This is a genomic window from Gordonia sp. DT101, assembly GCF_049844895.1.
Lineage (GTDB): Bacteria > Actinomycetota > Actinomycetes > Mycobacteriales > Mycobacteriaceae > Gordonia.
On record NZ_JBNCLX010000004.1, the window covers coordinates 400,066 to 576,796 of the forward strand.

The window sequence follows — 176,731 nt, forward strand, 5'->3', positions numbered from 1 at the left end:
GCCAGCGCGGTGACCATCGGATGGCCGCCGAAGTCGTCGCTGACGCCGAAACCTGGGAATTCCAGGACGAGGCAACGGAAATGCTCCGCGAAGAACGATAGATTTCCGCTGAAGTTGCGGAGCCCGGTAACGCCGGGACCTGAGCCGTGCAGAAGCAGCAGGACCGGTCCGTCGCCGGCCTCGTGGTAGCGGAGTACGCCACGGGAGGTGGCGATCTCGCGTGTCGTCACCCCGGGGATCGTCACAGCGGGATTCGTCGCAGCGGGATTTGTCACGGTCATGATCACTGTCCCATCGCGTAGGCGACGGTGGGGCCCGCGGTCCATCCGCCGTCCACGGCGAGCTCGGCACCGGTCATGTATGCGGCATCGTCGGACAGGAGGAAGCTGACGGCGCCGGCGATCTCGTCCGGGAGCCCCACCCGACCAATCGGCGTGTTGGGATATTTGCCATCGCCGGTCTCGATACCGATCGACGATGTCATCGGCGTGTAGGTCATTCCGGGGTGGACCGAGTTGACGCGGATGCGATCCGTGGCGAGTTCTACCGCGGTGATCTTGGTCAGTCCGCGGACGCCCCATTTCGATGCACCGTAGCCGCTGGTGAGTGGCAATCCGGTGAGACCGGCTGCAGAAGAGATGTTGACGATCGATCCGCCGCCCGCCGCTCGCAGAGGTGCGATGGCGGCGCGGATGCCGTTGAACACGCCGACGAGGTTGATCTCGAGGACCTGTCGGAAGTTCTCGAGCGTGTCCTGCTCGACGAATGCTCCCGTCGAGATCCCGGCGTTGTTGACGATCCCTGTGAGGGAGCCGAATTCGGCTTGTGCGTGTGCGACGGCTTCCGCCCACTGGTCGGGATCGGTGACGTCGAGACGGACGTAGCGTGCGGCGTCACCGAGATCCTCGGCGGTCTGCTTGCCCACGTCGTCGAGGATGTCGCCGATCACCACCTTGCCGCCGCGCGCGACGATGCGATGCGCGAACGCCGAGCCGAGGCCGCGCGCGCCGCCGCTGACGACGATCACCTTGCCGGCCAATTGTGCTGTGTCCGATGGTGTTACTGGAGTGCTCATGATCTCAATCTCCTGGGGTGTTCTGATCGCGGCGCAATCGGTGGGGCAGTCCGCGGGTCGGCTCGACCCGAATGCTGTCGGTCGCCAACCGCCCGTTGCGGGCGGCCTCTTCGATGGTTTCGCGGAGTGCGGGACAGGTCGGGATGGCGCTCACGTTCTCGCCGGCCGCGATGATGCGAGCGAATTCGGGGCACGCGTGGGCGGCATCCTCGAGCCATTGAATGCTGGTATGGCTCGGACTGAATTTCTCTGCGAGGACGGTGGTTCGGCAAGTACCGCAGGTCAACTCTTGCATCGGAGGCCTCAGCGGTCGGCAGCGGCGCGGCGTGCCGCGACGTAGCCGAAGACCATGGCGGGACCGATGGTCGCACCGGCGCCCGCGTAGTCGTTGCCCATCACCGAGGCCGACGTGTTGCCGGTCGCGAAGAGACCGTCGATGACGGTTCCGTCGTTGCGCAGGACCTGTGCGTCGGCGTTGTACACGAGACCACCCTTGGTGCCGAGGTCACCGGCACGCATGCGGAGCGCATAGAACGGGCCGCGATCGAGAACGTCGAGCGTTGGCTGATCGAGACTCGGGTCGCCGTAGTAGTTGTCGTATGCACTGTCGCCGCGACCGTGATCGAGATCCTTGCCGCCGCGCGCGAAACCGTTGTAGCGCTCCACGGTTCCGGTCAATGCGGCAGGGTCGACGTCGATGGCGGCGGCGAGCTCCCCGAGGGTGCTCGCCTTCACCAGGAGACCGTTCTGTGACCAGTCCGCAGGGAACGACTGTCCGGGCATGATGCCGCCGATCGGATACCGGTTCTTCGCGGTGCGATCGAAGATGAACCAGGCCGGTTCGTGACCGCCTGCCAGTTGGGCGTGCACGAAGGTCACATAGGGCGCCGCCTCGTTGGTGAACCGGTGGCCGCTTTGATCGACGATGATCGAACGCGGAATCGATCGCTCGGACACCAGCACCTGGTTGATGCCGTCTGGACGCTGGAAGGACGGCATCCACCAGGCGTCGTCCATGAGATCCACCGCGGCACCGACGTCGGCGCCGGCGACTATTCCGTCTCCCGTGTTGTCCTTCGACGCCGCGCTGTAGTCGTCCTGCCCGCCGGACGGGAGATGGCGTTTGCGCATCTCGTCGTTGTGTTCGAACCCTCCGGTCGCCAGCAACACTCCGGCCCGGGCCCGGATGCGGATCTGTTCGCCACGGTGATCGGCGACGACGCCGATCACCGCACCGGACGCGTCGGTGATGAGTGACTCCAAGGGCGTGTCGAGGAGCAGTGGCACGCCCGCGTCGTTCAACGCCAGTCGGAGCCGGGCGACGAGTGCTCGGCCGAGCGTGTCCATATGGCGCCGCAGGACAACCGCTTTGACTGCCCGCAGGCCCGTCATCAACGCGGTCCGCCTGCCCTTCCAGGTGCGCATCACCATGTTGAGGGCGACGAAGTCCTTGGATGTGATGAACAGACCGGGAGGCGTGGCCAGTGCGGCCGGGCGCAACCGGTTCTCGTCCTCGCCGAGTTGCTTGAGATCGACCGGCAGCGGCTCGATCGACCGGCCTTCCGGACGGCCGCCGGGCCGCTCCGGATGGTAGTCGGAGTAGCCCGGACACCACTGGAAACGCATGTGCGGACTGGTCTTCTCCAGGAACTCGACCATCCGCGGTCCCTCGTCGATGAAGGCGTCGACGTTGGCGGAGGGAACTCGGTCGCCGACGACGGCGTCGAGATAGGCGCGCACATTCTCGCGTGAGTCGACGATCCCTTCGCGGCGAAGGGTGGCGTTGTTCGGAATCCATACCCCGCCGCCCGACAGCGCCGTGCTACCGCCGAAGACCGAGGCCTTCTCGATGATGAGCGTATCGAGTCCTTCCGCGGCAGCGGCCAACGCACCGGTGAGCCCGCCCGCCCCGCTCCCGACCACGACGAAGTCGACGTCGCGATCCCACTGCAGTTCATCTGTGGTCATGTCCGGTCTCTCTATCGGTTCTTGATGGTCAGGTCGTCGGGTGCCCAGACCGCACGCATGCTGGTGATCTGGGCATCGTCGTCGAACGTCATGATGTCAATGGGTTCGACGACGATGACCTGGTCGGGGGTTCGTGTGGTGACGCGGAAGTGAAATGCTGCGGTGTGGCCGGACACGCGCAGGGTGAGGAGTTCGGCGTCGCAGTCGGCGCCGCTGAGCGGGCCGTAGAATTCCTCGATCGCCGTTCGGCCGGTTCGGATGTCGGAACCGACGGGGTCCTCGACGGTGGCGCCGTCGGCGTACAGGGCGGCGATGTCCGCGGCCGTTCCGGACCCGATCGCCGACAGATATTGCAGGACTCGGGAGCGGATCAGGTCATTCGGATTCATCGGAACTCCTCGAGATCGTGGTGTCGGGGCCGGGTTCTCCGGTACGGGAGAGCATGTCGAGGACGGCGAGGTGGCTGAACAGGACCGAGGCGCCGATAGGGTTGCCGCCGCCCGGGTAGGTGGTCCCACTCACCGCGGCCATCGTGTTGCCCGCGGCGTAGAGGCCATCGATTCGTCGGCCCGTCTTGTCGAGAGCGGCCCCGGCACTGTCGGTGTGCACTCCGCCCTTGGTTCCGAGGTCGGAGATGCCAAAGGCTGCAGCGTGATAGGGCGGCTGGTCGATCGGGACCATCGGCGGCTCGCCGCCGGAGAACGCTCGGTCATACGCCTCGTCGCCACGGCCGAAGTCCGGATCGACGCCGTCGGCCACGAACTTGTTGAAGCGCTCGATGGTCGCTACGAGTCCGGTCGGGTCGACACCGATCCGGGCGGCGAGATCCTCCAGCGTGTCGGCGGAGTGCCACAGTCCCGCGGACTCGTAATCCTCGGTGTCCACCATGGACACGTTGGATGCCTTGACCGGCGGGACCACACCTTCCTTGTCGTCGTAGACCATCCAGAACGGCAGGGCCAGTGTTTCCTGTTCGATGGCCTGGATGGCCTCGCGGCCCAATCGGTCATACGGTGCGGACTCGTTGACGAATCGCTGCCCTTCCTGGTTCACGAAGATGCCACCGGTGAACCACAGGGCAAACGCCGAGCGCCCGTCCGGATGGGTCATTCCGGGCGACCACCATGCCTGATCCATGAGGTCGAGGTCTGCGCCGGCGGTGATCGCGGCCTGATGTGCGCGGCCGAGATTTCCCCACGGTCCCATCGTGTCGCGCGCCGAGCCGGGAACCCCGAACCGATCGCGCATCTCGTCGTTCTGCTCGAAGCCACCGGCGGCCAGCAGCACGCCACGGAAGGTCCGGATCGCACGGCGCGTCCCGTCGTGTTCGACGATCGCCCCGACCACCGAACCGTCCTCGACGACGAGGTCGACCAGAGGCGAATCGAGGTGTAGTGACGCATTGGGGAAGCGGCTGATGGCCTTGAGAAATCGTCCGATGAGCGCTTGTCCGCCGATGAGCAGGTCCGGCGGTGGCGCACCAAGCCGATCGGTGTCGAGCGGGCCGCGCAACGAGTCACGTAGGTCGCCGAGTTCCGACGCGGGCAAAGGTACGGGAGTGATGTGGCGCTGACCGTCGAGCCGTGCGCCAGGTGCCTTCCCGAAATAGTCGGGCCAGGGGAACATCTCGAAGGCAAACGCGGGATCGCTCTCCAGATACTCGATCACGTCGGATCCGCGACGGATGTAGGTCTGCTGGAGATCGGCCGGAGTGCGCTCGCCGACCACGGCGTGGAAGTACTCGAGCGCCGCGTCGAGGGTGTCGTCGGTGCCCGCTCGACGCAAGGCCGGGTTACACGGAAACCACATCCCGCCGCCGCCGGAGTACGCGGTGGTACCCCCGAACTTGTCGGTCGCCTCGACCACGGCCACCCGCAGTCCTTCGCGTGCCGCGGTGTAGGCGCCGGCGAGTCCGCCGCCCGATCCCGCGACGAGCACATCTACTTCGTCGTCCCAGTGCATCCTGTTCCCCTTCCGTGAACCAGTACCGACGGTAGGTGAGCAGGGTGAGGGGCGGAGGTGCGTTGTCCCGATGATCGGGAGGGTGATCTGACCGTGGCCGAGTGTGCCGATCAGCGGGAGGATCACTGGCATTCGGCGGTCTCGCGATCCTAGCGTCGACGGTCAGTGAAACGTACCGATCGGAAGGCGAATTGACGTGGACACCACCAACTCAGAAGCCGCCACACATGTGCGTACCGTCGACGTCGTTGTGGTCGGTGCGGGAATCGCGGGACTGTATGCGCTACAGCGGTTTCGACGTGACGGTCAGTCCGTCCAAGTCTACGAGGCGGGCGGTGGCGTGGGCGGCGTCTGGTACTGGAACCGCTATCCCGGCGCGCGTTGTGACGTCGAGAGCGTTGACTACTCATACTCTTTCGACGACCAGCTTCAGCAGGAGTGGGACTGGAGCGAGAAGTACGCGACGCAGCCCGAGATCCTGCGCTATCTCAACCATGTGGCGGACAGATTCGACCTCCGGCGCGACATCGCATTGAACACCCGGGTGGTCGACGTGACGCTCGACGAGTCGACACTTCGCTGGCTGGTGCGCACCGATGCCGGTGAGGAGGTATCGGCCAGGTTCTGCGTGCTCGCGCTCGGGCCGCTGTCGAGTGCGAACATCCCGCAGATCCCCGGCCTGACGTCATTCGCCGGCGATATCCACCACACATCGTCGTGGCCGCACGGCGGCGTCGATTTCGCCGGGCGACGTGTTGGGGTGATCGGGACGGGATCATCGGGCATACAGGCCATTCCGCGCATCGCCGAGACCGCGGCAGAGCTCCACGTCTTCCAGCGGACTCCGAATTACAGCATCCCGGCCGGAAACGTGCCGCTCGACGATGCGACGCGGGCGGCCCACAAGGCCGGTTACGCGGAGCGTCGTCGCCAATCGATGGAGAGCGGTGGGGGCTCACCGCATCAGCCGCACCCGAGGTCGGCGCTGGACGTGTCCGACGATGAACGCCATGAGGCATACGAAAAGCGTTGGCTTCTGGGCGGAGTCCTGTTCAGCAAGACGTTCCCCGACCAGCTGACCGATCTCGAGGCGAACCGCACTGCCCGGGAGTTCTGGGAGCAGGAGATCCGCTCCGTGATCGACGACCCGGCGGTGGCCGAGGTCCTGATCCCGCGTGACCATCCGATCGGTGCCAAGCGGATCTGCACCGACGACAACTACTTCCAGACATTCAATCGATCGAACGTGCAGATCGTCGACCTGCGATCGACGCCGATCGATCGGATCACGCCCGACGGAATCAGCGTCGGTGGTCGTACCATCAGTCTCGACTCGCTGGTACTGGCCACCGGATTCGACGCCATGACCGGCTCGGTGGAACGGATCAACATCGTCGGGCGTGGGGGTGAGACGCTCAAGCAGGCCTGGAGCGAAGGACCACGGACCTACCTCGGTCTGGGGGTCGCCGGATTCCCCAACCTCTTCAACCTGACCGGTCCCGGCAGTCCCTCGGTCCTGGCGAACATGGTGCTGCACTCCGAACTTCACGTGGATTGGGTGGCCGACGCACTCACGGCCCTCGACGCCGTCGGGGCGGAGGCCATCGAGGCCCGGCCCGACGCCGTCGACAGCTGGGTCCGGGAATGCTCGGAACGAGCTGCTCGAACATTGATGCCCGAGGCGAACTCCTGGTACCTGGGTGCGAACATCCCGGGAAAACCCAGGGTGTTCATGCCGTTCGTCGGTGGGTTCGGCGTGTATCGCGACATCATCGAGGAGGTGGCGGCGGACGGGTATCGCGGCTTCGACGTGATTCGCGACGAGTCCGTCCCGAACCGGCCCTGACGCCGTGGCCGGTTCCACGCGCTCCCCGTTCGACCACGGACGGGGAGCGCCCGGCCGTGCATCACCCGGAGAGGTCGCCGAAGGTGCCGAAGCCGCCGCGGAAGAAGAGCAACGGGCCCTTGGCCTCCTGCGCCGACAACCCGGTGATTTGCGCGACGACGATGGTGTGGTCGCCGGCGTCGTGTTCGGAGTCCAGACGGGCGTCGATATGGGCGAGCGCGTCGTCGAGGACGGGAGCGCCGGCTGGGCTGGGCTGCCAGCCGATGTCGCGGAACTTTTCTGTTCCGGTTCGGGCGAACTGCCGGCACATCTCGTGCTGATCGTCGGCGAGGATGTTGATGCAGAACTCGCCGACTTGGCGTATCCGCGGCCACGAGGTGGATGTCGCCGCCGGGCAGAACGACATCAAGGGTGGTGTCAGCGAGACGGACACGACGGATTGGCAGGTGAAGCCGATCGGTTCCATCCCGTCGTGGGCGGTGATCACCGCCACACCGGTCGCAAAGTTGCCCCACACCCGCCGAAGGCTGCCCTCATCGATATCGAGCTGCCTGGTCAACACCCTGTCGTAACTCATGATTCCTCCGAAAGTTGCCGTATTACAACAGAATCAGCCCATTGCATCGACGAATCAACGGGCTGTCCCGCTGAGTGCGCGGCCACGCCGCGAGCTTCGGGCCAACCTGTTGGTAGCATTTGGCCGTGACCTCGGAAAAAGTTCGCTTCGAGGATCTGCCCAATCTTCCTCCGACCTCATGGGCTGTCCTCTGCATGCTCGCCTACGAGGAAGAGGTCTCCGGGTACGACATCAAGAAGTGGGCGGACTGGAGCCTTCGCCACTATTACTGGAGTCCGTCGTTCAGCCAAGTCTATTCGGAGCTGAAGCGGATCGAGAACCACGGTTACGCCACCTCGCGGATGGCCACCGGCGATGGTGGCCGCAATCGAAGGGTCTACAAGATCACGGATGCCGGCCGGCGGGCGGTCCGCATCTGGGCGCTCGATGCACCGGTCGATCCTCCTATGCTCAAGCACGGCGTGTTGTTGCGGACCGCTTTCGGGCACCTCAGTACGCCGGAGACGGTCAAGGCGATGCTCCGCGAGCATGTTGAGCGAGTTGAGGCGTTGCAGCACAGGGTCGCCGTCGATGCCGCGGCAGCCGAGGCGGAACCGGCATGGGCATACGCGCGGATCGCGATGCGTTGGGCCGAGCGCTATTACGCCAACGAGCGTGAACTGGCGCTGGAGCTGATCGACGAGATCGATGCCGCCGAAGAGATTTTCACCGCAGGCAAGCATGGCGAGAGCTTCCCCCGCCCACGACCGGGACATTGGCGTGAGGTCGAGAAGCAGGTCCAGGCGACCGAACACGACGACTGATCGATCTCAGTCCTGATCCGCCAGCGCGCGAAGGTCGGTCCATGCCTGCTTGCGTGCGGCTTCACACAGGTCGAGGACGGGCATCGTCATGAATCCGTGGATGGCGCCTGCATGGTCGTGGTGGACGGTCTGGACCCCGGCCGCAGCGAGCGCACGCGCGAGGTCGGCACCTTCCGACCACAGCGGGTCATGCACGGCGGTGATCACGAGGGTCGGGGGCAGGCCGACGAGGTCCGCGCGAATGGGAGAGGCATGGGGGTGTGTGCGGTCCTCTGGTTCCGGAACGTACTGATCCCAATACCATTTCATCGCGGCCGCCGTGTTGTAGTGGCCCTCCGCGAAGCGGACATATGAGTCGCTGGTGAAGTCCGCGGCCACCACTGGGTAGATCAAGGCCTGAGCGCGAATCGGCGGTCCGCCTGCCTCGCGGGCCAGGAGCGACGCGACGGCCGCGAGATTTCCGCCTGCGCTGTCGCCGGCCACGATCACGCGCTCCGGATCTGCGCCCAGTTCGGTCGCTTCGTCGGACGCCCAGATCGTGACCGCATGGACATCATGGGCAGCCGCGGGCCACGGGTGTTCGGGAGCGCGACGATAGTCGACGGACACCACGACAGCGCCGGTCCCGTTCGCCATCGAACGACAGAGGTCGTCATGGCTGTCGAGGTCGCAGAACACGAATCCGCCACCGTGGGCGAACACGATCAGAGGCCGTGCGGTGTGGGTGGTGTCCTGGTCCACGGGCCAGTAGATCCGGATCGGGATCTCGCCGTCCGGCCCGGGGACCGTCCGATCATGGACGCGGGCCACCGGGATGGGCTCGGGATCAGGTTGCAGCCGGGCACGGATGGCTGCTCGCGCCGCAGGGGCCGACATCGTCTCCACTCGAGGAAATCCCTCATTCAGTCGAGGCAGGATGGCGGCGATTCCCGGGTCGATCATCGCGCCACCCGGGTCGGCGCGCCGCTGATCGGGGAGACCGACGCCCGACGCATCCCGAGATGCTGATGCCTGCGCTGCAGGGTGGGCACCACCCGGCCCGATCCGCCCTCGAGGTTGCGCCATATCGCCAAGGCCGTCATGCGCACGGGTGCCGCCATCCGGTGATCGAAGTTCATCCGGTCTGCGGGACCGCAGACCGAGACCGCGGCGACGGCCTCGTCGAGGTCGCCGATCGGCGCCGCGACACAACCGATGCCGGGGAGCGACTCTTCGCGCTCGTAGGCGATCCCGTGGGTGCGGATCTTGACGAGTTCGGTCTCGAGGCGGGAGCGCGTCGAGATGGAGTAGCGCGTCTTCTGGGTCAGCGGTTCGCCCGGTTCCCGGCTGCCCGCCTGGTGGTCCGAGTGCGCGAGGATCGCTTTGCCGACCGCGGTGCAGTGGGCCGGCTGACGGCCGCCCACCCGCGTCGGGATGGCGGCCGCGAGGGTGCCGCCGATCTTCTCCAGGTACACCACATCCGGTCCGTCGAGGATCGCGAGATGGACGACGAATCCCGTGGTCCGGTGCAACTCGTGCAGGAACGGAAGGGCCGCCTCGTGCAGACGATCCTGATGGACGGCGATCGATCCGAGTTCCATCAACCGGATCCCCAGTTCGTAGTCACGTCCCTGCCGACGTAGCCACCTCAGCGCGACCAGACGTTCCAGCATTCGATGGGCTGACGATCGTGGCAGGCCGGTACGACGCACGATCTGGGCGAGGGTCAGTCGGCCTGGTCCGTCGAACGCGTCGAGGACGAGGGATACACGATCGAGTACGGCATTCGGGGTGGATGTCTCCATCTCGAGGGTCATGACACCTCCATGGGGGAGCGGTGAGGAGTGCGGGCTGCACACTATGCCTAATAGGCATATGCCTATTAGTAACACACTATGTGGCCGCTGTCACATAAATGCTTTCTGGGGCCCGCCCATCCTCGACGAAAACGGGGGCGTCCCACCCGCAGGTGGAACGCCCCCGTTCGTCTCATGACCGCAGATCGCTGTTACATCGCAGCCAGCGGCTCGCTTCCCGACCAGTCGTGGCCCCAGTAGCTGTCGGCGGTGATCTCCTCGGCCGTGTAGTGGGCCTCGTCCACTTTCATGCCCTCGGTGCCGAATTCGATGTCCCAGCCCCCGGGTGCCCGGACGTAGAAGGACACCATCTTGTCGTTGGTGTGCCGGCCCAGCGTGGACGAGACGGAGAAGCCGTCCTTGACCACACGGTCGAGAGCCTGGCCGACCGCGTCGAGGGAGTCGACCTCGACCATCACGTGGATGAGACCCGGCGCTCCGCCGTGGGGTGCAGGGCAGAGCGCGAGGCTGTGATGGCGCTCGTTGACGCCGAGGAACCGGATACGCATCGGGCCGAACTCCGGCGGCGCCGGAAGGCGCATCGCTCCGCGGGGCAGGAACCCGAGGACATCGGTATAGAAGTCGAGGGCCCCGACCGGGTCTGTGGTCGGCAGCACGACATGCCCGAGACCCTGGCCGCCGGTGACGAAGGTCGCGCCGAACGGGGTGACGACAGGGCTGTGGTCGAGCACGGGGCCGTGGAAGATCTCCACGGCGGCCCCGGTCGGATCCGTGAACGAGACAACCTCTTCGACGCGACGGGCTTCGGCCTCTTCGACGGACAGCGGCTTCACAGCAACGCCGGCCCGCTCCAACGCGGACTGGACTCGTGTGAGTGCGGCGCCGTCGCGCACTTCCCAGCCGATCTCGACGACCTCGTCGGTGTCCCCCGGGACGACGACGATGCGTGCTGCACGTTCGTCCATCCGGAGGTACAGGGCGTCCTCGTCGGGTCCGCTGCCCTGCGCGAAGCCCAACACGTCGAACGCGAAGGTGCGCCAGCGGTCGATGTCGGTGGTCTGGATCTTGAGATAGCCCAGCCCTTTGATCTCTGTCATGTCGATTCCTTTGTCGGTCATGTTATTCCGTGATGATTCCGGTCAGATCATCTTCTGCAGCGGCTCGGGCGGCTCGATGCCGAGCGAGCTGAGGGCCGAAGCGTGATAGACCGTGCTCGGCACGTGAATAGCGTGATTCAGCCCGGCGTGCGCGTCGCGCCAGAATCGCTGCAGCGGCTTGTCCATGCGCAGAGCGTTGCCCCCGGAGCGCGCGAAGATCTGATCCACGGCCATCACGGCCCGCCACGCGGCGCGCACCTGGGTCCGTCGTCCGGCAGCCCTCTGGTCGAACGACACCTCCTTGCCGGCATCGACGATGTCCCACATGGTGTCGACGGTGGCCAGCAGCTCCTGGCGGGCCGCGTTGATGTCCGCCGCGGCCTCGCCGACCGCGAACAGGACGTAGGGGTCATCCTTGATCGCGGTCCCCTGGGCGCCGACCCGTTCGCGCTGATAGTCGAGGTGCGCGGCGAGAGCGCCCTCCGCGATACCGATGACCGCCGACGAGATTCCCAGCGGGAACATGTTGGACCACGGCATCTTGTAGAGGGTCTCGGTCACTCCGTACTCGCGCTGCGCGGTGCCGTCGATCACCTCGTCGCCGTTCATCACCCGGTACGCGGGGACGAAGGCATCCTTGACGATGATGTCCTTGGAACCGGTTCCCTTGAGGCCGACCACGTTCCATGAGTCGTCGACGATCTGGTAGTCGCTGCGGGGCAGGATCATGTGCAACATCGTCGGGGGGTCGGCGATGGAACCGTCGGCCGTGCCGAGCAGCGCACCGAGGAAGATCCAGTCACAGTGATCGGTGCCGGAACTGAATTGCCAGCGGCCGTTGAATATGTATCCGCCGTCGACCGGGACGGCGATTCCCGTCGGTGCATACGGTGACGCCATCCAGGTGTCGTTGTCGGTACCCCAGACCTCTTCCTGGACCTTCGGATCCGCGAATGCCAACTGCCACGGGTGGACGCCGACGATGCCGCAGACCCACCCGGTCGCGCCGTCGAGCGCCGCCGCGGCCATCACGGTCTCGGCGAACTCGCGCGGATGCGCCTCGTAGCCGCCGTACTTCTTGGGCTGCAACAAACGGATCGGTCCGGCGGCCTTGAGTTTCTTGGCCGTCTCGTCGGGCAGCCGGCCGATCCGCTCGGCCTCCTCGGCCTGACCGCGGATCTCGTCCGCCAGTGCCGTGATGTTCTCGAGTGCTTCGTTCATGTTCGTTTCCTCGTGCTCGTGATGGTGTGCGGCAGAATGGTCGGTGGCCGACCGCCGTCAGGCGTGGGCTTGCAGTGTGTTGCTGTTGGCGATGTTCTCGGCGACCTCGGCCTCCCAGCTCTGCACCGCCCGCTCGGTGTCGATCTCGAACTCGAAACGGTTGGTCATATCGTCGGTGACCTGATCGACGTCGACATAGAACTGCTCGTACCAGCGGCGCAGCTGGTACACCGGTCCGTCCTCTTCGGAGAGCAGCGGGTTGTCGATGGGCGCCTTGTTCTTCCAGATCTCGATGTCCTGCTCGAAGCCCATCTCCACGCCCTGGGCGAACTGTGCGGCCATCCCCTCCGCCGCCTCGTCGGACATGCCCTCGGGCTTCTTCACCATCGCGCCGTACTGCAGCACAAAGGAATTCGATGAGACCGGATAGTGGCAATTGATCAGGACCGTCTCGATGGTCATGCCCTGAGCCTCGCTCCACAGCCAGTCGATCATGTACGAGGGACCGAAGTACGATGCATCGGAACGCAATGTGGAGTTCGGATCGTCGTAGTTCGTACCGACCTCGATGTCCTGGCGAGGGGTGGATCTCATGTACTGCGTGGCGGTGTGGCCCTCGAAGACATTCTTGAAGTAGCGCGGAAACGCGTAGTGCACGTAGAAGAAGTGCGCCATGTCCACCACATTGTCGACGATCTCGCGGCAATGCGATCCCTCGACGAGGAGTGAGTTCCACGTCCAACCGGTCCATTCCGATGTTCCGAATCCCTCGATCTCGGGGATCGTCACGTCGTCGGTGGGCTTGCTCCCCTGCGGGTCGTGCCACACGAAGAGCTGCCCGTTGCGCTCGAGCGTCGGCCACGAGCGGGTCTTCGCCACCGGGGGAACCCGCTTGGCGTAGGGGATGTCGGTGCAGCGTCCGTTGCCGCCCCAGCGCCAGTCATGGAACGGGCAGGCGATCGAGTCGCCCTTGATGGTGCCGAGCGCGAGGTTTCCGCCCATGTGCCGGCAATAGGCGTCGAGGATGTGGAGCTTCCCGGTCTCCTGGGCCTGAAAGACCACCAGCGTCGTACCGAAGGCCTTCACCTGGTGAGGCCGACCGTCCTGGAAGGTGTCGAGCAGCCCGAGGCAATGCCAGCCGCGGGCGAAGCGGGCCGGTGCGGCCGCCGCTTCGATCGTTCTGAACTCCTCGGTTTCCGAGGGGGATTGACCATTCGTGTGACCCAGCATCGAGACCTCCAACTCTCCAGACGGACTGGTGTGACGGTTCGATGGTCGTCGGAACCGGTCGCGACCGAACGGCTCTCTCCCGGTCAGTGGGCGGGAATTCCGGCTTCCCGCTCAGTGGATGCCGATTGAACCCGCGACGACGGCGTCTGGTGGTATCGCTTTGGGTAATGCCGAGAGAGGGAGAACTGCGATGCAGCAAGGCAGCGGACAGCAATACAGCGGACAGCGCTTTGAGGGACGCCGGGTCCTGATCACCGGTGCGGGTTCGGGGATCGGTCAGGCGACCACATTGCGGATGCTCGAGGAAGGGGCGCAGGTTGTCGCGGCCGATGTGAGCGAGGCGGGCCTGGCCGACACCAAGGACAAGGCGGGTGCCTCGGCGACCCTGACGACTGTTGCCGTCGACGTTTCCGACGAGGCATCGGTCCGGGCGGGCGTCGCAGCGGCCGTCGAGGCGCTTGGTGGCCTGGACGTTCTGGTCAACGCCGCGGGAATTCTGCGTTCGGCGCACAGCCACGAGATGTCGGTGGAGTTGTTCGAGACCGTCATCCGGATCAATCTCACGGGCACCTTCCTGATGATCCGTGAGTCCATACCGGCACTGCGTGAGGGATCGTCGCCCGCGGTGGTGAACTTCAGCTCGACGTCGGCGGCCTTCGCGCATCCGTACATGGCCGCGTACGCCGCGAGCAAGGGCGGCATCCAGGCGATGACCCACGCCCTGGCCTCTGAATACGGAAAAGCGGGTATCCGGTTCAACGCGGTACAGCCCGGATCGATCGCGTCGGGGATGACCGACGGCAGCGGGGCCAGCGGGCAGAGTGCGGGCCCCGGCCTGCCCGAGGATGCCGACTACTCGCTGTTCCCCACGCCGCTGCTGGCCGGTGGTGGCTTCGCTCCGCCGGAGGTCGTGGCCGGTGTGGTCGCGATGCTCGCCAGCGAAGACGCGGCGTTCATCACGGGTACCGAGGTGCGGGTCGACGGCGGCTCGCACGCCTGAGCGCATCCACCGAGGTCATTCGACCGACGGCGGAGCGGCGGGGGCATGTCGCGAATCTGCAACATGTTCTAAACTAGAACACGTTCACTCGGTGGCGCCCGGAGGGCGGCGAGCGGGCCGAAGGCAACGGAGAAGGAGACGAAGTGGCGGTCGACCAGGCAATTCGTGAGCAGATCGCGGCCGATCTGTGGAACTCGGAGAAGGCCGCCGTCGCGATCGATCGGCCGACCGACACCCACCCCGACCTCGATGTCGTCGACGCCTACGAGATCCAGCTGATCAATATCCGCAAGCGGCTCGATGCCGGCGCGAAGGTTGCCGGTCACAAGGTCGGCCTCGCCTCCGAGGCCATGCAGAAGATGATGAACGTCGACGAGCCCGATTACGGCCATCTCCTCGACGAGATGCAGTACTTCGAGAAGACGCCGATCGATGCGAAGAAGCTCTGCTTTCCGCGCGTCGAGGTGGAGGTCGGCTTCATCCTCGGCGCGGACCTTCCGGGCGAGGGCTGCACCAACGAGGACGTGATCGAGGCGGTCGAATGGGTGGTGCCGTCGATCGAGCTGATCGACTCACGCATCAAGGACTGGAAGATCACCCTGTGTGACACCATCGCCGACAATGCGTCGTCGTGCGGCTGGATACTCGGCGAACAACGTGTCCCGATCAGCGAGATCGACACCGGGAACATCGACGCGGTGTTGCACCGTAATGGTGAGGTGATTGCCAAGGGCAACTCGTCGGCGGTGTTGGGTCACCCGCTGAACGCGGTCTCCTGGCTCGCCCGCAAGGTCGAGGGCTTCGGCGTACGGCTCCGCAAGGGCGACGTGATCCTGCCCGGCACCGCGACCCGCGCGATCGACATCAGCTCGGGTGACCATTTTGTCGCCGAGTTCGAAGGGCTGGGCAGCGTGACGCTGGACTTCGACTAGCTCAGCCGGCGGAGACGCCAGCTCAGCCGGCGGCGGTGCTGACTGGGCCGATGGACGAGAACTGACCAACAAGAACTTCAACACGTACGAACGAGCAAGGAGGCGCAGGTGGCAGCCAAGCTGACCGCAGCGATCATCGGGTCGGGCAACATCGGCACCGACCTGATGTACAAGCTGGAACGATCCGGGGTCATCGAACCGAGGTGGATGGTCGGTATCGACGCCGACTCCGAGGGCATGAAGCGGGCCGCCGACCACGGCCTGATCACCATGAGCGGTGGCGCCGACGAACTCCTGTCGTCGTCGGAACGTCCGGACTTCATCTTCGAGGCGACATCGGCCTATGTGCATCGCGAATACGCCCCGAAGTACGAGGCGGCCGGGATCACCGCGGTCGACCTCACCCCGGCCGCGGTCGGTCCGGCGGTGGTCCCGCCGGCGAACCTCCGCGAGCACCTGGACGCGCCGAACACCAACATGATCACCTGCGGTGGGCAGGCGACCATCCCGATGGTGCACGCGGTGTCGTCCGTGGTGCCGGTGCCCTACGCCGAGATCGTCGCGTCGGTCGCGTCCGTCTCGGCCGGCCCGGGTACGCGCGCGAACATCGACGAGTTCACCGCGACGACGTCTAAGGGTGTGGAGACCATCGGCGGGGCGACCCGCGGCAAGGCGATCATCATCCTGAACCCGGCCGATCCGCCGATGATCATGCGCGACACCATCTTCTGTGCGATCCCGGAGGATGCGGACACCGACGCGATCGCCGAGTCGATCCACAAGCGGGAGAAGGAGATCCAGGCGTACGTGCCCGGCTATCGGCTGCTCCAGGATCCGCAGTTCGATCCGCCGTCAGTGCTCAACGGTGGGCACGCGCGGGTCTCCATCTTCGTCGAGGTCGAGGGCGCAGGCGACTTCCTGCCGCCGTACGCGGGCAACCTCGACATCATGACCGCCGCTGCCACCAAGGTCGGCGAAGAGATCGCGAAGCAGAAGTTGGGAGTCTCGGCATGACCGCAGCAGCAACAGATTTGATGGCGAACGCACGCAAGTACTCCGACACCCTGGACATCCGCATCACCGACTCGTCGTTGCGTGATGGCAGCCACCACAAACGGCATCAGTTCACCGAGCAGGAGGTGCGCGATATCGTCGCGGCACTCGATGCCTCGGGTGTGCCGGTGATCGAGGTGACCCACGGTGACGGGTTGGGCGGGTCGTCGTTCAACTACGGATTCTCGAAAACACCTGAGCAGCAACTGATCAAGGCTGCCGCCGAGACGGCGAAGCAGGCCAAGATCGCGTTCCTGATGCTGCCGGGCCTCGGGACCAAGGACGACATCAGGGCCGCGCAGGACAACGGCGGGCAGATCTGCCGGATCGCCACGCATTGCACCGAGGCCGACGTGTCGATCCAGCATTTCGGCTTGGCACGCGACCTCGGGCTGGAAACGGTCGGCTTCTTGATGATGAGCCACTCGCAACCGCCGGAGAAGTTGGCCGAGCAGGCCCGGATCATGGCCGATGCCGGCTGCCAGTGCGTCTACGTCGTCGACTCGGCGGGCGCGTTGGTGCTCGAAGACGTCACCGTTCGAGTGCAGGCGGTGCGCGCGGAATTGGGTGACGACGCCCAGATCGGCTTCCACGGCCACGAGAACCTCGACATCGCGGTCGCCAACTCCATCAACGCGATCCGTGCCGGAGCCCAGCAGATCGACGGCTCGATCCGACGATTCGGCGCGGGTGCGGGTAACACGCCGACCGAGGCGTTCGTGGGTGTGTGCGACAAACTGGGGATCAGCACCGGCGTGGACTTCATGAAGATCGCCGACGCCGCCCAGGACGTGGTGCGTCCGGCGATGCCGTCGGAGTGCCTGGTCGATCGTTCGGCGATGATGATGGGCTACGCCGGCTGCTACAGCTCGTTCCTCAAGCACGCCGAGGGCCATGCGGAGCGCTACAACGTGTCGGCCGCCGAGATCCTGCTCGAGGCCGGCAACCGCAAACTGGTTGGTGGCCAGGAGGATCAGCTCATCGACATCGCGCTGGAACTGAAGAAGAAGCAGGACGCGAACGCCGGGGTTTGAGCACCGACACGCGGGTCGTCATCTCTCCCGCGGGTGAGTTCGGCTCACGCGGGTAGTCGACGGCCCGCGTGAGCACGGACGGCCCGCGTGAGCACGAGGGACTTGCGTGAGCACGGGGACGTGCGGGGTCAGGCGGCCGCGAGGGCCAGGCGGTCAACCACTCTCGTATCATCCCCACCACGCGTCCCTGCCGAAGGTCGTTCCACGTCCAGCGCAGTACAACGATGCCGAGTCGACGGAGCCCGTCTTCGCGAGCTTTCTCGCGGATGACGACGTCGGAGGTGCTCTCGCCGGGCCGGACGAGCTTCTCGTACTTGACCTTTCCGTCGAACTCGCCGACCAGCAGTCCGGCCCAGTCGTAGTCGGTGCGTGCGATGAACTTCCCGTCGGTGCCATGGAACTCGTGCTGAAGTCGGGGGACCGGTAGACCTGCCTCGATCATCTGGGCGCGTCCCCAGGATTCGCCGGGATTCTCCGACAGCCCATCCGCGTGATGCAGCGCCCGCCTGGCGTGGGCGGCACCGCGACGCCTGCTGCCGAGCAGTCGCGCCATCACCTCGCGATCTGCGCCTTTACGCAATGCGGAATCGAGAACAGCCAACGCCCCGGCAAATCCCAGGGGACTCGAACAGGCAATGTCGACCGCGGTGCGTTCCAGGGAGGTCACTGGGAGACCCTCGATCTCGACGACCTCGTCGGGGGCGAACCTGCCGACATGTCGATGTTGAGTGGTGGTGCGGTAGCCGCCGTTCGGCGTGCCGGTGGTCATGTGGATGCGACGGAGGTTCGGCGTCAGCATCTCGATCCCGGGGATCACCGCCGCCGACTGGTGGCTGAGTGTCGGAGTGACATCGCTCGTGACCGAGGCTGCGATTGCCTTCAGTCGGTGCCATTCGGTGGGCGACCGCTTGCCCGCGGGTACACACACGCCCCGGCCGATGGAGATCGTCTCCTTGGTGCGCAGTGCGCGTCGGTACTCCTCGTCCGAGAAGTGGGCGGACAGAACGGTCGCGCGATGGATCAGGCCGTGGCGATCGGTGGGGAACGGTGTCATGTTCATATGACGCAGCAGGCCTGATATCGGTGCCCACGGATCTCGGGTCGCGGGTGTGCTCGGTCCCCGCGGGTGGTCGACAACCCGCGGGAGCCGGCCAGACCCGCGGGAGCCGGCCAGACCCGCGGGAGCCGACCAGACCCGCGGGAGCCACGGCTACATCCCGGCCGGCGGGTGTCCCAGGGAGATGATGGCGCCCATCGGGTCGGTCAGGGCAGCCAACGTGCCGTACGGCGTCACCTCGCCGGGCATCAGCACGGTGCCGCCGAGCGACTCGACCTGCGACACGGACGCCGCGACGTCGTCGACGGTGATGTAAACCTGCCAGAACGACGGCACCTCCGCCGGGTGGATCTTGGCGGCGTCCATGATCCCGGAGTAAGAACTCTCGCCGATGAACATCTGGCCGTAGTGATCGGGTCCGACGGCATCCGGGTCACCTCCGGTGCCCACCTCCTCGATGCGCGCACCGAGGACTGCCGTGTAGAACTCGATCGACTTCGCGTACTCCTTCGAGTGGGACTCGAACCAGTACGGCGTGCCGTGATCGCCCCACTGGCTGAAACCGTGATGCTGATTCGGCTTCCAGAATCCGATGGCGGCACCCGCGGTGTCGGTGGCGACCATCATGGTGCCCTCGTCGCCGACATCCATCGGCGGGAACATGACACTTCCCCCGGCCTCCTCGATCGCCTTGCCGGTGGCCGCCGGGTCATCGGTGCGCAGGTACATCGACCACACGTTGGCCGGACCGCCCGCCTCAGCCATGTACGGGCTCAATCCCGCGACCCGCTTACCGTTCTTGGTGAAGTTCTGGTAGCCGCCGAACTCCTCACGCGGAGGGCCCTCGACATCCCAGCCGAAGAGGGCGCCATAGAACTCCACCGCTTTCGCCGGGTCACTGCTCATCAAGTCGAACCAGATCGGTGCACCGACCGGTGCCGAATAGTCGCTCATTGTCGAGTCCTCTCGCGGGTTGGATCGTTCACCACTGCTGACCTCAAGGGTGGTCGAAATTCATCGGCGACATGCCGGAATCCCGGGACACCGATGAGAACGGGCGTCCTGCGTGGTCGACACCTTCAACGGACCGTCGACAGTCCAGAGCGAGACCGTCAGACCTGAACGAGGAGCCCCCGATGCAGCCCACCGATGTCACCTATGCGGGACAGATCTCCACCGCGGCCGACGCGATCCTCGGTCTGGCGGCCAAGGTCGACCACGACATGCTCCACCGACCGACGCCGTGCGTCGGTACCGACCTCGGTGCGCTCCTGGCACACGTGATCGGGCTGAGCGAGGCATTTGCGGCGGCCGCGCGGAAAGACGTCGGCCCGTCGACATCGACGGCACCGCAGGTCTCGGAGAGCGTCTTGCCCGACGACTGGCGGACGATGCTGCCATCGAGAGTGCGTGACCTGGCATCGAGTTGGCAGCGACCGGAGGCGTGGCAGGGGATGACGCAGGCGGGCGGGGTCGACGCGCCGGCCGAGATCATGGGCACCGTCGCGCTCTCCGAACTCGTCCTGCACGGCTGGGATGTGGCGCGCAGCATCGGTGTGGACCTCGAACTCCCCGACGGCATCCTGCAGATCGTCTATGACTTCCATCATCCGCCGCAGCCGCAGAGCGAGCGTGACGGGATGTTCGGGCCGGTCGTCGAGGTCCCGGAGGACGCCCGACTCGTCGATCGGTTGGCGGGGCTGACCGGCCGCGACCCGTTCTGGCCGCATGGCACCCTGGAGGAATGACCGACGGAGCGGACCCATCACGGCCTGACCGCGTGCGTCGATGGACCTGGCCTGCCGGGTTGCTCGGCGGACTGCTGCTGGTCGCGTTCAGTCTCGTCCCGTGGGGTGTCTCCGATCAGGGGGTCAAGCCGTCGGTGACCGGGCTCGGCCGGGTCTCGGTACCGGGCGCCGCGCCCGAAGACGTGGCATTCCTCGAGGATCTCACCCGCAGACCGGGGCTGATCACGGTCATCGTCGGTGTGGTGATCGCACTCGCCGCCGCGCTGGCCTGGTGGCGATCGGAGTTGCGGTGGCCCGCCGTCGTGGTGGTGGGGATCGGGTCGGTCGTCGCATTGGTCGTTGCCGTCGTGACGTTGTCCGACCCCGGCAAGCACCTGTTCGAGTCCCGGGTCACCGATGCCGTCGATGCCGATACACCGATCATCTCGGTCGGGTACGGCCTGGTCGGGGTGCTGGTTGTCAGTGTGCTGATCCTCGGCCTCATGATGTCGGTGGTGATCATCGGACGCGACGGTGCGACGGAACCAACCCCCGATCCGGACGTCGCTAGCCCAGCCGACGAATCGTCTTGAGCGGGGGCATGCGATCGAGCGGCGTGAACCCGATCGGGACCCCGTTCGGGCCGTACGCGTTGAACACCTGGCCGAAGCCCGCGTAGATGCCCACGTGGCTGGCATCCCGCCAGAAGATCATGATGTCGCCCGGCGCCAGGGCCCCGAACGGAATGGCATGACCCACCCGTGCCTGCTGCTGGCTGACCCGTGGGAGCTGGATTCCGGCTGTGCGGAAGGCCCACTGGACGAGGCCGGAGCAGTCCCACGAGTTCGGCCCGGTCCCACCCCACTTATACGGCTTGCCTATCTGCGTCACGGCCGCGTTGAGCGCCTGTACGCCTGCCGGTGTGGATATCGGTAGATAGATCTCCATCGACCCCGACGAACCGGAGGAACCGGTGTCCGCGAGGGCCGCGGGCTGCGCCGCGAATGACGCGCCGATCGCAATACCGGCCGCACACGCGATGCCGGCTACACGACGTCGAAGATTCTGCATGCCAATACAGTGACCGACCCGGCTCGAATCGGCTCAACCTTTGGTCGAGATCGGGGCAGAAGTGACTGAAGTGGCTTGTGGGGCGTTTCACCAGTAGCCGTCGGGATCACTGTCCGGCGACTGGCCCGGAATTATCCCTTCGGCGACGCCGTGATCGATGCTGGCCGACAACCGAGGGCAGGTCGGCATCATCGCGCCCGGCAGAAGTGCCCGGCCGGTGGTGCGGTCCGGTTCGAGTTGGTTGCACCGGGTGCGTGCCTCGGTGTTCCACTGGACGCTCGTATGAAACGAACTGGTCTTCTTGACCAGCACACAGGCGTGGCAGCTACGGCATTCGATCTCCCGCATGCCACCGCGCAGATAGTGGTCGCGGTCGCGCTCGGTGGCGTCGTGGACAGCCGCGCGCCGGTCGGGATCGGCATGGAAGTCGGGCGCCTTGGCCCAATCCGATGACCCCGTGACCCCGCCGCGCTCGGCTGCCCGCGTCATCGCCTCAGACCTCGGCCTTCTCCGAGGACTCGGCGTCGCGGCCATCGGCCGAGGCTTCGTCCTCCTGGCGCCGCAGGTTCTCCTGGATCTCGATGCCCCAGCTCTCGAGTGCCTTCTCCGTGTCGATCTCGTACTCGAAGCGCTCGGTCATCTCCTCGGTGACGTCGGCCTTGTCGACATAGAACTGGTCGTACCAACGACGGAGCTGATAGACGGGACCGTCTTCTTCGACCAGGAGCGGGTTGTCGATGCGGGTCTTGTTCTTCCAGATCTCGACGTCCTGGAGGAAGCCGACCTCGACACCCGCGGAGATCTTCGTGGCCATCTTCGACGCTTGCTCTGCGGTGAGCCCGTCGGGGACCTTCGCCATCACTCCGTACATCAGCACGAACGAGTTCGCGTCGATCGGGTAGTGGCAGTTGGTCAAGATGGTCTCCACTGCGTACCCGCCGTAGTACTGGACCATCGGGTTGAGCATGTACGAGGGGCCGTAGTACGCGGCGATGGACTCCAGGCGACTGTCGCCGTAGTTGGTGCCCAGCGAGATGTCGGGTCGGCCGTGCGAGTTCATGTACTGCGCCGCGACCTCACCCTCGAACACGTTCTTGAAGTAGTCGGGAAGGGCGAAGTGCACGTAGTAGAAGTGCGCCATGTCGACGACGTTGTCGATGATCTCGCGGCAGTTGGATCCCTCGATCACGATCCGGTTCCAGGTCCAGGCGGTCCAGTCGTCGGAGCCGACCTCCTCGAGATCCGGGATGATGCAATCCTCGGGCGGGGGGTTGCCCTCGGGGTCGTTGTAGACGAATATCTGCCCGTTGCGGGTCATCGTCGGCCACGCCCGGGTCTTGGCGAGCTTTGGGTTGCGCTTGGCGTAGGGCACGGTGGCGCACCGGCCGTTGCCCTTCCACTGCCACCCGTGGAACGGGCACGCGACGTTGCCGTTCTTGACGCTGCCCTGACTGAGATCTCCGCCCATGTGGCGGCAAAATGCGTCGAGGACGTTGACATTGCCGTCCTCGTCGGCCCAGACGACCAACTTGGTCCCGAAGATCTGCACCGAGTGCGGCTCACCGTCGGTGAACTCCGACACCAGGCCCAGGCAGTGCCAGCCGCGTGCGAATCGCGTGGGTGGCGCGCCCGTATCGATCTCCCGGACGTCGACATCGTCACCGGCGGGGGCTGTGGTGCCGGCCTTCATGTCGGGTGTCGCAGACATCCATTACTCCTGTCATCTGACGCGTGACTCGCCCGTTCGGTGCGAATCGGCTCACTGCCAATACTAGAACATGTTACAAAAATGGGGAACGAATCGCCCATCGAGGTGTAGATCGGGGCAGGAAATGGGCACAAAGGCCCAGTGCTCGACATAAATGAGAACGTGTTCTAATCTCAAACACGAACGAGAACCAGGGGCGACCTCTACGGTCGTCGAGCAACGAGTAGGAGCAGGCGACATGCCTAGTCAGCGGAGCGAAGCGGCCGAGCAGGTCCTGGAGAAGATCAACGCGCTGCTTCCCGAGATCGAACAACGGGCTCAGCAGACCGAGGATCTGCGTCGAATCCCGGACGAGACCGTTTCCAGCCTCGAAGGCGCAGGCTTCTTCAAGCTGATGCAGCCGGAGCAGTGGGGCGGATACCAGGTCGACCCGGTCACGTTCTACGAGGCCGTGCGCCGGATCTCCACCGCGTGCGGTTCGACCGGCTGGGTGTCGGGCATCATCGGCATCCACAACTGGCACCTCGCGCTGTTCACCCAGCAGGCCCAGGAGGATGTCTGGGGCAAGGACACCTCGGTTCGAATCTCCTCGTCGTATGCCCCGATGGGCATGGGCGAGGTGGTCGACGGGGGTTACAAGGTCAACGGCAACTGGGCGTTCTCGTCCGGTTGTGAGATCGCCGATTGGGTCTTTGTGGGTGGTCCGGTCATCAAGAACGGGAAACCGGTGGACTTCGTGTCCTACCTGTTGCCGCGCGAGGACTACAACATCAAGGACGTGTGGCATGTGGTGGGGCTCAAGGGCACCGGCTCCAACACGATCGAGGTCAAGGATGCGTTCGTGCCGACGCATCGCGTGCTGAGCATGCGCACCATGGCGACCTACCAGAGCCCGGGCCTCGAGCAGAACACTGCGCCGGTGTACCGGATGCCCTGGGGGACCATCCACCCGAGCGTGATCTCGACCCCGATCGTCGGCATGGCCTACGGCGCCTACCAGGCGCATGTCGAGCACCAGGGCAAGCGTGTGCGCGCCGCCTATGCCGGCGAGAAGAGCAAGGACGATCCGTTCGCGAAGGTGCGGATCGCCGGCGCGGCGAGCGACATCGACGCCGCGTGGCGTCAGCTCACCGGCAACCTGCAGGACGAGTACGACCTGATCCTCGCCGGCGAGGAGCCTCCGATGGAGCTGCGACTCGCGGCGCGCCGTGATCAGGTGCGGGCCACCGCCCGTGCGGTCGCGGCGATCGACACGCTTTTCGAGAACTCGGGCGGTGGCGCTCTGAACCTCGACTCGCCGATCCAGCGTTTCTGGCGCGATGCCCACGGCGGACGTGTGCACGCGGCCAACGATCCTGAGCGCGCCTACGTCGCCTTCGGCAACGGCGAATTCGGCATCCCCATCGGGGACAGCATGGTCTGATTCAGACGTCTCAGAGCGCGGAACGACCAGTAGGAGTCAGAACAGATGAGTGACAGTCCGATCCGGTCTCTCGGATACATGAGGATCGAGGCCACCGACGTCGACGCCTGGCGCGAATACGGCCTCAAGGTGCTCGGCATGATCGAGGGGAAGGGTCTCACCGACGGCGCCCTCTACCTTCGGATGGACGACTTCCCGGCTCGGCTGGTGATTGTCCCGGGCGAACACGACCGCCTGGCGAGCTCCGGTTGGGAATGTCCGAATGCCGAAGCCCTGCAAGATGTGCGGGATCGCCTGTCGGCGGCCGGAGTCATCTTCCGGGAAGGCAAGGACGACGAGCTCGCGGACCGCCGCGTGGTCGAGATGATCGTCTTCACCGATCCGGCGGGCAACACCATCGAGGCGTTCCACGGTGTGGCGCTGGAGCATCGCCGGGTGGTCAGCCCCTATGGTCACAAGTTCGTGACCGGCGAGCAGGGGCTCGGGCATGTGGTGCTGACGTGTGATGACGACAAGGCGGCACTGGCGTTCTACCGAGATGTGCTGGGGTTCGGTCTCCGTGACTCGATGCGCCTACCGCCGCAGGCCGTCGGTCGGGAGGAGGGCGACGAGTCGCCCTGGCTTCGCTTCCTCGGCTGCAACCCGCGCCATCATTCGCTGGCGTTCCTGCCGATTCCCAACAGCACCGGGATCGTGCATCTGATGCTCGAGGTGGAGAACTCGGACGACGTCGGGTTGTGTCTGGATCGTGCGCTGCGCAAGAAGGTGAAGATGTCGGCGACCCTGGGGCGACACGTCAACGATCTGATGCTCTCCTTCTACATGAAGACACCGGGTGGCTTCGACATCGAGTTCGGTTGCGAGGGAAGGACCGTCGTCGACGACGAGTGGGTCGCGCGGGAGAGTACCGCCGTGAGTTTGTGGGGACATGACTTCACTGTCGGATTCCAGAACTGAGATGACACACACACCGTACGGCTCGGCGGACTTCGACTCGAGGCAGTTCCGGACTGCGATGGGGCAGTTCTGTACCGGCGTCACCGTCATCACCACAGTCGGTGAGGACGGGGCGCCCGTCGGGTTCGCCTGCCAGTCCTTCGCCGCCCTGTCACTGGACCCCCCGCTCGTGATCTTCTGCCCGATGAAGACCTCGCGGAGCTGGAAGGTCATCGAGCAGACCGGCAAGTTCTGCGTCAACGTGCTGTCCAACCGCCAGCAGGACGTCAGCGCTGCGTTCGGAGCCCCGGGTGACGACAAGTTCCGCACCATCACCTGGGATCCGTCACCGGCGGGACTGCCGGTTATCCGGCATGCCCTGACCTGGGTGGAATGCGACGTCGAACGGGTCACCGACGGCGGCGACCACCACATCGTCATCGGTCGTGCTCGGACCCTGGGTGATGTGTTGCAGGACAAGCCGTTGCTGTTCTATCGCGGCGGGTACCTGTCCACCGAGCATCCGCGGGTGACGCCCGCACAGGCCGAACTGGAGAATTTCCTCACCTGGACCGGAGGCGACACCTGGCTATGAGCTCACCGACGAGCGAATCAACCGAGACGGGGATCGTGCGTCCCGTCGATGTCACGCGGCCACTGACCGAAGCGATCGCGGAGGCGGAGAGGTTGATCGCCTCGGCCGACTTCGTGGAGAGCGAGCAGGATCTCGCCGAGGGCTACGACTACCTCGGCGGGAGTATCGCAGCGATTGTGCAGCTGGTCCGGAGCCGGCAGAAGAGTCACCCGAACTTCATCACGTCCACCGGACCGGCGACGAAGATGGGCCTCGACAACCCGGACACGCTGTACTACCACGCAGACGTGGAGGCCGACGGGACTTATGTGGTCCGCGGACACCGTGGCAGCACAGTCGATCTGAGCTTCCAGGTGCTCGCGGGCGATTACACCGCATCGAACGTCCCCGGCGGTGATGACGCGTTCGACGACCGCCGCATCCCGATCGACGCGGACGGCAACTTCGAGATCACCTTCGGCCCGCCGATCGACGAGGAGCGTGACGACTACTTCGTGCTGGCGGACGGCGCTTCGATGCTGGCGGTCCGCGAGGTGTACGGCGACTGGACGCAGACGAAGGGGTCCATCTCCATCGAACGGGCCGACACTGTCGGAACCGCCCCGGAGGAACCGGATCTCGCCCGTGTGACGCGCCGTTACGCCACTGCGGGCAAGATGCTCACATCGCGGATCAACACCTGGTTCAACTTTCCGAAGTGGTTCTACCTGGACGAGCCGGTCAACACCTTCACCGCGCCGCGGCTCACCCCTGGCGGGTTGGCGACCCAGTCGTCGTCGGTCGGGCATTTCCGCCTGGCCGACAACGAGGCGATGGTGATCACGGTGCCGAAATCGGACGTGCCGTACCAGGGGTTTCAACTGGGCAGCATGTGGTACATCTCGCTCGACTACGTGAATCACCAGACCAGCCTGAACTCGGCGCAGGCGCAGGTCGATCCGGACGGCATGATCAGGATGGTCGTGTCGCGGCGGAATCCGGGCGTCGCCAACTGGATCGAGACCACCGGGCGCACCACCGGGATCATGCAGTTCCGCTGGCAGCGCACCGATCACCCGATTCCGCCGGAAAGTGGACCGACGGCACAGGTGATCGATATCGACGATGTTGAGGCGCATCTGCCGTACTGGTCGGACAATGTCATCGACACGGCCGGATGGGCCGAACGAATCGCGGCGCGCCAGCGTGCCTTTGCCGAAAGGATGTTGGGATGACGTCAGCGGTTTCCGGCGGACTGCTCGCCGACAAGGTGGTCGTGGTGTCGGGGGTGGGGCCGGGTCTGGGTAGATCGATCTGTCTGCGCGCCGCGGCCGCGGGCGCGAAGGTCGTGCTGGCCGCGCGTACCGAGTCTCGCCTGAAAGAGGTCGCCGCCGAGGTCGATGATGCCGGCGGCACGTCGTTCGTGGTGCCGACCGACATCACCGACGACGATGCGGTGAACGGACTGGTGGCGGCGACGATCGGCGAGTTCGGTCGGGTGGATGTGGTGGTGAACAACGCGTTCGCCCTGCCGTCGATGAAGCCGTTGTCGCGCACCGACTTCGATCACATCACCGCGAGTCTGGACCTCACCGTTCTGGGTACGCTCCGGGTGATCAAGGCCTTCACCGATCCGCTCGCCGAGTCCGACGGAGCCTTCGTCAACATCAACTCGATGGTCATCCGGCACTCCGAACCGCGTTACGGGAGCTACAAGCTCGCGAAGTCTGCGATGCTCGCGATGTCGCAGACACTCGCGACCGAGCTGGGCGACAAGGGTATCCGGATCAACACCGTGGCGCCCGGATACATCTGGGATGATCAGTTGAAGTGGTACTTCGGCGAGGTCGCGAAGAAGTACGGGATCACCGAGGAGCAGGTCTACGAACAGACCGCGAGCAAATCGGATCTCAAGAGATTGCCCGAGCCCGACGAGATCGCCGAGGCGGTGGTGTTCCTGGCCTCGCCGATGGCGAGCGCCATCACCGGCCACACCCTCGACGTCAACTGCGGTGAATACCATGACTAGTGCGGCTCGCGTGCCAGGCGCCGGGAGCGAAGCGGGCGGGCCGCGTCTGAACGTCGGTACGGCGTCCGATCTGCACGAATCCGCTATGCGGGCAACGGGTCTCGACGACTTCGGCAACCCGGACGACTACCGCGAGGCGCTGGAGGTGCTGCTCGAGTCGTATGCGCGGGACGCGGACCTCACCGAACTGGGCAGCAAGATGTTCCGCTTCTTCCTCAAAGGAGCGCTGATCGCCCGACTGTTGTCCGAGTCGTCGTGGCAGGCCAATCCCTCCTACGCCGATGTGCCGATCACGCGCCCGATCTTCGTCACCGGGTTGCCGAGGACAGGCACCACGGCCCTGCATCGACTTCTCACCGCGGATCCGGCACACCAGGGATTGGAGATGTGGCTCGCGGAGTTCCCGCAGCCGCGACCCCCGCGTGACACCTGGGCGTCGAACCCGGTGTATCAGCAGATCAACGCCGGCCTCGAGAAACATCACGTGGCGAACCCCGAGTTCATGGGTCTGCACTACCTCGATGCCGGTGAGGTCGAGGAATGCTGGCAACTGCTGCGGCAGAACGTGATGTCGATCTCCTACGAGTCGCTGGCGTACCTGCCCACCTATTCTCGGTGGCTCGCGCAGCAGGACTGGACACCCACGTATCAGCGGCACCGCCGGAATCTGCAGATGATCGGACTCAACGATCCGGAGAAGCGTTGGGTCCTCAAGAATCCCAGCCACATGTTCGCGCTGGACGCCCTGATGGCAGCCTATCCCGATGCGCTTGTGATCCAGACTCATCGGCCCCCAGAGACGATCATCGCGTCGATGTGCAGCCTGGCCGAGCACGCGACGCCGGGATGGTCCAACACCTTCGTCGGCGACAAGATCGGTGAGGCGCAACTCGAACTCTGGTCACGAGGGCTTCGCGAGTTCGAGGCCGCGCGCCGCAACCACGACCCGGCGCAGTTCCTCGACATCGACTTCGCAGACCTTCGCAACGATCCGTTCGGCACCGTCGAGCGGGTGTACACGGCGCTGGGTACGGAGTTCTCCGACGACGCGCGCGCCGCGATGGACGCCCTCGATGCCGAGAGTCAGTCGGGGGCACGCAAGCCCCAGCATCAGTACAGTCTTGCCGATTACGGTCTGACAGAGGCTGCGGTCGCGGAGGCATTCGCCCGCTGAGCGGCTCCCTGAGGATCGTTGGCACACAGCATGAAACGCTCGGCCCGCAACTGCGAGCCGAGCGTTTCACGTGCGCAACTGCGCTGCTAGTCGCCCGATGACGAGCTACTCGACGACGAGCTACCCGATGACGAGCTGCCCGATGACGAGCTGTCGGAGGACGATCCGCTCGAGCTCGATGTCGACCCACCTGACGACGACTCGCTGGAGGACGTCTCGCCCGACGACGACTCGCCCGACGACTCGCCCGAGGACGAGTCGGTGGATGACGAGGCGCTGGAGGACGAGTCACTCGACGTCGATCCGCCGTCCGCGCCGGATGCGGAGTCGCTGTCTGAGCCGGCGGCGGCTCCGCTGTCAGAACTTGACGAGCCCGGACTCGTCGAGTTGACGGGGCCCGTGACATTTTCTGTCGGAGAAGGTGTCTCGGTGGTGTCCTGTCGGGTGCTCGACGATGCTTGGTCGTCGGCAGGGGAACCGACGTCGAGCTTCACCGTCTTGAGTGCCGGCGCGTCGGCCGAGGCGGTGTCACTCGTCGGTGATGCCGACTTGGTATCGGAGTACGCAGCCGCGAGTTTCTCTGCCGCATCGGTCGTGCTCGTCGAGCCGCCGGGCAACTGGGGGAACTCGAGTCCGGCCAGTGGGGGGATCACCTTGCCGTCTTTGCCATCCCAGTTGTCGCCGAGCAAGGCGCCGATCGTCTGCGACATGCCCTCGAGGGCGCCGATCGGACCGACCGCCTGGCCGGGGATGTCGAGGGTGAGGGGGAAGCCGAGCGCATCGGTGGTCAGGTTCAGCCCGACACTGTTCAGGATCGAGCCGCCGGCTGCGGCGATGGTGCCGTCATTCACGTCGTAGGTTCCACGCCCGATACTGCCGGGCGTGAACAACCCGCCGAAGGCGATGTCGAGGCTGTTGAGAGTGGTGCCCCCCAGGAGCCCGGTGTCGTTGATCATCGGTGTCAGGGCGGTGAGATCGAGAGTCGCCCCGTTGAAGACGGAGTCGATCACCTTCGCCGGTGCATCCCACAGGTCGGAGAACGCGGCCGACCGATCGCCTGCCTGGACCGCGGCCGCAATGGTGATGGCGCTGTTGAGCACCGCGACCACGGGGCTTACCACCGGGCCGGCGAGACCGATGAGGACGCCGCTCAGCGGTGAGGCCAGCACATTCATGACCGCGGAGACCACGGCGGGATCGATGGCGCTGTCGGCCGGCAAGAATTGTGGCAGCATCGAGACGATCACACCATGGAGACCGTCGACAGAGTGGTTGGTCACCGTGCTGGTGGTGTCAGCATCCGCCCCGATCAGCGTCAGGCCCGTCGCGATCGCCTTCAGGTTGCTGCGCATGGAGTCGATCACCGTGTCGATGGTCGACGGGTCGTCGATCACTTGCTGCAGGTAGCCCGCCTGGTTGACGATCGCCTGCTGCAGCGACACACCGGGAGCCAGCATGAAGTTGCCGAACAGCGTCGATGCATTGGCCGATGTCTTGTTGAACGCGTCGATGTACGCGGTGAACGGCTTCCAATCCGCCGCGAGCTGTACCGCAGCGGCGTCCGTGGCCGGCTGCGCGAGCGGTGCCGCGGAGGTCACGCTCGGCGCCAGTGCAATCATGCCGACGCCGGCAACGGCGACGCCGGCGGTGACCCAGGAGCGGGTGGAGGGGCGATTGCATGGTTGTTTCGCATCGATGGAGGCGGGGGCTGAGCGCTGCACGGGAACTCCTTATTACGCCTAAGTTAAGAACTCCCTTAACATAGACTGAGCAGTCTCACAAAATGGCAGCTTTGGAGAATTTCCTTCCCGACCGCGTGGGCGCCGGGGGAGGCGCGATGCCGACGGGCGCGGAGCCCACCGGCGATTGGCCAAAAATGCTGGCGCCGAACGGGTCCTCGGGTATTGTCACTTCCCACCCGAGGTCGACACGGGCCTGCGTCGGCCACCCCGGTCCCGGCCGAGCGACATCGAAGCGCGCGGGTCAGCACGATCGATTAGGTGACGGATGCAGAATCACAAAATGCCCCCCGAGGCGACCCTTCTGGACATGATGAGCCGGCGGGCCGAGACGCACGAGGACAAGCTCGCGTTCAGCTTCTCCTATGACGGCGACGGCGAGAACTCTCGTCGGGTGACGTATCGCGAGCTGGACACCAGGGCTCGGGCGATCGCGGCCGGCTTGCAGGCGGATGGTGCCGCGGGTGAGCGCGTGCTGGTGTTGTGCCGGCCCGGTCTCGACCACATCGCCGGGATCTTCGGCTGCATCTACGCGGGGGCTGTCGCCGTGCCGGTGCATGAGCGGCTGGCTCCGAGACTCTCGTCGGTGGTCCCTGATGCCCAAGCGCGATTCGTAATGGGCGTCGCCGAGACGCACGAGAGCATCAAGGCCGCCCTGGATGCGCTGGGCGAGGGGCGAGACCTGCGGTGGGGCCTGATGGACGAGGTGTCTGCCGACGCCGCGGATTGGGTGGCACCAGACATCGATGCCAGCGCAACAGCCATGGTGCAGTACACATCTGGGTCCACGACGACACCGAAAGGGGTCGTGCTGACGCATGCGAATCTGCTCCACAACATGGAGTCCATCCGTCAGTCGTGGGAGGGCGACGACGCCGATATAGCGTGCCTCTGGTTGCCGTCGCATCACGACATGGGGCTCATCGGTGGCATCTTCTCGATGATCCATCGCGGGTGCACCACCCACCTCATGTCGCCGACCTCTTTCATCAAGCGGCCGATGCGGTGGATGGAGGCGATATCTCGTCATCGCGCCACCTACACGGTGGCGCCGAACTTCGCCTATGACCTGTGTGTCGAGCACAGCACCGCGGAAGAGCGTGCGGCGCTTGATCTGTCGAGCCTGACCACCGCCATGAACGGTGCCGAGCCGGTGCAAGCGGCTTCCTTGCAGGCTTTCGCCGGAGCTTTCGCTTCCGCCGGATTCCGGCCGTCGGCCTTCTCCGCGGTGTACGGACTGGCAGAAGCGACGCTGCTGGTGTCCGGCGGGTCGGACTCCGAGCTCCCGCTGGTCGGCCACATCGACCGCGAGGCACTCAGTGGCGACCGTATCGTCGACAGCGTCGCCGGCGACCGATCGGTCGCCGTGGTCGGTTGCGGTCAGCCGCGGGCCGGTCAGGTCGCCATCGTGAACCCCACGACCCGGCGCCGATGCGAGACGAACGAGGTCGGCGAGATCTGGTTCGCCGGACCTGGTGTCGCCCAAGGATACTGGGAGCGGGCGGAAGAAACCGAGCACACCTTCGCTGCCTCGATAGCGGGTACGTCGGAAGGTCCGTTCCTGCGTACCGGTGATCTCGGGTTCCTGGCCTCAGGTGAGCTGTTCATCACCGGCCGCTGCAAGGACCTCATCGTGATCCGCGGTGGCAACTACTATCCCAACGACATAGAGCTGACGGTGCAGGGCTGCCACTCAGCGCTGGTTTCCGGCCGTGGTGCGGCCTTTGCGTTCACACCGGGTCTGCGACAGGTCGAACGACTGGTCGTCGTGCAGGAGGTCGACCGCGAGCGGATCGAGGGGGCCGGGTTTGCCGGGCTCATCGACCGGGTCCGGACCGCCGTCGCGGACCGGTACGGAATCGACACGCATTCGGTGCTACTGGTGGAACGTGTCTCGATTCCTACGACGTCCAGCGGCAAGATCCAGCGGGGCAGGTGCAGACAACAGTTTCTCGACGGCGAGCTCACTCCGCTGGCGCAGTGGCAGACACCCTCGGCAGCTGACGACGTGGTCAAGGCCGGGCAGCTGGAGAAAGCGCTTGCAGCCGCCGACTTCGTGAAGGCCGCCTTGGCGGGCCGGTAGGACGCTCGCGCTGTTTCACCGCATGTCGCGCAGTCGATCGCGAGTCATCGTACTGTCTGTTTCATGGCCGACTACGAGTCTCGTCGCACCGAGGAGGGATTCCGCCGGCTGATCGCGTTCTCGGATGCGGTGGTCGCGATTGCGCTCACCCTCCTCGTGCTGCCGCTTGCCGACATCCCGCGGGAGATCTCGGAGGACACCACGGTCGGTGACGTCCTCTCCGAACATATGCCCGAGATCGTCAGTTTCTTTGTCAGCTTCATCGTGATCTGGGTCTTGTGGCGCAATCATCACCGCACCATGGAGCATTTCCGGACCTACGACCGGGTGCTGTTCGAGCTCCACTTCGTCTGGCTGCTGACCATCGTGGCGCTTCCGTTCGTCACGGCCATGCTCGACAATCAGTACATCGAACGTGCCAACGCCGTCTACATGGGAGTGCTTGCCGTATCGATTCTCTCGTTGGTCTCCATGACCGCGTGGGGCGCCCGTCGTCGCGAGCTGCTGGAACCGGGCGACGACATCGAACCATGGCTCCGCCGGCGCTCGGGCACCGTGACGTTCGTGCTGCTGGTGGTCGCCATGGTCATCGCGATCCTCTATCCCGAGACGGGTTCCTGGCCCTTGCTGCTGTTGGTTTTGTCGGGAGCGGTGGAGAAGCTGCTGGCCCGGCTCCGCGACCGGACGGCCGGGCGGGCGCGCGGCCCGCGAGCACGCTGAGCGCCGAGATCTCCGCCACCTTCACGGACGAGCCGTCGCGCATGCTCACTTCCATGTGCACATCTCGCCGGATCTCGGAAGCCTGAGTCGCGCGCCCGACACGTACGAGGTGGTTCACTACAGACATGTCAACGCCCGCCGGCCCGCTGTCCGATCAGTATCAGCCCGATCCGCGGCGCTGGAAGGCGCTGGCAGTGTGCCTGGTGGTCGGCTTCATGACCCTGCTCGACGTCTCGATCGTCAACGTGGCGCTGCCGTCGATCGAGAAGGGGCTCGGCGCGACGTCGGCCGACCTGTCGTGGGTGGTTTCCGGATACGCCCTGACCTTCGGCCTCGTGCTGGTACCGGCCGGCCGCGTCGGGGACGCTCGGGGTCGCAAGACCACATTCCTCGTCGGATTGACGCTGTTCGTCCTTGCCTCCGCGGCGTGCGGCCTGGCACCGGGGCCGGGAATGCTGGTCATCTCGCGGCTCATCCAGGGCGCCGCCGGCGGCATTCTCAGCCCCCAGGTGTCGGGACTCATCCAGCTCCTGTTCCGGGGCGCCGAGCGCGGCCGGGCGTTCGGGATGTTCGCCGCGACCATCGGCATCTCGACCGCGGTCGGGCCCCTGCTCGGCGGCATCCTCATCCAGATCGGCGGTGAAGAGCACGGCTGGCGATGGGTGTTCTTCGTGAACGTACCGATCGGCATCCTGGCCTTCATCGCGGCAGTCCGACTGATACCCTCCCGGCCGGTCGAGACCAAGCAGCCGTTGCGCGCATCGTCGTTCGACCCCATCGGGGTGGTCCTGCTCGGCGCCGGCGTGGTTGCACTGATGCTGCCGCTCGTCCAGGAACAGCAGTGGGAAGGCAACGGCAAGTGGCTGTTGATGGTCCTCGCCGCGGTGCTCCTGGCGGTCTTCGTGTGGTGGGAGCGGCACCAGGCGCACCGGGGCCGGCAGCAACTCGTGGACCTGTCGTTGTTCACCCTGCGGTCGTATTCGCTGGGCTGTGTCATCGCGCTCGTGTACTTCGCCGGATTCACCACGGTCTTCTTCATCTACACCCTCTATGTGCAGCAGGGACTGGGCTATTCGGCACTGATGGCGGGTCTCGCCGTGACCCCCTTCGCGCTCGGTTCCGCGGTATCGGCGGCCATCGGCGGGAACATCGTCGGGAAGTTCGGCCGCAAGCTGGTCGTCTTCGGACTGCTGCTCGTTGTCGTCGGCATGGTGACGACCGTGTTCGCAGTCCAATTGGTGCCCGGGGACAACGTGGCCTACGCGGCCGCAGTCCCGTTGCTGGTGGCCGGCATCGGATCGGGGTTGGTGATCTCGCCGAACCTCACCCTGAGTCTCGACGAGATCCCGGTCTCCAAGGCGGGCATCGCGGGTGGCGTTCTGCAGACCGGCCAGCGTATCGGCTCCGCCGCCGGTATCGCCGTGGTGGGAGCAGTGTTCTTCGCACAGGTGGCGAATACACACGGCGACTGGGCGAAAGCGTTCCAGCTCGGGCTCTCGACGGCGGCGCTGCTGGTTCTGGTCGCGCTGATCGTCGGGCTGGCAGATCAGTTCGCGGAGCGACGGAAGGCGACGACGTCCCTGTGATGATGTCGGAAGTAGAAGTGGAAGCCGCAGAAAGCCGGTGAGAAGACACGGGGCTTTGGCAATCGGACCGGAGGGGACTGCAGGTTGAGTGATGACGAAGTGACCTTCACGATCGGGCGTGAGGAGCTGATCGTGCGGCAGCGATGGGAGACGATCAGCATCGCGAACGATGTCCTGATCGCGATGTGGTTTGTCGCCGGCAGCATCCTGTTCTTCTGGGAGAGCACGACCTTCGCAGCCACCTGGTGTTTCCTGTTGGGCAGCATCGAGTTCCTGGTACGCCCGGCGATCCGGCTGGCGCGACGTGTCCACATCCGGCGGATTCGGCCGGGTGCGACGGGTTCGGACAGCTCTTTCGATTATTGAGGCGGATGCCGCCGCTCGCGGCGGCGGGCCGCTTCAGCTGAGCAGGCGGCCGCCGAGTTCGGCGATGACCTCGTGCGGCTGCCCGAACAGTTGGGCACTGCCGTGTGCGCGCTTGAAATAGAGCTGGATGTCGTGTTCGGCAGTGATGCCGATACCCCCGTGGAGCTGGATGCCCTCGCCGGTCACGCGTGCGAACGCTTCCGAGCAGTACACATGTGCCGCCGCTGCCAGGCCGTCGGCAGCCGGATCGCCGGTGACGATCGCCGCCACGGCAGCCCTGGAGATCGATCGCGCAGTCTCGACCAGCGCGTACATGTCTGCCATCCGATGCTTCAACGCCTGGAACGATCCGATGATCCGACCGAACTGCTTGCGTGACTTCGTGTAGTCGACGGTGAGGTCGAGTGCTGCCGCGGCACCGCCGACCTGTTCGGCGGCCAGCAGGGCCCATGCGTGGGTGCGGAGTCGGCCAGGCAGATCCGAGCCCGACGCGATCGTGCGGGCCGGTGCTTCGTCGAAGTCGATCCGCGAGAGGGGGCGACTGGGATCGACCACGGGTAGGGGGGTGACCGTCACACCGTCGGCGTCGGCATCCACCGCGTGCAGGGTGGTGCCGTCGACGCCACCGGCGAGTACCAGCAGGAGGTCTGCCGCCTCGCCGTCGATCACGTAGTCGGCTGTGCCGGAGAGCAATCCGCCGTCGGCCCGCACTCCCGGCCGGTCCCATCCGTCGCGACCCGCCCAACACACCGTCGCGATGCGCTCGCCGGATGCGATGGACGGCAGCAAGGCGGCGGTGACCTCGTCGTCACCGGCGATGAGGATCGCGGCGGTGGCCAGCGCCGTCGCGTAGACAGGCACCGGGCTCAGCGATCGGCCCAGTTCCTCGAGAACGGCCGCCGTCTCGGCGAAGGAGGCGCCCGCGCCACCGGCCTCTTCCGGGATGGGGAGGGCCGCAACACCGATCTCTGCGCACAACGTCTGCCAGAGCCCGCGGTCGATCCGTGGTGTCGCGCGCATCGCCGCTCGGGCGGATGCGGAGTCGGCGCGGCGGGTCACCAGATCGCGGATGGCCTCGGCGAGCGCCTCGCGCTCCTCCGCCGAGACCGCTGCGGGGGCGATCACATCACTGGTCACAACGACTCCAGTACTCGCTGCCGCAGGACCGCGGGAGTTCCCCACGCGGTGAGCAGCGCACGCGTCTTGGTCAGGTAGAGAGACAGGTCGTGCTCGGTGGTGTAGCCGATGGCTCCCAGCACCTGCAGCGCCCGGCGCGAGGCGAGGTGGGCAGCGTCGCCGGCAGCGACCTTGGCCGCAGCGACGTCCCGACGGGTGTCGGTGTCCTCCGGCGCCAGACCGTCGATCCCGAGAGCGGCGGCGTGGACCAGGGGTCGTGCCATCTCGATCGCGATCGCGACGTCGGCGAGGTGGTGCTTGACCGCCTGGAAGGAGCCGATCGGACGACCGAACTGCTTGCGCGCCTGCGCATAGTCGGCGGCGAGGGTGAGCATCGAGCCTGCCATGCCGAGCAGCTGTGCGGCCGCCGCCAAGATGCCGATGTCGATCGCATCGTCGACGGAGACGCCTTCGGCCAGTACCTCGCCCGGGGTCAGCTCGGCGACCATGCGGGTCGGATCGACGGTCGCCACCGGTTCGCCGACGGTGGCCGTGCTGAGCACGCCGTCGCGCACGAGGTAGGCGACGTCGGCGACGGGGGCCATCGGTGCGATCGGTGGGATGGCGCAGGTGGCGATGGACCCTTCGGCCAAGGCGCTCAGACGTTCCCCGGTGATGTTCGCGGCGTGGAACAACACGGGCAGCACCGCGATGGTCTCGATGACCGGTCCGGGGAGGGCGTGGCGTCCGATCTGTTCCATGGCGACGGCCATCTCGATGGCGCCGGCCGACGAGCCGCCCGACGACTCGTCGATCAGCAGGCCGCTGATCCCGGTCTCGGCCAGCGTGGCGAACACCTCGCTAGCCGGTTGCGGATCGCCGTCGGCCCACGCGCGGGCGCGCGACGCGACATCGGCCTTGGTGAGCAGGGCGTCGACCGTGGAGCCCAGGTCGTCGTGCACATCGGAGAGGAGGAATTCCATGGTGTCACCTGTCCCCACGCGGGAGGCCGAGCAGCCGTTCCGCGATGACGTTGCGCTGGATCTCGTTGGTACCGGCGTAAATCGGACCGGACAGCGAGAAGAGGTAGCCGTCCATCCAGGCGTCGTCGAGTTCGGCGTCGACACCCTGGAGGTCGAGGGCGGTCTCGTGCGTGGCGATGTCCCACTGCGACCAGAACACCTTGTTGATCGACGATTCCATACCCAGCTGGCCGCCTGCGGCGAGACGGCTGACCGTCTGGTACGTCGAGAGCTCGTAGGCCCGGGCGCCGATCCACGCATCGGCAACGCGGGCATCGACATTCGCCGTCGACGGCACCGAGTCGCGATTGCGCTTCCACAGGTCGACCAGACGATCGGTGGCCGCCAGGAAGCGGCCGGGGGAGCGTAGCGAGAGACCGCGTTCGTTGGCCGCGGTGCTCATGGCCACGCGCCAGCCGTTGTCGATCTCACCGATGACGCCGGAGTCGCCGGGGTCGGCCGGGTCGTCGGGGACGAAGACATCGGAGAGGAAGAGTTCGGCAAAGCCGGGCTCGCCGTCGAGCTGCGCGATCGGCCGTACCGTGACGCCCGGACTGCGCAGGTCGAACATGAAGTACGTGAGTCCCTTGTGACGCTGGGCCGCTTTGTCGGTGCGGAACAGGCCGAACGCCCAGTCGGCGAAGCTCGATCGCGAACTCCAGGTCTTCTGCCCGTTGAGCAGCCACCCGCCGTCGGTACGAGTCGCCGTCGACCGTAGCGAGGCGAGGTCGCTGCCCGCCTCGGGTTCGCTCCACGCCTGACCCCAGATGTCGTCGGCACGCGCCATGCGCGGCAGGATGCGGGCGAGCTGATCGGGGTTGGCATGTTCGAACAATGTGGGGGCGAGCAGGAAGATGCCGTTCTGGCTGACCCGGCCGGGCGCGCCCGAGCGGTAGTACTCCTCCTCGAAGATCACCCAGTGCAGCAGGGGGACGTCGCGGCCCCCGTATTCCTCGGGCCAGCTGACCACCGACATCCGGTCGGCGGCCATCGTTCGTTCCCATTCCCGGTGCGCCTCGAAGCCCTCTGCGGTGTCCATCGACGGGAGTGGTTCGGCGGGAACATGTTCGGCCAGCCACGACCGCACCTCCGTGCGGAATTCCTCGGCGTCGTCGTCGAAGTACAGATCCATGTCAGCTCCCCGACCCGTTGGATGCCGACGCCCCACTCGCCTTCATCGACTTGGCATCCATGCCGCCGAGCGAATCGCCGCCCGACTCGGAGTTGGCCGCATGCGCGAAGTGATGCCACCCGAACACCGAGTCCATCGAGTTGCGCAGGCCCATCTGGTCCTCGCAGATGTTGACGGCCTTCTTGCTCAGGAAGAGTCCCTGCATCGGCATCGCGACCATCTTCTCGGCGATCGCGTCGACCTTGGCGGACAGTTCATCCCGGGGCACGACGTGGTTGACCATGCCCCACTCGGCAGCTTGTGTGGCGGTGAACCGTTCGCCGGTGAACAGGATCTCCTTCGCGCGGCGAGTACCCAGCGCGTAGGCATGCGCGAAGTACTCAACGCCCGGGATGCCCATGCGGGCAACGGGATCGGAGAAGAATGCATCGTCGGAGGCCACGATGAAGTCGCAGATCCACGCGAGCATCAGACCGCCCGCGATGCAGGCACCGTGGACCTGGGCGATGACCGGCTTGGGCATCTCACGCCAACGGCGGCACATGCCCATGTAGACCTCCATCTCGCGGGCGAGACGCTGATCTGCCCCCGACTTGTCGGTGTGGTCCCAGTGCAGGGTGGCGACGTTGTCGTAGAAGGTGTCGAAGTCGCGTTCCGGGGTACCGATGTCGTGACCGGCCGAGAAGTGCTTGCCGTTCGCGCGGAGCACCACGACCTTGACCGCCGCGTCGTCGACGGCCTTGCGGAACGCCGCATCCAGTGAATACGTCATCACGGAGTTCTGGGCGTTGCGGTAATCGGGCCGGTTCAGCGTCACGTAGGCGACAGCGCCTTCGGGGCCGCCGACCTCGTAGGCGACGGGTGTCGAATCCGGCCCGAGGTCGTCGGGGCCGAGTGCGGGCGGGATGACGGCATCACTCATGCCCCGAGCGTAACCTAGCAAGTGCTTGGTTGGTAGTCGGGTGTTGCTCGCTCCGGGCGGCGTGATCGGGGACTCGGTCAGCCCACGCGCATGGTCCCGCTACAGGAGGTGCTCGGTATCGCCCACAACGCGTTGCGATTCACGGCGCTGAACGTGACCCGAACCGTTCCGGGTCCGGTGTCGAGCCGGAACGTGGGTCCGCCGACGAACAATCTGATCTGCGCGGTGTCGAATGCGACGCCCTTCTTGCCGGTCGAGAGGTTGTGCCACTCGAGTCGTCCGGCCGATTGGTATCCGCCGGTCGGTGTCCAGAAGCTGGAGACGTCGCGGACGGCAGCGGTGACGCGACCGCGCCCGTTGGGACTCACGAACAGTCGCGCAGTGCTGAACGGCTGGTCGACGATGTTCGGACTCACTCCCCAGCACCGGTCGAGCGGCACGACCGTCTCTGCGGACGCGGTGGTGGGCGCCACGGCGCCGAGTCCGATCGCGGCGGCGGCGGCGAGGAGGGCGATGGTGAGGCGACGACGACGCGTGGAGCCTGGGGTTTCGTGGGTCGAGGGGCGAGGGAGCTGTGACATGTCGGGGACCGTAGCCGATGTGGCGATCTGCCCGACATGGGGTATTTGCGAGTTATGGGAACTGTGATGGTGTTGTGACTGGTGTGTCGGACGAATGGGGGACGTGCGCTTTCGTACCGTCGGGTGGTGCCTACCGCAACTGTTCGGAGATCCGGTCGGCGGCCGCTCGCGTAGCCTCGGCGATGGCCGTCAGCTCGGCCGCCGGCATCGTCGTGTTGGGGCAGGCGACGATCGAGGCCACCACCCCCCGGTTCGCATCCCTGATCGGAGCGCCGATCGTGACCGCGGCGACGTCTCCGGTCAGCTCGTCGGGGAGGTAGTCGATCACCGACAGTTCGGTCAGCAGGTCGCCGACCTTGGCGCGCAGGCCGTCCGACATCGTGTCGAGCGAGCTCAGCGCATCGACCATCGCGACGTGATCGTCGGTCATCCGCTCGATCGAGTAACCGCGCTCGGCGATGACGTCGAGGACCACTCGCAGCCGTGTTCGTGTCGGCTCCGGAGCCTGGGCGATCCAGTCGGCCCGGGCCTCCGCCGACTCCCATGCGACGAACTCCCGGCAGATCGGCGGGCGCAGCCGGATGCGCTGACCATGGCGGAACCACGGCGATGCGTCGCCGCCGTCGGTGAGGTGATCGGGTACCGCGTGTTCGGCCACGGTGATCGAATCGTGGGCGGTACGTCGGGCGACGAAGCAGGGGATCGACAATCGGTCGCTCAGTGCCCGCGCGGCAGTAGCCGCCCATCGACTCAGGTGATCCGCGTTGTCCGCAGACCGGGCGAGCGCGACGAATCCCGGACCGATCCCGTAGGTGTTCGACGCGGGGTCTCGGAACAGCCAACCGCGTTCGACCAGTTCGCCGACGATCGCGTGGGCGGTGGCGCGCGACAACCCGATCTGGCGGACAATCTCGGCAAGCGTCATCGATTGCCTGGCCGGATCGGCGAGGAGTTCGATGATGCTGATGACGCGGGCGGTGGGAGGTGAAGCGCCGGCGCGCGACGGTTGACTCGCGCCAGACGACTCACCTACGGTTTGTGTCACATACTCAATACTGAGTGTCGAATAACCGACATGTCAAGGAGTTGGTCAATGTCGAGCACGGCAGACGCGACAGGTCATCGCGTGCACCACGGGTACGAATTGACCCACCTGGATGCGCTCGAAGCCGAGTCGGTCCACATCATCCGAGAGGTGGCCGCCACCTTCGAGCGGCCGGTACTGCTGTTCTCCGGAGGCAAGGACTCGGTGGTGATGTTTCACCTGGCGCGCAAGGCGTTCTGGCCGGCCCCGGTGCCGTTCCCGCTGATGCATGTCGACACCGGACACAATTTCGACGAGGTCATCGACTTCCGTGACCGGGTCGTCGAGCAGACCGGTGTGCGACTGGTGGTCAGCTCCGTCCAGGACGACATCGATGCGGGACGGGTCGTCGAGGACACCGGTCCGGGCACGAGCCGCAACCGGCTGCAGACCACCGCACTCCTTCGTGGCATCACCGAGAACCGGTTCGACGCGGTGTTCGGCGGTGCCCGGCGGGACGAGGAGAAGGCCAGGGCCAAAGAGCGAGTGTTCAGCTTCCGTGACGAGTTCGGCGCCTGGGACCCGCGCGCCCAGCGTCCGGAACTCTGGCACCTGTACAACGGCAGGCACCACAAGGGCGAACACATCCGGGTGTTCCCGCTGAGCAACTGGACCGAACTCGACATCTGGCAGTACATCGGCGCCGAGCACATGGAACTCCCGCCGATCTACTACGCGCACGAGCGTGAGGTGATCCCGCGCGACGGCATGCTGCTCGCCAAGACCCGCTTCCTGCAGCAGTACCCGGGGGAGGAGGCGAGGACCGAGATGGTCCGTTTCCGTACCGTCGGCGATGCCACGTGCACGGGCTGCGTCCTCAGCGGGGCCGACACCATCGAGAAGGTGGTCGAGGAGATCGAGATCACCCGGGTCACCGAACGGGGTGCCACCCGCGCCGACGACCGCATCTCCGAAGCGGGTATGGAGGATCGGAAGAAGGAGGGGTACTTCTGATGCCCAAAGAACTGCTCCGCCTGGCGACGGCCGGATCGGTCGACGACGGTAAGTCGACCCTCATCGGCAGACTGCTCTTCGATTCGAAGAGCATCTTCACCGACCAACTCGAATCCATCGAGCGCACGAGTGCCGAGCGTGGCGACGAGTATGCGAACCTCGCGCTCCTCACCGACGGTCTGCGGGCCGAACGCGAACAAGGCATCACGATCGACGTGGCCTACCGCTACTTCACGACCCCGAGGCGCAAGTTCATCATCGCCGACACTCCGGGACACGTGCAGTACACGCGCAACATGGTCACCGGCGCCTCGACCTCCGACCTGGCGATGATTCTCATCGATGCCCGGAAAGGGGTGCTGGAACAGACCCGACGGCACGCGTTCCTCTCGTCGCTCCTGGGCATTCCGCACCTGACGATCTGTGTGAACAAGATGGACCTCGTCGACTGGTCGCAGGAGCGGTTCGACGAGATCTGTGATGATTTCATCGCCTTTGCCGCCAAGCTCAACGTCATCGACCTGACCTTCATCCCGATGTCTGCGTTGCAGGGCGACAACGTGGTCGAGCAGTCGGTGAACATGCCGTGGTACGAGGGCCGCCCTCTCCTGAATCACCTCGAGAACGTCTACATCGCCTCGGACCGCAACCTGATCGACGCGCGGATGCCGGTGCAGTACGTCATCCGGCCCCAGCGCAGCGACGGTGCCGACCACCGCGCCTACGCCGGGACGGTGGCCGGCGGCGTGTTCTCGCGAGGAGATGAGATCGTCGTCCTGCCCGGGGGATTCAGCACGACCATCACCGAGATCTGGGGGCCCGGCGGCACCAAGGTGGACGAGGCGTTCGCGACGATGGCGGTGTCGATCGAACTCGCCGACGAGATCGACATCGTGCGTGGCGACATGCTGGCGCGTCCGAACAACCGTCCGTACGTCGGCCGCGACCTCGACGCGATGGTGTGCTGGTTCGCCGACGACACCGAACTGCGTCCGGGCAACCGGTATCAGATGATGTGCGGCACGCGGCTGACCCGCGCGCAGGTGAGCGGACTGAACTATCGCCTCGACGTCAACACGCTGCACCGTGACGAGGAGGCGACCAGCCTCGGGCTCAACGAGATCGCGCGGATCACCGTGCACACGCAGCAGCCGGTGATGTTCGACGCCTACCGCAAGAACCGGGAGACCGGCAGCTTCATCCTCATCGACGAGGGGAGCAACAAGACGGTGGCGGCGGGCATGATCACCGCGCCGGTCAGCAAGGACAGCCACGTGGTGTGGCAGACCACCAAGGTGTCGCGTGAACAGCGGACCCATCAGGGCGCCACCATCTGGCTCACCGGACTGTCCGGTTCCGGCAAGTCGTCGCTGGCCGTCGAACTCGAACGCCGACTGGTGGCCGAGAGCCGCCCCGCGTACCTGATGGACGGCGACAACCTCCGGCACGGCCTCAACGTCGACCTCGGCTTCTCCGACGACGACCGTCGGGAGAACATCCGCCGAACCAGTGAGGTCGCTGCCCTGTTCGCCGACGCGGGGGCGATCGCGATCGTCTCGCTGATCAGTCCGTTCGCCGAGGAGAGGCAACGGGCGCGCGAGATCCATGCGCAACGGCGACTGCCGTTCTTCGAGATCTTCGTGGATACACCGCTCGACGTGTGTGAAGAACGTGACCCGAAGGGCCTGTACGCCAAGGCGCGCCGCGGCGAGATCAGCCAGTTCACCGGGATCGACTCACCCTACGAACGTCCCGGCCATGCCGACGTGGTGGTGACACCATCGGATGGTTCGCCGGTCGACGTGGCCGAATCGATCATCCGAAACCTGGGACTGTAGGAGAGCGACTTGTCCACCGATCGTGTGCTCGCCGGTGATCTGGCCACCGCCGCAGGAGAACTGCTCCTCGAGATCCGTGCCACCAGCGGGCTCGCCGGAAAGGAACTCGGCAAGGCAGGCGATCTCCGGTCCGACGAGTTCATCCTGGCTCGGCTGGCGGCCGAGCGGCGCGATGACGCGGTGCTCTCCGAGGAATCCGCCGACGACAAGCAGAGGTTGACCGCCGCCCGGGTCTGGATCGTCGATCCGGTCGACGGCACAAGGGAATACGGCACCGAAGGTCGCGCCGACTGGGCGGTCCACGTGGCGTTGTGGTCGGCGACCGACGGACTCATCGCAGGTGCGGTGGCACTCCCGGCTCTTGGCGTCACCTACCTCGACGACACCGAACCGGTGGCCCCGACCGACGGGCTCGCGGCCGTGCCCGCGGGGGATCGGCCACGTGTGGTGGTCAGCGCTTCTCGCCCGCCCGTCTTCTCCCAGGCGGTCGCCGATGCCATCGGCGGAGAGGTGCTGGCGATGGGCTCTGCCGGCGCCAAGGCCATGGCGGTTGTCCGGGGCGAGGCCGTCGCCTACGTGCACGCAGGTGGCCAATACGAGTGGGACTCGGCGGCACCCGTTGCGGTGGCCCAGGCAAAAGGCTTGTGGTGTGGCCGGATCGACGGTTCGGAACTCGTCTACAACCGCGACGACACCTATCTGCCCGACCTGGTGATCTGCCGACCGGAACTCACGGACGCGATCATCGGGATCACCTCCGCGGACGCCTGAGCCCTCACCTCTGGGAGTCGACGAGAACCTGCGCGAGCAGGGTCAGTCGTGGGTGATCACGGCAGGTCGACCTTGGATGCGAGCCATCGGTCACCGACCTTGTCCATCGTCATCACCACACGGCTGCGGTCGATCCGTGGCTCGGGAGTGGACGCGTTGCGTACCGTCTGGTCGATGAACAGGAGCACCACCACCTTGTCGGTGGTCGCCGACTGGATGCCCGATGCGATGACCTTTCCCTGCGCGTCGGCCTTGTTGTCGACGAGCAACTGACGCAACTGCGCGCTCGACTTCGCGTACATGTCCTTGAATCCGCCGGTGGCGCCGCCGAGAACGGTCGCGAAGTCCTTGTCGACGCTGTCGGCGCTGACGCTGGTCAGGGAGACCGCGTATTGCTCGGCGACCGACTTCGCGGCCGTGGCAGCGTTGTCGACGTCGCGAGCCTGCTTCCACTCCATGCCGAACCAACCGGCAAGTGCCACACCGACGATGGCCACCAAAGTGACGACGACGGTGAAGATTCGCCGGGTTCGGCGGCCGGTGAGGGCGGCCCGGACCCGCGCTCGACGGGTCGGGGCGGCGGCGGATTCTTCCTCGTGATCGGAGGTGGCTGCCTCGTCGTCGGCGGTGACCTCCGGCGGATCGGAGCTCACCTGCGCCGGTTCCGTCGTGTCGGTGTCGGTGTCGTCGTCGGAGAGCGGGGTGGTCGCGGGATCGCTCGGCGACTCAGCGGATTTCTCGCGCCGCACCGACGGCGCCGCGCCGGCCAACCGCTTGGCCGTGGATCGCGCCGACGGCGGACGCACGGACGAGGACTTGTTCGGTGCCTTGGTCGTCGTGGAGTTCACGATTGTCCTTTCGATCGATCTTCCGGTGGTCATGGTTGGGACGGTAGTGCGGGTCCGGCGAAGGGCAGCGGAATCGATTGCGGTCCGGTCGGTGAGGGACTCGAGCGGGCGTCGGGCGCCGCTCCGGGTGGCGGACCCGCGGTGTCGTCGCCCGGCGGCCGGGGTGCATTCCGGGCACCCCTGATCTGTACCGACGGGTCGGGGTTGTTGCAGTACGTATACAGATAAGGTTCCGGATGATCGGGTTGTGACGGTGGCAGGCGCGGCAGCCCGTAATCACAGGTGTTGCGCGGATAGATGTTCACCGCGGCCCAGATGCCGCCGTCTCGCATGGTGGTGCTCAGTGCGCCAAGGGTCGATCCGTCCCGATCCTGGGGGAAGAAGAATTCGTTGAGAGCGGGTATGTGCACGTAGGCCATCTGTGTCACGGTTGCCAGATTGCCCAGCAGTTGCACCATCGTGGGCGCGTTGTCGGCGATGATGGCGTCGGTGGCCCGCAGCGCTGCCGGGGTGCGGTTCAGCAGCGTACGGTAGCCGTTCTGCTTGCGCGCCGCACCGGCCATCAGGTGGCTGAGATCTTTGGACGTCTCGGTGAGGGCCGGCGCGCCCTGGCCGAGGGTGGTGAGCACCGTGCGACTGCTCTTCAACAGACTCACCGTCTGCGGCAGAACGGAATCGAGGGTGGAGATCAGGAACGTCCCGCCGTCGATGATGTCGGCCAGCCGCTCCGAACCCTGTGGCGAGACCCCGAGTTCATGCGTGATGGTGTGCAACTTCTCCGGATCGACCTGATCGAGGGTGCCGCTGAGGTCGTCGAGGACGTTCGCGAGCGGGACCGGGGTGGTGGTCTGGTCCGCCGAGATCACCGTTCCGTCGCTGAGGAACGGGCCGGACGACGTGGCGGGCCGGAAGTCGAGATACTGTTCGCCCGCCAGCGACAGGCCGGCCACCCGGACCTCGCCCCGCACCGGGATCTGGACGCTCGGGTCGATCTCGGCCTGTGCGACGACACCGTCCCGGGTGAGGTCCACCTGACGCACGCGGCCGACCGGCACGCCGCGGAGTGTGACGTTCTGGCCGGCGAGAAGGCCACCGGATTCCTTGAGCTGCACGCGGACCACGATCGGGGAGCTGGCGGGCGAGCTGTGGAAGACGCCGAACACGAGATACCCGATGCCCAGGATGAGCACGACGAACAACCCGATGGCGGACAGCCCGAGTCGATGTCGGCGCCCCCGTCGGGTGGCCGACACGATGCCGCGTGCCGGGACTTCGAGGAAGCCGGTACGGAAGGCCGAGGCGCCGGGCGCCGCGAACGAGCGGTCATCGGTTGTCGACGTCATCGCGGCGGCTCCAACTTCTTGCGCAGCTTCTCCAAGGTGTACGTGATGGTCCCGACGAAGTTGCCGACGTCGGTGACGTCGGGTAGTCGGGCCCCCGGATCGGCCTTGTGCCGGGGGTCCGCCAGCGCGCCGATGGACAGGTCCTGAAGGTCCGCATTGACGTGAGCAGCAGTGGAATTGGTGATCTTCATGACCGGCGCGAGCAACGAGTTCATCTTGGTCAGGTCCGCCTGGGGGTCCGTCGCGGCGTCGTTGAGCCCCTTCGACAGGGTGTTGAGGTTGGCCATCAGGTTCTGTGTCTTGCCGGTGGCGATCGACGGATAGCGCGACAGCTGAGTGCTGATCTGTCCGATCTGATCGACCAGGGTCAGGATCTGATCCGAGTTCGACGAGATGACGTCGAGCGCAGGTCCGGCGGCGGCGAGTGAATCGTTGACCGTCTTCTGCTGTGCCGACACGGTGGAGACCAGAGCGTCGGTCTGGCGCAGCGCATTGCGGATGTCGCCCGATCGTGCGGACAGCGCGGAGATCAACCGGGTGGAATGTGCGATGAGGTCCGACAACTTGTCACCACGATTGCCCACGGTTCGCCCCAGGCCGTTGACGATCTTCGTCAGGTCGCGGAGGACGCCCCCGTTGACCAACAGCGCCGACGTGGAGAGGATCTCCTCGACCGTCGTCGCAGCGCCGGTGTCCTTCAACGAGATCGTGTCCCCGTCACCGAGGTCGGCGGTGTCGGTCGTGAGCGACTTCGGCGGCTGCAGGGCGACGAAGACGTCACCGAGCGGAGTGGCCGAGCGCAGTTCGGCTCGGGTGCCGCGCGGCAGCTTCACCTCGTCCGCGACGTGCATGGTCACCACGGCGACGTAGTCACGCACGGACATGCTCTGCACCGAACCCACGTCTGCGCCGTTGAGTTTGACCTTTGCCTCCTCGGGGAGGTTCAGTGCGTTCGCGAACTCGGCGCGCAGCGTATAGGTCGCGCCGGATTCGGTTCCCTTCTTGGGCAGAGGCAGGTCCGCGAGGCCGACGCCGCACCCGGCGAGCGTGCACATGCAGAGGGCCGCCACCATCAGCCGGACGATCGTCGAATACCTCATTGCGGCTTCCCCGCCATCGCCTCGAGCATTCCGTCCATGCCGAAGTCCGGCCCGAAGTCGCGCAACGTGCCCGTCGCACAACCGAGTTCGCGCATCCCGAGTACGTTGCAGACCTCCTTGACGAGTCGTCCGTCGAAGAACACCTTCTCGAGCTGGGCATGGACCCGGGCGACTCCGGCCTTCTTATCGATCGTGTTGTACGCGTTGTCCATCACCAGCGGCGCGACGTCGAGGAACTCCGACAACGATCTCCGGTAGTCCGCGAGCGCCCGCGTGACCGTGGTGGCGCCCGAGACCGTGTCCGCGACATCCTTGCGACGCTGCTGCATGAGATCGGTCGCCTCACCGAGAACCGCATTGATCTTGGCGCCGGTGGTGCCCCACCCGATGTTCTGGTCCGCGAACAGATCCGACATCTGCTGGACCGACGATCCGAACTCCCGGATGGTGGCATCGTTTCGGGCCGCGGTCGCCGAGAGCGACGACATGTCATCGACGATGTCGGTGATCGCGTTGCGCGTCTGCTCACCGTGATCGGAGCCCATCGCGAGCGCACGAGACAGCGAGCCCAGCGCCGAACGGATGTCCGGCCCGTTCCCCGACGTCATCGCCGCACTCACGTTCAGCAGGTCGGCGACCGGCCCGCCACCGCGATTGTCGCCCTGTAGTTGGACCGACAGTTTGTCGGCCATGGCCAGCATCCGGTCAACCTCGACCGGGGTCCTGGTCTGGTTCAGCTCCAGGTGGGCATTGTCCTGCAGTTGGGGGCCGCCCTGATATGCGGGGGTGAGTTCCACATGCCGGTCGGTCAGCACGGACGTGGAGACCGTCACCGCGGACGCGTCGGCGGGAACCGGTGTGTCCGTGCTGATGTCCATCGCCACATCGACGAATCCGGCGTGCGGGGTGATCTTGGTGACCTTGCCGACAGGCATCCCGAGTACCGAGACCGCGTTGCCCTCGTAGAGCCCGGAGGCGTTGTCGAACTGCGCGACGACGGAGATCGTGTGGTCGTCGTCGGTGCACGACCGTGCGACACCGACGACCAGCAGCACCGCCACGGCCAGCAGTGCCACCTTGATGATTCGACCCCGGGTCATCGGCAGTCCTTGAAGTAGGGCGGGAGGTTGGCGAGGTTTGCCTGCTTGGAGATCGCGCACATCCACGAATCGATCAGCGGGCCCGTCAGCGAGGTGAAGTCTGTCTCGTTGCCGGTCCCGGTGACGTTCACGAAATTCCGGACCGGGACAGGCAGGATCTGGAGCGTGTTGCGCAGCAGATTGTCGTTGCGCCGCAGGCTGTCCAGCAGGCCGTCGAGATTGGTGACCAATTTGTCGAGACCCGACCGATCGGCGACGACGACCTGGCGGAGCTGATTCGCCAGCACCGTTGTCGAGTCGAGGAGCCGATCGATCATCACCTGTCGGGTCAGCAACGCACGCAACAGATCACGCCCCTGCGTCATCAGCTGGCCGAGACCGGACTCTTGCCGCCGGACCACGGCGGTCAGCTTCTGCGTACTGGTCAGCAGGGAACCGATCTGCCCGCGTCGGTCGGCGATGATGGTCGACAGGCTCTGGATATTGGTGAGGGCCTGTGGGACCAGCTCGGGTGTGCCGTCGAGCTGGCGGGACAACGTGGTCATCGACGTCCCGATCTTCTCGGCATCGACCTGTTCGAAAGTCGTTGTGGCGTTTTGCATGACCTGTTGCAGGTCGTAGGGGACAGCCGTGTGCGACAAGGGGATGAGATCGTCGGGGAGCGATCCGGAGCCGGCGGGTGACAGCTCGATGTATCGGGAGCCGAGTAGCGTGGTCAGCTTGATCGATGCTCGTGTGTCCGATCCCAGGGGGACATCGTCGCCCACCTCCATCGTCACGGTGACGAAGGTGTGGTCGAGCCGGGTGTCCTTGACCGTGCCCACCGGAACGCCGGCGACACTGATCGAATCGCCGGGCGTGAGACCGGCGGCCTGAGCGAACTGAGCGCGAACCGAATGCTTGCCGATTCCGGCCTGGCCGACCTTGATCAGCCCGAGGGCGACCACCACGATGGCCACCAGCGCGACGGCGCCGATGATGACCTTGTTCCAGTTCTCGATGGGCTGTGACAACGATTTGCGGATACGCGCGGTGAAGGATCTCATCGTCTCACCTGCAGATCGGGGATTGTGTGGCTTTGCCACCCGGCGTCGCGTGGGCGACGATGGACGGGATCACCGTGCTCAACGCGGGTACCAGGGTCACATTGAAATTGCACAGGTAGGTGTCGATGTACGCGCCCGCCTGGGTGACCCGTGCCAGGCCTTTCAGCAGCGGTGGGAGATTGAAACCGAGGTAGGCGAACTCGTCCTTGTTGGCGAGGAAGTGGCCGATGAATCCGGGTTGCCGGGAGAGCATTTGCTGCACCTCCGGTAGCGCGCCACGGGCGAGCGTGGATGCGCGATCGGCGACCTGCGCGGTCTTGTCGAGCGAGCCGATGAATGAATCACGTTGTGCGGACATCTGTTCGAAGATCCTGCGGGAGCTGACCAGGACGGTGTCGATGTTGCTGCGCTGGGCCGCGAACGTCCCGACCACGCGGGACAGGTTGGAGATGACGTCGCCGAGCACCTGATCGGGTCCGGCGACCGATTCGGCGAGGGACGACGTCTCGGCGACCAGGGTGGTGATCGATGACGAATCGCCTTGCAGGGCACGGATCAACGCGTTGGTGACATTGTCGACCTGTTTCGGATCCAGGACGCTGAACAACGGCTCGAATCCGTTCAGCAATGCGGAGATGTCAAAGGACGGCTCGGTGTGTGCGAGGGGGATCTCGCTACCGTTCAGTGGCGTGGGGTTGGGAAAGTCTCCGCGAGACAGGCCGACGTACCGTTGTCCGACGATGTTCTGGTAGACGATCGAGGCCTTGGTGCTCCCGTCGACGACCTGATCGGAGTCGACTCGAAACGAGACGCGTGCCGCGGTTCCGTCGAGACCGACCGAGTCGACCCGGCCGACGCGAATCCCGGCCATGCGGACGTCGTCGCCGGCTTTGAGTCCCGTGATGTCGGTGAACACCGCGCTGTAGTTCTTCGTGTCCTCGGAGACGTCGCGTTGAAGGGTGACGTAGACCGTGGATGTCAGTGCCAGCGAGACGAGGAGGAAGAGAATCAATCCGATGAGGGGCTTCCGGACACTCATGACGAACCCTTCTGGTCGTCGGGGGACACCGTGACGGACGCGCCGCGGGCGACGGGGCCGAGAATGAGAGTGTTGGCGCTGTTGGGGCCCCCACCGACGAGGTTGCCGAGGGTCGCCTGTTCATCGGCGCTGCCGACCGAACCGACGTTGCCGCCCATGCCGGCCGTCTGGTATCCGGCGGTGACTCCCTTGCGTGCGTTGCCTTTCAGGACCGGGGGCGACACGCTGGTCGGGGCAGTGAAGCAGCTGGGGCCCTTCAGATTTCCGTATCGGGGGCAGTCCGCGCGGGTGTAGAGCTTGTGGGGGGTGACCTGGAACAGGAACTTTCCCCGTCCGTTGGCCAGGCCGGCCGGCCAGAAATCTGAAAACCATCTGTCTGCGATGACGCCGATGTTTCTGTCGATGGCGGTGAAGCCGGAGCTGCCGGCCGCCACCACCGACACGACCGGGGCTGCCTGGGTGGTGATGCGGATGATCTGGGCGGTGTTGCGCTCGAGTGCCGTGTTGACCCGTGCGGTGGTGGAGATTCCGGAGCCGAGCAGGTCGGAGAGCGCGCCGGATTCGCGGGCCACCGTCTGCATGGGTCCGACCGAACTGTGCAACGCGTCGAGGAGATCGGGTGCGGACTTCCGCAGGCCGGTGACCGCCGAACTGAGCGACTTCAGGGTGGACGGCCCCCCGTCCGGCTGGACAACGCGGTCGAGCTCGCCGACGATACGGTCGAGTTGTGCACCGGCCCGGGAGATGTCGGAGCCACGCCGATCGGTGGCGGTGGCCACCGCGGCGAGCATGCCGACCGTGCGGTCGCTGCCGGCACGTGCGGTCGCGGAGACGATGGCGCGCAGCTTGGACAACGCCGTCTGGAACTGCACCGTCGAGGCGTTGGTGTCCTGGGAGATCACGTCACCCGACGCGATCGCCGGCGCGGAGCCGTTGTCGATCAGCTGCACCGACGACACCGCGAAGACATTGCTGGGTACCACGCGAGCGGTCACGGTGCGAGGTATCTGTGGCGCACGGTCGGGGGCGATCGAGATGTCGACCGTGTTGTCGGGGCCCGCGATCGCTGGTGTCACCCCGGTGACCGTGCCGACGATGACACCTCGGTACTTGACGTCGGAGTTCACCGGGAGGCCGTCGCCGACGTCGGCGAGCTGGGCGGTCACCGGTACCTTCGGGGTGAAGGTGCCACCGGACTTGAGCGCGATCGCAGCGAGAACGGCGACGATCACGGCGATGGCGATGATGCCACTGATGAGCAGCTGCCGGTTCGACAGCCCGTGCGGCCCCGCGTCGTAGATGCTCGGTGAGTTCATCCGCTCAACCTTGCTCCGCTTCCGACTCCCCAGAATGCCACGGTGAGAAGGAGATTGGCGACGATCATCACCGAGATGCTGGCCCGCATGGCACGTCCGGACGCGGTGCCCACACCCTGGGGGCCGCCGTGGGCATAGAAGCCGTAGTAGCACTGGATGGTGGTGGTGATGATCACGAAGATCACCGCCTTGATCAACGAGTACATGATGTCGGTGGGGTTGAGGACCAGCTCGAAGTAGTGCTGATATGTACCGCCCGACAAGCCGCCGCTCAGTCCGACGACGAGCTGGACGGAGACGTAGTTGACCGCGAGGCAGACCAGGTAGAGCGGGATGACGGCGATGATGGAGGCGAGTAGGCGCGTCGAGACGAGGTAGGGAATCGGCCGGATCGCCAAAGCCTCGAGCGCATCGATCTCCTCGGAGATGCGCATCGCGCCGAGTTGAGCGGTGAATCGACAGCCCGCCTGTGCGGCAAAGGCCAAGGACGCCATGATCGGTGCGAGTTCACGTGTGGTGGCGGTGGAGGCGACCATGCCGGTTGCCGGTTCCATGCCGAGCAGATGCAGCGCGTTGTAACCCTCGATGCCCACGATCGCGCCGGCGGCGCCGCCGAGGACGATGATCACGCCCGCGGTTCCACCGCCGACCACGATGGAGCCGTTGCCCCAGGTGACGTCGGAGAGAATGCGCAGGCATTCCTTGCGGTAGTGGCGCAGGGCGATCGGGATGGAGATGAGTGCGCGGGCCAGGAACGCGGCGAGGTGCCCGATGCGGAGGATGGCGCTCCCGGCCGCGTCGGTCGCGCGGACGAGAGGGCGGAGTCCGCTCGGATAGTACGTCGCCGCCATCAGAACCCCGTCCTCGGGAAGAGTAGAACGTACATCTGGGTGAAGCCGACATTGACCAGCATCAGCAGGATGATGGAGGCGACCACCGTGGCGTTGACCGAGTTGGCGACGCCTGCCGGACCGCCACGGGTGGTCAGTCCCTTCTGGCAGGCCACGATCGCCACGATCGCGCCGAACACAATGGATTTCACGATCGTCAGATAGAAATCGGAGAGCGTCGCGAACGAGGCGAAGGTGGTGACGAACGTGCCCGGCGTCCCGTTCTGGACGAACGTGTTGAACAGATAGCCGGAGAGGAAGCCGACGAAGCAGACGACTCCGGTCAATGTGGTACTGACCAGGATCGCCGCCGCCAATCGCGGGACGACCAGTCTCCGGATCACCGAGAGACCCATCACCTCCATGGCGTCGATCTCGTCGCGGATCTTTCGGGAACCGAGGTCGGCGCAGACGGCGGAGCCCGCCGCCGAGGCCATCAGGAGTGCCGAGACCATCGGTGCGCCCTGCCGGATCACGGCGAGACCACTGGCCGCACCTGCAAGTGACGTCGCGCCGACCTGACCGGCCAGCAGTGCGAACTGGATGGACAGGGTCATGCCGATGGGAATGGCGACGAAGATCGTCGGCAGCGCCGAGGCCGAGGCCATGAAGGTCGCCTGCCGGATGAACTCCTTGACCGGGAAGCGGAGCGTCAGCAGATCGACGATGAGGTGCTGGACTGCGCGGATGCCCAGGACAAACTGGCCGCCAACGGTTTCCAGCGATGCCCGCGGGTGACGGCGCACATAACCGGTCATCCACGAGGTGATCTCGTCGGTCGCCTTGGGCGTCTCGGGCGCCGGCGGTGACGTCGGTGGCCGCGACGAGTCGCCGCCGCCGGTGGTGATCGGCTCCGTCGGCGCATCAACGTCGGCAGGGGCGGCGTGCGTCGTGATGTCGCTGTTGACGGTGGACACCGTTTCCCCCCTCTCTGGCCCGGTCGATCCTCGGCATGCAGAGGCGAGACCACCGGCGGCGATGGTCAGGGGCGCGCACCCCGGGCTGAGGGTGCGCACTCGGGAAAGTCGAACGTCAGATGTACCAACCGCCGTTGACGCCGATCGCCTGTCCGGTGATGAAACCGGCCTGATCTGAGCACAGGAACGCCGCCGCGGCCGCGACATCGCCGGGCAGTCCCGCGCGGCGCACGGGCGTCAACGCGGCGAGATCCTCGATCGCCGGCACGAGGCCGGCCTCGACGGCTTTCTCGGCCATCGGGGTCGCGATGATCGACGGCGGAATCGTGTTGACGGTGATGCCATGTGGCGCGTACTCGAATGCCAACGCCTTGGTCAGCCCGATGACGCCGCCCTTGGACGCCACATAGTGGGCACGTTCGGGAGCGCCGGACTGGGCGCTGGAGGACGAGATCGTCACGATACGTCCCCACTGGCCGGCCTGCATGTCGCCGATGACCGACTGGGTGCAGTTGAAGGTGCCCGTGAGGTTGACCGCGATGATGCGGTCCCACTCGTCCTGCGCGATGTCCGGGTAGGGCATCTGCGATTCGATGCCGGCGCTGGTCACCAGGATCTCGATGGGGCCGAATTTCTCCCGGACCACCCCCATGGCCTTCTCCACCGCGGTCCGATCGCTCACGTCCACGGCCTGCGCGATGGCTTCGGCGCCACCCGAGCGGAGGTCGGCAGCCACCTTCTCGGCGGCCTCGACATTCTGGTCGAGGACGCCGATGCGATGTCCGGCCGCTGCGAGATGCTCGGCAACGGACTGCCCGATCCCCGAGCCCCCGCCGGTGACGACGCTGGTTCGGGTGGTGGCTGTCGCTGTGGTGCTTGTCATTTCCACGCTCTCAGGCCTTCGGGGTGAAATCGAGGTGCAGAGTGGTGAGCCCGCGCAGGATGTAGGTCGGTTCGAAGTCGTAGTGACGGTGGCCGTTGTGACCGTGGTGCTCTTCGGACACGCGGATGTCGGCCATGCGGGCCAGGAAACGCTCGACGGTGACCCGGCCCTCGATGCGGGCGAGCGGGCTGCCCGGGCACGAATGGATCCCGCGGCCGAAGGTCAGATGCTCGCGCACATTGGTGCGCTCGAGATCGAAGGTGTTCGGATCCGGGAAGTGATCGGGGTCGCGATTGGCCGCACCCGGGCAGAACATCAGGGTCGTGCCGGCGGGTACGGCGGTCTCGCCGACCGTCGTGTTCTTGCGCGCCACCCGGAAACCGCTCTTCACCGGGCTCTCCAGCCGCAGTGTCTCCTCGATGAAGATCGGGATCAGCTCCGGGTCGTCGCGCAGTCGCTGCTGGATGTCCGGTCGCTCACCGATCACACGGAGCGCGGCGCTGATCAGCTTGGTCGTGGTCTCCTGGCCCGCGGCGAAGAGGAATGTCGCGGTCCGCACCACCTCGACGACCTCGGGCGTGCTGCCGTCCTTGTACTTCGATTCGGCCAGGGCCGTGAGGACGTCGCCGCGGGGCGTCGCGCGGCGGTCCTCGATGTACTTCGTGAACTTGTCGTCGAGCCATTGCAGCGGGTTGTCGGACATGACCTCCGAGTCCATGGCGCCCGGCCGGGCGCCCTTACGCGGCGCTCCGAGAACGGTCCGGAACTCCTCGTGATCCTCCTCCGGAACGCCAAGCAGGTCGGCGATCACCAGGAGTGAGAACGGTTTTGCGAAGTCCGACATGAGTTCACACTCGCCGTTGCCCACGAACTCCTCGATGTACTCGTCGGCCAGCTTCCACATGAACTCCTCGTTCTCCTGGATACGCCGTGGCGTGAGGAGGCGGCTCAGCAGGCTGCGAGCGCGGCTGTGGTCCGGGGGGTCCATGGTCACCATGTGCTCGTGGAGGGGCAATTCGTCGCGATGCTGGTCGATGAGGTCACCGACGTCATCCCCCTCGGGCTCGAACGGCAGGCCGGGGAAGGGGCCGGTGGCGGCGAGGCAGGACGAGAACGTGGCGGGGTCCTTGAGGACGGTCACCGCCTCTGCATGTCCGGTGATCGCGAGGACGCCGAAGTGTGGCTCCTTGGTCACGGGGCACTTGCTGCGCAACTCGTCGAAGTAGGGGTATGGGTCGGGAACCAGGCTCGCGTCGGTGAAGTAATTCAGTTCGGTCAGATCGCTCACCGGAAACCTCCTGTGCGGCAACTCTCGTCAGAGAGTGGGATGCGTAAGGGCTGTGTTGGCTGGGAACTCTGGGTAAAGATGCTGAGCGAGTGCTCAGCGGGGTGTAGTACTTGTTACCACGCTCCAACGAGTGAGGTCAAGATCACATTCTCAAAATGGACATATCCCATTTCCGGTTTAGGGTGAGTTCGGGGCGCGACAGGAAAGGCGGCGAGTGTGACCGAGCGCAGATTCGGATCGGTGGAGGCCAAGAACAGGTCAATCCTGTTGGATGCGGCCGAGGCTCTCATGCTCGAAAGTGGCTATGCCGCAGTCACTTCACGGAAGGTCGCACAGACCGCCGGGCTGAAGCCGCAGCTCGTGCACTACTACTTCCGCACGATGGACGACCTGTTCCTGGAGATGTTCCGGCGCCGGGCGGAGCAGGGGCTGGAACAACAGCGGGCTCTGCTCGAGTCGCCGCAGCCGCTGTGGGCGCTGTGGCAGTTCAGCATCGACCCGTCGGTTTCCCAGTTCACGACCGAACTCCTCGCGCTGGCCAATCACCGCAAGGATCTCCGCACGGAGATCGCTCGGTACTCGGAGCAACTACGCGATCAGGCGCAGGAGGCGATCGAGAAGCTGTTACCCAGTTACGGCGTGAGCTCGCGGGAGCTGCCGGCGGAGGTGCTGATCGTGATCATCACGAGTGTGTCCCGGCTGGTGATGATGGAGAAGTGGCTCGGGTTCGAGAAGGGTCATCGCGAGACGTTCGAGTTCATCGAGGGGTACCTCCACAAGCTGGAGGGTGAGCCCCACCGGCACCACGTCATCGCGTCGATCGGTTATGGCTGAGCTGCAGACCCGACAGCACCCCCGACAGTGCGGTCCGGACGTCGTTCACCTCGACGCGCATCAGATCGTCATGTGACAGTGACTCGAGATCGCCGAGAGCGGAGAGGCGGTACTCGCGCTCCTCTTCGGCGGCCTCGATGATGTTGCGGATGAAGCGCCCGTTGCCGGCGATGTCGCTGGCCCGTCGCCGGGCCGGACCATCGCCGCGTACATCGTGGTAGAGCGGCGTACAGGCCAACTCGATCTCGGTGACCGCCTCGGGGGTGAGGAGCGAATCCCGTTTGCGCGCAATGAACTCACCGATCCGGGCCAACTCTTCGGGAGTGTAGGAGTCGAAACGCACGCGGCGTGCGAAGCGGGACGCGAGACCGTCGTTGGACGACAGGAAACGGTCGATCTCGGAGTCGTAACCGGCGATGATCACCACCAGTCGGTCGCGGTCGTCCTCCATTCGGGCGAGCAGGGTGTCGACGGCCTCCTTGCCGAATGCATCCCCGCCCGAGAGCCCCTGCTGGATCAGCGTGTAGGCCTCATCGATGAACAGCACGCCGTCCATCGCCGAGTCGATGACCGCCGACGTCTTGGGTGCGGTCGACCCGAGGTGCTCGCCGACGAGGTCGCGACGTGTCGCCTCGATCACCTTGTCCGTCTTGATGAATCCGAGCCCGCAATAGATCTTGGCGACGATCCGCGCCACTGTGGTCTTGCCCGTTCCCGGTGGGCCGGTGAAGGCGAGATGCAGGCTCCGCGCCGCGGTGTTCAGTCCGCGATCGGCTCGGACCCTTGCCAGAGTCGCGGCCGATTGTAGTTTTGCCACTTGCTCTTTGACGGAATCCAGTCCGATCTGATCGCCGAGCTCACGCTGGGCGTCGTCGACCATCTCGGCCATCTCGGGCTGTTCGGTGGTATCCGAGACGAGGGTCTCGACCGGGTCGGTGACAGACCGGGGATCCCACGGGTCGCGGCGTTCGGCGATCTCGTCGGGTGAGGTGATCACGAGGCGGAAGCTCGGTGATTTCAGCGCCTGGCCCGCGATGGAGTTCGGATTGCGGGCGTAGGCCTGCTCGAACAACGCACGGGCCTTCTCCTCCTGCCCCTGCTCGCGCAGCGCCATGCCGTGGGCGACCATCGCCTCGGTGGCGAGCGCCGGGATAGGGCCCTCGACCGCATTCTGCAGTCGTCGGATTCCCTCGCCGAACATGCCCAGCTGGATGCACGCGGTGCCGGCCATGTAGTCGGCGGCGGCTTGGAGGAAGGTGTCGTTCCACCGCTCCGAGCGGCGCAGCGCGGTCAACAGATCCGTCCAGCGCTGGGTCGCCATGAACAGGGTCGCCTGCACGAATTCGACGATCGGTACACGACGAGCGGCCGGGATCTCGTCCAGCACCTCCTGGGCCCCGGCGAAGTCCTTGCCGCGCGCCAACGACGACGCGTAGGCCGCGGTCGCCTCCGTGACACCGGACAGGTGGTAACTGATGTCGCCCACCACCCAGCGCCCGGCCAGCGTGCCCTGCGGTAGCCCGAGACGCCGTTGTTCATGGCCGATGGTGCCGCGATTGCGGTACAGGGCGAGGAGGACCTCGTCGGTGTCCTCACCACCGGCCAGCCGGCCCAGCCACGCGTCGCCCATCGTCGGGTCCCATTCGCTGGCGCGGGTGAAAGCCTTGGCGGCCTGCTGTGGATTGTTGATCGGTTCCTGGCCCTCGACCGCGATGCCCAGCGACAACACGCCGAGTTCGAACAGTTGCCGCGCCTTGCGGACGTCTGCCATCTCAGGCCCCCCAGATACATGCCTCGTGCAGGCCGTCGTCGACGTCGTCGACCTGTTCGTGTCCGAAGTCAGCCTAGCGTTGGCATGAGTCACGCCACCACGCGCCCGCGATGGCGCCTCACCTACACTGGCTAGAGTGAATGCGCAGGTGGATACCGTCTCAGCCGCTGCCGGCAGCCCAGATCAACCCCAACCGTTCCGTGAACTCGGTCTCAAGGACGACGAGTACGCCCGGATCCGCGAGATCCTGGGCCGTCGGCCCACCGACGCGGAGCTCGCGATGTACTCGGTCATGTGGTCCGAGCACTGCAGCTACAAGTCGTCGAAGGTGCATCTGCGCTACTTCGGGGAGACCACCACCGACGAGATGCGGGCCGGCATGCTGGCCGGCATCGGTGAGAACGCGGGCGTCGTCGACGTCGGTGACGGCTGGGCGGTGACCTTCAAGGTGGAATCGCACAATCATCCGAGCTACGTCGAGCCCTACCAGGGCGCGGCAACCGGTGTCGGCGGCATCGTGCGCGACATCATGGCGATGGGCGCCCGTCCGATCGCGGTCATGGACCAGCTCCGCTTCGGTCCCGCCGACGCGCCCGACACCCGCCGTGTCGTCGACGGCGTGGTTCGCGGCGTGGGTGGCTACGGAAACTCGCTCGGACTGCCCAACGTCGGCGGCGAAACCGTCTTCGACGCCAGCTACGCGGGCAATCCGCTGGTCAACGCCCTGTGCGCGGGCGTGCTGCGGACCGAGGACCTGCACCTGGCCTTCGCGTCGGGAGCGGGCAACAAGATCATCCTGTTCGGTGCGCGCACCGGACTCGACGGCATCGGCGGAGTCTCGGTACTGGCGTCGGAGACCTTCGATGACGACGGCGAAGGCCAGTCGGGTCCGAATCGCAAGAAGTTGCCGAGCGTGCAGGTCGGCGACCCGTTCACCGAGAAGGTGCTCATCGAGTGCTGCCTCGAGCTCTATCACGCCGGTCTGGTCGTCGGTATCCAGGACCTCGGCGGTGCCGGTCTGTCCTGCGCGACCTCCGAACTGGCCGCCGCCGGCGACGGCGGTATGCACATCGATCTGGAGAAGGTGCCCATGCGCGCCGAGGGCATGACCCCGGCCGAGGTGCTGTCGAGCGAGTCGCAGGAACGTATGTGCGCCGTGGTCACCCCCGACAACGTGGACGCGTTCCTCGAGGTCTGCAAGAAGTGGGACGTGCTGGCCACCGTGATCGGTGAGGTCACCGACGGGGATCAGCTCCAGATCACCTGGCACGGCGAGACCGTCGTCGATGTTCCGCCGCGCACCGTCGCCCACGACGGCCCGGTCTATGAGCGACCGGTGGCACGACCCGACTGGCAGGACGGGGTGATCGAGTCGACGTCCGCCCCGCTCGAGCGCCCGGACACCCCGGACACGCTGCGTGCCACGGTGCTGCAGATGCTCGGCTCGCCGGCATTGTGCAGCCGCAAGTTCATCACCGAGCAGTACGACCGGTACGTCCGCGGCAACACCGTGCTCGCCGAGAACGCCGACTCCGGCATGATCCGGATCGACGAGAGCTCGGGCCGCGGCATCGCGCTGGCCACCGACGCGTCGGGTCGCTACACCTTCCTCGATCCCTACCGCGGTGCGCAGCTCGCGCTGGCCGAGGCCTACCGGAACGTCGCGGTGTCGGGCGCGGCGCCCAAGGCGGTGACGAACTGCCTGAACTTCGGTTCTCCCGAGGACCCGGCGGTGATGTGGCAGTTCCAGCAGGCCGTGCGCGGGCTCGCCGACGGCTGCGCTCAGCTGGGCATCCCGGTGACGGGCGGCAACGTGAGCTTCTACAACCAGACCGGGTCGACTCCGATCCTGCCCACGCCGGTCGTCGGTGTGCTGGGTGTGATCGACGATGTGCATCGCCGCATCCCGACCGGGTTCGGTACCGAGCCGGGGGAGACCCTGATCCTGCTCGGATCGACCCTCGACGAGTTCGACGGCTCGATCTGGGCGCAGGTCACCCACGACCATCTCGGCGGTGTGCCGCCGCAGGTCGACCTCGAACACGAGCGGTTGCTGGCCGACATCCTGATGGCGGCCTCGCGCGACGGTCTCGTGTCCGCTGCGCACGACCTGTCCGAGGGTGGACTCATCCAGGCGGTCGTCGAATCCGCGCTCGCCGGCGAGACCGGTTGTCGCATTTTGCTTCCCGAAGATGCCGACCCGTTCGTGTGGCTGTTCTCCGAGTCGGCGGGTCGAGCCGTGGTCGCGGTGCCGCGCACCGAGGAGTCACGCTTCACGTCGATGCTCGATGCGCGCGGCATGCCGTGGGCTCGGGTCGGTGTGGTCGATCAGGGCAGCGATGCGGTGTCGGTGCAGGGTCAGTTCGAGATCCCGCTCACCGAATTGCGTGAGGTCTACGAGGGCACGCTGCCGACGTTGTTCGGCTGACGCTCGGTCGGGATCAGCACTCGGCCGGAATCAGGGCGTGCCCGCGTGCGGCACGTCCACCGAGATCGCGATGAGGCTTCCCTCGCGCGCGTTCTTACGGGCTTCCTCGTGAAAATCCGGTGCGGCACAGGCGAACAGCGTGCGTCCGTCCGATCCGCCGAGCATGCAGGCGAAGACGCCGGTGCCCACCGGGATCTCGTCGACGATGTCGCCACCCTCGACGACCCGGACGAGACGGGCGCCGAGCGCGTCGGCGATCCAGAGCGCGCCGTCGGCGTCGAGGCAGCAGCCGTCGGGCGCGACGGAGAGTTGGGGAAGCGCCTTCTCGATCTCGGTATCCGTGGGCAGCTCGCCGAACTGTGCCCACACCCGACGGTTGGTGAGGCTGCCGTCGTCGCCGATGTCGAACGCGGTGACCCGATTGCCGAAGGTCTCGTCGACCAGCAGGACCCCGGCGTCGGTGATCACGCTGCCGTTGGGGAACCACAGGTCGTCCGCGGCGACGGTGACCGACCCATCGGGATCGACCCTCAGCAGCACCGCGGTCTGCAGCGGTGCACCGCCCATGAGATCGAATCCGAACTCGCCGACGTATGCGCGACCGGATGACGGGTCGACGACCATGTCGTTGGGATGGCCGGACACGTATCCCGAGAGATCAGCGTGTGTCACCAGCTCGCCGTCGGGCTCGCGACGGAGTATCCGGGCGTCGCGCATCGAGACGATCAGGAGCCTGTCGTCGGGCAGCCAGCCCAGCCCGGACGGTTGCTGGGGCACCTCCGCCTCGACCTTGAGGTCGCTGCCGTCCGCGGCCGCCGAGCACACGCGATAGGTGTAGAAGTCCACGAACCAGATCCGTCCGGCGTGCCACCGTGGGCATTCCAGATACGCGAATCCGTCTCCGACGGTGGTGATGCCACGACGCTGGGCGTTTCCTTCGATGCTCATGATGCCTTCCTCCCGGAAGTGGTGTTTTCGAACGTCTTCCCAGTGTCGCCGATCACCTGCCGTCCACGTCGAAGATTCCGTCGAGTTCCGCGGCCGCCGAACTCGACGCTGCGCCCGTCAGCGCCGCGACCACGCCCTCCGGGTCGTCGGTCGTGATCTGGTCGGCCCGCAGTTCGATGAGCCGTCGTGCCTCCCGGACGGATTCGCCGTCGGCGCGGTAGAGCGTATAGGCGTCGATGGTGCGCGCGTGCGCGTGGAATGCCGCGATGATGTCGAATCCGCGACCATCCGCCTCGAGGATCAACCGGCGCTCGAGATAGATCATCTCGGCGCGGGGTGACGCCGTGACCGCCCGCTCGACGAAGGTCGCAATATCACCCGAGCGCAGAACCCGGTCGACGGCACCGTGATGGCAGGGGTCGTAACCGATCCGGATGCCCGGGACCGGGTCGGTCAGCAGGCGCACGGCCTGGGCATCACCGCACGAGAGGATCGTATTCGGCGCGATCGGGGTGACCGCACGCGCGAAGGTGTCGATCGCTGCAGGGTCCAATGCCTGGGCGTCCTCTTTGAAATCCAACTGCAGCAACGCGTCCGGATGAACCGCCTGCCGGTCGAGGATGTCGGCGAGGTCCTCGAGGAGCAGGACCGGCTCATCGAGCGGAACCCCGGTGTTCGACCGCAGGAACAAGGTGCGGACGTAGGACGCCGGGAGCTCGGAGATACGGCCGGTGCCCGTGGTGGCGTGTGCGACGTCGCGGTCGTGCAGGACCGCGAATCCGCGGTCGGCATGGAGCACCAGGTCGACTTCGACACTTGCGCCGACCGCCATGCCCTCGATGATGCGGGACGTCGTGAAAGCGGGATCGTCGGCACGACGTCGCGCCCGGTGCCATTTGATCTGTGTGGTGTGGCCGTCGTGGATGACGGCCGTCGGCGCGGTTGGGTCGGTCACCTCACCGACCGTACGTGACCTCGGCAAACGAGAGGTGATCCCCGCGGAGGCCATCAGGATCGGCAGAAATCACACGCCAGAATTGGAACATGTTCTACCTTGGGGTCATGACTCTTCGTGTGGTCGAGTGGTCGACCGGAACCGTGGGTAGGCATGCAATCGCCGGGATCGATGCCCGGCCTGATCTGGAGCTCGTCGGGGTCTGGGTGTCGGACCCGGCCAAGGTCGGCAGGGATGCCGGCGACCTCGCCGGTCTCGATCGAGAACTCGGCGTCGTTGCGACCGACGACCGTGACGCGCTGATCGCCCTGCGGCCCGACTGCATCGTGCACACCGCGATGACCGACGATCGGATCTTCGAGGCGATCGACGATCTCATCTTCTTCGTCGAGAACGGGATCAACGTCGTGTCGAGCGGCCCGGTGGTGTTGCAATTCCCCGAGGGCATCCTGAATCGGGAGCTGCTCGACCGGATCGCGGCGGCGGGTGAATCGGGCAATGCCAGCCTGCACGTGAACGGTATCGATCCCGGTTTCGCCAATGATGTTCTGCCGTTGGCGATGACGAGTCTCTCACAGCGGATCGACGAGGTGCGTTGCCTCGAGATCGCGGACTACTCGACGTATTACCAGCCGGTGGTCATGAAGGACATCTTCGGATTCGGACAGCCGATGGATGCGACGCCGCTCCTGCTTCTGCCGGGCGTGCTGGCGATGGGCTGGGGCAGCGTGGTCCGGCAGATCGCCGCCGGACTCGGACTGACCCTGGACGAGCCGTTGGTCGAGCGTCACGATCGTGTGGCAGCGGACCGCGACTATTCGACGGTGTCCGTGGAGATCCCCGAAGGGACTGTGGCGGCACTCCATTTCGAGGTGGTCGGGCAGGTCGACGGCGTCGATCGCGTCGTCCTCGAGCACTACACCCGTACAGATCCGCAGCAGTGCCCCGAGTGGCCGAAGCCCGCCGAGGGCGACGGCTGCTACCGCATCCTCATCTCGGGTGAACCGGAGATGAAGGTCGAGTTCGCCCACCACGGCGAGCACGGCGACCACAACGTGTCGGGGATGATCGTGACGGCGATGCGGCTGGTCAATTCCGTTGCCGCCGTCGTGGATGCGAAGCCCGGACTGATCACGGCACTGGACCTGCCGATGGTGAGCGGTCGGGGGTTGGTCGCGGGGGGTTGAGAGGCCGGCCGGGCGGGTGCGGCGTGGTTTCGATACGCCTCGGGCTCGCTGCGCTCGCTCGTGGCTACTCAACCAGCGGTGGGAACTGTGCTCGCTCGTGGCTACTCAACCAGCGGTGGTGAGTAGCCACGAGCGGGAGGCGATTAGGCCTGCGCCATGTGCTTCTCGTTGTAACGGCGCTTCCATTCCTCGCGCGACCGGATCGACACGTCGACGTCGACGGCCGACCGACGCAGCGCGCCGACGTTGATCTCGTCGCGGGTGTGGTTGTCGAGCGGATTCCAGTTGAAGAAGCGCGCCGAGTTCTCCCACGAGATCTGATTGATGTCGGAATCGTCGGCGCCGGCCGCCTGGAGTTCGGTCAGCATCTGTTCCGGGGCGTCCGGCCAGAAGCAGTCCGAGTGGGGGTAGTCGCACTCCCACGCGATGTTGTCGATACCGATCTCGTGACGGAGCAGCAGGGAGGTCTTGTCGGTGACATAGCAGGCTAGCGAGTGGTCCCGGAAGACCTCGCTGGGCAGCTTGTCCCCGAAGTCGCGGCGGAGCCACTTCTGGTTCGTGTAGTGCCGGTCGGAACGATCGAGATAGAAAGGTATCCAACCGATCCCGCCCTCGGAGAACGCGAACTTGAGGTCGGGATACGTGCGCATCGCCGGTCCCCAGAGAAGGTCCTGCGCGGCGAGGGCCGAGATCTGCGACGCCAGCACCATGAGGCTGTCGATGGTCGAGTCCTTGGCCAGGTTGAGCGCGCCGAACCCGGTGCCGATGTGCAGGCACATCACCAGGCCGGTCTCGGACAGGGTCTCGAACACCGGACCCCAATAGTCCAGGTCGTGGTAGCTCGGCAGTCCCTCGAGGTGGGGGAGTTCGGGCATCGTCACCGCACGGCAGCCCTTGGCCGCCACCCGTTGGATCTCCGCGCACATCGCGTCGACATTCCAGGTGGGTAGCAGTGCCAGCGGGATGAAGCGATCGGGGTAGGCGCCTGCCCACTCGTCGATGTGCCAGTCGTTGTAGGCGGACACCATCACCAGGGTGATGTCGCTCTGGTGCTGATTGAGGTGACGTGCGGAGAATCCGGCGAAGGTGGGAAAGCACATCGACGCCCAGATCCCGTTGCGGCTCATGTCCCGAACGCGCTCGTGGACGTTGTAGACGCCGGGACGCATCTCGGCGAATCCGGCCGGATCGCGGCCCCATTCCTCGGCGGGCCAGGACACCACCGCGTTGAGTCCGCTGACCCCAGCTTGCTTGCCCATGTAGATCCACTGGTCGACGCCTTTGTCGTCGGTGACGACGACGGGTGCCTGATCTCGGTATTTGTCCGGGACGTGGCGGAGGAACATGTCGGGTGGCTCCACCACGTGGTCGTCGATGCTGATGAGCACCAGGTCGTCAATGTTCATGACACTCTCCTTCGTGGCTGGTGGAGTTGCCGGTAGTTCCGGCTCTGTCTGTGTTCATCCGCGGTCTGCGGTGGTCAACCAGACCGACCGGACCGCGATGTCGCCGAGTTCCATCTCGGCGAAGCCTGTGACCGAGATGCGCATCGTCCCGGCAAACGGTCGCTTGGCGTGCACGGTCACTCCCGAGTCGAGGGTGAGGCCCACGGAACCGAAGTACTCGAGCATCGCCGGATCGGAGTCGGCGATCCGGGCCACCGTGCCGGTGTCGCCCGTCTCGCAGGTCGACAGAGGGCGCAGTGGCGGAGTCGACATCCGACCGTCGGCGGCGGGGATGGGATCGCCGTGCGGGTCCCGGGTCGGGTGTCCCAATCGCCGGTCGATGCGCTCGATCAAGTTGTCGGAGGCGGCGTGGGCGAGGGTGTCGGCGTCATCGTGTACCTCGTGCCAGCCGTACCCGAGCTCTCGGACGAGGTAGGACTCGATGAGCCGAATACGCCGGATGATGTGTGCGGCCGCCGCCTCACCCCGGCTGCTGAGTGCCACCGCACCGTAGCGTTCGTGCGTCACGAACCCTTTGTGGGCGAGGCGTCGGACGGCATCGGATGCGGTCGACGGCGAGACACCGACGCGCTCCGCGATCCTCTTGGTGGTGACCGGATCCGGATCCCACTCGCTCGCGTCCCAGATCGCTTTCAGATACTGCCGGGACGCGGCCGTCACATCCCCGAGCGGGTCCCATGGACCGCCGTCGGGTGTGATGCTGGCCGGATGCATGGCCCCAGAATAGCATCGTGATCTCGCTTGCGGAGAATCTTATTCTCACCCTGTTGGGTCCGAAGTTCGCCGCGGCGCAGCGTGACTGTCGAGTTCACGGAGGTCGGCGTGCAGTTCGCGTTCGGGTCGCCGCGGTCGTGGCGGCGGACCTGCCGCACGCGGCGGTATTGGCATTCTCATTTTCTGCAAGTATCGTATCCGCTGATGGAACCACAGACTGAGACAGCCTCCGGCATCCCGCTGGACACTGCCTATGGGCCCAACCCCGACTCCGCGGTCCCCCCGTCGCCGGGGGAGTACCCGTTCACCCGGGGGAACTTTCCGACGGGTTACCGGGGGAGGTTGTGGACCTTCCGGCAGTACTCCGGATTCGGTACTGCCGAAGAATCGAATCGCCGCTACCGGTACCTGCTCGACCAGGGCGGCACCGGCCTCTCGGTCGCGCTCGACCTGCCGTCGCAATGCGGGTACGACTCGGATGATCCGGAGTACGGCGAGGAGGTCGGCCGTGTCGGTTGCGCGGTCGACACCCTGGCCGACGCCGAGATCCTGTTCGACCAGATCCCGCTCGACAAGATCAGCACCAGCTTCACCATCAACGGGACCGCCGCCATCCTGCTGGCCATGTATGTCGCGGCGGCGGAACGCAAGGGCGTGCCGAGGGAGAAACTGACCGGCACGATCCAGAACGACATCCTCAAGGAATACGCCTCACGAGGGACGTGGATCTGGCCGCCCGAACCATCGCTCCGGCTGATCGCCGACACCATCGAGTTCTGTGCGGCCGAGGTGCCGAGGTTCAACGCGATCTCGGTGGCGGGCGCGCACTTCCGCGACGCCGGCGCCAATGCCGTGCAGGAGATGGCCTTCACGCTTGCGGACGGTGTGACGTACTGCGACACGGTCGTCGAGCGCGGGCGGATGACGATCGACCAGTTCGCGCCCCAGATCTCCTTCTTCTTCTACACCCACGGCGACTTCTTCGAAGAGATCGCCAAGTATCGTGCCGGGCGACGTCGCTGGGCGACGATCGTCCGCGAGCGTTACGGGGCGACCACCGACAAGGCCGCGATGTTCCGGTTCGGCTGTGTTGCCGGCGGGGCATCGCTGTATGCGCCACAGGCACAGAACAATCTGGTGCGTGTCGCCTACGAGGCGATGGCCTCGGTCCTCGGGGGCGTCCAGTCGATGTTCACCGCGGCCTGGGACGAGCCTTTCGCCCTGCCGAGTGAGGAATCGGCGACGATGGCACTACGGACGCAACAGATCCTCGCCTACGAGACGGGGGTCGCCCGGGTCGCCGATCCGCTCGGTGGTTCGTATTTCGTCGAGTCGCTGACCGACGCCACGGAGGAGCGCATCATCGAGATCATGTCCGACCTCGAGGCGCACGGCGGCATGGTCCGGGCGATCGAGGAAGGCTACCTGCAAGGGCTGATCGCCGACGAGGCCTACCGGATTCACCAAGAGGTCGAGGGCGGTGAGCGTCCCGTGGTGGGGGTCAACAGATTTGTGGCCGACGAGCCGGCCCCGGAGATCGCCACCTATGAGCTCGATGCCCAGGGGCGGGAGACGCAGCTGAAGCGTCTCGCGAAGGTGAAGGCCGAACGCAATGCCGACGATGTGGCGAACACCTTGACCGCGCTGTCGCGGGCAGCGGAAGGAGACGAGAATCTGATGCATCGACTGATCGATTGCGCGAACGCGTATTGCACTGTCGGCGAGATGGTGTCGACGCTCAAGAATGTGTGGGGCGAGTTCAGTCAGCCGGTGGTGTTCTGATGACCGCCCGCATCCTGGTCGCCAAACCGGGTCTCGACGGCCATGATCGCGGCGCCAAGATCGTCGCCCGGACGTTGCGCGACGCCGGTTTCGAGGTCATCTACACCGGTATCCGGCAGCGAATCGAGGACATCGTCTCGATTGCGCTACACGAGGACGTCACGGTGGTCGGCCTGAGCATCCTGTCCGGCGCCCACGTGGCGCTGACGCGCCGGACCGTCGACGCCCTGCGGGCTGCCGACGCGGGAGACATCGCCGTCGTGGTCGGCGGCACCATCCCGCAGTCCGACGTCGACACGCTCCTCGAAGCCGGTGCCGCGGCGGTATTTCCGACCGGAACGCCGCTCGAGCAATTGGTCACCGACGTTCGTGCTCTCACCGCGACCACGACTCCGTCGTGACCACACTTACCTGACCATCGTGAGACCCTTGGAGGAAACGTGCGCGTCGGAGTGATGATCGGACCCGAGCGGGGCGATTCAGCCCGCAAGGTCGATCGGATGATGAAAGACATCGAGTGGGCCGAGTCCGCAGGGATGGACACGGCGTGGATTCCGCAGGTGCCAACTGACTTCGATGCGCTGATCACGATCGCGTTGATGGGCGCGCGCACATCGCGGATCGAACTCGGTACGGCGGTGGTTCCGCTGCAGGCACAGCATCCGATTGCGTTGGCCCGACAGGCATTGTCGGCGCACGCGGCCTCGGCCGGGCGGTTGGCGCTCGGGGTCGGGCCGTCGCATCACTGGATCGTGGCGGACATGCTCGGCCTCCCATACGAGAAGCCGGCCCGATTCACCCGCGACTATCTCGAGGTCCTCGACCAGGCGTTGCACGGTCCGGGGCCGGTCGATGTGGAGAACGGTTCGTTTACGGTGCACAACCCGCTCGAACTCGGTCCGGTCGCACCCATGCCCGTGTTCTTGGCGGCACTCGGCCCGGTCATGCTGCGCCTCGCCGGAGAGCGGGCCGACGGCACCATCCTCTGGATGGCCGACGAACGGGCGATCGCCGAGCACATCGCACCGGGCATCAACAAGGCTGCCGACGGTGCGGGCCGTCCGGCGCCGCGCATCGTCGCGGGTGTGCCCGTGTGTCTGTGTCGTCCGTCGGAGGTCGACGAGGCTCGGTCGCGGGCGAATCGCATTCTCGCCGAGGCGGAGTTCTCGCCGAACTATCAGAAATTACTCGAACGTGGCGATGCCCGTGATGTCGGCGATCTGTGCGTGGCCGGCGACGAGGACGCGATCCTCGCACGCTTCCGGGACTTCGAGAAGGCCGGTGTCACCGACATCTCGATGCGGCTACTACCGATCGGTGACACCCGTGACGAACTCGTCGCGTCCAAGTACAAGACACGCGAGGTCATGGCCGAGTTGGCAAAGGAACTGCGGTGACATCCGGTCCCCTGGCCGGCATTCGGATCCTCGAAGTGGGCACGATGCTGGCCGGGCCCTATGCCACGATGACGCTCGCCGACCTCGGGGCCGAGGTGATCAAGATCGAACCCCCGACCGGGGAGATCTCCCGGCAGGTGAGTGACTCCTACTTCGCGAGTCTGAATCGCGGGAAACGCAGTGTGTGCCTGGATCTCACTGTCGACGAGGGGCGCGCGCGACTCGGCGAAATGGTCGCCGGGGCCGACGCGTTGCTCGTCAACCTCAAACCATCCGCGATCCATCGCCTCGGCCTCACGTACGAGCGGCTCCGTGAGTTCAACGAGCGGATCGTGTGCGTCGCCATCACCGGATACGGTCTGCATGGCGGCGACGATCCGGCCTTCGACTACGTGATCCAGGCCGCCACCGGTGTTGCTGCACTCACCGGTGATCCAGAAGGCCCGCCCACGCTTCCCGGATATTCGTCGGCGGACAACTCCACCGGACTCACCGCCGCCCTCGGGCTGCTGGCCCAGATCGTGTCGGGGCGTGGTGGGCAGATCGATGTGTCCCTGCGCGACGTGATGCTGTCCCAGTTGAACTATCACGCATCGGCCTACCTCAACACCGGCACCGAGCCGGTTCGTCGAGCCGGCGGCGCGCACTCGTACTACGTGCCGGCGCAGATGTTCCCGACGGCCGAGGGATACATCGCGCTGTTCATCACCCATGACGGCTTCTGGCGAGCGTTCGCCAACGAGGCCGGGATCGACGGCTTCTGGCGGATGGCCGAGCGTGCCGCCCGTCGTGACGAGGTCCTCTCGGTGGTCACCTCGGCGTTGGCCGCCGATTCCGCGGCGAATTGGGAGAAGAGGCTCAAACCGCTCGGTATCCCGATAGCGGCGGTTCGCACTCTGCCCGAGGCGTTGGCGCAGACCCCGGAGGTGGTGGTCGAGGCCGGTGGATTCCGGACCATCCGCTGCCCGATCACCATGTCGGATCATGTTCCCGAGTACCGGCCCGCCCCGAGCCTGGGGGAGATGCAAGTCTGAGGGTTCGGCAGCGTCGACCAGAACAGTGGGTGTTCGGTGGTAGGTGACGTGCGGTTATTCTTCGTCCAACATCAGTCTCTCGCGCAGTCGAGTAGACGGTCTCGAGCCTTCGCCTTCCCCTCGCCGCGCCGTTCCGGTCAATGTGGCCCCTGTCGTCTTAGCGACCTGACGGCCCCCGGCCGCCGCGCGGTCGGATGGCGGTGGACCTCACGGAGAGGTATCGACTGACTCCTGACGGAGGACCGGTTGGGGCGCCAGACCACTGTAGGCCGCCCTCGATTGCGATGACGCCGAGCGGAATCCGATTCGGCCGCCATCAGGTCGTGAACATCGTCGTCGATCTCGAGTTCGAGGGAATTGAACATCCGGGCGATGGTGTCGTAGGCGCCGACGGTGAAGATCACGTCGAGGATCTGCTGCTCGTCCAATTCTGACGCGAGGACCTGCCAGGTCGACTTGCTGATCCCGCCCTCGGTGATGAGTTCGTCGACCGTACGCAACAATGTGGCGTCGATCGTGCACCGGAACGGGGCAGAAGGTCCGTAGGCGATACAGCAGATCTCTCGTCGCGCAGGCCCGCATCCCGCGCCATAAGAGGTGGCACATCTAGTCACGCGTTTCCATCGGCCGGTACCGACGGGTAGGGACCTGCTGGTCAGGTCCCGCCACAGCCGGGTCGATGCTCGAAAGGCATTCGCGGAGGGGGAGTTGTGGGACGGCGACGATCTGTGCGTGAGCGCAAACGGACTGTTCGTGGTGGAACGGCAGCGGTCAGATGAGGAGTGATGTGAACCAGACCGGCCCGACCGACCCGCTCCAGTCTGCCGCCGCGGGATTACGTCGGATCACCGATCTGCTGCTCCGGGTTGACGAGGATGACCCGGCCTTGCCGCGGGCCGGTGAGGAGCTCGACGCGATCGCCGATCTCCTCGAATCGGATCGCGCGCAAGGATCGGTGGGGTGCGACACGGGTCCCGTGGCCGGCCGGTACAACGCGCTGGCTCCACGCCTGGAAGTCGAGGTGACCGACGGCCATGCCTCGGCGACGGTTGCACTGGGGCTTGCCTACCAGGGGCCGCGGTCGCTGGTACACGGCGGGGTCTCGGCGTTGCTGATCGCACACCTGCTGCGAGCAGCGGGTTCCGCCACGGACGCAGACGCAGGGTGCGAGATCGCGGAGTTGTCGGTCCGCTACCACCGTCCGCTGCCGCTGTTCGAGACCCTGTTCATCATTTCCTGTCGGACCGACAGCGATGGACGCCCGGTGGTGGGCGGAGGGGGAGATCCGCGCCGACGGCGATACCGCCGTCTCGGCATCCGCCTCCCTCGTCGCGGCGCCGCGAGAGTGATCGTCGGGGCCGACCACCTCGGGGCGTCCGGGACGGTATGGTCACTTCCGTTTCTTGCGCCGCTGTGTCCGAGGCGTCTTCCGTTGCTCGACCGAATCCACATACGCTTCAAGAGCGTCGACGACATCGGCGTGATCCGTCGTGATGCCCACACCTTTCTCGAGGGTGAGCAGCTTCGGGATGCCGGCGATCAACGTGACGAGTGCCCCGGCCGACGGCTTCCGGTCGATCGCACCGGTCGCGGCGAAATGCGCTGCGAGAGCATCTCGCTGGATTCCACGGATCTGTTCGGTCACTCGCGCGATCTCCTCGCCGATCGTCTTACGGTGATTCCCAAGTGCGAGGAACTCTGTGACGAGTGCCCCTGTGGCCTCCTCCCAACTGAAGTCCCACAGGACGTGTAGCGGCTCGTCGGGCCGTGCCTGAAGGGCGTCGGTGAGGCGCTGGAGGTTCTCATCCGTCCGTCGCCGAATCGCGACGAGAAAGATGGAATCGAGCGTGGGAAAGTAGTACTGGACCAGGCTGGGAGTTACCCCCGCCTTGGCGGCGAGGGCCCGGTATGTGACGCTGGGATATCCCTCCTCCGCCATCAACGTCTCCACACAGTCAAGGATGTTCTCCCTCGTCTTCGACGTCTCGGTGCCTACCCGCCGAGGAGTTGCTGCCATGTGTCCAAACCTCGCTTCTCCGAAAATTGTCCGCAGAGTTTCATTTTGGCATCCCGACGCTACTGTACGACTGCATAGTGTCAATCAACCGACGGTGGGAAGCTCCGACTCGTGTCGGGTGTGGGTCCCCGATGCCGCTCCGAATGTGAACAAGGAGAGAGACGTGAGCCTCGAAGCCACGTTGGAGACCCTGCAGGCAGATGTCCACTACTTCAAGGACCGCGCCGAGGTCCTTGACGTCGTGGCGCGCCACGACGATAGATGTGACCGTGACGACGTCGATCTCATCATGGCGGCCAATCACGAGTACAGGTTCGACGAGCACGCATGCGGAAACGTCTCGGGTTCACACCCCATGACACCACCACCCACTGGTGTGAGATCGATGGTGACACGGCGCATGCCGAGATCTACGTGATCGTTGTACTCATCGGAAGTGATGGAAAGACGGCAAAGTTCATCAGTGGTCGGTACCTCGACGGGCTCGAGCTTCGTGAGGGTCAGTGGCGGATCGTGGTCCGCCGCTCGACCGTGGAAGCGATGTTCCTCGGTGAAGCCCGCGTGCTGAACTCGTCATTCTTCCCGACCTCGCCCGCTGGTGACCCGATCCGCGTCAGAGGGTCGCGCCGACCTTCGCGGTCGTCCTCCGCCGCGCAACTCAGTCCTCCGTCGTGGCCACCCCTGTCGGCAACATGGGCGATGCGATCGCGCGTCGCAGATCCTCATCGAGTTCGACGTCGAGGCTCGCGAGCATCCAGGCCACGGTCGAGAAGGCACCGGCGGTGAAGATGACGTCCAGAATCTGCTGTTCGTTCAGGGACTCTGTCAGGACTGCCCATGTCTGATCCGCGATGAGACCGTCATGTACGAGTTCGTCCACGGCACGCAACAGGTTCGATTCCGCTTGGTTCCACACGGGGGCGTCGGGACCCCAAGCAATCCAGGCGATCTCGGAATCGGATATTCCGGCGTCACGCGCCATGAAGGTGTGCTGCGCCCATTCGTAGCTCGACGTGCGCAGCGCGGCCACGCGGAGGATGACCAGCTCCCGTTGACGTTCGGTGAGGCTGGTGGCCAGTAGGAGGTGGGCGTTGAGGGTGCATACCGCTGTGGCCAGGCGTGGGTTGTGCGCCAGTGTGGAGAAGATGTTCCGGCCACTGGGGCGGCCCTCGGAGGTGAGGGAATACCGCTGCGCAGGTGGTGTCATGGCCTTCATTGCGTAGCGCATCTCGGACGGCCACTTGTCGGTTGGTACGGGGTCGATCCGTGGCATTCTTGGTCCTCTCACGTCGGCGGCACTGACGAAGCGCCCGGCGTCCCGAGCTGAAATCGCCTTGTTTCCAACATTTGTGGGCTCTTTTTATCCGGGCCTTGCGTTTCAGGAACCGGGTGAACTATACAAGTGTACAACTAAGTGTGACCGGCCGCACAGTAGGAGGAGTTCGCCAGTGGACGACCCCTACCCGTACTTCGATGCCATGCGGTCCCGCTGCCCGGTTCACCCGGTACCTCATCCGGGGGTCATTGCGGTGACCGGCTATGACGAAGCGTTTCAGGTCTATCACGACTCGGCCACCTACTCTTCGTGCAATTCCGTAGGCGGTCCGTTCCCGCAGGTGCTCCCCGTGTCGGAGGACGTCACCGATGTCACCGAGATGATCATCGAGCGCTCGCGCGACCAGTGGCCGTTCAGCGAGTTCATGGCGGGTTCCGGCAGGTGGCCGAGCGTACGGCCAAATCGTGACGCCGCGATCGACCTGGTCGCCACCGCGATGGCCGCGGACTCCGCCACGAATTGTCAAGAACAACTGCGTAAGTGGGGTATACCCGCTGCGGCGGGTGCGCGCTATGCCGGAAGAGCCCGACGTCACCCCGGAGGCGGTGGTCGCGGTCGGCCTGCGCCGCGCCGTGGGATGTCCGATACACGGGGACGGATTCGAGCCAGACTACACCCGCGGCGACGCTCGGTGAGATGAACGCACCGACGAGCTGAGAGGGATGCCCGCCGATGCGCTCATCGGTGCCGGTGAAGGATCTCGGCACCGGTCGGTGATCAGCTCTCGGTGACGACCTCGAGAAAGCGCATGACCGGGGCGGGTCCATCTGCATGGCATCGCTCATGGTGAAGCCGCCGTTGCGAAATGCTGTGAAGAGCTCTCGTGCAGCATCTTTCAGATCGGTGCCGTCGATCTCGTAGAGGGAGACGAGCGTGCCGTCGTCATCGATCGGACGCAAGCGCCGTCCGGAGACGAAGCCATCGAGCTTCAGCACCTCCGGCATGTGCACCTCGTCGTACCAATGGCTGAACTCCTCGGCGCGGGCCGGCGAGCTCGGACGACCTTCGACCATCAGAATGCCTTTGGGCATGTGTGATTCCTTTCTCGGGGTTGCGGTGACGTCGTGCGACGGATGTCGCGACGGACGAACGGCCGGATGTTCAGGCCTCGTAATCGACGACGGTCGTCTCGGTGTCGGGGACCGCCTGGCAGGTCAGCACGTAACCGTCCTCGATCTCGTCGTCCTCGAGGGCGTCGTTGACCCGCATGGTGGCGGTTCCTTCGTCCAGGTGTGCCATGCAGGTCGCGCAGTTGCCCGCCTCGCAGGAGAACGGCGGGGTCAATCCGGCCCGCCGTCCCGTTTCCAGCAGCGTCTCGTTCGGCTGCCGGTCGACGGTGACCTTCTTGCGTCCGAGTTTGATGGTGATGGTCCCGGTGACACTCTTCGTGTCGTCGGATGCTGTGTGGTCGGTTTCGGGCGCCTCTGACTCCGATTCACGCGATTCCGCCTCGTCGGACACTGCGACGTCGGACTCTGCGATCGGCAGCGCCGCGACGGCGCCGAAGCGTTCGATGTGGACGGATGCGCCTGCGGGCAGGACCGCTTCCACGAGGTCCATGAACGGCTCCGGGCCGCACACATAGAAGTCTGCGTCGAGATCGTCGCCGATGAAGTCGCGGACGGCCGATTCGGTGAGGAAGCCGTTCTGCTCGTCGAGGCTGCGAACCACCGAGAGTCGCCCCGGGTGGCGCTTTTCGAGGTCGGCCATGCCAGAGTCGAAGATGATCGCCTCCCGGTCGCGGTCGGCGCAGAGCAACCGCACCGGACGGTCGGTGGTTGCGAGGGCGGTCTTGGCGATCGAGTAGATCGGCGTGACACCGCTCCCGCCGCTGAAGGCGACTATCGGGGTGGTGTTCTCGGTGAGGCAGAAGAGGCCGGCGGGGCGGGACATGTCGATGACGTCGCCCTCGCCGAGATTGTCCAGGAGCCAGTTCGACACCCGCCCGCCCGCCACCCGCTTGACGGTGGTCGCCAACTCGTCATCTGTCTCAGGGGAGCTGGACATGGAGTAGGAGCGATAGAGCTCCTCGCCGTCGACGGTCACGCGGAAGGTGCAGAACTGTCCTGCCTTGTAGGTCACCGGGCCCGTCTCCGGAGCGAGCACGTAGGTACGTGCGTCGTCGGTCTCCTTGACGACCCGCGTCACGGTCGCTTGCTGGAACAGTGGTGGTCTCGCCACGGTCCATCCTCTCGGTATTGAGATTCTGCCTCTGTGAGAACTATATTCTCTCATTGAGGTACGATCTTCTCAAGGTGCTTGTGGGAGATCCCGGTGATTCGACCGGAATCTGTCCGAAGGGGGTGATGGCGTGACGGAGGCAGTGGCCCTTGCCTTCGACGACGCGACCTACACTCGCCGACAGCTCGATGAGCTGGCGGGCGGCCTTGCCGAAGAACTCTCGGCAACCGGGGTGAAACGTGGTTCGCGAGTCGCCCTGATGTCGTCCAATCGCCCCGAATTCGTCGTGGCCGTGCGTGCCATCTGGCGGCTCGGTGCGGCGGTGGTGCTGATCAGTCCCGCGTGGCGAACGGTCGAGGTCGCCCATGCGCTCGAAGTATCCCGCGCCACGCACGCGGTCGGTGACAACGCTGTCCTCGCCGACCTCATGATCATGCGCGACCTCGCCGAGCCCGTCCCGCGGGGATCGGCGGTGTTCGACGAACCGCATGCCGACGACGACGCCGTGCTCGTGTTCAGCTCCGGCACCACGGGAATGCCCAAGGCCGTCCGGCACACCCATGCGTCCTTCGGTGCCGCCGTCCGGCATTGGCGGGATGCGCTGGCCCTGACCGGTGCGGATCGCATCCAGGTGCTGACGCCGCCGTCGCACATCCTCGGCCTCCTCAACATCGTCACCGCACTCGACGCGGGCGTCTGGGTTCGCCTGCACCGACGCTTCGACCTCGACACCATGCTCCGGCACATCGAAATCGACCGGATCACCGTCGAGATGGCGGTCGCACCCATCGCCTTGGCGATCGCGTCGCACCCGGATCTGGAGAGTTTCGATCTCTCCTCGCTCCGCTACATCATGTGGGGCGCTACGCCGGTGACGACGAGTGTCGCAGAGGAGGTCACCCGGCGCACCGGCGTCCGTTGGGTGCCGGCCTACGGTGCCAGCGAAGTTCCGGTGATCGCGTGCAATCCGATCGACGGGGCGCGACTCGACACCGTGGGACGTGCTGTCCCGGGCGTGCAGGTCCGAGCGATCGATCTCGAGACGCGAGTGCCCTCGCCGCCAGGGGTTCCCGGTGAGATCGTGGTCCGGTCGCCGTCCCTGATGGCCGGTTATCTGCCCGAATCCGAGAACGACGACGCCTTCGTGGACGGCTGGTACCGCACCGGTGACGTCGGTGTGGTGGACGCCGACGGCTGGATCGCCCTCGTCGATCGCTCGAAGGAGATGATCAAGGTCCGTGGTTTCCAGGTGGCGCCCGCGGAGATCGAAGCGGTGCTGCACGGGCATCCCGCGGTTGCCGATTGTGCGGTGTTCGGCGTCGACGACGGAGTCGGTGGCGAACGCATCGTGGCCGCGGTCCGGGCGATCACGCCGATCGAAGCCCACGATCTCATCGATCTCGTCAGTGCATCGCTGGCCACCTACAAACGACCGAACGCGATCATGTTCGTCGACGACATCCCCCGACTCCCGTCGGGCAAGGTGCTGCGCCGAGTGCTGAGAGACACGGTGCCTAGAGACACGGTGCTGAGAGACACGGTGGTCGGAGACAGAGTGTTGAAGGAGAGCCATGGATGTACGTCTGACAAGTGAGCAATCGCAATTGCGCGATGCCGCAGCCAAACTGGCTGACGATCTGGGCCCGGGGTCGGTGGCCGATCTCGAGGACAGCACACGGCGGGACCGACTCGCGGCAGCGATCGACCGAACAGGCTGGCGCAGTCTGCGTTCCGACGGCGCGACGGGCGTCGAGGTCGCGATCGTCGCGGAGGAGTTCGGTAGGGGACTGGTCGACGCGGCCTTCCTCGGGCCGACTCTCGCCGACGATCTGCTCCGGCACACCGGGGCCGCGGGAGCCGCGGCGACCCTGGCGATCGACGGCCTGGTCCCCGACGCCGATGGTCTCGACCGCGTGGTGGAACTCGACGGTGTGTTCGTCCGGGAGGGACGGGCCGGCGGGGCCGTGCCGTCGGAGGATCTGACCCGTATCGCCAAGAATGTTGACACAGTGAATGATTCGCCGGTCGCGATGTTGTCGGAACACGACGCGCAACGTTTCCGCGCACTTGCGCTGGTGGTCACCGCCGCCGACATCCTCGGAGCGGCCCGCGGCGCCCAGGCCCTGGCCTGTGACTACGCCAAGATCCGGGAGCAGTACGGCAAGACGATCGGTTCCTATCAGGCAGTGGGCCACATGCTGGCCGAGAGTCTCGCCGTGCTCGAGGGATCGGCGAGCATTCTCCGCCACGCGGCGTGGGCGGTCGACGAACTCGAACCGTCCGAGGCCGTCGGCGCGGCCCAGATGGCCAAGCTGTACTGCGCGCGATCCGCCCGAACCGTGTGCGAGAACTCGATTCAGGTGCACGGTGGCATCGGGAACACCTGGGAATGCCTCGCACACGTCCACCTGCGGCGAGTTCTGGTGTCTACCGAGAACTTTCCGGTGAGCCTGAAGGAGATCGACCTTGGACTATCGTGACTCCACCGACGAAGGCGCATTCCGCGAGCGACTGCGCGGCTGGCTCTCCGAGCACGCCGCCGCGTTCCCGACGTCCGGTGACGAATACTGGGCCCGCCAGGGCGAGTGGCACCAGGCGCTCTACGAGGCCGGCTTCTTCGGCCTCTCCTGGCCGGCGAAATTCGGTGGCCACGACCTCGCGCCGGTCTACGACGTGATCCTCGACGAGGAGATCGCTCGGGCGGGCGCGCCGCCGCGGCCGAGCCTGGGCTATCTGTTGCACGGGCTCGGGCGGCATGCGAGTCCTCAACTGCAGGAACGGTTCCTGCCGGGGATGATCAACGGAACCGAACGCTGGTGCCAGGGATTCTCGGAACCCGGAGCGGGATCGGATCTGGCGTCGTTGCGGACCACCGCGACGCGTGCGGGCGACGACTACGTGATCAACGGACACAAGATCTGGACGAGCTACTCCGACGTCGCGGATTGGTGTCTGCTGCTCGCCCGCACCGATCCCGACGCCCCTCGGCACCGTGGCATCTCCGCATTCATCATCTCGATGAAGCAGGAGGGGATCGAACAGCGGCCGCTGAAGATGATGAGTGGCATCACCACGGAATTCGGTCAGGTGCTCTTCGACGGCGCGCGAGTGCCCGCGGATCAGATGATCGGCGCACCCGGCGAGGGATGGGCGCTCGCGATGACCGTCGTCGGGCACGAGCGGGAGCCGTCGACGCTGGGATACGTCGCTCGGTACGGCAAACTCGTCCGCCAACTGGCCCAACGCTCGGACGAGTACTCCGAGGAAATCGCCTGGGCCGCAGTGCAGACCGAGATGCTGCGGTTGCACGTCCGGCGCCGCCTGTCCGAGCAACTCGACGGCGTGTCGCACACGTCGGAGGGGTCTCTGGACAAGCTCCTGATGACGTGGGTCGACCAGTCGGTCGGACATGCGGCCGTATCCGTCGGCGGGACGAAGGATCCGGAACTGCTGAGCGCGTACCTGTACAGCCGTGCGCAGAGCGTCATGGGTGGTACGTCGCAGATCCAGAAGAACATCATCGCATCGAGACTGCTCGGATTGGGAGTGTGACATGTACGGGATGCCCGAGGAGATCGAGGTCGCCGCGCAGGGTCCACTCCGGATCATCACGCTGAATCGTCCGGATGCGCTCAATGCGGTCAACGACGCTCTGCATTCGGGACTGGCGGAGCTGTGGACGCGTCTGAGTGAGGATCCGGAGGTGCGCGCCGCAGTGCTCACGGGTCGTGGCAAGGCGTTCTCGGCAGGAGGCGACTTCGGCTACCTCAAGGAGCTCGGTGAGGATCCAGCTCTGCGAGCCAAGACCATTCGCCACGGACGTGAGCTCGTGCTCGGCATGGCCAGGTGCCGCGTTCCGGTGATCAGTGCGGTCAACGGGCCTGCGGTGGGGCTGGGATGCAGCCTCGTGGCGCTGAGCGACATGGTGTACATGAACCCCGCGGCCTACCTGGCCGACCCGCACGTTCAGGTGGGGCTGGTGGCGGCCGACGGCGGACCGCTGACGTGGCCACTGCAGATCAGTTTGTTGCAGGCCAAAGAGTTCGCGCTCACCGGCACCCGGATCTCGGCGGAACGGGCGGTCGAACTCGGGCTGGCGAACCATGTGGCCGACGACCCGTTCGCCGAGGCGATCGGGTGCGCGAAGAAGATGATGGAGCTGCCGCAGCAAGCCGTCGAATCCACCAAACGGATGCTCAACATCCACCTCGAACGCGCGGTGCTCGCGAGCCTCGACTACGCGAATGCGGCCGAGGATCTCTCGTTCCAGACCGACGACTTCCGGGCCACCATCGCGCGCCTGACGGCGCCGAAGAACTGAGCAGGCAGTTCTGGCCGCACTTTCCGCCTCTGGCCGCAGCATCAGCTGCGAGCCGGAACACGGAAGTGCGGCCGGAACGTCGGGAGATCAGAACGCCGGGAGCTCAGGGCGCCGGGAGGCTCAGGGGTAGGCGGCGAGCAGTTCCTCGGACCGCTGGACCGTTCCGGTGATGCCGTCGGCTCGCTGTGCGGCCAGGATCGTCGCGGCGTGGCCCATGGTCTCCGGTGGCTCGACCATCTCCGGCGGGATCTCCCGTCCGCCGCCGGCGGCCTGCCAGCCCTCGGTGAGGACCACCCGGGTGGGGCTCAGACAGTTGACCGCGACGTCGTCGTTGCGAAGATCGTGTGCCAGGCCGAGATAGAGCCGCTCGACCGCGGCCTTGGACACCCAATAAGCATTCGCGCCACGGTCGATCATCCCGACACCACTGGTCGTGACGGCTATCAGGGAGCCGCCGCCCCGGGCCCGCAGATGTGGGATCGCGGCCTTGGTCACCAGGAACGTCCCGGTCAGGTTCACGTCGAGGCAGAGTTGCCACCGTTTGAGCGGTGTGGACTCCACGGGCCCGAGCCACAGCACACCTGCGTTCGCGACCACGATGTCGACGCCGCCGAATTCGTCGACTGTGGTGTCGATCGCCGAGGCCACCGATTGTTCGTCGGTGATGTCGCACGCGACCGGGAGCGCAGTACCGCCGGTCGCGGTGATCGCCTGGGCGACATCGTGGATCGTGCCGGGAACGCGCCCCACCGTCTCCGTTCGGGCCGCCACCGCCACCGCGGCACCGGCCGAGGCCAGTGCCGCGGCGACGGCCGCCCCGATTCCCCGGCTCGCGCCGGCGACAAAGGCGACCTTGCCGTCGAGATCGGTCACTTCGGTGGGAAACGCAGCGCGCCGTCGAGGCGGATGACCTCACCGTTGAGATAGTCGTTCTCGCAGATGTGGGCCACGAGGGCGGCGTACTCCGGCGACTGCCCCATCCGCTTGGGCCACGGCACCTGCTTCCCCCAGTGTTCCTCCAGTTGGTCGGCGTGCTTGCCGTACGCGGGGGTGTTGAACGTGCCGGGCGCGATGGTGACCACCCGGATGCCCAACGGCGACAGGTCGCGTGCGGCAACGAGTGTCATGCCGACGACCCCGCCCTTTGCCGCCGAGTAGGGGAGCTGTCCGATCTGTCCTTCGTACGCGGCGATCGACGCGGTGTTCACGATCACGCCGCGGCCCGTGTCGGTGGCCTCCTGTCGTGCGATAGCGGACGCCGACAGCCGCATGACATTGAAGACGCCGGTGAGGTAGACGTCGATGGTGGTCCGGAAGCCGTCGAGATCCAACGGACTCCCGTCTTTTCCGACGAGACGCCCGCCCGAGGCCGGACCGCCGTGGGTGTCCACGGAGATCCGCAGCGGCCCCATCTCCTCGGCTTCGGCGATCGCCCCGTTCACGTCCTCGGTCGATGTCGCGTCGGTGCGCACGTAACGAACACCGAGCTCGGCCTCGAGGGCCTTGCCCTTCTCGTCGGCCAGATCCGCCACCACCACTCGTGCTCCCGCTCCGTGAAGCCGACGTACCGTGGCCTCGCCGAGGCCACCCGCGCCACCGACCACCAGCGCTGAACTGCCCGTGATGTCCATTTGCATTTCCCTTCTTGCGACTAAGACTCTCGTTCTGAGAGAATAATGTTCTCATGAACATCACCATGATCGTCGAAATGACGTCAGAAGTCGATGACAGATTGGTCATCACCTCTGGCGACCGCTCCGTGACCGCGGTGGAACTCGCCGTGCTGGCGCGACGAGCCGCACATTCGTTCGCCGGGCGCTCGGCGGTGCTCTATGAAGGCGTCAACGACCTTGCCTACCCGGTGGCACTCTTCGGGGCGGCCTACGCAGGCATCCCGTTCGTGCCGCTCAACTACCGGCTCAGCGATTCGGCACTGGCGGGACTCGAGGGCAAGCATCCCGACGCCGTGGTCCTGCGCTCCGGTGACCTCGACCGCTGGCTCACCGGCCTCGACGATCGCCCCGATCCGGCACCCGAGGATCTCACCGCGGACCTGTCGGATCCCGACTCTGTTGCGGTCGTCATCTATACGAGCGGGACGACCTCGGAGCCCAAGGCGGCGCTCCTCCGTCAGCGGCACCTGCTTGCGTATGTGTTCAACACCCTCGAGTTCAACTCCGCGGAAGTCGGGGACGCGGCGCTCGTCGCGGTGCCGCCCTATCACATAGCCGGACTGACAAATCTCATGTCCAACCTCTACACCGGGCGCCGCATCGTCTATGCGACGGGATTCGATGCCGCGCAATGGATCGACACCGTGCGAGCCGAGTCGGTCACTCACGCCATGCTGGTACCGACGATGCTCGCCCGGGTGATCGACGCGTTGCCTGCCGACGGTGTGGGGCTGCCGTCCCTGAAGAACCTGGCCTATGGCGGTGCGCGGACGCCCAGATCCGTGATCGAGGGAGCACTGAGGGCGCTGCCGGACACGAATTTCGTGAACGCCTACGGCCTCACCGAGACAGCGTCATCGATCGCGGTTCTCGCGCCCGACGATCATCGGGTGGCCATCGGATCCGACGATGCTGCGGTCCGCGGCCGTCTCGGGTCCGTGGGCCGCCCGTTACCGGGCATCGAGGTCACCATTCGTGACGAGAACGGCGAGCAGTTGCCGACGGGGGCCGAGGGGCTCGTTTTTGTCCGGGGCGATCAGATCTCGGGTGAGTATGGGAGCCGGAGCGTGCTCGACAGCGAGGGCTGGTTCCCGACACGTGATCTCGGCCGCCTCGACGACGATGGCTACCTCTACATCGAGGGGCGGGCCGACGACACCATCATCCGTGGCGGTGAGAACATCGCGCCGGCCGAGATCGAGGACGTGTTGATGGAGCATCCCGCGGTCGCCGAGGCGGCCGTCGTCGGTGTGCCGGACCCGGAGTGGGGACAGCGCCTGGTGGCCGTCGTCGTCGGCGAGGGAGACGCCGAGGAGATCCGGGCCTGGGTCCGCGAGCGGCTGCGCTCGTCCAAGACGCCGGATTCGATCGTCTTCACACCCGACCTGCCCCGCACCGAGACAGGAAAGCTGTTGCGCCGCAACCTGATGAATGATCTGGCAAACACTGAGCAGAACCCCGAACTGGAGAAGAACAATGCCTGAAGCCGTCATCGTTTCCGCTCGCCGGACGCCGATCGGAACCGCGTTCAAAGGAACACTGCGCGACACCGATGCCTTCGACCTCGCCGAACACACCGTCTCCGCCGTCGTCGAGGATCTGGGCTCCGCCCCCGTCGACGACGTGATCCTGGGCGAGGGCCTCTACGGCGGTGGCGTGATCGCGCGCCACGCCGCGATCACGGCGGGCCTGGTCGATGTGCCGGGCCTCGCGGTCAACCGGCATTGTGCGGCCGGTCTGGCCGCGGTGCAGACCGCGGCGGGGAGCATCCGGACCGGCATGGACACCTTGATCCTGGCCGGCGGCGTCAATTCCCAATCCACGTCGCCGAAGTCGAAGTTCCGGGTGGGCGAGGAGTGGATCGAACCCTGGATGTCGCCGACCCACCCCAACCAGCCCGATGCCCCGAACAAGGATATGTCGATCACGGTGGGATGGAGTTCCGCTGTCGCGGCTGGCATCTCGCGGACCGAGATGGACGAGTGGGCACTACGATCACACCGCAATGCGATTGCCGCGATCGACGCCGGGCGATTCGACGACGAGATCGTGCCGATCAAGACCGTTCACGGTCTGTTCTCCGTCGACGAACATCCGCGGCGGGAGACCAGCATGGAGAAGTTGGCGTCGCTCAAGCCTCTGCACCCCGAGATCGAGGGGTTCTCGATCACCGCGGGTAACGCCAGCGGGGCGAACGATGCTGCCGCGGTGCTCGCAATCGCCAGTGACGAACTCGGGTTGCCTGCGCTGGCCACGGTTCGCTCGTGGTCGTCGGTGGGCGTCGATCCGGCACAGACGGGCCTGTCGCCGGTGACGGCAATCCCGAAAGCACTCAAGCGCGCGGGACTCTCACTGTCGGACGTCGACCTGTTCGAGATCAACGAGGCCTTCGCCGCGAACTGCGTCGCGTGCGTGAAGCTGCTCGACATCGACCCGGACATCGTCAACGTGAGTGGTAGCGGGTGTTCGCTGGGGCACCCGGTCGCGGCGAGCGGGGCCCGGATGCTGACCACTTTGGTCTATGAATTGAGAAGGCGTGGCGGCGGTATCGGAGTCGCGTCGATGTGTGCGGGTGGCGGCATGGGGTCGGCGACGGTCGTCGAGGTCCATGGCTGAGGAGAAGTTGCTGCGGGCGTCCGTCGACGATCAGTTGGCGGCCGCACGCGGTGGGTCGGCGCGGGCGGCCGGAAAGTTGCTCTCCCTCGTCGAGGGCGCCGGGCGGGACGTGGTGCTGGACGCGATAGGGCCTGCGGCGGGGTCGATCTCGGCGATCGGGATCACCGGGCCGCCCGGCGCCGGGAAGTCCACCACGATCACGGCTCTCGTCGCCGCCTATCGGTCGGTCGGAAAGCGGGTCGCGGTACTCGCGGTCGATCCCACCTCCCCGTACAGCGGCGGCGCCTTGCTCGGCGACCGAATCCGGATGACCCAGCACATCGACGACCGGGACGTTTTCATCCGGTCGATGGCGACTCGCGGTCATCTCGGCGGTCTCGCCTCTGCGGTACCGGCCGCCATCCGGCTCCTCGAGGCACTGGACTACGACGTCGTCCTCGTCGAGACCGTGGGAGTGGGCCAGTCGGAGGTCGAGGTGTCCGCGGTCGCGGACCCCACCGTAGTCATCCTCAATCCTGGTGCGGGCGACGCGGTCCAGGCGGCGAAGGCCGGACTGCTCGAGGTCGCCGACCTGCTCGTGGTCAACAAGGCAGATCGGGAAGGCGCCGATCAGACGGTGCGAGACCTGCGGATGGAATCGTCGGTCCCGGTGATGACCCTCGTCGCATCCCGTGGCGAGGGTGTGAGCGCACTCGTGGAGGCGATCGAGAACCATCGACGTGACGACGACCCGGTGCGCCGCGCGGCCCGGCTGCGCGGACAGATCCTGTCCCTCGCGATGACCCGGCTGCGCACGCACCCGGCGTTGTCGGAACTCGTCGACGCCGTGATGTCCGGTGGGATGGACCCGTATACGGCGGCCGAGAAACTCATCGCTCCGGTCTAGGCCCCACCCCCGGTTACCCCGCCCCCGTCGACAGCAACCCGTATCCCGCCGACAGCAACCCGTATCTCGCCGAGAGCAACCCAAATTTCGCCGAGAGCAACCATGGATCGCAATGTGAGTCGGTGTGGCCGAGAAACTGGCACACGGTCGACGACGTACGGGTTGCTGTCGGGGTAATACCGGTTGCTCTCCACGACATACGGGTTGCTGTCGGCGAAATGCGGGTTGCTGTCGGCGGAGAATCGGTTGCTGTCGGCGAGGTCAGGAGAGTTCGGCGACGATCTGCGGGAGGTCGACCGAGGTGCGGATACCCGGAGCGGCAGCGCAGACGTGGCGAACCGCGTTCACCGCCCGATTGGCGGTGTAACCGGGCGTGGTCTCGGCCATCCGATCCAGATCGATCGGCATGTTGATGTCGACGGACAGTGGTGCGTCACCATCCACGACGACCCGCCAGCCGGTGGCCAGAAGATCCCACTGTGGCTCGATGTCCGAGGTGCAGTACCAGTTGGCGCGGAATCGCAGGATCTCCCGGCCGTCTCGCATGCCGGAGACGGTGATCCGCTGGGCACCGACCGAACCCGCGGGCAGGGTGCCCGCGGCGATCGACACCTCGCGCGTCGTCAGGCCGGCCTCACCGTGTACGTCGACCGAATCCAGTGGCATCCCGATCGACTCGGCGACGAGTTGGAGCGACGGACCGAAGCTGCCGCGGAGGTACTCCAGACGGTAGTCCTCGAACTCGCGCGCCTCGCCGCCGAAGCCCATGATGCCGAAGAGCAGGTCGGGGGAGTTCCGCCGCGAGAGATCGGCGAACTCGTCGATCGCGATCTTGTCGATGTGGCGCTGGATGGAGCTGAGTACCAACGGAATCGCCTCGGTGATGAACCCCGGGCTGCTGCCGGTCGAATGGATCGACGTGCCACCGGCCAGGCATGCGTGCTCGATACGCTCACGTAGATCCGCGTCCATGCTCGCTGGACGGTGGAATTCGCCGCGCGTGGTGACGATGTCGATCCCCGACTCGAGAAGCCGCACCACGTCGTCGACGTCGAGCGCGGCGGGCATGTACACGACGCAATCGGGCGCCAGTGCGATGACGTCGTCGACACTGTCGGTCGCCTTCACCCCGATCGGCGCCACTCCGCACAGATCGCCGGCATCGGCTCCGTTCTTCTCGGGCGAGGTCACGTACACCCCGACGAGATCGAGATGGGGGTGCTCGATGATCGCGCGCAGCGAGCGGGCGCCGATGTTGCCGGTGGCCCACTGGACGCACCGATGGCCGCGCGGTGTCGCGTCGGCTACTGCAGGCGAAGCAGCCGCCGCGGTCACGACGGCATCCGGACAACTGCTTCCTGCGCGAAAGAGGCAACCAGAGAGCCACTTTCGGTGATGATGTCGCCCCGGCCGTAGCATCGGCCGCCCGCGATGATCGGGCTGTCCTGTCGGATCAGGAGCCACTGGTCGGTGCGGACGGGTCGGTGGAACCACATCGTGTGTGAGGTCACCGCCGAATGGAAGGCGGTTCCGTTGCCGCCCTGGCTGAATCCGTCCAACGGACGCAGGGCCGTACCGATGACGGTGAGATCGGTCGCGTACGCGGCGACGCAGGGATGTGCGTGGTCGTCATCGGCCGCCGGTGTTCGCATCCACATCTCGTGATGCGGTGCGGCAGAGGCCGGGTCGTCGAGGTCGTCGAACGACCGGATCTCCCACGGCAACAACCCGACGGTGATCTCGTTGTCGGCGCCGGGCAGGTCGGGGAGCGGGTCGATCGTCTGGACGTCGGGTCCCTCGTCGGGCACGTGCATCGCGATCGTCGCCACGGCGATGAGCCGGTCGGTCTGGGTGGCGCCGATCTGCAGTGTGTCGAAGGAACGCCCGCGGTGTCGGTGGTCGACCTCGTAGGTGACGTCCTCGTCGACCAGGCCTTCTCGCAGGAAATTGGCGTGTATCGACCTGATGGACTTCTCCGGACTGGCCGCGCCTGCCGCCGCCACGAACTGGGCGAGCAACTGCCCACCGAAAAGGCGCCGGTATGGGAGCGAGAGGTTGATGCCGCGATAGCAGCTTGTGGTGGGCTGACTCGTGGTGGACTGCCTCGTGGTGGACTGACTCGTGGTGGATGACGGGGGCGCCGCGGTGGTGGCCGCCTCACGGCCGGGGGCGCCGACACCGACCGGTGTGCAGTCACGCAGTTCGAGAACAGAGATCAGCTCGCGCCAGTCAGTTGCCATGACGGCAGTGTAATCGCAGATTGCGAAAATGAGAATACAATTCTCGGGTCGTCAGGCGCTGCGACTGAATCCCTGCGCGCAGAACTCCCAGACCTCGTCGGCGGTGATGGGATGGTTGTCGGGGTCGTCGGTGGGCACGCTCGACTGGGCGATGAACATGACCGTCTGCATCACCATCGCGGACACCCGCCGCGGGTTCAGGCCCTCGCGCAGTTCGTCCGCGGCGGACGCTTCCTCGAGGAATTCCGCCAGCAGCGCGACCAGCGGGGCGTGCGCGATCCGCACCTCGGTCGGATGTGTGAGCAGCAGCTGCGGGGCGAAGTCACTGAACAAGGGCCGCTTGGCATTCGGGTCCGGCCGCGACAGCTCGAACAGTAACGTCACCGCGACTCGCACTCGCTCGATGGGGTCGGTCTCGGTGGCCGCGGCCGCCCGGATCTGGTCGGCGGACCTGCTCAGCGCATCTTCGAACAGGGCGAGGAGCAACTCGTGCTTGCCGTCGAACTGGAGATAGAAGCTGCGCAGGGATTGCTTCGACCGCTCGACCACCTCCTGCACCGTGAACTCGGTGGTGCCCTTCTCGGTGATGATTGCCTGCGCGGCGTCGAGAAAGCGTTGCACACGCTGTTCGGCACGCAGTTTCGCGGTCTTGATCGACCGCTCGACGGCGCGCTGCTTCCATGCGGGCTCTTCGTTCGCGCTTGTCATGGCGCCCGATTTCCGCGGAGTTGCCTATGCATAGGGCGAGTTTAGCTGAGTGAACAATCGATCGTGGCGAAGGGCGCTCTTCAGAATGAAAGTGTTCCATTCTGAAATAGAGAACGCTATTCTCATTTGATGGATAGAACAGTCTCTCCGTCGTCGTCATCGGTCGTCGGGGCACACAGGAAGCCGAGAGGAGAGTGTCCGTGCTCGTAGAGTTCGATTCCGACCAGCGGCTCTGGGGTAAGACCGTGCGGGAACTGCTGGCGAAGGAATGCTCGCCCGCACGGATCCGGCAGGTGGTCGACGACGACGTCGACCCGGCATCGCTCTGGGCCACGTATGTCGACCAGGGCTGGACGGAATTGGTGGAGCCGGCCGAATCCGTCGAGCTCGCCATCGCCCTGGAGGCCATGGGAGCGGCGACCGATCCCACGCCGTTCCTGGCGACCGTGACCCAGTTCGCACCGTTGGCCGGGGATCTGGCAGAACCGGGCCGGACGGGCGCGGCGGTCCCGACCGGAATCACCGCGCATCTCGACGACGAGGGGTGGCTGCTGTCGGGTACCTGCCGAACCGTTCTCGACGGCGACCGCGCCGAGCAGTTCGCCGTGGCGACCGCCGCAGGCGTGTTCGTGATCTCCGCGGATGTCGCCGTCGTGACGCGGGTACCGTGCTTCGACCCGCTGATGCACGTCGCGGATGTCACGTTTCCGTCTGTGCGTGTGCCGGATTCGCGACGCAATCCGGTTCCCGACGTCGCCCGGGCACGCGCGGTCGCCTTGATGGGGATGTCCATCACGATGGTCGGTGCCTGCCAACGGATCCTCGACCTCGCCCTCGAGCACGTGACCAACCGTCAGCAGTTCGGCGTCGCGATCGGCAGCTTCCAGGCCGTGAAGCACAAGGCCGCCGACATGCACGTCGCCGTGGAGCGGGCTCGGGCCCTCGCGTACTACAGCGCATTGACGATCGCGACCGGCAGCGCCGACATGCGGCTTGCCGCGTCGATGGCGAAAGCCTCGGCGGGAGAGTGTCAATCGCTGGTGTTCCGCAACGGCTATCAGCTGTTCGGCGCGATGGGCTACACGTGGGAGAACGATCTGCAGTTCCCACTGAAGCGTGCCAAGGCAGGAGAACTGATGCTCGGTGGTTCGGACGAACACCGGGCATTGATCACCGAGGAGTATCGTGCAACTCAACTTTGACGCCGACGTCGAGGAGTTCCGGGCGGAGTTCGTCGCCTTTCTCGACGAGAATCTTCCCACCGAGGCGGACGCCGGGCGTCGGGCGAAATCCAGTTCGGACATACCGGATTGGGCTCGTGAGTGGCAGCGCCTGCAATTCGATCATGGATGGTTACAGCCCGGGAACCCGCCGGAGTTCGGTGGCCGCAACGCCGGAATCCTGCAGCAGTACGTCCATCTCGTCGAGCTGTCACGACGCCGCATCTACCACAGTTACAACCCACAGGGCCTGGGCATCATCGCGGCATCGCTGCTGACCTTCGGAACCCCGGAACAGAAGAGCAGATGGGCGGTGCGCATCCTGCGTGCCGAGATCACGGCGTCGCTCGGGATGAGTGAGCCGGGGGCCGGTTCGGATCTGGCCTCCCTGCGCACCAAGGCTCGCCTCGAGGGTGACGAGTTCGTGGTGAACGGCCAGAAGGTCTGGACGTCGGGAGCACACGACGCCGACGTCCTGCTGACGTTCGTGCGCACCGACCCCGATGCCCCCAAGCACAAGGGCATCAGCGCCATCCTGATCCCGACCGATCTGCCCGGTGTCACCCGCCGCCCGTTCGGGGCCATCTCGTCGCCCACGGATCTGGACTTCAACGAGGTGTTCTTCGAGGACGTGCGGGTCCCCGCCGAGAATCTGATCGGCGAACTCAACGGCGGTTGGCATGTCGCCAACGGGTCGTTGGGACATGAGCGAACGCTGTTGTGGCTCAGCTTTGCCGAGCGACTGGAGGACCTGCTCCGCGACTACCGGCCGGAGACGGTCTTGGATCGCGACCGGTACGCGACGTTGGTGATGGACTCACATGCGCTCCGGTTGCTGGGCTCGCAGGCACTTGGCCGGGCGGCCCGCGGGGAGCAGGATGTGCCGGCCTTGTCAGTGCTCAAGCTGATGGGTTCGGAAGCCGTTCAGAACGCGACCGAGCACGCACTCGCCGCCGCCGGGGAGGACGGGTTGTCGCACCCCGGGCTGACCGCACCGTACAACCACATGGATCTCGAGATGCTCTACACGAGTTGGTTCGAACGCTACGCGCGCAGCTTCGGCTACACCATCGCCGGTGGCACGTCGGAGATCCAGCGGAATGTCATCGCGGAACGAGTGCTCGGATTACCCAGGCGCTGAGGCGGTATCGATGAAGGGCACAGATGAACATCCTGTATGACGTGAAGGACAAGATCGCGACGATCACGCTGAATCGACCCGAGGTGGCCAACGCCCAGAACGCCGAGCTCCTCGACGAGCTGGACGCGGCGTGGACCAGGGCGGCCGACGATCCGGACGTCAGTGTGATCGTCCTGCGTGGCGAGGGAAAGCACTTCTCCTCCGGACATGACCTCAACGGTGGCGGCCCCAGGCCGGACAAGATCACCCTGGAGATGGTCTACGGCACGGAGTCCCGACGGTATCTCGACTACAGCCTGCGGTGGCGCAACATCCCCAAGCCGAGTATCGCTGCGGTGCAAGGCCGTTGCATCGCGGGTGGGCTGCTGCTCTGTTGGCCGTGCGACCTGATCATCGCATCGGAGGATGCCAAGTTCTCGGACCCCGTGGTGATGATGGGTATCGGTGGCGTCGAATATCACGGTCACACCTGGGAACTCGGCCCGCGTAAGGCCAAGGAGATCCTCTTCACCGGGCGCCCGGTCACCGCCGCGGAGGCGGAACAGACCGGCATGGTGAACCTGGTGGTCCCACGTGACGAGCTCGATGCGCGGACCGCGGAGATGGCGGCCAGGATCGCGACGATGCCCCCTTTCGCATTGCGCCAGGCCAAGCGGGCCGTCAACCAGACGCTCGATGTCCAGGGCTTCTACGCGGCGATCCAGTCGGTGTTCGACATCCATCAGACCGGGCACGGAAACGCGCTGAGCGTCAGCGGGTTTCCGGTCCTCGTACATCTCGACGAGATGAAGGGCCGAATGAGCTGAATCTGTCGATCGGGTCAAATGGTCCGCGCAGCAACAATATTGCTCATAGGAAATTCTCAGTTTCGGCACAAACGGGCAGGTGATTGTCCTATTCTCTAGATGGAGAATGTGATTATCACACTCGGTCGCCGGCACCCACTGCCGTCGATGCTTCATGAATCAGTTGGGTGCTCGTGATAACGAGCACCCACAAGAAAGGACACCACCATGCGCAGAACTTTCACCGCGCGGGCTCTGGCCATGTGTGCGGGGGCGGTCATGATCGTCGGCGTCGCGGCTGGTTGTAGCGACTCGGACTCGAGTGACTCAGGCTCGAGCGCAACCAGTTCGATGGCGTCGACGTCGATGGCTGCGGCCGCCGCGGACCCGGCGACCACCAAAGAGATCACCGACGCCTACGTGACCTTCTTCAACGGTCAGACCCCGCCGCCCGAGCGCGCCGCGCTGATCGAGAACGGTGCGGCGTTCCAGCCGGTGCTGCAGGGGCTGACACAGAACCCGCAGTCCATGCAGACGACGGTGGCGGTGAAGGACGTGAAGGTGACCGACGCCGACCATGCCGACGTCACATATGACCTGCTGATGCAAGGCAACCCGGTGATGCCGGGTCAGACCGGTCAGGCGATCAAGGAGGACGGGAAGTGGAAGGTGTCGGCCGACACCTTCTGTGCCCTGATGGCGGTGCAGGGTGGCGGGGGACAGATTCCTGCCTGCGCCTGACACACGGAAACCCCTTCGGGCCGGCCTCGATTCGAGGCCGGCCCGAAGTGTCTGTGATGCCCGGAGTTCGAGACGAGACGACTCCGCTCAGAGGTCGATCAACCGCGGAGCGGTCAGCGAGGTGCGGATCAGGGCACCTGCCTCGCGCGTCAGCTCTCGACTACTGCCCAGCAACGAATCGAGCATGATGACCCTGCGGGCATGCCGGTGAAACGGATGCTCCGCCGTGAATCCGATACCACCGAGAACCTGCTGGACATGTCGTGAGGTGATCGACGCGGCCCGACCGGCCGCCGCCTTCGCGAGAAGAGCGCCGAAGTCGTCCTGCGCAACCCGGAGGGTGGCCTCGGCCCCCTCGATGGCCACCAGCGTTTCGGCGAGTCGGTGACGAACGGCCTGGAACGCCGCGATCGGTCGACCGAACTGTGTGCGGTCGAGTGCATGGGTCCGCGCGAGATCGAGCATCGCCCGGCTGGAGCCGAGCAGCCACCAGCCGAGTGCCAGACGAGCCTGGGCGAGCGGGACGTCGACGCCACGGGTCACCTCGTGCAGCGGTAGCTCCGGATCGATCGAGTCCTGCCCGTCGATGTGCTCCCGGGTCCACTCCACCCACCGGTGCCCCACGAACGGCAGGGCCACCACGGAGCCGGGTTCACCGTCGTGGGCGAGCAACAGGACGTCGTTGAGAATGGAGCTGTGCGTGCCGGTTTCGCCGAGCAGGCGGAACACGAGTGGTATCGCGACATCGGGGATGTCGGCGAGCATCTCCGACCACCCGAGTTCGGCCAGCGCCTTGTCGAGGGTCGGCCCGGAACTCGACGACATGACCTTGCGCAGGGTGTCGGCGAAGAGATCCTGTTCGGCGCTATCCACTGTCACCCTTTCCCAGATCGAGTAGTCGGCGCGCGATGATGTTGCGCTGGATCTCGGCGGTGCCGCCGTAGATCGTCGCCGCACGAGAATAGAGATACTCGGACCGCAGGACCGGATCGGTCCACTCGATCGCACCTGGCACCAGATCGCGACAGGTGTCGAAGAGTTGTTGTTCGGCGGTTGCCAGCAGCACCTTGTCGATCGACGTCTCCGGACCGAGCCGGCCGCCCGCGCCCAATCGTTGTTGCGTCGCATATGACCTGGACCGAACGGTGTGCGCGGCGAGGTAAGCCGCACCGAGATCGAGGTCGTCTACGGGATCCGACTGCTGCACAAGGTTGTCCAGAATGGAATACAGATAGGCGATGCGGTGCCAGAAGCATGTCGATCGCTCGTGCGGCAGCAGGTCCATGGCGACCCGCCATCCGTCGCCGGGCCGGCCGAGCATCCGGTCGGCCGGCACCACGACGTCATCGAACCAGACCTCGGCGAACTCGTCCACGCCGTGCATCGTCCGCAGCGGTCGCACCGTGATGCCGGGGGTGTCCATGTCCACGAAGAACGCAGTGATGCCCTCGTGACCGGGGCCGGTGCGAGTCAGGAGGACGCAGCGGGCGGCGAACTGGGCGAGACTGGTCCATACCTTCTGGCCGTTGATGATCCACGTGTCGGTGTCGGGATCCGGCGCGGCGCGCGTACTCAGTGAGGCCAGGTCGCTTCCGGACCCGGGCTCGGAGAAGCCCTGGCACCATTGTTCGTCGCCGTTGAGGAGTCGTGGCACCATCTCAGCGGCCAACTCGGGCCGCGCGTAGGAGATGACGGTCGGTGCGAGCACCTCGATCATCGAGTAGATGCCCGGTTCGGCGAGATTGCGTGTCGCGACCTCTTCGCCGAGCACCGCCCGCAGCACGGCCTCGCCGCCGAGTCCGCCGACCTCGGCAGGCCAGCCGTAACGCATCCAGTCGGCGTCGTAGAGGGCTCGCCGGACACGGGACAGCTGGGCGACCTGGGCGTCGAAGGAGTGGTCGTCGCCGGAGGACAGGTCATTGGTGTCGAGCCACTCGCGCACCACCGCCCGGAACTCGGCCGTGCCGAACTCTTCGGTGTTCATTCTCCGGTGAAGGAGATCGCGTGGGGGCGGCCCGAATTGTGTTCGCCGTTGCGGCGGATGAACGTCATCGCCCTGGTGCGCAATCGCCAGCCGTCGTCCGTTCGGACGTAGGTGTCGTTGTAGTAACCGATACGCATGTCTTGCTGGGTGTGATCGATGAAGCAGAGGGGCTGCGTGCCGGTCGCCTCGTCGCCGTCGAGGTCGATCTGGGCGGTGCCGGTGAGGAACAGGCCCTTCGGCGCCGCCTCGACCAGCCGGGGGAACTGGTCGAGGGGATAGACCTCGCCGAACGCGCTGTAGGTGCCGTCCGGGGTGAACACCGACACCACGCCCTCGGTGTCACCCTTGGTCATCGTGACCGCGTACTTGGCGAGCAATTGCTCGATGTCGATCAGGTCGTCATTTCTGGATGCGTCATTTCTGGACAAAGACCTTGCCACCTTTCATCACGAAGCGGACATCCTGCGTGACGGTGATGTCCTCCAGTGGATTTCCGGGAACGGCGATGATGTCGGCGAGCAGCCCCTCGGCCAGCCGGCCGCGGTCGTCGACCCGGATCAACTCGGCGGCGGTGACGGTGGCCGCACGCAGTACCGCGGATGCCGGCATCCCGCGCTCGACGAGCGCCACGAGTTCGTCCGCGTTCTTGCCGTGGGGAATTGCCGGCGCATCTGTGCCGACCGCGATCTTCACCCCGGCGTCATACGCCTTCTTCACCGAGATCCGGGCCTTCGGGAACATCTCGGCCGCCTTCGCCTGCAGCTCGGGCGGGGAGTGCGAGACATCCATCGCGTCGGCCAGCCGGGTGGTCGGAACCAGGAAGGTATCGTTCGCGACCAGCATCTTGATCGCCTCGTCGTCCATCAGGAAGCCGTGTTCGATGCAGTCGATACCGGCTTTCACAGCCTGCTTGACCGCCTCGGCGCCATGGGTGTGTGATGCCACTCGCAGACCGCGACGGTGCGCCTCGTCGACGATGGCACACAACTCGTCGAACGAATAGTGCTGCGCCCCAGGTTCTCCGGTGAGCGACATGACGCCGCCCGACACGCAGACCTTGATCAGCTGCGCGCCGTGCTTGATCTGATACCGCACGGCCTTGCGCACTTCGTCGACGCCGTTGGCGATGCCCTCCTCGAGGGTGAGGTCCAGGACATGGGGCGCAAAGGCGGCGAACATCGTCGGGTCGAGGTGGCCGCCGGTGGGGGTGATCGCATGTCCGGCCGGCACGATGCGCGGTCCGTCGATCCACCCTTTGTCGATGGCCCGACCCAACGCGACGTCGAGTAGGTATCCGCCGGTCTTGACGAAGAGTCCGAGGTTGCGGACGGTGGTGAAGCCGGCGCGGAGCGTGCGGCGGGAGTTGCCCACCGCACGCAGCATCCGGGTCGGCGGGTCATCCTGGACCGTGGAGTAGACGGGTCGTTCGCCCCGGCCACCCATCAGCAGGTTGACCTCCATGTCCATCAGTCCGGGGAGGAGGATGTTGTCGCCGAGGTCGATGATCTCGCCCTCTGGCTCGCCACCGATTCCGACGATCCGATCGCCGTCGACACGGATGATGCCCGGGGTGATCAGCTCACCCGTGTCGACGTCGACCAGACCGGCCGCTTTCAGAGTGACCATCAGACCACGGGTTCGGAGACGAGTTCGGCCCAGGCGGCACCGCTGTCGGGAACCCGCGGTTGCTTCCAGACCTCTACGGGGAACGACACCATCACCAGAGACTGCATGAGGTGGATCAGCGAACGTACATCCTCGGGCAGGTCGTCGAGGGGGAATTTGTCACCGAAGACGCACGCGTCGTCCAGGCGCTTCATCGCCGCGTCGTAGAACTCCTGCATGTCCGCCATGCTCGACTCGAGCCGCTTCGCATAGCGCTGCGCCTCGGTGGGCAGGCACCAGTCCGAGTACTTCTCCAGTTCCGCGAATTCAGCTGGCAGTTTTGGCATTTTCGTACTCCTTGACGTGGTCGACAGCCGTTTTGTGTAGGTGACGCAGGAGGATCTCCTGGTCGCACAAGGGGAAATCGGTGACAGTGCGGGTCTCGATCATCTTCTGCGTCGCCTCGAGAGTGTTCGCGTCCTGCAACGCGTACTCCTTGAAGGTGACCGCGGCCAGCTCCTGGGCGAGGCGTTCGCGGACCGTCTTCGGCGGCACGAAGTAGAGCTTGGCCTCGAAGATGTGCCGGTCGACCGCGGTAGGCCAATAGTGGTACGTCAGATACCAACCCGGCGCCCAGCACAGCAGCGACATGTTCGGGAAGAACTCGAACTCGTCGACGCCCCAGGGGACCGCGCCGGCTGGGTTGATGGCAGGCGGCAGCGGATCCAGGCCCTCGATGTCGGGTCGATCCCACGGACCGAAGAGACCCGACCGCAGGATGCGCTCGATCGGCTTGACCATGTTCAGATCCTTGGGTGGCGCCATGCCGCCCCACGACGAGACCATCGAGTGCGGGCCCTGCAAGTCATAATGCAGGCCTTCGAAACCGACCTTCATGAGCTTGTCGGCCTCGTCCTTCACGGCCTGCTTCTGATGCAGTACCGGGGCGTGATAGAACTCGGCGAAGGCGTCGATGAAGAGCTTCCAGTTGCTGCCGACCTCGGCGCGGTAGCTGTAGACCTCGGTCATCTCATGGAACGGATAGCCCTGGAGTCCCTTGCCGTAGGTGCCCAGATAGTCGTCCAGCGACTCGGCGTTCGGGTCGAGGTTGATGAAGATGAACCCTTCCCAGATCTCGCACCGGACCGACTTGAGGCCGAACTGTTGTTTGTCGAGGTCGAAGAACTCACCCTCCTGCTGGACGTAACTCAGATCGCCGGTGAGGTCGTACCGCCAGGCGTGGTACTTGCAGGTGAACTGTCGGCAGGTGCCGGCGGTCTCCTCGTTGGGGAAGTCGTCCCACACCAGCTTGTTGCCACGGTGTCGGCAGACGTTGTGGAAGGCCCGGACGACGTCGTCCTTGCCCTTGACGATGATCAGCGACGTGTTGGCCGCCGCCAGCTCGCGGGTGAAGTAGCTGCCCTTCTTGGGGAGGCGCTCGACCCGGCCGACGTTGAGCCAGGTTTTCTTGAAGATCGCCTCGCGTTCGCTCTCATAGAACTCGGGATCGATCGAGTCGGTGTAGTCCACCGGAGCTGTCCCGAGCTGGGGGAAGTGCTCGGTCCAACTTCCTTCGGCGGGTTTCTTGAAGTGTGCCAATGGTTTACCTTTCGTATTCAGGCTGGAGTTCGCGATCCGGCTCGATGCCGAACGTGTTGAATGCCATGGACAATGTGGAGTAGGCGCCGACCGTGAAGACCAGATCCATCACCTGTCGGTCGGTGAGGTGCTCGGCGAGGGACTTCCAGGTCGCGTCGAGGATCGCGTGGTGACGGTCCAACTCGCCGACCGCCTCGAGGACGAGTTGTTCGACGGGGTCGAGCGCGACTCCGTTGCGCGCGTCGTCGATTTCTCGGAGTGTCATCCCGACGGACTGGCCCATACCCGTGTGGTGCTCGAGTTCGTAGTCCGATTTGCTGAGTTCAGCGACCCGGAGGATGGCGACCTCACGAATCCGGTCGGACAGTGTGGACCGAAACAAGAGGTGCACGTTGAACGGCATGAATGCCTTGGTGAGATCAGGGTGGCGTACGAGGGTTGCCAGCGCATTGCCGGCACCCTGGGGATTCCGTCGCCTCTTCGGCAGCATGCCCGCCAGTGCGGCATCGACGTCGTCGTCCCACTGGTCGCCCGGCAAGGGTGTCAGCCGCATTCGGCCCTCCTTCGGAGAATCACATTCTCAATGACGGATACTACGTTTTCACGAGTTGCCCCGCGAGTCAATGGATCGGCGCATGTTTCCTGGCGTACCGCGAGGCCTGCAGAGTCGGATGTCAGGGTTGCTTGCCGGCATCCTGCGACGTCGCGCACCCGCGGGTGCGATGAGTCTGTGACCTGGATCTCCCAATGTGTTGATTCTTCGTTTAGGAGAAGCTAGTTTCTCATTAGCGAGAGCAGGGATGCCACGGCTGCGCTTCGGAACTGATCCGACGGCCTTCGCCAGACGCTCTCGAATCCCGGTGGGATAGGCCGGCCCGGAGACGTCATTGAGGAGAATCAGGTGAGAGCACAGCGAATACTCGCGATGGCCATCGTGGTGGTGGCCTTTACTGCCGCTGGATGTGGCGGCCGCGACGGGAGCGGGACCGAGGAGAGCGGGGCGGCGGGAACCGGATCCTCGTCGAGCGTTTCGAGCTCGTTCGGTGATCTGACGGATGTGTGCAAGGACGGATCCGCGAAGGGGGCCACCGCGCAGGGGGTCACCGACGATCAGATCCAGGTCGGTGTCATGTCTGATGTCGGCTTCACCAAGAACTCGGAGTTCGGGGACGCGGCAAAGGTTTTCACGTCGTGGTGCAACGACAACGGTGGGATCAACGGTCGCAAACTCGTGGCGACGACGCGAGACACGAAACTCATGGCAGTCCGGCAGCAGATGTCCGAGGCGTGCAAGCAGGACTTCGCGCTCGTCGGTGGTGGAGCGGCTCTCGATGCGCTGGGCACCAAGGATCGGCTGTCATGCCTCCTCCCGAACTTCCCCGCGCAGGTCGCTCAGCTGAGCGAACTCGGCGCGGACCTCAGCGTGCAGGCGTCACCGTCGCAGGTCTTCGGTTACCTGCCCTACTACCAATTCCGCGAGTGGCTGTTGAAGGACGCGTATCCGCAGTCCGCGAATGCGGTCGGCATCATCAACGGAGACTCTCCGGTCACCAAGGTCCTCGGTGACATTCAGACCGAGACCGTCAAGGCCGCCGGTGGCACCTTCGTCTACAACGATGTGTATCCCGCCGCCGGAGTGTCGGACTGGACCCCGTACGCGCAGGCGATCAAGAACAAGGGCGTCAAAGGTCTGATCTTCTTCGGGGACTACAAGCAGCTCGCCAAGCTCGAGAGCGTGTTGACCAGCATGAACTACAAGCCCGATTGGATCGATGCGAACAACAACGCCTACAGTCAGTCGTTCCTCGACCTGATCGGTTCATCGGCAGAGCAGCAGAACAATCTCGTCGACCTCGGCGGTGTCCTGCCGATCGAGAGCACAGACCCGGTGATGAACCAGCTCAAGGAGCTGTACAAGAAGTACGCTCCCGACGCCACGATCACCCTCCCCGCGCTGCGCGCCTTCTCGGCCTGGCTGGTGTTCGCCAAGTCGGCGGCGAGCTGCGGAGACAATGTGACCCGTGCATGCGTACTCGGTGCCGCGACCAAGGAAACCCAATGGACCGCGGGTGGGCTGCAGGCCCCGCAGAATCTCATGCCGGGTGCGGCGCCGTCGCCGTGCTTCAACGTCGAGAAGTCGACCGCGAACGGGTGGACGCCGGCCGACTTCGGTCCCGACCAGGGGGCGTACCGCTGCAACATCCCGGTGAAGAAGTGGACCGGTCAGTACGGCAACGGAATGAAGTTGTCCGATGTCGGCAAGAGCATGAGTGACGTGCAGTAATGGATCAATTCCTCGCCTTCGGCGTGGTCGGACTCAGCACCGCCGCGATCTACGCAGTGATCAGCGGCGGGCTGGTCGTCACCTACACCACCACCGGTGTCTTCAACTTCGCCCACGGCGCCGCCGGCATGATGGCGGCATTCACGTACTGGCAGTTCAGCATCGGCTGGGGATGGCCCGTCTGGTTGTCGTTGGTCGTGGTGCTCGGCGTGCTGACGCCACTGTTCGGGCTGCTCGTCGAGATCGCGATGCGTCCGGTGCAGCCCCTCGGTGAAGCCGAGAAGCTGGTGATGACGGTTGCGCTGTTGAGCGGCCTCATCGCGGTGGCGCGATGGATTTGGGATCCGAACGAACCGCGCAACCTGCCGCAGTTCTTCGCCGACCAGCAGCCGTTCCATGTCTTCGGTGCCACGGTGACCTGGCACCAGGCACTCACGATGATCGTCGCAATCCTGGTGGCTGCCGGCTTGCGCATCCTGTTGTTCCGGACGCGGGCCGGTACCGAGATGCGTGCCACGGTCGACGACCGCTCGCTGGTCGGTCTCACCGGAGCAGATCCGGTGCGTGCCAATCGGATCGCGTGGGTGCTGGGAATCGAGCTGGCCGCCATCGGTGGTGTCCTGATCGCTCCGGTGGTCGCGCTCGATGCAATGTCACTGTCATTGGTGATCGTCAGTGCATACGCAGCGGCGATCTTCGGTCGGCTCAAGAGTCTCCCCCTCACCTTCCTCGGCGCGGTCGTGGTCGGTTGCATGGAGAGTTATCTGACGGGATATCTGCCGCAGAACGCGTACCTTCCCGGAATTCGCTTGGCAGCTCCCGCGATTCTGCTGCTGCTCGCCCTGCTGGCCTTTCCGCACGGACGGTTACGGGGCCGAGATCGTCAATTGAGCCCGGTGCCGCTGCCGTCGCTGCGAGGCACCATCTTCTTCGCCCTGGTGATTGTGTGGTCCGGTCTGATTCTGGCGACAGTGCTCAGCGACGGCGACCTGCTCACCTATGGCCAGATCTTCGCGTTCGGTGTGCTGGCGCTCTCCTACGTGCCGCTCGCGGGTTACGCCGGCCAGATCTCGTTGTGCCAGATCACGCTCGCCGGTATCGGTGCGATCGTCTGTGGCCACCTGGGAGCGAACGGTCAGTGGTGGGCGATCATCGCGGCGATGGTGATCGCCGGCATCGTAGGAGCGGCAATCGCGCTGCCGGCACTGCGATTGTCGGGGGTGTATCTCGCTTTGGGGACGGCCGCGATCGCGGTGATCTTCGATCGGTGGATCTTCACCCTTCCCGCCTTTGATCTCTTCGGCGTGCACATCTCGTTCTTCGACCAGGGCTCGGTCGAGGTGCCGGGCCCTACATTGTTCGGCTATGCCATCGACACTCCGCAACGCACCACTGTGTTCGCGGCGGTGGTCCTCGCGGTCGCCACGCTCGGCGTGGCGCTGCTCCGGCGCGGTCGCCTCGGGCGGAAGCTGATCGCGCTCCGCGACAGCGAGGCGGCCTACGCCACTCTCGGCGGCAACCTCCTCATATCGAAGATGCTCGTCTTCGGTATGAGTTCCGCGTTGGCCGGACTCGGGGGTGCGTTGTACGGCATGCAACTCGGATCGGTGACCGGAGACCAGTTCAACTTCATCTCGGGACTGCCGATCTTCCTGGTCGTGGTCCTGGCAGGAATGGGAACCGTGGGGAGTGGACTCTTCACGGGTGCGGCACTCGCGGGGCCGCTCAACGCGATCGGCGTGTTGTGGCCGATGCTGCGTGAGGTGTCCCAGGCGATTCCGGCGCTCCTCGGCATCGCCTTCGGGGCCAGGGCGGTCAAACAGGGCGGAATCGCGGCGCTACGCAAGCAATGGGACACCGCCTTTGCCGATCGTGTGGTGATGGGTGCCCTCGTGGGGTGGACGCTGGTCGCGTGGCTGCTGCGGCTTGCCGATGTGATCAACGGCTACGTGTTCTGTCTGGCAATGGTCGTCGCAGCGGTACTCACTCCGCTGTTCGCAGGTTGGCGTGAACGTCGCAGGCATGCGGGTGACGGGTCCGATGACCCGGAGATCCCGGTCGAATGGTGGGGTATCTCCCGGCCATGGTCCGAAGATGACGAGGAGGTGTTGGATCGTGCCGTCGCTGCTGGAAGTTAGTGATGTATCGGTGTCCTTCAGCGCGCACCGGGCGCTTGACGGTGTTCATCTGGCCGCCGAGCGCGGACACATCACCGGGCTGATCGGACCCAACGGTGCCGGCAAGAGCACGTTGTTCGACGTGATCGGGGGCCTTCGGCGGCCGAATACGGGCTCTGTGGTCCTCGATGGAAAGGACATCACCCGGCTGGGCCCGGCGCAGCGCGCCAAGCGCGGTATGGCACGGACGTTCCAAGGGCTCGAACTGTTCGGCCGGCTCAGTGTCCGCGACAACCTGCTCGTCGCGGCCGAGCTCCGCCGCCACGGACGTGACGTGACGAAACTGGTCGACGGGGTCATCGAGCGCGCCCAGCTCGAGGCGTACGCCGACCGGCTCGCCGATTCACTGCCGACCGGCGTTGGTCGTCAGGTGGAGGTGGCGAGAGCGCTGACCACGCAACCGGATCTGATCCTCCTGGACGAGCCCGCGGCCGGACAGGATGCCGAAGAGACCGAGCGCTTCGCCGGGATCCTCCGCACAGTGGCTGCCGACGGGGTGGCAATCCTGCTGGTGGAACACGACATGGAACTCGTGATGAGTGTCTGCGACCAGGTCCACGTGCTCGACCTGGGCTCGATCATCACCTCCGGGCCACCGGAATCGGTGCGCCAGAACGCCGCGGTACTCGACGCCTATCTGGGGACAGCATGATTCCACCGTTACTCGAACTCTGCGATATTCGCGCCGGCTACGACGGCATCACGGCGTTGCACGGTGTCGACATCAGCGTTCACGCCGGCCAAGTGGTGGCCTTGCTCGGACCCAACGGCGCCGGCAAGACCACCACCCAAAAAGTGGCTGCGGGTGTGCATCCGGTGGACTCGGGCCGGATTCTCTACGGCGGTCGCGACGTCACCGGCATCGCATCCCGGAATGCGGCGCTGGCCGGGTTGTGTCTGATCCCCGAGGGCCGTGGGGTGTTCCCGAATCTGACGGTACGCGAGAACCTCTGGATGATGACGTTCACCGGAAAGTCGCGAGAGCAGATCGAGGACATCGCCTTCTCGAGGTTCCCGATCCTCGAGGAACGTGCATCGCAGACCGCAGGCACCCTGTCGGGCGGTGAACAGCAGATGCTCGCCCTCACGCGCGGGCTGGCAACAGATCCGGCGGTACTGCTCCTCGACGAACTCTCGATGGGCCTGGCCCCCCTCGTGGTGGAGAAGCTTTACGAGCACGTGGCCCAGATCGCTCGTGACGGTGTCGCCGTCCTGGTGGTCGAGCAGTTCGCTTCGGCAGTGCTCGACATGGCCGATCATGCCGCTGTACTGGTCCGCGGACAGGTGGAATACGAGGGTCCGCCAGGAGAATCACTCAGAAATGAACTCGCCAACCTCTACCTAGGAAGTGCCACATGACCGCCACATCGGATGACCGGGCGCAACGATTCACACAGGAACTCGAGAAGCTGAAGATCCCCGATCCCGCTGCTGCCAGATCTCAACTGTGGGTTCGACTAGGGGTGGCCGCCATGGTCATCGGCGTCGCTCTGGGCGTGGTCGCTTATCTGATGTCGCACAACACATCCGACCCACTTGTCCAGCGTGACGCGCTGACGATCGCACTCACGGGCGTGGCCGTCGCCATCGTCGGGTCGGCGGTCTTCCTGCGCTACTCGCTGACCAACTTCCTGCGTTTCTGGCTGGCACGGCAGTCGTTCGATCTCAACACCTTCGGCGAGCGCCTTGCCCCGGCCCCGGTGGCCGGAAAACACACCACCGATGCGAAGGAGAATATTCGCAATGACCACGAGAGTCCCGCCGTTGCGCGCGGGTGAGCAGTTGGCATGTCCGACGTGCACCACGAAGGTGGTCGTCGTCAAGGCTCCGGCCGACGGTGTCGCCGAGATCATCTGTGGTGAAACGCCAGTACAGCCGGTGAAATCGGTGACACAGCCGCCGAAAGACGGATCGGCACCCGGTGTGCTGATCGGCAAGCGTTACGTCAACGCCGACGAAACCGTGGAGTTGCTATGCGCCGCAGCCGGCGCGGGTCCCCTCATCTGTGATGGCACGGAGATGACCCTCAAGTCTGCGAAAGCGCTCCCGGCATCGGATTGACCGGCAGCCGCGCGCACCGGCCCGACAAACGGGAGGGCCGGTGCGCGCGCATGTCCGGCACAAGCACACAGGAAGGTTCGGTTCATGTCTGCAGGGATGAGTTTCGATCTGACCGAGGATCAAGAGGTGATCCGGAAGTCGGTCGCCGAGTTGGCCGGTCGCTTCGACGACCACTATTGGATGGAAAAGGATCTCGCACACGAGTTCCCGACCGAGTTCTATCAGGCCATCGCCGACGGCGGCTGGCTCGGCATGACCATCCCGGAGGAGTACGGCGGGCACGGACTGGGGATCACCGAGGCCTCGATTCTCCTCGAGCAGGTCTCGCGTTCGGGTGGTGCGATGAACGCGGCGACCGCCATCCACCTCTCGATCTTCGGTATGCAACCAGTGGTCAAGCACGGGTCCGACGAACTCAAACAGCGGACGTTGCCCCGCGTGGTGAACGGTGACCTGCACGTGTGTTTCGGCGTGACCGAACCCGGTGCGGGCCTCGACACCTCGCGCATCACCACGTCCGCGCGCCGCAAGGGCGACGGCTACGTGATCAACGGTCGCAAGGTGTGGATCTCGAAGGCGATGGAGGCCGAGAAGATCCTCCTGCTCACCCGGACGACGCCCTATGACGAGGTCGAGAAGAAGACCGATGGGATGACGCTGTTCCTCACCGATCTCGATCGCGCGCACGTCGACATCAGGCCGATCAAGAAGATGGGCCGCAACGCGGTCACCTCCAACGAGGTGTTCATCGACGACCTGTACGTGCCGGAGGAGGACCGGGTGGGTGAAGAGGGCAAGGGCTTCAAGTACCTCCTCGACGGTCTCAATCCGGAGCGCATGCTCATCGCGGCGGAGGCGCTCGGGATCGGCCGGGTCGCACTCGACCGCGCGGTGTCCTATGCAAAGCAGCGCGAGGTGTTCGACCGTCCGATCGGGATGAACCAGGGCATCCAGTTCCCGCTGGCCGACTCCCTCGCGCACCTGGATGCGGCGGAACTGGTGTTGCGCAAGGCCACGTGGCTCTACGACAACGGGAAACCCTGTGGTCGAGAGGCCAACACGGCCAAATATCTCTGCGCGGATGCAGGTTTCACGGCCGCCGACCGTGCACTGCAGACCCATGGCGGCATGGGGTACTCGGAGGAGTACAACGTCGCACGCTACTTCCGCGAGGCGCGTGTCATGCGGATCGCGCCGATCAGCCAGGAAATGATCCTCAACTATCTGGGATCACACACATTGGGCATGCCGAGGAGTTACTGATGGGCCACAACACGATGTTCGACCTGACCGGCCGCGCGGCCGTCGTCACCGGCGCCGCCGGTGGCATCGGTTCGGCGGTGGCCGCGGCGCTGGCCACCGCGGGAGCGGCGGTCATGGTCACCGATGTGAACGAATCGGCGGCGGCCGAGGTCGCCGAGAAGATCTCGCTCTCTGGTGGCAAGGCCGACAGCATGGCGCTCGACGTCAGCGACCGCGACGCCGCCGACGCCGTCATGAGTCGCGCGGCGGCCTTGGGGGATGGGCACGTCCACATCGTGGTCAACAATGCCGGGGTGACGGCCCCGGCCATGTTCGCCGACACCACCCAGGACAGCATTCGGCGGATGCTCGATATCCACCTGATGGGTGCCTTCAACTGTTCGCAGGCGGCGTTGCCCCACTTGGCGACCGACGGCACCGGTCGCATCATCAACGTGACCTCGTCGGCGGGGATCACCGGCACACTCGGGCAGGTGAACTACTCGGCGGCGAAGGCCGGGATCATCGGTCTCACCAAGTCGCTGGCGCGTGAGCTGGCCCGCAAACAGATCCTGGTCAATGCGCTGGCCCCGCTGGCGGCGACGCCGATGACGGAGACCATCCGCACCGATGAGCGCTTCGCCCCGACCATGCTCAACCGGATTCCGTTGCGGCGCTGGGCCGAACCTTCCGAAGTGGCCGGCGCTTTTGTCTTCCTGGCCTCCGATGCGGCGTCGTTCATCACAGGACAGGTGCTGCCGGTCGACGGCGGCATGGTGATGTGATGTCGACACCGGTCGAGCGAATCGACACCGCGGGAACGCCGTCGGACGGGCCGCTGGCCGGTATCACCGTCGTCGCGCTCGAGCAGGCGGTGTCCGCGCCGATGTGCACGCGGACGCTGGCCGACCTGGGCGCCCGGGTGATCAAGGTCGAGAACCCCAACGGTGGGGATTTCGCGCGCCACTACGACGACGTCGCGAACGGCATGGCCGCCCACTTCGTCTGGGTGAACCGCGGCAAGGAGTCCATCACCATCGACCTCAAGTCGACTGCGGGAATGGCCGTGCTGCACCGGTTGCTCGACGGCGCCGACGTCCTGGTGTCCAACCTGGCGCCCGGTTCCACGGCGAAGATGGGCATCGGGCCGGACGATCTCGCGGACCGTCATCCCGACCTCATCGTGGTCGAGATCGATGGGTACGGCCCGGGCGGACCGTTGTCGCACAAGCGTGCCTATGACCTTCTCGCCCAAGCGGAGTCGGGTGCGTGCGCGATCACCGGATACCCGGACGCGCCCGCCAAGCCGGGGCCGCCGATGGCCGACGTGTGCTCCGGGCTCTATTCGGCGATCTCCATCCTGTCGCTGATGGTCGGACAGGGACGCGACGGTGAACGGCGGCAACGCGGGGGTGCCGTGGCGGTCAGTCTGTTCGACACGATGGCCGAACTGATGGGCTACGCGCTCAATTACACCCGGCACACCGGGATCGATCAGGAACCACGCGGTATGGGGTCGCCGGCCGTCGCCCCGTACGGCGCCTATGCCACCGCCGATGGCCAGAAGGTGGTGTTGGGTACCACGAACGACCGTGAGTGGAAGCGCCTCTCGACCGAGATACTCCAACGCGGTGACCTCGCGGCCGATCCCCGGTTCACCAGGAACGCGGGTCGGGTCGAACATCGCGACCAACTCGATGCGGCCATCGGTGACTGGTGCTCGAACCACGATCTCCTCGACATCCAGAAGGCCGCGGACGCGGCGGGCATCGGAAACGCGCGTTTCAATCTGCCGAGCGATGTGATCGCCCACCCGCATCTCGCCGAGCGCGACCGGTGGCGTGAGGTCGACACACCGAACGGGCCGATCCCGGCGATACTGCCACCGCCGGTGATCGCAGGCTTCGATCCCGTGATGGGTCCGATCCCCGGGCTCGGTGAGCACACCGACAGTGTGCTGGCCGGACTCGGACTCGGCGCCGACGACATCGCCGAGCTGCGCGCCCAGGGGGCGGTCGGTCCGGCGTTCGACCGATGACGGTCGACACCGCGGATTCGGGGGTGGTGGTCACCGACGACGCCACGGGCGTCCGAACCGTGACGCTGAATCGGCCCGGTCGGAAGAACGCCCTCGACTGGACGGCGTGGTGCGTGCTCCGCGACGTGCTGGAGGACACCGCGCGCTCGCACGGCCCCCGGGCCCTGATCCTGACCGGTGCCGGTGGCTCGTTCTGTTCGGGCGCCGACATCTCGAAGCCCGATCCGCGCCATCCCGTGGACAAGATGCGCATCCTGGCCGATGTCGCGATGGCAGTCCACGACCTGCCGATCCCGACGATCGCCAAGGTGGACGGGGTCGCGGTCGGTGCCGGGTGGAATCTGGCCCTCGGCTGTGACCTGGTGGCCGCCACCCCCGATGCACGCTTCTCGCAGATCTTCGCGCGCCGCGGCCTGTCCATGGATCTCGGCGGGTCGTGGCACCTCCCGCGGCTCGTCGGGCTGCAGCAGGCGAAGCGACTTGCGTTGTTGGCGGAGATGATCAACGCCGCGCAGGCCCACACGTTGGGCTTGGTGACCTGGGTGGTGGCCGCCGACGAGATGGACGCCTTTGTGGAGAAGATCGCGCAGCAACTGGCCGCAGGTCCGCCCGTGGCGCTCGCGCAGATCAAATCCCTGCTGAACGAGGGGGCGGATGGATCGCTGCACGAAGCACTGGCCCGTGAGTCGCGCGCGCAGGTGATCAATTTCGGGACCACGGACGCGGCCACGGCGTACGCCGCGTTCGCCCAGAAGAAGGAGCCAGCGTTCACCGGAGGTTGGGCAGTACCTCCGCCAGGGAGCGTGCCGCGCAACAAGATCGGAGAGAGTGGAAATGCGTGAAGTCGTCATCGTCGAAGCTGTTCGCACAGCGGTCGGCAAGCGCAACGGCGGATTGTCGGAGATGCATGCCGCAGACCTCTCCGCGGTGGTGCTGCAGGAGTTGTCCCGCCGCACGGGGATCGATCCGTCGGTCGTCGACGACGTCGTCTGGGGCTGTGTCTCGCAGGTCGGCGATCAGTCCAGCAACATCGGTCGGTACGCGGTGCTGGCGGCCGGATGGCCCGAGTCGATCCCGGGTACGACCATCAACCGCGCGTGCGGTTCCAGTCAGCAGGCCCTGGACTTCGCCGCCCAGGCCGTGATGTCGGGCCAGCAGGACGTCGTCGTCGCGGGCGGTGTGGAGGTGATGAGCCGGGTGCCACTGGGTTCTGCGCGCTCCACCGGGATGCCATACGGTCCCAAGGTCTTGGCCCGTTATGACGACTTCTCCTTCAACCAGGGGATCTCGGCCGAGCTCATTGCCGAGAAGTGGGGTTTGTCCCGCGCTGTCCTGGACGAGTTCGCGGTCCGGTCACATGAATTGGCCGCCGCAGCCATCGATCGAGGTGCGTTCGTTGAGCAGATCGTCCCGGTCGAGACGGGTACCGGGACGGTCTCGGTCGACGAAGGGGTTCGGCGCGGTTCCACCGTCGAGAAACTCGCCGGTCTCCGGCCGGCGTTTCGCGACGACGGTGTGATCCACGCGGGTAACTCGTCCCAGATCTCCGACGGCGCCGCTGCCCTGCTCATCACCACCCCCGAGCGTGCGCGCGAACTCGGCCTCACACCGATCGCGCACTACCGGGGCGGCGCGGTGGCGGGCGCGGACCCGGTGCTGATGCTGACCGGACCCATCCCGGCGACCGACAAGGTACTCGCGAAAGCCGGTGTGTCGCTGTCCGACGTGGGGACCTTCGAGGTCAACGAGGCCTTCGCGCCGGTGCCGTTGGCCTGGCTCGCCGAGACCGGTGCGCCGACGGATCGGCTCAATCCGCTCGGCGGCGCGATCGCTCTCGGACACCCGCTCGGAGGCTCCGGAGCGATACTGATGACCCGAATGCTGCACCATATGCGCGACAACGGCATTCGATACGGATTGCAGACCATGTGTGAAGGCGGAGGAACCGCCAACGCCACCCTGGTCGAGCTGACGGCCTGAGGGGACTCCGACATGCGACGTGGGATCTACCACGAGGATCACGAGGCGTTCCGTGCTCTCGTCCGGGAATTCGTGACGAAAGAGGTCGTCGGGGAGTACCCGAAGTGGGAGAAGGCCGGGCAGATGCCCCGCGACGTCTTCGCCCGGCTCGGCGAACTCGGTGTGCTGGGCATGGCCATCCCGGAGGAGTACGGCGGGGCCGGTCAGGAGGACTTCCGTTACAACGTGATCCTCCAGGAAGAGGCCTCCCGGGCGCTGGTCACCCTGTCGACGGTGCGCACCCAACTCGACGTGATCCTGCCGTACTTCCTGCGCTATGCGAATGCCGAGCAGCGTGATCGCTGGTTCCCCGGCCTGGCGACCGGACAACTGCTCACCGCCGTCGCGATGACAGAGCCGGGGACCGGATCGGATCTCGCAGGCGTGAGCACCAGTGCAGTCCGCGATGGCGATCACTTCGTCCTCAACGGCGCCAAGACCTTCATCACGGGTGGGCTGCTCGCCGATCTGGTCATCGTGGTCGCGCGGACCTCCACCGATCCCGAGAACCGCCGTGCCGGACTGAGTCTGCTCGTCGTCGAGGACGGGATGGAAGGCTTCGAGCGCGGGCGGGTGCTCGACAAGATGGGCTGCAAGGTCCAGGACACAGTGGAGTTGTCGTTCACCGATGTGCGGGTTCCGGTGACCAACATCCTCGGTGAGGAGGGCGCGGCCTTCGGATATCTGGGGCACAATCTGTCCCAGGAGCGGATGACCGTGGCGGCGGGTTCGGTCGCACAGGCGCGGGCGGCGCTCACTGCGACCATCGACTATGTCTCGGAGCGCAAGGCGTTCGGCAAACCGGTCTCCGGATTCCAGAACACCAAGTTCGAGCTGGCGTCGATCTCGACGGAGGTGGAGGCGGCGCAGGCGATGCTCGATCAGGCCGTCGTGGCTCTGGTGGAAGGGGAGCTGTCGGGTGCCGACGCTGCGCGGGTGAAGCTGTTCTGCACCGAGATGCAGGCCCGGGCCGTGGATCGGTGCCTCCAGCTGTTCGGCGGCTACGGATACATGATGGAGTACCCGATCGCTCGCCTCTACACCGACGCACGCGTGGCCCGGATCTATGCGGGGACGAGTGAGGTCATGCGGACCATCATCGCGAAATCGCTCGGGTTGTGATCCGCCGGTGAGTACCACGGTCCCGATGCGATCGATGTCCGACGACCTGAGGAGCCACTACTTGACGATGGGGTGGTGGAGCGATGAGTCGCTGGGGACGATGCTCGGCCGCGGATTGCACGAGCATGCCGACCTCGGGTTTCACGTCCACTCGAAGGTGCGGCCCTACACCGGAACTCTCGCCGATGTGGAGCTGGTGGCTCGCCGCTTGGCCGCGGGCCTCCGGGCGCGCGGTGTGGGGCCCGGCGACGTGATCGCCTTTCAGTTGCCGAACTGGATGGAAGCGGCCGCAACCTTCTGGGCCTCATCGATTCTGGGCGCCGTCGTGGTCCCCATCGTGCACTTCTACGGACCGAAAGAGGTGGCGTTCATCCTCTCAGATGCGCGGCCGAAGGTCTTTGTCACCGCCGAGCAGCACGGACGTATGACCTACGATCCGGCGGTGAGTGCCGACGTGCCCATCGTCGGCGTCGTCGGCAGCAGTTTCGAGGGACTACTCGAGGACGAACCGTTGGGTGGTGTCCTCGACGTGGACCCCGGTCATGCGGCACTGATCGCCTACACCTCAGGGACGACCAGCGACCCGAAAGGTGTGGTTCACACGCATCAGACTCTCGGATTCGAGACTCGCCAGCAGATCGCCAACTACCAGCCGGACCGCGGTCGCCAGCTCAACGCGCTTCCGGTCGGACACTTCATGGGCATGCTGACAGCGTTCTTGATACCGATCCTCGAAGGCACCCCGGTCGACCTGTGCGACGAATGGGATCCGAAACTGGTGCTCGGCCTGATGGACTCCGACGGCATCGGCTTCGGGGGCGGACCGACGTACTTCGTCACCAGTCTGCTCGATCACCCGGATTTTCGCAGCGACCACCTGAGGTATGTCAGCCACATCGGGCTCGGGGGATCCACGATTCCCGCTGCCGTGACCAGGCGTCTCACCGACCTCGGTATCACCGTGACGCGGGCGTACGGCAGCACCGAGCATCCGTCTGTGACCGGTACGAGTGGTTCTGCGCCGCAAGACAAGCGACTGTGTACAGACGGAACGCCACGAATCGGGGTCGAGATCCGATTGGGGGACGACGGCGAGGTCTTGAGTCGCGGTCCGGACCTGTGCCTCGGCTATACCGACGAAACCCTGACCGCCGGTGCTTTCGACGACGACGGCTGGTACCACACCGGAGATATCGGCGCGATCGATGCCGACGGCTACCTGACCATCGTCGATCGCAAGTCCGACATGATAATTCGTGGTGGAGAGAATGTGAGTGCCGCCGCGGTGGAAGAGGTTCTGCTGACCTTGCCCGCCGTCGCGGACGCGGTGGCGGTGTCTGCTCCGGATGCGCGTCTCGGAGAGCGTGTTGCGGCGGTGGTGCGGCTGCGCAGTGGTCATCCGATGCTCACCATGGAAGAGTTACGAGCGCATTTCGAAGAATCCGGCGTGGCACGCCAGAAGTGGCCGGAGGAGATCCACGAGGTCGAGGACTTTCCGCGCACTCCGTCGGGCAAAGTGCAAAAGCATCGAGTCCGTGAGTTGGTTGCCCGGGCGGGCCGCGGATAACCGATTCGCTGATCGAATCGGTGCTCGCCGCACTGCGCCTACACTTCGGACTGATCCGTGGCTACGGTGTTCAGCCGGTCCAGTACAGACGCCGGCGCATAGTTGGCCCAGCCGTTCTCGGGCCAGTTGAACCATCCCGATGAGGCGAGAGTGCCACCGTCGGGGTGCAGGGTGGTGCCGGTGATGTAGCTCGACAGTCCCGAGGCGAGGAACACCACGGCGTTCGAGACGTCCGACACCTCGCCCACGCGCCCCATCGGGATCGCGATGCGAGCGCCGGCCGCCGTGGCCATCGGTGGGGTCTCGCCGTGCCCGAACTTCGCGAGATTAGGGGTCGGGACGAAGTCGGGTGCGACGTTGTTGACCCGTATCCGATCGGGTGCGACCTCGATCGCCAGCGTCCGGGAGAACTGCTCGACGGCGGCTTTCGCCGCCGCGTAGACAGCGAATCCGGGTGCGGCACGATGTGCCTCGATGGTGGTGATGTTGATGATGCTGCCGCCTCGCCCGGCCGCCTGCATACGCGGCACTGCCAGTGAGCACGCATGTAGAACATGGTGAAAATTGGTGCGCAGCAGAGCATCCCAGCCCTTGGGAGTGCTGTCGACGAAATCGGCACGAAAGGTGCCACCCACAATGTTCACCAGGATGTCGACCCGGCCCCAACGCTCGGCCACCGTACCGAACAATGCCTCGAGTGCGCCCGGGTCGCGAGCGTCCCCGCAATGCACGATCGCGTCATGTCCCTGCTCGGTGAAAGCTCGGCGTAACACATCCGCCGCTGTCTCGTCGATGTCGATCACGGCCGGGCGAACGCCGTTAGCGGCGAGGTCCCGGGCGATACCCTCGCCGAGTCCGCCTGCGCCGCCGGTGATCACGGCCACCGCGTCGTCGAGTCGGCTCCGATCGTCGAACCAGCTCACGAGATCACCGCCCTCCGGCGGCCAGGTACGTGGCGCCGAACGCGTCGAGGAAATCGGCGGTTGCGGAGAAGTCGGTGGTCCCACTCGACACCAGGATCCAGGTGACACCGACCTTCTCGAGCTGCGCGAATGCTTCCCGGTGTCGGTCGGCGTCGGCGGCAGGATCGGCGATCCCCGCTGCCTGGTAGGAGTAGAGGACGTCGATCGGCTCGGTCCGGCCGGCCGTGTCGGCGGCGCCACGTAGTTCGGCGATGATGTCGCCGAGTTCCGATCCCGGATCGAGCATCGGGGTCCGGGCAGTCGAACTCAACTGCGCGCCACCGGTCATCGGCATCCAACCCTGGCCCGCCCGGGCGACCCGGCGACGACTGAGCCGCGAGTTCCCGCCGATCCAGATCGGGATCGGTGTCTGCACCGGGCGGGGGCGGCACATCACGTCGCGGGCGCTGAAATGCTTGCCCTGGAAGCTGAACGGCTCTCCACTCCAATGCCGTGGGAGGACGTCCAGGGCCTCGTCGAGCAATGCGTTGCGCTCCGCGATGTCGACGCCGAGGGCATGGAACTCGCTCTTCTGATACCCGGCTCCGAGTCCGAGGATCAGCCGCCCGCCGGAGAGGGTGTCGAGAGTCGCCGCGGATTTCGCCAGCAGCAGCGGGTTCCGGTACGGCGCCACGGCGAGATAGGTGAGGAGTTTCAATCGTTGCGTTGCGGCGGCCACATAGCCCAGCGTGACGAACGGATCGAGGGTCTGATGACCGCCGGTGGCCAGCCACCTGGCGCCGGGAGCAGGATGCTCGCTGAGCGAGAATGCGTCGAATCCCGCGTGCTCGGCGCGGACGGCCACCTCCTTGATCCCACCGGCGGCGAACAGATCGCCGTCGGGGCCACTGGTCTCTGGGTAGTGATAAATGAAGCGCATGATCTCCTCGTGTTAGAGCTCTGACGTGCACGGTTTGCCGGACGTGTTCGACGGATGCCGCAGATCCTCGCGCGCAAGTCTGCCGAGAACGATACTATCGCGACGGGAGAGCTTCATTCTCGCGATTCCCGATCGGGCGGCCCACGTTGCCCGATCGTCTGGTGTGACCGCAGCATTGATTAATCTCAGAAGAGACGCTTGTCACATCACCGAAACCTACCTACTATGTGTTCACTAGGTTGGATTCGGGCAGCCCCCCGAACTTGTTCACTGGTCAGTCAGGAACGACATTGTGAGTCAGGCGTCTGGTACACGTCCGTATGACGCACTCCTCGCCAAAGGTGAGGAGCGCAAGCGACGCATCCTGGAAGTGGCACAGCAGTTGCTGGGCCGAAACGGATGGCGCAATACGACGCTGGCCCAGATCGCGGCGGAGGCGGGCGTGACGCCTGCGGGTCTCCTCCATCATTTCGAGTCGAAGGCGCAGCTGCTCCACGCGGTGTTGGAGCTTCGTGACGCCGACGACGACGAGCACGCGGATCGCACGGGCGACATCCTCGAGCAACTCGAGAACGTCGCACTTCGATTCGAACGGTCACCGGAGCAGGTCCGGATGTTCACCGTGTTACAGGCGGAGAACCTCGAACCGGACGCGCCGCTCCATGACCGGCTGTTGTTCCGTTATCACGCGGCGGTCGAGACCGTGGCCGAGGGAATTCGGCGTGGTCAGCGTGAGGGGCGCTTCCGTTCGGACCTGGACGTGGCCGCAAAGGCCGTGGAAGTCATCGCCTTTATCAATGGAATGGAAACATCATGGTTGCTCGATCCGACAATTCCACTGGTGCCCGTATTCCGGGAGTACACGAGATCTCTCGAGCGCGAACTGTCGCGAGGCGTCGTCCCTTGCGCTACCGGCTCGCAGTGATCGCCACCGATCCGTTGGAGGCGATCGAACACGCGGGTGGCTGGCTGTTCGATCAGTCGATGGCCGGCTGGGATGTCTCGGTCCACGTGATCGAGGAAGGGGACACCCGACCGTTGGCGATCCTCGGCGCACCGCTCTTCGATCTCAGGGATTCCCTCGTGGGCCGGCAGGCTTTCGATCAGCCCGGCGCCGGCCCGTGGCCACAGGCCCTGGCGATCTCGGCGAGGGTCTTCGCCGCCGACGAGCGGATCCGGGCCGGGGCCACATCGGTGATCGATCGGGGACTCGCCGACATTCGACTGTGGGGCGAGGGGTTGCCGATGGAGCTGGACGAGCGTTGCCTGACCACCTCGCACCGGCTCAGTTGTGCGGCACAGGCATTCAAACGCCAGGCCTTCGCGGCGGCCCACGTCGACCCGGACTTGCTGACTCCGGTCGAGTCCTTCCGGATGGTGGCCGACCACGCGATGACCCCGCCGCTCGGCCTGGTTCCGGCGAGCTGACACCTCTCGGTCATGGTCGGGGGACGTCGCCGCACCGCTCAGGGAATCGGTGCGGCGACGTACGGCATCGGTGACCTCCCCGGCAGAACGACGAGTTCGGTTCCCGGACTTGGCCTCAGGAGTAGCTCCTCGATGGCGGCCGCGACCTCGTCTGCGGTCAGCATGGGTATGCCGGCGGCCTGGAACCGGTCGCGGGCAGGCGAGGTGAGGGGAGTGTCCACGAGCCCCGGGCACACCGCGGCGAGACTGATTCCCTCACGTGCCAACTTTCCCGACAGTGCGCGCACGAGTCCGATGACCGCATGTTTGGTCATCGTGTAGATCGGGTCCTGCTCCACCCCGTGGAGCGCCGCGAGTGATGCCGTGACGGCGATCGACCCACGCCCTCGTCGCCGCATGACGGGTAATGCGGCGCGCAATCCCCACACGACCGCATGCTGGTTGACACCGACCACTGCGCGATATCGGTCGCGATCGAGAGATGCCGGGTCTTTGTCGACGGAGTTCATGCCGGCGTTGAGGACCAGCAGATCCAGATGGTCCCCGGCCACCTCGACGGCACGTTCCGAGGTCTCGGGTTCGGTGAGATCACCCAGCACCGCCTGACCGCCGACCGCGGCCGCCACCTCTTCGACGCGCGGGTTCTGGTCGACGAGGACGCATCGGTGTCCTGCCGCGGACAGTCGGCGTGCGGTGGCGGCGCCGATGCCTCCGGCCGCACCGGTGATGATTGCAGTGTCAGGCAACGGAGATCTCCTCATTCGTGTGGTGTGCCAGGGTCGAGACCCTCCGGGCCGCGGACGCGGATGAGGACCTTCCCGATCGCCCGGCCGTCGGCGACCGTGCGTAGGGCCTGTGCGGCCTCGTCGAGGGGGAACTCCGCACCCACGTGCGGGACAACCTGACCCGAGCCGAGAAGCTCGCGCAGCTCTGCCTCGTTCCGGGTGAACTCGTCGGCCGCGATGTCCCCGAACTGGAACCCGAGAATCTGAATTCCCTTGACCAGGACCAGATTGAGGGGAATGCGGGGTATCGCGCCAGATGCGAACCCGATGGTCACGAAGCGACCGCCGCGGCACAACGAACGCAGCGCCGGTTCCGACAGGGACCCGCCGACCGGATCGATCACCGCGGCCGCTCCCCGGGGGAGTAGAGCCTTCAGGGATGTGCGCAGGTCGGCCTCTCGATGATTGATCAACCCCGTCGCTCCGTATTGTTTTGCCGCGTCGAGCTTTTCCTGCGATGACGCGACTGCGATGACCTCGGCCCCAAGAGCTGTTCCCAGGCCGACAGCGGCGAGGCCGACGCCACCGCCGCCGCCCAGCACGACGATCGAATCGCCCGGCTCGACCCGCGCGACCGACCGAAGCGAGTGGTATGCGGTGCGGTACGCGACGCCGGCCGCGGCCGCCAGACGTGTGTCGATGCCATCCGGGACGTGGCTGAGCGAGCGCGTCTCGGTCACCACCTCGGCAGCGAACGCGCCGAACAGACCTGTCCCCATCACCCGGTCGCCGATCGCGAACCCGACATCCTTGCCGCCGACTTCGGAGACGATGCCGGCGAACTCACTGCCCGGTATGAACGGGGTCGGGACCTTCACCTGATACTCGTTCGCCACGACCAGCACGTCAGGGAAGTTCACAGCGGCGAAATCGACCTGGACCCGCACCTGACCTGCCGACAATGCGGGAACCGGGACCTGCTGGACAGTCACGCTTTCCGGCAGGCCATGACTCGCGCACACGGCCGCGCGGATCGTCACCTCAACGGCCCTTCCACTGCGGGTCCCGCTTCTCCATGAACGCGGTGGCCCCTTCGATCGCGTCCTTGCTGGTGAAAACCACCGACTGCCAATGCGACAGTCTTTCGGTGACCGTGGTCGGGTCGGTCACCGCCAGCCGGACCAACTCCTTGCAGGCGGCGAGGCTCAACGGCGCGCACGCACCCACGCGCCGCGCGTAGTCGAGGGCGGTGGCGATGAGGTCGGTGGCATCGACCACCGCGTTCACCAGCCCGAGGTCGTAACCTCGCTGGGCACTGACGAACTCCCCGGTCATGGTCATCTCCAACGCGGCGCCGATTGGGATTCGGGTGCCGATGTTGGTCCCGCCGCCGCCGGGAAACAGGCCGCGTCTGGCCTCGGGCAGTCCGAATCGTGCCTCACGGCAGGCGATGATGAGATCGCAGCCGAGGAGTAGTTCGAGACCGCCGCCGATGGCGGCACCGTTCACCGCAGCGATGATCGGAATCGGTGTCTCTCCCCGGGTGAGTCGGTAGTACGCCTCCGTGGCGGGATCCGATCCGCTGCCCACGTCGCCACCCTCGGCGAAGGCGCGCAGGTCCATGCCGGCGCAGAACGCGCGGTCGCCACTGGCGGTCAGCACGATCGCCCGGGTGTCCGTATCGCTCTCCGCTGTGAGCAAGGCATCACCGATCGAGCGGATCAAGCTCCCGGTGAGGGCGTTTCGCGCGTCGGGGCGGTTGAGGGTCAACACGACGACCTGGCCGTGTCGCTCGTGCAGGAGCTCCTCGGTGGCGGTCGTCATGACCGGTAGTCCGTGGATTCGGCGAGGTCGGCCGCCGACCGCATCAACTCGGGCACGATCGCCCCGAACGCCTGGAGCTTGTGGTCGTCCCCGGCACGTTGGAAGCCCTGTTCGAGAACGATCGCCAGCTTCCATTTGGCCAGCACGAGATAGTAATCGAGATCGTCGACCTGACGGCCCGAGACCTCCGCGTAGTGCTGCACCATCTGAGCTCGTGAAGGCATACCGCGGAGGTCGACATAGCTGGACTCGGAGGCCTTCTCGGAGGAGGTGTCCGCCGGCCAGCCCTGGACCATCCAGGCGAGATCGAGCTTGGGATCGCCGACGGTCCCCATCTCCCAGTCGACGATGGCGGCGAGGCGCGCGGGTGTGCCGTCGCGGAACATGACATTCGCGAACTGATAGTCGCCGTGCATCAGCCCGGGGATGAAGTCGATCGGTCGGTTGTCCTCGAGCCATCGGGTGGCGACATCCATCCCATCGAGTTCGCGGCCCTTGATGCGCTCGAAGAATCCCGTCCAGCGGCTCACCTGGCGCTCATGGAATCCGTCGGGCCTGCCCAGTCCCTCGAGACCGCGCGCACGCCAATCCACCTTGGAGAGAAGGGCGATGCCCTCGGCGAGCTGATAGCCGAGCTGCGGTCGCATGGTGAGATCGGAGGTGAAGGGTTCGGTCCACCGCTTGTGCTCCATGGGTGACCAACCGTCCACGAATCCCATGAGATAGAACGCTCTGCCGAGGACCGAGGCATCCTCGCAGGCCGCGATCGCCGTGGTGTGCGGGACGTCGGTGCCATCGAGCGCCTCGATGATGCGCCATTCACGCAGGATCCCCTTGTCCCGGTCCTTCGGGGCGGCCGCCGGTGGGATGCGGATCACGCAGCGCTCCTCGCCGCGGCGGATCTCGTAGATCTCGTTCTGCGTCCCGCCCGAGAGGAATCGGGCCTCGATGGGTTCACCCTTGCCTGGTAGCCCGGTGCCGTCCATCCAGTCGGCCAGTCGTTCGGTGTCGATCATCGGTTACCCACTTCGTGTTCGAGGAACTCGGCATACTTCTCGCGTGCGGCCGCTTGCTTCTTGGGGATCCACTCGGTCGGCCAGACGTCGTCGGTCGGTGAGTGATCCCGGAGCACCTGCCGCGCAACAGTGGTCTTGTGCACCTCGGTGGGACCGTCCGCCAGACCCATGACGCCTGCACCGTGGATCATCATGAAGAACGGCATCTCGTTGGTGACCCCGAGCGCGCCGTGTACCTGCATGGCCCGCCAGGCGATGTCGTGCAGCACGGTGGGCATCACCACCTTCACCGCGGCGATGTCCTTTCGCACCCTCTTGTAATCCTGGTACTTGTCGATCTCCCAGGCGGTGTAGAGCACGAACAGCCGGAACTGTTTGAGCTGCGCATACGAATCGGCGATGTAGCCCTGGACGAATTGCTTGTCCGACAACGTGCTGCCGGCGGTGACGCGGCTCAGTGCCCGCTCACACATCATGTCCAGCGCCTTCTGCGCCAGTCCGATGGTGCGCATCGCGTGATGGATACGTCCACCACCGAGGCGCGTCTGCGCGATCGCGAACGCCTGCCCGGCCCCGCCGAGCAGATCATCGTCGGGAACGCGAACGTTGTCGTAGTGGATCAGGGCGTGGGAGCCGCCGTTCATCGGTTCGCCGTACAAGCCGACATTGCGCACGATCTCGATGCCGGGTGTGTCCGACGGGACGAGGAACATCGACATGCCCTTGTACACACTCACATCGGGATCGGTCACCGCCATCACGATCAGGAACGACGACGTGGCCGCGTTGGACGAGAAGTACTTCCAGCCGTTGATGACCCAGCCGTCGCCATCGCGGGTCGCGCGGGTCTCGAACCTGCTCGGGTCCGCGCCGGCCTGCGGTTCGGTCATCGAGTAAGACGAGAAGATCTCGCCTTCCAACAGGGGGCGGAGATAACGCTCCTTCTGTGCGGAGGTACCGAAGTGCGCGATGATCTCGGCGTTGCCGGTGTCGGGAGCCTGACAGCCGAACACCACCGGCGCCCACGACGACCGCCCGAGGATCTCGTTGAGAAGTGCCAGCTTGAGCTGCCCGTGTCCCTGGCCGCCGAGTTCCGGGCCCAGGTGCGTGGCCCAGAGGCCCCGTTGGCGCACTTGTTCTTTCAGTGGGTCGATCGCCTTTCGGCGAGCGCCGTCCAGCGGGACGAACTGCTCGTGCGGCCAGACGAGGTCGAGTGGCTCCACCTCGGTCCGGACGAACTCGTCCGCCCAGTCCAGTTGTTCCTGATACTCCGGATCGGTCTCGAAATCCCATGCCATGTTGTCCCCTCTCTGCAATGAGAATATAGTTCTCGCAACACAGAATGCAATTCTGAATTGCCAGAACAGCCGAAGGATCGGGGAACGCGCATGTCGGACGGATCGGGGGTGGCCCGGCGGATCGCCGCACGGTCCGTCGCGAAGCGCGAGTCGGGCTATGCCGACGAGATCCGTCGGCTCATCGATGCCGGCCGAAACGTGATGGCCGAGTCGGGTTACGTGTCTGTGCCTCGCGTTGCAGACATCGTGGCCGCGGCCGGACTGTCGAATGACGCCTTCTATCGCCACTTCCGTTCGAAGGACGACCTGATCGCCGCGATCCTCGAGGACGGCACCGATCGGCTCTGCAGCTATCTGGCCCATCAGATGGGCAAAGAGGGGACTGCTCGTGGACAGGTCGTTCGCTGGGTGGAAGGTGTGCTGTCTCAGGCGCAGACCGACTCGGCGCAGACGACTCGTGCGGTGTTGTGGAACGTCGGGAGCGTGAACCAGGAGGTCATGTCGTCACCCCCGTCCGTCAACGCACGTCTCGCCGAACTGCTGCACGAGCCACTGCGCGAACTCGGCAGTGGGGATCCCGTTTTCGATGCGCGACTGATCTCGAACACCACTGTCGGGGCGCTGTCGGACTACTTGTGGCGCAAGGATTCGCCGACCGGGCATGACATCTCGCGGATCGTCTCGGCCTGTCTTCGGCTCGTCGAGTGACTCCCTGAACGCTGGTCGCCTCCGGTGACACGAGTTGGCCGCGGTGACGCGGGCGGTCATCGACCCGCGTTCACCCGGTCTGCCCCCGTGAGCTGAGTTGGTGAACATTCCGGCCTTCAGCTCTGTGCTGAGCGATCGCTCAGGATTCTTTCTCGAAACTCTTGTCGATCGCTTCGCGGAATGCCATTCTTTCTATGACAGAATTCTGTTCTTCTCCGGAGGGGGTGCCCGATCGTGAATGCTGCGCCGATGACACTCGCCTGGCACGCACTGCGGACCCCCACCAAGCCGGCGATCGTGATGGGAGCCGACGGCGAGACGGTGACGTTCCGAGACCTCGAGGTGCGATCGAGGCAGCTCGCCGGGGCTCTGCGGCAGCGGGGGATCGAGACGGGTGCCGTTGTCGCGATCCTCCTGGAGAACAACCGTTCCTACCTCGAGGTGACGTGGGCGGCACAACGCAGCGGCCTGTACTTCACCGCCATCAACAGGCATCTGACCGCCGCGGAGGTCCAGTACATCCTGGATGACAGCGGGGCGGTGGCCCTGGTGACGAGCGAGCGGCTGGCCGATGTGGTCGATGATCTCGATCTGAGTCGGATCTCGGTACGGATCTCCGCGAAAGGCGAGGTCGACGGCTTCGAGTCCTATGAGCAACTCCTGCGCGATTCGCCACCCACCCCTCTCGACGGTGAGTGCGAGGGACGCGAGATGCTCTATTCGTCGGGAACCACCGGGCTGCCGAAGGGCGTCCGCAAGCCGTTGCCGCTGACCCCTCTGGGAGATCCGGCCGCGCCGACCGTGCAGATCGCGGCAGGTCTGGCGATGACCGGGGATACCGACGACGCCGTGTATCTCTGTCCGGCTCCGCTCTACCACGGTGCGCCCCTGATCTTCTCGATGTCGTGGCAGCGGCTGGGCGCGACGGTGGTCGTCATGGAGCGCTTCGATGCAGCGCAGGGCCTGGATCTCATCGACAGGTATCGCGTCACCACCGGGCAGTTCGTGCCGACCATGTTCACACGATTCCTCCGGCTGCCCGCCGAAGAGCGGGAACGCCACGACCTGTCGAGTCTGCGAAACGTGATCCACTCGGCCGCACCGTGCCCCATCGGGGTGAAGGAACAGATGATCGAGTGGTGGGGTCCGATCATCAGCGAGTACTACTCGGGCACCGAAGATGTGGGGACCACCTTCATCACTGCGCAGGAGTGGCTGTCCCATCGGGGATCGGTGGGGCGCCCGATGGAGACGTGTCACATCGTCGGCCCCGACGGGACGGAACTGCCCCCCGGCGAGATCGGTGAGGTCTACTTCGAGGGCGGGCGTCCGTTCGAGTACCACAACGATCCCGGCAAGACGGCGGCGGCCACCAACGACAAGGGCTGGCGAACGCTCGGCGACATCGGACAGCTCGACGAGGACGGGTATCTCTACCTGACCGATCGGGCCGCGCACATGATCATCTCCGGCGGGGTGAACATCTACCCGCAGGAGGCGGAGGACGTGCTCGCCACGCATCCGTCGGTGGCCGATGTCGCGGTCATCGGGGTACCCGATGACGAGATGGGTGAGTCCGTGCTGGCGGTCGTGCAACCGGTCGACGGCGCGACCACGGGCGACGGACTCGCCGCCGAACTCCTGGAACACGTCCGATCCCGCATCGCGGGCTACAAATGCCCGCGGGCAATGGATTTCGTCGAATCGCTACCCCGGGATCCCAACGGGAAGCTCTACAAACGCAGACTGCGCGAAAAGTATTGGTCCGATCACGATTCCCTCGTGGTGTAGTCCGCGAGGTCACCCGAGTCAAGTGAGGTATCGAGGATGGTTGTACAGACAATAGTGGACGAGCTCGGCAAGCGCGCCGGATACGGTGACGTCATCCCGGTCATCGATCCGGTGACCGAGGAGCAGATCGCGGAGTTCACCGACGGCGGGGCCAAAGCCGTCGACGAGGCCGTCGCGAGGGCCCGGGAGGCCTTCACATCCGGTGTCTGGGTGGGCAAGGCCCCCAGCGAGCGCGCCAAGATCCTGTGGCGCGTCGCGGATCTGATCGACGACCGCGCGGCAGACCTGGCCGAGCTCGACTCGTTCAACACCGGGATGCCGGTCGACCAGGCGCAGGCGATCATGGGTACCGCCGCGGAGATGTTCCGGTATTACGCCGGCTGGTGTACCAAGATCAACGGCATCGCCCACGACATCCAGATGACGGGCGGGGTCGCGCAATTGTTCTCCAACGCGCACGGTTACACCCTGCGGGAGCCATATGGCGTTGTCGGACTGATCTTCCCGTGGAACGGACCCGTCTTCAACTGGGCGACCAAACTCGCACCCGCTCTGGCGGCGGGCTGCAGCTGCGTGGTCAAGCCCGCCGAGGAGACCCCGCTGTCGGCGATGCTGTTGCACAAGCTCCTCGACGAGGCGGGCGTCCCGGAGGGAGTCGTGAATCTCGTCCAGGGGTACGGGCACACGGCCGGCAAGGCCCTCACCGAACACCCGGATGTCGACAAGATCGCGTTCACCGGTTCCACCGAGGTCGGTAAGCAGATCGTGGCCGCCGCGGCCGGAAACCTCAAGCGGGTCACGCTCGAACTCGGCGGCAAGTCCCCGGTGTTGATCTACGACGATGCCGACCTCGACCAGGCGATCCTGATGGCGTCGATGGGAATCTTCATCCATTCCGGTCAGGGTTGTATCTGCGGGTCACGGATCTTTGTGCAGCGCGGGGTCTATGAGCAGGTCGTCGAGGGTATTGCCGGTGTGGCGAACGGTCTGCAGCTCGGCGGTCCCAAGGAGGAGAACGTCCACATCGGGCCGTTGATCAGTGAGAAGCAACTCAACCGCGTGATGGGCTTCATCGACGAAGGTAAAAAAGACGGCGTCGAGGTGGTGACCGGCGGACATCGTCTGGACCGGCGCGGGTACTTCGTGCACCCGACCGTGGTGACCGACGTCGATCCCGAGATGCGCCTGTTCCAGCGCGAGATCTTCGGCCCGGTGGTCGCGGTCCTGCCGTTCGACGACGACGACGAGGTGATCGCCATGGCCAACAACTCGAGCTACGGACTCGCGGCCACCGCGTGGACGAACGACGTGAGTCGCGCACACGGTCTCGCCAAGCGACTCGAGGCCGGCACGGTCACTCTCAACTGCCAGATGGTCTACGACCATGCGATGCCGTTCGGCGGCTACAAGCAGTCCGGATGGGGACACGAGTTCGGGCGTGAGGGCATCGAGGCCTACCTGCAGACCAAGACGGTCTACACCAAGATCTGACCCGGCAGACACGAGGAGCAGATCGCATGTCCGACAGACCCGTTCACCGCGTGGTGCAGTGGACCACCGGCAATGTGGGCCGCAGCTCGGTCGCGGCCATCGCGTCGAATCCCGACTACGAGCTCGTCGGCTGTTACGCCTGGTCGAAAGACAAGGTCGGGAGAGATGTCGGCGAACTCGCCGGCGTCGGGCCCGTGGGTGTAACGGCGACCGACGATGTCACGGAACTCTTGGGGCTCAAACCCGATGTCGTGGTCTACAACCCGATGTGGATCAACGTCGACGAGCTGGTCCGGATCCTCGAGTCCGGGATCAACGTGGTGGCCACCGCGTCGTTCATCACCGGACACAATCAGGGTGAGGGGCGCGAGCGGATCGCCGAGGCGTGCCGGCGCGGCGGAACGAGCATGTTCGGCTCGGGGATCAGTCCGGGTTACGTCAATCAGTTGTCGATCGTCGCCGCCGGGATCTGTGATCGCGTCGACCGGATCACCGTCAACGAGGCCGCCGACACCACGTTCTACGACTCCCCGGAGACCGAGAAACCGGTCGGTTTCGGCCGGCCTATCGATGATCCGGCATTGCAGACGATGACCGCGCAGGGCACCGGGGTCTTCGGCGAGGCCGTGCGCATGGTCGCCGATGCGCTCGGGATCGAGCTCGACGATGTGCGCTGCGACGCCGAGTATGCGCAGACCACCGAGGATCTGGACCTCGGTTCCTGGACCATTCCGGCCGGTTGCGTCGCCGGGGTCCATGCCGGCTGGAAGGGGATCGTCGGTGACCAGACGGTGGTGGAGATCAACGTGCGGTGGCGAAAAGGTCAGACGCTGCAACCTGATTGGAAGATCGAGCAGGACGGCTGGGTCATCGAGGTGGCCGGTCGGCCGACGGTGACGATGACGGTCGGATTCTTGCCACCGCCGGATTTCGAGGCGACCACGATGGAGGAGTTCATGGTGCTCGGGCACATCATGACGGCCACCCCACCGTTGAACGCGATCCCCGCCGTCGTCGCCGCACCGCCGGGGATCGTCACCTACAACGATCTCCCGCTGATCTTGCCGCGCGGAGTCGTCCGGCGCGACGGAACCTGAACAGACCGAAGGTAATTGATGACGAAAGGTTGGGAGACATGGGTGGACGCCTAGAGGGCAAGGTTGCCTTCATCAGTGGGGCAGCGCGAGGGCAGGGGCGCAGTCATGCGGTCCGGTTGGCATCCGAAGGCGCGGACATCATCGCGGTCGACGTCTGTGGGCCGGTCACCGCCGATTCCGCGATCGCCGCCGCCACCTCGGCAGATCTCGCCGAGACGGTGGAGCTGGTCAAAGGCCAGAATCGTCGTATCGTCGCGACCGAGGTCGATGTCCGGGACTACGACGCGCTCAAGGCCGCGGTCGACAACGGAGTCGAACAGCTGGGCCGACTCGACGTGGTTGTGGCCAATGCCGGAATCGGTAACGGCGGTGAGACGCTGGACAAGACCAGTGAGTCGGACTGGCAGGACATGATCGACGTGAACCTCGCCGGCGTCTGGAAGACCGTGAAAGCGTCTGTGCCACACCTGCTCGCGTCCGGAAACGGCGGGTCTGTCGTGCTGACGAGTTCGGTGGGTGGCGCCAAGGCGTATCCGAACACCGGCCACTACATCGCGGCCAAGCACGGCGTGATCGGCCTGATGAAGAGCTTTGCTGTCGAGCTGGGCGCCGAGTCGATCCGGGTCAACTCCGTCCTCCCCACGAACGTCAACACCCCGATGTTTATGAACGAGGGCACGATGAAACTGTTCCGGCCGGATCTGGAGAACCCGGGACCCGAGGACATGAAGATCGTTGCGCAGATGATGCATGTGCTGCCGATCGGTTGGGTCGAGCCCGAGGACATCAGCAACGCCGTGCTGTTCCTGGCGTCTGACGAATCGCGTTTCATCACCGGTGTTGCACTTCCGGTCGATGGTGGCAGCCTGCTGAAATAGCCCGACTGCCGCAATGGTCTCGCGGGCAACTGTGCTTACGGAACCCTTGTGACGGTGCTGTTCTGGATCCTCGGAGCGACCCACACGATGAGCTGATCATGGCACATCGTCTGGGTCGTTCCGGCATTCCAATGGTCGGGATGTGTAGACATACCTCCTCGAACCCTCTGGTTCCGTTGCGATAGTCCAGAAGTGGCTTTGTCCGTCGACCACGAGATCGGTTCTGGGCTTGCCGGATAGAACCGAACCTCCGCTTCGGTCACGCCGGCCATGTATGCATTCCTTTCGGCCGGCGATTCGTTGCGCTGGTCTACCAGCGAGCGGGAGGTGGGGTATCGATGGAGAGCGGGCGCTCGTAGGACAGATCGGTGCGGTCACGCGTGCCGACGTGATAACCCTGCGCGGTGAAGAATTCCGACTTCAGCACACGGGAGTCGGCGATGAACATCCCCTCGACCGTCGACCGTCGAACGGCGAGCCGCCACATCCCATCTCGGTGTTCCAAGCGGTCGAGGTAGCGGCCGGTGATGACTTGGGCGCTCTTGGTGTCGGGGCTGATCAGGATCACGATCACGTAGCTCTCGGCATGGGCGGTGTCACCGTCGATCTCGCAGGTATGGGTGGTGATGTTGTGGGTGTGGACCCGGGAGGTCTGGGCATGTGATCGGTTGGCCCACGCACCGTACTCGGGCCCGGAGTTGACGGAGTGACCGTGTTCATCGACGCCGTCAGCGTGATATGCGGCGGTGATCAGGTCGATGTCGTGACGGTCGCATCCGCGGGCATGTCCAGCGATGCAATCGAGGATCGCTGTGCGATCCATGAGATAGCGGACGTCCTGGCGCAAGGTGTCCAGGTCTGTGTCGACGGTCATCGGTCTCCAGCCGTTCGTGTTGACAGTGGCAGCGTCAGGCCGGGGCTACCGATGTGGGGATCCGACCATGACGATGACTATACAAATGTACAGCATCGAGAAGTGGAGAATGGGCCAAGTCGATCGACAGCGGAAACGATGGCAGCATCGACGCGGCGCGTCGGTGCCGAGACTTCCAAGACCGGGAACGCACTGCTGGACAGTGTCGAGACGATGATGCTCGACGTCGGCTATGCGGGAGAGCTATCGCGCGTTGGGCGCCGACGCGGGAGTCACACCGAGTTTGGTCCAGTACTACGTCCCGACACTCGACGACATCTTGCTGGTCGCGATTCAGCGCTGCTCGGAGCGCAACCTCGCGTTACTCGAGTCGGCACTCGCTGAGCGCAAAGAGGATCCGATCCGGGCGCTGTGGGAATTCGGTAGGGCTGAGGCAACCAGTCGGCTGATTGCCGAGTTCATGGCACTCGGCAATCACCGTAAAACCGGCTGCGCCGAGATCGCGGGTGTGACCGAGCGGGTGCGGCAGATGCAGCTCGATGCGCTCATCGCTGAGTACGGACGCGATGCCCGGCCTGACGGCCACCTGTCGCTGCCGGCTTTGCAGCTGCTGTTCAGCGGTCTGCCCAAGTTGCTCACGCTCGAGAAGGGCGTTGGTGTCGACACCGCCCACGACGAGGTCACTACGGCATTCGAGCAATACGTCGAGATGGTCGAGGACGGCGATCTCCCCACCGCGGCCGCGGGTGTCGCGAAGAGGTCGTGTGGACGCTCCTGAAGCGTCCTGGAAAAAGCGCCGCCCTGAGCGCGAACGGGATTCGTATCGGCCAATTCCGACGCTCATGCTGTACACACGTATAGCATGGGTGTCGGCGATCCGTGCACACGCCGGGTCGGTGACATCTGATTATGGAGGCGGCAGCGTGAGTGGACCATTGGAAGGGATTCGTGTCCTCGAGGTCGCGATGTACGGATTCGTCCCCTCCGCCGGCGCTGTGCTCGGCGAATGGGGCGCCGACGTCATCAAGGTCGAGCATGCCGTCACGGGCGATCCTCAACGAGGTCTGCGGCAGACCGGCATCCTTCGGGTCGAGGGGGACCCGAATCCGAACATCGAGCACGCCAACAGGGGCAAGCGCAGCATCGGGATCGACATGTCCGTCGCCGAGGGCAACGAACTGCTCCTGAACCTCGCCCGCAACGCCGACGTGTTCCTGACGAGCTTCTTGCCCGCGCACCGTAGAAGATTCGGCATCGACGTCGACGACATCCGTGCCGTCAATCCGTCGATCATCTACGCGCGCGGCAGTGCTCTGGGCCCTCGCGGCAGTGAGTCGGAAAAGGGTGGCTACGACATGACGGCGTTCTGGTGTCGCGCCGGTACTGCCGCGACCATCACGCCCCCTGGCGCGCCGGGCATGGTCCCGCCTCCGGGGCCCGCATACGGGGACACCATCTCGGGAACCAATCTCGCCGGCGGGGTCGCGGCTGCACTGATGCGGCGTGAGCGTACCGGTGAACCGTCCGTGGTCGACGTGTCGTTGCTCGGAAGTGGATTGTGGGCAATGGGGCACACGGTGGCGGTGACCAATCACCTCGACCAGGTGCTCGAGGCGCCGGCCCCGGGTATGCACGGTTCACCGGTCAATCCGTTGGTCGGCGTGTATCCCACTGCGGACGGGAGATTCGTCTCGCTGGTGATGATGCAGCCCACCAAGTTCTGGGCCGACGTCTGCCGGCACATGGAACTCGAGCACCTGATCGACGATCCGAGGTTCGCCACCTACGAGTCGATCGCCGAGAACACGGCCGCAGCCGTCGAGATCCTCACCGATGCGATGGGCAAACGGCCCTTGGCGGAATGGAGCGAGCGCTTCGCGACCCTCGAGGGGCCCTGGGCTCCGGTCCAGGACACACTTCAGGCCGCCAAGGATGCACAGGTTCGCGACAATGAGTACATGATTCGTGCCGGAGACCTCGAGTTGGTCGCGAACCCTGTGCAGTTCGATGTGGCCGCACCCCAGAGCGGGCCCGCCCCGGAGTTTGCCGCGCACACCGATGACATCCTGGCCGAGCTTGGACTCGACTGGGACCGGATCATCGCGTTGAAGGCGGCAGGCGCAGTCACCTGAGCCTGTGACTCGACTCAGCGCATGACGTGCGGATACTGGGTAGATGGATGCACGTCGAACAGATCCCGGTACGACGGCGGCTGCCGGTCGCCGTCGTCGCGGATGCCGTATCGGGTGGCAAGTTCGGCGCCGATCAGGGTCTGGCCGCTGACCTTCATGAGGTCGGGGTCGTTGAAGAGCGCCCAGATGACATGCCCCGTGAGTTCCGGGGTTTCGGCACTGTCGAGGATGTGTCCGAACTTTTCCGGCTTCGCGGCGATGATGGTGCGTACGCGTTCGGTGAGCAGGGAGCCCATCCAGAGCGAGATCGATGCCACGTCGAACTCGGAAAGGTCGTGCGCCATGTCGGCGGCCATCTTGTCGATTCCGGCCTTCGGGACGCCGTACGCCGGACCGAATGCGTAATGTACTGAGCCCGAGGAGGATGTGAAGATCACGAGGCCACGTCGGTGCGGAATCATCAGAGGCGCCGCGAATACGGTTGCGACGTAGCTACTTCGCAGACCGACGTGGAATGTGTCGAGCACGCTCAGCGGCTCGTCCCAGAACTTTGTGCGCCCCATCATCTCGTCGCGGATCGTCGCGGCATTGTTGACCAGGATGTCGAGCCTGCCGTGCTCGTCGGCAATCCGCTCGAAGAGCTGACGGACCTGTTCGTCATCGCCGTGATCCACTCGGACGGGGATGCCCGTACCGCCCGCGGACTCAACGAGTTCGGCGGTGTCGTGAATCGTTCCGTTCAGTGACGAATCACTCTGGTGTTCACTTCGTCCCGTGACATACACAGTCGCACCGTGGCTCCCGAGGGCATGGGCGATGCCCCTGCCTGCTCCGCGGCTGCCTCCGGTGACGACGGCGATGGGTGCGTTGTCGCTCATGCTTCTGACTCCTGTGCCAAGACGTTCGAATCGGACTCCGAGTCCGCCGAAGCGGCTCGGTTGTGTGATCTCGAGCGTATGCTATACGAACGTACAGCGGTACCCGTTCCGCCTCTGCGCCACCCTTCTACCCAAGGATCGCCAATGAAACCGGACGACATGATTCTCATCAGCGTCGACGACCATATCGTCGAACCATCGGATCTCTTCGAGGGCCATCTGCCGGCGAGGTATGCCGACGATGCGCCGCGTCTGGTGCACAACCCCGACGGCAGTGACACGTGGCAGTTCCGCGACGCGGTGATCCCCAACGTCGCCCTCAACGCGGTCGCCGGCCGCCCCAAGGAGGAGTACGGTCTCGAGCCTCAGGGGCTCGACGAGATCCGTCCGGGATGCTTCGATCCGAACGAGCGGGTCAAGGATATGAGCGCGGGCGGTGTGCTTGCGACCATGAACTTCCCGTCGTTTCCCGGGTTTGCCGCCAGACTGTTTGCAACCGACGACCCCGACTTCTCACTCGCATTGGTGCAGGCCTACAACGATTGGCACATCGACGAATGGTGTGGCAGCAATCCAGGACGTTTCATCCCGATGGCCATACCGGTGATCTGGGATGCAGAGCTGTGCGCCAAGGAGATCCGCCGTGTGTCTGAGAAAGGGGTGCATTCGCTGACCTTCACCGAGAATCCGGCCGCGATGGGATATCCGTCGTTCCATGATCTGGATTACTGGGAACCGGTCTGGAAGGCGTTGGTGGACACCGACACCGTGATGAACGTACACATCGGATCGTCGGGCAAGCTTGCGGTCACCGCAATGGACGCGCCGATGGACGTGATGATCACGCTGCAGCCGATCAACCTCGTGCAGGCTGCGGCGGACCTACTCTGGTCGGCACCGATCAAGCAGTATCCCGGGCTCAAGATCGCTCTCAGTGAGGGCGGTACCGGCTGGGTCCCGTACTTCTTGGACCGTGTGGATCGCACCTACGAGATGCACTCGGTGTGGACTCACCAGGACTTTGGTGGAAAGAAGCCGTCGGAGGTCTTCCGCGATCACTTCCTGACCTGTTTCATCTCCGATCCGATCGGGGTGAAGAACCGGCACGAGATCGGGATCGACAACATCTGTTGGGAGATGGACTATCCGCACAGCGACTCGATGTGGCCGGGTGCGCCGGAACAGCTGGCCGCGGTGTTCGACACGTACGACGTCCCGGATGCCGAGATCAATCAGATGACGTACGAGAATGCCATGCGCTGGTACAACTTCGATCCGTTCAAACACATCCCGAAGGAGCAGTCCACGGTGGGGGCGCTGCGCAGTTCGGTTGCCGATCACGATGTGTCGGTGCGGGCGCTCTCGCAGCACACGGAGAAGTCCGGTCCGAGTTTCGCCGAGTTCCAAGAAACTGCCAAGGTGATCACCGGCCTCAAGGACTGACGCCTGCTGCTCTCGCGACAATCCCCCCTGCCTGAAACGATCCTGGCAGGCGGGATTGTCTTCTGCGCCGACACGGCAACCCGTCGACTTCGTGACAGGTCAGAACTCGCTGACCTTGGCAATGGAAACGTAGTCCGCGAGTAGCTTGGTGGGTACTTCGTCACGGAACTCGGCCATCGTCCAGGCGCTTCCCTTCTTGGTGATGGAGGCAAGATGCCTCGGTTCCGAGTACAGGGCGACGTCACCTCCCCCGGTGACCGAGAACACGGCACCACTGATCTCGGACGCTTCTTCGGAAGCCAGGTAGGCAAGAAACGTCAGGTTATCGGCAGGCCCGTGGGCTTCCTCTGAGGCGCGCATACGTTCTTCATCGGCGATCACGACTCCCTGCGCGTCGAGCATGGCGCGCAGCGTCGCGTTGAAGCTGAGGTGACCGGGGGACTCGGCTTGAGGTGCGAATGCGTTGACCGTGATCCCGTGGCGGAACAGTTCTTTGGCTGTCGATTTCGTGAGCCCGACAACGCCGGAATTCGCAGCACTGTAGGCGCTGAGTGCCGCAATGCCGATCCAGGCGTCCGACGCGGCATTGAGGACGCGCCCATAACCCTGCGAGATCATATGCGGCACTGCGTGTTGCATCGTGTTGAATGCTCCGTCCAATTTGGGCCGGAGCTGATATTGCCAATCATCTCGGGACAACGTGGAGAACGGGCCGAAACCGAGTCCGGCCGCATTGTTGACCAGGATGTCGATGCGGCCGAAGTGCTCTACCGCGGTCTGGATGAGTTCTCCTGCGGCGTCGTAATCCGAGACGTCACCGAAGCAGGCGATCGACTCGCCACCTTCGGTGATGATCTCGGCCGCCACCGTGTTGGCGTCGCCGTTCAACTCGGTGAGCGTCTGTGTCTCGACGTCGGTGAACTCGGGGTGCGCGCCGGCGAGTGCAGACGATCGGAATCGGGTCTCGGAAGCCTCGTTTGCACGGGGTTTGCGGTTGTTGGTGACCACGCGAGCGCCTTCGCGCGCAAGCAGTAGGGCCACACCGCGTCCGACGCCTTGTCCCGAGCCGGTTACGACGGCGACCTTGCCGTCCAGAATACCTCGCATGTCACATCTCTCCTGTTCGGGTTCAGTTGACGATCTTGGCTGCGGCACTACGTTCGGTGACGGGTCGCGCCAGTTCCTGGTCGGTGCAGATCTGCTGCAATTTCTGGACGGTCTCGTCGACGCCAGGCCCCAGGCGCCTGCCCGGGGTGAACGAGGCCGGCAGATGCCGCATCCCCTGGATGATCCCGATGCTGTCGTAATGCACGGTTGTGTGCAGGTCGCATCGATAGTCGGGCATGCGGTCTAGTACTGCGCTGAGCATCGATTTGAACATGGTGCGTGCGACGTTGGAGCCGATGCACCGATGTACACCGAGTCCGAAACTGAAGTGCCGATTACCCGAACGGTCCAATTGGATGCTGTCGGGATCATCGAAGATCGACGGATCGCGGTTGGCCATCGCCCACGACAACCACAGGCGCTCGCCTTCGCGGAGGTGGACACCGCCGACCTCGACATCATCGGAAATGGTGCGTGCGTCTCCCGCGGCGGGTGTGAAGAATCGTAGGAACTCCTCCGTGGCCGATGCGAGCAGGACCTCTCGGTTTGCGCTGAGTCGATCTCGTTCAGTCGGATTCTCCGCCAGCCACTCCAACGCGTGCGAGGTCAAAGCCGTTGTGGTGTCGAAGCCGCCACCGATCAACAGATTCAGCATGCCGATCAGTTCGATATCCGGGGGAGCCTCACCGTCGATGCGTAGCGCGGCGAGGGCGTTGATCATTCCGGGCCGCGGGGTCTCCTTGATCTCGGCGAGGTTGGTGAACAGGTCGATGCCCATCGCCAAGTAGGCATCGCGGACCCGTTCGGCGTCAGGCGAATCGGGTGGTGTGTAGACCGAGGCATGCGCCGGCTCGTTGTACATCTGCCACTTTTCCAGCGGCACGCCCAGCATTGCCAGCGTGAGGACAGCGGGGACGACGTTCGCGAGGTCGTCGACGAAGTCGATGTGCCCGGACTCGATGTGATCGTCGATGCAGGCACGGACGATCTCGTCGATGAATGGTTGCCAGCGCTTGATCGCCGCGGGGGACAGGTAAGGGTTGAGCGCCATTCGATAGTAGCGATGTTCGGGGTCGTCCATCTCGAGCATGCCGCCTCGGAAGTCTTCCGCGTCGATCATGATCGGGATCGAGATCCCCTTGTATCCACGCCGCTGCTTGTGGACGTCGTGATCGTTGGATACATGTGGGCAGCGCGCCAATTCGAAAACCTGGTCACTGCCGGCGGCGACCCAATGGCCATCGTAGGTGTCGGTCCAGGCGAGCGGACATGTCTCTTGCATCTCGTGCGTGATGTCCAGAAACCGCTCGCGGTAGTCGGCGCTGTGACGGTCGAAGTGGTAGTGCGTGTCGCCCGTGCCCGTGCCCGTGCCCGTGCCCGTGCCCGTGCCCGTGCCCGTGTCGTCGTTCGGATGGGTTGTCATGTCGTCATCCCTCGTCGTTCAGCGTGTATGGGCCGCCCACACTGTGTTCGAGGAGGCTGATCGCCAGCTCGGGGCAGGAGCGGATGGCTTCGTGTGCCGGGCTTGCTCATCGATGGGTACGTCCCCGGAACCGGCCTGTGCGTGCCCGTCGATGTCGTCGAGCTCGAACGTGGCAGGTGCGATAAATGCGCACAGGGTGTGTCCCTGACAGACGTGTGGGTCGACTTGTACTCGCACCGCTTCTCCTCGGGAATCGGTAGTCGGTGAACTGGTTTCATTTGCAGATGGCTCCGGTCAGATGACCGCGCCCCCGTTGACGCCGATCACCTGGCCGGTGACATAGCCGGCCGCGTCCGAGGTCAGATACGAGCACAACCCCGCCACATCCTGAGGCGATCCGAGTCGTCCGGCCGGTATCGCCTTGTTGAGGTACTCGGCGGGTGGCAGTTTTCCGGACGCCTGCTGCTCTCTCAACATCGGTGTGTCGATGACGAACGGGGGCACAGTGTTTGCGGTGATCCCCTTGGCGGCGTAATCGAGCGCCACCGTCTTCGTCATCGCGATGACTCCGCCTTTGCTGGCCGAGTAATGACCTTGAGCGGGAGCGCCCTGTTGGCCTGCGGCGGAGGAGATCGTCACGATCCGCCCCCAGCCGGCGGCCATCATGTCTGACAGCGCAGCCTGTATGCACAGGAACGTGCCGGTCAGATTGACCGCGAGATAGCGGTTCCATTCGTCCAGCGTGATCTTGTCGAATCGGGTGAAGCCGGAGATTGCAGCGCTGGTGACGAGTATCTCCACCGGCCCGAGTCTTTCGCGCACCGTGGCGAATGCCGCTTGTACCGCCTGCTGGTCGGACACGTCGACGCCGAGTCCCAACGCGTGGACTCCCGACGACTGGGCCTGCGCCGCAGACTTTTCCGCAGCTTCGCCGTCGATGTCGAGTACTGCCACATCCCGTCCGTCCGCTGCCAGCGCAGTGACAATCGATTGACCCAGGCCGGATCCGCCTCCGGTGACTACGGCAACGTGGTTCACTTCAACCCCTCGTGTGGTCATGGACACAGTGCTGTACAAATGTATAGTGGGCGTGGCGGTCACACAAGTGGTGGTCGGCAGGCCCGTGCGGTCCCCATCTCCATGTCGACGAGCGCATCGCCTACACCCCCGCCGGGCCCGGGGCGCCGTGCATGTACAGCGTCTGACCTGAGCAGAAGCTCGAGGCGTCGGATGCGAAGAACAGCACTCCGTTGCCGATTTCTTCTGGTTCACCCAGTCTGCCGATCCCGTTGGTCATGGCGATGGCATCGGGATCGAGTCCGTAGCGGGCGGCGTCATCGGTCAAGGTCGGCGCCCGCACGGCGCCAACGGCGATCGCATTGACTCGGATGCCCTTCTTGGCCCAAGCGGCAGCCATCGAGCCCGTCAGATTGTTGACCGCCGCTTTCGCCGCGCCGTACGGGGCGGCCTGCGGCATCGCGAGCAGGCCGGCGCCGGACGAGATGTTGACGATGGCCCCCTTTCCCTGCGGGATCATATGGTCGGAGACCGCACGTGAGAGATGCCATACCGCAAAGAAGTTCAGTGCGACGACGTGCTCGAAGTCCTCGTCGCTCCATTTGCGGATCGACTGGGTCTCGGCGCCGCCTGCACAGTTCACGAGGATGTCCACCCGCCCGAACTCGTGGACGGTGGTGTCGACGAGTTCCCGGCACGCGGGGCCGGATGTGACATCGACAGACACGGCAAGTGCGCGACGGCCGAGATTCTCGACCTCCTTTGCGGTGGACTCCAGTGGATCGCGCCTGCGGCCGGCCAATACGACGTCGGCTCCATGCTCCGCCAGCGCGAGCGCGGTTCCGCGCCCGATGCCGGTGCCGCCGCCGGTGATCAGGGCAACTCGGCCTTCGAGGTTGAACGGGTCTGACATCGTCTCTCCTTCTGCCTGCGGTCAATTCGCATACTGTACGACTGTACAGTAGGTGCTATACACTCGTGCCGAAAACCGAAAGAGGAGGTCTTCGTGAACGACTTGTACTACGACCCGTGGGACGTCGAGATCGACCTGGATCCGTATCCGACGTATCAACGGCTGCGGGATGAACAGCCCGTCTACTACAACGATCGTCATGACTTCTGGGGTCTGAGCAGGTTTGCGGACGTGGACTCGGCCTTGCGAAACCCAGTCGGGCTGAGTTCGAAGAAGGGCGACATCCTGGAGGTCGTCAAGGCCGACCCGATCATGCCACCAGGGGTCTTCATCAACGAAGACCCCCCGGTTCACACAATCCACCGGAAACTCGTGTCGCGCATGTTCACCCCGAAGAAGTTCCGGGAACTCGAGGCGAAGGTCCGGACGTTCTGTGCGGCCTGCCTCGATCCGCTCGTCGGCGGCGATCGCTTCGACTTCGTCGTCGATCTCGGTGCCGAACTGCCGATGCGGACGATCGGCATGCTGGTCGGGATTCCCGATGCCGATCAACCGTCGGTGCGTGCCAAGGCTCATGCCGTGCTGCGCAACAAGCCGGGGGAGCCTCTGCCGGTCAAGAAGGACCACTATTTCGACGGAGACATGTTCACCGACTATGTGGCCTGGCGAAAGAAGAACCCATCGGACGATCTCATCACCGAGCTGCTGGCCATCGAGTTCGTCGACGAAACCGGCGAGACCCGTCATCTTCGCACTGACGAGTTGCTGATCTTCCTGGCGGTGATCGCCGGCGCCGGTGTGGAGACCACCGGTCGACTCTTCGGGTGGATGGGGAAGGTGCTCGGTGAGCACCCCGACCAACGTCAGGAGCTCGTCGAGGATCCGACACTGATCGGGTCGGCGATCGAGGAGTTGCTGCGGTTCGAGCCCCCGGGGCCACATGTGGCTCGGTACTGCGCTGAGCAGGACGTCGAGTTTCACGGTCAGACGATCCCGGAAGGCAGTGCGCTGCTGCTCATGCTGGCCTCCGCCAATCGGGATGAGTGCCACTTCGACGACGCCAACTCCTTCGATATCCATCGAAAGTCGTCAGCGCACCTGACATTTGGGAAGGGCACCCACTTTTGCCTGGGAGCTCTTCTGGCGAGGTTGGAGGGCCGGGTGGCACTCGAGGAGGTCCTCAAACGGTTCCCGAAGTGGGAGGTCGACCTGGCCAACGCTCGGCGGTCCCGGACCTCGACCGTACGGGGCTGGGACACCATGCCCGCCGTGATCGCATGAGTGAGTAGGGTCGGGACCGCACCAGGAATCCATCAACCTCCGTCGGTTCTGGAACACAATCGGGGCGAGTGCATCGTTGATGATGGACGCGACGTCACCGGAGTGTCGCTGCGGGTGGACGCGGGCTTCGCCGTGGGCTGAGAGCTTTTCGGAACCAGTGCCCGACGGGATCACCGCCGCCGGATCGGTCTCGACGTCACTGGTCGGTCTTGATGAATTCGGCGGCTCTCCACGCCATGGCCATCATCGGTCCGTTCAGGTTTCCGGCCACCATGGTCGGGAGAATGGAGCAGTCGACAACGCGGAGGTTGGCGATGCCACGGACGCGGAGACGGGAATCGACCACGTCGTCGTCATCCGGTCCCATCGCGCAGCTGCCGATGGCATGGTAGCCGCAGTAGCCGCCGTCGAGAGCGGCATCGACGAGTTCCTCATCGCTCTGAACGGCTGTGCCGGGATAGGTTTCGTGGCTGATTCGATCGGCGATGGGCGATTGGTCGAAGATGTCCCGCATTCGGCGGATCAGATCCGCGGTGACCTGCCGATCGTGGTCGGTGCCCAGATAGTTGGGGTCGATGAGAAGGGGTGCGCCGGGGTCGGCTGAGGTGATCTGACATCGCCCGGTCGAGGTGGGGCGCAGGGTCATGCCCAAGCACGATGCACCCGCCTGACGCTCGATCGCCACGGGCTCACCGGTGTTGTACGGCGGAATCGTCCAGGGGCCGAGCATGAGCTGGCCATCCACACGGTCGACATCGGGGCGGGACCTGACGAAGGCGACGAGATCGAACGATGGTGCAGCCAGCGGCCCCTTGCGCGTGGCGAGGTACCGGATGCCGGTCAGTGCCTGACCGACGTTGCTCGACAGTCTCTTGTTGTAGCCGAGATCGTCCTTCAGCTCGAAGCGCATGGTCGCGCAGCGATGTTCGCGCAGCCCGTTACCCACGTTCTCGCTTGCGACGATCACCTCAATTCCGGCGTTCCGAAGTACTTCTCGTGGACCGATTCCCGACAGTTGCAGCAACTTGGGACTGTTGAGACTTCCCAGGGAGAGGATCACCTCTCGTCGTGCCCGGGCTTCTCCGCATCCGGACGGGCCCGTCATTGCCACGCCGGTCGCTGTGCCGTCCGCGAACAGGATTCGGTCGACCATGGTGTGGGTCGCGACGGTCAGATTGGGGCGACCCGCGACGGGTTTGAGGAACGCTCGGGCGGCGCTCACCCGGCGTCCGTTCTTGATCGTCGACGTGGCATAGCCGATGCGTTCGCTGTCGGATTCGTTGAGATCCTCGACCTCGGCCAGACCGGCGTTGACCCCGGCCTGAAGCATCTCCTGGCACAGTGGGTCGGGATCGCGTGGTACCGAGATGTGCAACGGGCCGCCGGCACCGCGGGTGGGGGACGGGCCGAATTCATTGTCTTCGAATGACTTGAAGATGGGCAGGATCTCGTCCCAGCCCCATCCCTTGTTGCCCAATCGTTCGAGTTCGTCGTAGTCGCGACGGTTCCCACGGTTGTAGATGAGCCCGTTGACGGAGCTCGAACCTCCCAGCACCTTTCCTCGCATCCAGTTCTCCGAGTGCGGATTCGGTCCGAACGCCGTAGTCGAGTAGTGCCACATGTACTGTTCGTTCTCGAACAGCATTCCGGCGCCTTTGGGGATGCTTATGAGTGGGTTCCGGTCACCGCCGCCGGCTTCGATCAGCAGGACTGTGACCGCAGGATCCTCGGAGAGCCGATTCGCCAGAACGCACCCTGCGGTTCCGGCACCCGCAATCACGTAGTCGAAGGTGGACATCGCTTACCCCTGGTGTTCGAAACGGCGTCTGCTGTACGAGCGTACAGCAGACGGTTCCGTGACGATACCGGTTTCGCCGATGCCCTTCGTGCGTGAGCCGGTCGCTATCGAGAGGGGATCAGTGGGCTGAGATCTCCGAGGTCGCCACCGAGTTCGGCTGTCACCCTGCGCACGACCTCGACGTCCTTGCCGACGAACTCCCACACACCCTCGGTGAAGGCATCGACCGACCCGTACCTGGCGATGCCGCTGAGAGCGCGACTGTTGGCGCTGGCATGGGGGAGGGCGGCGAGCAATGTTGCCTCGTCCACGCCGAGGCGAGCCGCGAGTTCGACACCGGCTCGGGCCAGACCGATCTGGGCAGCGAACATCGTATTGTTGACGAGCTTGACCCGTTGCCCCGAACCCAGCCCGCCGACGTGCATGATCGGTTCCGCGTAGGCGCCCAGCACCGGGTTCACCGCATCCACGGTGCTTTCGTCACCGCCTGCGAAGATGGTCAGTGTTCCCGCCGCGATGTCATGTGGTCCACCGCTGACGGCGCCGTCGATGACCGATATCCCGTGTGGGGCAGCGGCCTTGGCGATGGCTTCGACCGTGTTGGGGCTGCCGGTGGTGTGGACGACAATTGTGGCCGACGCCTTCATCCGTCCGAGGAGATCGCCGGACAGGCAGACGTCACGAACCTGCTCATCGGTGAGTACGACGATGAGCACGACGTCGGTGTCGCCGGTGACCACGTCGGAGATCTCCGAGGCCGCCCGAGCGCCTGCAGCGGTGATCTGCTCGCTCACTTCGCGGCGTCGGCCGAGTGCGGACACCCGGTGTCCGGCGGCGACCAGCCGCGACACTATTGGCATGCCCATGCGGCCGACACCGATGACCGCGACGTCAGCCATGGGTCAGCTCCGCGATCTTGCCGAGGGTGGCCTGTGCTGCCGCGAAAGTCGCGTTTCCGGAGGTCTTCTCGGGACCGGCGATATCGGCGACGAGCCCGACGTCCTTGCGGAGCAGGTTGCCGGCATGGGCAGCGATGCGTTCGATGGTGCCACCCGAGGCGGCAATCGATTCGAGGGCAAAGCTGCGGGCCGTGCCCTTGATGATCACGTCCGCCAGCCGGCCGGGCTCGACTCCGAGTGACTCACCGAGGGCCAGGGTGTCGACGACTGTCGCCATGTTCGCCGTGAACAGTAGGTTGTTCAGGAGCTTTGTGGTCTGCCCGGCCCCCAGGCCGCCCAGGTGGACGACCGGGTTCGCATAGATCTCGAAGACCGGTACGCACCGTGCGACGTCCTCGTCCGCGCCACCGACCATCACCAGCAAGGTGCCGGCCTCGGCACCACGACCACCGCCACTGACCGGTGCATCGACAATCCGCACACCGGTTTTCGCTGCGCGAGTTGCCAGTTCTCGGCAGGTATCCGGGTGCACGGTGCTGTGGACGACGATGATCCCGCCCTCGGCGAGTCCGTCCAGTACGCCGTCGGTACCGCAGGCCACCTCGAGTACATCCTGGTCGGCGACGACGCACAGACAGACGACGTCGCTTGCGGCACCGACCTCCGCAGGACTGCCGACGACCTTGGCGCCGGACTGGGCAAAGGGGTCGAGGGTCTCCGGGCGTCGGGCCCAGAGAGTGACGTCTTCTCCGGCGTCGATGATCCTTTGGGCCATCGGGCCGCCCTGGCTGCCGAGGCCGATGAATCCGATGCGCATGCGTTGCTCCGTTCGGTCGGTGGTCACGGTGTCGGAAGATCTGGATGCGTATGCCGGGCGACGCAGTACTCGATGAACGAGAGGACGCTCAGGTGATAGGCCCGAGCCGTGTGTCCGAGGCTGAGGTTGTGGCCGCCCCCGACGAACTCGTCGGCTACAACCCGGGGAGACGCCGAGAACAACGCAGTGATCTCGGCGAGCGCTTCGGGGTCCCGTCGCCAGACCCGTTCGAACTCGGCAGCGGTGAAATGTACCGGCACGCGCACCGCTGGGGCCAGCGCCGGAAAGGTCACCCGCGCCCAGCTGCGGAGCTCGGCACCCTCGAATGGTGGCGTCCTGGAGGCGATCATTGCGCCACCGATCACGTCCGGTGAGTACAACGACGCCGGTTCCCACAGCAGTTTGCGGACGCCTGCCGGGGCAGCGTTGCGTTCGTGGCCGCCGAGTATCTCGCGAGCGACCGCCTGGTGCTCCAGGCCGGTTCCGGCGAGCTCGAGGCCGAGCAGTGCCGCGCCGCGCTCGGCGTCGGCCGCCATGCGCACCGCCAGCTCGCTACCGGCCGAATGAGCCCAGACGAAGACACCCTCGCCGGTCGATCGGCCCGCCGTGAACTCGGCGACGGCACCGTAGGCGAGGTCTACGCGGCGGGAGGTGTCCATCTGATCTGCGTATGGCCGCGAGGTTCCGTAACCCGGCCGGTCGAGTGCTATTGCGGTGTAGCCCGCCGACTGCGCCACGCGCAACAACGAGTTGGCCGGATGACCGGGGCAGTCGAAGTAGCCGGCTCTTGTTGCGCCACCGTGCACGGCAACGATCACGCCCCGGGGATCGGCGGCGTGGGCGACGATCCCGGACATCGGTACGCCGTCGACCTCGACGACGTGCGCCGAGACAGTTCCGTCAAGATCGTCGAGCCACGGTTCAGCCGTCATGTCGCACTCCGGAGCAGCAGCACCCCACTCGGGGTGAGGCCCCCGGTGCTGACCACGCCGACCCGTGCATCGGTGACCTGTCGGTCACCCCCGTCTCCGCGCAATTGCACGATGGCCTCGTGGAGCAATCCCATGCCGTGCGTGCGGCCGTGGGAGAGCTGTCCGCCGTGGGTGTTGAGCGGGATCTGCCCTTGGAGCGAGATGTTCTTCCCGCCGTCGAGGAATTCCTTGGATTCGCCGATCCCACAGAAGCCGAGGCCCTCGATCCAGGACAGACAGTTCACCGTGAATCCGTCGTAGAGCTCGGCGACGTCGACATCCTCGGGTGTCATCGACGTCCGGGTCCACAGGTGTGCCGCCTGACCGAGCACCTGTGGCTCATGGGTCAATGTGCTCTGGTCCCAATCCATCCGGTCGATGATCTGGGTGCCCACGGCCTCGACCAGGATCGGGGGCCGTGCCAGGTCGTTCGCGGTCTCGACGGCGGACACGATCACCGCGACCGCACCGTCGCACGGGACGTCGCAGTCGTAAAGCCCGAACGGAGTGGTGATCGGACGGGCGCCGAGGTAGTCGTCCATCGTCATCGGATCGCGGTACACCGCGGTCGGATTGAGCCCGGCGTTGGCACGCTGGTTGAGTGCGATCCAGCCGAGGGTCTCCTTGGTCGTCCCGTACCGATGGAAGTGGCGTTGCGCGTTCTGCGCCAGGGTGTGTGCGGCGGAGGTCGCACCGAAGGGCACCATCCAACTCGATGTCCGCCCGGATGGTTGGACGATCGTGCCGTTCTTCATGAGTTCGCCGTAGGTGGATTCCCACACCGTTCGGTAGCACAACACGTGTCGCGCGAGGCCGCCGGCGACGGCCAGCATGGCCGCGATGACCGAGCCTCCCGGACCGAAGGTCTCGATGCCGCCGTTGTGCCAGGTCGGCCGGAGCCCGAGTGCCGCTTCCACCGGTGTGACGCCACCTTCGCCGAAGCCGCCCACGTTGCCGCCACCGGGATAGGTGGCGATGCCGTCGATGTCGGCCATGGTGAGGCCTGCGTCGGCGACCGCCGCCTGACAGGCCTCGATCGTCAGAGACAGTGGCGGTCTCATCAGCCGCCTGCCGATCTGCGACATCCCGACGCCGGTGAGTGCGACCTTGTCCTCGAATTTCTCGGTCGTCACCATCGGGCGGACGTGCCGGGCGAAATCGGTGGGGTCGATCTCGTCGTCGGGCAACTCAGCGGGTTCGGACGGCTGATCGGCGCTGGGGCGGAAGAGCGGGAGCCAGACATCCTCGATGTTCAGGAAGTCGACCTCGACGGCCATCCCGAGAAAGACATCCTCGGGTTCGCAATCGATGATGTTGGTGGTCAGCCGGATTCGTGAATCCTCGGCCAGCGCGACCTGCGCGACGACGTAGGGCGGCGACAGCCCGGGCAGCGCGAACCGTTGATTGACGGTGAAACCGGCGACGATACCGCGGCCGGACACCACACGTTCGCCGAGCTCGGTCCCGTGACAGTGGCGGCACACCGGCTGCGGCGGGTGGAGCAGTTCCCGGCAGCCGGTGCACTCCTGGATCCGCAGGTGATCGTCCGCGCCGGACTTCCAATAGAACTCGTTGGCCGGCGTCAGCTGGGGAAGGGGCCGGGTGGGGGTCTCGGGCACTCGCCCTACCCTTTCTGCTGCGCTCGGGTCAGGGCGAGAGGTTCGGCGAGATTCTCGTCCTCCACCATCTTCTGGACCTCGACGAGGGTGTCCGCGAGACTCGAATGTGTCCGCGGTCCGGGAGTGAACGTGGCGGGCAGGTGGCGCATCCCCTGGATGACACCGATCGAGTCGTAGTGCACCGCGCCTTGAGGATCACACCGGTAGTCGGGCATCCGGTCGAGCACCGCGACCACCATGCGCTTGAAAACGGTACGGGCGACGTTCGATCCGATGCAGCGATGGATACCGAGGCCGAAACTGAAGTGACGGTTGCCGGTCCGGTCCAGGTGGACGCGGTTCGGATCCTCGAAGAGTTCGGTGTCGCGGTTGGCCATCGCCCAGGACAGCCAGAGACGGTCACCCTCGCGGAAATCGGTGCCGTCAGTGGCCTCGAAATCCTCGGCGATGGTCCGTCCGTCGCCGGCAGCGGGGGTGAAGTATCGAAGAAACTCCTCGGTGGCGCCGTCGAGGAGTTCGTCGCGGTGGGCGCTGAGACGTTCGCGTTCGTCGGGGTTCTCCGAGAGCCACTCCAGTGAATGCGCGGTCAGAGCGGTCGTGGTGTCGAAGCCGCCACCGATCACGAGGCTCAGAATCCCAAGCAACTCCATGTCGTCCGGAGCGCCGCCGTCGACACTCGCGTTGGCCACCGCGTTGATCAGTCCCGGGCGTGGATTCTCCCTGATCTCGAAGAGATTCGTGATCAGGTCGATTCCGAGCTGCCGGTGCAATTCCGCCACGCGAGGCGCATCGGGGGAGTCCGGCGGTGTGTACACCGCGGCGTGGACCGGCTCGTTGTAGATCGTCCACTTCTCCACCGGGATGCCGAGCATCGCCAGAGTGAGGACCGCCGGTACGACATTTGCCAGCTCGTCGACGAAATCGATGTGACCGGTCTCGATCTTCTCATCGATGCACGCGTGGATGACCTTGTCGATGAACGGAATCCACCGCTTCACTGCCGCGGGTGCCAGATACGGGTTCAGGATGGAGCGGAAGAACTTGTGTTCGGGTTCGTCCATCTCCAGGATGCCCCCGCGGACGCCCGACGCGCGGTCGGCGGTCGGGATACTGATGCCCTTGTAGCCGCTCCGCTCGTCGCGCACGTCATGATCGTTGGACACGTATGGGCATCGCGCGAGCTCGAAGACGGCCTCGCTGCTCGCCGCGACCCAGTGGCCTCCGTAAGTGTCGCTCCACGCCACCGGACACTTCTCGTGCATCTCCTGCGTGGTCTCGAGGAACTTCTCTCGATATTCGGTCGAGTGGCGGTCGAAGGGATAACGATTCCGCTTTCGCGCGTCGTCGTCTGTGACGCTGTCAAGACTCATCGTGTCGTCTCCTGTCGTCGTGTCGGATCACTCGGTGCCCGAGGAGATGCGCTCGGACACCGATATCGCTTGTTCCGGGCAGGATCGTGAGGCCTCGCGGACCTTGTCCTCGAATCCGTCCGGTACGTCCTCGGAGACCGGCGAGGCATGGCCGTCGATGTCGCTGAGCTCGAAGATCTCGGGAGCGATCATGGCGCAGAGGGTGTGTCCTTGGCAGCGGTCGCCGTCGATGTGAACCTTCACGATCGTCCTCCTATCGGTGGGTGAAAGGTGTTGCTGGGCTGTGGTTCATGCGGTGGTTCTCAGATCTTGAAGTCGTACCACTTGAGGTAGCCGCCGGCGTCGACGCGCATCTGCATACCGGTCACGTAGCGCGCCTCCTCGGAGGCGAGGTAGAGCACGGTGTTGCTGATGTCAGAGGGTTCGATCCAGGGCGTCTTCATCGCCTGCTGCACATAGAAGGCAGGCGTTGCGTCCTCACGGGTGGGGTTCTCCAGATCGGGCCGGAAGGACCGGTACATCGGCTCACTCTGCAGCATGTCGGTGTTGCAGTTGGTGGGATGGATGACGTTCGCGCGGATGCCCTGGGGTGCGAGGTGCGTCGCCAGTTCGTGGATGTACTGGGAGAGAGCTCGTTTCGAGAAGACATAGGCGACGCCGCCCAGGTCCTTGCCGGGGACGTCGGTCTTGCTGATGTCCATCAGGGCCGCGATCGATCCGGTCGCGATGATCGATGCACCTTCGCGGAGGTGGGGCAGCGCGACCTGCACCGCGTTCATGGTGCCGATCAGGTTGGTGTCCACCACGTCGCACCACGCCTGCGTGGCCGGTTCACCCTTCATCCCGGCCACGCCTGCCTGCGCCACGACGATGTCGAGCTTGCCGAGCTCGTTGATGCCGCGCTCGAGTGCGCTGCGCAGTTGCGACGCCTCGCGGACGTCGGCCTCGATGGCGACGATCCGCCGTCCTTCCTTCTCGACCAGTCGGGCGGTCTCCTCGAGATCTTCGGGACTGGCCATCGGGTAGCCGATGGTGTCGATGTTCTTGCAGAGGTCCACGGCGATGATGTCGGCGCCCTCTTCGGCCAGACGCACGGCATGGCTACGGCCCTGTCCGCGCGCGGCGCCGGTGATGAACGCAACCTTGTCCTGAACGCGTCCCATGTCGAATCTCCTTCTGTGGTGCCACGTTCTCGGAGATCGCGGCAGATGAGTGATGATTCCCGAATGCCTCCGGGAATCAGTTGGTCAGGTGTTCCGGCCCCCGTTGACGCCGAGGATCTGTCCGGTGATGTAGCCCGCGTCCTCGGAGATGAGGAACGAACAGGCAGCCGCGATGTCTTCTGGACGTCCGACGCGACGCACCGGTGTGCGCTGGATGTGATCGTCGACCGTTCCGCCGAGACGCTTGAGCCCCTCGGCATTTCGCAGCATCGGGGTGTCGACGAAGCCCGGTGGTACCGCGTTGACCGTGATGCCGTTGGGGCCGAGTTCGAGTGCCAGGGACTTGGTGAGTCCGTTGACCGCCGACTTGGCCGACACGTAGTGCGCCATGTAGGGCTGCCCGGAATGCGCACTCGACGACGAGATGTTGACGATTCGACCCCACTTCGCCTCGAGCATGTCGGGCAGCGCCGCCTGGATGGTGTGGAAAACCCCGTTGAGGTTGACGTCGATGACCTTGTGCCACTCGTCGAAACTGAGTTTGGTGAACTTCTGGAAGCCGTCGACCCCGGCGGCATTGACCAGGATCGTGATGGGACCCAGCGCTTCCCGGATCGCCGCGAACGCGCTGTCCACCTGTTGACGGTCTGTCACGTCGGCGGCCTGGGCCAACGGATCGTCCGAGGTGGTGGTGAGGTCGATGGTGCCGACGTGGTAGCCCTGACTGCGGAGGCGCTCGGCGACGGCGAGGCCGATGCCCGATGCGCCGCCGGTGACGATTGCGGTCTTCACCCCCATGCCTCGTCTCCGGCGATCGTCGTGCGGTGCATCAAGCGCTCCGACGACGGGTCGTACGGCAGCGCGCGGTGCAGCATTCCGGTGTTGTCCCAGATGACGACGTCGTCCTTCTCCCACTCGTGGACGTAGCTGAACCGCTCCTGCGTCGACCAGGCCAGGACTTCGTCGAGCAGCTCGCGACTCTCCTCCGGTCGCATCCCGACGATGTGGTCGGCGGTCGCACCGATCACCAGGGAACGGCGTCCGTCGCGGCGCTGCCACACCAGGGAGGTCTCGTGTGACGGGAGCTGACGCCACGCCGCGACCTGTTCATCGCTCGGGTCGGGATTCACGAGTCGCTGGGATGCCTCGAAACTGTGCACCACGCGCAGGCCGTCGTACCGTTTACGGTCCTGCTCGGGCAGGTTCTCGTACGCCGCGTACGTGCTCGCGAATTCGGTTCCGCCGCCGACCATCGCCACGTGGCGCGCCGTGAGCATCGTGGCCTTCGCGGGGACGTCGTTGGTCGTGTCGTCGATATGCCAGTTGAAGGTGCCCTTCAGGTACTCGGCCGACCGCGACTTGGCGGGGTCGAGCGACACGATGAAGACCTCCTTGCCCGCGGGGGCGAGGACCGGTCCGAGTTGCTTGCTGAATGCCACCTGGCCGTCGTCGTCGAGGTGCATGCCGCGTATCAACAGGACGCCGCGCCACTTCAAGGCCTCGAGGCAGTGTCCGATCACCGCGGGATCGCGGAGGTCGTCCACGCCGGTGACTTTGACACCCATCGCGGGGGTGAGGGCTGAGGTCTGGATCACAAGAATCTCCCTTCCATGTGTGAGAACGGTACTCTCGCAAAATAGCAATCGGCAAGAGTTCGGACGGTTCGGCCGGTGGTGAAAGCTGAGTTCGGGTACCTGCGTCGATGGAGTGTTCGGTCACCTCGCGACCTTGCGCACGGGAGGATTCTATGCGAATGTGACGTTAGTCATATACGAGAATGACATTTTCAACAATGGAGTGGGAGGGCGTGTGGTGGCCCAGGACACGATGACGACCAGCGGCTCGAGTGCGGTCGATGCGAGTCGGATTTCCGGCGGTATCCAGAAGCGACTGCTGATCGACGGGCAGCTCGTCACGTCGGAGACGACCTTCGAGACGATCAACCCGGCAACGGGGGATGTGTTGGGCTCGGCGCCGGACGCGAACGTGGACCAGGCGACGGCGGCGATCGCCGCGGCACGTACGGCGTTCGAGAAGTCCGGGTGGGCCACCGATGTGGCGCTCCGCGCGCGGTGCCTCGATCAGTTGCACAAGGCGCTGCTCGACAACGCCGAGGAACTGCGCGATCTGACGATCGCCGAGGTCGGCGCCACCAAGATGCTCACGAAGGGCAATCAACTCGACGCGCCGATCGAGATCGTCCGCTACTACGCCGATCTCCTCGAGAACCACTCGTTCACCGAGGATCTCGGCGAGATCGAGATCCGTGGGCAACAGCACCGCCGGTGGACCGAGCGTGAACCCGCCGGCGTGGTGGCCGCGATCATCGCCTACAACTACCCGAACCAGTTGGCGCTGGCCAAGCTCGCGCCCGCACTGGCAGCGGGTTGCACCGTGGTGCTCAAGGGGGCCCCGGACACGCCCCTGGTGACCCTGGCGCTGGGTGAGATCATCGCCGAACACACCGATATCCCGGCAGGCGTCGTCAACATCATCACGTCGTCGAAGGTCGAGGTGGGGCAGACGATGGTGGCCCATCCCGACGTGGACGTCGTGACCTTCACCGGATCGACGCCGGTGGGCAAGCAGATCATGGCCGACGCAGCGTCATCGCTGAAGCGAGTCTTCCTCGAACTCGGTGGCAAGTCTGCGCTGATCGTTCTCGACGACGCCGATCTGATGAAGGCCGCGCAGTTCGCGGCGTTCACGATCTGCAGCCATGCGGGCCAGGGATGCGCGTTGACCACCCGGTTGATCGTGCCACGCGACAAGCACGACCAGCTCGCGGAGATGGTCGGGGCGATGCTCGACCACGTGACCGTCGGGGACCCGACCGACGACAAGACCTACATGGGTCCGTTGATCAGCGAGCGACAGCGCGACAAGGTCGACGGGCTGGTTCAGCGTGCGGTCGAGGCCGGCGCCCGCCTGGTGCGTGGCGGAACCCGCATCGACCCCGGATACTTCTATGCGCCGACACTGCTCGCCGGAGTGGACCCGGACAGCGAGATCGCTCAGGAAGAGGTCTTCGGTCCGGTGCTGGCGATGATCCCGCACGACGGCGACGAGCATGCCATCGAGATCGCCAACAATTCGCGGTACGGGTTGTCCGGCGGCGTCCTCACCACCGACTCGGCCCGGGGTGCCGCCGTCGGCCGAGCGATCCGGACCGGCACGTTCAGCATCAACGGCGGCAACTACTTCTCTGCCGACGTGCCGTTCGGCGGGTACAAAGAATCCGGCATCGGCCGGGAGATGGGCGTCGCAGGCCTGCACGAGTTCACCGAGATCAAGGCGTTCGCCGAGGCGGTGGAATCGTGAAACCGCTGGAGGGATTCACCATCCTCGAGGTCGCGATGTACGGATTCGTGCCGTCGGCCGGCGCGGTCCTGCGCGAGTGGGGGGCCGAGGTCATCAAGGTCGAGCACGCGGTGACCGGTGACCCGCAGCGCGGACTCCGCCAGACCGGCACGTTCCGCGTCGAAGGCGACCTCAATCCCAATGTCGAGCATGCCAATCGCGGCAAGCGCAGCATCGGGATCGACATGTCGCGCCCGGAGGGGCGAGAGGTGCTCTACGAGTTGGTGCGCAAGGCCGACGTCTTCCTCACCAGTTTTCTGCCCGGTCCGCGTGCGCGGCTCGGGATCGACGTCGACGACATCCGTGCGGTGAACCCGTCGATCGTCTACGCGCGAGGCAGTGCGCTCGGCCCGAGGGGTGCTGAGTCGGACAAGGGTGGTTACGACATGACCGCCTTCTGGTCGCGCGGCGGTATCGCGGCGACCCTGACACCGCCCGACACCGAGGGCCTCATCAGCCCGCCGGGTCCGGCGTTCGGCGACACGATCTCGGGGACCAATCTCGCCGGTGGCATCGCCGCCGCACTGCTCAAGCGGGAACGGACCGGTGAGCCGTCGGTGGTGGACGTCTCGCTGCTGGGGAGCGGCCTGTGGTCGATGGGTCACACCGTGGCGCTCTCGCTGCATCTCGACAAGCCGATGGAGGCGCCGGCGCAGGGCGGCCACGGATCGCCGACCAATCCGCTCTCGGGGCTCTACAAAACGGCGGACGACCGCTACATCTCGTTCGTCATGCTGCAGGCGGCGAAGTTCTGGCCGGATGTGTGCAAACACGTGGAGCGTCCCGAGCTTGCCGAGGATCCGAGGTTTGCCAGCGCAGAACTGCTGGCGGAGAACACGTCCGAGGCGGTGGCGATCCTGCGGGAGGTGATCGCCGAGCGCACGCTCGCGGACTGGACAGAACGATTCGCCACCCTCGCGGGCCCATGGGCGCCGGTGCAGGATTCTCGGCAGGTCGGTGACGACCCGCAGATCAGGGCCAACGACTACATCGTGAACGCGGGTGACCTCGAGCTGGTGGGCAATCCCGTCCAGTTCGACGTCGAGGCGTCGTCGGTCACCGCCGCTCCGGGATTCGCCGAGGACACCGACGACATCCTCCAGGAACTCGGGTTGGACTGGGACCGCATCATCGAATTGAAGACCGCCGGCGCGGTCACCTGACGGGAACCGACGATGCCGAACATCACCTCCATCGGAACCTATCTCCCGTGTTGGGGTGTCGTCGACCGTCGCGTCGCCGGTGACGACGAGGACGCCATCACGTTGGCCGTGGAGGCCGGGCGGGCCGCACTGAGCGGTGGTGCTTCGGTGGACTCGGTGGTGCTGGTCAGCCGTGATCTTCCGCTCACGGACAGCAGCAACGCGGCGGTTCTGTTGGCAGGCCTGGACCTGGACCCGGAACTCGAGGTCACCGAGCGCCTCGGTGGTGCGCCGGCGACGCTGGACGCACTCAGCTCGGCCCGGTCGCGCACGCTGGTGATCGGTGTCGACCTCGAACCTGCCGGTGCCGCAGCGGTGTTGACCGCCGATCGCGGCCTGAACGTGCGGACCAGCGCACGGGTGGCGCGGAGCCTGCCGGTGCGCACCCGCAACACCACCGGAGCCGTCCACGACTACGGCGACCCGCGATTGCTGCATGACCGCGGGCTGGTCGCGTCGCTGGCGGCATCGTGGTTGGAGAAGCCGACCGTCGTGGCGGGCGTCGACCGCAAGTCGGCCGCTCGGCTTGCCGAGGTCGATGCGGAGGTCCCGACGGTCGGCGCGAGCTCGGGCCTGTTCGCGCTGGCCGCGATGGCCGAGCAGGGATTGTCCGGGAGTCTCGTCGCCGTCGAGCAGGCGAGCCTGTCGGGGATCTCGGTCGCCGCAGCTCCGGTCGCCGTGTACCGGCGCGAGCTGGCGCCACGTCCGAAATCGGAGGAACCGGTGGCGTCGGACGACGAACTCCGCATCTCGCTGGCCGCGTACGAGCGGGCCTTCGAGGCCAAGGTGCGGTGGGAGGCCGGGAAGTTCACCGACAGCGAGGTACTCGATTTTCCGCCGCGCTATCACGTGGGCACCGACGGCGCCCTGCGTACCGACTACGAACTCGTCCCGTTGCCTCGGGCCGGTGTCGTGTATTCAGAGGCGACCGTGCATGTTCCGGTGCCTGGCCTGCCATCGCCCTACTCTCTCGTCCTCGTCGAGCTCGACGACGTGGGCGTCCGCGCTTTGGTGAAGGTGGCCGGAGCGCACGTGGGACTGGTGGGTATCGGCGATCGGGGCAGGCTCGTACTGCGCCGCCTGGCCATCCGATCCGGCGTGCCCGACTACGGGTACGCCTTCGAGCCCGAAGAGGTGGCAGCATGAGGAAGGTCGCGGTCGTCGGGGCCGGAATGACCCCGTTCGCGGAGCATTTCGCACTCGGTGTGAAGGATCTCGTCCCGATGGCGTTCGCGGATTGCGTTGCATCGGTGGACAAGGGGATCGACAAGCACGACATCGAGGCCGCGTGGTTCGGCGCGGTGGGTGCGACGGACGGTTTCGCATCTGGCATCGTGGCCGACTCGCTCGGCATCGACGGAATCCCGGTGACCAGGGTGGAGAACTCCTGCGCGACCGGGAACGACGCCATCCGCAATGCGGTGTATGCCATCGGGTCGGGCGCGGTGGATGTGGCTCTGGTCGCCGGTGCCGACAAGCTGCGCGAGACCGCGTCGAAGAACGTCGTCTGGGAGTGGGAGGCGATCTCGCGGGACATGGCGTGGGAGTATCCACTGGGCCTCGTCGCCCCGGCCGGCGTGGCCCTACACGTGAACCGGTACTTTCACGAATCACCAGCCACCCGGGAACATCTGGCCATGGTCGCGGTCAAGAACCATCGGCACGGCGCCAACAATCCCAAGGCCAGACTGCAGTTCGAGATCACGGCAGAGCAAGCGCTCTCGGCGCCCACCGTGGTCGAACCGTTCAGCGTCTACGATTGCGCGCCGCTGAGCGATGGCGCCGCCGCGATGATCCTGGTGTCCGAGGACATCGCCGACCGTTACACCAGCCGCCCGGTGTGGGTGGCCGGTGTGGGTCTCGGGCTGGATTCGATGATGCACCAGCACAAGACCGACCTGACGACCTTCCCGGCGACGGTGCGAGCCGCGCAACGGGCGTTCGCCATGGCAGGCATCACCCCGGCTGACGTCGACGTCGCCGAGGTCCATGACTTCTTCACCGGCATCGAGCTCATCAGCTACGAGGATCTCGGCTTCGCGAACCGGTTCGAGGGATACAAGCTCCTCGAGGCGGGCGACACCACGATCGGGGGATCGCTGCCGGTGAATACCAGTGGCGGTCTGAAGTCCAAGGGGCATCCACCGGGGGCAACCGGCATCGGCCAGTGTGTCGAACTGTTCGAACAGCTCCGGGGTTCGGCGGTGAATCAGGTCGACGGGGCACGGATAGGATTGGCGCACAATGTGGGTGGCCCGACATCGGTTGCGGCGGTCACGATCCTGAGTCAGGATCGAAACCCGTGACGTGCGGGCGCACGATCTCTGTGTGGTCACATCACTCCGGCAAGGCCTCTGTGAACCTGAAATGCTCAACTGTTCCTACGAGTCCCTCGGACATACCGGCCGCCCGCAATGCTCGACGTTTGAATGCGAGCGCGGCATTGCTGACTCGGTGTTCTGCCGGTTTCGATCCGATCTCGAGATCTGCCGGGCACTCGTTGCCCCAGAGCCAGACGTGTGCTCGGCGAGAGCGGATCGCGGCCGCGGCCCCCAATCGGATCCTCTCGTCGGCGTGACACAGATCGGCCGAAATCGCCAGTGACTGCGGCCAGTGCGCGGAAGTCCGGCGGGCCAACGAATGTCGCAGGTCGAATGCGCGCGTTCCCAGTATCTCCAGTGGCACCGTCGTACTGCCGCCATCGAGGACGTGGACGCTGACGTCCCAACCGGCCATCGACTGGTCGAACAGCCATCCGCCACAGAACTCGACGACCTCTGATGGGGTTGTGGCGATCACTGCCAGGCGGTGTCGCGTGTGGCGCCGCCGCGCAGTGGCTCGCGCGCGGGTGACTTCGCGCGCTCCCATCACGCATGGTTCCATGTGATCCTGGGTGAGAAGTGTCATCGGAGTGTCCTTTTACTCGCCTGACGGAAGGCTTTCTGTCGCATCTGCCGCCGCTTGAGCGGCGGCGCACGATTCTCAGAGTTGCGTATACACGGTCTTGGTCTGTAGGTAGCTTTCGACACCCTCTCGACCCCACTCGTGCCCCCAACCCGATTGCTTGTAGCCACCGAAGGGCATGGAATGGTCGAACACCATCTGACAGTTGAGCGTGACAGTTCCGGCATGAAGGCGTTTGGCCAAGCGGTGGGCGCGCGCGATGTCCTTGGTCCATGCCGTCGCAGCAAGCCCGTAATCGGAGTTGTTGGCAAGGGCGACGACTTCGTCGTCATCATCGAAAGGCATGATGGCCACTACGGGCCCGAAGATCTCTTGTTGGTAGAGGCTCATCGACGGATCGACGTCGGTCACGACCGTGGGGTGTACGAAGTACCCCCGCCGGTCGAGTCGTTCGCCGCCGGTGACGACTTCGACGCCGTTGCGCTTGCCTTCGTCGACGAATCCCATCACCCGGTTCAACTGTTTCTCACTGATCAGCGGCCCGATGAGCGTGCCCTCCTCGTCGGGGCCGCCGAGCTTGACCCCGTTGGCAACCATCGAGATACCCTCGACCACCTGTTCGTACACCCCGCGCTGCACAAAGATTCGCGAGCCGCAGATGCATCCCTGGCCGGAGTGGATGAAGATTCCCATCGCGGCCATCGTGATCGCCGCCTCCAAATCGGCATCGTCATAGATCAAAACCGGCGACTTGCCGCCAAGCTCGAGCATGACCCGCTTGAGGTTCCCCGACGCCGCGGTGAGGATCTGCTTGCCCACCTCCGTCGAACCGGTGAAAGCGACCTTTTCCACATCCGGATGCTCGGCCAGCGCCTTGCCCGAGGTGTGGCCATAGCCGGTCACCAGGTTCACCACATCATCGGGCACACCGGCTTCGGCGATGATCTGCTCCAGCAGGATCGCTGACAGCGGTGTCTCCTCGGCAGGCTTCGCGATCATGCTGCAGCCGGCGGCCAGAGCGGGTCCAAGCTTGGCGGCGGCGTTGAACACCGGCCCGTTCCACGGGAAGATCAGACCGACGACACCGTAGGGCTCCTTGAGTGTGTACGCGTGCATGTTCGAGTATGCGCCGGTGATCCCGCCGGTCTGCTGAACGTCGTGGGCGATGCCGTTGAGCTTGGTGCACCAGCCACCGTAGTAGCGGAAGATCTCCGCACTGGTACCCATGATCGATCGCGCCTGGTCGTAGTTCATGCCGGTGTTCAATGAATCCAGTGCGGCCAGCTCGTCGGCTCGCTCATCGATGCGATCAGCGATCCGCCACATGATCTTCGCTCGTTCGCTACCGGGGAGTCCACTCCACGAGCCGGATTCGAAGGACTTACGCGCACGGGATACTGCCTCATCCACCGCTTGTACGCCGCCGTCGGCGAACTCGGCGATCGGCTCCTCGGTGACGGGATTGATGATCGGAATGGTATCCCCGTTGCCCGGCCGATTACGCAGCTCGTCCAGGATGTTGTCCACAGTCATTGTCTCAGCTCACTTCGTCTCGTCGAACTCGATGTGCAGATCGGTGAGTCCGCGCAGCAAGAACGTGGGCTCGTAGGTGAAGTTGCGGTCGCCGGCAGGCCCGTGAACGGATTCGTCGAGCCTGATGTTGGCCATCCGGTCGAGTAGCCGGTTGATCGTCACCCGTCCCTCGACCCTCGCCAGCGGAGCGCCGGCGCAGGTGTGAATCCCTCGACCGAAGGTGATGTGCTCGCGAACATTCGTGCGATCGATCCGAAACTCGTTGGGATTCTCGAATTTTCGCGGGTCGCGATTGGCGGCCCCGAGGCAGAGCATGAGGATGGTTCCGGCCGGAATATCGACATCACCGAGCGTGGTGGACTTACGCGTGAGTCGGAAGTCGACCTTTGTAGGACTTTCCATGCGCAGCGATTCCTCGATGAACGGGACGATCAGCTTACGGTCCGCTCGGAGTTCTTCCTGGAGGTCGGGCCTCTCGCAGAGGACGAGGAGCGCGGAGCTGAGCAGTTTGGTCACCGTTTCCTGACCGGCGGCGAACAGGAAGGTGGCAGGTCGTGCGACCTCGATCACGGGCGGGACCGAACCGTCCGGGTAGGTCGCCGAAGCAAGCCCGCCGAGTACATCGCCGCGAGGATGTTCGCGCCGGTCCGTGATGTACCCGGAGAAGAGATCGTCGAGGTACTGCAGAGGGTTGCTGCCGACAGGTTCGTGATCGAGGGCCCCGACGCGGCTACCCGGCGCGTTACCCGCGCCCAGATTTCGACGGACCTCGTCCCGATCACCTTCCGGCACACCGAGGAGATCGGCGATGGCGAGCGTGGCGAACGGTTTTCCGTAGTCCCCGAGGAACTCACAACGCCCGCGTGCAATGAACTCGTCGATCTGCTGGTCGGCAAGTGCCCACACGAACTCCTCGTTCTCTTGCAGCCTTCGTGGCGTCAACAGGCGTAGGAGGAGCGACCGAGCCTTCTGATGGTCGGGTGGGTCCATGGTGACCATGTGTTCGAAAATGGGGAACTCGTGGCGGTGCGCCTCGATGAGGTCGGTGATGTCATCGCCCACGGGCTCGAAGGGCAGTGGCGGGAATGGCCCCCCGATGGCGTTCACGGCCGAGAACGATTCGGTGTCCTTGAATGCCTGTTGAGCTTCCTCATAGCCGGTGACAGCGATGACGTTGTGGTGAGGCTCCTGCGTCACGGGCCCTATGCTGCGTAGATGGTCCCAGTATTCATAGGGATCCTGGGACACTGTGGCGTCGGAGAAGTAGTCGACCATGGTGGGATTGGACATCGTTCATAGACCTTTCGAGGGTCGAGAATCGGGTGACTTGTACTGGTTCGGACTCAAGTGCGGTACGGCGTCAGGCTGCGCCAACTCAGACCGGTGAAGACGCACGGACTGGTGCTGTCGCGTCAGAGCCCGATCCTGGTGTTCTTGATCTGTTGAAATTCCTGAAGGCCTTCGATGCCTCCGGCCCTGCCGCTACCGCTCTGCTTGAAACCTCCGTACGGCCCCTGCGGGGAAATGTCACTGTTGCGGTTGATCCACACCGAACCGGACTGAAGGGCACGGGAAACACGATGTGCGCGAGGTAGATTCATCGTCTGGACGTAGGCGTTGAGACCGTAGTCGCTGTCGTTGGCCAGCGCGATGGCCTCCGATTCGTCATGGAATCGGGTGACGGAGACCACGGGCCCGAAGATCTCGGTGGTCGCGAGTGGAGATCGATTTTCGACGTCGGTGAACACAGTGGGCTGAATGTAGTATCCGTCGCCGCACTCGCCACCGACTCGCTGTCCGCCCGTTGCGAGCGTCCCGTGCTTGCCTTGGACGGCGTTGTCGATGAGACCCAGGATGCGATTCATCGCCGGCTCGCTGACCACCGGCCCCAGCATGACCTCCGGATCGAACGGATCGCCGATCTTGGCCGCCGCCAGGACCGCCAGGAACCGCTGCATGAACTCGTCATACACCTCGTCCTGCACGAAGATCCGACTCGCACACGCGCAGCTCTGCCCCGATTGCCCAAGGGGCCCTTGCCATGCGGAGAGAATTGCGGCTTGGTCCAAATCGGCATCGGCAAAGATGATATTGGCGGACTTGCCGCCGAGTTCGGTTGCCACCGGGGTCAGGTTTGCTGCGGCCGTGGTCAACACCTGCCGTGCAGTCACACCACCGCCGGTGAAGTGGATCTTCCCGAGACCAGGGTGAGCCACGAGCGAACGGCCGCCGGTGGCGTCCGAGGGCAGTACGTTGACCAGGCCGGGTGGTAAGCCGGCCGCCACGCAGATCTCGCCGAATCGGAGGGCGCTGAAAGGGGACAACTCCGACGGCTTGAGGATGACGGCGTTGCCCGCAGCCAATGCCGGCGCGACATTCAGCCCGACGACAACCATCGGCCCGTTCCACGGGGCGATCACTCCGACCACACCATACGGTTCTCTGTCGACGATGTTGAGATCGTGCTTACCCGAGACCTCGGAGTTCTGTCCGTGCGCCTTGTCGACGTGCCCCGCGTAATAGCGGATGAAGCTCTCGGCGAGCATGGCGTGTCCGGGAGCGGTGCGAATCGGTACGGCGAAATCGTGGATGCTCAGCCGACCGAGTGTGTCTATGTTGTCGTGCACCGCGTCGGCCAGGTCGAACATGATGTCACGCCGCCGCCCGATCGGCAGGGACATCCATTCACGCTGGGCCTCTCGGGCACTGGCCACCGCTTGGTCGACCTCGTCGGGTCCGGCGAGGGTGATCTTCGCGTTGGGCTCTCCCGTGGCCGGGTAGATGTGGTCATATGTGACGGCCGACGATCCGGTCACCCAATCACCACCGATGAGGAGTTCGGTGGGCAGCACATCGGCGTTGTCGGGGCCGATCACGGCGGTCATGAACGTCCTCCCAGGTGTAGAACCATGACGAGACTCATCGCACGGTGAACCCGGCGTCGAGCGCCCATTGGGTGCCGGTGATGAACTTGGCCTCGTCGGAGACGAGATAGGCGACGGCGTTGGCCACGTCCTCGGCTTCGAGCATCTGGATCGGCAACGCATTCTGCATCCCGGAGATGGTGTTTGCTCCGCCCTTGGCCGCCTCGGCCATCAGCTTCTGCATCGCCTCATTGATGGTCATTCCACTCGCCACGCCCGTTGGGTGAATCGTGTTCACTCTGATCCACTCTGGCGCAAGGTAATTGGCAAGTCCCTGCATCAGGGCGACAACTCCGCGCTTGGCGGAGGCATAAGCGTTCCCGCTTGCATTGATGGAGGCGGAGGCCTTGATTCCCGCCGAGGAACTGGTGATCACAATCGATCCGCCACGCTCTGCCTCGCGCAGTGCAGGCAGCGCCGCCCGAATGGTGTGGAACACGCCGGTCAGGTTCGTGTCGATGACATCGTTCCACTCCGCGAGGAAGTTGTTCGGGTCCTCCGGACCCATCTTGATGATCCCGGCGTTCGCCAGGATGATGTCGACTCGGCCGAACTCGTCGTATCCCTCCTGGAAAGCGGCTGACAGTCCGGCAAAATCCCGCACATCCGCCTTTCGAGCCACGGCTCGGCGCCCCTCCTTTTCGACAAGGCGAGCAGTCTCGTCGAGATCTTCCTGAGAGGCGTTCGGATAGGTCATCGACGCGACGTTCTCGCAGATGTCGACGGCGATGATGTCTGCACCTTCACGCGCTAGCCGGATTGCGTGCGCGCGACCTTGGCCTCGCCCAGCGCCGGTGATGAAAGCCACGCGGCCTTCGAGTCCTGACATGTTGCGTATTCCCATCTCTCTATATACTTTCCGCCCGCGGCGGACCGCAGATGTATTACGACGAACCGGTGGAGCGAGGGGATCACGGGTGCAATCGGGCCCACGCCTCTTCGCTTGCGCCGTGGAGGGCTTCGGCCTTCGCGAATCCGGAATAGGCAGCGAGCTGCAGAACCACCTCATCCATCTCGGGTTTGGTGATGTCGCCGGACTCGAGTGCCGAGCCCGTGTGCGAATGCAACGGCGTCAGCGAATCGCAGACCGCCACCGAGGCGACGGTGATGAATCTGCGGTCGCGTCGACTGAGCGTCGGGCGCTGCCAGACATGGCCGAAGACGAAATTCAGGATGCCCGCATGGATGTAGGGCGTTTCCGGGCGCGGTGGTTCGATCAAGTTGACTTCGACGAATTCCCTTGTGCCATCTTCGATTCTCGAGTTCCAGTCATTCAACCCCAGACTCGCGTTGTCGGGTGGGACCACCGCGCCTGTTCCGCCGTTCGCGCGGTCGATTCTCGCCCATGCGCGACGGATCACGCCTTCGAGATGAGAGGCCTTGGGCCATCCGTTGTACACAGCGAAGTGAAGTACGAATTCCAACATCTCGTCGATGGTCATATCGCCGCTGAGGAGGGCATCCTCAACTTGATCGTCGATCGGTTTATGGGCATCAGCGGCCCCGACGCACGTCAGCGTCACCCAGCGGCGCTCGCGCCGGCCCAAACCGGGTCGGGACCACACCTGATCGTGGAGCCAGCCTTGTTGCGCCTGTTCAAAAGGGGTTTTGGGAGCTTGCGCTTCGCCATCTCCGATAGTGGCATAACTCGCCCGCGACTGTGACATGTGACCTACCTCTCAGCTATATTGACTGAATATTAAGGCGTCAGACCTAAATTGTCTATGGTTTGATTAGGTTTATGCAGACGGAAGTGCGATCCGCCAAAGAGCGACTGATATTGACCGCTGAGCGGCTCTATGCGCTCCACGGTCTCGATGGAGTTCCGTTGCGGCAGATCGCAATCGAGGCCGGAACCGCGAACAAGTCCGCTGTCCAGTACCACTTCGGGTCCAAAGATGCGCTGGTGACGGCGGTACTGGCCAATCGCGTGGACGACCTAGACCGTCGGCGCGGACTGCTGTACGCGCGGGCAGATCTCCAGGACGTCCGCGCCGTGGTCGAGGCGCAGCACCTTCCGCTCATCGAGCTCGGCGAGGACGACACTTGCTACTACCTCGAGTTCGTCGAGCAGCTCCAACGCAAGTCGCATCCCCTTCATGACCTTCCTGCTTCGAATCGATTGACAGAGCAGGCGTACTACGACCGGGTCGGCGCTCTGCTGGAGTCCGTGCCCGTGGAATTGCGCGAGCTTCGCATCAAACAGGCGACCGCTGCGTGCCTGCACATCTGTACCGACCGCCGACGTTCACGGGAACTCGGCGAAGCGGTGCCACCTTACGGTGTGCATGTGAGTCAGCTTCTCGACAGCCTCGTGGGCATGCTCACCCTCGAACCGTCGCGTGAGACCACGGCCGCCCTGGAGGCGTGGTCGGGCGAGACGATCGGACAACGGTGACCGTGCGAATTTCTCAATTGCCTTACAGTGCAAGCAGGTTCAATTTTCCCATGGTGGAATAGCTTCGGGGCGCGATGCTTTCGTCGTCAATTTCATTGACATCTCACTGTGACTCGTGCAACACTTCGTCTCGAGTATCCGGTATCTGATCCGGACGCGGCGGCCCGATGGCGGGCGAAACTCCACTATTCACTTGGTCTTTCGAAGAAGGTTGGTAATTCAATGGCTGGTCGTATGGAAGGCAAGGTCGCCCTTGTCACGGGTGCCGCTCGGGGGCAGGGTCGCAGTCACGCGGTCCGGTTGGCTGAAGAGGGCGCCGACATCATCGCGGTCGACATCTGTGGTCCGGTAACCCGTGACACATCAATCGCGCCGTCGACTCCTGAGGATCTCGCCGAGACGGTCGAACTGGTCAAAGGGCAGAATCGCCGGATCATCGCCTCCGAGGTCGATGTGCGCAATTATGATGCTCTGAAGGCGGCAGTCGACGACGGCGTGGAACAACTGGGCCGCCTTGATGTGGTCGTGGCGAACGCGGGGATCGGCAACGGCGGTGAGACGCTCGACAAGACGAGCGAGACTGACTGGCAGGACATGATCGACGTGAATCTGTCCGGTGTGTGGAAGTCCGTGAAAGCGGCAGTTCCTCACCTGCAGGCGGCCGGCGGCGGTTCGGTGGTCTTGACGAGTTCGGTCGGTGGCGCCAAGGCATACCCCAACACCGGACACTATATTGCGGCAAAGCACGGGGTCATCGGACTGATGCGGAGTTTCGCAGTCGAACTGGGGGAACAGTCGATTCGAGTGAACTCGGTCCTTCCGACGAACGTCAACACCCCCATGTTCATGAACGAGGGGACCATGAAGATGTTCCGACCGGATCTGGAGAACCCGGGCCCGGAGGACCTCAAGGTGGTCGCGCAGATGATGCATGTGCTGCCGACGGGATGGGTCGAGCCCCGTGACATCAGCAACGCGGTGTTGTTCCTCGCGTCCGATGAAGCGCGTTTTGTCACCGGCCTTGCACTGGCCGTGGACGCCGGCAGTCTGCTCAAGTAGTCGTATCTCGGAGGTCGTCGATGGAGAATGAACACGGTCCCGATGGCGGTGACGTGGTTACCGGGCCGCTGGTCGAGGTGGATACATCGCTGTGTGAGGGTCATGGGTTGTGCGCTATGCTCGCGCCCGAGGTCTTCGAGGTCGGTGATGACGACGTCGCGGTGTGGGAGCCACACCCGCCGGAAGATGCGCGCGGCATTGTCGAGGCGGCGGTGAGTGCCTGTCCGCGACAGGCGATCACGCTCAGCTGATCACTACCAAACGGTGCGGCGCCATCGGCATGGTCGCCCCCGTCGACTACCAGACCCTGGCGTTCAGACTGACTGTCCGGCAGTGTAAGTACTCACTGCGTCAGCAAGTTGACGGTCAGAGATGTTACTGGAGTGTGCGAGCCCATCGACAACGCTGGCCTGGTTGCATTCGGGCTGGTTCTGCGACATCTTGGCCTTGCCCTCCCACCGGGTGATGGTGAGTTCCAGACCCACGATTGCTTTGAGTTGGCCGGCGATGAAGTCAGCGGGTGCGTCGGTGACGGCCCATGGCATATCACGACTCTGCTCGTGACGGTTGCTGAGGGCCGACACATGGTCGAGCAGCCAGTCGGGGTCGTCGTGGACGCGAAGGGCGCCGTAGACGTTGATGGTCTCGTAATTCCACGTCGGGACCACCTTGCCGGTCTCGGCTTTGGTCGCATAAAGCGACGGTGAGATGTATCCATCGATGCCGGTGAAGATCGCGACCGACTCGGCTGCAGACTGCAGAGTGAGCCGCCAGTGCGGGTTGGCGCGGGCCATGTGCGCGACGAGTACATTGCGGTCGGGGTCGTAGATCATCGGCATCGGAGTGATCGCGAGTCCGTCTTCACCAGGCGTGATCAGGTGTGCCATCCCGGCGCTCCCGAGAGCAGACGCGATCGCCTCGTCGGACAGTTCGAATTTGCGCGGGATGTACATTGCCGTCGGCTCCATTCATCTGAGAGGATTCGCACTTGGTACTGGTGAATCCACGCCACGGTAGCAATGTGGTCACCACGGATGAGGTCAACGGCCGGAATGTGCCCTCAGTCGGGTCGACCGTGACCGCGTGACGAGTGGTTCGCCGTACGGAGCGTCAGCGTCGCACCGAGCGTCGTCATCATTTGGTGGATCGACATCTGTTGTGCCGGTGACGATCCTGTGAGGGGCCGATGTGACGCTGGTGGTCGAGTCGCTGTGTGGGTGATCTCGATACGGCGCCTCGCCTGGCGGCTCGGTGCCTACTCGATCAGCGGGTGGGAGAGATCTCGCCTGGCGGCTCGGTGCCTACTCGATCAGCGGGTGGGGGACGTTGCGGGTGGGGGTGGTCTCGCCGGTCGAGTAGCCGCGAACGGAGTGAGTGGCGTATCGAGACCACCTTCCGCGAGGAGGTGATCTCCGATCAGCGGAGCTCGCTCTTCATCACCTTTCCGGTGGCGTTGGTCGGCAGCTGATCGAGAAAGGTGATCGATCGCGGCGCCTTGAATCCGGCCATCCGTTCGCAACTCCATGCGATCAGTTCATCTTCGGTGATCACCTCACGGGTCACCACGAAGGCCTTGCCCACCTGGCCGAGGCGCTCGTCGGGGACCCCGATCACCGCGGCCTGGTCGACCGCGGGGTGCTCGAGCAGATAGCTCTCGATCTCGGCAGGATAGGCGTTGAAGCCCCCGACGATGAACATGTCCTTCTTGCGGCCGACGATGCGCAGCCGACCGCCCTCGACGATCTCGCCGAGATCGCCGGTGTGTAGCCACCCGTCGTCATCGATCGCGGCGGAGGTCGCCTCCGGGTCGTCGAGGTAGCCTTGCATCACGTTGTAGCCGCGGATGAGGACCTCACCGTCGTCGGCGATGCGGATGTCGATGTCGGCGCAGGGGATTCCGACGGTGGTGGCGATCTGATCGAATGTGTCGCCGGATCTGGATGCCGTCACGGTGCCGGCCTCGGTGAGTCCGTATCCGGTCATGATCGTCTCGAACGGCAGCTCGTTCCGGATGCGGCGGATGAGATCGACCGGTATGTCAGCGGATCCGGTCACCGCGGCGCGTAACGACGAGAGATCGCGTGAACCGTCGTTCGCGGAGAGCAAGGACTGATACAGGGTCGGCGGGCCCGGGAGCATGGTGATCTTCTCGGTCTCGATCAGATCGAGGACCTGCCCGACGTCGAGGACGGGCACGGGGTGGATCGTTGCGCCACGGATGAACGAGGCGACGATTCCCGCCTTGTAACCGAACATGTGGAAGAACGGATTGACGATCAGATACCGGTCACCTTCGCGGAGATCGGCCAGGTCGCACCACTCTGCGAACAGTCGCAGTACCTGCTCGTGATTCATCATGACGCCCTTGGGGCGCCCGGTGGTGCCCGAGGTGTACATGATGTCGGCGATGTCTGACGGTCCGACCGGTGCCTCGAAAGGATCTCCGCCGGAAAGGAAGCCGCCCTTGATGTCGATGACCGCCACGTCGGCCGGCACCTCGAAGTCGAGTCCCAGGAAATCTTTCTGGACCAAAACGGCCTTCGCACCGCTGCGCGCGATGATGTCGGCGGCCTCGTCCCGCTTGTAGCGGGTGTTGACGGGCACCAATGTCCCGCCCGCCGTCAGGAGCCCGAAGACGGCGATGATCCACTCGGCCGAGTTGGGGGCCCAGATCGCGACCCGGTCACCCTTACGGATTCCTATGTCGGCGAATGAGCCTGCCGCGCAGCGGATTCGGTGTACCACATCACGGAAGGTGAGGCGGAGGGAACCGTCGACGACCGCTTCGGCATCGCCGAAGCGGTCGGCCGACGACAGGACCATCTCGGGGATGGTCTTCCAGGTCATACCTTCAGGAGTCGCGCCATGTTGCCGCCCATCACAAGCTTCTGGTCCTCGAACGGGAGGTGCTCGATGTGGCTGATGTATGTCGTGGGCTCGGCGAGGCCTTCGGGATGCGGATAGTCCGATCCGAACAGCACGCGCTCGGCGCCGATCAGCGAAGTGAGCTTGCTGAAGTCCTCTTCCCAGAACGGGCTGACGTGAATGCTCTTCTTGATCGCGGCCACCGGGTCCTGCATGCCGAAGCCTTCAGGAGCCTTCTTGTAGACGTCGGTCAGCGTCTGCAGCACGTGCGGGAGCCAGCTGGCACCGTTCTCGATCACGGCGATCCGCAGCTCCGGGAAGCGCAGCAACGCGCCGTGGCACACCCAGGAGGACACGGCGTCCTGGATCGGTCGCCATTCGCTGACCATGCGGAAGGCATTCGTGACGAAGGGGAGCATCTCCTCGCCGCTGCCCTCCCAGTCCTGGTTGTAGCGGGCGTACCCACTGTCAGACGAGTGCTGGGTGACGAGCACGTCGAGTTCGACGACACGCTTCCAGAACGGGTCGAACTCCGGCAGTGCGAACGACCGCAGCCCCTTGAAGCCAGGCACCGGAGCCGGGCGGACCAGGATTGCCTTCGCGCCACGCTCCACGCACCATTCGAGCTCCTCGATCGCCTTGTCGACAATCGGGAGGCTGATCACCGGGACGGTGAAGATGCGTTCCTTGTAGTTGAACGACCAGGTCTCGTACAGCCACTGGTTGAGCGAATGGACCACCGCGTGGATCAGTTCCGGGTTGTCGCGCATGCGCTCCTCGACGAGGCTCGCGAGTGTCGGGAACATCAGGGTGCGGTCGATCTTGAGTTCGTCCATCAGCTCGAGACGTGGTGCCGGCTCACGAAAGGCGGGGATCGCCTTGATCGGCTTGCCGAAGATCTCACGCTTGCTCTTGCCCTCAGGATTGCCGTTCTTGAAGTAGTCCTCCATGGCACCCGGCCGCGCGACCACGTCGAAGGTCGGGTTGGGGATGTACTCGCTGATCTGGCCACGGATGGCGATCTTGGTGCGGCCCTCGACATCGACGTACTGGATGGCCTTCTTGTACTTGTCTGGCAGGAACTTGGTGAGCGCCTCCTTGGTCTCGTACAGGTGGTTGTCCGCGTCGAACAGCGGGTAGGGCAGCTGGCTCGGTGACATGTGAAACTCTCCTTTGCTACTTTCGAGAATACTATTCTCCTGAACGTGCATCGTGCAATGCGGTGCGGATTCGGAATTTCTGGACCTTGCCGCTCGCGGTGCGGGGGAAGTCGTCGACCACGTGGACATCTTCGGGCCATTTCTGCTTGGCCAGACCGACCGCGGTCAGGTGTGCGCGGAGATCCTCGATGGTGGGGGAGCCCCGATCGGGATGGACTCGCAGGACGGCGGCAGCGCGTTCACCGAGCCGATCGTCGGGAACCGCGACGACGACGGCGTCGGCCACCGCGTCCATCCCGAGAAGGGCATCCTCGACCTCAAGGGCGCTGATGTTCTCGCCGCCGCGGATGATGATGTCTGACTTCCGGTCGGTGATGCTGAGATAGCCGTCCTCGTCGAGGACGCCGATGTCGCCGGTGTGGTACCAGCCGTCGTCGTCGAACATTCGCGCGGTGAGGTCCGCATCGGTATATCCCATGCAGAGATCCGGTCCGCGGCTGAGGATCTCGCCGTCCTCGCCGAGCCGGATCTCGACCCCGGGTAGTGGCCGACCGTCGGTGTAGAGACGTTTGTCCTCCGCGGCGCTGGGGTGTGAACCGGTGATCGACGGGTGCTCGGTGCTGCCGTAGGAACGGAACACCGTGATGCCGAGGGCAGCCAGCCGGGTGGTGATCGCCGCCGGTACCGACGATCCGCCCAGGCCGGCGTACTTCATGTGGGGGACATCGGCTTCGGTGAAGTCGGGGTGGTCGATCAGGCTCGTCATGTAATAGGTCGCGCCGCCGCCCACCGTGACGTTCTCGGCCCGCATCAGGCGCAACGCCTCGCCGGGTTCCCAGACGTCGGTGAGATTGACGTCCGTACCGTCGAGGACTGGGATGAGGAAGGCGTTGATCATCCCGATGAAATGCCCGACCGGTGCGGCGGTGAGCTGCCTGCCGCGGTCGTCGGGGTACATCGCGGAGAGCTGTCGGGTCTCGTGTACCAGCGAATGGTGGCTGTGTAGAACCCCTTTGGGGTTGGTGGTGGTCCCGGAGGTGAACGCGATGAGTGCGCAGGTCGACGGATCCACTGCAAGGACGTCGGCCATCGGTTCGTCGTCGAGGAGGTCGGTGAAGTCCTTGTCGATCACCCCGACGATCGGGACGTCGGCGCAGACGGACAGGTCATAGGAGATCCGACCGAAACTCTCGGGGGTGACGAAGACCTTCGGTGTCACCTCGCCGAGAATGTAGGAAACCTCTTTGCGCCCATAGAAATGCACGATCGGCACGACCGCCGCGCCGAGGAAGGCCGACGCCCAGAACACCGCGGCCGCCTCCATGGAGTTCGGCAGCTGGAACGCGACGACATCGCCGGGTCCCACGCCCCGCCTGCGCAATCCGGACGCCAGCCGTCGCGCGACGAGCTCGACGTCGCGAAAGGTTCCCGACCAGGGGCGGGTCGCCGAGTGCACCAGGAAGCGGGCATCGGGGGATGCGGCCAGTCCGTCGCTGAGCAGATCGCCGAGGGTCTCGTCCGTCCACCATCCGTTGGCGACGTACTTCTCGGCGAGCTCGGTCGGTACCTGCCTGGTCATGAAGCCCCCATGCGCTCGGCCGGGGCCGCTGTCTCCGGCAGATCTGCCGTCGACCCCGGATTCGATGGTGATAATGTTCTCTCTGAACGAGAATAGCAATCTCACTTCCGGAGAGCGAGCGGTTATGGTGAAGTTGGAGACGGTCGAGGGGCTGGCCGTGATCACGATCGATCGGCCCGAGGCGCGGAACGCGATAGCCCTGTCGACGATGGACGAGCTCGACGAGGCGATCGACGCGGCGGCCGGTGCGCGGGCGCTCGCGATCACCGGCGGCGGCGACCGGGTCTTCGTGTCCGGCGGCGACCTCAAAGAACTCGCGAAGCTCCGGACGCTGGACGAGGCCAGGGCGATGGCCTGGCGGATGCGGCGGATCTGCGATCGCATCAGCGCTTTCCCAGGACCGGTGGTGGCCGCACTGAACGGGCACGCTCTCGGTGGTGGTGCCGAGGTCGCGGTGGCCGCGGACATCCGGCTCGCGGCCGACGACATCACGATCGGCTTCAATCAGTCGAGTCTGGCGATCATGCCGGCATGGGGAGGGGCGGAACGGCTCACCACCCTGGTCGGTCCGTCACAGGCCCTGTTGCTCGCCGGGTCGGGACGGAAATTGTCCGCCCAGGAAGCGATGAGGGTGGGCCTGGTCGATCAGGTCATCGAGCGGTCGCGGTTCGACGAGGGCTGGCGAGCTGTCGCGCAATCGCTGGCGACGGCGCCCGCCACCGCGATCAAGAAGGTCATCCGGGGTGTCGAGCCCGGTGAGGCCGTCGAGGAGTTCGCGCACCTGTGGGTTGCCGACGAGCACTGGGCCGCGGCCGACCGGGTCCTCAAGCGGGCCAAATGATCGAGCAGGGTCCGTCGGTGAACATCGACTCCGTGGCAGCAGCGCATCGTGCCCTCTACGAGGCGGGCCTCGATGTCCGCTCCGAGGTGGTCGGCGCCGACTACGTGGCCGAATCGCTAGCCCGCAACGTCGGTTCCGACGGCGAACCATTGCAGCGGTTTGTCACGGAGTCGGTGTGGGGCTCGATTTGGACTCGCCCCGGTCTCGACCGGCGGAGCCGGAGCCTGATGACGATCGGCATGCTGGTCGCCCTCAACCATCATGCGGAGCTGGCCGTCCACGTGCGCGCAGGTCTGGGCAACGGCCTGACCCGCGACGAGATCGTCGAGGCGATCATCCATGCCACGGCGTATTGCGGCGTGCCGGCCGGCATCGCCGCGATGCGGGTCGCGCAAGAAATCCTGATCCGCGAATTGGGAGAGCGCCACGACGACGATGCATCCAGAGAGGAAAGCCATGGCTGACATCCCGATTCCGGATCGGCGCGTCGGCATGATCGGCCTCGGCGCCATGGGCGCGCCGATCGCAGCCAACTTCGTGGCGGCGGGACAGCCGCTGGTCGTCGCCGACGCGGCGCCCTCCGCGGTTCAACGATTTCTCGCCGGACACCCCGCCCTGGCGGAGCCGGGCGATCCCCCGGACTGTGACGTGGTGGTCCTGTCCCTGCCCACGAGTGATGTCGTCGACGAGGTGGTCCTCGGCGAGAACGGCCTGCTCCACCGCCTCGCGCCGGGGTCGATCATCGTCGACATGAGTTCCAGTGTCCCGGCCCGCACCCGAGCACTCGGGGATGCGGCCGCGGCAGCGGATGTCTCCGTCGTCGACGCGCCGGTCAGCGGTGGAGTGGCCCGTGCAGTCATCGCGGATCTGGCCGTGATGGTCGGCGGGGACGACGGCGCGGTCGACATCGTGCGGCCTCTGCTGGCCGCAACCGCCCGCGAGATCATTCATGTGGGTCCGACCGGATCGGCCCATGCCGCGAAGGCGCTCAACAACCTGCTGTCGGCGGTGGGGCTGTTCGCGGCCGCCGAAGTGCTCGTCGTCGGGGCCAAGTTCGGCATCGACCCCGCCACGCTGCTGTCGGTGCTCAACGCGGGTAGCGGTCGCAATCAGGCCACGGAGGCCAAGTTCGGGACGTTCGTGCTGAGCCGCGGTTTCGACTCGGGGTTCACGGCGTCGTTGATGAACAAGGACGTCGGCATCGCGCTCGACCTCGCCCGCGACTGCGGTGTGGACCTCGACATCGGGTCAGCGCTCGGCCGGGCGTGGGCATCGGCGACCGAAGCGATCGGACCGGGTGCCGATCAGACCGAGATCGTCCGGGTCCTCGAACAGACCGCGGGGATCGAACTCCGTTGACCGTATCCACTGGCCGAGGGCGCCCGTCGTCAGATCACCTTGCCTGCCCGGTGATTTCGTGGGCTTGCACGGGAACTGCCGAGGCGGCAATGTTGCTGGAGACCGAAACATCCCTACGGAAATCCACGAGGTGCACGAGAAGATGACCCGCCTGTTCACCAGACCGTCGCCCGACAACACCGCCGTCCAACTGCTCATGCGCGCTGCCATCGGCGGAACGATGATCGCCCATGGCGTCAAGCACGGGCGCAGCCTCGACGGCACGGCAGGCTGGTTCGGCTCCATCGGGTTCAAGCAACCCAGACTGCAGGCCCAGGCATCCGCCGTGGTCGAGGTGGGGGCGGGCGCCGCCATTGTCGCCGGTGCCGGTACGCCGGTGGCCGCATCGGCCGTCGTCGGAACGATGGCCGTTGCTGCTCGCTCGGTTCATCTCCCCAACGGCTTCTTCATCACCTCCGAGGGATGGGAGTACGTCGCCAATCTGTCGGTGGCCGCCATCGCACTCGCCGCCCTCGGGCCGGGTAAGTGGAGCGTTGACCGCGCGCTCGGGCTCGACAGCAAGCTCACCGGCAACCGCGCTGCCGCCGTCGCCGCCGGCCTCGGTCTCGGTGCGGCCGCCGCACAGTTGGCCGCCTTCCATCGGCCTCCGAAGGCATCTGCCTGACCGGCACTCGGCGGCTCCCGCCCGTCGGGGTAGGTGCTCAGGATGGCCAGGTGTGCACGGGTTCGCCCTCGTGCATCAGCGTGATGTAGTCGCCGAGCATGCCGTGCAGGGCGGCGTCGCGGTCCTCGCCCGCGGCCTCGCGGGCGAGGACCGCGCGCCGTTGCCATGCCGAACCGGTCTGCCGGTTGATGCAGCGGCCTTCGATGACCGACAGGTAGCGGGAGCGTGCCTTGGCCGAGACGCCGTAGGAACGCAGGCCGTCGTCGGCGAGGGGGAGCAGCCGTCGCAGAGTGAGTTCGTCAGGCCGCACCCACCCCACATTCGGCCAGTACAACTGCGCCTCGAGGCCCGCGCGGGCGCCCGACTGCAGGTTTTCCGCGGCCGCGTTGAAGGACATCTGGGACCAGAGTGGGCGGTCGGACTCGACGAGACCGCGGACCAGACCGTAGTAGAACGCCGTGTTGGCCATCGTGTCGACGACCGTCGGTCCGGCAGGCAGGACGCGGTTCTCCACCCGCAGGTGGGCGTGCCCGTCCACGACGTCGTACACCGGCCGATTCCAGCGGTACACGGTGCCGTTGTGCAGGCGCAGCTCGTCGAGTGACGGGGTCTTTCCCTCGTCGAGTTCGGCCAGCGGATCGACATCGGTGGAGACGGGGAGCAGTGCCGGGAAGTACCGGGTGTTCTCCTCGAAGAGATCGAAGATGGTGTTGATCCATCGCTCGCCGAACCAGACCCGCGGCCGGACCCCCTGATTCTTCAGTTCCAGGGGCCGGGTGTCGGTCGCCTGCTCGAACACCGGGATGCGGCTCTCGTGCCAGAGCGCGGCGCCGGCCAGGAACGGTGAATTGCCGGCGAGCGCCACCTGTACCCCGGAAATACTCTGGGCCGCATTCCAATGTGCGGCAAAGTCTTCGGGGGCAACCCGCAGATGCAGCTGCAACGATGTGCAGGCCGCCTCGGGAAGGATCGAGTCGGTGGTGGTGTGCAGGCGATCGGTCTGGTGACCGTCGCCGAGCGGGATCCCGCTGATGTCGATCTCGATTGCCTCGCCGCGGGCGTTGAAGATCTGCTCGTTGAGCAGGTCGTACCGGGGATTGGCCGAAATCCATTGGTGGGCAAAATGTTCGGCGTTGAGCGTGGGGAGCATGCCGATCATCACGAGATGATTGTCGGTCTGCGCGGCGCGATTCTCCGCGCGGTTCAGCGACGTGCGCAGCGCCTGCTCGAGGGAGATGGTGTCGTCGGTGACGAAGGGGCGCGGGGAGACGTTGATCTCGATGTTGAACTGACCGAGTTCGGTTTGGTAATCGGGGTCGGCGATGGCGTCGAGCACCGTGGCGTTGGCCATCGCCGGATTCATGTCGTCGTCGACGAGATTGAGTTCCACCTCCATGCCCAGCAACGGCTCCGGCGGGCGACCGTGATCGGTGAACAGGCCGTCGGCCAGCATGCGTGCGATCGCCTCGGTACCGCGACTCACCTGCCTGCGGAACCGCACGCGGTCCTCGCCGGTGAACTCGCGTTTCGAGACGTCGGTTCCCATGGCTCAATGGTGCATGATGGTCGGCGTGGCAGCGCGTAAACCGATCGATCCGGCGCAGGCCCGGGCGGCGGTCCTCGCCGTCGCCGAGTGGATTCGTGACGACACGGTCGACGCTCCCGCCCGGCCCGAGGTCGCCGCTGCAGTCCGACTCACCGCCCGCACCCTCGCCCAGGTCGCGCCCGGCAACTCCGTCGAGGTGCGCGTGCCGCCCTACGTGGCCGTGCAGTGCATCGAAGGGCCGCGACACACTCGCGGAACACCGCCCAACGTGGTGGAGACGGACCCGCACAGCTGGTTGCGGATGGTCACCGGGATCGGCGAGATGGCGGCCCTGATGGAAGGTGGCGCGGTCAGCGCGTCCGGGTCGCGGGCCGGTGAGATCGCGCGTTGGATGCCGCTGTTCCCGCTGTGAGCCCGGCTGTCACTGCGTGAGGCCGGATTCGCTCACGGCGTCGGTGTGCAGGGCGGGTGCAGGTTCGATCCGCCTGCGTCCGACGACGAGGATGACGGCCAGGATCGGATAGACCAGGATCGCGGCCACCGATCCGACATAGCCGCTCTGGCCGACCATGATCGACGTCCCGGTGAGGATCGAGAAGTCGAAGAGTCCGTGGACCACCGAGTTGAGGACGTTGCCCCGAGAGACCCGCCTGATCAGGTAGAAGAAGTAGCCGGCGAGGCTCACGGCGATCGCTTGCGGAATCGCCGAGGCGCCGTGGCCGATCGCGTTGGTGAGATGGACGGCCCCGAAGACGATGCTCGACCACAGCGCGACCCGGCCCTCACTCAGACCGTGCTCGCGCAGCACCGTCACACCGACGCCGCGGAACATCGTCTCCTCGCCCCAGCCGACTATTTGGGTGGCGAGCAGGAGGACGAGGACGAACACCAGATCCTTGTCGGCGAGGGCCTGGTAGTCGATGGCTGCGGCAATGGCCACCAGCATCAGCACCGGCACGATCCACACCCACCGGGACACCGGGCGCTCATCGTGCAGGACCGGCCGCCACCAGCCGAGCCGGGTCACCACCAGAAAGGTGAAGGCCAGTGCCAACCCGAGGGGGATGATCATCGAGTACACGACGCCCCGCGTCGTGACGATGTCCTTCTCTCCGCTGGCGTGTTCGACCGCGAGCCCGCCGAATTGGATGATCGCGAGGTAGACGATCACCACGACGGCGAACCCCACATAGGTCAGCCGTCGCGGGGGCTGTCGCGACGGGTGATCGGGACGAAGCATCGACACCGAGACAAGGTAGCCCGCCCAGGTCCGGCGTGCCGCGCCTGCGCCTCGCATCGACCCCGGGAATACGGTCGGTCGGCGCGCCGTTGCCGGATTCGCGTAACGACGCTACCGGTCGGTACGCTTGGTGCGTCTCCCCAGCCACCTGCGTCCTCGATCTCAGGGAGCCCATTGATGACCGACTTGTCGATCAACAGCACAAACCTCCTCGCTCCCACGCGATCATGCGGAACCGCCCAGCCGTCCGATGAGGTCGAGAACGAGCCTCGCGAGGAGTGCGGTGTCTTCGGGGTGTGGGCACCGGGCGAGGATGTGGCCAAGCTCTCCTATTACGGGCTCTATGCTCTGCAGCACCGCGGCCAGGAGGCGGCGGGGATCGCCGTCGGCGACGGATCGCAGGTCCTGGTGTTCAAGGATCTCGGGCTCGTCAGCCAGGTCTTCGACGAGCAGACCCTGGGCGCGATGGTCGGCCACGTGGCGATCGGGCACTGCCGCTACTCGACGACCGGATCGACGACCTGGGAGAACTCCCAGCCGATCTTCCGGACCACCGACGCGGGTACGGGTGTCGCCCTCGGGCACAACGGCAACCTGGTGAACACCGCCGATCTCGCCAGCCGGGCACGCGGTCTGGGCCTCATGAGTTCGGCAGCCACGTCGGATTCGGACCTGGTCGGCGCCCTGCTGGCCCACGGCGCCGCCGACAGCAGCCTCGAACAGGCCGCGATGGATCTGCTGCCCACCCTGCAGGGCGCGTTCTGTCTGACCTTCATGGACGAGCACACGCTGTATGCAGCACGGGACCCGCACGGTGTGCGGCCACTGTCGCTCGGTCGGCTCGACCGGGGCTGGGTCGTTGCGTCGGAGACCGCCGCCTTCGACATCGTCGGTGCATCCTTCGTCCGCGACATCGAACCGGGCGAGTTGTTGGCGATCGATGCCGACGGTGTCCGCACGTCACGCTTCGCCGAGGCCAAGCCGCGTGGGTGCGTCTTCGAGTACGTCTACCTCGCCCGTCCGGACAGCGTGATCCATGGTCGGTCGGTGCATTCGACCCGGGTGGAGATCGGTCGCCGGCTGGCGCGCCAGCATCCCGCCGAGGGCGACCTGGTGATCCCGGTGCCCGAGTCCGGCACACCCGCCGCGGTCGGTTTCGCGCAGGAATCGGGCATCCCGTACGGGCAGGGGCTGATGAAGAACGCCTATGTCGGCCGCACCTTCATCCAGCCGTCGCAGACGATCCGCCAACTCGGCATCCGTCTCAAGCTCAATCCACTCAAAGAGGTCATCCGGGGCAAACGTCTTGTGGTCGTGGACGATTCGATTGTCCGCGGCAACACCCAGCGCGCACTCATCAGGATGTTGCGCGAGGCCGGGGCCGCCGAGATCCATGTCCGGATCGCGTCGAGTCCGGTGCGGTGGCCGTGCTTCTACGGCATCGACTTCGCGTCGCCCGCCGAACTGATCGCCAACGGCATGGAGTCCGAGGCCGGCATGGTCGAGGGCGTGCGGCAGGCGATCGGCGCCGACTCGCTCGGTTACATCAGCATCGACGAGATGATCGGGGCCACCGAGCAGGGTGCGGAGAATCTGTGCGCGGCGTGCTTCGACGGTGACTACCCCATCGACCTGCCCCAGGAGACCTCCATGGGCAAGGCGGTGCTCGAGCAGATGCTCGCCAGCGCCGCCGGCGAGGGTCGCGCCGACCCGCTGACCGTTGCCAACGACAACGTCAGCGCGGTGATGCGGCCCTGATCTCGGGCTGTCAGCTCGCCGGCCGACGCCCCACACCGAACGGTACGGCCGCGCCGCGGTCGGGTAGCGTGTTTGAGCGGTGGTGACTCGCTTTGCCGACGTCGGAATCGCGGGCCACCGGACCATGCGCGACGACGGAGCCTCCGATCACCCGGAGATCCGACAACCTGGATTTCGACAAGGGGTGCTCAGCTAGATGACCGATCGGGATTCGGCTGCCGACAATCCGGCAAACAGCCCGCACACCGGCGACGGTGGTGCCTCGTACGCAGCCGCAGGTGTGGACATCGACGCCGGTGAGCGCGCGGTCGAACTGTTCGCGCCGCATGCCAAGCGCGCGTCCCGCCCAGAGGTCATGGGTGGTCTCGGCGGATTCTCCGGACTGTTCGCGCTCAAGGGCAACTACCGAGAGCCCGTTCTCGCTGCGGCGAGCGACGGCGTCGGCACCAAGCTCGCGATCGCCCAGGCGATGAACAAACACGACACCGTGGGCCGGGACCTGGTCGCCATGTGTGTCGACGACCTGGTGGTGTGTGGAGCTGAGCCGCTCTTTCTGCAGGACTACATCGCCGTCGGCAAGGTGGTGCCGGAGACGGTTGCGCAGATCGTCGCGGGTATCGCTGACGGCTGCGTGGATGCGGGCTGTGCACTGCTCGGCGGGGAGACCGCCGAACACCCCGGCCTCATGGGCGAGGATCACTACGACCTCTCGGCCACCGCGATCGGGGTCGTCGAGGCCGATCAGATCCTCTCGCCCGAGCGTGTTCGTCCGGGTGACGTGATCATCGGGATGGGATCGTCGGGCCTGCATTCCAACGGCTACTCGCTCGCGCGCAAGGTGCTCCTCGAATGGGGCCACATGGACCTGGCCGGACATGTCGAGGAGTTCGGCCGCTCGCTCGGCGAGGAGCTGCTCGAGCCGACCCGGATCTATGCGCGCGACTGCCTCGCCTTGGCCGCCGAGACCGATGTCCGCACCTTCGCGCATGTAACCGGTGGCGGCCTGGCCGAGAATCTGGCGCGGGTGATCCCGTCGGGTCTGGTCGCCGAGCTCGAGCGCGGGACCTGGACTCCGGCACCGGTGTTCGCCATGATCGGCCAGCGCGGCCGGGTGGAGCGCGAGGAGATGGAGCGCACGTTCAACATGGGCGTCGGTATGGTCGCCGTGGTGGCGCCCGAGGACACCGAGCGCGCACAGGCGGTACTGACGGCCCGTCATGTCGACAACTGGGTGCTCGGTGCGGTCAAACGGTCCACGGAGCCGAAGAACACCGAGCTGCCCCGGGTGGTGCTGTCCGGCGAGCATCCTCGCTTCTGACCACCGCACGCGCCCCCGCCGCCGATGTGACTTTCGCGCCGATCGTGGGCGGCTCCGGTCTCGATACGCCTCTCCTTCGTCGCGGCTACTCATAGCTCCTATGTCAAGCGGCTGCTTGAGTGTCGGGTTGTGTGCGGGTGTTGTGGTCGGCGGTGAGGGCGG

At 65.3% G+C, this 176,731-nt stretch carries 170 protein-coding genes and 2 pseudogenes (1 of these 172 cut by a window edge); 79 read left to right on the forward strand and 93 right to left on the reverse strand.

Features of this window, described 5'->3' with window-relative positions:
• The 6 genes from ACLQ3I_RS16710 to ACLQ3I_RS16735 form a co-directional block, all read right to left on the reverse strand.
• Window positions 1-230, reverse strand: partial view of an alpha/beta fold hydrolase gene (locus tag ACLQ3I_RS16710; protein ID WP_425803358.1) — the 5' portion only. The gene continues 628 nt to the left of window position 1, outside the view; 230 of the gene's 858 nt are visible here — the first part of the coding sequence; the start codon lies at window positions 228-230; the stop codon falls past the left edge of the window.
• A gap of 53 nt (window positions 231-283) precedes the next feature.
• Window positions 284-1,075 carry a glucose 1-dehydrogenase gene (locus ACLQ3I_RS16715; RefSeq protein WP_425789791.1) on the reverse strand — a complete coding sequence of 264 codons (792 nt, stop codon included), beginning with the start codon at window positions 1,073-1,075 and terminating at the stop codon, window positions 284-286.
• A 4-nt stretch (window positions 1,076-1,079) separates the two neighbouring features.
• Window positions 1,080-1,229, reverse strand: a complete 150-nt coding sequence (locus tag ACLQ3I_RS16720) for a hypothetical protein (protein WP_425803361.1) — start codon at window positions 1,227-1,229, stop codon at window positions 1,080-1,082.
• A gap of 149 nt (window positions 1,230-1,378) precedes the next feature.
• Window positions 1,379-3,043, reverse strand: a complete 1,665-nt coding sequence (locus tag ACLQ3I_RS16725; RefSeq protein ID WP_425803364.1) for an FAD-dependent oxidoreductase — start codon at window positions 3,041-3,043, stop codon at window positions 1,379-1,381.
• An 11-nt stretch (window positions 3,044-3,054) separates the two neighbouring features.
• Window positions 3,055-3,432: a nuclear transport factor 2 family protein gene (locus ACLQ3I_RS16730; RefSeq protein WP_425789787.1), complete on the reverse strand. Its 378-nt coding sequence runs from the start codon at window positions 3,430-3,432 to the stop codon at window positions 3,055-3,057.
• On the reverse strand, window positions 3,419-5,005 hold the full coding sequence (locus ACLQ3I_RS16735; protein WP_425803367.1) for an FAD-binding protein: 1,587 nt from the start codon (window positions 5,003-5,005) through the stop codon (window positions 3,419-3,421). The genes ACLQ3I_RS16730 and ACLQ3I_RS16735 overlap by 14 nt, the downstream gene beginning before the upstream one ends.
• 196 nt (window positions 5,006-5,201) lie before the next feature.
• Here ACLQ3I_RS16735 and ACLQ3I_RS16740 point away from each other — a divergent pair, with 196 nt between their 5' ends.
• On the forward strand, window positions 5,202-6,851 hold the full coding sequence (locus tag ACLQ3I_RS16740) for a flavin-containing monooxygenase (RefSeq protein WP_425803370.1): 1,650 nt from the start codon (window positions 5,202-5,204) through the stop codon (window positions 6,849-6,851).
• Between the two features lie 61 nt (window positions 6,852-6,912).
• On the opposite strand, the gene ACLQ3I_RS16745 is transcribed toward ACLQ3I_RS16740, so the two are convergent.
• The gene (locus ACLQ3I_RS16745) at window positions 6,913-7,428 is read right to left on the reverse strand and encodes a flavin reductase family protein (protein ID WP_425789781.1); all 516 of its coding nucleotides are present in this window, start codon (window positions 7,426-7,428) and stop codon (window positions 6,913-6,915) included.
• A gap of 125 nt (window positions 7,429-7,553) precedes the next feature.
• On the opposite strand from ACLQ3I_RS16745, the gene ACLQ3I_RS16750 reads away from it, so the two are divergent.
• Window positions 7,554-8,231: a PadR family transcriptional regulator gene (locus tag ACLQ3I_RS16750; RefSeq protein WP_425789779.1), complete on the forward strand. Its 678-nt coding sequence runs from the start codon at window positions 7,554-7,556 to the stop codon at window positions 8,229-8,231.
• Between the two features lie 6 nt (window positions 8,232-8,237).
• Here ACLQ3I_RS16750 and ACLQ3I_RS16755 read toward each other — a convergent pair whose 3' ends face one another.
• The 5 genes from ACLQ3I_RS16755 to ACLQ3I_RS16775 form a co-directional block, all read right to left on the reverse strand.
• On the reverse strand, window positions 8,238-9,173 hold the full coding sequence (locus ACLQ3I_RS16755) for an alpha/beta hydrolase (protein WP_425803373.1): 936 nt from the start codon (window positions 9,171-9,173) through the stop codon (window positions 8,238-8,240).
• Complete coding sequence (locus ACLQ3I_RS16760; RefSeq protein WP_425789775.1) at window positions 9,170-10,027, reverse strand: IclR family transcriptional regulator; 858 nt, start codon at window positions 10,025-10,027, stop codon at window positions 9,170-9,172. Before ACLQ3I_RS16760 ends, ACLQ3I_RS16755 begins: the two co-directional genes overlap by 4 nt.
• Before the next feature lie 191 nt (window positions 10,028-10,218).
• Complete coding sequence (bphC, locus tag ACLQ3I_RS16765; protein WP_425789774.1) at window positions 10,219-11,124, reverse strand: biphenyl-2,3-diol 1,2-dioxygenase; 906 nt, start codon at window positions 11,122-11,124, stop codon at window positions 10,219-10,221.
• Between the two features lie 42 nt (window positions 11,125-11,166).
• Window positions 11,167-12,345 (reverse strand): acyl-CoA dehydrogenase family protein, encoded by a 1,179-nt coding sequence (locus ACLQ3I_RS16770; protein WP_425803376.1) that lies wholly within the window; start codon window positions 12,343-12,345, stop codon window positions 11,167-11,169.
• Between the two features lie 57 nt (window positions 12,346-12,402).
• Window positions 12,403-13,575, reverse strand: a complete 1,173-nt coding sequence (locus ACLQ3I_RS16775) for a Rieske 2Fe-2S domain-containing protein (RefSeq protein WP_425789770.1) — start codon at window positions 13,573-13,575, stop codon at window positions 12,403-12,405.
• 190 nt (window positions 13,576-13,765) lie between these two features.
• Here ACLQ3I_RS16775 and ACLQ3I_RS16780 point away from each other — a divergent pair, with 190 nt between their 5' ends.
• The 4 genes from ACLQ3I_RS16780 to dmpG all read left to right on the forward strand — a co-directional run bounded on the left by ACLQ3I_RS16780 (window position 13,766) and on the right by dmpG (window position 17,594).
• Window positions 13,766-14,575, forward strand: a complete 810-nt coding sequence (locus ACLQ3I_RS16780; RefSeq protein ID WP_425803379.1) for an SDR family NAD(P)-dependent oxidoreductase — start codon at window positions 13,766-13,768, stop codon at window positions 14,573-14,575.
• A 143-nt stretch (window positions 14,576-14,718) separates the two neighbouring features.
• A complete protein-coding gene (locus ACLQ3I_RS16785; protein WP_425803382.1) occupies window positions 14,719-15,507 on the forward strand; it encodes a 2-keto-4-pentenoate hydratase in 789 nt (262 codons plus the stop codon).
• A gap of 108 nt (window positions 15,508-15,615) precedes the next feature.
• Window positions 15,616-16,521, forward strand: a complete 906-nt coding sequence (locus ACLQ3I_RS16790) for an acetaldehyde dehydrogenase (acetylating) (protein WP_267627413.1) — start codon at window positions 15,616-15,618, stop codon at window positions 16,519-16,521.
• Window positions 16,518-17,594 carry a 4-hydroxy-2-oxovalerate aldolase gene (dmpG, locus tag ACLQ3I_RS16795; RefSeq protein WP_425789764.1) on the forward strand — a complete coding sequence of 359 codons (1,077 nt, stop codon included), beginning with the start codon at window positions 16,518-16,520 and terminating at the stop codon, window positions 17,592-17,594. The genes ACLQ3I_RS16790 and dmpG overlap by 4 nt, the downstream gene beginning before the upstream one ends.
• On the opposite strand, the gene ACLQ3I_RS16800 is transcribed toward dmpG, so the two are convergent.
• Both ACLQ3I_RS16800 and ACLQ3I_RS16805 read right to left on the reverse strand, forming a co-directional pair.
• The gene (locus ACLQ3I_RS16800; protein WP_425803384.1) at window positions 17,539-18,654 is read right to left on the reverse strand and encodes a hypothetical protein; all 1,116 of its coding nucleotides are present in this window, start codon (window positions 18,652-18,654) and stop codon (window positions 17,539-17,541) included. The genes dmpG and ACLQ3I_RS16800 overlap by 56 nt on opposite strands.
• Window positions 18,655-18,804: 150 nt before the next feature.
• A complete protein-coding gene (locus ACLQ3I_RS16805; RefSeq protein WP_425803386.1) occupies window positions 18,805-19,605 on the reverse strand; it encodes a VOC family protein in 801 nt (266 codons plus the stop codon).
• 182 nt (window positions 19,606-19,787) lie between these two features.
• Between ACLQ3I_RS16805 and ACLQ3I_RS16810 the strand changes: the two genes are divergently transcribed.
• Window positions 19,788-20,399 carry a TIGR03086 family metal-binding protein gene (locus tag ACLQ3I_RS16810; protein ID WP_425789496.1) on the forward strand — a complete coding sequence of 204 codons (612 nt, stop codon included), beginning with the start codon at window positions 19,788-19,790 and terminating at the stop codon, window positions 20,397-20,399.
• Window positions 20,396-20,971 (forward strand): hypothetical protein, encoded by a 576-nt coding sequence (locus tag ACLQ3I_RS16815; RefSeq protein WP_425803388.1) that lies wholly within the window; start codon window positions 20,396-20,398, stop codon window positions 20,969-20,971. The genes ACLQ3I_RS16810 and ACLQ3I_RS16815 overlap by 4 nt, the downstream gene beginning before the upstream one ends.
• Here the strand turns inward: ACLQ3I_RS16815 and ACLQ3I_RS16820 are convergent.
• From ACLQ3I_RS16820 to ACLQ3I_RS16830, 3 genes are all read right to left on the reverse strand, one after another.
• Window positions 20,946-21,449, reverse strand: a complete 504-nt coding sequence (locus ACLQ3I_RS16820; protein ID WP_425789492.1) for a C40 family peptidase — start codon at window positions 21,447-21,449, stop codon at window positions 20,946-20,948. The genes ACLQ3I_RS16815 and ACLQ3I_RS16820 overlap by 26 nt on opposite strands.
• Before the next feature lie 87 nt (window positions 21,450-21,536).
• Complete coding sequence (locus tag ACLQ3I_RS16825; protein WP_425789490.1) at window positions 21,537-21,938, reverse strand: hypothetical protein; 402 nt, start codon at window positions 21,936-21,938, stop codon at window positions 21,537-21,539.
• A gap of 4 nt (window positions 21,939-21,942) precedes the next feature.
• A complete protein-coding gene (locus tag ACLQ3I_RS16830; RefSeq protein WP_425803391.1) occupies window positions 21,943-23,157 on the reverse strand; it encodes a Rieske 2Fe-2S domain-containing protein in 1,215 nt (404 codons plus the stop codon).
• A 238-nt stretch (window positions 23,158-23,395) separates the two neighbouring features.
• Here ACLQ3I_RS16830 and hsaA point away from each other — a divergent pair, with 238 nt between their 5' ends.
• Genes hsaA through ACLQ3I_RS16860 form a run of 6 tightly spaced genes read left to right on the forward strand, consistent with a single transcriptional unit; the run spans window position 23,396 to window position 29,293 of the window.
• Window positions 23,396-24,580 (forward strand): 3-hydroxy-9,10-secoandrosta-1,3,5(10)-triene-9,17-dione monooxygenase oxygenase subunit, encoded by a 1,185-nt coding sequence (gene hsaA, locus ACLQ3I_RS16835; RefSeq protein WP_425789486.1) that lies wholly within the window; start codon window positions 23,396-23,398, stop codon window positions 24,578-24,580.
• A 45-nt stretch (window positions 24,581-24,625) separates the two neighbouring features.
• Window positions 24,626-25,537 carry an iron-dependent extradiol dioxygenase HsaC gene (gene hsaC / locus ACLQ3I_RS16840; protein WP_425803393.1) on the forward strand — a complete coding sequence of 304 codons (912 nt, stop codon included), beginning with the start codon at window positions 24,626-24,628 and terminating at the stop codon, window positions 25,535-25,537.
• 1 nt (window position 25,538) lies between these two features.
• The gene (gene hsaB / locus ACLQ3I_RS16845; RefSeq protein ID WP_425789482.1) at window positions 25,539-26,111 is read left to right on the forward strand and encodes a 3-hydroxy-9,10-secoandrosta-1,3,5(10)-triene-9,17-dione monooxygenase reductase subunit; all 573 of its coding nucleotides are present in this window, start codon (window positions 25,539-25,541) and stop codon (window positions 26,109-26,111) included.
• The gene (locus tag ACLQ3I_RS16850) at window positions 26,108-27,325 is read left to right on the forward strand and encodes a hypothetical protein (RefSeq protein ID WP_425803396.1); all 1,218 of its coding nucleotides are present in this window, start codon (window positions 26,108-26,110) and stop codon (window positions 27,323-27,325) included. Before hsaB ends, ACLQ3I_RS16850 begins: the two co-directional genes overlap by 4 nt.
• Complete coding sequence (locus ACLQ3I_RS16855) at window positions 27,322-28,119, forward strand: SDR family oxidoreductase (RefSeq protein WP_425803398.1); 798 nt, start codon at window positions 27,322-27,324, stop codon at window positions 28,117-28,119. The genes ACLQ3I_RS16850 and ACLQ3I_RS16855 overlap by 4 nt, the downstream gene beginning before the upstream one ends.
• A complete protein-coding gene (locus ACLQ3I_RS16860) occupies window positions 28,112-29,293 on the forward strand; it encodes a sulfotransferase family protein (RefSeq protein WP_425803400.1) in 1,182 nt (393 codons plus the stop codon). Before ACLQ3I_RS16855 ends, ACLQ3I_RS16860 begins: the two co-directional genes overlap by 8 nt.
• An 86-nt stretch (window positions 29,294-29,379) precedes the next feature.
• Here the strand turns inward: ACLQ3I_RS16860 and gjpA are convergent, their stop codons facing one another.
• Window positions 29,380-31,014 carry an outer membrane porin GjpA gene (gene gjpA / locus ACLQ3I_RS16865; protein WP_425803402.1) on the reverse strand — a complete coding sequence of 545 codons (1,635 nt, stop codon included), beginning with the start codon at window positions 31,012-31,014 and terminating at the stop codon, window positions 29,380-29,382.
• A gap of 286 nt (window positions 31,015-31,300) precedes the next feature.
• On the opposite strand from gjpA, the gene ACLQ3I_RS16870 reads away from it, so the two are divergent.
• The 4 genes from ACLQ3I_RS16870 to ACLQ3I_RS16885 all read left to right on the forward strand — a co-directional run bounded on the left by ACLQ3I_RS16870 (window position 31,301) and on the right by ACLQ3I_RS16885 (window position 35,787).
• Entirely contained in the window at window positions 31,301-33,115 is a 1,815-nt protein-coding gene (locus ACLQ3I_RS16870) for a fatty acyl-AMP ligase (RefSeq protein WP_425803404.1), read from the forward strand.
• A gap of 63 nt (window positions 33,116-33,178) precedes the next feature.
• Window positions 33,179-33,835, forward strand: a complete 657-nt coding sequence (locus ACLQ3I_RS16875; RefSeq protein WP_425803406.1) for a TMEM175 family protein — start codon at window positions 33,179-33,181, stop codon at window positions 33,833-33,835.
• Window positions 33,836-33,960: 125 nt separating this feature from the next.
• The gene (locus ACLQ3I_RS16880) at window positions 33,961-35,421 is read left to right on the forward strand and encodes an MFS transporter (protein WP_425803408.1); all 1,461 of its coding nucleotides are present in this window, start codon (window positions 33,961-33,963) and stop codon (window positions 35,419-35,421) included.
• A gap of 84 nt (window positions 35,422-35,505) precedes the next feature.
• Window positions 35,506-35,787 (forward strand): YrhK family protein, encoded by a 282-nt coding sequence (locus ACLQ3I_RS16885; protein ID WP_425789466.1) that lies wholly within the window; start codon window positions 35,506-35,508, stop codon window positions 35,785-35,787.
• A gap of 33 nt (window positions 35,788-35,820) precedes the next feature.
• Here the strand turns inward: ACLQ3I_RS16885 and ACLQ3I_RS16890 are convergent, their stop codons facing one another.
• The 6 genes from ACLQ3I_RS16890 to ACLQ3I_RS16915 all read right to left on the reverse strand — a co-directional run bounded on the left by ACLQ3I_RS16890 (window position 35,821) and on the right by ACLQ3I_RS16915 (window position 41,605).
• Window positions 35,821-36,924, reverse strand: a complete 1,104-nt coding sequence (locus ACLQ3I_RS16890) for an acyl-CoA dehydrogenase family protein (protein ID WP_425803410.1) — start codon at window positions 36,922-36,924, stop codon at window positions 35,821-35,823.
• Complete coding sequence (locus ACLQ3I_RS16895) at window positions 36,921-37,886, reverse strand: acyl-CoA dehydrogenase family protein (RefSeq protein ID WP_425803412.1); 966 nt, start codon at window positions 37,884-37,886, stop codon at window positions 36,921-36,923. The genes ACLQ3I_RS16890 and ACLQ3I_RS16895 overlap by 4 nt, the downstream gene beginning before the upstream one ends.
• A 4-nt stretch (window positions 37,887-37,890) precedes the next feature.
• The gene (locus ACLQ3I_RS16900; protein ID WP_425789460.1) at window positions 37,891-39,057 is read right to left on the reverse strand and encodes an acyl-CoA dehydrogenase family protein; all 1,167 of its coding nucleotides are present in this window, start codon (window positions 39,055-39,057) and stop codon (window positions 37,891-37,893) included.
• A 1-nt stretch (window position 39,058) separates the two neighbouring features.
• Entirely contained in the window at window positions 39,059-39,979 is a 921-nt protein-coding gene (locus ACLQ3I_RS16905; protein WP_425789458.1) for an enoyl-CoA hydratase, read from the reverse strand.
• 77 nt (window positions 39,980-40,056) lie between these two features.
• Window positions 40,057-40,560, reverse strand: coding sequence for a hypothetical protein (locus ACLQ3I_RS16910; protein ID WP_425789456.1), 504 nt, complete (start codon window positions 40,558-40,560; stop codon window positions 40,057-40,059).
• 130 nt (window positions 40,561-40,690) lie between these two features.
• Window positions 40,691-41,605 carry an IclR family transcriptional regulator gene (locus tag ACLQ3I_RS16915; protein ID WP_425803414.1) on the reverse strand — a complete coding sequence of 305 codons (915 nt, stop codon included), beginning with the start codon at window positions 41,603-41,605 and terminating at the stop codon, window positions 40,691-40,693.
• A 48-nt stretch (window positions 41,606-41,653) separates the two neighbouring features.
• Between ACLQ3I_RS16915 and cysD the strand changes: the two genes are divergently transcribed.
• The 3 genes from cysD to ACLQ3I_RS16930 are packed head-to-tail and all read left to right on the forward strand — an operon-like array spanning window position 41,654 to window position 45,207.
• Window positions 41,654-42,598, forward strand: a complete 945-nt coding sequence (cysD, locus tag ACLQ3I_RS16920) for a sulfate adenylyltransferase subunit CysD (protein WP_425803417.1) — start codon at window positions 41,654-41,656, stop codon at window positions 42,596-42,598.
• A complete protein-coding gene (gene cysC / locus ACLQ3I_RS16925) occupies window positions 42,598-44,436 on the forward strand; it encodes an adenylyl-sulfate kinase (protein ID WP_425789450.1) in 1,839 nt (612 codons plus the stop codon). Before cysD ends, cysC begins: the two co-directional genes overlap by 1 nt.
• A 9-nt stretch (window positions 44,437-44,445) precedes the next feature.
• Window positions 44,446-45,207: a 3'(2'),5'-bisphosphate nucleotidase CysQ gene (locus ACLQ3I_RS16930; protein WP_425803419.1), complete on the forward strand. Its 762-nt coding sequence runs from the start codon at window positions 44,446-44,448 to the stop codon at window positions 45,205-45,207.
• A 56-nt stretch (window positions 45,208-45,263) separates the two neighbouring features.
• Here the strand turns inward: ACLQ3I_RS16930 and ACLQ3I_RS16935 are convergent, their stop codons facing one another.
• The 11 genes from ACLQ3I_RS16935 to ACLQ3I_RS16985 form a co-directional block, all read right to left on the reverse strand.
• A complete protein-coding gene (locus ACLQ3I_RS16935) occupies window positions 45,264-46,055 on the reverse strand; it encodes a hypothetical protein (RefSeq protein ID WP_425803422.1) in 792 nt (263 codons plus the stop codon).
• Between the two features lie 29 nt (window positions 46,056-46,084).
• Entirely contained in the window at window positions 46,085-47,398 is a 1,314-nt protein-coding gene (locus ACLQ3I_RS16940; protein ID WP_425803425.1) for an MlaD family protein, read from the reverse strand.
• Window positions 47,395-48,498 carry an MlaD family protein gene (locus ACLQ3I_RS16945; RefSeq protein ID WP_425789442.1) on the reverse strand — a complete coding sequence of 368 codons (1,104 nt, stop codon included), beginning with the start codon at window positions 48,496-48,498 and terminating at the stop codon, window positions 47,395-47,397. Before ACLQ3I_RS16945 ends, ACLQ3I_RS16940 begins: the two co-directional genes overlap by 4 nt.
• The gene (locus tag ACLQ3I_RS16950; RefSeq protein ID WP_425803427.1) at window positions 48,495-49,598 is read right to left on the reverse strand and encodes an MCE family protein; all 1,104 of its coding nucleotides are present in this window, start codon (window positions 49,596-49,598) and stop codon (window positions 48,495-48,497) included. Before ACLQ3I_RS16950 ends, ACLQ3I_RS16945 begins: the two co-directional genes overlap by 4 nt.
• Entirely contained in the window at window positions 49,595-50,644 is a 1,050-nt protein-coding gene (locus tag ACLQ3I_RS16955) for an MCE family protein (RefSeq protein ID WP_425803429.1), read from the reverse strand. Before ACLQ3I_RS16955 ends, ACLQ3I_RS16950 begins: the two co-directional genes overlap by 4 nt.
• Before the next feature lie 4 nt (window positions 50,645-50,648).
• Entirely contained in the window at window positions 50,649-51,683 is a 1,035-nt protein-coding gene (locus ACLQ3I_RS16960) for an MlaD family protein (RefSeq protein ID WP_425789436.1), read from the reverse strand.
• Window positions 51,680-52,999, reverse strand: a complete 1,320-nt coding sequence (locus ACLQ3I_RS16965) for an MlaD family protein (protein WP_425803432.1) — start codon at window positions 52,997-52,999, stop codon at window positions 51,680-51,682. Before ACLQ3I_RS16965 ends, ACLQ3I_RS16960 begins: the two co-directional genes overlap by 4 nt.
• A complete protein-coding gene (locus tag ACLQ3I_RS16970; protein ID WP_425803434.1) occupies window positions 52,996-53,850 on the reverse strand; it encodes an ABC transporter permease in 855 nt (284 codons plus the stop codon). Before ACLQ3I_RS16970 ends, ACLQ3I_RS16965 begins: the two co-directional genes overlap by 4 nt.
• On the reverse strand, window positions 53,850-54,647 hold the full coding sequence (locus tag ACLQ3I_RS16975; RefSeq protein ID WP_425803579.1) for an MlaE family ABC transporter permease: 798 nt from the start codon (window positions 54,645-54,647) through the stop codon (window positions 53,850-53,852). Before ACLQ3I_RS16975 ends, ACLQ3I_RS16970 begins: the two co-directional genes overlap by 1 nt.
• Before the next feature lie 274 nt (window positions 54,648-54,921).
• The gene (locus ACLQ3I_RS16980) at window positions 54,922-55,689 is read right to left on the reverse strand and encodes an SDR family NAD(P)-dependent oxidoreductase (protein ID WP_425803437.1); all 768 of its coding nucleotides are present in this window, start codon (window positions 55,687-55,689) and stop codon (window positions 54,922-54,924) included.
• A gap of 10 nt (window positions 55,690-55,699) precedes the next feature.
• Window positions 55,700-56,977 carry a cytochrome P450 gene (locus ACLQ3I_RS16985; RefSeq protein ID WP_425789428.1) on the reverse strand — a complete coding sequence of 426 codons (1,278 nt, stop codon included), beginning with the start codon at window positions 56,975-56,977 and terminating at the stop codon, window positions 55,700-55,702.
• A 216-nt stretch (window positions 56,978-57,193) separates the two neighbouring features.
• On the opposite strand from ACLQ3I_RS16985, the gene ACLQ3I_RS16990 reads away from it, so the two are divergent.
• Complete coding sequence (locus tag ACLQ3I_RS16990; RefSeq protein ID WP_425789427.1) at window positions 57,194-57,811, forward strand: TetR/AcrR family transcriptional regulator; 618 nt, start codon at window positions 57,194-57,196, stop codon at window positions 57,809-57,811.
• Here the strand turns inward: ACLQ3I_RS16990 and eccA are convergent.
• Window positions 57,786-59,582 carry a type VII secretion AAA-ATPase EccA gene (eccA, locus tag ACLQ3I_RS16995; protein WP_425803439.1) on the reverse strand — a complete coding sequence of 599 codons (1,797 nt, stop codon included), beginning with the start codon at window positions 59,580-59,582 and terminating at the stop codon, window positions 57,786-57,788. The genes ACLQ3I_RS16990 and eccA overlap by 26 nt on opposite strands.
• Before the next feature lie 136 nt (window positions 59,583-59,718).
• Between eccA and purL the strand changes: the two genes are divergently transcribed.
• Window positions 59,719-62,010 (forward strand): phosphoribosylformylglycinamidine synthase subunit PurL, encoded by a 2,292-nt coding sequence (gene purL / locus ACLQ3I_RS17000; protein ID WP_425803442.1) that lies wholly within the window; start codon window positions 59,719-59,721, stop codon window positions 62,008-62,010.
• A gap of 30 nt (window positions 62,011-62,040) precedes the next feature.
• On the opposite strand, the gene ACLQ3I_RS17005 is transcribed toward purL, so the two are convergent.
• Together ACLQ3I_RS17005 and ACLQ3I_RS17010 are read right to left on the reverse strand one after the other, a co-directional pair.
• A complete protein-coding gene (locus ACLQ3I_RS17005) occupies window positions 62,041-62,958 on the reverse strand; it encodes an SMP-30/gluconolactonase/LRE family protein (protein ID WP_425789421.1) in 918 nt (305 codons plus the stop codon).
• A 52-nt stretch (window positions 62,959-63,010) separates the two neighbouring features.
• Window positions 63,011-63,967, reverse strand: coding sequence for a glycerophosphodiester phosphodiesterase (locus ACLQ3I_RS17010; RefSeq protein ID WP_425803444.1), 957 nt, complete (start codon window positions 63,965-63,967; stop codon window positions 63,011-63,013).
• Window positions 63,968-64,020: 53 nt separating this feature from the next.
• Here ACLQ3I_RS17010 and ACLQ3I_RS17015 point away from each other — a divergent pair, with 53 nt between their 5' ends.
• Window positions 64,021-65,100, forward strand: a complete 1,080-nt coding sequence (locus tag ACLQ3I_RS17015; RefSeq protein WP_425789417.1) for a diacylglycerol kinase — start codon at window positions 64,021-64,023, stop codon at window positions 65,098-65,100.
• A 143-nt stretch (window positions 65,101-65,243) separates the two neighbouring features.
• Here the strand turns inward: ACLQ3I_RS17015 and ACLQ3I_RS17020 are convergent, their stop codons facing one another.
• Window positions 65,244-66,506: an amidohydrolase family protein gene (locus ACLQ3I_RS17020; RefSeq protein WP_425803447.1), complete on the reverse strand. Its 1,263-nt coding sequence runs from the start codon at window positions 66,504-66,506 to the stop codon at window positions 65,244-65,246.
• Between the two features lie 54 nt (window positions 66,507-66,560).
• Window positions 66,561-67,280, reverse strand: a complete 720-nt coding sequence (locus ACLQ3I_RS17025) for a metal-dependent transcriptional regulator (RefSeq protein WP_425803449.1) — start codon at window positions 67,278-67,280, stop codon at window positions 66,561-66,563.
• Window positions 67,281-67,484: 204 nt separating this feature from the next.
• Here ACLQ3I_RS17025 and ACLQ3I_RS17030 point away from each other — a divergent pair, with 204 nt between their 5' ends.
• Genes ACLQ3I_RS17030 through ACLQ3I_RS17045 form a run of 4 tightly spaced genes read left to right on the forward strand, consistent with a single transcriptional unit; the run spans window position 67,485 to window position 71,493 of the window.
• Window positions 67,485-69,062, forward strand: a complete 1,578-nt coding sequence (locus ACLQ3I_RS17030; protein ID WP_425803452.1) for a methylmalonyl-CoA mutase family protein — start codon at window positions 67,485-67,487, stop codon at window positions 69,060-69,062.
• Window positions 69,062-69,463, forward strand: a complete 402-nt coding sequence (locus ACLQ3I_RS17035; RefSeq protein ID WP_425803455.1) for a cobalamin B12-binding domain-containing protein — start codon at window positions 69,062-69,064, stop codon at window positions 69,461-69,463. The genes ACLQ3I_RS17030 and ACLQ3I_RS17035 overlap by 1 nt, the downstream gene beginning before the upstream one ends.
• Window positions 69,464-69,502: 39 nt before the next feature.
• A complete protein-coding gene (locus ACLQ3I_RS17040) occupies window positions 69,503-70,459 on the forward strand; it encodes an LLM class F420-dependent oxidoreductase (RefSeq protein ID WP_425789407.1) in 957 nt (318 codons plus the stop codon).
• Window positions 70,456-71,493, forward strand: a complete 1,038-nt coding sequence (locus ACLQ3I_RS17045; protein WP_425803457.1) for a CaiB/BaiF CoA transferase family protein — start codon at window positions 70,456-70,458, stop codon at window positions 71,491-71,493. The genes ACLQ3I_RS17040 and ACLQ3I_RS17045 overlap by 4 nt, the downstream gene beginning before the upstream one ends.
• Before the next feature lie 137 nt (window positions 71,494-71,630).
• Here ACLQ3I_RS17045 and ACLQ3I_RS17050 read toward each other — a convergent pair whose 3' ends face one another.
• A complete protein-coding gene (locus ACLQ3I_RS17050) occupies window positions 71,631-72,107 on the reverse strand; it encodes a hypothetical protein (protein ID WP_425803588.1) in 477 nt (158 codons plus the stop codon).
• On the opposite strand from ACLQ3I_RS17050, the gene ACLQ3I_RS17055 reads away from it, so the two are divergent.
• Window positions 72,091-72,279, forward strand: a complete 189-nt coding sequence (locus ACLQ3I_RS17055; protein ID WP_425789401.1) for a PaaI family thioesterase — start codon at window positions 72,091-72,093, stop codon at window positions 72,277-72,279. The two genes, ACLQ3I_RS17050 and ACLQ3I_RS17055, sit on opposite strands and share 17 nt — an antisense overlap.
• A 49-nt stretch (window positions 72,280-72,328) precedes the next feature.
• On the opposite strand, the gene ACLQ3I_RS17060 is transcribed toward ACLQ3I_RS17055, so the two are convergent.
• The gene (locus ACLQ3I_RS17060; RefSeq protein WP_425803460.1) at window positions 72,329-72,529 is read right to left on the reverse strand and encodes a hypothetical protein; all 201 of its coding nucleotides are present in this window, start codon (window positions 72,527-72,529) and stop codon (window positions 72,329-72,331) included.
• Between the two features lie 354 nt (window positions 72,530-72,883).
• A complete protein-coding gene (locus ACLQ3I_RS17065; RefSeq protein WP_425789397.1) occupies window positions 72,884-73,510 on the reverse strand; it encodes a TetR/AcrR family transcriptional regulator in 627 nt (208 codons plus the stop codon).
• A gap of 327 nt (window positions 73,511-73,837) precedes the next feature.
• On the opposite strand from ACLQ3I_RS17065, the pseudogene ACLQ3I_RS17070 reads away from it, so the two are divergent.
• Window positions 73,838-73,975: pseudogene (locus ACLQ3I_RS17070) on the forward strand (hypothetical protein); the annotation flags it as partial.
• Window positions 73,976-74,168: 193 nt separating this feature from the next.
• On the opposite strand, the gene ACLQ3I_RS17075 reads toward ACLQ3I_RS17070, so the two are convergent.
• Together ACLQ3I_RS17075 and ACLQ3I_RS17080 are read right to left on the reverse strand one after the other, a co-directional pair.
• A complete protein-coding gene (locus ACLQ3I_RS17075) occupies window positions 74,169-74,783 on the reverse strand; it encodes a carboxymuconolactone decarboxylase family protein (RefSeq protein ID WP_425789395.1) in 615 nt (204 codons plus the stop codon).
• 1,164 nt (window positions 74,784-75,947) lie between these two features.
• Entirely contained in the window at window positions 75,948-77,027 is a 1,080-nt protein-coding gene (locus ACLQ3I_RS17080) for a 2Fe-2S iron-sulfur cluster-binding protein (protein WP_425803462.1), read from the reverse strand.
• A gap of 130 nt (window positions 77,028-77,157) precedes the next feature.
• Between ACLQ3I_RS17080 and ACLQ3I_RS17085 the strand changes: the two genes are divergently transcribed.
• Genes ACLQ3I_RS17085 through ACLQ3I_RS17100 form a run of 4 tightly spaced genes read left to right on the forward strand, consistent with a single transcriptional unit; the run spans window position 77,158 to window position 81,348 of the window.
• A complete protein-coding gene (locus tag ACLQ3I_RS17085; protein WP_425789389.1) occupies window positions 77,158-78,621 on the forward strand; it encodes a class I adenylate-forming enzyme family protein in 1,464 nt (487 codons plus the stop codon).
• Window positions 78,599-79,507 carry an acyl-CoA dehydrogenase family protein gene (locus ACLQ3I_RS17090; protein WP_425803464.1) on the forward strand — a complete coding sequence of 303 codons (909 nt, stop codon included), beginning with the start codon at window positions 78,599-78,601 and terminating at the stop codon, window positions 79,505-79,507. Before ACLQ3I_RS17085 ends, ACLQ3I_RS17090 begins: the two co-directional genes overlap by 23 nt.
• Window positions 79,494-80,579, forward strand: a complete 1,086-nt coding sequence (locus ACLQ3I_RS17095; protein ID WP_425803466.1) for an acyl-CoA dehydrogenase family protein — start codon at window positions 79,494-79,496, stop codon at window positions 80,577-80,579. The genes ACLQ3I_RS17090 and ACLQ3I_RS17095 overlap by 14 nt, the downstream gene beginning before the upstream one ends.
• Window position 80,580: 1 nt before the next feature.
• Window positions 80,581-81,348 (forward strand): enoyl-CoA hydratase/isomerase family protein, encoded by a 768-nt coding sequence (locus ACLQ3I_RS17100; protein WP_425803469.1) that lies wholly within the window; start codon window positions 80,581-80,583, stop codon window positions 81,346-81,348.
• 120 nt (window positions 81,349-81,468) lie between these two features.
• Here the strand turns inward: ACLQ3I_RS17100 and ACLQ3I_RS17105 are convergent, their stop codons facing one another.
• Window positions 81,469-82,221: an SDR family NAD(P)-dependent oxidoreductase gene (locus tag ACLQ3I_RS17105; RefSeq protein WP_425789381.1), complete on the reverse strand. Its 753-nt coding sequence runs from the start codon at window positions 82,219-82,221 to the stop codon at window positions 81,469-81,471.
• Window positions 82,218-82,979, reverse strand: a complete 762-nt coding sequence (locus ACLQ3I_RS17110) for an SDR family oxidoreductase (RefSeq protein WP_425803471.1) — start codon at window positions 82,977-82,979, stop codon at window positions 82,218-82,220. The genes ACLQ3I_RS17105 and ACLQ3I_RS17110 overlap by 4 nt, the downstream gene beginning before the upstream one ends.
• Before the next feature lie 53 nt (window positions 82,980-83,032).
• On the opposite strand from ACLQ3I_RS17110, the gene ACLQ3I_RS17115 reads away from it, so the two are divergent.
• The 3 genes from ACLQ3I_RS17115 to meaB are packed head-to-tail and all read left to right on the forward strand — an operon-like array spanning window position 83,033 to window position 86,523.
• Window positions 83,033-84,505, forward strand: coding sequence for a class I adenylate-forming enzyme family protein (locus tag ACLQ3I_RS17115; RefSeq protein WP_425789377.1), 1,473 nt, complete (start codon window positions 83,033-83,035; stop codon window positions 84,503-84,505).
• Window positions 84,498-85,637 carry a thiolase family protein gene (locus ACLQ3I_RS17120; protein ID WP_425803474.1) on the forward strand — a complete coding sequence of 380 codons (1,140 nt, stop codon included), beginning with the start codon at window positions 84,498-84,500 and terminating at the stop codon, window positions 85,635-85,637. Before ACLQ3I_RS17115 ends, ACLQ3I_RS17120 begins: the two co-directional genes overlap by 8 nt.
• Window positions 85,630-86,523, forward strand: a complete 894-nt coding sequence (gene meaB, locus ACLQ3I_RS17125; RefSeq protein ID WP_425789373.1) for a methylmalonyl Co-A mutase-associated GTPase MeaB — start codon at window positions 85,630-85,632, stop codon at window positions 86,521-86,523. Before ACLQ3I_RS17120 ends, meaB begins: the two co-directional genes overlap by 8 nt.
• A gap of 261 nt (window positions 86,524-86,784) precedes the next feature.
• Here meaB and ACLQ3I_RS17130 read toward each other — a convergent pair whose 3' ends face one another.
• From ACLQ3I_RS17130 to ACLQ3I_RS17140, 3 genes are read right to left on the reverse strand one after another with little or no spacing between them, the layout of a single operon-like run.
• A complete protein-coding gene (locus ACLQ3I_RS17130) occupies window positions 86,785-87,858 on the reverse strand; it encodes a dihydrodipicolinate reductase (RefSeq protein ID WP_425803476.1) in 1,074 nt (357 codons plus the stop codon).
• A complete protein-coding gene (locus ACLQ3I_RS17135) occupies window positions 87,855-88,763 on the reverse strand; it encodes an acyl-CoA thioesterase (RefSeq protein WP_425803479.1) in 909 nt (302 codons plus the stop codon). Before ACLQ3I_RS17135 ends, ACLQ3I_RS17130 begins: the two co-directional genes overlap by 4 nt.
• Before the next feature lie 51 nt (window positions 88,764-88,814).
• Window positions 88,815-89,471: a TetR/AcrR family transcriptional regulator gene (locus ACLQ3I_RS17140; RefSeq protein WP_425789367.1), complete on the reverse strand. Its 657-nt coding sequence runs from the start codon at window positions 89,469-89,471 to the stop codon at window positions 88,815-88,817.
• Between the two features lie 200 nt (window positions 89,472-89,671).
• Between ACLQ3I_RS17140 and ACLQ3I_RS17145 the strand changes: the two genes are divergently transcribed.
• The 4 genes from ACLQ3I_RS17145 to ACLQ3I_RS17160 all read left to right on the forward strand — a co-directional run bounded on the left by ACLQ3I_RS17145 (window position 89,672) and on the right by ACLQ3I_RS17160 (window position 93,358).
• Window positions 89,672-90,673, forward strand: coding sequence for an acyl-CoA dehydrogenase family protein (locus ACLQ3I_RS17145; protein WP_425789365.1), 1,002 nt, complete (start codon window positions 89,672-89,674; stop codon window positions 90,671-90,673).
• Complete coding sequence (locus ACLQ3I_RS17150; protein ID WP_425803482.1) at window positions 90,657-91,832, forward strand: acyl-CoA dehydrogenase family protein; 1,176 nt, start codon at window positions 90,657-90,659, stop codon at window positions 91,830-91,832. The genes ACLQ3I_RS17145 and ACLQ3I_RS17150 overlap by 17 nt, the downstream gene beginning before the upstream one ends.
• A gap of 23 nt (window positions 91,833-91,855) precedes the next feature.
• The gene (locus tag ACLQ3I_RS17155) at window positions 91,856-92,638 is read left to right on the forward strand and encodes an enoyl-CoA hydratase (RefSeq protein WP_425789361.1); all 783 of its coding nucleotides are present in this window, start codon (window positions 91,856-91,858) and stop codon (window positions 92,636-92,638) included.
• 207 nt (window positions 92,639-92,845) lie between these two features.
• Window positions 92,846-93,358: a hypothetical protein gene (locus ACLQ3I_RS17160; protein WP_425789358.1), complete on the forward strand. Its 513-nt coding sequence runs from the start codon at window positions 92,846-92,848 to the stop codon at window positions 93,356-93,358.
• 87 nt (window positions 93,359-93,445) lie between these two features.
• Here the strand turns inward: ACLQ3I_RS17160 and ACLQ3I_RS17165 are convergent, their stop codons facing one another.
• Genes ACLQ3I_RS17165 through ACLQ3I_RS17195 form a run of 7 tightly spaced genes read right to left on the reverse strand, consistent with a single transcriptional unit; the run spans window position 93,446 to window position 99,099 of the window.
• Entirely contained in the window at window positions 93,446-94,231 is a 786-nt protein-coding gene (locus tag ACLQ3I_RS17165; RefSeq protein WP_425803485.1) for an acyl-CoA dehydrogenase family protein, read from the reverse strand.
• A complete protein-coding gene (locus ACLQ3I_RS17170) occupies window positions 94,224-95,342 on the reverse strand; it encodes an acyl-CoA dehydrogenase family protein (protein WP_425803488.1) in 1,119 nt (372 codons plus the stop codon). Before ACLQ3I_RS17170 ends, ACLQ3I_RS17165 begins: the two co-directional genes overlap by 8 nt.
• Window positions 95,339-95,770, reverse strand: coding sequence for a nuclear transport factor 2 family protein (locus ACLQ3I_RS17175; RefSeq protein ID WP_425789354.1), 432 nt, complete (start codon window positions 95,768-95,770; stop codon window positions 95,339-95,341). Before ACLQ3I_RS17175 ends, ACLQ3I_RS17170 begins: the two co-directional genes overlap by 4 nt.
• Window positions 95,757-96,968, reverse strand: coding sequence for an amidohydrolase family protein (locus tag ACLQ3I_RS17180; RefSeq protein ID WP_425789352.1), 1,212 nt, complete (start codon window positions 96,966-96,968; stop codon window positions 95,757-95,759). The genes ACLQ3I_RS17175 and ACLQ3I_RS17180 overlap by 14 nt, the downstream gene beginning before the upstream one ends.
• Window positions 96,968-97,294, reverse strand: coding sequence for a hypothetical protein (locus ACLQ3I_RS17185; protein WP_425789350.1), 327 nt, complete (start codon window positions 97,292-97,294; stop codon window positions 96,968-96,970). Before ACLQ3I_RS17185 ends, ACLQ3I_RS17180 begins: the two co-directional genes overlap by 1 nt.
• Window positions 97,275-98,546, reverse strand: coding sequence for an aromatic ring-hydroxylating oxygenase subunit alpha (locus ACLQ3I_RS17190; protein WP_425803491.1), 1,272 nt, complete (start codon window positions 98,544-98,546; stop codon window positions 97,275-97,277). Before ACLQ3I_RS17190 ends, ACLQ3I_RS17185 begins: the two co-directional genes overlap by 20 nt.
• A gap of 4 nt (window positions 98,547-98,550) precedes the next feature.
• A complete protein-coding gene (locus tag ACLQ3I_RS17195; protein ID WP_425789346.1) occupies window positions 98,551-99,099 on the reverse strand; it encodes a carboxymuconolactone decarboxylase family protein in 549 nt (182 codons plus the stop codon).
• 348 nt (window positions 99,100-99,447) lie between these two features.
• On the opposite strand from ACLQ3I_RS17195, the gene ACLQ3I_RS17200 reads away from it, so the two are divergent.
• The 13 genes from ACLQ3I_RS17200 to ACLQ3I_RS17260 all read left to right on the forward strand — a co-directional run bounded on the left by ACLQ3I_RS17200 (window position 99,448) and on the right by ACLQ3I_RS17260 (window position 113,056).
• Complete coding sequence (locus ACLQ3I_RS17200) at window positions 99,448-100,830, forward strand: ABC transporter substrate-binding protein (protein WP_425803493.1); 1,383 nt, start codon at window positions 99,448-99,450, stop codon at window positions 100,828-100,830.
• Window positions 100,830-102,968, forward strand: coding sequence for an ABC transporter permease subunit (locus ACLQ3I_RS17205; protein WP_425789342.1), 2,139 nt, complete (start codon window positions 100,830-100,832; stop codon window positions 102,966-102,968). The genes ACLQ3I_RS17200 and ACLQ3I_RS17205 overlap by 1 nt, the downstream gene beginning before the upstream one ends.
• Entirely contained in the window at window positions 102,946-103,659 is a 714-nt protein-coding gene (locus ACLQ3I_RS17210) for an ABC transporter ATP-binding protein (protein WP_425789340.1), read from the forward strand. The genes ACLQ3I_RS17205 and ACLQ3I_RS17210 overlap by 23 nt, the downstream gene beginning before the upstream one ends.
• Window positions 103,656-104,366 (forward strand): ABC transporter ATP-binding protein, encoded by a 711-nt coding sequence (locus tag ACLQ3I_RS17215; protein WP_425789338.1) that lies wholly within the window; start codon window positions 103,656-103,658, stop codon window positions 104,364-104,366. Before ACLQ3I_RS17210 ends, ACLQ3I_RS17215 begins: the two co-directional genes overlap by 4 nt.
• Window positions 104,363-104,785, forward strand: coding sequence for a hypothetical protein (locus ACLQ3I_RS17220; protein ID WP_425789336.1), 423 nt, complete (start codon window positions 104,363-104,365; stop codon window positions 104,783-104,785). Before ACLQ3I_RS17215 ends, ACLQ3I_RS17220 begins: the two co-directional genes overlap by 4 nt.
• Entirely contained in the window at window positions 104,751-105,068 is a 318-nt protein-coding gene (locus tag ACLQ3I_RS17225; RefSeq protein ID WP_425789334.1) for a hypothetical protein, read from the forward strand. Before ACLQ3I_RS17220 ends, ACLQ3I_RS17225 begins: the two co-directional genes overlap by 35 nt.
• Before the next feature lie 84 nt (window positions 105,069-105,152).
• Window positions 105,153-106,331, forward strand: coding sequence for an acyl-CoA dehydrogenase family protein (locus ACLQ3I_RS17230; RefSeq protein ID WP_425803496.1), 1,179 nt, complete (start codon window positions 105,153-105,155; stop codon window positions 106,329-106,331).
• Window positions 106,331-107,095 carry an SDR family NAD(P)-dependent oxidoreductase gene (locus ACLQ3I_RS17235; protein WP_425789330.1) on the forward strand — a complete coding sequence of 255 codons (765 nt, stop codon included), beginning with the start codon at window positions 106,331-106,333 and terminating at the stop codon, window positions 107,093-107,095. Before ACLQ3I_RS17230 ends, ACLQ3I_RS17235 begins: the two co-directional genes overlap by 1 nt.
• Window positions 107,095-108,348 (forward strand): CaiB/BaiF CoA transferase family protein, encoded by a 1,254-nt coding sequence (locus ACLQ3I_RS17240; RefSeq protein WP_425803498.1) that lies wholly within the window; start codon window positions 107,095-107,097, stop codon window positions 108,346-108,348. Before ACLQ3I_RS17235 ends, ACLQ3I_RS17240 begins: the two co-directional genes overlap by 1 nt.
• Window positions 108,345-109,190, forward strand: a complete 846-nt coding sequence (locus tag ACLQ3I_RS17245; protein ID WP_425803501.1) for an enoyl-CoA hydratase/isomerase family protein — start codon at window positions 108,345-108,347, stop codon at window positions 109,188-109,190. The genes ACLQ3I_RS17240 and ACLQ3I_RS17245 overlap by 4 nt, the downstream gene beginning before the upstream one ends.
• Window positions 109,183-110,328 (forward strand): thiolase family protein, encoded by a 1,146-nt coding sequence (locus ACLQ3I_RS17250; protein WP_425803504.1) that lies wholly within the window; start codon window positions 109,183-109,185, stop codon window positions 110,326-110,328. Before ACLQ3I_RS17245 ends, ACLQ3I_RS17250 begins: the two co-directional genes overlap by 8 nt.
• A 12-nt stretch (window positions 110,329-110,340) precedes the next feature.
• Entirely contained in the window at window positions 110,341-111,489 is a 1,149-nt protein-coding gene (locus tag ACLQ3I_RS17255) for an acyl-CoA dehydrogenase family protein (protein WP_425789322.1), read from the forward strand.
• Window positions 111,490-111,514: 25 nt separating this feature from the next.
• A complete protein-coding gene (locus tag ACLQ3I_RS17260; RefSeq protein ID WP_425803581.1) occupies window positions 111,515-113,056 on the forward strand; it encodes an AMP-binding protein in 1,542 nt (513 codons plus the stop codon).
• 38 nt (window positions 113,057-113,094) lie between these two features.
• Here ACLQ3I_RS17260 and ACLQ3I_RS17265 read toward each other — a convergent pair whose 3' ends face one another.
• Window positions 113,095-113,979, reverse strand: a complete 885-nt coding sequence (locus ACLQ3I_RS17265) for an SDR family NAD(P)-dependent oxidoreductase (protein WP_425803506.1) — start codon at window positions 113,977-113,979, stop codon at window positions 113,095-113,097.
• Between the two features lie 4 nt (window positions 113,980-113,983).
• Window positions 113,984-114,898 carry an LLM class F420-dependent oxidoreductase gene (locus tag ACLQ3I_RS17270; protein ID WP_425789318.1) on the reverse strand — a complete coding sequence of 305 codons (915 nt, stop codon included), beginning with the start codon at window positions 114,896-114,898 and terminating at the stop codon, window positions 113,984-113,986.
• A 292-nt stretch (window positions 114,899-115,190) separates the two neighbouring features.
• Between ACLQ3I_RS17270 and ACLQ3I_RS17275 the strand changes: the two genes are divergently transcribed.
• Complete coding sequence (locus tag ACLQ3I_RS17275; RefSeq protein WP_425789316.1) at window positions 115,191-115,823, forward strand: TetR/AcrR family transcriptional regulator; 633 nt, start codon at window positions 115,191-115,193, stop codon at window positions 115,821-115,823.
• The gene (locus ACLQ3I_RS17280; RefSeq protein WP_425789314.1) at window positions 115,820-116,326 is read left to right on the forward strand and encodes a hypothetical protein; all 507 of its coding nucleotides are present in this window, start codon (window positions 115,820-115,822) and stop codon (window positions 116,324-116,326) included. The genes ACLQ3I_RS17275 and ACLQ3I_RS17280 overlap by 4 nt, the downstream gene beginning before the upstream one ends.
• Window positions 116,327-116,364: 38 nt before the next feature.
• Here ACLQ3I_RS17280 and ACLQ3I_RS17285 read toward each other — a convergent pair whose 3' ends face one another.
• The 5 genes from ACLQ3I_RS17285 to ACLQ3I_RS17305 are packed head-to-tail and all read right to left on the reverse strand — an operon-like array spanning window position 116,365 to window position 121,189.
• Entirely contained in the window at window positions 116,365-117,072 is a 708-nt protein-coding gene (locus ACLQ3I_RS17285) for an SDR family oxidoreductase (RefSeq protein ID WP_425789312.1), read from the reverse strand.
• An 11-nt stretch (window positions 117,073-117,083) separates the two neighbouring features.
• Window positions 117,084-118,085, reverse strand: a complete 1,002-nt coding sequence (locus ACLQ3I_RS17290; RefSeq protein WP_425803583.1) for an NADPH:quinone oxidoreductase family protein — start codon at window positions 118,083-118,085, stop codon at window positions 117,084-117,086.
• A 7-nt stretch (window positions 118,086-118,092) separates the two neighbouring features.
• A complete protein-coding gene (locus tag ACLQ3I_RS17295; protein WP_425803509.1) occupies window positions 118,093-118,875 on the reverse strand; it encodes an enoyl-CoA hydratase/isomerase family protein in 783 nt (260 codons plus the stop codon).
• Window positions 118,872-119,891 carry a phosphotransferase family protein gene (locus tag ACLQ3I_RS17300; RefSeq protein ID WP_425789308.1) on the reverse strand — a complete coding sequence of 340 codons (1,020 nt, stop codon included), beginning with the start codon at window positions 119,889-119,891 and terminating at the stop codon, window positions 118,872-118,874. The genes ACLQ3I_RS17295 and ACLQ3I_RS17300 overlap by 4 nt, the downstream gene beginning before the upstream one ends.
• Entirely contained in the window at window positions 119,888-121,189 is a 1,302-nt protein-coding gene (locus ACLQ3I_RS17305; RefSeq protein WP_425789306.1) for an acyl-CoA dehydrogenase family protein, read from the reverse strand. Before ACLQ3I_RS17305 ends, ACLQ3I_RS17300 begins: the two co-directional genes overlap by 4 nt.
• 90 nt (window positions 121,190-121,279) lie before the next feature.
• Here ACLQ3I_RS17305 and ACLQ3I_RS17310 point away from each other — a divergent pair, with 90 nt between their 5' ends.
• The 5 genes from ACLQ3I_RS17310 (at window position 121,280) to ACLQ3I_RS17330 (ending at window position 127,154) form a co-directional block, all read left to right on the forward strand.
• Complete coding sequence (locus ACLQ3I_RS17310) at window positions 121,280-121,897, forward strand: TetR/AcrR family transcriptional regulator (protein WP_425803511.1); 618 nt, start codon at window positions 121,280-121,282, stop codon at window positions 121,895-121,897.
• A 249-nt stretch (window positions 121,898-122,146) separates the two neighbouring features.
• The gene (locus ACLQ3I_RS17315) at window positions 122,147-123,688 is read left to right on the forward strand and encodes an acyl-CoA synthetase (RefSeq protein ID WP_425803513.1); all 1,542 of its coding nucleotides are present in this window, start codon (window positions 122,147-122,149) and stop codon (window positions 123,686-123,688) included.
• 36 nt (window positions 123,689-123,724) lie between these two features.
• Window positions 123,725-125,179: an aldehyde dehydrogenase family protein gene (locus tag ACLQ3I_RS17320; protein WP_425789300.1), complete on the forward strand. Its 1,455-nt coding sequence runs from the start codon at window positions 123,725-123,727 to the stop codon at window positions 125,177-125,179.
• A 26-nt stretch (window positions 125,180-125,205) separates the two neighbouring features.
• Window positions 125,206-126,276 (forward strand): dihydrodipicolinate reductase, encoded by a 1,071-nt coding sequence (locus ACLQ3I_RS17325; protein ID WP_425789298.1) that lies wholly within the window; start codon window positions 125,206-125,208, stop codon window positions 126,274-126,276.
• A 38-nt stretch (window positions 126,277-126,314) separates the two neighbouring features.
• The gene (locus ACLQ3I_RS17330) at window positions 126,315-127,154 is read left to right on the forward strand and encodes a mycofactocin-coupled SDR family oxidoreductase (protein ID WP_425803515.1); all 840 of its coding nucleotides are present in this window, start codon (window positions 126,315-126,317) and stop codon (window positions 127,152-127,154) included.
• 310 nt (window positions 127,155-127,464) lie between these two features.
• Here the strand turns inward: ACLQ3I_RS17330 and ACLQ3I_RS17335 are convergent, their stop codons facing one another.
• Window positions 127,465-128,028, reverse strand: a complete 564-nt coding sequence (locus tag ACLQ3I_RS17335; RefSeq protein ID WP_425789294.1) for a nuclear transport factor 2 family protein — start codon at window positions 128,026-128,028, stop codon at window positions 127,465-127,467.
• A gap of 138 nt (window positions 128,029-128,166) precedes the next feature.
• On the opposite strand from ACLQ3I_RS17335, the pseudogene ACLQ3I_RS17340 reads away from it, so the two are divergent.
• Window positions 128,167-128,806 (forward strand): annotated as a pseudogene (locus ACLQ3I_RS17340) (TetR/AcrR family transcriptional regulator).
• A gap of 145 nt (window positions 128,807-128,951) precedes the next feature.
• Window positions 128,952-130,160: a CaiB/BaiF CoA transferase family protein gene (locus tag ACLQ3I_RS17345; protein ID WP_425789290.1), complete on the forward strand. Its 1,209-nt coding sequence runs from the start codon at window positions 128,952-128,954 to the stop codon at window positions 130,158-130,160.
• A 14-nt stretch (window positions 130,161-130,174) separates the two neighbouring features.
• On the opposite strand, the gene ACLQ3I_RS17350 is transcribed toward ACLQ3I_RS17345, so the two are convergent.
• Window positions 130,175-131,038, reverse strand: a complete 864-nt coding sequence (locus ACLQ3I_RS17350; protein ID WP_425789288.1) for an SDR family NAD(P)-dependent oxidoreductase — start codon at window positions 131,036-131,038, stop codon at window positions 130,175-130,177.
• 144 nt (window positions 131,039-131,182) lie between these two features.
• Between ACLQ3I_RS17350 and ACLQ3I_RS17355 the strand changes: the two genes are divergently transcribed.
• Window positions 131,183-132,481, forward strand: coding sequence for an amidohydrolase family protein (locus ACLQ3I_RS17355; protein WP_425803517.1), 1,299 nt, complete (start codon window positions 131,183-131,185; stop codon window positions 132,479-132,481).
• Window positions 132,482-132,580: 99 nt separating this feature from the next.
• Here ACLQ3I_RS17355 and ACLQ3I_RS17360 read toward each other — a convergent pair whose 3' ends face one another.
• From ACLQ3I_RS17360 to ACLQ3I_RS17380, 5 genes are all read right to left on the reverse strand, one after another.
• The gene (locus tag ACLQ3I_RS17360; protein ID WP_425789284.1) at window positions 132,581-133,588 is read right to left on the reverse strand and encodes an SDR family NAD(P)-dependent oxidoreductase; all 1,008 of its coding nucleotides are present in this window, start codon (window positions 133,586-133,588) and stop codon (window positions 132,581-132,583) included.
• A 22-nt stretch (window positions 133,589-133,610) separates the two neighbouring features.
• Entirely contained in the window at window positions 133,611-135,011 is a 1,401-nt protein-coding gene (locus tag ACLQ3I_RS17365) for a cytochrome P450 (protein ID WP_425803520.1), read from the reverse strand.
• Between the two features lie 18 nt (window positions 135,012-135,029).
• Complete coding sequence (locus tag ACLQ3I_RS17370) at window positions 135,030-135,248, reverse strand: ferredoxin (protein ID WP_425803522.1); 219 nt, start codon at window positions 135,246-135,248, stop codon at window positions 135,030-135,032.
• A 57-nt stretch (window positions 135,249-135,305) separates the two neighbouring features.
• Window positions 135,306-136,070, reverse strand: a complete 765-nt coding sequence (locus tag ACLQ3I_RS17375; RefSeq protein WP_425789278.1) for an SDR family NAD(P)-dependent oxidoreductase — start codon at window positions 136,068-136,070, stop codon at window positions 135,306-135,308.
• 100 nt (window positions 136,071-136,170) lie between these two features.
• Window positions 136,171-136,941 carry an SDR family NAD(P)-dependent oxidoreductase gene (locus tag ACLQ3I_RS17380; protein ID WP_425789276.1) on the reverse strand — a complete coding sequence of 257 codons (771 nt, stop codon included), beginning with the start codon at window positions 136,939-136,941 and terminating at the stop codon, window positions 136,171-136,173.
• 93 nt (window positions 136,942-137,034) lie between these two features.
• Here ACLQ3I_RS17380 and ACLQ3I_RS17385 point away from each other — a divergent pair, with 93 nt between their 5' ends.
• Window positions 137,035-138,222, forward strand: coding sequence for a cytochrome P450 (locus ACLQ3I_RS17385; RefSeq protein ID WP_425803524.1), 1,188 nt, complete (start codon window positions 137,035-137,037; stop codon window positions 138,220-138,222).
• 196 nt (window positions 138,223-138,418) lie between these two features.
• Here the strand turns inward: ACLQ3I_RS17385 and ACLQ3I_RS17390 are convergent, their stop codons facing one another.
• From ACLQ3I_RS17390 to ACLQ3I_RS17435, 10 genes are all read right to left on the reverse strand, one after another.
• The gene (locus tag ACLQ3I_RS17390; protein WP_425803527.1) at window positions 138,419-140,020 is read right to left on the reverse strand and encodes a GMC family oxidoreductase; all 1,602 of its coding nucleotides are present in this window, start codon (window positions 140,018-140,020) and stop codon (window positions 138,419-138,421) included.
• Window positions 140,021-140,124: 104 nt separating this feature from the next.
• The gene (locus ACLQ3I_RS17395; RefSeq protein ID WP_425789270.1) at window positions 140,125-140,919 is read right to left on the reverse strand and encodes an NAD(P)-dependent oxidoreductase; all 795 of its coding nucleotides are present in this window, start codon (window positions 140,917-140,919) and stop codon (window positions 140,125-140,127) included.
• Window positions 140,912-141,736: an NAD(P)-dependent oxidoreductase gene (locus ACLQ3I_RS17400; protein WP_425789268.1), complete on the reverse strand. Its 825-nt coding sequence runs from the start codon at window positions 141,734-141,736 to the stop codon at window positions 140,912-140,914. The genes ACLQ3I_RS17395 and ACLQ3I_RS17400 overlap by 8 nt, the downstream gene beginning before the upstream one ends.
• Before the next feature lie 23 nt (window positions 141,737-141,759).
• The gene (locus ACLQ3I_RS17405; protein WP_425803529.1) at window positions 141,760-142,668 is read right to left on the reverse strand and encodes an alpha/beta hydrolase; all 909 of its coding nucleotides are present in this window, start codon (window positions 142,666-142,668) and stop codon (window positions 141,760-141,762) included.
• Complete coding sequence (locus ACLQ3I_RS17410) at window positions 142,665-144,326, reverse strand: thiolase C-terminal domain-containing protein (protein WP_425789264.1); 1,662 nt, start codon at window positions 144,324-144,326, stop codon at window positions 142,665-142,667. The genes ACLQ3I_RS17405 and ACLQ3I_RS17410 overlap by 4 nt, the downstream gene beginning before the upstream one ends.
• 5 nt (window positions 144,327-144,331) lie before the next feature.
• Window positions 144,332-145,696 (reverse strand): cytochrome P450, encoded by a 1,365-nt coding sequence (locus ACLQ3I_RS17415; protein ID WP_425789262.1) that lies wholly within the window; start codon window positions 145,694-145,696, stop codon window positions 144,332-144,334.
• Between the two features lie 27 nt (window positions 145,697-145,723).
• The gene (locus tag ACLQ3I_RS17420; protein WP_164307280.1) at window positions 145,724-145,939 is read right to left on the reverse strand and encodes a ferredoxin; all 216 of its coding nucleotides are present in this window, start codon (window positions 145,937-145,939) and stop codon (window positions 145,724-145,726) included.
• 59 nt (window positions 145,940-145,998) lie between these two features.
• A complete protein-coding gene (locus ACLQ3I_RS17425) occupies window positions 145,999-146,859 on the reverse strand; it encodes a mycofactocin-coupled SDR family oxidoreductase (protein WP_425789259.1) in 861 nt (286 codons plus the stop codon).
• 84 nt (window positions 146,860-146,943) lie between these two features.
• A complete protein-coding gene (locus ACLQ3I_RS17430) occupies window positions 146,944-147,651 on the reverse strand; it encodes an SDR family NAD(P)-dependent oxidoreductase (RefSeq protein ID WP_425790485.1) in 708 nt (235 codons plus the stop codon).
• Window positions 147,648-148,454: a TauD/TfdA dioxygenase family protein gene (locus tag ACLQ3I_RS17435; protein ID WP_425789257.1), complete on the reverse strand. Its 807-nt coding sequence runs from the start codon at window positions 148,452-148,454 to the stop codon at window positions 147,648-147,650. The genes ACLQ3I_RS17430 and ACLQ3I_RS17435 overlap by 4 nt, the downstream gene beginning before the upstream one ends.
• Window positions 148,455-148,686: 232 nt before the next feature.
• On the opposite strand from ACLQ3I_RS17435, the gene ACLQ3I_RS17440 reads away from it, so the two are divergent.
• From ACLQ3I_RS17440 to ACLQ3I_RS17455, 4 genes are read left to right on the forward strand one after another with little or no spacing between them, the layout of a single operon-like run.
• Window positions 148,687-150,180, forward strand: coding sequence for an aldehyde dehydrogenase family protein (locus ACLQ3I_RS17440; RefSeq protein WP_425789255.1), 1,494 nt, complete (start codon window positions 148,687-148,689; stop codon window positions 150,178-150,180).
• Window positions 150,177-151,382: a CaiB/BaiF CoA transferase family protein gene (locus ACLQ3I_RS17445; protein WP_425789253.1), complete on the forward strand. Its 1,206-nt coding sequence runs from the start codon at window positions 150,177-150,179 to the stop codon at window positions 151,380-151,382. The genes ACLQ3I_RS17440 and ACLQ3I_RS17445 overlap by 4 nt, the downstream gene beginning before the upstream one ends.
• 12 nt (window positions 151,383-151,394) lie before the next feature.
• Entirely contained in the window at window positions 151,395-152,567 is a 1,173-nt protein-coding gene (locus ACLQ3I_RS17450; RefSeq protein WP_425789251.1) for an OB-fold domain-containing protein, read from the forward strand.
• Window positions 152,564-153,727, forward strand: coding sequence for a thiolase C-terminal domain-containing protein (locus ACLQ3I_RS17455; protein WP_425789249.1), 1,164 nt, complete (start codon window positions 152,564-152,566; stop codon window positions 153,725-153,727). The genes ACLQ3I_RS17450 and ACLQ3I_RS17455 overlap by 4 nt, the downstream gene beginning before the upstream one ends.
• Before the next feature lie 31 nt (window positions 153,728-153,758).
• Here the strand turns inward: ACLQ3I_RS17455 and ACLQ3I_RS17460 are convergent, their stop codons facing one another.
• The 6 genes from ACLQ3I_RS17460 to ACLQ3I_RS17485 all read right to left on the reverse strand — a co-directional run bounded on the left by ACLQ3I_RS17460 (window position 153,759) and on the right by ACLQ3I_RS17485 (window position 160,449).
• Window positions 153,759-154,328 (reverse strand): hypothetical protein, encoded by a 570-nt coding sequence (locus tag ACLQ3I_RS17460; protein ID WP_425803531.1) that lies wholly within the window; start codon window positions 154,326-154,328, stop codon window positions 153,759-153,761.
• A 75-nt stretch (window positions 154,329-154,403) separates the two neighbouring features.
• Window positions 154,404-155,858 (reverse strand): aldehyde dehydrogenase family protein, encoded by a 1,455-nt coding sequence (locus ACLQ3I_RS17465; protein WP_425803534.1) that lies wholly within the window; start codon window positions 155,856-155,858, stop codon window positions 154,404-154,406.
• Window positions 155,859-155,867: 9 nt separating this feature from the next.
• The gene (locus ACLQ3I_RS17470) at window positions 155,868-157,148 is read right to left on the reverse strand and encodes a cytochrome P450 (RefSeq protein WP_425803536.1); all 1,281 of its coding nucleotides are present in this window, start codon (window positions 157,146-157,148) and stop codon (window positions 155,868-155,870) included.
• A 122-nt stretch (window positions 157,149-157,270) separates the two neighbouring features.
• A complete protein-coding gene (locus ACLQ3I_RS17475) occupies window positions 157,271-158,743 on the reverse strand; it encodes an aldehyde dehydrogenase family protein (RefSeq protein ID WP_425803538.1) in 1,473 nt (490 codons plus the stop codon).
• A gap of 34 nt (window positions 158,744-158,777) precedes the next feature.
• Window positions 158,778-159,611 carry a mycofactocin-coupled SDR family oxidoreductase gene (locus ACLQ3I_RS17480; protein WP_425789239.1) on the reverse strand — a complete coding sequence of 278 codons (834 nt, stop codon included), beginning with the start codon at window positions 159,609-159,611 and terminating at the stop codon, window positions 158,778-158,780.
• A gap of 82 nt (window positions 159,612-159,693) precedes the next feature.
• The gene (locus ACLQ3I_RS17485; protein ID WP_425789237.1) at window positions 159,694-160,449 is read right to left on the reverse strand and encodes a carboxymuconolactone decarboxylase family protein; all 756 of its coding nucleotides are present in this window, start codon (window positions 160,447-160,449) and stop codon (window positions 159,694-159,696) included.
• A gap of 86 nt (window positions 160,450-160,535) precedes the next feature.
• Between ACLQ3I_RS17485 and ACLQ3I_RS17490 the strand changes: the two genes are divergently transcribed.
• The 3 genes from ACLQ3I_RS17490 (at window position 160,536) to ACLQ3I_RS17500 (ending at window position 162,490) form a co-directional block, all read left to right on the forward strand.
• On the forward strand, window positions 160,536-161,180 hold the full coding sequence (locus ACLQ3I_RS17490) for a TetR/AcrR family transcriptional regulator (protein WP_425803541.1): 645 nt from the start codon (window positions 160,536-160,538) through the stop codon (window positions 161,178-161,180).
• Window positions 161,181-161,402: 222 nt separating this feature from the next.
• Entirely contained in the window at window positions 161,403-162,239 is an 837-nt protein-coding gene (locus tag ACLQ3I_RS17495; RefSeq protein ID WP_425803543.1) for a mycofactocin-coupled SDR family oxidoreductase, read from the forward strand.
• A gap of 20 nt (window positions 162,240-162,259) precedes the next feature.
• Window positions 162,260-162,490 (forward strand): ferredoxin, encoded by a 231-nt coding sequence (locus tag ACLQ3I_RS17500; protein ID WP_425789231.1) that lies wholly within the window; start codon window positions 162,260-162,262, stop codon window positions 162,488-162,490.
• 63 nt (window positions 162,491-162,553) lie between these two features.
• Here ACLQ3I_RS17500 and ACLQ3I_RS17505 read toward each other — a convergent pair whose 3' ends face one another.
• The 4 genes from ACLQ3I_RS17505 to ACLQ3I_RS17520 all read right to left on the reverse strand — a co-directional run bounded on the left by ACLQ3I_RS17505 (window position 162,554) and on the right by ACLQ3I_RS17520 (window position 167,843).
• The gene (locus ACLQ3I_RS17505; RefSeq protein ID WP_425790483.1) at window positions 162,554-163,192 is read right to left on the reverse strand and encodes an FMN-binding negative transcriptional regulator; all 639 of its coding nucleotides are present in this window, start codon (window positions 163,190-163,192) and stop codon (window positions 162,554-162,556) included.
• 463 nt (window positions 163,193-163,655) lie between these two features.
• Complete coding sequence (locus tag ACLQ3I_RS17510) at window positions 163,656-165,086, reverse strand: FadD3 family acyl-CoA ligase (RefSeq protein ID WP_425803545.1); 1,431 nt, start codon at window positions 165,084-165,086, stop codon at window positions 163,656-163,658.
• Window positions 165,083-166,264 carry an amidohydrolase family protein gene (locus tag ACLQ3I_RS17515; RefSeq protein WP_425789227.1) on the reverse strand — a complete coding sequence of 394 codons (1,182 nt, stop codon included), beginning with the start codon at window positions 166,262-166,264 and terminating at the stop codon, window positions 165,083-165,085. The genes ACLQ3I_RS17510 and ACLQ3I_RS17515 overlap by 4 nt, the downstream gene beginning before the upstream one ends.
• Window positions 166,265-166,295: 31 nt before the next feature.
• The gene (locus tag ACLQ3I_RS17520; protein ID WP_425803547.1) at window positions 166,296-167,843 is read right to left on the reverse strand and encodes an AMP-binding protein; all 1,548 of its coding nucleotides are present in this window, start codon (window positions 167,841-167,843) and stop codon (window positions 166,296-166,298) included.
• Between the two features lie 124 nt (window positions 167,844-167,967).
• Here ACLQ3I_RS17520 and ACLQ3I_RS17525 point away from each other — a divergent pair, with 124 nt between their 5' ends.
• From ACLQ3I_RS17525 to ACLQ3I_RS17540, 4 genes are all read left to right on the forward strand, one after another.
• A complete protein-coding gene (locus ACLQ3I_RS17525; protein WP_425789223.1) occupies window positions 167,968-168,684 on the forward strand; it encodes an enoyl-CoA hydratase/isomerase family protein in 717 nt (238 codons plus the stop codon).
• Window positions 168,685-168,701: 17 nt separating this feature from the next.
• Window positions 168,702-169,148, forward strand: coding sequence for a carboxymuconolactone decarboxylase family protein (locus ACLQ3I_RS17530; protein WP_425803549.1), 447 nt, complete (start codon window positions 168,702-168,704; stop codon window positions 169,146-169,148).
• Window positions 169,141-170,043 carry an NAD(P)-dependent oxidoreductase gene (locus ACLQ3I_RS17535; RefSeq protein WP_425803551.1) on the forward strand — a complete coding sequence of 301 codons (903 nt, stop codon included), beginning with the start codon at window positions 169,141-169,143 and terminating at the stop codon, window positions 170,041-170,043. The genes ACLQ3I_RS17530 and ACLQ3I_RS17535 overlap by 8 nt, the downstream gene beginning before the upstream one ends.
• A gap of 142 nt (window positions 170,044-170,185) precedes the next feature.
• Entirely contained in the window at window positions 170,186-170,707 is a 522-nt protein-coding gene (locus ACLQ3I_RS17540) for a DoxX family protein (protein WP_425789217.1), read from the forward strand.
• 37 nt (window positions 170,708-170,744) lie between these two features.
• Here ACLQ3I_RS17540 and ACLQ3I_RS17545 read toward each other — a convergent pair whose 3' ends face one another.
• Entirely contained in the window at window positions 170,745-172,253 is a 1,509-nt protein-coding gene (locus ACLQ3I_RS17545) for a glutamate--cysteine ligase (protein ID WP_425803553.1), read from the reverse strand.
• Window positions 172,254-172,278: 25 nt separating this feature from the next.
• On the opposite strand from ACLQ3I_RS17545, the gene ACLQ3I_RS17550 reads away from it, so the two are divergent.
• The gene (locus ACLQ3I_RS17550; RefSeq protein ID WP_425789213.1) at window positions 172,279-172,665 is read left to right on the forward strand and encodes a sterol carrier family protein; all 387 of its coding nucleotides are present in this window, start codon (window positions 172,279-172,281) and stop codon (window positions 172,663-172,665) included.
• Between the two features lie 9 nt (window positions 172,666-172,674).
• Here the strand turns inward: ACLQ3I_RS17550 and ACLQ3I_RS17555 are convergent, their stop codons facing one another.
• Entirely contained in the window at window positions 172,675-173,493 is an 819-nt protein-coding gene (locus tag ACLQ3I_RS17555) for a CPBP family intramembrane glutamic endopeptidase (RefSeq protein ID WP_425803585.1), read from the reverse strand.
• Window positions 173,494-173,670: 177 nt separating this feature from the next.
• On the opposite strand from ACLQ3I_RS17555, the gene purF reads away from it, so the two are divergent.
• Entirely contained in the window at window positions 173,671-175,251 is a 1,581-nt protein-coding gene (gene purF / locus ACLQ3I_RS17560) for an amidophosphoribosyltransferase (RefSeq protein ID WP_425789211.1), read from the forward strand.
• Between the two features lie 196 nt (window positions 175,252-175,447).
• Window positions 175,448-176,569, forward strand: coding sequence for a phosphoribosylformylglycinamidine cyclo-ligase (purM, locus tag ACLQ3I_RS17565; protein WP_425789209.1), 1,122 nt, complete (start codon window positions 175,448-175,450; stop codon window positions 176,567-176,569).
• Window positions 176,570-176,731 lie beyond the last annotated feature (162 nt).

Bases quoted from the DNA above. Each gene is read 5' to 3' on its own strand.
- purF (WP_425789211.1), top strand. From the start codon at position 173,671: ATGACCGACTTGTCGATCAACAGCACAAACCTCCTCGCTCCCACGCGA.
- ACLQ3I_RS17495 (WP_425803543.1), top strand. From the start codon at position 161,403: ATGGCTGGTCGTATGGAAGGCAAGGTCGCCCTTGTCACGGGTGCCGCT.
- bphC (WP_425789774.1), bottom strand. From the start codon at position 11,124: ATGACAGAGATCAAAGGGCTGGGCTATCTCAAGATCCAGACCACCGAC.
- ACLQ3I_RS17155 (WP_425789361.1), top strand. From the start codon at position 91,856: ATGAACATCCTGTATGACGTGAAGGACAAGATCGCGACGATCACGCTG.
- ACLQ3I_RS16980 (WP_425803437.1), bottom strand. From the start codon at position 55,689: ATGACAAGCACCACAGCGACAGCCACCACCCGAACCAGCGTCGTCACC.
- ACLQ3I_RS16895 (WP_425803412.1), bottom strand. From the start codon at position 37,886: ATGGAATTCCTCCTCTCCGATGTGCACGACGACCTGGGCTCCACGGTC.
- ACLQ3I_RS17195 (WP_425789346.1), bottom strand. From the start codon at position 99,099: ATGCGGCTGACACCCTTGCCGGGCGACCAGTGGGACGACGACGTCGAT.
- ACLQ3I_RS16735 (WP_425803367.1), bottom strand. From the start codon at position 5,005: ATGCACTGGGACGACGAAGTAGATGTGCTCGTCGCGGGATCGGGCGGC.
- ACLQ3I_RS17460 (WP_425803531.1), bottom strand. From the start codon at position 154,328: ATGACACTTCTCACCCAGGATCACATGGAACCATGCGTGATGGGAGCG.
- ACLQ3I_RS16805 (WP_425803386.1), bottom strand. From the start codon at position 19,605: ATGAGCGACTATTCGGCACCGGTCGGTGCACCGATCTGGTTCGACTTG.
- ACLQ3I_RS17170 (WP_425803488.1), bottom strand. From the start codon at position 95,342: ATGAACACCGAAGAGTTCGGCACGGCCGAGTTCCGGGCGGTGGTGCGC.
- ACLQ3I_RS16820 (WP_425789492.1), bottom strand. From the start codon at position 21,449: ATGCAGAATCTTCGACGTCGTGTAGCCGGCATCGCGTGTGCGGCCGGT.
- ACLQ3I_RS16810 (WP_425789496.1), top strand. From the start codon at position 19,788: ATGCAGCCCACCGATGTCACCTATGCGGGACAGATCTCCACCGCGGCC.
- ACLQ3I_RS16975 (WP_425803579.1), bottom strand. From the start codon at position 54,647: ATGACCGGTTATGTGCGCCGTCACCCGCGGGCATCGCTGGAAACCGTT.
- ACLQ3I_RS16965 (WP_425803432.1), bottom strand. From the start codon at position 52,999: ATGAACTCACCGAGCATCTACGACGCGGGGCCGCACGGGCTGTCGAAC.
- ACLQ3I_RS17185 (WP_425789350.1), bottom strand. From the start codon at position 97,294: ATGCCAAAACTGCCAGCTGAATTCGCGGAACTGGAGAAGTACTCGGAC.
- ACLQ3I_RS17120 (WP_425803474.1), top strand. From the start codon at position 84,498: ATGCCTGAAGCCGTCATCGTTTCCGCTCGCCGGACGCCGATCGGAACC.
- ACLQ3I_RS16715 (WP_425789791.1), bottom strand. From the start codon at position 1,075: ATGAGCACTCCAGTAACACCATCGGACACAGCACAATTGGCCGGCAAG.
- dmpG (WP_425789764.1), top strand. From the start codon at position 16,518: ATGACCGCAGCAGCAACAGATTTGATGGCGAACGCACGCAAGTACTCC.
- ACLQ3I_RS17250 (WP_425803504.1), top strand. From the start codon at position 109,183: ATGCGTGAAGTCGTCATCGTCGAAGCTGTTCGCACAGCGGTCGGCAAG.
- ACLQ3I_RS17205 (WP_425789342.1), top strand. From the start codon at position 100,830: ATGGATCAATTCCTCGCCTTCGGCGTGGTCGGACTCAGCACCGCCGCG.
- ACLQ3I_RS17005 (WP_425789421.1), bottom strand. From the start codon at position 62,958: ATGAGCATCGAAGGAAACGCCCAGCGTCGTGGCATCACCACCGTCGGA.
- ACLQ3I_RS16730 (WP_425789787.1), bottom strand. From the start codon at position 3,432: ATGAATCCGAATGACCTGATCCGCTCCCGAGTCCTGCAATATCTGTCG.
- ACLQ3I_RS17025 (WP_425803449.1), bottom strand. From the start codon at position 67,280: ATGCATCCGGCCAGCATCACACCCGACGGCGGTCCATGGGACCCGCTC.
- ACLQ3I_RS16780 (WP_425803379.1), top strand. From the start codon at position 13,766: ATGCAGCAAGGCAGCGGACAGCAATACAGCGGACAGCGCTTTGAGGGA.
- ACLQ3I_RS17140 (WP_425789367.1), bottom strand. From the start codon at position 89,471: ATGACAAGCGCGAACGAAGAGCCCGCATGGAAGCAGCGCGCCGTCGAG.
- ACLQ3I_RS17540 (WP_425789217.1), top strand. From the start codon at position 170,186: ATGACCCGCCTGTTCACCAGACCGTCGCCCGACAACACCGCCGTCCAA.
- ACLQ3I_RS17525 (WP_425789223.1), top strand. From the start codon at position 167,968: ATGGTGAAGTTGGAGACGGTCGAGGGGCTGGCCGTGATCACGATCGAT.
- ACLQ3I_RS17075 (WP_425789395.1), bottom strand. From the start codon at position 74,783: ATGCCACGGATCGACCCCGTACCAACCGACAAGTGGCCGTCCGAGATG.
- hsaB (WP_425789482.1), top strand. From the start codon at position 25,539: ATGACACACACACCGTACGGCTCGGCGGACTTCGACTCGAGGCAGTTC.
- ACLQ3I_RS17475 (WP_425803538.1), bottom strand. From the start codon at position 158,743: ATGACCGCCGTGATCGGCCCCGACAACGCCGATGTGCTGCCCACCGAA.
- ACLQ3I_RS17440 (WP_425789255.1), top strand. From the start codon at position 148,687: ATGACGACCAGCGGCTCGAGTGCGGTCGATGCGAGTCGGATTTCCGGC.
- ACLQ3I_RS17305 (WP_425789306.1), bottom strand. From the start codon at position 121,189: ATGGCATGGGATTTCGAGACCGATCCGGAGTATCAGGAACAACTGGAC.
- ACLQ3I_RS17065 (WP_425789397.1), bottom strand. From the start codon at position 73,510: ATGGCAGCAACTCCTCGGCGGGTAGGCACCGAGACGTCGAAGACGAGG.
- ACLQ3I_RS17400 (WP_425789268.1), bottom strand. From the start codon at position 141,736: ATGCGCATCGGATTCATCGGCCTCGGCAGCCAGGGCGGCCCGATGGCC.
- ACLQ3I_RS17485 (WP_425789237.1), bottom strand. From the start codon at position 160,449: ATGTCACAGTCGCGGGCGAGTTATGCCACTATCGGAGATGGCGAAGCG.
- ACLQ3I_RS17235 (WP_425789330.1), top strand. From the start codon at position 106,331: ATGGGCCACAACACGATGTTCGACCTGACCGGCCGCGCGGCCGTCGTC.
- ACLQ3I_RS17115 (WP_425789377.1), top strand. From the start codon at position 83,033: ATGAACATCACCATGATCGTCGAAATGACGTCAGAAGTCGATGACAGA.
- ACLQ3I_RS16870 (WP_425803404.1), top strand. From the start codon at position 31,301: ATGCAGAATCACAAAATGCCCCCCGAGGCGACCCTTCTGGACATGATG.
- ACLQ3I_RS17135 (WP_425803479.1), bottom strand. From the start codon at position 88,763: ATGGCAACTGACTGGCGCGAGCTGATCTCTGTTCTCGAACTGCGTGAC.
- ACLQ3I_RS17415 (WP_425789262.1), bottom strand. From the start codon at position 145,696: ATGAGTCTTGACAGCGTCACAGACGACGACGCGCGAAAGCGGAATCGT.
- ACLQ3I_RS16855 (WP_425803398.1), top strand. From the start codon at position 27,322: ATGACGTCAGCGGTTTCCGGCGGACTGCTCGCCGACAAGGTGGTCGTG.
- ACLQ3I_RS17390 (WP_425803527.1), bottom strand. From the start codon at position 140,020: ATGTCCACCTTCGACTACGTGATTGCGGGTGCCGGAACCGCAGGGTGC.
- ACLQ3I_RS17060 (WP_425803460.1), bottom strand. From the start codon at position 72,529: ATGGCCGTCGGTCACCTCGACTTCCAGGCGTGGAGCCAGCGCGTTGTA.
- ACLQ3I_RS16880 (WP_425803408.1), top strand. From the start codon at position 33,961: ATGTCAACGCCCGCCGGCCCGCTGTCCGATCAGTATCAGCCCGATCCG.
- cysD (WP_425803417.1), top strand. From the start codon at position 41,654: ATGTCGAGCACGGCAGACGCGACAGGTCATCGCGTGCACCACGGGTAC.
- ACLQ3I_RS16825 (WP_425789490.1), bottom strand. From the start codon at position 21,938: ATGACGCGGGCAGCCGAGCGCGGCGGGGTCACGGGGTCATCGGATTGG.
- ACLQ3I_RS17325 (WP_425789298.1), top strand. From the start codon at position 125,206: ATGTCCGACAGACCCGTTCACCGCGTGGTGCAGTGGACCACCGGCAAT.
- ACLQ3I_RS17240 (WP_425803498.1), top strand. From the start codon at position 107,095: ATGTCGACACCGGTCGAGCGAATCGACACCGCGGGAACGCCGTCGGAC.
- ACLQ3I_RS16910 (WP_425789456.1), bottom strand. From the start codon at position 40,560: ATGTCACAGCTCCCTCGCCCCTCGACCCACGAAACCCCAGGCTCCACG.
- eccA (WP_425803439.1), bottom strand. From the start codon at position 59,582: ATGGCAGACGTCCGCAAGGCGCGGCAACTGTTCGAACTCGGCGTGTTG.
- ACLQ3I_RS16775 (WP_425789770.1), bottom strand. From the start codon at position 13,575: ATGCTGGGTCACACGAATGGTCAATCCCCCTCGGAAACCGAGGAGTTC.
- ACLQ3I_RS17555 (WP_425803585.1), bottom strand. From the start codon at position 173,493: ATGCTTCGTCCCGATCACCCGTCGCGACAGCCCCCGCGACGGCTGACC.
- ACLQ3I_RS16955 (WP_425803429.1), bottom strand. From the start codon at position 50,644: ATGAGATCCTTCACCGCGCGTATCCGCAAATCGTTGTCACAGCCCATC.
- ACLQ3I_RS16760 (WP_425789775.1), bottom strand. From the start codon at position 10,027: ATGACCCTCGAGATGGAGACATCCACCCCGAATGCCGTACTCGATCGT.
- ACLQ3I_RS17180 (WP_425789352.1), bottom strand. From the start codon at position 96,968: ATGGTCACTCTGAAAGCGGCCGGTCTGGTCGACGTCGACACGGGTGAG.
- ACLQ3I_RS16960 (WP_425789436.1), bottom strand. From the start codon at position 51,683: ATGAGTGTCCGGAAGCCCCTCATCGGATTGATTCTCTTCCTCCTCGTC.
- ACLQ3I_RS17470 (WP_425803536.1), bottom strand. From the start codon at position 157,148: ATGTCCAATCCCACCATGGTCGACTACTTCTCCGACGCCACAGTGTCC.
- ACLQ3I_RS17335 (WP_425789294.1), bottom strand. From the start codon at position 128,028: ATGACCGTCGACACAGACCTGGACACCTTGCGCCAGGACGTCCGCTAT.
- ACLQ3I_RS16745 (WP_425789781.1), bottom strand. From the start codon at position 7,428: ATGAGTTACGACAGGGTGTTGACCAGGCAGCTCGATATCGATGAGGGC.
- hsaC (WP_425803393.1), top strand. From the start codon at position 24,626: ATGAGTGACAGTCCGATCCGGTCTCTCGGATACATGAGGATCGAGGCC.
- ACLQ3I_RS17100 (WP_425803469.1), top strand. From the start codon at position 80,581: ATGTACGGGATGCCCGAGGAGATCGAGGTCGCCGCGCAGGGTCCACTC.
- ACLQ3I_RS16830 (WP_425803391.1), bottom strand. From the start codon at position 23,157: ATGTCTGCGACACCCGACATGAAGGCCGGCACCACAGCCCCCGCCGGT.
- meaB (WP_425789373.1), top strand. From the start codon at position 85,630: ATGGCTGAGGAGAAGTTGCTGCGGGCGTCCGTCGACGATCAGTTGGCG.
- ACLQ3I_RS17480 (WP_425789239.1), bottom strand. From the start codon at position 159,611: ATGTCAGGACTCGAAGGCCGCGTGGCTTTCATCACCGGCGCTGGGCGA.
- cysC (WP_425789450.1), top strand. From the start codon at position 42,598: ATGCCCAAAGAACTGCTCCGCCTGGCGACGGCCGGATCGGTCGACGAC.
- ACLQ3I_RS17260 (WP_425803581.1), top strand. From the start codon at position 111,515: ATGCGATCGATGTCCGACGACCTGAGGAGCCACTACTTGACGATGGGG.
- ACLQ3I_RS17455 (WP_425789249.1), top strand. From the start codon at position 152,564: ATGAGGAAGGTCGCGGTCGTCGGGGCCGGAATGACCCCGTTCGCGGAG.
- ACLQ3I_RS16815 (WP_425803388.1), top strand. From the start codon at position 20,396: ATGACCGACGGAGCGGACCCATCACGGCCTGACCGCGTGCGTCGATGG.
- ACLQ3I_RS17270 (WP_425789318.1), bottom strand. From the start codon at position 114,898: ATGCGCTTCATTTATCACTACCCAGAGACCAGTGGCCCCGACGGCGAT.
- ACLQ3I_RS17395 (WP_425789270.1), bottom strand. From the start codon at position 140,919: ATGGCTGACGTCGCGGTCATCGGTGTCGGCCGCATGGGCATGCCAATA.
- purM (WP_425789209.1), top strand. From the start codon at position 175,448: ATGACCGATCGGGATTCGGCTGCCGACAATCCGGCAAACAGCCCGCAC.
- ACLQ3I_RS17225 (WP_425789334.1), top strand. From the start codon at position 104,751: ATGACCACGAGAGTCCCGCCGTTGCGCGCGGGTGAGCAGTTGGCATGT.
- ACLQ3I_RS17515 (WP_425789227.1), bottom strand. From the start codon at position 166,264: ATGTCACCGAGCCAGCTGCCCTACCCGCTGTTCGACGCGGACAACCAC.
- ACLQ3I_RS17160 (WP_425789358.1), top strand. From the start codon at position 92,846: ATGCGCAGAACTTTCACCGCGCGGGCTCTGGCCATGTGTGCGGGGGCG.
- ACLQ3I_RS16905 (WP_425789458.1), bottom strand. From the start codon at position 39,979: ATGAGTGATGCCGTCATCCCGCCCGCACTCGGCCCCGACGACCTCGGG.
- ACLQ3I_RS16945 (WP_425789442.1), bottom strand. From the start codon at position 48,498: ATGAGGTATTCGACGATCGTCCGGCTGATGGTGGCGGCCCTCTGCATG.
- ACLQ3I_RS17020 (WP_425803447.1), bottom strand. From the start codon at position 66,506: ATGAACATTGACGACCTGGTGCTCATCAGCATCGACGACCACGTGGTG.
- ACLQ3I_RS17510 (WP_425803545.1), bottom strand. From the start codon at position 165,086: ATGACCTGGAAGACCATCCCCGAGATGGTCCTGTCGTCGGCCGACCGC.
- ACLQ3I_RS16940 (WP_425803425.1), bottom strand. From the start codon at position 47,398: ATGACGTCGACAACCGATGACCGCTCGTTCGCGGCGCCCGGCGCCTCG.
- ACLQ3I_RS17255 (WP_425789322.1), top strand. From the start codon at position 110,341: ATGCGACGTGGGATCTACCACGAGGATCACGAGGCGTTCCGTGCTCTC.
- ACLQ3I_RS17015 (WP_425789417.1), top strand. From the start codon at position 64,021: ATGACTCTTCGTGTGGTCGAGTGGTCGACCGGAACCGTGGGTAGGCAT.
- ACLQ3I_RS17030 (WP_425803452.1), top strand. From the start codon at position 67,485: ATGGAACCACAGACTGAGACAGCCTCCGGCATCCCGCTGGACACTGCC.
- ACLQ3I_RS17295 (WP_425803509.1), bottom strand. From the start codon at position 118,875: ATGACGACCGCCACCGAGGAGCTCCTGCACGAGCGACACGGCCAGGTC.
- hsaA (WP_425789486.1), top strand. From the start codon at position 23,396: ATGCCTAGTCAGCGGAGCGAAGCGGCCGAGCAGGTCCTGGAGAAGATC.
- ACLQ3I_RS17500 (WP_425789231.1), top strand. From the start codon at position 162,260: ATGGAGAATGAACACGGTCCCGATGGCGGTGACGTGGTTACCGGGCCG.
- ACLQ3I_RS16860 (WP_425803400.1), top strand. From the start codon at position 28,112: ATGACTAGTGCGGCTCGCGTGCCAGGCGCCGGGAGCGAAGCGGGCGGG.
- ACLQ3I_RS17315 (WP_425803513.1), top strand. From the start codon at position 122,147: ATGACACTCGCCTGGCACGCACTGCGGACCCCCACCAAGCCGGCGATC.
- ACLQ3I_RS17110 (WP_425803471.1), bottom strand. From the start codon at position 82,979: ATGGACATCACGGGCAGTTCAGCGCTGGTGGTCGGTGGCGCGGGTGGC.
- ACLQ3I_RS17375 (WP_425789278.1), bottom strand. From the start codon at position 136,070: ATGACCACACGAGGGGTTGAAGTGAACCACGTTGCCGTAGTCACCGGA.
- ACLQ3I_RS17330 (WP_425803515.1), top strand. From the start codon at position 126,315: ATGGGTGGACGCCTAGAGGGCAAGGTTGCCTTCATCAGTGGGGCAGCG.
- ACLQ3I_RS17220 (WP_425789336.1), top strand. From the start codon at position 104,363: ATGACCGCCACATCGGATGACCGGGCGCAACGATTCACACAGGAACTC.
- ACLQ3I_RS17380 (WP_425789276.1), bottom strand. From the start codon at position 136,941: ATGTCAGACCCGTTCAACCTCGAAGGCCGAGTTGCCCTGATCACCGGC.
- ACLQ3I_RS17425 (WP_425789259.1), bottom strand. From the start codon at position 146,859: ATGGGACGCGTTCAGGACAAGGTTGCGTTCATCACCGGCGCCGCGCGC.
- ACLQ3I_RS17405 (WP_425803529.1), bottom strand. From the start codon at position 142,668: ATGACGGCTGAACCGTGGCTCGACGATCTTGACGGAACTGTCTCGGCG.
- ACLQ3I_RS17320 (WP_425789300.1), top strand. From the start codon at position 123,725: ATGGTTGTACAGACAATAGTGGACGAGCTCGGCAAGCGCGCCGGATAC.
- ACLQ3I_RS17365 (WP_425803520.1), bottom strand. From the start codon at position 135,011: ATGACAACCCATCCGAACGACGACACGGGCACGGGCACGGGCACGGGC.
- ACLQ3I_RS17465 (WP_425803534.1), bottom strand. From the start codon at position 155,858: ATGACTGTGGACAACATCCTGGACGAGCTGCGTAATCGGCCGGGCAAC.
- ACLQ3I_RS16900 (WP_425789460.1), bottom strand. From the start codon at position 39,057: ATGGATCTGTACTTCGACGACGACGCCGAGGAATTCCGCACGGAGGTG.
- ACLQ3I_RS17450 (WP_425789251.1), top strand. From the start codon at position 151,395: ATGCCGAACATCACCTCCATCGGAACCTATCTCCCGTGTTGGGGTGTC.
- ACLQ3I_RS17245 (WP_425803501.1), top strand. From the start codon at position 108,345: ATGACGGTCGACACCGCGGATTCGGGGGTGGTGGTCACCGACGACGCC.
- ACLQ3I_RS17215 (WP_425789338.1), top strand. From the start codon at position 103,656: ATGATTCCACCGTTACTCGAACTCTGCGATATTCGCGCCGGCTACGAC.
- ACLQ3I_RS17505 (WP_425790483.1), bottom strand. From the start codon at position 163,192: ATGTACATCCCGCGCAAATTCGAACTGTCCGACGAGGCGATCGCGTCT.
- ACLQ3I_RS17350 (WP_425789288.1), bottom strand. From the start codon at position 131,038: ATGAGCGACAACGCACCCATCGCCGTCGTCACCGGAGGCAGCCGCGGA.
- ACLQ3I_RS17310 (WP_425803511.1), top strand. From the start codon at position 121,280: ATGTCGGACGGATCGGGGGTGGCCCGGCGGATCGCCGCACGGTCCGTC.
- ACLQ3I_RS16755 (WP_425803373.1), bottom strand. From the start codon at position 9,173: ATGATCGACCCGGGAATCGCCGCCATCCTGCCTCGACTGAATGAGGGA.
- ACLQ3I_RS17360 (WP_425789284.1), bottom strand. From the start codon at position 133,588: ATGCGAGGTATTCTGGACGGCAAGGTCGCCGTCGTAACCGGCTCGGGA.
- ACLQ3I_RS16950 (WP_425803427.1), bottom strand. From the start codon at position 49,598: ATGACCCGGGGTCGAATCATCAAGGTGGCACTGCTGGCCGTGGCGGTG.
- ACLQ3I_RS16850 (WP_425803396.1), top strand. From the start codon at position 26,108: ATGAGCTCACCGACGAGCGAATCAACCGAGACGGGGATCGTGCGTCCC.
- ACLQ3I_RS16770 (WP_425803376.1), bottom strand. From the start codon at position 12,345: ATGAACGAAGCACTCGAGAACATCACGGCACTGGCGGACGAGATCCGC.
- ACLQ3I_RS16800 (WP_425803384.1), bottom strand. From the start codon at position 18,654: ATGAACATGACACCGTTCCCCACCGATCGCCACGGCCTGATCCATCGC.
- ACLQ3I_RS17355 (WP_425803517.1), top strand. From the start codon at position 131,183: ATGAAACCGGACGACATGATTCTCATCAGCGTCGACGACCATATCGTC.
- ACLQ3I_RS17520 (WP_425803547.1), bottom strand. From the start codon at position 167,843: ATGACCAGGCAGGTACCGACCGAGCTCGCCGAGAAGTACGTCGCCAAC.
- ACLQ3I_RS17035 (WP_425803455.1), top strand. From the start codon at position 69,062: ATGACCGCCCGCATCCTGGTCGCCAAACCGGGTCTCGACGGCCATGAT.
- ACLQ3I_RS17300 (WP_425789308.1), bottom strand. From the start codon at position 119,891: ATGATCGACACCGAACGACTGGCCGACTGGATGGACGGCACCGGGCTA.
- ACLQ3I_RS16875 (WP_425803406.1), top strand. From the start codon at position 33,179: ATGGCCGACTACGAGTCTCGTCGCACCGAGGAGGGATTCCGCCGGCTG.
- ACLQ3I_RS17010 (WP_425803444.1), bottom strand. From the start codon at position 63,967: ATGGCCTCCGCGGGGATCACCTCTCGTTTGCCGAGGTCACGTACGGTC.
- ACLQ3I_RS17545 (WP_425803553.1), bottom strand. From the start codon at position 172,253: ATGGGAACCGACGTCTCGAAACGCGAGTTCACCGGCGAGGACCGCGTG.
- ACLQ3I_RS17535 (WP_425803551.1), top strand. From the start codon at position 169,141: ATGGCTGACATCCCGATTCCGGATCGGCGCGTCGGCATGATCGGCCTC.
- ACLQ3I_RS17230 (WP_425803496.1), top strand. From the start codon at position 105,153: ATGTCTGCAGGGATGAGTTTCGATCTGACCGAGGATCAAGAGGTGATC.
- ACLQ3I_RS17090 (WP_425803464.1), top strand. From the start codon at position 78,599: ATGGATGTACGTCTGACAAGTGAGCAATCGCAATTGCGCGATGCCGCA.
- ACLQ3I_RS16725 (WP_425803364.1), bottom strand. From the start codon at position 3,043: ATGACCACAGATGAACTGCAGTGGGATCGCGACGTCGACTTCGTCGTG.
- ACLQ3I_RS16970 (WP_425803434.1), bottom strand. From the start codon at position 53,850: ATGGCGGCGACGTACTATCCGAGCGGACTCCGCCCTCTCGTCCGCGCG.